The sequence below is a fragment of the Streptomyces sp. NPDC041205 genome (assembly GCF_055591765.1).
Window position 1 is genome coordinate 115,343 of the sequence record NZ_JBVIZH010000009.1, and the last position, 224,476, is coordinate 339,818.

The 224,476-nt window shown below is 72.8% G+C and carries 181 protein-coding genes and 6 pseudogenes (1 of these 187 only partly in view); 95 read left to right on the forward strand and 92 right to left on the reverse strand.

Annotated features, from left to right (window positions below):
* The 8 genes from ACZ6BG_RS32045 to ACZ6BG_RS32080 all read left to right on the forward strand — a co-directional run.
* Positions 1–601 carry the 3' portion of a carbohydrate ABC transporter permease gene (locus tag ACZ6BG_RS32045; protein WP_468456020.1) on the forward strand. 329 nt of this gene lie to the left of the window's left edge, so only the last 601 of its 930 coding nucleotides appear in the window; its start codon lies off the left edge, out of view; it ends in the stop codon at positions 599–601.
* A gap of 13 nt (positions 602–614) precedes the next feature.
* The gene (locus ACZ6BG_RS32050) at positions 615–1,541 is read left to right on the forward strand and encodes a carbohydrate ABC transporter permease (protein ID WP_469007753.1); all 927 of its coding nucleotides are present in this window, start codon (positions 615–617) and stop codon (positions 1,539–1,541) included.
* A gap of 177 nt (positions 1,542–1,718) precedes the next feature.
* Positions 1,719–2,918, forward strand: coding sequence for an ROK family transcriptional regulator (locus tag ACZ6BG_RS32055; RefSeq protein ID WP_469007754.1), 1,200 nt, complete (start codon positions 1,719–1,721; stop codon positions 2,916–2,918).
* A gap of 122 nt (positions 2,919–3,040) precedes the next feature.
* On the forward strand, positions 3,041–4,138 hold the full coding sequence (locus ACZ6BG_RS32060; RefSeq protein WP_469007755.1) for a substrate-binding domain-containing protein: 1,098 nt from the start codon (positions 3,041–3,043) through the stop codon (positions 4,136–4,138).
* A 211-nt stretch (positions 4,139–4,349) separates the two neighbouring features.
* Positions 4,350–5,150, forward strand: a complete 801-nt coding sequence (locus tag ACZ6BG_RS32065) for an ATP-binding cassette domain-containing protein (RefSeq protein ID WP_190115423.1) — start codon at positions 4,350–4,352, stop codon at positions 5,148–5,150.
* Positions 5,147–6,463: a sugar ABC transporter permease gene (locus tag ACZ6BG_RS32070; protein WP_469007757.1), complete on the forward strand. Its 1,317-nt coding sequence runs from the start codon at positions 5,147–5,149 to the stop codon at positions 6,461–6,463. The genes ACZ6BG_RS32065 and ACZ6BG_RS32070 overlap by 4 nt, the downstream gene beginning before the upstream one ends.
* A 267-nt stretch (positions 6,464–6,730) precedes the next feature.
* Entirely contained in the window at positions 6,731–8,659 is a 1,929-nt protein-coding gene (gene dxs, locus ACZ6BG_RS32075) for a 1-deoxy-D-xylulose-5-phosphate synthase (RefSeq protein WP_469008174.1), read from the forward strand.
* A 184-nt stretch (positions 8,660–8,843) separates the two neighbouring features.
* Positions 8,844–10,373, forward strand: coding sequence for an amino acid permease (locus ACZ6BG_RS32080; protein ID WP_469007760.1), 1,530 nt, complete (start codon positions 8,844–8,846; stop codon positions 10,371–10,373).
* A 284-nt stretch (positions 10,374–10,657) separates the two neighbouring features.
* On the opposite strand, the gene ACZ6BG_RS32085 is transcribed toward ACZ6BG_RS32080, so the two are convergent.
* Entirely contained in the window at positions 10,658–11,674 is a 1,017-nt protein-coding gene (locus ACZ6BG_RS32085; protein WP_469007763.1) for a hypothetical protein, read from the reverse strand.
* 77 nt (positions 11,675–11,751) lie between these two features.
* Here ACZ6BG_RS32085 and ACZ6BG_RS32090 point away from each other — a divergent pair, with 77 nt between their 5' ends.
* The 6 genes from ACZ6BG_RS32090 to ACZ6BG_RS32115 all read left to right on the forward strand — a co-directional run bounded on the left by ACZ6BG_RS32090 (position 11,752) and on the right by ACZ6BG_RS32115 (position 19,568).
* Positions 11,752–12,951 (forward strand): CapA family protein, encoded by a 1,200-nt coding sequence (locus tag ACZ6BG_RS32090; RefSeq protein ID WP_469007766.1) that lies wholly within the window; start codon positions 11,752–11,754, stop codon positions 12,949–12,951.
* A 280-nt stretch (positions 12,952–13,231) separates the two neighbouring features.
* Positions 13,232–15,466 (forward strand): HAMP domain-containing protein, encoded by a 2,235-nt coding sequence (locus tag ACZ6BG_RS32095; protein ID WP_469007769.1) that lies wholly within the window; start codon positions 13,232–13,234, stop codon positions 15,464–15,466.
* Positions 15,467–15,472: 6 nt separating this feature from the next.
* Positions 15,473–17,341 carry a poly-gamma-glutamate synthase PgsB gene (gene pgsB, locus ACZ6BG_RS32100; RefSeq protein ID WP_469007773.1) on the forward strand — a complete coding sequence of 623 codons (1,869 nt, stop codon included), beginning with the start codon at positions 15,473–15,475 and terminating at the stop codon, positions 17,339–17,341.
* Positions 17,338–17,820: a poly-gamma-glutamate biosynthesis protein PgsC/CapC gene (locus ACZ6BG_RS32105; RefSeq protein ID WP_030357209.1), complete on the forward strand. Its 483-nt coding sequence runs from the start codon at positions 17,338–17,340 to the stop codon at positions 17,818–17,820. Before pgsB ends, ACZ6BG_RS32105 begins: the two co-directional genes overlap by 4 nt.
* Positions 17,821–17,836: 16 nt before the next feature.
* Positions 17,837–18,907 (forward strand): C40 family peptidase, encoded by a 1,071-nt coding sequence (locus ACZ6BG_RS32110; protein WP_469007777.1) that lies wholly within the window; start codon positions 17,837–17,839, stop codon positions 18,905–18,907.
* A 196-nt stretch (positions 18,908–19,103) separates the two neighbouring features.
* Positions 19,104–19,568 (forward strand): hypothetical protein, encoded by a 465-nt coding sequence (locus ACZ6BG_RS32115; protein ID WP_469007779.1) that lies wholly within the window; start codon positions 19,104–19,106, stop codon positions 19,566–19,568.
* Between the two features lie 37 nt (positions 19,569–19,605).
* Here ACZ6BG_RS32115 and ACZ6BG_RS32120 read toward each other — a convergent pair whose 3' ends face one another.
* Positions 19,606–19,974 carry a PIN domain-containing protein gene (locus ACZ6BG_RS32120; RefSeq protein WP_469007782.1) on the reverse strand — a complete coding sequence of 123 codons (369 nt, stop codon included), beginning with the start codon at positions 19,972–19,974 and terminating at the stop codon, positions 19,606–19,608.
* 119 nt (positions 19,975–20,093) lie between these two features.
* On the opposite strand from ACZ6BG_RS32120, the gene ACZ6BG_RS32125 reads away from it, so the two are divergent.
* Complete coding sequence (locus ACZ6BG_RS32125; protein WP_469008176.1) at positions 20,094–21,128, forward strand: PLL family lectin; 1,035 nt, start codon at positions 20,094–20,096, stop codon at positions 21,126–21,128.
* Between the two features lie 63 nt (positions 21,129–21,191).
* Here the strand turns inward: ACZ6BG_RS32125 and ACZ6BG_RS32130 are convergent, their stop codons facing one another.
* The 5 genes from ACZ6BG_RS32130 to ACZ6BG_RS32150 all read right to left on the reverse strand — a co-directional run bounded on the left by ACZ6BG_RS32130 (position 21,192) and on the right by ACZ6BG_RS32150 (position 28,479).
* A complete protein-coding gene (locus tag ACZ6BG_RS32130) occupies positions 21,192–23,324 on the reverse strand; it encodes a 3-hydroxyacyl-CoA dehydrogenase NAD-binding domain-containing protein (RefSeq protein ID WP_469007784.1) in 2,133 nt (710 codons plus the stop codon).
* Complete coding sequence (locus ACZ6BG_RS32135) at positions 23,321–24,547, reverse strand: thiolase family protein (protein WP_469007785.1); 1,227 nt, start codon at positions 24,545–24,547, stop codon at positions 23,321–23,323. Before ACZ6BG_RS32135 ends, ACZ6BG_RS32130 begins: the two co-directional genes overlap by 4 nt.
* Before the next feature lie 953 nt (positions 24,548–25,500).
* The gene (locus ACZ6BG_RS32140) at positions 25,501–26,796 is read right to left on the reverse strand and encodes an HRDC domain-containing protein (RefSeq protein ID WP_469007788.1); all 1,296 of its coding nucleotides are present in this window, start codon (positions 26,794–26,796) and stop codon (positions 25,501–25,503) included.
* Positions 26,797–26,874: 78 nt separating this feature from the next.
* Positions 26,875–27,537 carry a response regulator transcription factor gene (locus ACZ6BG_RS32145; protein ID WP_016643199.1) on the reverse strand — a complete coding sequence of 221 codons (663 nt, stop codon included), beginning with the start codon at positions 27,535–27,537 and terminating at the stop codon, positions 26,875–26,877.
* A gap of 282 nt (positions 27,538–27,819) precedes the next feature.
* Positions 27,820–28,479, reverse strand: a complete 660-nt coding sequence (locus ACZ6BG_RS32150) for a DUF3000 domain-containing protein (protein WP_469007790.1) — start codon at positions 28,477–28,479, stop codon at positions 27,820–27,822.
* Between the two features lie 326 nt (positions 28,480–28,805).
* On the opposite strand from ACZ6BG_RS32150, the gene hemE reads away from it, so the two are divergent.
* Positions 28,806–29,870 carry a uroporphyrinogen decarboxylase gene (gene hemE, locus ACZ6BG_RS32155; protein ID WP_469007793.1) on the forward strand — a complete coding sequence of 355 codons (1,065 nt, stop codon included), beginning with the start codon at positions 28,806–28,808 and terminating at the stop codon, positions 29,868–29,870.
* 755 nt (positions 29,871–30,625) lie between these two features.
* Here hemE and ACZ6BG_RS32160 read toward each other — a convergent pair.
* Entirely contained in the window at positions 30,626–32,011 is a 1,386-nt protein-coding gene (locus ACZ6BG_RS32160) for an FAD-dependent oxidoreductase (RefSeq protein ID WP_469007795.1), read from the reverse strand.
* Positions 32,012–32,096: 85 nt separating this feature from the next.
* A complete protein-coding gene (locus tag ACZ6BG_RS32165; RefSeq protein ID WP_469007797.1) occupies positions 32,097–33,302 on the reverse strand; it encodes a DUF4349 domain-containing protein in 1,206 nt (401 codons plus the stop codon).
* Positions 33,303–34,062: 760 nt separating this feature from the next.
* On the opposite strand from ACZ6BG_RS32165, the gene hemG reads away from it, so the two are divergent.
* The 3 genes from hemG to ACZ6BG_RS32180 all read left to right on the forward strand — a co-directional run bounded on the left by hemG (position 34,063) and on the right by ACZ6BG_RS32180 (position 36,848).
* On the forward strand, positions 34,063–35,571 hold the full coding sequence (gene hemG, locus ACZ6BG_RS32170) for a protoporphyrinogen oxidase (protein WP_469007800.1): 1,509 nt from the start codon (positions 34,063–34,065) through the stop codon (positions 35,569–35,571).
* 4 nt (positions 35,572–35,575) lie between these two features.
* Positions 35,576–36,295, forward strand: a complete 720-nt coding sequence (gene hemQ / locus ACZ6BG_RS32175; protein WP_385708860.1) for a hydrogen peroxide-dependent heme synthase — start codon at positions 35,576–35,578, stop codon at positions 36,293–36,295.
* Positions 36,296–36,473: 178 nt separating this feature from the next.
* Complete coding sequence (locus ACZ6BG_RS32180) at positions 36,474–36,848, forward strand: RNHCP domain-containing protein (RefSeq protein WP_469007802.1); 375 nt, start codon at positions 36,474–36,476, stop codon at positions 36,846–36,848.
* A gap of 3 nt (positions 36,849–36,851) precedes the next feature.
* On the opposite strand, the gene ACZ6BG_RS32185 is transcribed toward ACZ6BG_RS32180, so the two are convergent.
* The 5 genes from ACZ6BG_RS32185 to ACZ6BG_RS32205 form a co-directional block, all read right to left on the reverse strand.
* On the reverse strand, positions 36,852–38,480 hold the full coding sequence (locus ACZ6BG_RS32185; protein ID WP_469007804.1) for an alpha/beta hydrolase: 1,629 nt from the start codon (positions 38,478–38,480) through the stop codon (positions 36,852–36,854).
* Between the two features lie 161 nt (positions 38,481–38,641).
* Positions 38,642–39,412 carry a TIGR04222 domain-containing membrane protein gene (locus ACZ6BG_RS32190; RefSeq protein WP_469007806.1) on the reverse strand — a complete coding sequence of 257 codons (771 nt, stop codon included), beginning with the start codon at positions 39,410–39,412 and terminating at the stop codon, positions 38,642–38,644.
* Between the two features lie 155 nt (positions 39,413–39,567).
* A complete protein-coding gene (locus tag ACZ6BG_RS32195) occupies positions 39,568–40,323 on the reverse strand; it encodes a DUF4142 domain-containing protein (RefSeq protein ID WP_469007807.1) in 756 nt (251 codons plus the stop codon).
* 103 nt (positions 40,324–40,426) lie between these two features.
* Positions 40,427–41,857: an MbnB/TglH/ChrH family RiPP precursor modification enzyme gene (locus ACZ6BG_RS32200; protein ID WP_469007809.1), complete on the reverse strand. Its 1,431-nt coding sequence runs from the start codon at positions 41,855–41,857 to the stop codon at positions 40,427–40,429.
* A 219-nt stretch (positions 41,858–42,076) separates the two neighbouring features.
* Positions 42,077–42,844 carry a DUF4142 domain-containing protein gene (locus ACZ6BG_RS32205; protein ID WP_469007811.1) on the reverse strand — a complete coding sequence of 256 codons (768 nt, stop codon included), beginning with the start codon at positions 42,842–42,844 and terminating at the stop codon, positions 42,077–42,079.
* Positions 42,845–43,192: 348 nt separating this feature from the next.
* On the opposite strand from ACZ6BG_RS32205, the gene ACZ6BG_RS32210 reads away from it, so the two are divergent.
* Together ACZ6BG_RS32210 and ACZ6BG_RS32215 are read left to right on the forward strand one after the other, a co-directional pair.
* Positions 43,193–43,636, forward strand: a complete 444-nt coding sequence (locus ACZ6BG_RS32210) for a DUF5959 family protein (RefSeq protein ID WP_469007812.1) — start codon at positions 43,193–43,195, stop codon at positions 43,634–43,636.
* 61 nt (positions 43,637–43,697) lie between these two features.
* Positions 43,698–44,276 (forward strand): SMI1/KNR4 family protein, encoded by a 579-nt coding sequence (locus ACZ6BG_RS32215; RefSeq protein WP_469007814.1) that lies wholly within the window; start codon positions 43,698–43,700, stop codon positions 44,274–44,276.
* A gap of 47 nt (positions 44,277–44,323) precedes the next feature.
* On the opposite strand, the gene ACZ6BG_RS32220 is transcribed toward ACZ6BG_RS32215, so the two are convergent.
* Complete coding sequence (locus ACZ6BG_RS32220) at positions 44,324–45,139, reverse strand: peptidyl-tRNA hydrolase (RefSeq protein ID WP_469007817.1); 816 nt, start codon at positions 45,137–45,139, stop codon at positions 44,324–44,326.
* 305 nt (positions 45,140–45,444) lie between these two features.
* On the opposite strand from ACZ6BG_RS32220, the gene ACZ6BG_RS32225 reads away from it, so the two are divergent.
* Positions 45,445–45,705 carry a hypothetical protein gene (locus tag ACZ6BG_RS32225; protein WP_469007821.1) on the forward strand — a complete coding sequence of 87 codons (261 nt, stop codon included), beginning with the start codon at positions 45,445–45,447 and terminating at the stop codon, positions 45,703–45,705.
* Between the two features lie 36 nt (positions 45,706–45,741).
* On the opposite strand, the gene ACZ6BG_RS32230 is transcribed toward ACZ6BG_RS32225, so the two are convergent.
* From ACZ6BG_RS32230 to ACZ6BG_RS32240, 3 genes are all read right to left on the reverse strand, one after another.
* Positions 45,742–45,927 (reverse strand): hypothetical protein, encoded by a 186-nt coding sequence (locus ACZ6BG_RS32230; protein ID WP_469007824.1) that lies wholly within the window; start codon positions 45,925–45,927, stop codon positions 45,742–45,744.
* Positions 45,928–46,095: 168 nt separating this feature from the next.
* On the reverse strand, positions 46,096–46,428 hold the full coding sequence (locus tag ACZ6BG_RS32235; protein WP_469007826.1) for a thioredoxin family protein: 333 nt from the start codon (positions 46,426–46,428) through the stop codon (positions 46,096–46,098).
* A gap of 84 nt (positions 46,429–46,512) precedes the next feature.
* Positions 46,513–47,406, reverse strand: coding sequence for a polysaccharide deacetylase family protein (locus ACZ6BG_RS32240; RefSeq protein ID WP_469007828.1), 894 nt, complete (start codon positions 47,404–47,406; stop codon positions 46,513–46,515).
* A gap of 155 nt (positions 47,407–47,561) precedes the next feature.
* On the opposite strand from ACZ6BG_RS32240, the gene ACZ6BG_RS32245 reads away from it, so the two are divergent.
* Positions 47,562–47,972 (forward strand): VOC family protein, encoded by a 411-nt coding sequence (locus ACZ6BG_RS32245; protein ID WP_469007832.1) that lies wholly within the window; start codon positions 47,562–47,564, stop codon positions 47,970–47,972.
* Between the two features lie 167 nt (positions 47,973–48,139).
* Entirely contained in the window at positions 48,140–49,429 is a 1,290-nt protein-coding gene (locus tag ACZ6BG_RS32250) for a methyltransferase (protein WP_469007834.1), read from the forward strand.
* Between the two features lie 9 nt (positions 49,430–49,438).
* Here ACZ6BG_RS32250 and ACZ6BG_RS32255 read toward each other — a convergent pair whose 3' ends face one another.
* From ACZ6BG_RS32255 to zapE, 3 genes are all read right to left on the reverse strand, one after another.
* The gene (locus ACZ6BG_RS32255; RefSeq protein WP_469007837.1) at positions 49,439–50,395 is read right to left on the reverse strand and encodes a PPK2 family polyphosphate kinase; all 957 of its coding nucleotides are present in this window, start codon (positions 50,393–50,395) and stop codon (positions 49,439–49,441) included.
* Between the two features lie 56 nt (positions 50,396–50,451).
* Positions 50,452–51,834, reverse strand: coding sequence for a PhoX family protein (locus tag ACZ6BG_RS32260; RefSeq protein WP_469007842.1), 1,383 nt, complete (start codon positions 51,832–51,834; stop codon positions 50,452–50,454).
* Between the two features lie 113 nt (positions 51,835–51,947).
* A complete protein-coding gene (zapE, locus tag ACZ6BG_RS32265; protein ID WP_469007845.1) occupies positions 51,948–53,042 on the reverse strand; it encodes a cell division protein ZapE in 1,095 nt (364 codons plus the stop codon).
* Positions 53,043–53,089: 47 nt separating this feature from the next.
* On the opposite strand from zapE, the gene ACZ6BG_RS32270 reads away from it, so the two are divergent.
* The 5 genes from ACZ6BG_RS32270 to ACZ6BG_RS32290 all read left to right on the forward strand — a co-directional run bounded on the left by ACZ6BG_RS32270 (position 53,090) and on the right by ACZ6BG_RS32290 (position 57,165).
* On the forward strand, positions 53,090–53,902 hold the full coding sequence (locus ACZ6BG_RS32270; protein WP_469007848.1) for a pyrimidine reductase family protein: 813 nt from the start codon (positions 53,090–53,092) through the stop codon (positions 53,900–53,902).
* Positions 53,903–54,035: 133 nt separating this feature from the next.
* Entirely contained in the window at positions 54,036–54,506 is a 471-nt protein-coding gene (locus ACZ6BG_RS32275; RefSeq protein WP_469007851.1) for an indole-3-glycerol phosphate synthase, read from the forward strand.
* Between the two features lie 204 nt (positions 54,507–54,710).
* Positions 54,711–56,096 (forward strand): UDP-N-acetylmuramate--L-alanine ligase, encoded by a 1,386-nt coding sequence (gene murC / locus ACZ6BG_RS32280; protein ID WP_469007854.1) that lies wholly within the window; start codon positions 54,711–54,713, stop codon positions 56,094–56,096.
* Positions 56,097–56,143: 47 nt separating this feature from the next.
* Positions 56,144–56,551, forward strand: coding sequence for a peptide-methionine (R)-S-oxide reductase MsrB (gene msrB / locus ACZ6BG_RS32285; protein ID WP_469007856.1), 408 nt, complete (start codon positions 56,144–56,146; stop codon positions 56,549–56,551).
* A gap of 47 nt (positions 56,552–56,598) precedes the next feature.
* Positions 56,599–57,165 (forward strand): hypothetical protein, encoded by a 567-nt coding sequence (locus tag ACZ6BG_RS32290; protein WP_469007858.1) that lies wholly within the window; start codon positions 56,599–56,601, stop codon positions 57,163–57,165.
* A gap of 252 nt (positions 57,166–57,417) precedes the next feature.
* Here the strand turns inward: ACZ6BG_RS32290 and ACZ6BG_RS32295 are convergent, their stop codons facing one another.
* Entirely contained in the window at positions 57,418–60,846 is a 3,429-nt protein-coding gene (locus ACZ6BG_RS32295; RefSeq protein ID WP_469007860.1) for an AfsR/SARP family transcriptional regulator, read from the reverse strand.
* 305 nt (positions 60,847–61,151) lie between these two features.
* On the opposite strand from ACZ6BG_RS32295, the gene ACZ6BG_RS32300 reads away from it, so the two are divergent.
* Together ACZ6BG_RS32300 and ACZ6BG_RS32305 are read left to right on the forward strand one after the other, a co-directional pair.
* Positions 61,152–62,411: a hypothetical protein gene (locus ACZ6BG_RS32300; RefSeq protein ID WP_469007864.1), complete on the forward strand. Its 1,260-nt coding sequence runs from the start codon at positions 61,152–61,154 to the stop codon at positions 62,409–62,411.
* Positions 62,402–62,827 (forward strand): hypothetical protein, encoded by a 426-nt coding sequence (locus ACZ6BG_RS32305; RefSeq protein ID WP_469007866.1) that lies wholly within the window; start codon positions 62,402–62,404, stop codon positions 62,825–62,827. The genes ACZ6BG_RS32300 and ACZ6BG_RS32305 overlap by 10 nt, the downstream gene beginning before the upstream one ends.
* Positions 62,828–63,018: 191 nt before the next feature.
* Here the strand turns inward: ACZ6BG_RS32305 and ACZ6BG_RS32310 are convergent, their stop codons facing one another.
* The 4 genes from ACZ6BG_RS32310 to ACZ6BG_RS32325 form a co-directional block, all read right to left on the reverse strand.
* Positions 63,019–65,217: a tetratricopeptide repeat protein gene (locus ACZ6BG_RS32310; protein ID WP_469007868.1), complete on the reverse strand. Its 2,199-nt coding sequence runs from the start codon at positions 65,215–65,217 to the stop codon at positions 63,019–63,021.
* Positions 65,218–65,370: 153 nt separating this feature from the next.
* Entirely contained in the window at positions 65,371–66,633 is a 1,263-nt protein-coding gene (locus ACZ6BG_RS32315) for a DUF1266 domain-containing protein (protein ID WP_469007873.1), read from the reverse strand.
* A gap of 69 nt (positions 66,634–66,702) precedes the next feature.
* The gene (locus ACZ6BG_RS32320) at positions 66,703–67,974 is read right to left on the reverse strand and encodes a cytochrome P450 (protein WP_469007877.1); all 1,272 of its coding nucleotides are present in this window, start codon (positions 67,972–67,974) and stop codon (positions 66,703–66,705) included.
* On the reverse strand, positions 67,971–68,777 hold the full coding sequence (locus ACZ6BG_RS32325) for an alpha/beta fold hydrolase (protein WP_469007881.1): 807 nt from the start codon (positions 68,775–68,777) through the stop codon (positions 67,971–67,973). Before ACZ6BG_RS32325 ends, ACZ6BG_RS32320 begins: the two co-directional genes overlap by 4 nt.
* 145 nt (positions 68,778–68,922) lie before the next feature.
* On the opposite strand from ACZ6BG_RS32325, the gene ACZ6BG_RS32330 reads away from it, so the two are divergent.
* From ACZ6BG_RS32330 to ACZ6BG_RS32345, 4 genes are all read left to right on the forward strand, one after another.
* Positions 68,923–71,943: a GTPase-associated protein 1-related protein gene (locus tag ACZ6BG_RS32330; RefSeq protein WP_469007885.1), complete on the forward strand. Its 3,021-nt coding sequence runs from the start codon at positions 68,923–68,925 to the stop codon at positions 71,941–71,943.
* Positions 71,944–72,190: 247 nt separating this feature from the next.
* Positions 72,191–72,850 carry a vWA domain-containing protein gene (locus ACZ6BG_RS32335; RefSeq protein ID WP_469008178.1) on the forward strand — a complete coding sequence of 220 codons (660 nt, stop codon included), beginning with the start codon at positions 72,191–72,193 and terminating at the stop codon, positions 72,848–72,850.
* Positions 72,847–73,800: a protein phosphatase 2C domain-containing protein gene (locus tag ACZ6BG_RS32340; RefSeq protein ID WP_469007888.1), complete on the forward strand. Its 954-nt coding sequence runs from the start codon at positions 72,847–72,849 to the stop codon at positions 73,798–73,800. The genes ACZ6BG_RS32335 and ACZ6BG_RS32340 overlap by 4 nt, the downstream gene beginning before the upstream one ends.
* A gap of 19 nt (positions 73,801–73,819) precedes the next feature.
* Positions 73,820–75,172, forward strand: coding sequence for a protein kinase domain-containing protein (locus tag ACZ6BG_RS32345; protein ID WP_469007892.1), 1,353 nt, complete (start codon positions 73,820–73,822; stop codon positions 75,170–75,172).
* Between the two features lie 142 nt (positions 75,173–75,314).
* Here ACZ6BG_RS32345 and ACZ6BG_RS32350 read toward each other — a convergent pair whose 3' ends face one another.
* From ACZ6BG_RS32350 to ACZ6BG_RS32395, 10 genes are all read right to left on the reverse strand, one after another.
* Positions 75,315–77,495, reverse strand: coding sequence for a hypothetical protein (locus ACZ6BG_RS32350; protein ID WP_469007894.1), 2,181 nt, complete (start codon positions 77,493–77,495; stop codon positions 75,315–75,317).
* 3 nt (positions 77,496–77,498) lie between these two features.
* A complete protein-coding gene (locus tag ACZ6BG_RS32355; RefSeq protein WP_469007897.1) occupies positions 77,499–77,996 on the reverse strand; it encodes a hypothetical protein in 498 nt (165 codons plus the stop codon).
* A complete protein-coding gene (locus ACZ6BG_RS32360) occupies positions 77,993–79,585 on the reverse strand; it encodes a hypothetical protein (protein ID WP_469007900.1) in 1,593 nt (530 codons plus the stop codon). The genes ACZ6BG_RS32355 and ACZ6BG_RS32360 overlap by 4 nt, the downstream gene beginning before the upstream one ends.
* A gap of 87 nt (positions 79,586–79,672) precedes the next feature.
* Positions 79,673–81,697: an Hsp70 family protein gene (locus tag ACZ6BG_RS32365; RefSeq protein ID WP_469007904.1), complete on the reverse strand. Its 2,025-nt coding sequence runs from the start codon at positions 81,695–81,697 to the stop codon at positions 79,673–79,675.
* On the reverse strand, positions 81,694–83,835 hold the full coding sequence (locus ACZ6BG_RS32370; RefSeq protein WP_469007908.1) for an Hsp70 family protein: 2,142 nt from the start codon (positions 83,833–83,835) through the stop codon (positions 81,694–81,696). Before ACZ6BG_RS32370 ends, ACZ6BG_RS32365 begins: the two co-directional genes overlap by 4 nt.
* The gene (locus tag ACZ6BG_RS32375; protein ID WP_469007912.1) at positions 83,832–84,359 is read right to left on the reverse strand and encodes a nucleotide exchange factor GrpE; all 528 of its coding nucleotides are present in this window, start codon (positions 84,357–84,359) and stop codon (positions 83,832–83,834) included. Before ACZ6BG_RS32375 ends, ACZ6BG_RS32370 begins: the two co-directional genes overlap by 4 nt.
* 33 nt (positions 84,360–84,392) lie before the next feature.
* Positions 84,393–84,740 (reverse strand): hypothetical protein, encoded by a 348-nt coding sequence (locus tag ACZ6BG_RS32380; RefSeq protein WP_469007916.1) that lies wholly within the window; start codon positions 84,738–84,740, stop codon positions 84,393–84,395.
* Positions 84,737–90,733, reverse strand: a complete 5,997-nt coding sequence (locus tag ACZ6BG_RS32385) for a CHAT domain-containing protein (protein ID WP_469007919.1) — start codon at positions 90,731–90,733, stop codon at positions 84,737–84,739. The genes ACZ6BG_RS32380 and ACZ6BG_RS32385 overlap by 4 nt, the downstream gene beginning before the upstream one ends.
* A 9-nt stretch (positions 90,734–90,742) precedes the next feature.
* Positions 90,743–93,607, reverse strand: a complete 2,865-nt coding sequence (locus ACZ6BG_RS32390) for a hypothetical protein (RefSeq protein WP_469007923.1) — start codon at positions 93,605–93,607, stop codon at positions 90,743–90,745.
* Positions 93,608–93,732: 125 nt separating this feature from the next.
* Positions 93,733–94,209 (reverse strand): hypothetical protein, encoded by a 477-nt coding sequence (locus tag ACZ6BG_RS32395; protein WP_469007928.1) that lies wholly within the window; start codon positions 94,207–94,209, stop codon positions 93,733–93,735.
* 565 nt (positions 94,210–94,774) lie between these two features.
* Between ACZ6BG_RS32395 and phsA the strand changes: the two genes are divergently transcribed.
* Complete coding sequence (phsA, locus tag ACZ6BG_RS32400) at positions 94,775–96,580, forward strand: O-aminophenol oxidase PhsA (protein WP_469008179.1); 1,806 nt, start codon at positions 94,775–94,777, stop codon at positions 96,578–96,580.
* Between the two features lie 47 nt (positions 96,581–96,627).
* Here phsA and ACZ6BG_RS32405 read toward each other — a convergent pair whose 3' ends face one another.
* Complete coding sequence (locus ACZ6BG_RS32405; protein WP_469007931.1) at positions 96,628–97,401, reverse strand: CTP synthase C-terminal region-related (seleno)protein; 774 nt, start codon at positions 97,399–97,401, stop codon at positions 96,628–96,630.
* Between the two features lie 96 nt (positions 97,402–97,497).
* On the opposite strand from ACZ6BG_RS32405, the gene ACZ6BG_RS32410 reads away from it, so the two are divergent.
* Positions 97,498–98,364 carry a LysR family transcriptional regulator gene (locus ACZ6BG_RS32410; RefSeq protein ID WP_469007935.1) on the forward strand — a complete coding sequence of 289 codons (867 nt, stop codon included), beginning with the start codon at positions 97,498–97,500 and terminating at the stop codon, positions 98,362–98,364.
* Positions 98,365–98,412: 48 nt separating this feature from the next.
* Positions 98,413–99,156 carry a PDZ domain-containing protein gene (locus tag ACZ6BG_RS32415; protein ID WP_469007939.1) on the forward strand — a complete coding sequence of 248 codons (744 nt, stop codon included), beginning with the start codon at positions 98,413–98,415 and terminating at the stop codon, positions 99,154–99,156.
* Between the two features lie 10 nt (positions 99,157–99,166).
* On the opposite strand, the gene ACZ6BG_RS32420 is transcribed toward ACZ6BG_RS32415, so the two are convergent.
* Positions 99,167–99,916 carry a metallophosphoesterase gene (locus ACZ6BG_RS32420; RefSeq protein WP_469007942.1) on the reverse strand — a complete coding sequence of 250 codons (750 nt, stop codon included), beginning with the start codon at positions 99,914–99,916 and terminating at the stop codon, positions 99,167–99,169.
* Between the two features lie 128 nt (positions 99,917–100,044).
* On the opposite strand from ACZ6BG_RS32420, the gene ACZ6BG_RS32425 reads away from it, so the two are divergent.
* Positions 100,045–100,677, forward strand: coding sequence for a LysE family translocator (locus ACZ6BG_RS32425; RefSeq protein WP_469007947.1), 633 nt, complete (start codon positions 100,045–100,047; stop codon positions 100,675–100,677).
* A gap of 94 nt (positions 100,678–100,771) precedes the next feature.
* Positions 100,772–101,899, forward strand: coding sequence for an aminopeptidase P family protein (locus tag ACZ6BG_RS32430; RefSeq protein WP_469007950.1), 1,128 nt, complete (start codon positions 100,772–100,774; stop codon positions 101,897–101,899).
* Between the two features lie 57 nt (positions 101,900–101,956).
* Here ACZ6BG_RS32430 and ACZ6BG_RS32435 read toward each other — a convergent pair whose 3' ends face one another.
* The 3 genes from ACZ6BG_RS32435 to ACZ6BG_RS32445 all read right to left on the reverse strand — a co-directional run bounded on the left by ACZ6BG_RS32435 (position 101,957) and on the right by ACZ6BG_RS32445 (position 107,006).
* A complete protein-coding gene (locus ACZ6BG_RS32435; protein WP_469007953.1) occupies positions 101,957–102,958 on the reverse strand; it encodes an aldo/keto reductase in 1,002 nt (333 codons plus the stop codon).
* Positions 102,959–103,073: 115 nt separating this feature from the next.
* Complete coding sequence (gene treZ / locus ACZ6BG_RS32440; protein WP_469007955.1) at positions 103,074–104,819, reverse strand: malto-oligosyltrehalose trehalohydrolase; 1,746 nt, start codon at positions 104,817–104,819, stop codon at positions 103,074–103,076.
* A gap of 162 nt (positions 104,820–104,981) precedes the next feature.
* On the reverse strand, positions 104,982–107,006 hold the full coding sequence (locus tag ACZ6BG_RS32445; protein WP_469007957.1) for an ATP-binding protein: 2,025 nt from the start codon (positions 107,004–107,006) through the stop codon (positions 104,982–104,984).
* Positions 107,007–107,257: 251 nt separating this feature from the next.
* Between ACZ6BG_RS32445 and ACZ6BG_RS32450 the strand changes: the two genes are divergently transcribed.
* Positions 107,258–107,818 (forward strand): DUF1707 and FHA domain-containing protein, encoded by a 561-nt coding sequence (locus ACZ6BG_RS32450; protein ID WP_289944574.1) that lies wholly within the window; start codon positions 107,258–107,260, stop codon positions 107,816–107,818.
* Positions 107,819–108,063: 245 nt separating this feature from the next.
* On the opposite strand, the gene ACZ6BG_RS32455 is transcribed toward ACZ6BG_RS32450, so the two are convergent.
* Both ACZ6BG_RS32455 and treY read right to left on the reverse strand, forming a co-directional pair.
* Positions 108,064–109,314, reverse strand: a complete 1,251-nt coding sequence (locus tag ACZ6BG_RS32455; protein WP_469007958.1) for a M14 family zinc carboxypeptidase — start codon at positions 109,312–109,314, stop codon at positions 108,064–108,066.
* Positions 109,315–109,430: 116 nt separating this feature from the next.
* Entirely contained in the window at positions 109,431–111,965 is a 2,535-nt protein-coding gene (gene treY / locus ACZ6BG_RS32460) for a malto-oligosyltrehalose synthase (protein WP_469007959.1), read from the reverse strand.
* Positions 111,966–112,046: 81 nt separating this feature from the next.
* Between treY and ACZ6BG_RS32465 the strand changes: the two genes are divergently transcribed.
* On the forward strand, positions 112,047–113,402 hold the full coding sequence (locus ACZ6BG_RS32465; protein WP_469007961.1) for an MFS transporter: 1,356 nt from the start codon (positions 112,047–112,049) through the stop codon (positions 113,400–113,402).
* Between the two features lie 91 nt (positions 113,403–113,493).
* Here ACZ6BG_RS32465 and glgX read toward each other — a convergent pair whose 3' ends face one another.
* Positions 113,494–115,602 carry a glycogen debranching protein GlgX gene (glgX, locus tag ACZ6BG_RS32470; RefSeq protein ID WP_469007965.1) on the reverse strand — a complete coding sequence of 703 codons (2,109 nt, stop codon included), beginning with the start codon at positions 115,600–115,602 and terminating at the stop codon, positions 113,494–113,496.
* 161 nt (positions 115,603–115,763) lie between these two features.
* Here glgX and ACZ6BG_RS32475 point away from each other — a divergent pair, with 161 nt between their 5' ends.
* From ACZ6BG_RS32475 to ACZ6BG_RS32490, 4 genes are all read left to right on the forward strand, one after another.
* Complete coding sequence (locus ACZ6BG_RS32475; protein ID WP_469007967.1) at positions 115,764–116,558, forward strand: Tat pathway signal sequence domain protein; 795 nt, start codon at positions 115,764–115,766, stop codon at positions 116,556–116,558.
* A gap of 85 nt (positions 116,559–116,643) precedes the next feature.
* On the forward strand, positions 116,644–117,972 hold the full coding sequence (locus ACZ6BG_RS32480) for a copper amine oxidase (protein ID WP_469007968.1): 1,329 nt from the start codon (positions 116,644–116,646) through the stop codon (positions 117,970–117,972).
* Between the two features lie 104 nt (positions 117,973–118,076).
* Positions 118,077–119,318, forward strand: a complete 1,242-nt coding sequence (locus ACZ6BG_RS32485; RefSeq protein WP_469007971.1) for an SAV2148 family HEPN domain-containing protein — start codon at positions 118,077–118,079, stop codon at positions 119,316–119,318.
* Between the two features lie 136 nt (positions 119,319–119,454).
* The gene (locus ACZ6BG_RS32490) at positions 119,455–120,180 is read left to right on the forward strand and encodes an exonuclease domain-containing protein (protein WP_469007973.1); all 726 of its coding nucleotides are present in this window, start codon (positions 119,455–119,457) and stop codon (positions 120,178–120,180) included.
* Between the two features lie 361 nt (positions 120,181–120,541).
* Here the strand turns inward: ACZ6BG_RS32490 and ACZ6BG_RS32495 are convergent, their stop codons facing one another.
* Positions 120,542–121,408: a phosphotransferase enzyme family protein gene (locus ACZ6BG_RS32495; protein ID WP_469007975.1), complete on the reverse strand. Its 867-nt coding sequence runs from the start codon at positions 121,406–121,408 to the stop codon at positions 120,542–120,544.
* A 321-nt stretch (positions 121,409–121,729) separates the two neighbouring features.
* Here ACZ6BG_RS32495 and ACZ6BG_RS32500 point away from each other — a divergent pair, with 321 nt between their 5' ends.
* Genes ACZ6BG_RS32500 through ACZ6BG_RS32510 form a run of 3 tightly spaced genes read left to right on the forward strand, consistent with a single transcriptional unit; the run spans position 121,730 to position 124,727 of the window.
* Complete coding sequence (locus ACZ6BG_RS32500) at positions 121,730–122,596, forward strand: carbohydrate ABC transporter permease (protein ID WP_469008181.1); 867 nt, start codon at positions 121,730–121,732, stop codon at positions 122,594–122,596.
* A complete protein-coding gene (locus tag ACZ6BG_RS32505) occupies positions 122,593–123,432 on the forward strand; it encodes a carbohydrate ABC transporter permease (RefSeq protein WP_469007976.1) in 840 nt (279 codons plus the stop codon). Before ACZ6BG_RS32500 ends, ACZ6BG_RS32505 begins: the two co-directional genes overlap by 4 nt.
* Positions 123,432–124,727, forward strand: coding sequence for an ABC transporter substrate-binding protein (locus ACZ6BG_RS32510; protein ID WP_469007978.1), 1,296 nt, complete (start codon positions 123,432–123,434; stop codon positions 124,725–124,727). The genes ACZ6BG_RS32505 and ACZ6BG_RS32510 overlap by 1 nt, the downstream gene beginning before the upstream one ends.
* 66 nt (positions 124,728–124,793) lie before the next feature.
* On the opposite strand, the pseudogene ACZ6BG_RS32515 reads toward ACZ6BG_RS32510, so the two are convergent.
* Positions 124,794–125,075 (reverse strand): annotated as a pseudogene (locus ACZ6BG_RS32515) (hypothetical protein); the annotation flags it as partial.
* Between ACZ6BG_RS32515 and ACZ6BG_RS32520 the strand changes: the two are divergent.
* From ACZ6BG_RS32520 to ACZ6BG_RS32530, 3 genes and pseudogenes are all read left to right on the forward strand, one after another.
* Positions 125,066–125,434 (forward strand): annotated as a pseudogene (locus tag ACZ6BG_RS32520) (MarR family winged helix-turn-helix transcriptional regulator); the annotation flags it as partial. The pseudogenes ACZ6BG_RS32515 and ACZ6BG_RS32520 overlap by 10 nt on opposite strands.
* Positions 125,435–125,511: 77 nt before the next feature.
* A complete protein-coding gene (mgt, locus tag ACZ6BG_RS32525) occupies positions 125,512–126,753 on the forward strand; it encodes a macrolide-inactivating glycosyltransferase (protein WP_469007979.1) in 1,242 nt (413 codons plus the stop codon).
* 277 nt (positions 126,754–127,030) lie between these two features.
* Positions 127,031–128,170, forward strand: a complete 1,140-nt coding sequence (locus tag ACZ6BG_RS32530) for a CDP-alcohol phosphatidyltransferase family protein (RefSeq protein WP_469007980.1) — start codon at positions 127,031–127,033, stop codon at positions 128,168–128,170.
* Positions 128,171–128,178: 8 nt separating this feature from the next.
* Here the strand turns inward: ACZ6BG_RS32530 and yczR are convergent, their stop codons facing one another.
* Positions 128,179–129,639: a MocR-like transcription factor YczR gene (gene yczR, locus ACZ6BG_RS32535; protein WP_469007981.1), complete on the reverse strand. Its 1,461-nt coding sequence runs from the start codon at positions 129,637–129,639 to the stop codon at positions 128,179–128,181.
* A 110-nt stretch (positions 129,640–129,749) separates the two neighbouring features.
* Between yczR and yczE the strand changes: the two genes are divergently transcribed.
* The gene (yczE, locus tag ACZ6BG_RS32540; RefSeq protein ID WP_469007983.1) at positions 129,750–130,514 is read left to right on the forward strand and encodes a membrane protein YczE; all 765 of its coding nucleotides are present in this window, start codon (positions 129,750–129,752) and stop codon (positions 130,512–130,514) included.
* Here the strand turns inward: yczE and ACZ6BG_RS32545 are convergent.
* Positions 130,423–132,702 (reverse strand): MMPL family transporter, encoded by a 2,280-nt coding sequence (locus tag ACZ6BG_RS32545; protein ID WP_469007985.1) that lies wholly within the window; start codon positions 132,700–132,702, stop codon positions 130,423–130,425. The genes yczE and ACZ6BG_RS32545 overlap by 92 nt on opposite strands.
* Positions 132,703–133,173: 471 nt before the next feature.
* Between ACZ6BG_RS32545 and ACZ6BG_RS32550 the strand changes: the two genes are divergently transcribed.
* The 3 genes from ACZ6BG_RS32550 (at position 133,174) to ACZ6BG_RS32560 (ending at position 135,419) form a co-directional block, all read left to right on the forward strand.
* Entirely contained in the window at positions 133,174–134,382 is a 1,209-nt protein-coding gene (locus tag ACZ6BG_RS32550; protein WP_469007987.1) for a S8 family peptidase, read from the forward strand.
* Positions 134,383–134,455: 73 nt separating this feature from the next.
* A complete protein-coding gene (locus tag ACZ6BG_RS32555; protein ID WP_469007988.1) occupies positions 134,456–135,007 on the forward strand; it encodes a DUF1697 domain-containing protein in 552 nt (183 codons plus the stop codon).
* A complete protein-coding gene (locus ACZ6BG_RS32560) occupies positions 135,000–135,419 on the forward strand; it encodes a nuclear transport factor 2 family protein (RefSeq protein WP_469007990.1) in 420 nt (139 codons plus the stop codon). The genes ACZ6BG_RS32555 and ACZ6BG_RS32560 overlap by 8 nt, the downstream gene beginning before the upstream one ends.
* Here the strand turns inward: ACZ6BG_RS32560 and ACZ6BG_RS32565 are convergent.
* Positions 135,391–136,320 (reverse strand): transglutaminase-like domain-containing protein, encoded by a 930-nt coding sequence (locus ACZ6BG_RS32565; RefSeq protein WP_469007992.1) that lies wholly within the window; start codon positions 136,318–136,320, stop codon positions 135,391–135,393. The genes ACZ6BG_RS32560 and ACZ6BG_RS32565 overlap by 29 nt on opposite strands.
* 88 nt (positions 136,321–136,408) lie before the next feature.
* On the opposite strand from ACZ6BG_RS32565, the gene ACZ6BG_RS32570 reads away from it, so the two are divergent.
* Positions 136,409–137,410, forward strand: a complete 1,002-nt coding sequence (locus tag ACZ6BG_RS32570) for a ketopantoate reductase family protein (protein WP_469007993.1) — start codon at positions 136,409–136,411, stop codon at positions 137,408–137,410.
* A gap of 30 nt (positions 137,411–137,440) precedes the next feature.
* Here ACZ6BG_RS32570 and ACZ6BG_RS32575 read toward each other — a convergent pair whose 3' ends face one another.
* The 15 genes from ACZ6BG_RS32575 to ACZ6BG_RS32645 all read right to left on the reverse strand — a co-directional run bounded on the left by ACZ6BG_RS32575 (position 137,441) and on the right by ACZ6BG_RS32645 (position 151,985).
* The gene (locus ACZ6BG_RS32575) at positions 137,441–137,977 is read right to left on the reverse strand and encodes a GNAT family N-acetyltransferase (RefSeq protein WP_469007995.1); all 537 of its coding nucleotides are present in this window, start codon (positions 137,975–137,977) and stop codon (positions 137,441–137,443) included.
* A 232-nt stretch (positions 137,978–138,209) separates the two neighbouring features.
* Entirely contained in the window at positions 138,210–139,016 is an 807-nt protein-coding gene (locus ACZ6BG_RS32580) for a sirohydrochlorin chelatase (protein ID WP_469007999.1), read from the reverse strand.
* Positions 139,017–139,021: 5 nt separating this feature from the next.
* On the reverse strand, positions 139,022–139,930 hold the full coding sequence (locus ACZ6BG_RS32585) for an ABC transporter permease (RefSeq protein WP_469008002.1): 909 nt from the start codon (positions 139,928–139,930) through the stop codon (positions 139,022–139,024).
* Entirely contained in the window at positions 139,917–140,732 is an 816-nt protein-coding gene (locus tag ACZ6BG_RS32590) for an ABC transporter ATP-binding protein (protein WP_469008003.1), read from the reverse strand. Before ACZ6BG_RS32590 ends, ACZ6BG_RS32585 begins: the two co-directional genes overlap by 14 nt.
* 43 nt (positions 140,733–140,775) lie before the next feature.
* Positions 140,776–141,906 carry an ABC transporter substrate-binding protein gene (locus ACZ6BG_RS32595; protein WP_469008006.1) on the reverse strand — a complete coding sequence of 377 codons (1,131 nt, stop codon included), beginning with the start codon at positions 141,904–141,906 and terminating at the stop codon, positions 140,776–140,778.
* A gap of 233 nt (positions 141,907–142,139) precedes the next feature.
* Positions 142,140–143,495 carry a sulfate adenylyltransferase subunit 1 gene (locus ACZ6BG_RS32600; protein ID WP_469008008.1) on the reverse strand — a complete coding sequence of 452 codons (1,356 nt, stop codon included), beginning with the start codon at positions 143,493–143,495 and terminating at the stop codon, positions 142,140–142,142.
* A 2-nt stretch (positions 143,496–143,497) separates the two neighbouring features.
* Positions 143,498–144,469, reverse strand: a complete 972-nt coding sequence (gene cysD, locus ACZ6BG_RS32605; RefSeq protein WP_469008010.1) for a sulfate adenylyltransferase subunit CysD — start codon at positions 144,467–144,469, stop codon at positions 143,498–143,500.
* A complete protein-coding gene (gene cysC / locus ACZ6BG_RS32610) occupies positions 144,466–145,068 on the reverse strand; it encodes an adenylyl-sulfate kinase (protein ID WP_469008011.1) in 603 nt (200 codons plus the stop codon). Before cysC ends, cysD begins: the two co-directional genes overlap by 4 nt.
* Positions 145,050–145,766, reverse strand: coding sequence for a phosphoadenylyl-sulfate reductase (locus ACZ6BG_RS32615; protein WP_469008013.1), 717 nt, complete (start codon positions 145,764–145,766; stop codon positions 145,050–145,052). The genes cysC and ACZ6BG_RS32615 overlap by 19 nt, the downstream gene beginning before the upstream one ends.
* On the reverse strand, positions 145,763–145,942 hold the full coding sequence (locus tag ACZ6BG_RS32620) for a hypothetical protein (protein ID WP_385709073.1): 180 nt from the start codon (positions 145,940–145,942) through the stop codon (positions 145,763–145,765). Before ACZ6BG_RS32620 ends, ACZ6BG_RS32615 begins: the two co-directional genes overlap by 4 nt.
* Complete coding sequence (locus tag ACZ6BG_RS32625; RefSeq protein WP_468481087.1) at positions 145,939–147,645, reverse strand: nitrite/sulfite reductase; 1,707 nt, start codon at positions 147,643–147,645, stop codon at positions 145,939–145,941. The genes ACZ6BG_RS32620 and ACZ6BG_RS32625 overlap by 4 nt, the downstream gene beginning before the upstream one ends.
* A 114-nt stretch (positions 147,646–147,759) precedes the next feature.
* Entirely contained in the window at positions 147,760–147,843 is an 84-nt protein-coding gene (locus tag ACZ6BG_RS32630) for a putative leader peptide (RefSeq protein WP_318657890.1), read from the reverse strand.
* Positions 147,844–148,053: 210 nt separating this feature from the next.
* Positions 148,054–148,623 (reverse strand): GNAT family N-acetyltransferase, encoded by a 570-nt coding sequence (locus ACZ6BG_RS32635; RefSeq protein WP_469008015.1) that lies wholly within the window; start codon positions 148,621–148,623, stop codon positions 148,054–148,056.
* A gap of 138 nt (positions 148,624–148,761) precedes the next feature.
* The gene (locus tag ACZ6BG_RS32640; protein ID WP_469008183.1) at positions 148,762–150,063 is read right to left on the reverse strand and encodes a GAF domain-containing protein; all 1,302 of its coding nucleotides are present in this window, start codon (positions 150,061–150,063) and stop codon (positions 148,762–148,764) included.
* 287 nt (positions 150,064–150,350) lie between these two features.
* Positions 150,351–151,985, reverse strand: a complete 1,635-nt coding sequence (locus ACZ6BG_RS32645) for an acyl-CoA dehydrogenase family protein (protein WP_469008016.1) — start codon at positions 151,983–151,985, stop codon at positions 150,351–150,353.
* 17 nt (positions 151,986–152,002) lie between these two features.
* On the opposite strand from ACZ6BG_RS32645, the gene ACZ6BG_RS32650 reads away from it, so the two are divergent.
* Positions 152,003–153,139 (forward strand): YihY/virulence factor BrkB family protein, encoded by a 1,137-nt coding sequence (locus ACZ6BG_RS32650; protein WP_469008018.1) that lies wholly within the window; start codon positions 152,003–152,005, stop codon positions 153,137–153,139.
* A 467-nt stretch (positions 153,140–153,606) separates the two neighbouring features.
* On the opposite strand, the gene ACZ6BG_RS32655 is transcribed toward ACZ6BG_RS32650, so the two are convergent.
* The gene (locus tag ACZ6BG_RS32655; RefSeq protein WP_469008020.1) at positions 153,607–154,479 is read right to left on the reverse strand and encodes an NmrA family NAD(P)-binding protein; all 873 of its coding nucleotides are present in this window, start codon (positions 154,477–154,479) and stop codon (positions 153,607–153,609) included.
* Positions 154,480–154,560: 81 nt separating this feature from the next.
* On the opposite strand from ACZ6BG_RS32655, the gene ACZ6BG_RS32660 reads away from it, so the two are divergent.
* Together ACZ6BG_RS32660 and ACZ6BG_RS32665 are read left to right on the forward strand one after the other, a co-directional pair.
* A complete protein-coding gene (locus ACZ6BG_RS32660; protein WP_469008023.1) occupies positions 154,561–155,517 on the forward strand; it encodes an AraC family transcriptional regulator in 957 nt (318 codons plus the stop codon).
* A 9-nt stretch (positions 155,518–155,526) separates the two neighbouring features.
* Positions 155,527–156,276: a DUF6597 domain-containing transcriptional factor gene (locus ACZ6BG_RS32665; RefSeq protein ID WP_469008025.1), complete on the forward strand. Its 750-nt coding sequence runs from the start codon at positions 155,527–155,529 to the stop codon at positions 156,274–156,276.
* 21 nt (positions 156,277–156,297) lie between these two features.
* Here the strand turns inward: ACZ6BG_RS32665 and ACZ6BG_RS32670 are convergent, their stop codons facing one another.
* Positions 156,298–156,747, reverse strand: a complete 450-nt coding sequence (locus tag ACZ6BG_RS32670; RefSeq protein ID WP_469008027.1) for a VOC family protein — start codon at positions 156,745–156,747, stop codon at positions 156,298–156,300.
* Positions 156,748–156,873: 126 nt separating this feature from the next.
* Between ACZ6BG_RS32670 and ACZ6BG_RS32675 the strand changes: the two genes are divergently transcribed.
* A complete protein-coding gene (locus ACZ6BG_RS32675; protein WP_469008028.1) occupies positions 156,874–157,299 on the forward strand; it encodes an NUDIX hydrolase in 426 nt (141 codons plus the stop codon).
* Between the two features lie 43 nt (positions 157,300–157,342).
* On the opposite strand, the gene ACZ6BG_RS32680 is transcribed toward ACZ6BG_RS32675, so the two are convergent.
* The 6 genes from ACZ6BG_RS32680 to ACZ6BG_RS32705 all read right to left on the reverse strand — a co-directional run bounded on the left by ACZ6BG_RS32680 (position 157,343) and on the right by ACZ6BG_RS32705 (position 165,874).
* Complete coding sequence (locus ACZ6BG_RS32680; RefSeq protein ID WP_469008031.1) at positions 157,343–158,116, reverse strand: hypothetical protein; 774 nt, start codon at positions 158,114–158,116, stop codon at positions 157,343–157,345.
* 70 nt (positions 158,117–158,186) lie between these two features.
* Entirely contained in the window at positions 158,187–159,584 is a 1,398-nt protein-coding gene (locus ACZ6BG_RS32685) for a prenyltransferase/squalene oxidase repeat-containing protein (protein ID WP_469008034.1), read from the reverse strand.
* Positions 159,585–159,720: 136 nt separating this feature from the next.
* Entirely contained in the window at positions 159,721–162,603 is a 2,883-nt protein-coding gene (locus ACZ6BG_RS32690) for a glycoside hydrolase family 2 TIM barrel-domain containing protein (RefSeq protein WP_469008036.1), read from the reverse strand.
* Between the two features lie 104 nt (positions 162,604–162,707).
* Complete coding sequence (locus ACZ6BG_RS32695) at positions 162,708–163,253, reverse strand: hypothetical protein (RefSeq protein WP_469008039.1); 546 nt, start codon at positions 163,251–163,253, stop codon at positions 162,708–162,710.
* A gap of 73 nt (positions 163,254–163,326) precedes the next feature.
* Positions 163,327–164,226 carry a 5'-methylthioadenosine/S-adenosylhomocysteine nucleosidase family protein gene (locus tag ACZ6BG_RS32700; RefSeq protein WP_469008042.1) on the reverse strand — a complete coding sequence of 300 codons (900 nt, stop codon included), beginning with the start codon at positions 164,224–164,226 and terminating at the stop codon, positions 163,327–163,329.
* Positions 164,227–164,242: 16 nt separating this feature from the next.
* On the reverse strand, positions 164,243–165,874 hold the full coding sequence (locus tag ACZ6BG_RS32705) for a hypothetical protein (protein ID WP_469008045.1): 1,632 nt from the start codon (positions 165,872–165,874) through the stop codon (positions 164,243–164,245).
* Positions 165,875–166,393: 519 nt separating this feature from the next.
* Here ACZ6BG_RS32705 and rsgA point away from each other — a divergent pair.
* Both rsgA and ACZ6BG_RS32715 read left to right on the forward strand, forming a co-directional pair.
* Complete coding sequence (gene rsgA / locus ACZ6BG_RS32710; protein WP_469008186.1) at positions 166,394–167,473, forward strand: ribosome small subunit-dependent GTPase A; 1,080 nt, start codon at positions 166,394–166,396, stop codon at positions 167,471–167,473.
* A 211-nt stretch (positions 167,474–167,684) separates the two neighbouring features.
* Positions 167,685–169,082: a DNA-3-methyladenine glycosylase 2 family protein gene (locus tag ACZ6BG_RS32715; RefSeq protein ID WP_469008047.1), complete on the forward strand. Its 1,398-nt coding sequence runs from the start codon at positions 167,685–167,687 to the stop codon at positions 169,080–169,082.
* Positions 169,083–169,097: 15 nt separating this feature from the next.
* Here the strand turns inward: ACZ6BG_RS32715 and ACZ6BG_RS32720 are convergent, their stop codons facing one another.
* From ACZ6BG_RS32720 to ACZ6BG_RS32740, 5 genes are all read right to left on the reverse strand, one after another.
* Positions 169,098–171,221 (reverse strand): immunoglobulin domain-containing protein, encoded by a 2,124-nt coding sequence (locus ACZ6BG_RS32720; protein WP_469008049.1) that lies wholly within the window; start codon positions 171,219–171,221, stop codon positions 169,098–169,100.
* A 47-nt stretch (positions 171,222–171,268) separates the two neighbouring features.
* Positions 171,269–171,778: a hypothetical protein gene (locus ACZ6BG_RS32725; protein WP_469008050.1), complete on the reverse strand. Its 510-nt coding sequence runs from the start codon at positions 171,776–171,778 to the stop codon at positions 171,269–171,271.
* A 180-nt stretch (positions 171,779–171,958) separates the two neighbouring features.
* Positions 171,959–172,444: a DUF456 domain-containing protein gene (locus ACZ6BG_RS32730; protein ID WP_469008052.1), complete on the reverse strand. Its 486-nt coding sequence runs from the start codon at positions 172,442–172,444 to the stop codon at positions 171,959–171,961.
* Positions 172,445–172,486: 42 nt separating this feature from the next.
* Positions 172,487–173,566, reverse strand: coding sequence for a helix-turn-helix domain-containing protein (locus ACZ6BG_RS32735; protein WP_469008054.1), 1,080 nt, complete (start codon positions 173,564–173,566; stop codon positions 172,487–172,489).
* A 1,122-nt stretch (positions 173,567–174,688) separates the two neighbouring features.
* A complete protein-coding gene (locus tag ACZ6BG_RS32740; RefSeq protein ID WP_469008057.1) occupies positions 174,689–174,862 on the reverse strand; it encodes a hypothetical protein in 174 nt (57 codons plus the stop codon).
* On the opposite strand from ACZ6BG_RS32740, the gene ACZ6BG_RS32745 reads away from it, so the two are divergent.
* The 5 genes from ACZ6BG_RS32745 (at position 174,861) to ACZ6BG_RS32765 (ending at position 181,424) form a co-directional block, all read left to right on the forward strand.
* Positions 174,861–175,841 (forward strand): protein phosphatase 2C domain-containing protein, encoded by a 981-nt coding sequence (locus ACZ6BG_RS32745; RefSeq protein ID WP_469008059.1) that lies wholly within the window; start codon positions 174,861–174,863, stop codon positions 175,839–175,841. The genes ACZ6BG_RS32740 and ACZ6BG_RS32745 overlap by 2 nt on opposite strands.
* A 54-nt stretch (positions 175,842–175,895) precedes the next feature.
* Positions 175,896–177,638: a pyruvate dehydrogenase gene (locus ACZ6BG_RS32750; RefSeq protein ID WP_469008061.1), complete on the forward strand. Its 1,743-nt coding sequence runs from the start codon at positions 175,896–175,898 to the stop codon at positions 177,636–177,638.
* 126 nt (positions 177,639–177,764) lie between these two features.
* Positions 177,765–179,561 (forward strand): recombinase family protein, encoded by a 1,797-nt coding sequence (locus tag ACZ6BG_RS32755; protein ID WP_469008063.1) that lies wholly within the window; start codon positions 177,765–177,767, stop codon positions 179,559–179,561.
* A gap of 787 nt (positions 179,562–180,348) precedes the next feature.
* Entirely contained in the window at positions 180,349–180,699 is a 351-nt protein-coding gene (locus ACZ6BG_RS32760; protein WP_469008065.1) for an HNH endonuclease, read from the forward strand.
* Between the two features lie 140 nt (positions 180,700–180,839).
* Entirely contained in the window at positions 180,840–181,424 is a 585-nt protein-coding gene (locus ACZ6BG_RS32765; RefSeq protein ID WP_469008067.1) for a hypothetical protein, read from the forward strand.
* Between the two features lie 185 nt (positions 181,425–181,609).
* Here ACZ6BG_RS32765 and ACZ6BG_RS32770 read toward each other — a convergent pair whose 3' ends face one another.
* Positions 181,610–182,062: a hypothetical protein gene (locus ACZ6BG_RS32770; RefSeq protein WP_469008069.1), complete on the reverse strand. Its 453-nt coding sequence runs from the start codon at positions 182,060–182,062 to the stop codon at positions 181,610–181,612.
* 617 nt (positions 182,063–182,679) lie between these two features.
* On the opposite strand from ACZ6BG_RS32770, the gene ACZ6BG_RS32775 reads away from it, so the two are divergent.
* From ACZ6BG_RS32775 to ACZ6BG_RS32795, 5 genes are all read left to right on the forward strand, one after another.
* Complete coding sequence (locus tag ACZ6BG_RS32775; protein ID WP_469008071.1) at positions 182,680–183,615, forward strand: major capsid protein; 936 nt, start codon at positions 182,680–182,682, stop codon at positions 183,613–183,615.
* A gap of 132 nt (positions 183,616–183,747) precedes the next feature.
* Positions 183,748–184,926 (forward strand): helix-turn-helix domain-containing protein, encoded by a 1,179-nt coding sequence (locus ACZ6BG_RS32780; protein WP_469008073.1) that lies wholly within the window; start codon positions 183,748–183,750, stop codon positions 184,924–184,926.
* A 268-nt stretch (positions 184,927–185,194) separates the two neighbouring features.
* Positions 185,195–185,443 carry a hypothetical protein gene (locus tag ACZ6BG_RS32785; protein ID WP_469008074.1) on the forward strand — a complete coding sequence of 83 codons (249 nt, stop codon included), beginning with the start codon at positions 185,195–185,197 and terminating at the stop codon, positions 185,441–185,443.
* A 411-nt stretch (positions 185,444–185,854) separates the two neighbouring features.
* Positions 185,855–186,763 (forward strand): radical SAM/SPASM domain-containing protein, encoded by a 909-nt coding sequence (locus ACZ6BG_RS32790; RefSeq protein ID WP_469008077.1) that lies wholly within the window; start codon positions 185,855–185,857, stop codon positions 186,761–186,763.
* Positions 186,764–186,790: 27 nt separating this feature from the next.
* The gene (locus ACZ6BG_RS32795; protein ID WP_469008079.1) at positions 186,791–187,138 is read left to right on the forward strand and encodes a hypothetical protein; all 348 of its coding nucleotides are present in this window, start codon (positions 186,791–186,793) and stop codon (positions 187,136–187,138) included.
* 288 nt (positions 187,139–187,426) lie between these two features.
* Here the strand turns inward: ACZ6BG_RS32795 and ACZ6BG_RS32800 are convergent, their stop codons facing one another.
* Positions 187,427–190,489, reverse strand: a complete 3,063-nt coding sequence (locus ACZ6BG_RS32800) for an alpha-mannosidase (protein WP_469008080.1) — start codon at positions 190,487–190,489, stop codon at positions 187,427–187,429.
* 217 nt (positions 190,490–190,706) lie between these two features.
* Here ACZ6BG_RS32800 and ACZ6BG_RS32805 point away from each other — a divergent pair, with 217 nt between their 5' ends.
* The gene (locus ACZ6BG_RS32805) at positions 190,707–191,174 is read left to right on the forward strand and encodes an ATP-binding protein (RefSeq protein WP_469008082.1); all 468 of its coding nucleotides are present in this window, start codon (positions 190,707–190,709) and stop codon (positions 191,172–191,174) included.
* Positions 191,175–191,517: 343 nt separating this feature from the next.
* Here the strand turns inward: ACZ6BG_RS32805 and ACZ6BG_RS32810 are convergent, their stop codons facing one another.
* Together ACZ6BG_RS32810 and ACZ6BG_RS32815 are read right to left on the reverse strand one after the other, a co-directional pair.
* The gene (locus ACZ6BG_RS32810; protein ID WP_469008084.1) at positions 191,518–192,585 is read right to left on the reverse strand and encodes a DUF2637 domain-containing protein; all 1,068 of its coding nucleotides are present in this window, start codon (positions 192,583–192,585) and stop codon (positions 191,518–191,520) included.
* 257 nt (positions 192,586–192,842) lie between these two features.
* Complete coding sequence (locus tag ACZ6BG_RS32815) at positions 192,843–193,712, reverse strand: (2Fe-2S)-binding protein (RefSeq protein ID WP_469008085.1); 870 nt, start codon at positions 193,710–193,712, stop codon at positions 192,843–192,845.
* Between the two features lie 143 nt (positions 193,713–193,855).
* Between ACZ6BG_RS32815 and ACZ6BG_RS32820 the strand changes: the two genes are divergently transcribed.
* Entirely contained in the window at positions 193,856–194,776 is a 921-nt protein-coding gene (locus ACZ6BG_RS32820) for a GntR family transcriptional regulator (RefSeq protein ID WP_469008087.1), read from the forward strand.
* Positions 194,777–194,867: 91 nt separating this feature from the next.
* Here ACZ6BG_RS32820 and ACZ6BG_RS32825 read toward each other — a convergent pair whose 3' ends face one another.
* Positions 194,868–195,644, reverse strand: coding sequence for a hypothetical protein (locus ACZ6BG_RS32825; RefSeq protein ID WP_468461509.1), 777 nt, complete (start codon positions 195,642–195,644; stop codon positions 194,868–194,870).
* 184 nt (positions 195,645–195,828) lie between these two features.
* A complete protein-coding gene (locus ACZ6BG_RS32830; RefSeq protein ID WP_469008189.1) occupies positions 195,829–197,583 on the reverse strand; it encodes a PucR family transcriptional regulator in 1,755 nt (584 codons plus the stop codon).
* 385 nt (positions 197,584–197,968) lie between these two features.
* Here ACZ6BG_RS32830 and ACZ6BG_RS32835 point away from each other — a divergent pair, with 385 nt between their 5' ends.
* The 7 genes and pseudogenes from ACZ6BG_RS32835 to ACZ6BG_RS32865 all read left to right on the forward strand — a co-directional run bounded on the left by ACZ6BG_RS32835 (position 197,969) and on the right by ACZ6BG_RS32865 (position 206,526).
* Positions 197,969–198,859 (forward strand): FAD binding domain-containing protein, encoded by an 891-nt coding sequence (locus tag ACZ6BG_RS32835; protein ID WP_469008089.1) that lies wholly within the window; start codon positions 197,969–197,971, stop codon positions 198,857–198,859.
* Positions 198,859–199,467, forward strand: a complete 609-nt coding sequence (locus ACZ6BG_RS32840; RefSeq protein ID WP_469008190.1) for a (2Fe-2S)-binding protein — start codon at positions 198,859–198,861, stop codon at positions 199,465–199,467. Before ACZ6BG_RS32835 ends, ACZ6BG_RS32840 begins: the two co-directional genes overlap by 1 nt.
* A gap of 2 nt (positions 199,468–199,469) precedes the next feature.
* Positions 199,470–201,854, forward strand: a complete 2,385-nt coding sequence (locus tag ACZ6BG_RS32845) for a xanthine dehydrogenase family protein molybdopterin-binding subunit (protein WP_469008091.1) — start codon at positions 199,470–199,472, stop codon at positions 201,852–201,854.
* A 187-nt stretch (positions 201,855–202,041) separates the two neighbouring features.
* Positions 202,042–203,499 (forward strand): NCS2 family permease, encoded by a 1,458-nt coding sequence (locus ACZ6BG_RS32850; protein WP_469008095.1) that lies wholly within the window; start codon positions 202,042–202,044, stop codon positions 203,497–203,499.
* 73 nt (positions 203,500–203,572) lie between these two features.
* On the forward strand, positions 203,573–204,793 hold the full coding sequence (locus ACZ6BG_RS32855) for an XdhC family protein (protein ID WP_469008098.1): 1,221 nt from the start codon (positions 203,573–203,575) through the stop codon (positions 204,791–204,793).
* A gap of 10 nt (positions 204,794–204,803) precedes the next feature.
* Positions 204,804–205,034, forward strand: a pseudogene (locus ACZ6BG_RS32860) (acyl-CoA-like ligand-binding transcription factor); the annotation flags it as partial.
* A 190-nt stretch (positions 205,035–205,224) separates the two neighbouring features.
* The gene (locus ACZ6BG_RS32865; RefSeq protein ID WP_469008100.1) at positions 205,225–206,526 is read left to right on the forward strand and encodes a cytochrome P450; all 1,302 of its coding nucleotides are present in this window, start codon (positions 205,225–205,227) and stop codon (positions 206,524–206,526) included.
* 48 nt (positions 206,527–206,574) lie between these two features.
* Here ACZ6BG_RS32865 and ACZ6BG_RS32870 read toward each other — a convergent pair whose 3' ends face one another.
* The gene (locus tag ACZ6BG_RS32870; RefSeq protein ID WP_468461525.1) at positions 206,575–207,372 is read right to left on the reverse strand and encodes a polysaccharide deacetylase family protein; all 798 of its coding nucleotides are present in this window, start codon (positions 207,370–207,372) and stop codon (positions 206,575–206,577) included.
* Positions 207,373–207,691: 319 nt separating this feature from the next.
* Between ACZ6BG_RS32870 and ACZ6BG_RS32875 the strand changes: the two genes are divergently transcribed.
* From ACZ6BG_RS32875 to ACZ6BG_RS32895, 5 genes are all read left to right on the forward strand, one after another.
* The gene (locus tag ACZ6BG_RS32875) at positions 207,692–207,850 is read left to right on the forward strand and encodes a hypothetical protein (RefSeq protein ID WP_469008103.1); all 159 of its coding nucleotides are present in this window, start codon (positions 207,692–207,694) and stop codon (positions 207,848–207,850) included.
* A 157-nt stretch (positions 207,851–208,007) separates the two neighbouring features.
* The gene (locus ACZ6BG_RS32880; RefSeq protein WP_469008107.1) at positions 208,008–209,387 is read left to right on the forward strand and encodes an FAD-dependent oxidoreductase; all 1,380 of its coding nucleotides are present in this window, start codon (positions 208,008–208,010) and stop codon (positions 209,385–209,387) included.
* Between the two features lie 105 nt (positions 209,388–209,492).
* Positions 209,493–210,494 carry a hypothetical protein gene (locus ACZ6BG_RS32885; RefSeq protein WP_469008109.1) on the forward strand — a complete coding sequence of 334 codons (1,002 nt, stop codon included), beginning with the start codon at positions 209,493–209,495 and terminating at the stop codon, positions 210,492–210,494.
* 87 nt (positions 210,495–210,581) lie between these two features.
* On the forward strand, positions 210,582–211,169 hold the full coding sequence (locus ACZ6BG_RS32890) for a DUF2975 domain-containing protein (RefSeq protein ID WP_469008112.1): 588 nt from the start codon (positions 210,582–210,584) through the stop codon (positions 211,167–211,169).
* Positions 211,169–211,402, forward strand: a complete 234-nt coding sequence (locus ACZ6BG_RS32895; RefSeq protein WP_469008115.1) for a helix-turn-helix domain-containing protein — start codon at positions 211,169–211,171, stop codon at positions 211,400–211,402. The genes ACZ6BG_RS32890 and ACZ6BG_RS32895 overlap by 1 nt, the downstream gene beginning before the upstream one ends.
* A gap of 18 nt (positions 211,403–211,420) precedes the next feature.
* On the opposite strand, the gene ACZ6BG_RS32900 is transcribed toward ACZ6BG_RS32895, so the two are convergent.
* The 4 genes from ACZ6BG_RS32900 to cynR form a co-directional block, all read right to left on the reverse strand.
* Positions 211,421–212,065, reverse strand: coding sequence for a hypothetical protein (locus ACZ6BG_RS32900; RefSeq protein ID WP_469008118.1), 645 nt, complete (start codon positions 212,063–212,065; stop codon positions 211,421–211,423).
* 91 nt (positions 212,066–212,156) lie between these two features.
* Positions 212,157–213,020, reverse strand: coding sequence for a helix-turn-helix transcriptional regulator (locus tag ACZ6BG_RS32905; RefSeq protein ID WP_469008120.1), 864 nt, complete (start codon positions 213,018–213,020; stop codon positions 212,157–212,159).
* 46 nt (positions 213,021–213,066) lie between these two features.
* The gene (locus ACZ6BG_RS32910; protein WP_469008123.1) at positions 213,067–213,810 is read right to left on the reverse strand and encodes a VOC family protein; all 744 of its coding nucleotides are present in this window, start codon (positions 213,808–213,810) and stop codon (positions 213,067–213,069) included.
* Between the two features lie 54 nt (positions 213,811–213,864).
* Positions 213,865–214,758 (reverse strand): transcriptional regulator CynR, encoded by an 894-nt coding sequence (cynR, locus tag ACZ6BG_RS32915; protein ID WP_469008127.1) that lies wholly within the window; start codon positions 214,756–214,758, stop codon positions 213,865–213,867.
* Between the two features lie 125 nt (positions 214,759–214,883).
* On the opposite strand from cynR, the gene ACZ6BG_RS32920 reads away from it, so the two are divergent.
* From ACZ6BG_RS32920 to ACZ6BG_RS32930, 3 genes are all read left to right on the forward strand, one after another.
* Entirely contained in the window at positions 214,884–215,501 is a 618-nt protein-coding gene (locus ACZ6BG_RS32920; RefSeq protein WP_469008130.1) for a carbonic anhydrase, read from the forward strand.
* Between the two features lie 111 nt (positions 215,502–215,612).
* A complete protein-coding gene (gene cynS, locus ACZ6BG_RS32925) occupies positions 215,613–216,080 on the forward strand; it encodes a cyanase (RefSeq protein WP_469008135.1) in 468 nt (155 codons plus the stop codon).
* A gap of 205 nt (positions 216,081–216,285) precedes the next feature.
* Positions 216,286–217,461: a barstar family protein gene (locus tag ACZ6BG_RS32930; protein WP_469008138.1), complete on the forward strand. Its 1,176-nt coding sequence runs from the start codon at positions 216,286–216,288 to the stop codon at positions 217,459–217,461.
* A gap of 120 nt (positions 217,462–217,581) precedes the next feature.
* Here ACZ6BG_RS32930 and ACZ6BG_RS32935 read toward each other — a convergent pair.
* A pseudogene (locus ACZ6BG_RS32935) lies at positions 217,582–217,764 on the reverse strand (CorA family divalent cation transporter); the annotation flags it as partial.
* A gap of 389 nt (positions 217,765–218,153) precedes the next feature.
* On the opposite strand from ACZ6BG_RS32935, the pseudogene ACZ6BG_RS32940 reads away from it, so the two are divergent.
* From ACZ6BG_RS32940 to ACZ6BG_RS32960, 5 genes and pseudogenes are all read left to right on the forward strand, one after another.
* Positions 218,154–219,030 (forward strand): annotated as a pseudogene (locus ACZ6BG_RS32940) (DUF5655 domain-containing protein).
* A gap of 176 nt (positions 219,031–219,206) precedes the next feature.
* Complete coding sequence (locus ACZ6BG_RS32945) at positions 219,207–219,911, forward strand: restriction endonuclease (protein ID WP_469008141.1); 705 nt, start codon at positions 219,207–219,209, stop codon at positions 219,909–219,911.
* 159 nt (positions 219,912–220,070) lie between these two features.
* Positions 220,071–220,406 (forward strand): ArsR/SmtB family transcription factor, encoded by a 336-nt coding sequence (locus ACZ6BG_RS32950; RefSeq protein WP_469008145.1) that lies wholly within the window; start codon positions 220,071–220,073, stop codon positions 220,404–220,406.
* The gene (locus ACZ6BG_RS32955) at positions 220,406–221,101 is read left to right on the forward strand and encodes a cation efflux transmembrane domain-containing protein (protein WP_469008148.1); all 696 of its coding nucleotides are present in this window, start codon (positions 220,406–220,408) and stop codon (positions 221,099–221,101) included. Before ACZ6BG_RS32950 ends, ACZ6BG_RS32955 begins: the two co-directional genes overlap by 1 nt.
* Before the next feature lie 65 nt (positions 221,102–221,166).
* On the forward strand, positions 221,167–221,844 hold the full coding sequence (locus ACZ6BG_RS32960; RefSeq protein WP_469008152.1) for a class I SAM-dependent methyltransferase: 678 nt from the start codon (positions 221,167–221,169) through the stop codon (positions 221,842–221,844).
* Between the two features lie 72 nt (positions 221,845–221,916).
* Here the strand turns inward: ACZ6BG_RS32960 and ACZ6BG_RS32965 are convergent, their stop codons facing one another.
* From ACZ6BG_RS32965 to ACZ6BG_RS32975, 3 genes and pseudogenes are all read right to left on the reverse strand, one after another.
* Positions 221,917–222,855, reverse strand: a complete 939-nt coding sequence (locus ACZ6BG_RS32965) for an arsenic resistance protein (protein WP_469008192.1) — start codon at positions 222,853–222,855, stop codon at positions 221,917–221,919.
* A gap of 113 nt (positions 222,856–222,968) precedes the next feature.
* Positions 222,969–223,757: a MerR family transcriptional regulator gene (locus ACZ6BG_RS32970; RefSeq protein WP_469008155.1), complete on the reverse strand. Its 789-nt coding sequence runs from the start codon at positions 223,755–223,757 to the stop codon at positions 222,969–222,971.
* 177 nt (positions 223,758–223,934) lie between these two features.
* Positions 223,935–224,476: pseudogene (locus tag ACZ6BG_RS32975) on the reverse strand (flavoprotein); the annotation flags it as partial.

The following is a 224,476-nucleotide window of genomic DNA, read 5'->3' on the forward strand; positions in this document are numbered from 1 at the left end:
CTTCTACCGCGTCATCTTCTTCTTCCCGCAGGTCCTGTCCATCGCGATCCTCGCCATCCTGTTCAAGGCGGTCTACCGCGGCGACGACTCGGGCCTCATCAACGGCACGCTGCAGGCGGTCGGCCTCGGCGACAAGAACAACCCCACGGAGTGGCTCAACGACCCCGACCTGGTGCTCTGGTGCATCGTCTTCGTGATGGTCTGGGCCGGGGCGGGCTTCTACATGGTGCTGTTCTCGGCCGCCATGCAGTCCATCCCCAAGGACATCTACGAGGCGGCGCTCCTCGACGGCGCCGGACGGTTCCAGACCTTCTTCCGGGTCACCCTGCCGCTGCTCTGGGAGACCATCCAGACGGCCTGGGTGTTCCTCGCCATTCTGTCCATGGACGCGTTCCTGCTCATCTCCACCCTCACGTCACAGGACTTCGGCGGTGGCCCCGACCACAGCAGTGAGGTCATCTCGACGTACCTCATGCGCAACTTCCAGACGTACAGCAAGAGCGGATACGCCTGCGCCATGGGTGTGGTGATGCTGCTGCTCACCCTGATCGTGTCCATCGTCACGCTGCGGCTCAGCCGTCGTGACCGCATCGAGTTCTAAGGAGGCGCGAGCGATGACGGCTCCTGCGACTCAGTCACCGGTCACCAAGGTCAAGGTGCCGGGCCAGCGCGGCGGCGGCCGCGGCCCCGGCAAGGACGGCATGGAGGGCAGGACCCTCAACGCCTTCTCGCACGGCTTCCTGGTGCTGTGGGCGGTCATGATCGTCCTGCCGCTGTTCTGGATCCTGCTCGGCAACTTCAAGACCGACTCCCAGATCAAGTCCAGCGCCTGGACCTGGCCCACCGAGTGGACCTTCGACGCCTTCCAGCGCGGCTGGGAGAAGGGCGTCGGCGACTATCTCCTGAACACCGTGATCGTGATGGTCATCTCCGTCCCGCTCACCATGCTGCTCGGCGCGATGGCGGCCTACGTGCTCGCCCGCTACGACTTCGTCGGCAACCGGTTCGTGTACTACTTCTTCGTCGCCGGGTCGATGTTCCCGGTGTTCCTGGCGCTCGTACCGCTGTACTTCATGGTCGACCGGCTCGGCATGCTCAACACGTACCAAGGGCTGATCCTGGTGTACGTCGCCTACTCGCTGCCGTTCACCGTGTTCTATCTGCACTCGTTCTTCCGCACCCTGCCCACGGCCGTGCACGAGGCCGCCGTGATCGACGGCGCCTCGCACACCCGGGTGTTCTTCCAGATCATGGTGCCGATGGCGAAGCCCGGACTGATCAGCGTCGGGATCTTCAACGTCCTCGGACAGTGGAACCAGTACATCCTGCCGCTGACCCTGATGCAGAAGCAGAGCGGCTCCGACCCGGATCGCTCGATGCTCGCCCAGGGCCTGGTCAGCCTGATGAACCAGGGGAACTACGAGACCGACCTGCCCGCCCTGTACGCGGGCATGACGATCTCCATGATCCCGGTCCTGGTGGTCTATCTGTCCTTCCAGCGGCAGGTGCAGTCCGGCCTCACGGCGGCCACGATCAAGTAGTCGAACGCGATCAAGCACAGGGAACGCCCCGCACGCGGGGCGTTTCGTGTGTGTGGTGTGACCTACTGGATTTCCGTCAAGGACTTGACTGCGGTAACCCCTTCAGCAGAGCTTGGAGTTCACAACTTGTACGGGCGGCGCCGGCGCCGCCCGCCATAGGCGGGAGTGGATGAGTCGATGGAGACTCCGGGGTCGCAGTCGTCACTGCACCGAGCAAATCTCGAGCGGGTCGTACGCGCGGTACGGCTCGCCGGATCGCTCACGCAGGCGGAGATCGCCAGGACGACGGGCCTGTCCGCCGCGACGGTGTCGAACATCGTCCGGGAGCTGAAGGACGGCGGCACCGTCGAGGTCACCCCCACCTCGGCGGGCGGCCGCCGGGCCCGCAGCGTCTCCCTCAGCGGTGACGCGGGCATGGTCATCGGCATCGACTTCGGCCACACCCACCTGCGCGTCGCCCTCGGCAACCTCGCCCACAAGGTGCTCGCCGAGGAGGCCGAGCCGCTGGACGTGGACGCCTCCGCCGCGCAGGGCTTCGACCGGGCCGAGCGGCTCGTCGGCAAGCTGATCGAGGCGACCGGCGTGGACCGCGCCAAGGTCGCGGGCGTCGGCCTCGGCGTGCCCGGGCCCATCGACGTGGAGTCCGGCACGCTCGGCTCCACCGCGATCCTGCCGGGCTGGGCGGGCACCAAGCCCGCCGAGGAGCTGAACGAGCGGCTCGGGGTGCCCGTGCACGTCGACAACGACGCCAACCTGGGCGCGCTCGGCGAACTGGTCTGGGGCAGCGGCCGCGGGGTCAAGGACCTCGCGTACATCAAGGTCGCGAGCGGCGTCGGCGCCGGTCTGGTGATCAGCGGCCGGATCTACCGGGGGCCGGGCGGCACAGCGGGAGAAATCGGGCACATCACCCTGGACGAGTCCGGCCCCGTCTGCCGCTGCGGCAACCGCGGCTGCCTGGAGACCTTCGCCGCCGCCCGGTACGTCCTGCCGTTGCTCCAGTCCAGCCACGGCACCGATCTGACCATGGAGCGCGTGGTCGCCCTCGCCCGCGACGGGGACCCGGGCTGCCGCCGGGTGATCTCCGACGTCGGCCGGCACATCGGCAGCGGTGTCGCGAACCTGTGCAACCTCCTCAACCCCAGCAGGGTCGTCCTCGGCGGTGCCCTCGCCGAGGCCGGGGAGCTGGTGCTCGCGCCGATCAGGGAGTCCGTGGGGCGCTACGCCATCCCCAGCGCGGCCCGTCAACTCTCCGTTCTTCCAGGGGCACTTGGCTCGCGCGCCGAGGTCCTGGGGGCGCTCGCCCTCGCGCTCAGCGAGATGGGGGATTCAACCCTTTTGGACGAGAGCCTCCCCACGGCCACACCCGCCTTCACTTAGATAACGCATGGCACCGTTGTCATCTCGTTAAGGATTTACTCCTTGACGCGTGTCGGGCGGCCGAGTTGACTTCGAGCCACCTCGGCCGCAGCGACGCGGCCACGTCAGGGAGGCACCCCCAAATGAACGCATTGACGCGCCGCGTCGGCATAGGCACCGTCACCGTTTCCATGGCGCTGGCCTTGGCCGCGTGCGGCGAGGCCGGTGACGGCGACGACAAGGGCAGCGGCGGCGACGGCAAGACCATCGGCCTGCTCCTTCCGGAGAACAAGACCACCCGCTACGAGACCTTCGACCGCCCCATCATGGAGGCGAAGATCAAGTCGCTGTGCAGCGACTGCGAGGTCAAGTACAACAACGCCGCGCAGGACATCGAGACCCAGAAGAAGCAGTTCGACGCGCTGATCACGCAGGGCGTCAAGGTGATCATCCTGGACTCGGTGGACTACAAGTCCACCAAGGGCTGGATCGAGCGCGCCAAGAAGGAAGGCGTGCAGGTCGTCGCGTACGACCGGCTCGCCGAGGGTCCGCTGGCCGCCTACGTCAGCTACGACAACGAGAAGATCGGCCGCCTCCAGGGCGGCGCGCTCGTCAAGGCGCTGGGCTCCGACGCCAAGGACGCCAATGTCGTCATGATCAACGGCTCCCCGACCGACCCGAACGCCCCCTTCTTCAAGAAGGGCGCCCACTCGGTGCTCGACAAGAACGTCAAGAAGGTCGCCTACGAGCAGGACATCCCGGACTGGTCCCCGGACGAGGCGAACAAGAAGATGGCCGCCGCCATCGACAAGCTCGGCAAGGACGGCATCGACGGCGTCTACTCCGCCAACGACGGCATGGCGGGCGGCATCATCACCGCCCTCAAGCAGCGCGGCATCGACGTCCCCGTCGGCGGCCAGGACGCGGAGCTCGCCGGCGTCCAGCGCCTGCTGAGCGGCGACCAGGCCTTCACGATCTACAAGCAGATCAAGCCGGAGGCCGAGACCACCGCCGAGATCGCGGTGCGGCTGCTCAAGGACAAGAAGATCGACGACCTGACCGACCGCAAGGTCAACTCGCTCAGCGGCGACTACAAGGGCATCCCCGCCAAGCTGTACGACGCCCAGGCGATCACCAAGGACGAGGTGGCGGGCACCATCGTCAAGGACAAGGTGTACAAGGCCAGCGACATCTGCACCAAGCAGTTCAAGAAGGCCTGCGACGAGGCCGGGATCAAGTAACTCCCGGTCAGGTTCCAGGTGTTGACGCGGCCCGCGAGCCGCGAGACACCTTCCCCAGCGGTCCGGTGCCCGCCCGCTTCATTCCGCCCCGCAGTCGGAGGGCGGGCACCGGGCACCTTGTCCTGCGTGCCGCACGCACCCGTGTTCCCCCGCACGGGGTCCGTGCCGCCCGCGCGCACCACCATCCCCGCCCCTGAAGGCGGCGAAGGAGATGATTCACGTGTCCGCTACGCCCGTGCTGGCGTTGCGCGGGGTCTCCAAGCGGTTCGGCGCCGTCCAGGCGCTCACGGACGTAGACCTCGAGATCCACGCCGGTGAGGTGGTCGCCCTCGTCGGCGACAACGGCGCCGGCAAGTCCACGCTCGTCAAGACCATTTCCGGGGTCCACCCCATCGACGAGGGCGCCATCGAGTGGGAGGGCAGGGAGGTCCGCATCGGCCGGCCCCACGACGCCCAGCACCTCGGCGTGGCCACCGTCTACCAGGACCTCGCTCTCTGCGACAACCTCGACGTCGTCGCCAACCTCTTCCTCGGCAGCGAGCTGAAGAGCGCCAGCGTCCTGGACGAGATCAAGATGGAGAAGCGCGCCCGGGTCCTCCTGGACACGCTGTCCATCCGCATCCCCAGCGTCCGCATCCCCGTCGCCGCCCTCTCCGGCGGCCAGCGGCAGGTCGTCGCCATCGCCCGCGCGCTGGTCGGCGACCCCAAGGTCGTCATCCTCGACGAGCCCACCGCCGCCCTCGGCGTCGAGCAGACCGCCCAGGTCCTGGACCTGGTGGAGCGGCTGCGCGAGCGTGGCCACGGCGTGATCCTCATCAGCCACAACATGGCCGACGTGCAGGCCGTCGCCGACCGGGTCGCGGTGCTCCGCCTCGGCCGCAACAACGGCGTCTTCCGGGTCGCCGACACCTCGCCCGAGGAAGTCATCGCCGCCATCACCGGCGCCACGGACAACGCCGTCACCCGCCGCAGGGCGCGCACGGCCACGGCAACGAAGGAGGGCGCGAAGTGAGCGACCTCGCCAAGACCCCCGACACCGAGAAGGCCAAGGCGGCCACCGGCGGCATCGTGGACGCCGAGCCGTCCGCGACCCCCGCTGCGGCCGTCGACCCGCGCCTGCTCGTGCGCGAGCAGGGCTTCGCCGGCTACTGGACGGAGTTCGTCCGCAAGGTCCGCGGCGGTGAGCTGGGCTCGCTGCCCGTCGTCGTCGGCCTCATCGTCATCGCCCTGGTCTTCCAGCTCCAGAACGACAAGTTCCTGTCCGCGAGCAGCCTCGCCAACATCGCGGTGTTCACCTCCGGCGTCGGCATCATGTCGGTCGGCATCGTCTTCGTGCTGCTGCTCGGCGAGATCGACCTGTCCGTCGGCTCCGTCGCCGGTGTGGGTGCCGCCGTCTGGGCGGTCCTGAGCGTCACCCACGGGTGGGGCGACTGGCTGTCGGTGGTCGTGGCCATCGGCTCCGGCCTGGTGATCGGCGCGCTGCACGGCTTCTTCTTCGCCAAGATCGGCGTACCGGCCTTCGTGGTCACCCTGGCGGGCTTCCTCGGCTGGAGCGGTCTGCAGATCTGGCTGATGGGCAAGGAGGGCAGCATCAACACGCCCACCGGTTCCGTCGTCGAGGACCTGACCACGCACTTCTTCGCCGACAAGGCCGCCGCGTACGGCCTCGCGCTGATCGCCGTGCTCGCCTACGGGGCCTCCCAGTACCTGGACGCCCGCCGCCGCAAGAACGCGGAGCTGCCCTCGCGGCCGCTCAGCGAGATCCTGCTGCGCACCGGCCTGCTCGCGGTCCTCGCCTTCGTCGCCGCGTACTTCCTGAACGAGCCGGAGGGCGCCCGCGGGCTGCCGCTGGCCCTGGTGCTCTTCCTCGCCGTGCTCGTCATCGCTGACTTCGTGGCCCGCCGCACCACCTTCGGCCGCCAGGTCTTCGCGGTCGGCGGCAACGCGGAGGCGGCGCGCCGCGCGGGCATCAACGTCGACCGGGTGCGGATCACCGTGTTCGCCATCTCCGGCATGCTCGCCGCCTTCGGCGGGCTCTTCATCGCGAGCCTCTCCGGCGGCGCGACCAAGAGCCTCGGCGCCGGCAACACCCTGATGATGGTGATCGCGGCGGCCGTCATCGGCGGCACCAGCCTCTTCGGCGGCCGCGGCAAGATCTGGTCCGCCATGCTCGGCATGCTGGTGATCCAGTCGATCCAGCAGGGCCTGAACCTGGAGGGCATGCCCAACGAGATCCAGTACATGATCACCGGCGCGGTGCTGCTCGCCGCCGTCGTGATCGACTCGGTCTCGCGCAAGACCCAGAAGTCCGCGGGTCGCGCCTGACCGCGCAGGTCCACGCTTGATCACGCGTGTCCGTGCCCGGTACCGGTCATTCCGGTACCGGGCACGGGCATGTCACCGAATAGGGACATGTGTTCCCGTCTGAAGGGGCGGATTTCCGGGCCGCCCCCGGTCGTACCAGTCGATTTACAGCCGATCGCGTGACGCGGGACCCCCGGCCCGGACTACGCCGTCAGCGGCGGAACATTAGACTCGACAGGCCCGGCAATGCTCGAACAGCGCTACACGCTCTACTGCAAGGAGGCACGGGTGCCGCTGCTGACCCGCATCACGGGACCGCGCGATCTGGACCTGCTCGGCCCGGAACAGCTCAACCAGCTGGCGAACGAGATCCGCGGCTTCCTCGTCGACGCTGTCTCCAAGACCGGCGGTCACCTCGGCCCCAACCTCGGTGTCGTCGAGCTGACCATCGCCCTGCACCGCGTCTTCGAGTCGCCGAAGGACAAGGTCCTGTGGGACACCGGCCACCAGGCCTACGTCCACAAGCTGCTCACCGGCCGCCAGGACTTCGCCAAGCTGCGCGCCAAGGGCGGCCTGTCCGGCTACCCCTCGCGCGCCGAGTCCGACCACGACGTGATCGAGAACAGCCACGCCTCCACCGTCCTCGGCTGGGCCGACGGCCTCGCCAAGGCCAACGAGGTGCGCGGCAAGGACGACCACGTCGTCGCCGTCATCGGTGACGGCGCCCTCACCGGCGGCATGGCCTGGGAAGCGCTGAACAACATCGCGGCCGCCAAGGACCGCCCGCTCGTCATCGTCGTCAACGACAACGAGCGTTCCTACGCCCCCACCATCGGCGGCCTCGCCAACCACCTGGCCACCCTGCGCACCACCGACGGCTACGAACGCTTCCTGGCCCGCGGCAAGGACCTCCTGGAGCGCACGCCGGTCGTCGGCAAGCCGCTGTACGAGACCCTGCACGGCGCCAAGAAGGGCCTGAAGGACTTCATCGCCCCGCAGGGCATGTTCGAGGACCTCGGCCTGAAGTACGTCGGCCCCATCGACGGCCACGACATCGAGGCCCTGGAGTCCGCCCTGCAGCGCGCCAAGCGCTTCGGCGGCCCGGTCATCGTGCACTGCATCACCGAGAAGGGCCGCGGCTACAAACCCGCCGAGGAGGACGAGGCCGACCACTTCCACGGCATCGGCCCGATCCACCCCGACACCGGCCTTCCGATCGCCGCGGGCGGCATGGACTGGACGTCCGTCTTCGGCGAGGAGATGGTCAAGCTCGGCCACGAGCGGGACGACATCGTCGCCATCACCGCGGCCATGCTCCAGCCCGTCGGCCTGCAGAAGTTCGCCAAGGCCTTCCCCGACCGGGTCTACGACGTCGGCATCGCCGAGCAGCACGCCGCCGTCAGCGCCGCGGGCCTCGCCTCCGGCGGCGTCCACCCCGTCTTCGCCGTGTACGCGACCTTCCTCAACCGCGCCTTCGACCAGCTCCTGATGGACGTGGCCCTGCACAAGTGCGGTGTCACCTTCGTCCTGGACCGCGCCGGCGTGACCGGCACGGACGGTGCCTCGCACAACGGCATGTGGGACATGTCGATCCTCCAGTGCGTGCCGACCCTGCGCATCGCCGCGCCCCGCGACGCCGACCAGGTCCGCCTCCAGCTCCGCGAGGCCGTCGAGGTCGACGACGCGCCGACCGTCGTGCGCTACTCCAAGGGCGCCGTCGGCCCCGCCGTGCAGGCGGTCGGCAAGGTCGGCGGCATGGACGTGCTGCGCAAGGCGGGCACCGACCGGCCCGACGTGCTGCTCGTCTCCGTGGGCGCGCTGGCGCCGATGTGCCTGGAGATCGCCGACCTGCTCGACAAGCAGGGCATCTCCACCACCGTCGTCGACCCCCGCTGGGTCAAGCCGGTCGACGAGGCGATGGCGCCGCTCGCCGAGCAGCACCGCGTCGTCGTCACCGTCGAGGACAACTCCCGCGCGGGCGGCGTCGGCTCGGCCATCGCCCAGGCCCTGCGGGACGCGGGCGTGGACGTGCCGCTGCGCGACTTCGGCATCCCGCCGCGCTTCCTCGACCACGCGTCGCGCAAGGAGGTCATGGCGGAGATCGGCCTGACGGCCCCGGACATCGCCCGCCAGGTGACGGGTCTGGTCGCCAAGCTGGACGGCCGGTTCGAGCGCAACGCCACGTCCGTGGACACCGTGGAGCCCGCGCGTGACTGACGTTCGCGGCGTGGGCGACTGACGTACGAGGTCGAAGTAAACGACCGATGTGTCCGGATGGGCCGGTTTCGCCACCGTGAAGAGTGGTGAAACCGGCCCATTTGCGTGAATCCACCCGCGTCGGGGCATGAGCAGAACGTGCCCTCTCGATCATGTCGAGGACGACAAGCGTGGGAGGTACGCCGTGAGCAGCACCCTCTTCCGGACGAAGAAGGTCGAGCAGTCCATCCTCGACACCGAGGAACCAGAACACGCGCTCAAGAAATCCTTGTCCGCGCTGGACCTGACCGTCTTCGGCGTCGGTGTCATCATCGGCACCGGCATCTTTGTCCTCACCGGTACGGTCGCCAAGAACAACGCCGGTCCCTCGGTCGCCCTGGCCTTCGTGGTCGCCGGGGTCGTCTGCGCCCTCGCGGCGCTCTGCTACGCCGAGTTCGCCTCCACGCTCCCGGTGGCGGGGTCCGCGTACACGTTCTCGTACGCCTCCCTCGGCGAGCTGCCCGCCTGGATCATCGGCTGGGACCTCGTCCTGGAGTTCGCGCTCGGCACGGCGGTGGTCGCCGTCGGCTGGTCCGGCTACGTCGCCTCGCTGCTCGACAACGCGGGCTGGCAGCTGCCGGAGGCGCTCAGCGGCCGGGACGGCGCCGACGGCTTCGGCTTCGACATCCTGGCCGCCGCGCTGGTCCTGGTGCTCACCTTCATCCTGGTCCTCGGCATGAAGCTCTCCGCGCGGATCACCTCCCTCGTCGTCGCGATCAAGGTGATCGTCGTCCTCGTCGTGATCGTCGCGGGAGCCTTCTTCATCAAGGGTGAGAACTACGACCCGTTCATCCCGAAGGCCCAGGAGGTGGAGGCGGGCAGCGGACTGCACTCCCCGCTGATCCAGCTGATGTTCGGCTGGGCTCCGGGCAACTTCGGCGTGATGGGCATCTTCACCGCCGCCTCCGTCGTCTTCTTCGCCTTCATCGGCTTCGACATCGTGGCCACCGCCGCCGAGGAGACCAAGAACCCGCAGCGGGACATGCCGCGCGGCATCCTCGGCTCGCTGCTCATCTGCACCACGCTCTACGTGGCCGTGTCGATCGTCGTCACCGGCATGCAGCACTACAGCGAACTCTCCGTGGACGCCCCGCTCGCCGACGCCTTCAAGGCCACCGGACACCCCTGGTACGCGGGCTTCATCAGCTTCGGCGCGGCCGTCGGCCTGACCACGGTCTGCATGATCCTGCTGCTCGGCCAGACCCGGGTGTTCTTCGCGATGAGCCGCGACGGACTCCTGCCGCGCTTCTTCTCCCGCGTCCACCCGCGCTTCAAGACCCCGTACCGGCCGACCATCCTGCTCGGCGTGATCATCGCGGTGCTCGCCGGGTTCACCCCGCTGAGCGAGCTCGCCGAGCTGGTGAACATCGGCACCCTGTTCGCCTTCGTGATCGTCGCGATCAGCGTGATCATCCTCCGCAGGACGCGCCCCGATCTGCACCGCTCCTTCCGCACGCCGTGGGTGCCGTTCCTGCCGATCCTGTCCGTCGGCGCCTCGCTGTGGCTGATGCTCAACCTGCCCGCCGAGACCTGGGTCCGGTTCGCCGGGTGGATGGCGCTCGGCGTCGTCGTCTACTTCCTCTACAGCCGCTCGCACAGCCGCCTGGGACGGCAGCAGGAGACGGCGGTGGGCGAGGTGCTGCGGCCGCCGGGCCGCGACGGCAAGGAGTCGTAGCCGTCGGTCGTCCGGCCCCGTGCGGTCCCTTCGGAGGGGAGCGCACGGGGCCGGACGCTGTCCCGGCCGTGCCGGTCGGGTCCCTCGCGCCGCTGCCCTTTCGGGCACACTCGCCCTGCAAATCCCGCCCTCGGAGCGGGCGGCCGGGGCAGTCTTCGCCTTCCCCGTGGGTTTGCTCGCTCTTCGCGGCCTGGGGGAGCGGTGAGGGGAGAGTCGCGGTCCTGGCGGCCCGGGCGGGCCCGGGTGCCCCTGAGGGCTCCTGGGTGCCCTCAGGGGCACCAGGGCTACATCCGCCGCCAGTCCCGCGTCACCGACGCCATCGCCGAGACCGCCGCCCGCAGGTGCCGCTCGCGATCGCGGATCCGGGCGCCGAACTCGACGTGCAGGAACTCCGTGTCCTGTGCGGCGGCGCCCCGGCCCTGGACGTTCTTGCGGCCTTCGAGGGGGCAGGAGCGGGCCCAGGCGCGGCACACGTCGTAGCCGCGGCGGCGCAGCGCGTCCGCCAGGTCCCGGCCCTCGGCGACGGCCTCGCGGCCCTTGCCCGTGGAGGCGACCACGTCGTACTTGGGGGCGGAGTCGTCCGCCATCCCGTGCACCTGGATGCCGGGCACGCCGCGCTTCGCCAACTCGTCGCAGATGGCGTGGAATACACTCTTCCGCCGGTGTGCCACGTCTGCCTCGTCGTCGCGCCCGGCTTTGCGATGTGCCCCCGCAATGACCATGACTCCGCCGGGGGAGCGGCTCAGAAGCGCGGCGCCGAGCCGTTCGGTGTGGCGGTCGGCGACGGGGTGGGGGACCTGCACGGACCAGCGGATCGGGGAGTCGACGTCCACGTAGACCCGGCCCCAGCCGCGCGGCGCGGAGGCGTCCTCGGACAGGTCGGACACCTCGGCGTAGCGCCGCCCGGACTCGGTGTCGGTGACCGTGCGTACCCGGAAGTCGACGTCGGCCAGGCGGCGTTCGGCCCGGGAGCGGTGCCGGTCCAGGAGCAGGGCCACGCCCTCGGCGACGGTGCGCCGGTCCCTGGCGGAGGGGCGGCGGTAGCCGCTGTCCTCGGAGAAGCCCGAGGTGTACGCGGTGACCCGGCGCTCCAGGTCGGCCCGGACGCGGCCGCCGGGCGGCGACGACGTGGCCGAGGGGGACGGCGTCGCGGACGGCTCCCGGCCCTCCGGGGAGCGGTCGGCCGACGGGCGGCGGTCCGGGGAGCGGTCGGCCCACGCGGAGCGCGGCTTCTCGCTGTCCGACGCCGAGGAGCACTGTGTGAGGCACAACACGCTCGCCAGGACGATGGCAAGCGCCACAAGACCCCTGCGCCGCTTTGCGTTTGTTATCGACCGAATTGGAGGGTGAGTCATGGTTGTATAAAGATAGCCTCGTGATGACACGTCCTTCTCGCAGGCTCATAGCGACCTGCGCCGCCTCGCTCGTCCTGCTCGCGGGCACCGCCTGCGGTCCTTTCGGCGACGACGGCGACGCCGCCGACGGCGAGCCCACCTTCACCGTCGCCGCCGCGGGCGACATCCTCATCCACCCCGAACTCACCGAGCAGGCCCGCAAGGACGGCAAGGTGACGGGCAAGGGTGAGAAGGGCATCGACTTCGACCCGATGATGGCCGGCATCAAGCCGGTGATCAGCAAGGCCGACCTCGGCATCTGCCACTTCGAGCCGGTCGTGGGCGCCCCCGGCGGCCCGTTCCAGGGCTTCCCGGACTTCGTGGTCCCGCCGCAGATCACCACCGCCGTCAAGAACGTCGGCTACGACCAGTGCTCCAGCGTCTCCAACCACAGCCTCGACCACGGCCCCGAAGGCGTCACCCGCACCCTCGACGCCCTCGACAAGGCGGGCCTGCGCCACACCGGCACCGCCCGCACCAAGGCCGAGGCCGACAAGCCCCTCATCACCAAGGTGAAGGGCGTCAAGGTCGCCCAGATCGCCTTCGCCCTCGGTTTCAACGGCCGTGAGGTGCCCAAGGACAAGCCCTGGCTCGCCAACCTCACCGACTTCGACCGGATCGCCGCCGCCGAGAAGAAGGCCCGCGCCGCGGGCGCCGACGTCGTGATCCTGAGCATCCACTGGGGCAAGGAGCACCAGCCCAACGCCGCCGCCCAGCAGGTCGAACTCGGCCGCAGGATCGCCAAGGAGACCGGGATCAACCTCGTGATCGGCCACCACGCGCACGTCGTGCAGCCGATGGAGAAGGTCGACGGCACCTGGATCGCGTACGGACTCGGCAACCAGATCGCCCGGCACGACGCGCCCAGCGGACTGACCGAGGAAGGCGTCATCGGCTGGTTCGAGTTCCGCAAGAACGGCGACGACTGGGACGTCGACGCCAAGTACGTGCCGACCTTCACGGAGATCCCGCCGGAGCCCGACGAGGACGGCGGAGCGCTGCCCAAGGGCGCGGTCAAGGACCACCGCCTGCTCGACGTGGCCACCGCGCTGCGCGAGGACAAGGGCCTCACCACCCAGCAACGCGCCCGCTACCGCCTCGCGTTCGAGCGCACCCAGGGCACGCTGCTCAACCGCGGCGCGAGCAAGGACGGCCTCAAGCCTCTGGAGAAGTTGCCGGACTGAGAAGTTCCGCGGAACTCCAGGTGAACCGCCCGGCATCCTTGTGGAGGATGCCGGAAGTGGATCTTTGATGTAGCTCACATCTCGCTACGCTCGTACATCCATCCGGGCCCGTCATGGGTCATGACATTCCAGATCGCACCCGTGCGCCCGCGCGCGCCGCGGCGCGACACCCACACCCCGTGTCACATCAGTGTCACTCGTTGTGTCACTCCAGGAGAGGAGCACCCCCTTGGCCGCTTCGCCCACGAAGCGGCGGCACAAGGTCCGCCGAAGGACCGACATGTCATTGATCGGAGGCATCCGCCCCCCGATCGCCGTGCTGTCGGTCCTGCTCCTTGCCCTGGCGGGCGTCACCGCCCTCACTCTTGGCCGTGTCGGCCAGGAAGCCGTCCCCAAGGCAGTCAAGTCGTCCCAGCAGCACTTCGCCGAGGACGGCGCCATCGCCCTGCGCGCCTCGATCGACGAGAGCGTCACCGACCTCACCCGGACCGCGGATCTGTTCAACGCGGCCGACCCGGTGCCCGCCGACGCCGTGCTCGACAAGATCAGCAGCGTGTACCAGAAGTGGATGGGCACCGCGGTCATGGAGGTCCGCTCGGGCAAGCTCCTCGCCGCCCGCGGCGAGAACGTGCCGCTGGCCGCGATCGACCGCGCGAAGCTCTCCGACGACGACGGCCTCGCGCCCCGCATGGTGCGCCTGGAGAGCGGCGAGACCCGTCTGCTCGCCTTCGCCGTCCTCGCCTGGAAGGGACAGCCGCAGCAGCTCCTGGTCGCATCGAGCAGCCTGCGCTTCCCCGGCATCAGCCTCGGCAACTTCCGCTCCATCGCCGTCGTCGGCGACGACGGCAAGGTGCTGAGCACCGACGGCATCCCCGCGCCCGAGCAGGTCAGCACCGACGAGGAACGGGCGGAGGTCAAGGCCTCCGAGAAGCAGCTCAAGGCGTTCGCGGAGACCGCCGCGAAGAAGTCCCGCAGCCACCCGATCCTGGCCAAGGAGCCCGGCTCCGGCGGCTATCTCGGTGTCAGCGGCCACCTGGTCGGCGACCGCCACCTCGGTGAGCGGTCCATCGCCGGTTACGCCTCGCTCGCCGCACCGGAGGCGGGCGAGTCCACCGTGGCCACCCGCCTCGGCCTCAGCGTCGTCTCCATGATCCCGGTCGCCGAGGACGCCAAGCGCACCAAGGGCTCCGCCCTCGGCCTGTTCGCCGCGGGCGCGCTCCTCGTCATCGGCGGCCTCACCGTCTTCCTGCTCCTGCGCACCGTGCAGCGCCCGCTCATCCGGCTGTTCCTGGAGAGCCGCAGACTCACCCGCGGCGACCTCGGCCGACCCGTGTCCGTGCCCAAGCACGGCGAGGCCGCCCGCATCGGCGGCGCCCTGGAACGGCTGCGCCGCCAGCTGAACGGCGAACCGGCGGCCAAGGCCACCCCGGCCAAGCGCAAGGGGCTCGGCAGCCGGACCCTGCTCGCCGTCGCCGGTGTGCTGCTGCTCGTCTGGTCGGCGCCGCTGCTGTTGCTCCTCAACCGCGCCGGGGACACCGTCCAGGTGCCGCAGCAGATGGTCAACGACCAGCGCGAGCGCACCGACACCCTCTCCGACCGGGTCCGCCGTGCCCTCAACGAGGGCCACGCCGACCTCACCTCGCTCGCGTCCCTCATCGGTGCCCGCACCGACCCCTCGGACATGGACAAGGTCCTGGAGAGCACCCGCAACCAGCACTCCCGCTACCGCTCGCTGTACGTCCTCGACAAGGACGGCAAGGTGCTTTCCAAGGCGGGCGACGACCCGCGCAGCCCCTCCGGCGAGAAGCCGTCCGACGACGCGGTCCGGGTGATCGACGACGACGGCAAGGAGCCGGTCATCATCGGCACCGCCGAGGTGCCGGGCCGCCAAGGCGCCGCCGTGGTGGGCGAGTTCCGCATCGAGTTCCTGAACTCGCTGCTCAAGCGCCCCGGCCTCGGCGAGGTCCGCGTCGTCGACGCCAAGCGCCGGGTGCTCGGCGGCAACAACGGCTACCGCGAGTTCCAGGGGCTGCCCAGCGGCCGCCTCAACGGGCTCGTCGAGGGCACCGGCCAGAAGGTCGGCGGCAAGCCGCGCCCCAGCGGCGTGCTGTACCGCGACGGCGGCGACATCCAGATCGCGGCCGCCGCCCCGTTCGCCGGCGGCGGCGCGGCCGAGCAACTGGGCTGGTCCGTGGTCAGCTGGCAGCCCGCGTCGAACCTCGAGATCCCCGAGTACACCCTGCAGAACCGCACGGTCCTCGCGGGCATGCTCGGCCTCACGGCGGCGGCGGCCTGCCTCGGCTGGCTGCACATCATCGTGGTGCGGCCGCTGCGCAAGCTCGCCGACCAGGCCGAGGCCCTGGCCGACGGCGACCGCAAGACCGTCCTGTACCCGGTCCATCACGACGAGGTCGGCGCCGTCACGCGCAGCCTCGAACTGATCAGGCAGCAGCTGCCGTCGGGCACGCAGCGCAAGCGGGACGGCGCGAGTGCCGGCCTCGCCGGAAGGAACTGAACCGCTGTGCTCTTCCTCTACACCGTCCTGGTGGTGTGCTGCGCCGTCCTGCTGGTCGCGGGCGTGATCGAGCAGCGACGGCACTTCACCAACCTGGAACACATACCGTCGCGGGTGCTGGTCAACGGCATCCGCGGCAAGAGCTCCATCACCCGCCTGTGCGCGGGCGCCCTGCGCGGCGGCGACCTCACCACGGTCGCCAAGACCACCGGCACCGCGGCCCGGTTCATCCACCCGGACGCCACCGAGGAGCCGGTCTACCGCAAGTTCGGCATCGCCAACGTCGTCGAGCAGATCGGCATCGTGCGGCGCGCCGCCGCGTACAACCCGGACGCGCTGGTCATCGAGTGCATGGCGGTCATGCCGGCGCTCCAGGAGATCAACCAGTCCAAGCTGATCCGCTCCACCATCGGCGTGCTCTGCAACGTCCGCGAGGACCACCTCGCCGAGATGGGCCCGACCCTGGACGACGTGGCGCGCTCCCTGTCCCGCTCGATGCCGGAGAACGGCATCTGCGTGACCGCCGAGAAGGACCGCTTCGCGATCCTCAAGGAGGAGGCCGACGCCCGGAACTGCGAGCTGATCTACGCCGACCCGGAGACGGTCAGCGACGAGGAGCTGCGAGGCTTCAGCTGGTTCACCTTCAAGGAGAACGTGTCGATCGCGCTGAAGGTCGCCGAACTCCTCGGCGTCGGCCGCGAGGTCGCCCTCCAGGGCATGTACGACGCGCCGCCGGACCCCGGTGTCCTCTCCGTCGAGCGGTACGTCACCGAAGAGGGCAAGAAGCTCCGCTTCGCCAACGTCTTCGCGGCCAACGACCCCGAGTCGACGCTGATGAACATCAACCAGCTGCTCGACCTCGGCGCCATCCACCGGCCCCTGAACGTCGTCATCAACTGCCGCCCCGACCGCGTCGAGCGCAACGGCCAGATGGGCGAGATCATCCCGGACCTGCAGCCGGACAAGGTCTTCGTCATCGGCCACCCCGCCAAGTCCGCCATCGACGCCATCCCCGCCGACTGGCGCTCGCGCGCGGTGGACCTCGGCGGCGACCGGCGCGACCCGGAGGAGTTCATGGGCCAGCTGCTCGGGCAGCTCGGCGCCGACTCCTCGCTCGTGGCCATCGGCAACATCCACGGCCAGGGCGAACTGCTCCTGGAGCACCTCGCCGAGCTCCCCGCCGACGAGAGCGAGGACCCGGCGACCCCGGCGGCCCCGGCGGGCGAATCCGCCAACGAGACCACCGGCAGCCACCAGCTGTACGAGCCGCACATCGACCCGTACCAGCACTACCCGGAGGCGTACGAGTCGCGGTACACGAACACGGGCTCGCACCGGATGGTCCCGGTGCCGCACGTCCCCGTGCAGCGCACCGCACAGCAGTCCTACCCGCAGTACGACGGCCAGGCCGCCCAGGACCCCTACGCGGGGCAGGGTGCGTACCAGCAGGGCCAGGGGCAGTACGCGGCGCAGGAACCGTACGCGGCACAGCAGGCGTCGTACGACACGTCGGTCACCTACGACGCGTACGGCCAGCAGCACCAGCAGGCCCCGCACACGCACCACGGCCAGCAGGGTCAGCACGGCCAGCACCCGCAGCACGACCCGCAGGCCGCGCATCCGCACCACGCTCAGCAGAGCCGGCACGGCCAGCAGCCCGCGCAGGGCCAGCACCACCAGCACGCCCCGCACCAGCCCCAGGGCGCGCACGAGCAGTACGCGCCGCACGAGTCCTACCGCGCGCCGCACGCGGCGCACCCGCAGGACCCGTCCCAACCTCCCGCCCCCCGCGGCCTGTTCGAGCCGCGCGTCCCGCCCGCCCCGCCCGCCGCGGATGAAACCCAGCAGTGGCACAGCCCAGGAGAGCAGCGTTGATCCCGTCCGTCCTCACCCCCGAGATCGCCGCGGTCGGCATCGCGCTCGGGCTGCTGTTCTCGCTCGTCTGCTATCTGACGACCAACCTGTCGCCCGGCGGCATGATCACGCCGGGCTGGCTCGCGCTGACCCTCGTCGAGGACCTCCAGCGCGCCGCCATGGTGGTCGGCGTCACCGTCCTGACGTACGTCTGCACCCTGCTGATGCAGAAGTTCGTGATCCTCTACGGCAAGCGCCTGTTCGCCGCGGTCGTGCTCACCGGCGTGGTGCTCCAGGCCACCGTGATGATCGTGCTCTCGATCGAGTTCCCGCTGATGTACAGCAACCAGACCCTCGGCTTCATCGTGCCGGGCCTGATCGCCTACCAGCTGGTCCGTCAGCCCAAGGGCCCCACCCTGCTCGCCACGGGATCGGTGACCCTCATGGCCTATGTCGTCCTCACGGCCGGGATCCTCCTCGGCTTCATGCCCTCCGCCTGAATAACCGGAGCCACACATGCCGCCCAAGAAGAAGCGCCCCGCAGTCCACGCCGTCACCGTCCTCGCCCTGCTCGCGGGCAGCACCTACCTGACCGTCGAACTGCGCAAGGACGAGAAGGACAAGACGCCGACGGTGCAGGCCGTCACCGACACCCCGGACCTGACCAACGGCACCGGCCAGGCCGACGGGAAGCAGAAGTGGGAGCGGCTGCGCAACCCCGACCGCTCCGTCCTGCGCACCGAGGACGGCAAGGTCCTCGCCTCGTTCACCGACGGCGCCCGCACGGCGACCCTGTCCGGGCCGAGCCGCACCTTCGCCGAGCCCAGCAACACCAAGTCGAAGGTCGTCACCGACGACTGGGTGCGGCTGATGCCGGAGGTGTGGCGCAAGGGCGCGGAGAAGGAGAAGTGGTTCAAGGACTGGTTCAAGGAGTTCGCCGGCAGCGAGGAGGACGACATCTTCGCGATGGCGTTCCAGTACGTCGAGGGCGCGCCCGTCAAGAAGGACGACGAGGGCATCTCCTACGCCGGTGACGCCAGCTTCGGGCCCCTGAACCCGGCCGGCAGCGAGGGCAACGACCTGCGCGAGGAGCAGTCCGACTTCTACGACTACCTCGGCATCCCGTACACCTTCCGCGACGGCACCACGATCCAGCCCGAGGCCAAGCGGGCCCGCGCCATCGACTGCTCCGGCTTCATCCGGACCGTCTTCGGCTACCGGGCCCGCTTCCCGCTGATGGCCAGCGACACCACCGGCGACGGCCTGCCCCGCACCGCCAACGGCATGGCCCGCGGCAAGCTCGGCGCGCCCGTCATCCCGCTCAAGGGCGTGGGCGCCACCGACCGCCCGAAGACGATCGACGTGGTCCAGCCCGGCGACCTGGTCTTCTTCAAGCTCGACGCCCGCACCAAGGAGCGTCTCGACCACGTGGGGATCTTCCTCGGCCACGACGCCGAGGGCCACAAGATATTCATCTCCAGCCGCGAAGAGGTCAACGGCCCCACCATCGGCGACAAGGGCGGCACGTCCCGCCTCGACGGCAACGGCTACTACGCCAAGGCGCTGCGCAGCGCCAAGCGCCTCTAGCCGGCCGGCTCCCGCGCGGGCCCGGCCAGGCCCGCGCGGGAGCGTCGTACCCCTCCTCACCCCCTACCTGGCGAGAACGCCACCCGCGACAGGAGCGAGAGCCCCTATCGCTGATGACAAGCCGCGGGGCGGCGTGTTTGTCTGGGCCGCCCGATCGCCGACGGCCCCACAACGCGGGCCGCAGAAGGGGGAGTTCATGAAGATCGCCAAGGTGCCCGCGCGCGTCCTGCTGCCGCTCGCCGGAGCCGCGCTCGCCACCACCGCCCTCGCCGCGCCCGCGACGGCCGCGCCCGAGCACTGGACCGACGGCGAGGTCCACTACGCCGAGTCCCGCTCGTTCGTCACCCCGTACGACGGCTCCCAGGGCGCCCGCGCCGTCCTCCGCGTGGACTGGGAGACCGGCAAGGGCGGCGTCTACGGAAACACGTGGGACCTCAAGAAGGACGGCAACGACGCCATCCTGCAGGCCGGTTACTCCTGGCTCGACGGCACCACCTGGAAGCCCGCCACCCGCACCCTCAACACGGTCAAGGACGCCAGCGACAGCGGCCGCCACACCAGCCTGCACACCGACCCGGCAGTCAAGATCAAGGACCTGAAGGTCCGGGTCTGCACGGTCGACGGCGCGGGCGCGCAGGTGTGGTGCGGGGCCTGGTACTGAGCACCGGAGCGGGCCTGAGCGCCGGGGCGGGCGGGCCCTAGTTCCGCACCGTCCGCGGCCCCACGCACTCCGCCCCCAGCGCGCTCACCCGGCGGCGCAGTTCGCGGTCCGCGGTCACCACCACGCGGCGGCCCGGGATCTCCGCGACCAGTTCCACGATCCGGTCGTCGCCGCTGCCGGGGGCGGAGTCGACCCGTACGCCGGGGACGGACCCGACGCCTCGGGCCTGTCCTTCCACGACGAGGACGACGTCGAGGGGCCCCGGCAGTTCGGGCAGGCCCGCCGCGGCGAACGGCACCAGACGGTCCCGCAGCCGCTCCGCCGCGCCCCGCCGGTCCCGCCACCAGCCGTCCGGCACGGAGCCCACGACATTGGCGGCGTCCACGACGAGGGTCACAAGGTCCATGCGGCCAAGCCTCGCACGCCCGCGTGCACCCACCCCCACCTCGCCCATTAGAGTTGCTGTGACCCGACGTCCCTGGCCACGGAAACCGCCGCATGCCCCCAGCCCCCACCCCACCGACCGTGAACGGCGACTGGCTCATACGCGCACGCGACGGCAGGCTCGCCGTCTACGCCTGCGAGAGCGACGCCGTGGTCTGCCGCACCCAACGCCACCCCGGCGAACCCTGGACCGCGCCCCGCGTCGTCGGCGGCGACCAGCGCGTCCACCCCGTCCTCGCCGTCGCCCAGGGCGCCGACAGCTACGCCCACCTGGTGTCGTGGCGCCCCACGGTCTCCGGCGAGTCCGGCCTCGTGCACTCCACGCACTTCCAGCCACATCTCACCGCCCTCGACTGGAACCCCCTCGGCCACCCCAACAAGAAGGGCCAGAGCACCGGCGTCCCCGCCGTCACCGTCGACGCCCAGGGCCGTGCCCATGTGTTCGTGCCCAACCGGGGCGGCGGGGTCAGCATGCGCGGTCAGAAGGAGAAGGGCGGCTGGGGTCCCTGGCGCGACCTCAAGGGCCAAGGGGTGCGCGGCCCGCTCGCCGTCGTGACGGGTGAATCCGGCCTGGTCACGGCGTACGCGGCCACCCAGGACAGCATCCTGTGCTGGCGCCAGGCCTCGCCGGGCGCCGTCCCCGCCCTGGACGAGGAGCCGCTGCCGGTCAGGGCCCGCCCCGGCACCCTGCGCGCCCTCGCCACCTCCGCCGAACACACCACCCTGTTCTTCACGGACGAGGACGGCGAGCTGTGCGCCTGGCGAGGCACCGCGGCCGACGAGCCCGTACGCCTCCTCACGGCCGCGGGCCCGGGGCCGGTCTCGGCCATGCGCTGCGAACTCGACGGCCACGACTGCACGTTGCTGGCCCAGCGCGCCGAGAGCGGCCGCGTCGCCTTCGCCGCCTACCCGACCGAGCTGGAGTCGGCGGGCGCCTGGTGGGCCGAGTCGGGCCCCGCCCTGCCGGTGGACGCGCGGGTCGCCCTCGCCACCGACGCCGCGGGCCGGGTGATCGCGGCGACCTTCGTGCCCGGCACCGGGGCGCTGCGCCTGACCCACCGCAAGGACGAGCCGGGCCTCGCCCTCAAGGCGTGGGAGCAGGCGGTCTGCGCGTAGCGGATCCGGACACGGCAGTGCCCGGCACACCAGTCGGCGTACCGGGCACTGAGGCAATCCTTGTTACGCGGGGACGCTCGCGAGACCCTGCGCCAGGAACCGCTTGCCGTTCACGCGCTCGCTGACACCCTCACGGTCCAGGTACGGCGTGACGCCGCCCAGGTGGAAGGGCCAGCCCGCGCCGGTGATCAGGCACAGGTCGATGTCCTGCGCCTCGGCGACGACACCCTCGTCGAGCATGAGCCCGATCTCCTGGGCGACGGCGTCGAGCACGCGGGCCCGCACCTGCTCCTCGGTCAGCACGGAGTCGCCCTGCTTCAGGAGCGCGGCGACCTCCGGGTCCAGCTCCGGCTTGCCGCTGTCGTACACGTAGAAGCCGCGCTTGCCGGCCTCGACGACCGCCTTCAGGTTCGGCGACACGGTGAAGCGGTCCGGGAAGGCGCGGTTCAGCGTCTCCGAGACGTGCAGTCCGATGGCCGGGCCGACCAGCTCCAGGAGGACCAGCGGCGACATCGGCAGGCCGAGCGGCTCGACGGCCTTCTCGGCGACCGGCACCGGGGTGCCCTCGTCGATGACGTTCTGGATCTCGCCCATGAAGCGGGTGAGGATGCGGTTCACGACGAACGCCGGGGCGTCCTTCACCAGGACCGCGGTCTTCTTCAGCTTCTTGGCGACACCGAAGGCCGTGGCCAGCGAGGCGTCGTCGGTCTGCTCGCCGCGCACGATCTCCAGGAGCGGCAGGATCGCGACCGGGTTGAAGAAGTGGAAGCCGACGACCCGCTCGGGGTGCTTCAGCTTCGACGCCATCTCCGTCACCGACAGCGAGGACGTGTTCGTGGCGAGGATCGCGTGCGCCGGAGCGACCGCCTCCACCTCGGCGAACACCTGCTGCTTGACGCCGATCTCCTCGAAGACGGCCTCGATGATGAAGTCGGCGTCGGCGAAGCCCTCGGCCTTGTCCAGAACGCCTGTGACCAGGGCCTTGAGGCGGTTGGCCTTGTCCTGGTTGATACGGCCCTTGCCGAGCAGCTTGTCGATCTCGGCGTGGACGTAGCCCACACCCTTGTCGACGCGCTCCTGGTCGATGTCGGTCAGGACGACCGGCACCTCGAGACGGCGCAGGAACAGCAGCGCCAGCTGCGAGGCCATCAGGCCCGCGCCGACGACACCGACCTTGGTGACCGGCCGCGCCAGGTTCTTGTCCGGCGCGCCCGCGGGACGCTTGCCGCGCTTCTGCACCAGGTTGAACGCGTAGATGCCGCTGCGCAGTTCACCGCCCATGATGAGGTCGGCGAGCGCCTTGTCCTCGGCGTCGAAGCCCTTCTGGACGTCGCCATCCTTGGCTGCGGCGACGATCTCCAGGGCGCGGTACGCGGCCGGGGCGGCGCCGTGCACCTTGGAGTCGGCGATGGCGCGGCCGCGGGCGACCGCCGCGTCCCAGCCCTCGCCGCGGTCGATTTCCGGACGCTCAACCTTGACGGTGCCGTTGAGGACGGAGGCCGTCCACACCAGCGACTGCTCCAGGAAGTCCGCGCCCTCGAACAGCGCGTCCGCGATGCCGAGTTCGAAGACCTGCTTGCCCTTGAGCTGCTTGTTCTGGTTCAGCGAGTTCTCGATGATGACCGAAACCGCTCGGTCCGCGCCGATCAGGTTCGGCAGCAGCGTGCAGCCGCCCCAGCCCGGGACGAGCCCCAGGAAGACCTCGGGCAGCGAGAACGCGGGCAGCGCCTTGGAGACGGTGCGGTACGCGCAGTGCAGACCGACCTCGACGCCGCCGCCCATCGCCGCGCCGTTGTAGTACGCGAACGTCGGCACGGCCAGGCCCGAGAGGCGCTTGAAGACGTCGTGGCCGCCCTTGCCGATGGCCAGCGCGTCCTCGTGCCGCTTCAGGATCTCGACGCCCTTGAGGTCGGCGCCGACAGCGAAGATGAACGGCTTGCCGGTGATGCCGACGCCGACGATGGTGCCCTCGGCCGCCTCCTTCTCGACCTGGTCGATCGCGGCGTTCAGGTTCGCGAGCGAGCCCGGGCCGAAGGTGGTCGGCTTGGTGTGGTCGAAGCCGTTGTCGAGGGTGATGAGGGCGAACCGCCCGGCGCCCGCGGGCAGATCGAGGTGACGTACGTGAGCCTGCGTCACGACCTCGTCCGGGAACAGCTCCGCCGCACCCTTCAACAGCTCAGTGGTGGTGGTGCTCACTTGTCGCCTCCGGCGTCCTTGTGGTGCGGGTTCTCCCAGATGACCGTGGCGCCCATGCCGAAGCCGACGCACATGGTGGTCAGGCCGTAGCGGACCTCCGGCTGCTCCTCGAACTGCCGGGCCAGCTGCGTCATCAGGCGGACACCGGACGAGGCGAGCGGGTGGCCGAAGGCGATGGCGCCGCCGTACTGGTTGACACGGGTGTCGTCGTCGGCGATGCCGTAGTGCTCCAGGAAGGCGAGGACCTGGACGGCGAAGGCCTCGTTGATCTCGAAGAGGCCGATGTCGGAGATGCTCAGGCCCGCCTGGGCGAGCGCCTTCTCGGTGGCCGGGATCGGGCCGTAGCCCATGACCTCGGGCTCAACTCCCGCGAAGGAGTACGACACGAGCCGCATCTTGACCGGAAGGCCGTTCTCCCGGGCGAAGTCCTCGGAGGCGATGATCGAGGCCGTGGCGCCGTCGTTGAGACCGGCGGCGTTGCCCGCGGTGACGCGGCCGTGCGTACGGAACGGCGTCTTCAGCCCGGCCAGATTCTCCAGCGTCGTGCCCGGACGCATGGGCTCGTCCTGGGTGGCCAGTCCCCAGCCGGTCTCGCCCGCCTCCTCGTTGGTGCGGCGTACGGAGATCGGCACCAGGTCCTGCTGGATCTTGCCGTTGGCGTACGCCTTGGCGGCCTTCTCCTGCGAGCGCACCGCGTACTCGTCGGCGCGCCGCTTGGTGATGGAGGGGTAGCGGTCGTGCAGGTTCTCGGCGGTCATGCCCATGAACAGGGCGGACTCGTCGACGAGCTTCTCGCTCACGAACCGGGGGTTCGGGTCGACGCCCTCACCCATGGGGTGGCGGCCCATGTGCTCGACGCCGCCCGCGATCACCGCGTCGTACGCGCCGAACGCGATCGATCCCGCGGTCGTCGTCACAGCCGTCAGGGCGCCGGCGCACATGCGGTCGATCGAGTAACCCGGCACGGACTGCGGGAGCCCCGCGAGGATGCCCGCCGTGCGGCCGATCGTGAGCCCCTGGTCGCCGATCTGCGTGGTGGCGGCCACCGCGACCTCGTCGATCTTGGCCGGGTCCAGGGCCGGGTTGCGGCGCAGCAGCTCCCGGATGGCCTTCACGATGAGGTCGTCGGCGCGGGTCTCGTGGTAAATGCCCTTGGGGCCCGCCTTGCCGAACGGGGTGCGGACGCCGTCGACGAAGACGACGTCCCTGACGGTACGAGGCACGATGGCTCTCCTCCAGGGTGCGGTGCGCCTGCGGCGCGCTTCCTCCGGTCATGCTACTTGTCGGTAACTATGAGGCCAAGGGTTGGTCCGGGGAGGCGCGCATCACATGCGGTGCGCAGCCCGGCGCCTGCCTCCGTCCCACCGCTCCGCGGCGGGTTCCCCCCACCCGCCCACCCGTGACCGCCGTCCCAGCCGCACCGCCGGGAAGCCCGCTTGCCCTTGGCCCGCGCCGGTGCGGTGCGGTGTGCTGGGGCCGAGGTCCGTTGCTGGGGTGTCCGCCGGTGGTCGGCTGCATCTGTCCGCCGCTGCGCGGCGGTTTTCCCCACCCGCCCACCCGTTCACGGTCGTCCCAGGCGCACCGCCGAAGGTGGGCGTTGGGTGCGGAGGTAATGGGCGACGGCTTGCGACGCGTCTCCCCCCCCCCGCGATGACACAGGGTGTGTGGGGGAGGGGGAGGAGGACGCATGTCGATGCGACGCTGTGCGGTGTCCCCCGAGCCGCCGCGTGGCCTGTCGCCACAGCGAGTGGGGCGACCCGAGGCCAGCACTCGGCCCGCCGCCAGGCCGCGCTGGCCCCGGAGGCTGCCGGTCGGCCTGCGTTTACGGCGCGTGGACCTCAAGCCGTCGCTCGGCCCGTCGCCACGGTGCGCGGCTTGGACCTTTCCGGTCTGCCTGTTGCCGTGGGCCTGGGGCCGTCGCCCGGCCCGTCGCTACGGTGTGCGGGCTCGGAGTCGTCGCTCGGTCCGGTGCGGCCCCGTGCGGGTCGAAGCTGGCGCTCGGCCCGGCGCCCCGGTCTGTCGGCCCGGAAGCCGCCTGCGAGTTGATGGGTGGGCGGGTGGGAGGGGCCGCCGCGCAGCGGCGGGGGGTTGGCGCCCCGGGGTAAGGGTGAGGCGCCCTCGGTGGGGGAGGGCGCCTCTGGTGGTGCGGTCGGGCAGGGGGGCTGGGCCCGGGGTGTTACGGGGCCGGGGTTGTGAGGGCTGTGGTGAGGGTGGGGGTTACCTGGGCGATTTGCCAGGGGCGGGCGCCGTGGGTGGCCAGGGCCGAGGAGACCGCGTCGGGGGTGAGGTCGGACGGGGGCTCCCAGCAGACGCGGCGGACCGTGTCGGGGGTGATCAGGTTCTCCTGGGGCATGTTCAGGCGCTCGGCGAGCGCGGAGACGGCCGCGCGGGCCGCGGAGAGGCGCGCGGCGGCGGCCGGATCCCGGTCGGCCCAGGAGCGGGGCGGCGGCGGCCCCGTCACCGCCTGCCCGGGCTGCGGCAGCTCGGAGTCCGGCAGGGCCCGGGCCCGATCGACCCCGGCCTGCCACTGCTCGAGCTGGCGCCGCCCCATCCGGTGCCCGAACCCGGGCAGCGCGGTGAGCGCGTGCACATTCGGGGGCAGGGCCAGAGCCGCCTCCACGATCGCACCGTCACTGAGCACCTTGCCGGGTGAGACGTCACGGCGCTGCGCGATCCGGTCCCGGGTCACCCACAGTTCCCGTACGACAGCCATCTGACGCCGCCGCCGGACCTTGTGCATGCCGGACGTGCGCCGCCAGGGATCCTTGCGGGGCGGCGCGGGCGGCGCGGAGGCGATGGCGTCGAACTCCTCGCGGGCCCACTCCAGCTTCCCCTGCCGGTCCAGCTCCTTCTCCAGGGCGTCACGCAGGTCGACGAGCAGCTCCACGTCGAGCGCGGCATAGCGCAGCCAGGGCTCGGGGAGGGGACGGGTCGACCAGTCGACGGCGGAGTGGCCCTTCTCCAGGACGTACCCGAGGACGCTCTCGACCATGGCGCCGAGCCCGACCCGGGGGAATCCGGCGAGCCGTCCGGCGAGCTCCGTGTCGAAGATGCTGGACGGGACCATGCCTATTTCCCGCAGGCACGGCAGGTCCTGGGTGGCGGCGTGCAGCACCCACTCGGTGCCGGCGAGCGCCTCGCCGAGCCCGGACAGGTCGGGGCAGGCGACGGGGTCGACCAGCGCGGTGCCCGCGCCCTCGCGGCGCAGTTGGACCAGGTAGGCGCGCTGGCCGTAGCGGTAGCCGGACGCCCGCTCGGCGTCCACGGCCACCGGTCCCGTACCGGCGGCAAATGCCGCGATGACCTGCGCGAGCGTCGCGTCGTCGGCGACGACGGGCGGAATGCCGTCACGCGGTTCGAGGAGAGGGGTGGGTGTCCCTTCGACGGAGACGCCTGTGACGCCTTCGTCCGGAGGAGCGCCTCCGGTGGTTCGCAGTGAACTGTCTGCTGCGGTCTCTTGGGCGTCGGTCACCTGTCAAGGGTATCTGTGAACGCACGGCGCCCGTCGACGGAACGTTACGTCGACGGGCGGCGAGGGGCTGTAAATCGGTCAGTGGATGATTCCCGTGCGCAGGGCCACCGCGACCATGCCCGCCCGGTCGCCGGTGCCGAGCTTGCGTGCGATGCGGGCGAGGTGGCTCTTGACGGTCAGTGCGGACAGGCCCATCGAGACGCCGATGGCCTTGTTGGACTGCCCCTCGGCCACCAGGCGGAGAACCTCCACCTCGCGGCCCGACAGCTCGCGGTAGCCGCCCGGGTGGCTCGGGGTGCCCGGCGGGCGCCGGTGCATACGGGCGGCGGCGGAGCCGATGGGGGCGGCGCCGGGACGGGTGGGCAGACCCACGTTGGTACGGGTGCCGGTGACGACGTAGCCCTTGACGCCGCCCGCGAGGGCGTTGCGCACGGCGCCGATGTCGTCGGCGGCGGAGAGCGCGAGTCCGTTGGGCCAGCCCGCGGCGCGGGTCTCGGACAGGAGGGTCAGGCCGGAGCCGTCGGGAAGGTGGACGTCGGCGACGCAGATGTCGCGGGGGTTGCCGATGCGGGGACGAGCCTCCGCGATGGACGAGGCTTCGATGACGTCACGAACACCGAGGGCCCACAGGTGGCGGGTCACGGTGGAGCGGACGCGGGGGTCGGCCACGACGACCATGGCGGTCGGCTTGTTCGGGCGGTAGGCGACCAGGCTTGCGGGCTGCTCGAGGAGAACGGACACCAGGCCTCCTGGGGTGGCGGGTCGGAACCGGCTCGGGGATGAAGCCGGGACGAACCGTACGTTTCAAGGTCACAGACCTCTTCGGCACCAATGGCACCCGCCTTTAGGGGATGATCACGATTTGGTGAGTAACAAATTCGGGCGATTCGGACGCGTGATCGATCATCCGACGATCAACCCCTCTCACCAGGCGTGCCGTTCCCGTCGCCCGTGCTCGGCCCCCGGCCGCGTCAACGCCGGGGGTCATCGCCGCGACGCCGGGGGCACCACCCTGCCGCGCCCTCAGGTGGAACGGGGCCCCCGCCGCTGCGGCAGCGACACCACCGAGCCGTCGGCGGCAGCCACCGGCGGCAGCCCCGCGATCTGGCACAGCAGGTCGCACCACGCCGCCAGGTGCGCTGCCGTGTCCGGCACTCCGGTAGCCGACTCGCGTGGCGTCCAGGACGCGCGGATCTCGATCTGGGAGGCGGGCGGGCGCTCGGCGAGACCGCCGAAGTAGTGCGAGCCCGCCCGCGTCACCGTCCCACTCGGCTCCCCGCACGCCAGGCCCCGGGCGGCCAGCGCCCCGGTCAGCCAGGTCCAGCACACCTCCGGGAGCAGCGGGTCCGCAGCCATCTCCGGCTCCAGCTCCGCCCGCACCAGCGTCACGAGCCGGAACGTCCCCTGCCAGGCGTCGTGCCCGTCCGGGTCGTGCAGCAGCACCAGCCTGCCGTCCGCCAGGTCCTCTTCGCCGTCGACGACGGCCGCCTCCAGCGCGTACGCGTACGGAGCGAGCCGCTTCGGCGACCGGGTCTGTTCGACCTCGATCTGCGGCCGCAGCCGTGCCCCGCGCAGCGCGTCGACGGCAGCGCGGAACGGCGGTGGACCCGCGTCCGCCACCACCCCCTGCGCGCCGTCCATCTCGCCCGCGTCGTCCGACCGTTGTCCTTGAGCCGCAGCCATGCGGGGAAGATTAAGGGGAACGGCGCCTCCGTGCAGGGAGGCGCCCCTCTCGGGGCGCGCTTTGCTCACTCCTTGACCCCGGCTCGGGTCGGGGTCCGCCTGTCGCGCTGCGCGCTCGTCCTCAAGCGCCGGACGGGCTGATTCCTTCCGGGTCTGGGTTTTTTCCTTCTCGCCGTGGGGGTGCTGGCCCGTCGCGCTGCGCGCTCGTCCACAAACGCCGGACGGGCTGGGTGCGTCCGGCTGCGGGCTTTCTTCGTGCCGCCGTGGGGGAGTTCCGTCGGCTGACCCGGCGTTCTGGGGCTCGGGGCGCGTGCGAGACTTTGGGGGTGAGTGTCAATGACGAGGCCACGGGCCGGCAGAACGCAGCTACGTACGACTCCGCATTCCTGAAGGCGTGTCGGCGGGAGCCCGTGCCGCATGCGCCGGTCTGGTTCATGCGGCAGGCCGGGCGCTCACTGCCCGAGTACCGCAAGGTCCGTGAGGGCACGGCCATGCTGGAGTCCTGCATGATGCCGGAGCTCGTCACGGAGATCACGCTGCAGCCGGTGCGCCGCCACGGCGTGGACGCCGCGATCTACTTCAGCGACATCGTCGTCCCGCTCAAGGCCATCGGCATCGACCTCGACATCAAGCCGGGCGTCGGGCCCGTCGTCGAGCAGCCGATCCGCTCCCGCGCCGACCTCGCACGGCTGCGCGACCTCACGCCCGAGGACGTCTCGTACGTCACCGAGGCCATCGGGATGCTGACCCGCGAACTGGGTGAGACGCCGCTCATCGGATTCGCCGGTGCGCCTTTCACCCTCGCGAGCTACCTCGTCGAGGGCGGTCCGAGCCGTAACCACGAGCACACCAAGGCCATGATGTACGGCGACCCGCAGCTGTGGGCCGACCTGCTCGACCGGCTCGCGGAGATCACCGGCGCCTTCCTGAAGGTGCAGATCGAGGCCGGCGCGAGCGCCGTGCAGCTCTTCGACTCCTGGGTGGGCGCGCTCGCCCCCGCCGACTACCGCCGCTCCGTGATGCCCGCGTCCACCAAGGTCTTCGAGGCCGTGGCGGGATACGGCGTGCCGCGCATCCACTTCGGCGTCGGCACGGGTGAGCTGCTCGGCCTGCTCGGCGAGGCCGGGGCCGATGTCGTCGGCGTCGACTGGCGCGTGCCGCTGGACGAGGCCGCTCGGCGCGTGGGTCCCGGCAAGGCGCTCCAGGGCAACATCGACCCCGCTGTCCTCTTCTCCTCCCGTGAGGCCGTCGAGGCGAAGGCCGACGAGGTGCTCGCCGCGGCCGCCGGGCTGGAGGGGCACGTCTTCAACCTCGGCCACGGCGTGCTCCCCACCACCGACCCCGACGCCCTCACCCGGCTCGTGGAGTACGTCCACACGCGTACGGCCTGAAGGGCGGGACCTCACTCCCTCCCGGAGCCCGACGCCGCGCGCGACGCCCCCCTTGGCCCCGGGAGGGAGTCCCCCCATCCGCAGCCGCCCTCCCACCTGCCCCCCGACAAGTGGGAATGCGGCCCGCGGGCCTCGCCGCGGGCCACCGGACCGAGGTCCGGAAGCCCGAGTCCCCCAGCGAACCGAACGCACGTTGCCGTGTGTGTTCGTTCCGCTCTGACGCGTCACATAGTGCGGCCCGCCCGTGGGGCCTGTGCCGATTCTGTGAAAAGTGGCGGAAAAGAGCGGGCAGCTGCTGGGAGGTGTGGGGCGGGGCGGATGGGGCGCGTGGGAAGGAGCGCGGTGCCGCCGCGTGTCCGGTGGCGATGACGGCGTGGCCGCTCAGCGGGGTTCGGGCTGCCTCGCCGCCGTAGTACGTGGAGCATGCATGTATGGGGCGTGCGCCCGGCGTGCTCGGGTTTTTGCAGTGGACCGGACCAATGAAGGGAATCAGCCACGCCTCAGGGCTTGCCGAACACCGCGGCGGAATGCCGGAAAGCGCGTTCTGACCTGCACGGCAGACGCGTTCCGGGGGACCGGTCCACCGTGGGTATCAGGCCCCGCGTCCCGCGCCGCCGGGCGCAGTCCCGCCGTACCCCCGGAACCCGCCGCCGCAAGGGTGCGGACCGCGCCAGCGGCAGGGCGCGGCCGGACGGCGGACACGTCCGCCCCGGGTGCCGCCCCCGCCGCACTCCCGGCGCTCCCGACACCGCCCCTCAGACCCCGCCCGCCCGCACCGCCGACACCGCCTTGCGCGCCGCCACCAGGACCGGGTCCCACACGGGCGAGAACGGCGGCGCGTACCCGAGGTCGAGCGTCGTCATCTGCTCCACCGTCATGCGTGCCGTCAGCGCCACGGCCGCCACGTCGACCCGCTTGGCGGCGCCCTCGCGGCCCACGATCTGGACGCCGAGCAGCCTGCCCGTGCGCCGCTCGGCCAGCATCTTCACCGTCATCAGGGCCGCTCCGGGGTAGTACCCGGCCCGGCTCGTCGACTCGATGGTCACCGCCACGTACTGCAGGCCCGCCGCCCGCGCGTCCTTCTCCCGCAGGCCCGTGCGCGCGATCTCCAGGTCGCAGACCTTGCTCACGGCCGTGCCGACGACGCCCGGGAACGTGGCGTACCCGCCGCCCACGTTCGACCCGATGATCTGCCCGTGCTTGTTCGCGTGCGTGCCGAGCGCGATGTGCCGCTCCCGGCCCGAGACCAGGTCGAGGACCTCCACACAGTCGCCGCCCGCCCAGATCGCTCCGTCCGCGACCGGCCCCCGCACCCGCATCGCCGGGTCGGTGAGCAGCCCGCCGTGCTCCCCGAGCGGCAGCCCGGCGGCGCGTGCGAGGGCGGTCTCGGGGCGTACGCCGATCCCGAGCACCACCACGTCCGCGGGGAATTCACGGTCCTCCGTGGCCACGGCCCTGGCCCGGCCGTCGTCCCCGGTGAGGATCTTGGTGACCTCGGCGTCGTTCACCATCGTGATGCCCATGCCGGTCATCGCCTCGTGCACGAGGCGGCCCATGTCCGGGTCGAGCGTGGACATCGGCTCCCGGCCGCGGTTGACGACCGTGACCTCGTAGCCCCGCCCGAGCAGCGCCTCCGCCATCTCCACGCCGATGTAGCCCGCGCCGATCACCACGGCCCGGCGGCCGGACGTCCCGGTGAGCGTGTCGAGGAGTGCCTGTCCGTCGTCCAGGGTCTGCACGCCGTGCACGCCCGGGGCGTCGATGCCGGGCAGGTCCGGGCGCAGCGGCCGGGCGCCGGTGGCGATCACGAGCTTGTCGTACGCGGTCCACTCCTCGGCGCCCGATGCGAGGTCCCGCGCGCGCACCCGCCGCTCCCGCGCGTCGATCTCGACGACCTCGGTACGCATCCGCAGGTCGATGGAGCGTTCCCGGTGCTCCTCGGGCGTCCGCGCGATCAAGTCGTCCCGCTCGGCGACGTCGCCGCCCACCCAGTAGGGGATCCCGCACGCCGAGAACGAGGTGAAGTTGCCCCGCTCGAAGGCGACGATCTCCAGCTCCCGCGGCGACTTCAGCCTGCGTGCCTGCGACGCGGCCGACATCCCGGCCGCGTCCCCTCCGATGACCACCAGTCGTTCACTCATGCGGACACGCTACGGGGCGGGGGCAGTTCGGGCCCCGGTGCCGCCCCCGGCACGGCACCGGGACCCCGTCCCCGCCCCGCGCAGGTCAGGAACCGCCCGACGCCTCGGGAGGCTTCGGGCCGCTCGTACCGCCCGGGTTCCTGCCGCCGGAGCCGCTCGTGCCGCTGCCGCCGGAGCCGCTCGTGCCGCTGCCGCCCGGGCCCCCCGCGGGCAGCGCCACCGCCCGCCGCCCCATCCGCGGCCGCACCACCCGCAGCCACAGCAGCACCAGCAGCGCCGCGACCGCCGCGAACGGCAGGGCCGCCGCCAGGGCGACCGCCAGCCACCCCAGCATCGTCACGAACGCGCCCCAGCCGCCGGACAGCGCGCCCGCGAACGTCGGGTCGTCGTCATCCTTGCCGTCCGCACCGGAGTCCGGCGACTCGGTGAGCGTGAGCGTGATGGTGGCCATCGTCGTGCGGTCCTTCAGCGAGGACTGCCGTGCGAGCAGCGCCTCCAGGTCAGCCTGACGGCCGCTCAACTCGCCCTCCAGCGAGACGATGTCGCTGATCTTCGTGGCCTTGTCCATCAGCGTCCGCACCCGTGCCACGCTCGCCCGCTGCGTCCGGATCCGGCTCTCGACGTCCACGACCTCCTCGGTGACGTCCTCGGCCTTGGCGTTGCGGCTGATCAGCTTCCCCGTGCCCGCGAGGTCGGAAAGGACCTGCTCGTAGCGGTCCTGCGGGACGCGGAGCACGACGCGGGAACGGTCGTGGCCGCGCCCGTCGCGGTCCGTGGACTCGTCGCCGACGAGACCGCCCGCGCCCTCGGCCGCCGTCCGCGCCCGCTCCAGGGCCCGCGGCACGTCCTTGACGCGCACGGTCAGCGAGGCGGTGCGGATGATGTGGGTGTCGGCGCGCCGCAGCGGCCCGGACGGGTTCCGGGCGTCGCCGCGCTTCTTCCCGCTCCCGGCACGGTCGCCGCCCGCCTCGGCGTCGCCCCGCGCCCCGCTCTCGTCGGCCAGGGCATCGCTGTCGTCGCCGGGCCCCTGGCTGGCCTGGGCCCCCGCGGCCCGGTCGCCGCCGGAGTCGCTGCCCTTGGCACCGTCGTTGTCACCGCCCGCGCCGCACCCCGCGAGCGCGAGCGTCACCGTGAGGAGCACCGCGGCGAGCCCGGTGAGCGGGCCCCGCCGCACCGCGCGCCCGCGCCCCGCCCGGCCGGGCGGCGTCGGCGCACCCGGAACCGGTGGCGCGTCGGCGGGCGCGGGCCCACCGCCCGTACCGGATGACCCTGACGTGCTGGACGTGTACATCGACGTACCCCCGAGATCGTGGTGAGTGTGCTCCTACGACGCAGGGACCGGTCGCGGTGTTCGGTCCGGGTGGTCCCGATGAGGTTCCGGCGCGGTCACGGACGGGACTCGTCCGCAAGAGCGCGGGGGCGTGAACCGGAGGGCGAGGGGGCGCCTGTGCCGGGGGCCGTGCGGGGGCCGGGGCCGGAGGGGCGCGTGGGTCACCGGCCCGGAAGGGTGTGTGGGTCCCTGGTCCGGAAGGCGGCGCGGGCACCCGGCCAGGAAGGGTGTGCGGGCACCGGGGTTCGGAAGGGCGCGTGGGGGCCGGGGTTCGGAAGGCGGTGCGAGCACTCCGACCGGAGGGGCGTGTGGGCGCCGGGTTCGGAAGGGCGTGGGGTCTTCGGTCCGGAAGGTTGTGCGGGTGCCGGGTGCCGGGTGCCGGGTGCCGGGTGCCGGGTGCCGGGTGCCGGTTGCCGGGTTCGGAAGGGCGCGTGGGCTCCCGGTCTGGAAGGGCGCGGGGCCCTCGGTCTGGAAAGCGGTGCGAGCACTCCGACCGGAGGGGCGTGTGGACCGGGTTCGGAAGGGCGCGGGGTCCTCGGTCTGGAAGGCTGTGCGGGCTCCCGGTCTGGAAGGCCGTGCGGGCTCCCGGTCCGGAAGGCCGCGCGGGCCCCCGGCCCGGAAGGCCGCGCGGGCCCCCGGCCCGGAAGGCCGCGCGGGCCCCCGGCCCGGAAGGGCGCAGGTGCCCGAAAACGGTTCTGATCGGCTCTGAGAGAGTGGGGGCATGCGCGCAGCGGACACACGGACCAGTACCCGGACGAGCCAGGATTCCTCCGTCCCCGGCGGTCCGCCGGGCGGCCTCGGTCACGTCGTCGTCATCGGCGGCGGCATCGCGGGCCTCGCCGCCGCGCACCGGCTCCTCGACGCCGGAGCGCGCGTCACCGTCCTGGAGGCGTCCGACCGGCTCGGCGGCAAGCTGCGCGCGGGCGAGATCGCGGGCGTGCGCATCGACCTCGGTGCCGAGTCGATGCTGGCCCGCAGGCCCGAGGCGGTCGGCCTCGCCCGCGAGGTCGGCCTCGGCGAACGGCTTCAGCCACCGGCGACGGCGAGTGCCGCGATCTGGACCCGCGGGGCGCTGCGCCCCATGCCCAAGGGCCACGTCATGGGCGTGCCCGGTGACGCCTCCGCCGTCGCCGGGGTGCTCTCCGACGAGGGCCTGCGCCGCGTCGAGCGGGACCGCGAACTGCCGCCCACCGAGGTCGGCGAGGACGTCGCGGTCGGGGAGTACGTCGCCGGGCGGGTCGGCCGCGAGGTCGTGGACCGCCTGGTGGAGCCGCTGCTCGGCGGGGTGTACGCCGGGGACGCGTACCGCATCTCGATGCGCTCCGCCGTCCCGCAGCTCTTCGAGGCCGCCCGCACCCACACCTCCCTCACCGAGGGCGTCCGCGACCTCCAGGCGCGGGCCGCCGGGAACCAGCGGACCGGCCCCGTCTTCATGGGCATCGACGGCGGCGTCGGCCAACTGCCGCTCGCCGTCGCCGAGTCGGTGCGGGCGCGCGGCGGCGAGATCCTGCTGGGCTGCGCGGCGCACGGGCTGCGCCGGGTCGAGGACGGCTGGGAGGTGTACGTCGAGGACTGGGACCTGGAGGCCGACGCCGTCGTCCTCGCCGTGCCCGCCCCGCACGCCGCCCGCCTCCTGGAGCACGACGTCCCCGGGGCCGCGGCCGAGTTGCGCGCCGTCGAGTACGCCTCCATGGCGCTGGTCACCCTCGCCTACCGCCGGGCCGACGTGGGCGCGCTGCCCGACGGGAGCGGGTTCCTGGTGCCGCCCGTGGACGGGCGGACGATCAAGGCGTCCACGTTCGCGAGCCAGAAGTGGGGGTGGATCGCGGAGCAGGACCCGGAGCTGTTCGTGCTGCGCACTTCGGTGGGGCGCCACGGCGACGAGAAGGACCTGGGCCGCCCGGACGACGAGCTGGTCGACGTCTCGCGGGCGGACCTGCGCGCGGCCACCGGCCTCGACGCGGCGCCCGTCGCCTCGGCCGTCACGCGCTGGGACAGCGGACTGCCGCAGTACCCCGTCGGCCACCACGCGCGCGTGGCCCGCGTCCGCGAGCACGTGGGCCGGGTGCCGGGCCTCGCGGTCTGCGGGGCGGCGTACGACGGAGTGGGCATCCCCGCCTGTATCGCCGGCGCGAACGCGGCCGTGGACCAGCTCACCGGGGACCTTTCCGGAGTGCGGGAGCTCACCGCCAACCCGGTGCAGAGCCTGCACGGCGGCGCGGGAGAATAGCCGCATGAGTGACGACGCCCCCGCCAAGATCCCGAACGCCGGCAAGAAGGCCAAGGACCTCAACGAGGTCATCCGCTACACCCTGTGGTCCGTCTTCAAGCTCCGCGACGTCCTGCCCGAGAGCCGCCTCGGCTACGCGGACGAGGTCCAGGAGCTGTTCGACAAGCTCGCGGCCCGTGACATCACCGTCCGCGGCACCTACGACGTCTCCGGCCTGCGCGCCGACGCCGACGTCATGATCTGGTGGCACGCGGAGACCGCCGACGAGCTCCAGGAGGCGTACAACCTCTTCCGGCGCACCAAGCTCGGCCGCGCCCTGGAGCCGGTCTGGTCCAACATGGCGCTGCACCGCCCCGCCGAGTTCAACAAGTCGCACATCCCGGCGTTCCTGGCCGACGAGACGCCCCGCAACTATGTGAGCGTCTACCCCTTCGTGCGCTCCTACGACTGGTACCTGCTGCCCGACGAGGACCGTCGCCGCATGCTCAAGGACCACGGCATGATGGCCCGCGGCTACCCCGACGTGCGCGCCAACACGGTCGCCTCGTTCTCCCTCGGCGACTACGAATGGCTGCTGGCCTTCGAGGCCGACGAGCTGTACCGCATCGTCGACCTCATGCGGCACCTGCGCGCCTCCGAGGCCCGCATGCACGTCCGCGAGGAGGTGCCGTTCTTCACCGGCCGCCGCAAGTCCGTGGCGGACCTGGTGGCGGGTCTGGCCTGAGCCGAAATTCGGTTGCCGCGCCCGCCCCGCGGGGGTTTCATCGAGAGGTCGAACCTCTGACTGAGAGGTCGGTCCTCCAGTCGAACCTCCCAGACGGAAAGCCGGTGTTGTATGCCCAGGGCCCTGCGGAATCTCTCGAGTTCACCCCATTCCGCATCGCTCAGGAGTCCTCTCTCCCATGTCACGCAACACCTCTCGGCGGGCGCGCACTGAAGCACGCGCCCAGTCCTTCCGCTGCTCGCAGTGCGGCCTCGACGTATCGATGACCGCACCCGGCACCGACCACCGCAACCACTGTCCGAACTGCCTGTGGAGCCGTCACCTCGACGACACCCCCGGCGACCGGGCGGCGGACTGCGGAGCCAGGATGGAACCCCTCGCCATCTCCGTGCGAGGAGACGGCGAGTGGGTCCTCGTCCACCGCTGCACCCACTGCGGCGTCCTGCACGCGAATCGCACCGCGGGTGACGACAACGTCCTGCCGCTGACGCGCCTCGCGGTGCGCCCGCTGGCACAGCCGCCGTTCCCGCTGGAGCGCCTCGGCGCGCTCTGACGTCTAGAGCGGCTTGGGGAAGCCCGCCGCCCGCGCTCCCGACAGCGGCTTCGGCTCCGGGTGCGGCGCGCACGACGCGCGTCGCACCGGGAGCTCGCCCTCCAGGAGATACGCGTCCACGTGGCTGTTGACGCAAGGGTTCGGGCCGCCCGCGATGCCGTGCGTGCCCGCGCCCTTCTCGGTCACGAGGACCGAGCCCGCGAGCCGGTGGTGCAGCTCCAGAGCGCCCTCGTACGGCGTCGCCGCGTCCCGCTCGGCGGCCAGGATCAGGGTCGGCGGCAGGGCGCCCGCGGCGGTGCGCACGTCGAGGGCCTGCTGGCGCGGCGCGGGCCAGTAGGCGCACGGCAGGTTCATCCAGGCGTTGTCCCAGGTCTCGAACGGCGCGAGGCGCGCGAGGGCGGAGTTGTCGCGGTCCCAGGTGGGGAAGTCCGTGGGCCAGGCGGCGTCGTTGCACTCGACGGCCGTGTAGACGGCGTTGCCGTTCTCGTCCTCGACGGCCGCCGCCGGGTGCGGCGCGGCCTGGTCGATCAGCGGCTTCGGGTTGCCCTTCAGATACTGCGACAGGGCCGTCGCCCGCATCGGCCAGTAGTCGTCGTAGTACGCGGCCCGCAGGAACGCCGCCCGCAGTTGCGACGAGCCGACCTTGCCGCCGGCGGGCTTGTGCGTCAGTTCGGCGCGGACCGTCTCGTAGGAGCGCTGCACCTCCCGCGCCGTCGTGCCCAGGCCGTACGTCTTGTGGTGCTTGGCGATCCAGGTGCGGAAGTCCGCCCAGCGCCGCTCGAAGGCGAAGGACTGGTCGAGGTTGTTGGCGTACCAGATCTGGTCGGGGGCCGGGTTGACCGCCGAGTCGAAGACCATGCGGCGCACGTGTCCGGGGAACAGCGTCGCGTAGACGGAGCCGATGTAGGTGCCGTACGAGGCGCCCATGAACGTCAGCTTCCGCTCGCCGAGGGCCGCGCGCAGCACGTCCAGGTCGCGGGCGTTGTTCAGGGTCGTGTAGTGGCGCAGGTCCGGGCCCGCGTGCCGGGCGCAGCCGCGTGCGTACGCTTTCGCCTGCGCGACGCGCTCCGCCTTGTACGAGGCGTCGGGGTGCGTCGGAGAGTTGGTGGGCGCCTTGGCGAACTGCTTCGGGTCCTGGCAGGACAGCGGCGCGGAGCGGCCGACGCCGCGCGGCGCGTAGCCGACGAGGTCGTACGCCGCCGCGATGCGCCGCCACTCCGGCATCGGGCCGACCATCGGGAAGTACATCCCCGACGCGCCGGGGCCGCCCGGGTTGAAGACCAGCGCGCCCTGCCGCGACACCACGGCCCGGCCCGACTTCCCGGTGGCCTCGACGCGGCTGACGGTCAGCCGGATCTGCTTGCCGTCGGGGTGGGCGTAGTCGAGGGGGACGGTGACCGTGCCGCACTCCACGGACGGCGGCAGGTTCTCCGCCCGCGGGCAGGCGCCGAAGTCGATGCCGGTGGTCTGGGCGCGCTGGGCGGCGAGCGCGGTGCCGAGGGTCTCGGGGGAGGGGGTGGCGTTGGCGGGGGTGGCGGCGCTGCTCGCGGGGGCCGCGGCGAGGGCGGTCAGGACGAGGGAGCCGATGGTTCCGACGGTTCTGTACAGGGCGGCTGCTGCTGGTGCTCTCATCGCTGTTCTGTGTCCCTTTCGCGGCGCGGGCCCAAGTGATTGCGTAAATCGCAAAATCACAACAAAAGGGATATTCAGTTCGAAGAGTGGCAATGTCCAGCACCGGCCCGCGGGCGTCGCGAGTCGCGCCCCAATGGCCCCTCGGGGGGCGGGGCGGGGCCCTACGGCCGGGTCTCGCGGTACCCGTCGAGGTTCGGGTCCCGGTGCGAGAGCGCGGCGCGCAGGGCCGGGTCCTCCAGGGCGCGCAGGCCGCGCACGGCCACCGACGTCAGGTCGTCCCGCGAGGGCAGCGCGCCGAGCAGCCGCCGCCCCGCCGGGGACGCCCAGCGCGTGGTCGGCACCTCGAAGCGGGCGATGGCCAGACAGCTCACCGTGAGGAAGAACGGCAGCGCGAACCACACCGCGACCGGCAGCCCGCCCTCGTGCCCCTGGGCCGGAAGCAGCGTCGCGCACGCCCCGAGGGCGACGACGGCGACCGCGGCCGCCCGCACCTGCCGCGCCGCGCCCGCGATCCCCGACCACATCCCGTCCGGCACCGCGAGGCCCGCCGTGACCAGCCGGTCCGCGAGTGCCCGCACCCCGTCCCCGGCCGCCGCGGCCCTGCGCACCGGCGCGATCCGCGACTGCCCGGCCGGACCGATCGCCCCGAGCACCGACCGCTCCAGGTCGTCCCCGGCCACCGGATCCACCACGGTCGCCCACCCCGTGTGCGCGAGCAGCAGCCGCCGCCCCCGCGCCATCGAAAGGAGCGCCACGTCGACGACCCGCCCGGGCCCGCCCGACAGGAACGCCGCCTCGTACAGCGTCAGATGCCGCCCCTCGTGCGCCCCGCGCGCCTCACTGGCCGCGGCGCGCACCGCTGCCACGCAGAGCCGGCCGCAGGACAGCGAGGCGAGAGCACAGGCGAGGAGCAGCAGCGGAACCCAGAACATGCCGGTTTTCTATGTGAAGGACGTGTGACGCCGCTACCGGTATTCCAGGATATGGACACCCGAGCCCGCGCCCCGCTGATCCGCCGAACCGGCCGCCCGCCGACCCGGCCGCCCGCCGACCCGGCCGCCCGCCGACCCGGCCGACCCGTCCCGCCTCAGTCGCGCGGGCCGGGCGCGGGCCGCGAGACCGCGGGGGGCAGGGAGTACGTGGGAGTCGGGGACACCGGTGCCGCCGGGGGCGGGGAGTCCTGGGGGCCCGGGGGCGCGGGGGAGCGGGCCGGGGGCTGCGGCGTGGACGTGGCGGCGTCGCGGGCCAGGCCGTCGAAGTCGACCAGACCCGTGCCCTCCAGGACCTTGATGTGGTCGAGGACCGTGGTGTTCGCGTCGTCGGCGAGCGCCCGCACCTGGGAGTTGCGGGTGGTGGCGCGGACCTCCGCCACGAGCGCGAAGACCTTGCCGTGGGCGCGCCGCAGGACGTTCGCGAACTTCACGTCGTACGCCGTGCCGCGCTCCGCGCTCAGCTCCGCCAGCCAGCGCCGCTGCTGGCCGCTGGGCTGGCTGGGCAGTTCGAGCCGCAGCGCCGCCGCCACCTCGCGCACCCGCGCGTCCAGGAACGTGTGCCCCTCGACCAGGTGCTTGCCCGCGATGTGCACGGCCCGCGTGGTGCCGCGCTCCCCGGCCTGCTGGCCCGCGGGCAGTTCCCACAGGCCCGCGAGCCGCACCTTCGTGATGAAGTCCCGGTCGAGCGCGGACAGCGGCCCGTAGTCCGTCGACACGGTCTGCGAGGTGAGTGCGTCGAGGCCGGTGCCCGAGCGGTCCTCGTACGACCACACGGGATAGACCAGCGCGGCCAGCGTGGCCACGAGACCGGTGAGAACGAGACCGGTGCCGCTGATGATTCGGGAACGCATGACGCCTCCTGTCGCGCCACCGCACGCTAGTGCGCGGCGCGGGGGAGGCGTTCCGCATACCGAACGGAGTACGCCAACGGCTGTACGAGGCCGCGAGATCCCGTTACGTCGCCGGGGCGGGATCGGCGTCCACGCCCTCGTGGCCGGGGGCGGTCCGCCGCGCCCTGCGCAGCGCGAGCCGGGCCGCCCGCGTCCGCAGCCAGCGGGTGAGGGGGCGCCCGTCGAGCGGCTTCGGCCCCGAGCGCTCCAGCCACCAGGCCGTCAGCTCGCCGCGCGCCGCCGCGTCCTCGGGTCGCCCGGCGAGCAGCAGGTGCTCGGCGAAGTCGAGCGCGTCCTGGCGGTAGCCGCCCGTCATGGGGCGGGTGCGGGCGTAGTCGAGGAACTCCGCGCGGTACGCGTCGCCGACGATCCACGGCAGTTCCGGCGCGACCTTCGCCACGACGTCCGCCCGCTTGGCGCCGAGCGCGCGGCTCTGCACCCGCAGCCGGGCCCCGTCGAAGCCCTCCGGCGCGGGGGTGCCCGCGACGAGGGCGGAGAGGAGGGCGGCCTGGGCGAGGGCCACGCGCTGGCGGGCTTCGGGGGTGGCGGGCGTGGTGGTCGGTTCGGGCTTGGGGGGCTTGGGGGACGCGGTGGGCGTGGGGCCGTCGGCCGGGTCCGGTGCCGGGGGCATCGCCGACCTCGTGGCCGTGGCCTGGGCGGTGCCCGTGACCGTGGCCGTCGACACCGTCTCCCGGATCGCCGTCAACTCCCGCTCCAGCTCGCCCTCCTCGGGGAAGTTCTCGTCCCGCTCCAGGAGCACCCCCGGCGGCCGGGTGCGCGCGGCGAGGTCGGCGAGGATGTCGAGGACGGGCCGCGGCACGGGGTGGGCGTGGCTGTCGTGCCACACGCCGTCCCGCTCGAAGCCGCCCGCCACATGGACGTACGCGATGGCCTCCACCGGCAGCTCGTCCAGGGCGCGGGCCGGGTCCTCGCCCCGGTTGACGTGGTTGGTGTGCAGATTGGCGACGTCGATGAGCAGCCGGACGCCGGTCCGCTCCACCAGCTCGTAGAGGAACTGCCCCTCCGTCATCTCCTCGCCGGGCCAGGAGATGAGGGCGGCGATGTTCTCGACGGCGAGCGGCACGGGCAGCGCGTCCTGGGCGATGCGGACGTTCTCGCACAGCACGGCGAGCGCGTCCCGGGTGCGCGGCACGGGCAGCAGGTGCCCCGCTTCGAGGTGCGGCGACGCGGTGAGGGCGCCTCCGGCCCGTACGAACGCGATGTGCTCGGTGACGAGCGGTGAGCCGAGTGCCTGCGCGCGCTCTGCGAGGGCGGTGAGCCGGGCCTCGTCCGGGCGCTCGGCGCCGCCGAGGCCGAGCGAGACGCCGTGCGGCACGACCGTCACGCCTCGCTCGCGCAGCCGCAGCAGGGAGTCGGGCAGGTGGCCCGGGCACACGTTCTCGGCGACGGCCTCGACCCAGTCGATGCCGGGCATGCGCTCGACGGCGTCGGCGATCTCCGGACGCCATCCGATGCCGGTCCCCAGCTGAGCCATCGTGCCTCGCGCGGTCGTTCGTGCGGTCGTTCGTGCAGTCGTGCCTCGTGCGGTGGCGGCTTCGCCCGCCGCTGTCTCCTGTACCGCTCGTACCGTCGTCGTCCCCCGTGCGGTCATCGTCGTTCCCCCTCCTTGCCGCTGGTCCTCCCCGGTCGTTCACGTAGCCGTAGTCATGACCGCGCCAGGCCGGGGCGAACCCTCTGATCAGGTGTTTCAGAGCTACATTTGAGGTTCGGGCCGATCGGTGTTGACGGTGCCCGGAGCGCCGGGGGAGGGCCGTGAGGTGCCGGAGACGTCGCCGGTGGGGGCTGCGGGGTCGGGCTGCGGGGGAGTGTTGCCGTCGGGCGGCGGGGGCCCGGTCGGGCTCGCGGTCGACTTGCCCGCGGTGTCGTTCGCGATGGCGTCGAAGTCGACGTAGCCGGTGCCTTCGAGCATCGTGATGTGGTCGAGGACGGTCTGGTTGGCGTCGGACGCGAGCTGGCGCACCAGGGAGTTGCGGGTGGTGTCGCGCACCTGGGCGACGAGGCTGAAGACCTTGCCGTGCGCGACGCGCAGCCGGTTGGCGAACTTGCGCTGGTAGTCCTCGCCGGTCGCCGCGGTCAACTCCCGGAGCCAGCCCTGCTGCTGGGCGGTGGGCTGGTTCGGCAGCTCCACGCCGAGCTGCGAGGCGATGCCGCGCACCCGCTCGTCGAGGTCGGTGTGGCCGACGATCAGATGGTCGCCCGCCTCCTTGACGGCCTTGCTCGGCGCTCGCTCCACGGCCTGCTGTCCTGCGGGTATCTCCCAGAGCCCGGCGAGGCGCACCTTCACCAGGAAGTCCCGGTCGGTGGCGGACAGCGGGCCCCAACGGGTCGACACGCTCCCGGCGTTGAGGTTCGCCTCGCCCGTGCCCGAGCGGTCGGCGTAGGACCACACCGGGAAGGCGAGGGCGCCCACGGTGACGACGAGGGCCGCGATGATCAGGGCCGTGCCGTTGATACGCCCCATGTGCCTGATGCGCTGCAAAGTGCCTCCCGAGCCGCATCCCGGCCGGGGGCCGGGCCACTTGGTGGTACGGGAAGGTACGGGAGGGGTGGGGCCGGTGTTCAGCGACGTGAAGGTTCTGTGACGGGGGTCACGTGGCGGGGGTGCGTGGGCGGGTGGCGCGCGGCCTCGGTGTTGTCAGTGCCGTCGACTAGGGTCCGGAAGGACAGGGGCCGGGTCCGTGTGGAACGACCCGGTCCGGCACACGATCGCCAACTGAACACCGCGGGGGCGGTTCGCGCGCACGGGGAACGTGTCGGAGTGCGCGGGGGAGCCGTACCGGGCGGTGCACACGGGGAATTGGGAGGGGCCATGGCGCCTGCGGAGCCGATCGACCTGATCCGCCTGGAGGGCGAGGACAACAGCGTCGTCGTCAGGATCACCGGAAAGCGCCCCGCCCCGGGGCGCCCCGGAGTCGACGAACTCGTCGGCGAGATCCTCGTCGACACCGCCTTCGTCCGGGGGACGCTCGCCACGTCGGTGTCCCCGGAGGACCTCACCCAGTGGCGCGAGACCCTCGACGCCCTGGACGGCGGCGACGACACCACCTGGCGCGAGGGCGGCCGCGCCCCCGAACTCCTCGTCGAACTCGACCCGGACGGCGAGCACGCCCACGTCACGATCACCGACCACACGATGTCCCGGACCGCGGTCACGGCGACGGTCACGCTCACGGACGAGTGGTTCGACGAGGCGTACGACCGGTTGGACGCGACGCTGCGGGCGTGGCCGGTGGAGGGGGCGCTGCAGGGGTGACGGGACGGCCCGGCCCGTGGCGCGGGCCGGGCGAGGATCTTCTGTGGAGGTGAGGAGGCCGATGGCACACGCGACAGACGCTGAAGCCCCGCGATGGGCGGACGTCGAGTACTGGCGGGGCTACCTCGCCTCCTACAGCACCGACATCCTGCGGGCGAACGAGAGCGACGCGTCGCGGGAGATCAGCGACGCTCAGCGGGCTGCCGGGTGGCTCGGGCAGGCGGGTGCGACCGAGGAGCAGTTGGCGGCCGCGGAGGAGCGGCTCGGTGTTCGACTGCCGCCCAGCTACCGCGCGTTCCTGGGCGCGTCCAACGGCTTCAGCCACCTGGGTCCGTTCATGTACGAGATGAGAACCACCGGGACGGTGGGCCTGCTGCGCGAGGCGGCTCCCTCGACCTGGGCGATCATCCGCGAGGGCGGACCCGAGGAAGCCGCCTACATGGACCGGGTGTTGCTGGTGTCGGACTTCGGCGACGCCCAGTTCTGGCTGCTCGACCCCGGTGACGTCTCGCCCGACGGGGAGTGGGCCGCCGACATCTGGGCCAGTTGGTACCCGGGCCTGCGCGAGCGTCGCCGCTCGTTCGCCGACCTCGTCGCCGACGAACGGCGGTCCTTCGAGCAGTTGCGGGACGACGCCTGACCCGGTCTGACGCGCCAGCTCGCCGCACGCGGAGCCGGGGCGGGGCTTCAGGGCCGCCGCAGCGCCGGGTGGTCCGCCACCACCGTGCAGGAGCCGGGGGCGATTTCCGTGAAGCCCGCGTCGCGGACCACGGGGAGGCCGCTCGTGGTCAGTTCGGGCCAGTGGGACGCGGGGGCGGTGCGGACGGACAGGGGGAAGCCCGCCTCGCGCCAGGCCGTGCGGTCCGCGGCGGAGAGGTCCCACCAGGCCAACTGGGCGCCGTGGCCCGCCTGGGCCATCGCCTTGCCCGCCGACATGGTGATGTCGGGGTTCAGCCAGAGCACGGGGGTGGACGGGTCGGGGTCCCGCGGGGGCTCCGGGTCGTCCAGATCCGTGCCGGAGACCTGGAGGCGGGCCAGGTCCTTGGGCCAGCCGTCCAACGGCACCGGCGGATAGACGCGCACCTCGGCCGACTTGCCCGTCACCGTGATGCCGGGCAGCGCCTCCGCCCGCCGCCACTCCGCGCCGCGCGCCCTGCGCACCACCTTGCGGATGCGGGCGTCCTGCCAGTCCCGCATCGCCCGTGCCCACGCCCCCTCGCCGAGCGCCCGCTCGTCGCTCAGGATCGTCAGGACCGCCCGGGCCGCCGTCTCCAGCGCGTCCGTACGGGCCGGAGGCGCGGCCCGCTCGATCCTGGCCACCAGGGGCAGCACGAACTGCGGGGCCTCGTCGCGCGGCGTGCGTGCGACGCGGAAAGGGCTGACGGGAGCGGAGTCCCCGGCGGCCGGGGTGTCCTGGGCGCCTTGCGGGTTCCGGGAACCCTGCGAGTCCTGGGAAGCCCGCGTGTTCGGGGAGTCTTCGGGGCGGGGCGCGTTGCTGGTCACCCGTCCAGTCTGCCAGGGCGGTGATCGCGGCCCCGGCGCGGTCCCGCGGAGCCCTGGCGCGGTCCCGCGGCCCCCAGAGCCCTCGCGCGCGGCCGTGCGCGAGGACAACGAACCGCCCGCGGCCCGCGACTGCGCAGCGGCGGCGGGAGGCGCCCGGCGGGCGCACCTCGCCTGTCTGCTCACCGCCTTCCTCGCCACGGCCGTGCTCGGCACGGCGGCCGTCGCCGTCATGAGCGACGCGGCGAGCACCGACCACCAGACGGCGGTGGCGCGGGGCCCCGCGGCCCGGGGCGGGGCTGCTCGCGATGCTCGTCAGCGCGTTGCTCGGCACGGCCGTCGGCGCCCTCACCAGCCGACCGCTGCTGCGCTCGCCAGGACGGGCCGTCCCGGCGCTCCTGTTCGGCGTGCTCGTCGCCCTGGTGACGGCGGGCTCACCGGCCAGGATGGCGCTGACGGAGCTGGTCAGCGGCTCGCGGGACGGGGTGGTGCCGGTGCCGGTGGGGGCGTTCGCGGGGGCGCTGGCCGCGGTGGGGGTGGCGTGCGGGGTCTGCTCGCGGCGGGGGTGAGGCCCGGCCGCGCCCGGCCCGGACAACCGCCCCCGCTCAGCCCGAGCAGGCCGTCCGCTGGGCCTCCTGCCACTCGCAGACCGGGCACAGGGTGCTGCCGCGGTGGGACTCCGGGTACTCCGTGGGCCTGCGGCACAGCACGCACTCCGCGAACGGTGGGCCCTCCGCCGGGCGGGGGCCGGTCGCGGGGGCCTGGGCGCAGTACTCGTCGTCGTCCGCCATGGTGGCGAGCCTAGGTTCTGTCCGGGGGCCGGGCGACATCCCCCCCCGGGGCACCACAAGCTCCCGCCGGACAGCCTCCAGGTGCCGCGTCGGCGGCGGCCCGTGAGACGGGCGCGTCAGCCGAGGCTGTGAGACGGGCGCGTCAGCCGAGGCTGTGAGACGGACGCGTCAGCCGAGGCCCATGAGACGGAGGAGCGTCTCACGTGTGGTCAGACCGGTGTGCGAGCCGGTCTTCTCGCCCTGGTCGAAGGCCACCGCCATCGGCACGGACCGGACGCTGTACCGGCGCGCCGTCTCGGGACAGTCGTCGATGTCGACCGAGACGACCTTGATCTTGGTCTGGAAGTCCTCCGCGATCTTCTCCGCGACCGGAGCCATCTGCTTGCACGGTCCGTTCCACGAGGCGCGGAACACCACAAGGACCGGAACGGGGGCCCTGAGGACATTCCCGTGGAAGTCGGCATCCGTCGCGAGGGCCTTCACGAACTGGTTGTCTGCCATGCCGCTCCCCGGGCTCGGCCGCGCACGCCGCATCGGACAGCGCTTCACGCTAGTGCCGCCGCCGACGGTCCAGGAAGAGCGCTATCAGGCCACGGAGCCACCCGCGGAAAGGCCCTGGCTCCGCGCGGCCCCGATCTGCTCCGAGACCCGGACGAAGCGGAACCCGCGCTCACGCAGCTTCGGGACGATCGTGCGCAGGGCGCGCTCCGTCGCGGGGGCGGCGCTGCGGGTGCAGTGCAGGACGACCACCGAGCCGGGCCGCACCCCGTCGAGCACCTGCCGGGCCACCGCGGCGGGGTCCGTGGCGAACGCGTCGCCGCCCACCACGTCCCACTGCACGGCGGTGACCCCGGCCGGGGCGAGCGCGCGCAGCGCCCGCTGGTCGTAACAACCGCCGGGGAAGCGGAAGTACGGCACCGGGCGCTCGACGCCCGCCCTGCGGAAGGCGGTGAAGGCGCGCTCCACGTCGGCGCGCATGCGGTGCGGGGCGACGGTGGGCAGGCCGTAGCAGTCGGAGGTGAAGGAGTGGTGGCTGTACGAGTGGTTGGCGACCTCGAAGAGGGGGTCGCGGCCGATGGCCTTGGCCTGCGCCGGGTACTCCTCGGCCCACCGGCCCGTCATGAAGAAGGTCGCCGGGACCTCGAGGCGGCGCAGGGTGCTGACCAGGGCCGGGTTGTCGAAGCGCTCGCCCGCCCGGGCGCGGGGGCCCTGACCGGCCGTCATGTCGGCGTCGAAGGTGAGGGCGACGGTGGGTGACCCCTGCCGGACGCGGGGGGCGTTCGTGAAGACCGGGGTGAGGCCCTGGGGGCCCGGGGCGAGGGTGGGCGGGGCGGCCTTCTCGGCGGGGGCGGTGTGGTGGGGAGCAGGTTTGTGGGGGCGTGGGGCAGGCGCGGCGCAGGCGCTGAGGGCGGTCAGTGCGGCGGCGGTGAGGGCGGCCAGGGAGACGCGGGCGGCCCGCTGCTGTGCGCGAGTGATCATGCCGCGAAGATAACTGTGCAAATAGGATTTATCGGGTAGGTGGGGCCTGCCCCGAGGAGTGTCCGGCCGAAGCTTCCCGGAGGCCTGGCGGGGGCGGGAGAACTCACGGGAGACAATGCGGGCCCGGCTCGTGATCGTACGAAAGGACGTGCCCCGTGCCCGCCTCCCTCTACAACGTCGCCTTCGGCTGCGTGGACGCGTACGGACTCGCGCGGTTCTGGAGCGAGGTGGTGGGGCATCCGCTGGACCAGGAGGACCGGCCGGGCGACCCTGTCGCCGTGATCGCGCTGCCCACGGGCCTGCACCTGTACTTCGAGAACGTCCCCGAGCCCAAGACCGTGAAGAACCGTGTGCACGTGTGCCTCCAGCCGGACGGCCCGCGGGACGAGGAGGTCGCGCGGCTCCAGGGCGTCGGCGCGGTCGTGCTCGCCGACCGGCGCGAGCCCGACGGCACGGGGTGGGTCGTCTTCACGGACCCGGAGGGCAATGAGTTCTGTGTCCTGCGCAGTGCGGCGGAACGGGACCGGGGCGAGGCCGTGACCTGCGGCGGGGCGAGCTCGCAGTGAGGCGTGCGGGCGGGGCGGCGGACGGTGTTCGCGTGGGAAGTCCGGGTTTGCCAGGGGGCGGCCGCTGTGGAATCGTCCTGAGGTCCTGACTTCCCCTGACGCTTCCCGGTCGCTCCGCGGCCCCGGGCCCCGCGCACCCGCGACCACGAGGAGTTGACGAGCCGTCGATGTCCGACCACACCGACATCACCTGGACCGAGGACATCCGGCCGACCAGAACCCGGCCGGGGCGCCGATCAGGGCGCGGGCCGGGACATGAGGCGGACCACGGCGACGGCGGTCACGTGGACGGCGGCCACGACCGCGACGGCGCTCCCCGCCCCGGGACGCCGGACAACCCCGCCCCCGCCCCCCTCACCCACACCACCCCCTGGCACTCCGAGAGCGGCCTCCCCGCTCCCCGGCGCGTCGTCGTCGCCGACGACCGGATGAAGGCCGACGCCGCCTACCGCCTGGTGTGCGAGGGCACCGCGCTGCTGTGGCGCGGGGACTACCAGGGCGCCCGGCAGTTGCTGCGCGCCCTCGGGCGGCGGCTCGACCGGCTGACGCCGAAGCCGGGGGCCACCCCGGCCGAGACGTTCCACCGGCACCGGCAGGCCCGCGGCCACCGTGCCAGGGTGCTCGGCATGCTGCTCGTCGTGCTCGAGGACGACCACGGGCTCGCCCTGCGCCGCGCCCCCGACGTCCGGGCCGCCTGCACCGAGGCCTACGGCCCGCCCCGGCACCGCACCGTCGTGTCGCTGCGTGAACTGCTCGGCGTGATCGGCGCCCACGAATGGCGCCGCAAGGGCGTGCCGATCCCGGCGCTCGACGCCCGCATCCACCCGCACTACGGCGTGTTCTCCCCGGTCAGGGGCGAGTACGTCGACCTCGTCGGCGACGCCCCGCTGCCCGCCGCGGCCCGGAGCGCCCCCGCGGTCGCCTTCGACCTCGGCACCGGAACCGGCGTGCTCGCCGCCGTCCTCGCGCACCGCGGCCTCGACCGGATCGTCGCCACCGACAGCAGCCCCCGCGCGCTCGCCTGCGCGCGGGACAACGTCGAACGGCTCGGCATCGGCGACCGCGTGGACGTCACCGACAGCGGGGACCTCTACCCGGCGGGCCGCGCCGCCCTCGTCGTCTGCAACCCGCCGTGGCTCCCGGCCCGCCCCACCTCCAGCGTGGAACAGGGCGTGTACGACCCGGGCAGCGCCATGCTGCTCGCCTTCCTCGACGGGCTCGCCGAGCACCTGGAGCCGGGCGGCGAGGGCTGGCTGATCCTCTCCGACCTCGCCGAACACCTGGGCCTGCGGAGCCGTGACGAACTGGTCGGCGCCTTCGACGCGGCCGGGCTGCGCGTCGTCGACCGCCTCGACGCCAAGCCCCGCCACCCCCGCGCGAGCGACACCACGGACCCCCTGCACGCCGCCCGCGCCGCCGAGGTCACCTCCCTGTGGCGGCTCGCCCCCGCCGCCTGAACCGGAGAGTCAGCCTTCGCTCAGCAGCCGCGCCTTGCACTCCGCCACGTCGAAGTCCGCCTTCGGGTACTGCGGGTCCAGCGCCTCCAGGTGCTCGCGCAGCAGTGTGCTGATCGCCCAGTTCCGGTACCACTTGCGGTCCGCGGGGACCACGAACCACGGCGCCGCCGACGTCGAACAGCGCTCCAGGGCCAGCTCGTACGCCTCCTGGTAGGCCGGCCACACCGCCCGCTCGTCGATGTCGGCCGGGTTGAACTTCCAGTGCTTCTCGGGGGTGTCGAGGCGGGCCGCGAGACGGCGCCCCTGCTCCTCGTACGAGATGTGCAGGAAGCACTTCACGAGCGTGACGCCGTCGTCGGCGAGGGACTGCTCGAAGCGGTTGATCTGGGCGTAGCGGCGGGTCACCTGGGCGCGCGGCACCAGTTCGCGGACGCGGGCGATGAGGACGTCCTCGTAGTGCGAGCGGTCGAAGATGCCCAGCTCGCCCGCTTCGGGCAGGACCTTGCGGATCCGCCACAGGAACGGGTGCGCGCGCTCCTCGGGCGTCGGCGCCTTGAACGCCCGGATGCGGCAGCCCGAGGGGTTGAACAGGCCGACGACATGCTTGATCGTGCCGCCCTTGCCGCTGGTGTCCATGCCCTGGAGGACCAGGAGCACCCGGCGCGGGTCGCCCTTCGTGCTCGCCGCGTACAGGCGCTCCTGGAGGTCCGCGAGATGTTCACCCATCCGTGCGGTCGCCGCGAGCCCGGCCTCCTTGTCCGCCGGGCCCGCGGGGGTCGCGGCCGCGTCCAGCGCCGCGAGGTCGCAGGGCTCACCCTCGGGGACGCGCAGCAGGTCACTGAGCCGGAGCGTGGGCTCCGCGACGGCGCCCTTGCCCTTCCCGCCCCGCCCCTGGGCACCCTTCGCGCCCTTCTTGCCCCCGTCCTTCCTGCCTTTGCCCTTGCCCTTGCCCTTGCCCTTGGCCACAGCCCGCACCTCTTCCGGTCGCCTGCCCCGATCGTGCGCCGGGGCAGGCGGCGGCGCTACCTGTGCCAGGGGCCGGTCACGGCGAACGTGGTGCCGGGCGTGTAGCAGTTCACGTACATCGTGTCGTGGTCGGGGGAGAAGGCGACACCCGCGAACTCGCCCCACTCGGGCTCTTCGGGGGTGCCGATGTTCTGGGCGTTGCGCGCCATCGCGTACACCTTGCCGCCGCGCGTCACGCCGTACACGTGCTGGATGCCGCCGCCGTCCTCGCACACCATCAGGCCGCCGCTGGGCGCGAGGCAGATGTTGTCCGGGGACTCGCCGGGGAGCTGGATGTCGGTGTCGGGGCCGAAGACGATCACGAGGGTGAGGCGGCGGCGCGCCGGGTCGTAGCGCCAGACCTGGCCGAAGTGGTCGGCGGCGGAGCCCTCCGCGCTGCGCGCGAAGCTGGAGACGAAGTACACGCAGCGCCCGCCCCAGTAGCAGCCCTCCAGCTTCTGGGCGTGCGTGATGCCCTTCGGGCCGAAGTCCTGGTTGCGGATGGGCGTCCGGGCGGCCAGCGGGTCGGGTACGTCGGCCCATTCGACGCCGTCGAAGGCGGCGCCGGTCTCCTGGATCGCGGACAGGTCCGGTACGCCGGGCACGCGCATCGCCTGGAGCCGTCCGCCCGCGCGCAGCGAGCCCCTGCCGCCCTCGGGCTTGTTCGGCAGGAAGCGGTAGAACAGGCCGAACGGCTTCTGGAAGGCGTCCTCCGTCTCGTAGACGATGCCGCGCCACGGGTCGACGGCGACCGCCTCGTGCTGGAAGCGGCCCATGGCGGTCAGCGGCACGGCTCCCGAGCGCCGCGGATCCACCGGGTCGACCTCGAAGATGAAGCCGTGGTCCTTGGTGTAGCCGTTCGTACCGGCCTTGTCCTCGGTTTCCTCGCAGGTCAGCCAGGTGCCCCAGGGAGTCGGGCCGCCCGCGCAGTTGACGGCCGTACCGGCGATGGCGACGCGCTCGTCGACCACCCGGCCGTGCCGGTCGAGCCCGAGCGCCGTACAGCCGCCCTTGGCCATCGGGTCGTACGTCAGGCCCTTGACCGTCGGGACGCCGAGCTTCGCGGTGACGCGGTTCTCGTGGTTGCGGACGAGGTGGACCCCGCCGCGGCGGCCCCGGAACGCGGCCATCCCGTCGTGGTTGCTGGGGACCTTGCCCTCACCCGAGCGCAGTTCGTCGCCCTCGCGGGAGAGCACCCGGTAGCGGAATCCTTTCGGCAGATCGAGCAAGCCGTCGGGGTCGGGCACGAGCGGGCCGTAGCCCGTCCGGCCCTGGGTGGCCGCGGTGGCCGTGCCCGCGAACAGCTCCGACAGGGCGCCGGTGAAGGCGATGGACGCCCCCAGGGCTCCGGTGCCGGCGAGCACTTGGCGTCTGGTCGCGGACAGCTTGGCGTCTGACATGGGGCAACCTCCTGCTGGCGGACAGGAACATGACCCGCACGTGTGTAGCACGCACAGGGCCCGCGCACGAGGGTTTGGACACCCGCGCGATCAACCGTCGCCGGGACGGCCGGTCAGTCCCGTACGAGTCCCTTCGCGTCCCGCGCCAGCGCCGTCAGCCGCGAGATCGCCCGGAAGTACTTCTTCCGGTAGCCGCCGTTCAGCATCTCCTCGCTGAAGAGCCCGTCGAACGGGACACCGGAGGCGAGCACCGGCACCTCCCGGTCGTAGAGCCGGTCGGCGAGGACGACCAGGCGCAGTGCCGTCGACTGGTCGGGCACCGGCGTGACGTCCGTGAGGCAGACGGCCGTGACGCCGTCGGTGAGGGCCCCGTACCGGCTCGGGTGGACGTGCGCGAGGTGGCCGAGCAGGTGCGGGAAGTCGTCGAGGCTGGCGCCGTCGGTCGCGTACGCGGCCTTGGTGACCTGTTCGTCGGAGTACGGCGTGGGGGCCTCGGGCAGACCCCGGTGGCGGTAGTCCTCGCCGTCGATGCGCAAGGCCTTGAAGTGGGCCGAGAGGCCCTGGATCTCGCGCAGGAAGTCGGCGGCGGCGAACCGGCCCTCGCCCAGCTTGCCGGGCAGCGTGTTGGAGGTCGCGGCGAGCGCCACACCCGCCTCGACGAGCTTGCCGAGCAGCGACGACACCAGGACGGTGTCGCCCGGGTCGTCCAGCTCGAACTCGTCGATGCACAGCAGGCGGTGGCCGCTGAGCGTGCGCACCGTCTGCTGGAAGCCGAGCGCCCCGACGAGGTTGGTCAGCTCCACGAACGTGCCGAAGGCCTTGAGCGCGGGCTCCGCAGGGGTGGCGTGCCACAGGGAGGCGAGCAGGTGGGTCTTGCCGACGCCGTAGCCGCCGTCCAGATAGACGCCCCGGGGCCCGCTGGGAGCCGTCTGCTTCGCCCGGGAGAACCAGCGCCGCTTGCCCGATCCGGTCGCGTGCGCCCCGCCGAGCCCGCCCGCGAAGGAGCTGAGGACCCGCACGGCCTCGCTCTGGCTGGGCTGTCCCGGGTCCGGGACGTACGTATCGAAGCGGACCGCGTCGAAGCGCGGCGGCGGCACCATCTCGGCGACGAGACGGTCCGCGGGCACCTGTGGCTCGCGGGCGCACAGGGACACGGGGCCCGCTTCGGCTATGGGGCTCTGCCCGGCGGCAGGGGAGGTTGCTGACACGATTCTCCACTGTAGAGCCGTCGCGGGGCCGTGTAAGACTGCCCGGCATGCGACGCCTGTTCCCTGTGACCGACCACACAGTAGAGCCGAACCCGGACGGGAGCGCTCCGGCGGCCGCCCGGGACCGGGCGCCCGAGGACCGCGAGTGGTCCCTGGACGAGCTGGCCGACGCGTACGCCTACCCCGCGGGGACCGGCCCCTGGCTGCGCGCCAACATGGTCTCGACGCTGGACGGCGCCGCCCAGCACGAGGGCCGTTCCCAGCCCATCTCCAACGCCACCGACATGCGGATCTTCGGCACCCTGCGCGGGCTCGCCGACGTGGTCGTGGTCGGTGCGGAAACGGTACGGCAGGAGGGCTACCGGCCCGCCCGCGCCCGGGACGCCTTCGCGGCCCGCAGGGCGGCGGCCGGGCAGACCCCGGCCCCGGCGGTCGCGGTCGTCAGCGCGAGCCTCGACCTGGACTTCACGCTGCCCCTGTTCACCGCCCCGCTCACCCCCACGCTGGTGGTCACCGGCGCCGCCGCGGCCGCCGACCGGGTGGCCGCGGCCCGCAAGGCCGGCGCGGACGTGGTGATCGCGGGCGAGGGGGCCGGGGCGGACCCCGCGCGGGTCGTGCGGGAACTCGGCGAGCGGGGTCTCACCCGGCTGCTCACCGAGGGCGGGCCGAGGATGCTCGGCCAGTTCGTGGCGGCGGGCGCGCTCGACGAGCTGTGCCTGACGCTGTCGCCGATGCTGACCGCGGGCGACGCCCAGCGCATCGCGGGCGGACCCGGACTCGCGGTGCCCCAGGAATTCGTACTGGCGTCCGTTCTGGAGGAGGCCGGGTTCCTGTTCACCCGATACCGCCGGGGCTCCTGACAATCGGCGGAATATTCCGTTCCGTTTCGTTTTCGCGGGGCACACTAAATCTCGCAGCCCCCGCTCAGGCGGGGGCAGGATGGTTTCCGCAGGGGGCCGGAAGCACGGCCCACGGAGGAGAAGGGCGCCTGCCGTGTTCACAAGCGTATTGATGATCGAGAAGGCCCTGACGTCCGCCGACGTGGAGTTCGTCACCACCTTGCACAGCGACGAGCCGGTCACCTTCCACGTACTGCTCCAACCCCGCGGCGACCAGGCGGACCGGCTGCTTCGGGCCATCGACGACGTCGCCCTCGGCGAGCTCGACGAGGCCGTCCGCGAGGGCGAGGTGCCCGAGGGCAAGGACGCGGTGGCCCCGGCCCAGCAGGCGCTCCAGGTGTCCCTCCTGGCGCTGCGGGCGGCGGGCAGCGAGGCGACGGGCCGTCTGATCGAGGCCCACCCCCTGGACGCGCTCCAGGAACTGGTCGACGCCGCGGGCGCGGACGAGGTCATCGTGCTGACCGAGCCGCACCTGGTCGAGGAGTTCTTCCACCGCGACTGGGCCTCCCGGGCCCGCCACAAGGTGGGCGTACCGGTCCTCAAGCTGTTCGCGCACAGCACGTGACGTTCGTCGCCGGGCCGTAGCCGGGGTGATCGCGCCGCGCGCTCGTCCTCAAGCGCCGGACGGGCTGTTTCGTGGTACCGCCGCGGCGGTACCCCCGCTCTTTGCGGGCTTGAGGACGAGGCCGCGGGCCGATCGGCCAGGGGCGACGGAGCCCAGTAGGCTTGCCCCGCGCACGTGACCGTCCCACCCTTCGGAGAGAACTCGATGCCCACCGCCATGGACCGACCGCACTTCATCGGCATCGGCGGCGCCGGAATGTCGGGCATCGCGAAGATCCTCGCCCAGCGCGGCGCGAAGGTCGCGGGCAGCGACGCCAAGGACTCCGCCACCGCGGAGGCCCTGCGCGCCCTCGGTGCCCGGGTGCACATCGGCCACGCCGCCGGTCACCTGGCCGACGACGCGACCTGTGTCGTCGTCTCCTCCGCGATCCGCGCCGACAACCCGGAGCTGGCCCGCGCCGCCGAGCTCGGCATCCCCGTGGTGCACCGCTCGGACGCGCTGGCCTCCCTGATGGACGGCCTGCGCCCGATCGCCGTCGCGGGCACCCACGGCAAGACCACCACCACGTCGATGCTCGCGGTGAGCCTCGCCGCGCTCGGCCTGCACCCCTCGTACGCGATCGGCGGCGACCTGGACGCGCCCGGCTCCAACGCCGACCACGGCAGCGGCGAGATCTTCGTCGCGGAGGCCGACGAGAGCGACCGCAGCTTCCACAAGTACGCGCCCGAGGTCGCCATCGTCCTCAACGTGGAGCTGGACCACCACGCCAACTACGCCTCGATGGACGAGATCTACGAGTCCTTCGAGACCTTCGCCGACCGGATCGTGCCCGGCGGGACGCTCGTGATCGCGGCGGACCACGAGGGCGCCAGGGAGCTGACCCGGCGCGTCGTCAAGCGCAAGCCCGACCTGCGGGTCGTCACCTACGGCGAGTCCGCCGACGCCGACGTGCGGATCACCGACGTGACCCCGCAGGGCCTCAAGAGCGACGTGACCGCCGTCATCGACGGCACCGAGCTGGGCTTCTCCGTCTCCGTGCCCGGCCGGCACTACGCGCACAACGCCGTCGCCGCCCTCGCCGCGGGCGTGGCCCTCGGCATCCCGGCCGCCGAGCTGGCCCCCGCCCTGGCCTCGTACACGGGCGTGAAGCGCCGCCTCCAGCTCAAGGGCGAGACCGCCGGAGTGCAGGTCGTCGACTCCTACGCGCACCACCCGACGGAGATGACCGCCGACCTGGAGGCCATGCGCGGCGCCGCCGCCGACGCCCGCCTCCTGGTGCTCTTCCAGCCGCACCTGTTCTCCCGCACCCAGGAGCTCGGCACGGAGATGGGCGCGGCCCTGGCGCTCGCCGACGCCTCCGTGGTCCTGGACATCTACCCGGCCCGCGAGGACCCGATCCCCGGCGTGACCAGCGACCTCATCATCGACGCCGCGCGCGCGGCGGGCGCCGACGTGACGGCCGTGCGCGACAAGGCGGCGGCGCCCGCGGTGATCGCGGGAATGGCGCGGCCCGGCGATCTCGTTCTCACCATGGGAGCGGGCGACGTCACCGACCTCGGCCCGCTGATCCTGGCCGAGCTGTCGAAGTAGCCGGTCCGCCGCGGCGGGCCGGAATGTCCACGAAGGGGATGCGACCCATGTCGTACGACGTCGAGAAGCCCGACGAGCAGTGGCGCGCGGAGCTGACCCCCGCCGAGTACCAGGTCCTTCGTCAGGCCGGCACGGAGCCCGCGTTCAGGGGCGAGTACACCGACACCAGGACCAAGGGTGTCTACTCCTGCCGGGCCTGCGGCGCGGAGCTGTTCACGTCGAACGAGAAGTTCGAGTCGCACTGCGGCTGGCCGAGCTTCTACGACCCGCGGGACGCCGAGGCCGTCGAGCTGATCCAGGACACCTCGCACGGCATGGTCCGCACCGAGGTGCGCTGCGCCCGGTGCGGCTCGCACCTCGGGCACGTCTTCGAGGGCGAGGGCTACCCGACACCGACGGACCAGCGGTACTGCATCAACTCCATCTCGCTGCGCCTCACCCCCGACGAGAGCTGACCGGATCACGGCTCAGCGGTTCCGTGGTCCGCGACTAGCGTGAGGGCATGTCGACCACGGGGGCCCGCGGGCCGGTTGGAGTGAGGTGTCCCGGCTGCGGCGGCGCGGACGTCGCCGCGGTGCGGGAGGCCGCGGGCGGCGAGGGAGCCGCCCGTGAGGAACTGGCGACCCGGCTCGCCAAGGGGCCCGACAAGTCCGGCGACGGACTGCTGCACTTCGCCGAGGGCATGGTGCTCGTCGGCCTCTCCCTCGCCTGGTCGTGGATGGGCACGGACCCGGAGAAGCCGTTGTACGTCTGGGGCGGGATCACCCTGGCCGTGCTTCTGTTCATCGGCACGCTCGCCGTGGTGCGCGGCGACGGACGCGAGAAGGCCGCCGAGCGGGCCGGTGCGCCGCGCGCCGCCGCGCTCTGGGACCCCGCGCACTACTGCCGCGGCTGTGAGTCCGTGTTCTGCCCCCGAGGGGAGCCGTGGCAGGGCCTGTTGACGCCGGAGCAGTTCAAGCGGTTGGTGTGGGGCGAGGCCGGATACGCCGACCAACTGCCGCCGGGGGACCGGGCGAAGGACGTGGACGTGCCGCCGGGGACCGTGGTGGGGCGGCCGTTGCGCGGGTGAGCCCGTGAAAGAGAGGGGATTCGTGAGGGGCGTGCTTCCGGAGTGAGTTCGTGCGCCGGTAGTGCGCTCCTGTGCGCCGTGGGATGGGTTCGAATATCGCGTTCCGGTTCTGCGTTCAACTCGCTAATGTGTGCGTCAACTCGGGGGCGAACGTTCATTCAAGGACGAGAAACACGGAGCCGCACGTGATCCCTGCACGACGCTCGAACCGGCACGACCTCTCCGCCCCGCTGCCCGGCGAAGAGAGCATCTTCATGTGGGTGTGGCGGGGCTGATCACCCCGGGCTCCCCGAGGGCGAGGCGGAGATCCCGCGCCCGCCCCGCACAGCCGAGCCGCTCGTACAACTCCAGCGCGTCCTCCGCGAAACCCCGTGCGGAGGGCGCGTCCTGCGTGTGCGGGGCCGTGCGGGCCAGGCCGTCCAGGGACCGGGCCGTCGCCAGCGGGCTGCCGACCTCACGGGCCAGGCGCAGCGCCTCGCGGAGCGCGTCGAGCGCCGCCTCGTAGCGGCCGAGCAGGCGCAGCGCCGTGCCGGTGCCGAGGAGCGCGGCCTGCAGGTCGAAGGGGCTGCCGATGCTGCGGGCGATGCGCTCCGCCTCCGCGAAGTGCCACAGCGCCTCGCCGGGCCGCCGGTTGCCGGTGTACGCCGAACCCAGGCTGATCAGGGTGTCCGACTCGCCGCGCGCGTCGCCTGCCGCGCGGTAACTGGTCAGGGCGCGGCGGAAGTACGTGAGGGCCTGCTCCACCTGGCCGGTGGCCTCGCAGACGCTGCCCAGGTTCGTGAGCAGGTTCGCGCGCTCCTGCCTGCCCCCGACGCGGTGGGCCAGGCGCAGGGAGCGCTCGAAGTGGGCGCGGGCCTCGTCGTGGCGGCCGTCGAGGCGGTACACCTCGCCCACGTTGTTCAGCGCCCGCAACTGCCCGTAGAGGGAGCCGGTCTCCTCGTGGATGCCCAGCATCGTGCGGAACTGCTCGAGGGCCTCCCGGTGGCGGCCCGCCGCGTGCAGCGCCACCCCCATCATGTTGGCCACGTCCGCCCGGCCGCCCGCGTCGTCCACCCGCTCGTACAGCGTGTGCGCCGCCCGCAGCACCCGCAGGCACAGACCGCCGCGGCCCGCGGCGAAGTGGGCCCGGCCGGACTGGAACAGGGCGTCCGCACGGCCGCGCACATCGTTCAAGTCCTGAAAGAGCAACAGCGCCTCGGTCGCCCGGTGCAGGGCCTTGGCATGGTCCTTCTGCGTCAGTACGTCGGCGTGCTCGACCAGGGTGCGGGGCAGCGCCACCCGGTCCTCGCGCAGCCGCGCCGCGGCCACCGCCGCCTCGAACAGCTCCGCCGCCAGGTCCCACGTCCCCCACAGGCGCAGCGACTTGGCCAGGACGTGCGGGAACAGCACCGCGTGCTCCGGAGACTGGGCGGCGGCCGCGCGGGCCAGGGCGAGCAGATTGCCGCGCTCCACACTCAGCCAGGCCGCGGCCTCGTCCGCGCCGTCGGCCGCGTCGGCGCCGCCGAAGTCCGGCGCGTACGGGCAGGTCAGATGTGGCCCCGGTGGCAGGACGCGGCGGTGCGGGTCGACGCGGACGGCCGCGCGGTAGGCCCCCGTCAGATAGCAGTTGAGCAGCCGCGCGAGCGCCGCGCGCCGGGCGGAGTGCGGCTCGTCGCGGGTGCACATCCGCAGGCCGAAGGCGCGGGTGAGGTCGTGCAGCCGGTAGCGGTCGGCCATCGGCTCCTCGACGAGGTTGCGGTCCAGGAGCTGATCGAGGATCTTGCGGGTGCGGGCCGTCTCCAGGGGCGGGTCGGGGGCGGCCTTCCCGGCCCCGCGCGCCGGGCCGGTGTGCTCCGCCGCGAGCGCCGTCGCCGCGCGCAGGGTGATGTCCGGGCCCGGGTGCAGCGCGAGACGGCGCAGCAACCTGGCCGCCTGCGGGGGCAGTTCGGTGTACGAGAGGGCGAAGGCCGACGCCACCGCGTCGCTGTCGAACTCGTCGAGCGGGTCGGCCGCCTGGACGAGCCGGTCCGTGAGGTGGTCCAGGCTCCAGGAGTCCCGGTGCCGGAACTGGCTCGCGAGGAGCTGGAGCGCGAGCGGGTGGCGGCCGCAGGCGGCGACGGTCCGCGTGAGCGCGGAGGGGTCGGCGGGCAGTCGGCCCGCCCCGGCGGCGCGCGTGAACAGCGTCGCGGCCTCCGCCGTGGACAGCACCTCCAAGTGCAGCGGTGTCGCACCGGCCAGCCCGGTGAGCCGGTTCCTGCTGGTCACAAGGACACGGCAGGACGCGGCGCCGGGCAGCAGCGGGCGGACCTGCTCGGCGTCGCGGGCGTTGTCGAGGACGACGAGGACGCGCCGCCGCGCCGTCCACTCCCGCCAGCGCGTCACGCGCGCGTCCAGCGAACCGGGCAACTCGCCCGTGAACCCGGCCGCGTGCAGCAGGACGGCCAGCGCCTCGGCCGGGTCGTACGGGGGCAGCGCGCCGTACCCGCGCAGGTCGACGTAGAACTGGCCGTCCGGGCAGGCCGTGTGCAGGCGGTGCGCGGCGTGCAGCGCGAGCGCGGTCTTGCCGACGCCGGGCATGCCGTGGATGACGGTGAGGGGGAGGGAGGTGCGGGGGGCCGGGGCGGTGAGGGTGGTGGGGTCGACGGTGGGGTCGCCGGGGTCGGCGGGTCCGTGGTCGCTCAACTCGCCGAGCAAGAGGCGTAGTTCACTCGACCGGCCGGTGAAGTCCCGGATGTCGCGGGGAAGGTTGCTGCGGGGGCCGTTGCCGCCGACCCGGCCGCCGTGGTCCGGCGCGGCCTCCTCCGGGGCGTCGTGGGGCGAGGTGGGCGCGCGAGGCTCACCGACCCGCGCCCTGTCGGTGTCCGTGACGGGACCGGCGGCCGGCGTGGGCCCCGCGGCCAGGGCGGACACGGTGGACAGCGCGTGCCCGCGCGCATCCGGCGTGGTCGTCATCAGGACGCGGTCCTGCTCCAGGATGCGCAGGTGCAGCTCCTGGAGTTCGGCGCAGGGTTCGATGCCCTGGCCGCTGTGCAGGCGGGCCCGGGTGGCGCGGTACAGGCCGAGGGCCTCGTCGTCGCGGCCCGAGCGGTACAGGGCCAGCATCAGGGCGGCGATGACCCGTTGCGCCAGGGGGTTCTGGGCGGCCAGCTCGCGCAGTTCGCCGATGAGGTCGGCGTGCCGGCCGAGGTCGAGCTCCAGGCGGATGCGTTCCTCGCGCACCCGGCGGTGGTCCTCAAGGAGGCGGGCACGCGCGGAGCGCGCCCAGGCGCCGGTGAACTCCGTCAACGGCTCGCCCCGCCACAGCGACTCGGCGGTGCGGAGCAGGTCGACGGCGCGCCCGCTGTCGCCCTGCCGGGCGGTCACCGCGGCCTCGGCGCGCAGCCGCCGGTAGCGCAGCAGGTCCACGGCGTCCGACGCGACCCGTAATCGGTACAGGCGGGGCGCGTACCGCTCCAGGCAGGCCTGTTCGCCCGCCGCCCGGGTGAGCCGCGAACGCAGCCGCGACAGATAGCTCTGCAAGGTGTCCTGGGCCGTGCGGGGCGGCTCGTCGTCCCACACGCGGTCCATCAGGGTGTCGAGGGAGACCGGCTCGCCGTGGGCGTGCACGAGGACCGCGAGCACGCAGCGCTCCTTCGGCGACCCCAGCTCGCAGCGCACGCCGTCCTGCCAGAGTTCGAGCGGCCCGAGGGCCCGTAAGTCCACCGTCACCCCCGATGGGCGCACGCCCGGCGGGCACACCGCGCCGCCGCTGTCGGCCGTCCCGCACGCGTGTCCATGGGCGGAACATTCCCCCGCCCGGCCCGGTGAATCTCAACAGGCGTGTCAAACAAGGGAGTTGAGGTGCGAGTGGTGTGCGCCGGTGCGAGCCGGAGCACTGGCGTATGCCCTCGGCGAGCGGCACTCGGACTGCAGGATTCCTGCAAGGCGGCCATCCAGTCCCCCGGGGCACGCTGGGCGCGTCCGAGCGACACCGCCGGTCCGACGGCGGGGAGACGGGGGAGACGACCATGAGTGTGACGATGCTGGAGGCGCACGGGCAACCCGTGCCCGTGCGCCCGGACGTGGAGCGCTGGGCCACCCGACCCGTCCGGCGACGCGTACTCGCCGTGGTGCACACGGTGACGTCGGGGCGGCGGCTCCTCGACGCGGTACGCCTCCTGGAGGGCGACTGGCGGGTGCAGGTGTTCTTCACCGCGGCTCCCGACGTGTTCAGTGGCGGGGTGGCCGACTTCCTGGACGAGCTGCGCGCCCTGGTGCTGCCGTGGAGCCAGGCCGTGCAGACGGTCTTCGACCTCGCGCTCGCGGCGGGCCACGGGGGCCTGCACGAACTGCACGCGCCGGTGGTCGTGCTGCCGCACGGCGCCGGGCACAACAAGATCGTGCGGGCCCGGCGGGGCGGGGCCGTCGCCGCGCGGGGCGTGTACGGGCTGAGCAGGCAGCGGCTCGTACGGGACGGGTCGGTGATCCCCGAGGCGATCGTCCTCGCCCACCGGGAGGAGCTGGAGCGGCTCGGCCGCGAGTGCCCGGAGGCGGTGCCGGTCGCCGAGGTCGTCGGCGACCCCTGCTTCGACCGTGTCACCGCGAGCAGGCCCGCGCGGGCGCTGTACCGGCAGGCACTGCGGACCGGCGCGGGGCAGCGGCTCGTCCTCGTCTGCTCCACCTGGGGCCCGGGTTCGCTCCTCGGCTCCTGCGGCCGGGAGCTGATCGAGCGCCTGATGGCCGAACTGCCGCCCGCGGACTACCGGGTGGCGGCGCTGCTGCACCCGCACGTGTGGCACTCCCACAGCGAATGGCAGGTCCGCAGCTGGTTCGCGGGGCTCAGCCGGGACGGGCTCGGCGTCGTCAGCCACCGCGCCGACTGGGTCGGCGCGCTCGTCGCCGCCGACTTCGTCGTGGGCGACCACGGCTCCGTGTCGTTGTACGGCGCCATGACGGGGCGGCCGGTGCTGCTCGCCTGCCTGCCCGACGCCGACGTGGACCCGGGCTCGCCGATGGCCGAACTCGGCTCGTTCGCGCCCCGGCTGCACGACGGCAAGCCGGTACGCCGCCAACTCGCGCGCGCCGCCGCCACGTACCGCGCGGACCTGCACGAGCGGGTCGCCGCCCGCATCAGCTCCGAGCCCGGCCGCTTCGCGCGCAAGATGCGCGCCCTGCTCTACCGCAAACTCCACCTGCGCCCACCCGGAGCCCTCCCGGCCACGGAACCGGCCCGGCTGCCCCGCGTCCTGTCGTACGACGAGCCGGGGAGCGTCGCGGCATGGCGCTGACGGCCCGCGTGACGGCCACGGTCGTGGTGAGCCGTGTCGAGCGTGTCCGGGTGGCCCTGCGGTGGCCGGAACGCGGCGTGGACTTCGTGGACGAGCACGTGCGCGTGGCGCTGCCCGCGCCGGGGGACTGGGCGCGGGCCGGGGACGTGCTCCACGAGGCGTCGGCCGCGCCGGGACGTGCGGTGCGGGTCGCTTCCCGGTACCCGGGGGCGTTGGTCGTGGCCGTGTACGACGGGGACGTGTGCTCCCTGCGGGTCGGGTCGTGCGATGCGCTGGTGTGCGCGGCCCAGGGGGTGGGGGTGCTGCCTTGGCCGGTCTGGGCTTCGTTGGCGCATGCGGTTCTTGCGGCTGCGGGTGGGGGGTGGTTTCGCGCCGCTACCGCGGCGGGTGTTTCCCGGCCGCCCGTTTCCAGTTGACCAGGAGGTGACCGCCTCCTGTCGGGGTACTCGCCGTTGGCGGCTGCGGTGCTGCGGTGCTGCGGTGCTGCGGTGCTGCGGTGCTGCGGTGCTGCGGTGCTGCGGTGCTGGGGTTCTGGGGTGCTGGGGTTCTGGTTCTCGAGTTGTAGGGGGGACAGGGTGGGGTGCTGTGTCCCCGGCAGGGGGGGCGGTCACTGGTTCCGGAGGGAGTCCAGGTGGGACCTGGCTGTTGTTGCGTCGGGGGACGTGGCGCGGCCCGCCGTGCCGTAGAGGGCGAGGGCTTCGGCGTAGCGGGTGCGGGCCGTGGTCGGGTCGCCGCGGTGTTCGGCGAGTTCGGCCAGGGCGTGCAGGGCGCGGGCCGTCTCGTAGGCGGCCGACATGGCGCGCAGGGTGGTGAGGGCGGGGGTCAGGTGGGTCTCGGCCAGGTCGGGTTCCTCGCGGGCCAGGTGGGCGCGGCCGAGGAGGACGGACGCGCGGGCCGCGTTGTACGTGTCGCCCGCGTCCCGCAGCGTCGCGTGCGCGGCCGTCGCGTGCCGGGCCGCCTCGGTGGGGCGGCGCCGGGTGAGGGCCACGTCGGCGAGGTTCAGGCGGGCCAGGCCGCCCGCGCGGACGTCGCCGACGCCCGGCAGGGTCTCCGCGGCCCGGGCGAAGTACCGGGCCGCCTCGTCGAGCCGCCCCAGACGCTGGTGGGCCAGACCCCGGTAGTTGAGCGTCCGGGCGTGCCCCAGCGCGTCGCCGTCGGCCCGGAACTGGCGGGCCGCGCGCTCGAACATCGCCAGGGCCCGCTCGTGGCAGCCCATGCCCAGCTCGCCCACGCCGCCGGAGGTGAGCATCCGGCACTGCGCCGCCGTGTCGCCGAGCCCCTCGGCCGCGGCGAGGCCCTCGTCGTGCGCGGCCCGCCACTCCGCGTAGAACTTGCGGCGCAGGAAGAGGGGCCACAGGGCGTCGGCGAGCTGCCAGGTGACCGTGGGGAAGACGGTGCGGGCGAGGCGCAGCACCGCCATCAGGTTGGGCAGTTCGCGCTCCTGCCAGTCGAGGGCCGCCTCCGCGCCCGCGCCGAACTCCTCCGTGAGCACCGGCCCGGGGCCGTGGTCGCGGGGCAGGGTGCGGTGCTGCGGGTCGACGGCCCACTCCGCGGCGGTCGCCGTGGCGAGATAGTGGTCGGCGATCCGGCGCAGCGCCGCCGCGCGCTCCCACGGCGGCTCGTCCTGCACGGCCTTCGCCGCCGCGTGCAGCCGGACGAGGTCGTGGAAGCGGTGGCGGTCCTCCTCGGCGTCGGTGAGCAGGTTCGCCTCGTGCAGCAGGTCGAGGAGCGCGCGGGTCCGGTCGGCGCCGGGGAAGGCGGCCGCCGGTGCGGTCCGCGCGGGCCCGGGCGGTGTCCCCGCGCCGGTGGGCGCCGGGTCGGCCCCGGCCAGCGCGGCGATCGCCACCGCGTCCCCGAACTCCGTGCCCGGGTGCAGTCCGAGCAGCCGGTAGAGCCGCGCGGCCTCCGGCGGCAGCTCCTGGTACGTGAGGTCGAGGGCCGCCCGCACGTTGTGGTCGCCGTCGATCGCCAACCCCTCCAGCCGGTCGTGCTCCTCGGTGAGCGCCCGCACCATCGTGGTGATCCCGCGCCGGGGCCGGGACGCGAGCCGAGCCCCGGCGACCCGCACCGCCAGCGGCAGCCCCGCGCACAACTCGACGAGGGCGCGGGCCTGTTCGGGCTGCGCGTCCACGCGGTCGTCGGCGAGCGTGGCGGCGAGCAGCTCCACGGCCTCGTCCACGCCCAGCGGCTCCAGCTGCACGGAGTGACAGCCGTCGACGGTCAGCCCCGGCATCCGCCAGCGGCTGGTCACGACGGTCACGCCGGTGCCGCCCGGGAGCAGCGGCCGGACCTGCGCGGCGGACGCGGCGTCGTCCAGGAGCACCACGAGCCGCAGCTCCGCCGTCAACGAGCGGTACAGCGCGCCCCGTTCGGCGAGCCCCGCGGGGACCTGCGCGGCCGGTACGCCGAGCGCGCGCAGGAACCGGCCGATGACCTCGCCCGGGTCGGCGGGACCGCCGGGCGACTGGGCGCCCAGGTCCGCGTACAGCTGGCCGCCGGGGAAGTCCGGGCGCAGCGCGTGCAGCCAGGCGAGGGCGAGCGCGGTCTTGCCGACGCCGCCGAGGCCGCTGACCGCGACCAGCGTGTGGTGGCCCGCGTGCCCGGCCCGGCGCCGCTGGCGTTCGAGCAGGCCGAGTTCGGCGGTGCGGTCGGTGATGCGGGCGGCGGGCGGCAGCTGCCAGGGCGGCGGGTGCGGGGGCCTGGGCGACTGGATGTGGATGCCGCCGTACACGGTCTGTGCCTGTACGGCCGCGCCGTGCACCGTCCCGCTCAACTCGTTCTGGCCGCCCTGCTCCTGCCCCCGCACCGAGCACCCCCTCCACCCCGCGCACCGGCTCCATGCGAACCGGCCCCGGTAGGGCATTCTTTCCGTACAAGCGAGCGGTATCCGCGGTGCGGCCGGGGGCGCGTCGGAGGCGGCCGAAAGGCGACCCTCGGGGTGCCGGTCAGGGGGTGACCGTCAGCCCGGGAACGGCACCCGCAGCCAAGGGCTGTCCGGGTCCGTCGTCAGCGCCCGGTGCGCCCGCAGCACCGACGTGTACCACGTGCCGAACTCCTCCTCGTCGAAGTGCAGACAGCGGCCCAGGATGTAGCCCGCGGAGAACTCCTCCCAGGACGCGTACGCCGAGCGGGTCCCGTGCGCGACGCGTTCGAGGGCGGTGACCAGTTCGGTGTGGGTGGCGTAGCGGGCGCCGCGGCCCCAGCGGGCCATCTTGGAGGCGCGGCCGAGGTCCCAGGCCGCGACGGTGGCGACATGGCCGTCCGGCGGCAGCAGGCCGTCGGCGCGGAAGCGGGCCTCGTAACGCAGGACCTTGCCGACCAGGGCGCGCAGCGCGTCGACGAACTGGTCGAGCTCCGGGTCGTCGCCCGGGCGGTGCGGGACGTCGGGCCCGCCGGTCTCCACGACGCGGTTGCGCAGGGTCACCTCGACGCAGCGGCGCCACAGCTCCGCGTCCAGCGGCGGACCCTGCTCGGCGAGCACGGCGGTGCGGGCGCCGAGGACGAAGTCCCAGTACCAGGGGCTGACTTCACGGTTCAGGAGGCGCTCCTGCACGCCGTGCCACTCCTCGCGGTCCCGCACGCCCCACCACTCCTCCAGGCGCGCCACCTCGTTGGTGTAGCCCGCGCCGTGCCAGTCGAGGGTGTTCCAGGGCGCGCCGTTGGCGAAGCACAGGTGGGCGCCGCAGGCCAGGCCGTGCAGGACCGGGCCGTCCGGGGCGCCGGTGCGGCGGGTGTCCACGCGGTCGTCGATCCGCCCCGGGCGGTGGTGCTCGTCGTGCAGGTCGGCCCAGACCTGCCGCTCCTCGTCCGTGGTGAGGTAGTACTGCTCGCACGGCGTCTGGGTGTTGACCACCATCACGTCGATGTCCTCGGGCCACTGGCGCGCGAGGGTGCCGAGCGTCACGTACTCGTACACGACGTCGGGGTGCGGGCGCGGCAGCAGACCGGCCGTGTACACCTGCGCCACCCTGCGGCCGTCGGGGACGTCCACGCTGAACAGCGGCGGGGCGTCCGGCGCCGCCGCGAGGTCGGTGAGCGGCACCGGGCGGTACAGGCCCTCGACGGCGAGCGCCCGCAGATAGCCGTAGCCGTCCTCCGCCTCGATCAGCTCGTACAGGTGCTCCTCCAGGTCGGCGGGCGCCTGCCAGCGGGTGCCGTCCTGCGGCGCCGGGACGACCGGGAACACATCGTCGTGGTAGTCGTCTTCGGCTGCCGCGTACATGGCCGGATGCTCGCTTCCGTGCTGGGGATGATCTTTCCCGAACGGTATCCGACGAGGTGCGGGGCGCCCTCAGTCCACCACCCGCAGGGGCAGCGACTTGAGGCTGTTGATGAAGTGCGAGACCAGCCGGACCGGTGGCCCGGCGAGGCACGGCTCCGGCACGGCGGCGAGGAACTCCTCGTAGAAGACGGCGAGTTGCAGCCGTGCGAAGTGCGCGCCCAGGCAGACGTGCGGGCCGCCGCCGAACGACACGTGCGGGTTCGGCGCGCGCCGCAGGTCGAGCCGGTCGGGCTCGGCGAAGACGCGCTCGTCGCGGTTGGCCGAGGCGTGGAAGACGACGACCTTGTCGCCGCACCGGACCGGCCGCCCGGCCAGCTCGGTGTCGCGGGCCGCCGTCCGCCGGAAGCTGAGCACCGGCGGATGCCAGCGCAGCAGCTCCTCCACCGCGCCGGGCACCGGGGCCGCCCCCGCCCGCAGCGCGGCGAGCTGGTCCGGGTGCTCGACGAGGGCGAGCACCCCGCCGGGCGCGGCGCCGCGCACCGTGTCGTTGCCCGCGACGGTGAGCAGGAAGAAGAACATCTCCAGCTCGCCCGCGGCCAGTTGGGGCGTGGTGGCGAGCGCCGTGAGGATGTCGTCCCCGGGGTGGCGCCGCTTGTGCGCGGCGAGTTCACCGGCGTACGCGAACATGTCCGCCAGCATCGCCGGTGACCGGGGATTCACCGGCCGCCCGTCAGGGCCGAGCACTGGCTCGCCCGCCTCGTCCGGGTCCTGGTAGCCGATGACCCGCCGCGTCCAGTGGAGCAGCAGCCCCCGGTCGCTCTCCGGCACACCGAGCAGGTCCGCGAGGTTCAGGAGCGCGTAGTCGTCGGTGACCGCGGGGACGAGGTCGAAGCCGCCGTCCCCGGCGCGGGCCCCGGCCACCGCCCGCCCGAGGAGCGTCCGGGCCCGCTCCCGCGCCCGCCCCTCGAAGCGGGCGATCCGGCGTGGCGTGAAGGCGCGGCTCACGAGCGTGCGCAGCCTGCCGTGTCCGGGCGGATCCTGATTGAGCATCATGCGGCGGATGAACGGCAGGTCGTCCGGGTCGGGGTCGCGGATCTGGGTGGCACCGACGTACGAGGAGTACGTCGCCGCGTCCTTGAGGACCGCCGTCACGTCCGCGTGCCGCGTCACCGCCCAGAACCCGGGCCCCGCGGGCCAGCCGAGCACGGCCGGTTCCTCCTGCCGGGCGACGGGGTGGTGGTCGCGCAGGACGCGGTAGCGGTCGTAGGGCACGCCCTCGGCGTACAGGCGCGGGTCGAAGACGTCGGGGAGCGCGGCGGCGGGACCGGGCGGTGGGGTCATGCGCCGGGGGCGCCGGCCGCGGCCTGTGCCGCGTCGTCGTCGGCCCGCAGGAAGTCCTCCACCGCGCGGATCAGGTCGAGGGGCGCCTCGTCCATCGCGTAGTGCCCGGCGCCCGGCAGGTCCACCAGCTCGCCGCGCGCGAACCAGGTCAGCCAGGTCCGCCGCATCAGGTCCGCCGACAGGGCCGGGTCGAGGGCGCCGGTGACGGCGAGCGCGGGCACCTGGCAGTTGTCGAGGCGCGCGTGGAAGTCGTCGCCCGTCCATGAATCGAGCCAGGCCCGGAACGCCTTGGCGTCGCTGCACGCGAGGGACCGGGCGACCATGCGGTCGAGCCAGGCGTCCGGACGGCCCCCGCCCGTCGTCACGTCGATGATGGCGCGCCGGTTCTCCGGCCGGTGCGCGGCCGACGCGAACAGCTCGCCCTGCTCGGGCGGCAGCGGCAGGCCCGACGCGGGCACCGGCGAGATGCCCACGATCCGCCGCACCCGGTGCGGCGCGAGCGCCACCACGCGCTGCGCCACGCTCCCGCCCATCGAGTGCCCCACCAGCGAGAACCGCTCCCACCCGAGCCGGTCGGCCAGATCGACGAGGTCGGCGGCCCCTTCCGCGGTGGTGTACGAGCCGACGGCGTCCTTGGCCTCGCCGTACCCCCGCAGATCCACCAGGGCGTACTGGAAGGCGTCGGTGTCGAGGTCGGCGAGCAGCGGCGCGTACGCCGAGCGGTCCGCGAACCAGCCGTGCACGGCCAGCACCTTGTGGGGTCCTTCGCCGACCAGCTGATGAGGAAGCATGAAGGCGGTCACGACGGTCACCATGGCCGGGACCGGCGGGCCGCGCAAGAGCGCCGTCGTGCCCCACGGGCCGGGAGCGGCGGGGCGAAACTCCCGGTGGGCGTGGGAAGTTGGCTGACTTCCTGCGGGCGGTGCGCGCTGATGGTCACAATGTGGCATGGCCATCCGCCACCTCAACTACCGGCTCGACGAGGAGTCGGTCACCGGCGCCGTCCGGCTGGTTCCTGTCCCTGTCCCTGTCCCGCCCGGCTCCGGGTGCGGCTCCGGGCCCGGCCCTGGGGCCGCGTCCGCCGCACCGGAGGGCGCTTCGACGGCTGCGCGCGCGTCGGCGTCTGCCGTGGGTTCGGCTTCCGGGGGTGCCTCGGGGCTGGTGCCCGCGCAGGCGTCCGGCTCGGAGTCCGGCTCGCGGTCCGGCGAACTGCCCGACCAGGGAGCCCCGGCGACGGCCACGGCGGGTTCGGACGCGGATACGGACGCGGCCTCGACGGACGACGTGGAAGTCGCCGAGTGGGTGGCGCTCGCCGTCGGCGCCGGGTGCGGGCGGGGCGCGGACGGGCTCGGGCGCGAGGCGCGGTTCAGCTTCAGCAGGCTGCCCGACGGCGCCGGCCTGCTGTGCCGCACCGGCGGTACCGAACGCGGGGTGCTTGCCATCCACCTCACCGGGGCCGACGCGGCACACTTCGCCGAGGAGTGGCCGGTCACGCTGCTCGCGGCCGGGTCGGCCCTCGCCGCCGACCCCCCGGCCGACGGGGACGCCGACGCCGACTCCGATGAACTCCTGGGCCCCGGCGGCCCGTTCGGCCCCGCCGAGCTGGCCGCGTTCGCCCGCGCGCACGAACCCCGCGTCGCCCCCTTCCTCGCCGACGTGCGCCGCCTCTTCGACGACCCGGCCGGACGCCAGCTCGTCGTGGCCGAGGAGAGCCCGGACACCGTCGCCCGCTGGATCGCGCTGGCCTGCGCCTCGCTGCCGCCCGCGTACGTCCCCTCGCTGACGTTCACCACCCGGGCCGCCGACCCCGGCCGGGCCCCGCAGCACATCATCGGCATCGGCCCCGACGCCGACTTCGACCGCTTCGACGTCACCACCCTCGACCACCTCTACCGCGTCCACGACGGCCTCGACGGCCCAGGCAGTCCGCCCGCCACCGACATCTGGGCCACCTGGACGGCCCGGCTGTGGATCGCGGGCGTACCGCTGCCCCGGCCCGCGGCCGGAGCCGCCGCCACCGTCGACACGACCGCCGCCGCTCATACGACTGCCACCATCGTCGACACGTCCGCCGCCACCTCCGCCGTGACCGCCACGGCCGCCACCGCCGACACGACCGCCGCCCCCGACGGCCGCGACGACCCGGCCGACTCCGACTCCGGCACCGGCTCCCACCCCGACTCCGAAGCCTTCTCGCCGACCCGGCTCGTGCCCGCCCTGCTCCGCGCGGGCCTGCTGTCCGGCGGAGACCTCGCCGAGCTGACGGGCAGCGCGCGGCGGGACGCGATGGCCGCGCTGGTGGAGGCGGTGCGCGTCAGCGGCGGGGGTCCTTCTTCGGGTGGTACGGGCAGGGGCCCTTCGGCGAGTCGTACCGGCGAGGGCGCGTCGGCAGGTCGTGCCCGCGAGGGTGCGTCCGCGAGTCGTCCAGGCGAAGGCTCTTCGGCGCGCGGCACCGGCGACGCCGCACCGGAACCGGGCATCCCCGCCACCGCACCCGCCTCCACGCCCGCCTCCGCCCCCGCCGACGGCCTGGCGACCCCTCCCACCGACCTCCCCCCTCCCGTCGACCCCACCCGCCTCACCGCCCTCTGCCGAGAGCTGCACGCCCACGCCCCGGACGCCGCCGAGCCCCTCGCGCTCGCCCTGGCCCGGCACCGCCTCGGTGGCGCCGACCCGCGCGAGCTTCCCGCGGAACTGGCCGCAACCTGCGACGAGTTGCCGCTCAGTGCCCACGCCAAGAGGACGCTGCGGGCCGAGTACGGCGGGGACGCCGACGAGGCGCTGTGGCGGGCCCTGCGGGAGCCCGCGGAGGCCTGGGTGGAACCGCTGCGGCTCGCGCTCGCGGTCGCCGCCGACGGCGGGCGCGGCATCGACGCGGCGCTGAAGCGGCTCGCCCGCGCCCTGCGCACCACCGAGGGCACCCACCGCGAACAGGCCGTGCACGTCCTCGACGCCGTCGACTACGCCCCCCTGACCCGGCGGGTCCTGAAACTGCTCGGCTCCGACGTCGGCATGGGGCGGCTCGACCTGCTGCGGGAACTCGCCGCCTCGCCGCAGGGCGACTGGCTGCGCCGCAACCTCGACGACAACTCGCCGCCGCCGCTGCGCCTGGCCGCGGCCGCCGCCCAGTGGAGCGGCCCCGGCAACGGGCTGCGCGGCGCCGAGCTGTTCGGCAAGCTCGCCGAGACCCTGCCGGGGCGCCGGGTGAGCGACGCGGCGACGCTGCGGCAGGTGTGGCGGCTGGTGTGGCGCGGCGCCGACCCCGCGCCCGCCGAACTCCCCTGGCTCGCCCGCACCTGCACCGTGCCGCTGCTCGTCCAGGCGGGCCTCGGCAGGCACATCACGGGCGTCGTCACGGCACCCGACCGGTTCGACCGGGAGACCGTCACGTTCGCCCGCGACCTGCTCCACGACCGCGGCCTGAACCGCTACCAGCGCGCCACCGCCCAACTCCTCGTCCTCGCCCAGGACCTGGCCGACCGCCGGATCGCCCTGCCGCAGAGCGTCCACCGGCTGCGCACCCTGCACGCCGACGCGGCACCGCTGGCCGTCACCGTGCGCCGGGGCGTGGGCGAGTTCGTCGCGGTCGCCCTCGTCCACGCCGAGGCCCAGCAGCTCGCCCGCCCGCCCGTGTACGGCTACCTGATCTCCTCCGGGCCCGAACTCCTAGATCCCTACCGACAGTTGATGCTCGACGACCGCAGACGCGATCAGCTCGAACGGGACCTGCCACGGCTACCGGAGGACATCAGCGCGTACTACGACCTGTGGCGGCCCACGCGACGCCCCGGCGTCAGCCGCGACTGGCGGCAGGTCGCCCAGGAACTCCTCCACGAGATCCTCGCGCCCGTCGTGGCCCGCCTCGACGAGCGGCGCCTCAGCGAGGTGGCCACCATCATCGCCCACCGCCAGGGCGAGGCCCGGCTGCGGGAGTGGAACGCCTGGCGCCACGGCTTCCGCTCCGGGTAGCCGCCGCCCCGTCCGCCCGCCCCTTCCCGCAACCGCGCCTCGTTCCCCGTACGTCACCTCGTACTGAGGAACCGTCAGCACCGACGAGGCGTACCGGGACCGTCAGCACCGACGAGACCGACGAGACCGTCAGCACCCGACCTGATCCACCCCGATCCACCTGGAGAGGACCAGCGTGAGCCGAACGAACAGCACCATCGTCACCGGTGAGTCCAGCGAGACCGCCGACAACTTCCCCGGCGGCTCCATGGCGAGCCGCCCCGTGCACTTCATCTGGATGCTCGACTGCTCGGGCTCCATGAGCGTGAACGGCAAGATCGGGCAGCTGAACTTCGCCATCCGCGAGGCCATCCCGGAGATGCGGCAGGCCGCCGACGCCAACCCCGCGGCCTCGCTGCTCGTGCGGGCCATCTCGTTCGCCAGCGGCGCGAGCTGGCACGTCGGCGAGCCGACCCCGGTCGACAGCTTCTCCTGGGAGGACGTGCACACCTACGGCGGCACCGACATGGGCGCCGCCTTCAAGCTGGCCGCGGGGGCCCTGGAGACTCCGCCGATGCCGCAGCGCGCCCTGCCCCCGGTGCTCGCCCTCGCCTCCGACGGCCAGCCCACCGACGACTGGCGGGCGGGCCTGCGCGCCATCGACAGCACGCCCTGGGGCAAGCGGGCCGTGCGCGTCGCCGTCGCCATCGGGGACGACGCGGACAAGAGCATGCTGAAGGAGTTCCTCGCCAACCCCGAACTTGAGCCGCTGCAGGCCAAGAACCCGCGTCAGCTCGCCGCCGCCATCCGCTGGATGTCCACCGCCGTCGTGAAGGACGCCTCCACCCCCAAGGTCGAGGACGCCAAGCCCGCGGCGCCGCTGGGCCCGCCGCTGACCAAGGGCGGCGACGAAGACGAGATCTGGTGACCGCGGTCCGTGCGCCGCTCGACCGGGCAGCGGACTGGGAGCTGCTCCGCGGCGCCGTCAAGGGCGTCGCCAAGAAGTACAGCCAGGACCGGTGCGCCGCCAAGGCCACCGCGGGCGGCCGCGCCGTCGTCCTGACGGTCGCCGACGGCCACGGCTCCGCCGCGCACTTCCGCAGCGACCAGGGCGCCCGCTGGGCCGTCGAGGAGTTCACGGCCTGCGCGGAGGTCTTCGCGCACGAGGCGGTGCGGCTCGGCGCCGACGCGGCGAACTGGCCGGGGCTGCGCGCCGAGGCCAGGCTGCTGCCGCGGGCCGTCGGGCACCGCTGGCAGCAACGGGCCCTGGTGCACGACGCCAGCTCGCCCGCGCACGGAGCCGGGCCCGCCCGGCGCGCCGCGGCCCGCGCCCGCCGCGACCGGGAAGGGCCGGCGGGCACCTGGGACCTCTCCGCGTACGGCAGCACCCTGCTCGGCGCCGTCCTGACCCCGCACATGCTGCTGTGCTGGCAGTTGGGCGACGGGGACATCGTGCTCGTCGACGACGGCGGCGTACCGCACACACCGCTGTCCACCGGGCCCGACATGGGCGACGAGACCGACTCGCTGTGCGAGCCGGAGCCCTGGCGCAAGACCCGCACCCACTGGCAGCCCCTCACCGGCGGCCCGCCGCCGGCCGTGCTCCTGTCCACCGACGGGCTCTCCAAGAGCTTCGCCGACCACCAGGGCTTCCTGGACTTCGCCACCGGCGTGTGCGAACGCGCCGTCGGACAGGGCGTCGCCGCCGTACAGGGGCAACTGGAGGACTGGCTGGCGCGGGCGGCGAAGTACTCGGGGGACGACACGACGCTCGTGGCGGCCTTCGCGACGGGGACGGCGAGCGCGGAGCGCGGCGCGCCCGGCACGGCGTCCGCCGACGCGCCCGGCACGGCACCGGAAGGAACGACAACGGCATGACGGAAGGAACGGGGACCGCATGAGCAACGGCATGCTCGCCACCGGCAAGAAGCTGGTGACCGAGGCCGGCGAACAGGTCACGGTCGGGGAGCTCTTCGGATCCGGCGGCCAGGGCGAGGTGTACCGCGTGTCCACGGTCCGCGGCGACCGCGCCGTGAAGTGGTACTACCCGCAGCTCGCCGACGCCCGCCAGCGGCACATCCTGGAAGGGCTCATCGAGAAGGGCTGGGACGACGACCGCTTCCTGTGGCCGCGGTCCATCGTCATGGACCCCGACGGCAAGGAGCCCGGCTTCGGCTATCTGATGGACGTACGCCCCGCGCGCTTCCAGGACCTGCCGGCGCTGTTCCGGCGCGACCCGTCCGTGAAGGAGGCGACGATGCGCACGCTGGTGACGGTCGCCCTGCACACCGTCGAGGCGTACCGCGCGCTGCACTCCAAGGGCATCGCCTACCGCGACATCAACTGGGGCAACATCTTCTTCGACCCGCGCACCGGCGACGTCCTGGTCTGCGACAACGACAACGCGGTCGTCGAGGGCGGCACCGCGGGGGTCGCCGGGACCATGGACTTCATGGCGCCGGAGCTGGTGCGCGGCGACCGGGGCGCGCAGCCCGGCACCCAGACCGACCTGCACTCCCTGGCCGTGCTGCTCTTCCTGCTCCTGATGAACGAGCACCCCTTCAACGGGGCGCTCGCCATGCGCATCCACTGCATGGGCGAGGCCGCCAAGCGCAAGCTGTACGGCACGGACCCGGTGTTCGTGTACGACCCGGCGGACACCCGCAACCGTCCCGTCGCCGGTGAGCAGCCGACCGTCATCGCGACCTGGGCGGCGCTGCCGCAGATCCTGCGGGACCTGTTCGTGCAGACGTTCACCGACGGCCTGAAGGCGCCCGCGAAGCGGGTCCGCGAGACGCAGTGGCGGGACGCGCTCAGCCAGGTCCTCGACGCCATCACCCAGTGCCGCGTGTGCGGCAGGCAGAACCTGACCCAGCCCGACGGCGCGCCGCCGGAATGCTGGAAGTGCGGTCGGCCCCTCCAGCTCCCGCCCCGCCTGGAACTGGTCACCGCCACCGGCACCACCCTGCGCACCCGCCGCGGCATCCGCCTCGACCCGAGCGCCCGCGTGTACGCCCACCACCTGGACGGCGACCCCGACCGGCACGACTTCCGCGCCGTCGTCGGCGAGGTCACAGAACATCCCAAGCAGCGCGGCCGGTACGGCCTGACCAACCGCACCCAGAACGTGTGGACGGTCCGCAAGGACGACGGTTCGGTACGCGAGGTGGAGCCGGGCCGCACCATCGCGCTGCAGTCGGGGCTGCTCCTGGAGTTCGGGGGCGGGGTGGAGGCGGAGGTCAAGGAGTAGGGGGCGGGGAGTCCGGGGTTCTGGGGACTCCCGGGCTCCGAAGACTCCGGGATTCCGGGGCCCTGGGTACTCCGAGGCTCCGGGCGCTCCGACGAGGCAGGGGAGCGGTGGGTCCGGCCGGGTGCCGGTGGCGGGCGGGATTTCAGCCCTGGCGGCCACGGGTGCGCAGCCAGCGGCGCCACCACTTCCGCCACAGCGGGGGCTCCGGCGGGGGCGGCGGCAGGTGCGCCGCGGGCAGGTCGGCGTGCGCGGGCGGCGCCGGAATCACGATGGCGTCCGGGCGGGTCAGCGGGGTGACCGTGACGGTGCAGGCGGTGTCCGGCACGGACAACTCGACCGCGCCGAGCTTCGTCATGTATGTGCTGCGCGGCACACGACGGGAGTCGCCGCGCGTGCCGTCGTGCCAGCCGACCTCGACGAGCACGGCGGGCTCCGGCCAGCTGAACCACGCGTTGGCGCGCCCGGGAGCGAGCCGTACCACCGTCAAGTCCTTGACCGGGGCCGGACTTTCGATGACGACACTGGAACCGGCCACCGCGCGCTCGCCCAGCACGCTCACCGCCGTCATCCGCAGCCGCCCCACCGAGGGCGGGTTCACTTCGAGCAGCAGGTCCCGTGGGTCCTCCCCGCGCAGGCGCAGCTCCGACAGGTCCGGCGTGCCCCCGCCGGGCGTGGCGTCGGCGGTCAGGCGGGCGAACCGCTCCGACACGTCCGTGCCCGGCTCGACCGGACCACCCGGCCACGGCACGAGCGTGCTCCAGCCGCGCCTGGGCGCGCGCCACCCGAGCAGCACGCGGTCCCCGGCGAGCTCGCCGGTCAGCTCCTCCACAGGGGTCGGCCACTCGTCGGCGCGGGCCATGACGTGCACCCCGGGCGACCGGACGACGGTGCCGTCAGGCCCTGGGTAGCCGCAGCTCACCTGGTACGTGTAGATCCCCGGGGGCAGCGCGTCGTCCACCAGGCCCCGGCGTCCGCAGGGCACGACGGTCGGTCCGTGCGCCGCGCCGACGTCCGGCACGTCGTAGCGCAGCACCTCGATGTCGACGGCCGCCGGGGGCGGCTGCCAGTGCACCTGGACGCCGCCCGGCACGGGCTTGGTCAGCAGCAGCTCGATGTCCGGGGTGACGAGGACCGGCGCGGTGACGTGCGGCACGCCGGCGACGCGGTCGCCGCGCAGCGGCAGCACGGCGTAGCGCAGGACGCGGCCCAGCGGCGCGGCCGGGTCGTGGGCCGTCAACAGCCGCCCCTCCGGGCCGGTCACGTCGACCTTCGCGATCTCGGTGGTGGCCTCCGGGGCTCCGTCGTGGAAGCGCAGGACGGTGTACGTCACGGGGGCGGCGGAGCGCGTTCCCGGTAGGTGCGGCGTACGCCAACTCAGGCCGACGCGGCGGTCCTCCGTCCACGCCCGGACCGCGGCCTGCTCGGGGGTGGAGGGCGCGTCGGCCAGCGCGGTGGCCGACCGGAGCAGGCCCGCCCGCAGCTCCGGCGCGTCCGTGGCCTGCCGCAGCGCGGCAAGCCACGTGGTGGCCGCCGCCCGCGGGTCGCCGCCCTCCTGCGTCCTGCGGGCCGCGTACGCGCGGAACCGCACCTTCGCGGAGCGGGCCCGCAGGGTGCCGAGCAGCGCGGCCAGGACGTGGTCGTCCGGCGCGGTCGGAAGGAGGTCCGCGAGGCGCTCGGCCCGGCGAAGGCGGGCGCTCGGCCAGACGTCGTTGAACTCCTCCGCCGCGCGCCGTGCCTCCCCGGCGGCCGGGAACGCGGCGTCCACGGCGGCGGCCAGGAGACGGGCCTCGCTGCGGTGCACGCCGAGCGCGGCGACGTCGTCGGCGGTCGTCGCCGCGTACGTACCGCCGCCGCGCCCGCCGCCCTTGCCGTCGCCGCCGTCCTTCAGCAGACAGCACAGCTCCCACAGGACGACGTGCCGCAGGCCCATCGGGTTGTCGCGCGCCAGGGTCTCCAGGACGTCCGTGACCGCCGCCGCCGTCAGCGCGCGCGGGTCGGCCGACGTCTGCCAGGCCTCCCGTGCCCGCCGCACGAACGGCACGTCCACACGCTGCCACAGGCCGCCGCGGCCGGGGAACCACAGGCCGTCGAGGACACGGAAGCCGTCGTCGGTCTCCGCCGTGGGCAGGGTGCCGAAGACACCGCTCGCCGCCCGCTGCCGGCCCGGCTCCCGCAGCAGCTCGGCGGCGTGCCGGAACCCCAAGTCCGTGATGCTGGCGCGGAGGCGGCGATAGCCCCGCATGCCGGGGAACTGGGGGAGCACGGGCAGCGGCGGGGGCGCGCCGTCGGTGCCCCGGACGCCGGGCCGCCAGGTCGTCGCCACCGGTCAGCCTCCCGGCGCCGTGAAGAAGTACACCCGGACCACGGCGGTCGACGGGCTGCTGCTCAGATCGTGGAAGTCGTCCGTCGCCGTCTTGCGGGTGAACATCTCCGGACGGCCCTTGCTGAGCAGCGAGTTGACGCGGTGGGCGTAAGCCGTGCCGTTCCGGTCGCCACCGAAGGTCAGCACGAGCGCGGCCGTACGGCCCTGCCACTTCTTCGTCGACCGGCCGATCTGCGCCACGATGGCGTCCTTGTCCGTGCCCTTGACCTTGAACTCCTCGGGCCTGCGCTCCACCGAACGCGGCCCCGTGGGCTTCGGTTCCGGCTTCTTCGTCCCGCCCGCGCTGTTCGACGGCTTCGGGCGCGCGGCGAGCGGGTCGGGCCGGTCGGCCATCGACACCAGGGCGAGTACCAGGAGGAGGTCCGCGAAGAGCCAGCCCGCGAGGACGACGCCCGCGACCCGGCTGCCCGTGCCCCGGCCCCGCCGTCGGGACGGGCTCACGCGTCACCTCCGGACGGCGGGGGAGCGGACGGGCGCCGGGTGGGCGGACGCAGGGCGCGGGTGCGGTTCGAGGCGACGTCCGACGCGGTGTCCTGCGGGGTGGAGTCGCGTGGCGCGTCCTGCGGGGTGGTGTCTTCGTGCGGTGCCGTGGCTGGTGCTGGTGCTGGTGCTGGTGCTGGTGCTGCGGCCGCTGTCGGCGTATGGGCGCCCTCGGTCACCCGAGGCCCGGGCACGGGCGCCCCGTTCGTGCTGCCCGGCCGCGGTGTCGGCGTGCCGTACGGGCCCGTCGACGCGTCGTACGAGGGCAGCGGCGTGCCGTACGGCTCCGTGTCGGGCTGCCCGTGGCCGCCCGCGAGCGGTGCCCCGTACGGGTCCGGCGTCGACGCCCCGTACAGATCCGCCGTCGGACGCCCCGCCCCGTTGCGTACGGGCGCCCCCGCCGGGGAAACCGTGGCGGAGCCCGCCGCGGACCGCACGCCCGACTCCACCCGGGCCGCCGCGTCCTGCCAGTGGGCCGCCGCCGCGTCCCAGCGCTCCGTGGCCTCGCGTATGCCGTCCATCGCGTCGCTCGTGCGGCCGGTGCTCGTGACCAGGGCCTGGGAGGCCTGTTCGGTGGCGCGGGCGACCGACTCCGTTTTGGCCACGAGCGCCCGCTGGGCGGTGACCAGGGCCTGGAGGGAGGTCTCGACCGTCGTGCCCGCCGCCTTCACGCGCTCGGCGATGACGTCGGCCGCCGCGGTGTTCGCGGCGCCCGCCTGGACCGTCGCCGCCTGGACGTCGCGCAGCGTGGTCTCCATGCGGTTCGCCGCCGCGCCCAGCTTCGGCACCTCCTTGGTCAGCCTGGTCGCGGCGTCCTGCATGGATGTCGTCGCGGTCGCCACCGCACCGGCCGCGGCGGTCAGCTCCTTGTGGTTCTTCTCGGCCTTGGCGGCGAGGGAGTTCATCTGCCGCGCGGCCTCGGTCAGTTCGGCGGCGAACTGGGTGGGAGAGGCGCTGCGATGCTGGGTGAGCAGCAACTGGATCCGGGTGAGCACGGACGCGAGCCGGGCGAGCAGCCGCTCCCGCTCCGCCTCCTGGTCCACCTCCTCCTTGTCGGCGCGCCAGCGCACGCGCGCGTGCACGACCGAGAGCAGCACGAGCAGGGCGATCAGCACCACGGCCGTCAGCGCCACGTTCTCGAAGCGCCCGAGCGGCGACAGATGCCCGCCGAAGCCGGACTGCCACAACTGAAGGAAGGGCCGAGTCGCCTCCTTGCGGTTCTCCTCGGCGAGTTCCCCGTACGCGCGCACGGCGTCCCGCAGGCCGAACCAGGTGATCAGCAGCGGGATGAAGACGAGGACGCCGAGCGCGGCCTCCAGCACGCCGTCGCGGCGCGCCGACGGCCGGGAGCCGGACGCGGTGACGGTCTCGGGGCGCACATAGGCGTGTACGAGGTCCAGCTCGGCCCACTTGTCGAGCCGGTTGCTGTGCGTCAAGTCATCGGCGAGCGCCTGGAGTTCGGCGGCACGCGGGCTGAGCGCCGGCCTGCCCGCGAGGTCCTGAAGCTGCTTGATGAGATCCTGCTTGTCCAGCAGTTCCGCGGGCGTCAAACGCGTACTCCCTGTCTCGGAGTGGCTTGAAGGGGCCGTCCCGGGCCGGTGGCATGGGCGCCTGGGCGCCGCGCCCGGGAGGCCTCGTCAGTCGAGGACGTCCCCCCGGCCGTGCCGGTTCCTGCCGTCACGGCCGAGCAGGCGCGACAGCGCCTCGGCTCCGGGGTGTTCACGGTCCCACATGAGGCACTTGCCAAGGGCCTCAATCGCCTCATCCCGCGCACCGATCCGGTGCAGTTCCTCCGCGTGCCGGAAGGTGCGCCGCGCGAGCAGCCCCCGCACCCGCTCGTTCGTCGGATCGTGGCCGTACGCGCACCGCAGCCACCGCTCGGCGTCCGCGAAGTGGTCCGGCGACATGTCGGCCATCGCCGCCGCGCAGTGCACGTCGATCATCGCGTCCAGCACGTCGGCGCGGTCCGTGTGCGCGGTGGCCTCCTGCCAGGCCTGGTGGGATGCCTGCACGGCGTGCTCGTACCGGCGATGCTCCAACAGGAGGCGCGCGCGGGCGAGTTGGCGTTCGGTGTCGCGGGTGGGGCGCTGTCGTACGACACGGGCCTCGGTGTCCGGCCGCTCTTGCCGCTCTTCCTGCTCCGTCCCACCGGCGCCCTCCGCCCGGCTGTCCCCGGTACCCGTGCCGGAGCCCGCACCTGTTCCCGTGCCCGCGCCCGCTCCCGTATCCGCTCCCGTGCCCGGAACCGTGACCGCGTCCGCACCCGTGGACGTGACCGCCTCCGCGTCCACCTCCCCGCCGGCCCTCGCCCCCACCCTCGTGCCCAGCCCCGCCTCCAGCCCCGCGAGCAGTTCCCGCGCCTCCGTCACGATGTCCCGGAGCAGCGCCACCGCCTCCTGCCTGCGCCCCTGCCGGGCCAGGTCCCGGGCGCGGGCGACGTCCTGGCGCGGCGCGGCCGGGGTGCCGTCGGCGGGGGAGTCGGACGGGGCGTCGAGGGGGAAGAGGCTCGCGGTGAGGGCGGGGGCGTCGGCGAGGGTGTCGCGGGTCGGGTCGGCGGGCTCGAGGAGGCCCTCCTCCAGGGCCGTCGAGCGGGACGACGGGGCGCTGCCGCCCCCGAGCCGCACCGCGTGCTTGAGCGCGCCGAGGGCGAGCAACTCCGGGGGTCCGTGGGCGGTGCGCCGGCCGAGGCCCGCGACGCCCGCACGCACCTGTTCCATCAGCGTGCCGCCGCCGACCAGGAGCAGGGTGTCCACGTCACCGCGCGGCACCGCGGACTCGTCGAGCAGGGCCTGGGCGCGCCGCACGGTCCGGCGCACGTGCGGCTCCAGGAACGTGTCCAGGTTCGGCCGGGTGATGCCCATGCGCAGGGCGGGCCCGGTGCCCAGGTCGAGGGTGAGCGCCGCGAAGTCCGTGACCGCTGATCCGCCGCCGGCGGCCGGACCGGTCAGCGCCTCCCGGGCCCGCTGCGCCCGCTCGCGCAGGCCGAGCCACACCTCGGCCGGGGCGCCCGTCACCGACGCGGGCCCGCGGTGCGCCCGCAGCAGCCGCACCGCGGACTTCAGGGTGGCCTCGTCGAAGGCGCGGCCCCCGGAGGTGCCCGAGCCGTCGTAGCCGAGGGCGCGGCAGTGCCCGCGCACGCCCCGTACCAGGCCGAGTTCGAACCCCTCGTACCCCATGCCGTACACGAGGAACGTGCCGCTGTCGCGGTCCGTGGTGTGCCCCATGACCGCGGCCATCGAGTCGCTGATCAGCCGCACGGGCGTGAGCCCGGCCTCGCTGGCCGCGTCCCGCAGGGCCTGGCGCTGCGCCGACTGGAAGGACGCGGGCACGCTGACGACGGTCTGCGCGACGCCCGCGTCCGCCTGCTCCTCGACGCGCTCGCGCAGCGCCCGAAAGAGCCGCACCACGACCGCGTCCACGTCGGCGGCCTCCCCCCGCCACGGCACGGAACGCCCGCTGCCCACAAGGGACTTCAGGCTCGGGAACGTCACCGGAAGGACGCCCGCCCCGGCCGGGGCGCACCCCAGCCACGGGGGTCCGGCCGCGGGCAGGTCGAGGCGGCGCACCTGCTGTCCGGACCCGGCGAACAGCGCCCGCACCCCGGTGGCGCCGAAGTCCACGCCGAGGCTGACGCGGTCCGCCCCGGCCCTGGCTGCCGTCATCCGCCGGCCGTGTCGTCGGGGACCTGGAGGATGCCTCCGTAGTCCTTCTTGCTGGGCAGGGTCGGCACCGCGCGCTCCGAATAGGCGACGGCGATCATGCTGCGCAGGTTCTTGGCCTGCTCGGCGGTCTGGATGCGGTTGCCCTGCCGATGGGCCGCCTTGACCTGCTCGACGGCGTCACTGATCGCGTTGACCGTCTCCAACGGGGCGCCGTCCGAGGCCAGTTCGGCCTGCCGGAACTGACTGGCGAGCCCGCACTGGTGGTACATGTCGTCGAGCAGCAGCTCGGTGAGGCGCTTGTACTCGCGGCTGTCGCCCATCTCCACGGCCCGCTGCGCCTGCGCGACGTCACGGCGCGCCTTCATCTCCTGCGTCTGCTCGATGTACGTGCCGTACTGCTTGAGGAAGCGCTGGGCCTCCCGCACGGCGAGCCCCAGCTCCTCGCGCAGCACCGCGCTGTCCACCTCCTGCTCGGTCTCGGGCGGCGGGGTGCGGGGCTTCTCGCGCCTGGGTGTCGCCTCCAGGACCATGTCCGTGCCGCGCACGGAGATCCGTACGGTGATGATGCGGTCCGCCGAGTAGTTGAACGACACGTCCACATGGCAGTTGATCTCGATCTCCTGCGGCAGCTCGAACTCCACCACGCCCTGTTCGTGGTTCTCGCTCGCCACATGGCTGTCGCCCTCGTACACCGGCACCCGGATCAGCCTGCTGTCCGTCGCGTGGAACGTGCGCTGGCGCGGCTCGGGCAGCGGATAGGGGGAGCCCGCCGGGATGATCTCGACGAACACGTCCCGCTGCGCGCCCTTCACGGCGGCGATCCCCATGGCCATGGGCGTCGACTCGAACAGGCCCGTGGAGCCCACCGGCCGCCCGTTGACCAGGCTCTGCCCGCAGTCCACGCAGGTCTCGGCGGTGTACTCGTTCGTCCGGGCGCACTTCGGGGCGGGGCACTCCACGCCGTCGAGGGTCTGCGCGAGCACACCCGCGCCGTAGGCCACGCACTCCATCGGGTTGATGTTGCGGCGCACCTTGTCGGCGCCGAAGAACGCCTCCACCGCCTCGTACACCGGGCGGGTCAGCGTGCCGCCGCCGACGAGCAGCACGTCGGAGATGTCGCCGGGCGTCAGCTCGAAGCCCGACAGGGTCTCCTTGACCAGGTCCATGGTGCGGGCCACCAGGGGTGCGATCATCGCCTGGAACTCGTCGCGGGTGAGCGCCATCTCGACGTCGACGATCCCCTCGGGGCCGCGGTACGCGGCCGGGATCACGATGTACGTCTCCGGCAGCTCGTTCAGCTCCCGCTTGGCCGCCTCCGCCGCCTTCTTCGCCTGGAACAGGAACTCCTTGTCGGCCACCGGGTCGACGCCCCGCTCCGCGCGCATCCAGGCGATGATGCGCTCCACGATCACCAGGTCGAAGTCGTCGCCGCCCAGCCAGATGTCCCCCGCGGAGCGAAGCACCTGGAACTGGCTGTGCCCGTCGCGGTCCTTGACCGTGTTCAGGACGGAGATGTCGAAGGTGCCGCCGCCCAGGTCGTAGACCAGGACGCGGCTGCGGGCGCCGTCCGGCTTGTGCAGGCCGAAGGCGACCGCGGCGGCCGTCGGCTCGTCGACGATCTTCTTCACCACCAGGCCCGCGCGCTCCGCGGCCTCCCGCGTCGCCGCCCGCTGCGCGTCCCGGAAGTACGCGGGCACCGTGATCACCGCGTGCGTGACCTGCTCGCCGAGGGTGCGCGCCGCGTCCCGCACCAGCTTGTCGAGGATGACGCTGGAGATCTCGGCGGGCGTCCGGGTGCGGCCGCCGAGCATCACATGGGCGCGCGGGTCGTCGTCGGGCCCGGCCACGATCCCGTAGCTGAGCCGGTCGCGGGCCTCGGCCACCGAGGTGTCCGCGAAGTCCCGGCCCATCAGGCGCTTCACCGACACGATGGTGTCCGTGGGCTGGCGCACCGCCCAGTTCAGGGCGTCCTCGCCGACGATCGTCTGCTCCTTGCCGTCGCGCCGCACCAGGCCGACGACGGACGGGGTCAGGCGGTCGCCCTTGCTGTTGGTGAGCACCGCGATGTCGCCGCGGTGCGGATCGTGGGCGGCGACGGCGCTGTTCGTCGTGCCGAGGTCGATCCCGATGGCCTTCATCCGTGCGTGGTCCCTTCCCGTGGTGCCCTGCCTGCCCCGCCGTCGGTGCCGCTGTCCGCCGCCGCGACCACGACCCGGGCGGCGCGCAGCACCTGACCCCGGTATCGATACCCGCGTCGCACGACCTCAAGGACCTCGTCGTCCACCGTCCCGTCCGGAGCGGCGCGCACCTCGACGACGTGGTGCGTCGCCGGGTCCGCGCGCTCCCCGGCGCGCCCGAACACCTCAAGGCCCTCGTCGGCTACGGCCGACTCCAGTTGCCGCACGACGAGTTCGAGGCTGCGGTGGTACGCCGCCGGGTCCGCGGCGCCCGGCCCTTCGGCGAGCAGCCGTCCGCAGGCGTCCAGCGTGTCGGCGCACACCAGGAGCAGCCGCTCGGTGTGCGCCCGGTGCGCGGCGTCCCGGGCGGCCAGCGCCCTGGACCCCTCGTACGCGGCCAGGGCGGCGGCCCCGTACGGGTCGTCGTGACCGAGCGGGTCGTCGGGGTCCGGGCGCGGGGGGCCCGGCGGGTCCATCGGGTTCATGCGCGCCTCCTTTCGGGCGGTCGGATCGGGCGGTCACACGTCGAAGCGGACGAGGTCGGTGAGGAGGCAGGCGGCGGCCTCATCGGACAGGGGATCGCCGGTGCCGGGACCGCCCGGCTCCGCGAGCAGCCGGTCGATCTCGGCGACGGCGCACGGGAGCTCGGCGGCCAGGTCCACGTCGTACCGGAACAGATCGACGAGCAGCCGCCCCGGTACGGTGCGCAGCTCGTCCCAGGCCGCCTGCGTGAACGGTGTCATCAGGCGCCGGGCGAGCAGCTCGAACGGCACGTCCCGCAGGTCCGCGTGCGAGGTCCACGGAGTCACACCGGCCTCGGCGAGGACGTCGTAGGGGCTCGGTGCGCTGTCGGGATCCTTGATCACGAGGGGTCGCCTCCTTCGGTGGTCAGGGCGGTCAGCCAGCGGCTCACCGCGTCGAGCAGCGCCCGCCGGACCCTGGCGTCCATGACGTCGGCGCGGGTGGCGCGGATCAGGTGGTGCAGGGCCCTGCGGACGTCGCCGCGGGCGAGTTCGGCCTCCGCCCGGTCGGTCAGGGCGGCCGCCCAGGACGCCAGGTCGTTCTCGTCGGGGGGCGGCTCCGCGCCGTCGCTGCGCATCAGCTCGCCCACGCCCACGACGCCCAGGTCCGTGGCCAGCAGCCGGTCGAGCTCCTCCAGGCTCTCGCCCAGGGTCTCGCGGTAGTTGTGGGTGAGGGCCTGGCCGAGGCCCACGTCGAGCAGGCCGAGCGCCTCGTGCAACAGGCGGAGTCTGGCCGGGAGTTCGTCGGTACGGGCGTCCAGGGTGAAGACGAGGGCGCGGGCCAGGTTGTCGCGCGCGTGGTTGGACGCCGGGTTCAGGGCGAGGGCGCGGCGCAGGTCGGCCTCCGCGCCGTACACGTCGGAGCGCATGCCGTGCTTGGTGCGGGTGTAGCCGCGCCACACGCCCCGCATCGAGTACAGCGACGAGAGCCGCCCGTCGAGCTGGTCGCGCACCTCGCGCTCCAGCGGGTGCAGCACCGGTGGCACCGACTCGACGAGCGTGATGGCCTCGTCCAGGACGTCGCCACGGCGCGCCCGGTCCTCGTCGAGCAGTGCCTCCACCCGCCCGAGCACGGTCCGCACCAGCGCCTTCTTCGCCCGCGCCGTCATCCCCGCGCGGCGCGCCACCCGCACCAGGCGCTCCCACTGCTCCAGGGCCCGGCCGAGCCCGCACTCACCGTCGGCGAGCGCCGTGCGCGACAGCTCCAGGCGCACCCGGACGGCCAGTTCCACCCCGTCCTGCAGCAACCGGGCGTGCCGGTGCGGCAGATGGACGTACGCCGGGTCCCTGCGCAGGAACTCCTGGCAGTACGCGCACCCCTCGATGTGGCGGCGTGGGTCGGGCGCGGCGGCGGGGCCCGCGCAGTCGTCGGGGAGCGTCGTCAGGGTCGGGAACGCGGGCAGGGCGCGCAGGGCGGGCTCGAACTTGTGCACCGCGCACAGTGTGAGGGCCCGCGCCAGGTCCGAGAACGCCCAGCGCAGCTCGCGCACCGCGTACTCGCCCGGGTCCTTGCCGTCCTTCGCGGCGGCGTCCAGGTCCGCGGCGAGCTCGGCGAGCGGCAGTTGCAGTTCCAGGAGACGCAGATAGCGCGGGCCGCAGGCGAGGGCGGCGCGCGCCCCCGGCACGCCGGGCAGGCCGCCGACGTCCTTGAGGACCCGCGCGCCCGCCAGCTCCGCCTCCAGGAACTCCGCCAACTCCTCGTACCAGGCGGCCTGTTGCGGCCGGTCCTGCTCGGTGTGCCGCTGCTCGTACGCCGAAAGCAGGCCGAACAGATGGCGGCTCAGCTCCCAGCGCAGCCGTGTCATCTCCTCATGGGTCAGCTCCCGCTCGTAGCAGGCGGCCCGCTCGGCCCGCCAGCCGTCCCAGTACACGTCGTCGCTCAACAGCGTGGCCCAGTAGGCGAGCGCCAACTCCCAGGTCCGCACGGCGTGTTCCCACGCCCCGCTCTGCTCCAGATCCTGCGCCTGCCACAGCCGGGCCGCGGCTAGCCCGTGCACGGCCGCCATGTCGCCCGGCGCGGCCGCGAGCCGCCGCTCCCACTCGGCGGTGGCCGCGTCGCGCCCCCGCGCGAGCAGCAGAAGCAGCGGGGCGTCGCCCGGGAACCGCTCGCACAGCACGTCCACGAAGCCAGGACCCGCGTGCTCGTCGTCCGGTGACAGCGTGGCGAGCGCGGCCCGCAGCCCGTCCGGCTCCTGCCACCGGTACAGCAGCGCGTCCACCTGCAGCCGTCTGCCCGGCAGCCGCAGCCTGTCCCACGCGACCCGCTCCGACCACGTCATCCCGCCGCGCTCCAGGAGCGTGTACGAGGCGTCGCTCACCGCGGCCATGGACACACCCGGGTGCACGCCCGCCGCGCGCAGCGCCCGGTAGGGGTACGTCTCGTCGCGCAGCGCGAACGGGTCCGCGGCCAGCGGGCTCCGGGTGGGGCCGTCGGCCCACGGCAGCAACTCGATGAGCCGCCGCAGCCTGCGGCGGCGCACATCGGCCCGGTCGAGCCGGTCCGCCGCCCGCCCGTACGCCTCGACGGCCTCGCTCCACCGGCCCTCCGCCTCAAGCGACCTTCCCCGGGCGTACGCCAGATGGGCGTCCGCGTCCCCGTGCCCCGGGCACTCCTCGAAGGCCTCGGCGGCCCGCCGCCACTCCTGGTGCGCGTCCGCGATGCGGCCCCGGGCGTACGCGGCGACGGCGGGCGCGTCCCGATACGCGCCCAGCGCCCGGGCGGCCGTCACGACGGCGGCCCACTCGCCGTCGGCCTCGGCGGCGCGGACGCGGGCGTACTCCGCGCGTGCGGCGTGATCACGCCCCGCACCGGCACCGCCCACACCGCCCGCGCCACACGTACCGCCCGCTCCGCTCTCCTCGCCGAGCAGGTCGTACGCGGCGGCGACCGCCCGCCACGCGGCGGCCGTCCCCGGCTCCTCACCCGCCGCCTCGACCGCTTCCTCTGCCACCCGGGCCCGCGCGTACCGCCGCCGCAGCGCGACGTCGGCCCACGCGTCGGGCAGCACGAGCAGCGCGTGCAGGGCGTCGGCCCAGCGGGAGGACAGCTCGTGGGTGCGGGCGAGCGCGTAGAGGTGGAGGTGGAGGGATTCTCGGGTGGTGGGGGTGAGGGGGGTGGGGGTGGCGATGGTGGTGTGGGAGTTCGGGTTGGCGTTGGCGGTGTGGGAGTTCGGGTTGGTGGTGGGGGTGAAGGCGTTCGGGGTGGCGTTGACGGTGTGGGAGTTCGGGGTGGCGTTGACGGTGTGGGAGTTCGGGATGGCGGTGGGGGCCAGGGAGTTCAGCTCGGCGTTGGCGGGGGGAGTGGCCGGCGTGGAGGTGGAGGCGGCGGTGGCGGGGGTGTCCGGAGTGGCGGTGCCTGCGGGCTCGGGAGTGTGCGGTGCCAAGGGGGTGCGGGGTGGCGGCGGGGTGCCGCCGGGGGCGCCGCCGGTGAACGCGCGGGCGTAGATGGCGCAGGCCGCCGCCCAGTCGCCCCTGGCCTCCGCGCGGCGGCCCTCCGCCTTGCGGCGCAGCGGGGCGACGGTGCCGTCGCGGGCGGAGTCGGGGAGGTCGGCCAGGAGCCCGGAGGCGGCGGCCCAGTCCCCGCGCCGGTCGGCGGCGGCGCGGGCTCGGGCGTAGAGGCGGCGCACCTTCACCTCGCCGTCGGCGTACTCGTCCGGCAGTCCGCCGAACCCGTCGATGACGCCCTCCCACTCGCCGTGTGCGTCGGCGAACATGCCTCGGGAGTAGTGGAGTTGGTCCTGTACGTCGACGAACTCGGCGGGGAGGGCGGCGAGGTGGGCCACGGCACCGCCCCAGTCCCGCAGCTCCTGGCAGCGACGGCCTTGGGCGTAGGCCCAGCGGAGGGTGACGTCGCTGTGCCCCGTCACCCCGCCCCCGGCTGCCGCCTCCCTGCACGTGCCGAAGGCGTCGGCCGCCGTCGCCCAGTCGCCCGCGTCGGCCGCCGCCCGCCCGCGCGCGTAGGCGTGCCGAACGGGGGCGTCGGAGAGGTCCGGGGCCCCCGGCGTGCCGGAGGGGTTGGTGCGGGCCGGGCCCGGGAGGGCGGGGCTGTCGGCACGGTCGCCGTGGGGCGCGGGCGGGGCTGTCGGCGGACCGGGGGGAGTGGCGGTCGCGCGTTCTGCGGGGGGCGTGCGGTCGGCCGTGGTCGCCCCGTTCTGGGTGGCAGCACTCGCCGTGGCGGTCGCCGTGCCGTTCCCGGTGGGTGCGTTGGCCTCGGTGGCTGCGCTGTATCCGGGGGTCGTGTTCTCCCCGGCGCCCACTGCCCTGCTGCCCGGGGCCGCGCCGCCCTCAGTCCGCAAGCCGCACCCGGCACCCACCCCCTCCCCGGCAGCCGCCCCTTCCCCAACGGCCACGCCGCCCCCGGCCACCACTTCGTCCCCAGCATCCCCACCGTTCAGGGCGCCCCCGCCCAAGGCGCCCCCGCCGGCCCCCGTACAGATCCCGAATTCCTCCACCGCTCCCCGCCAGTCCCCGGCACCCTCCGCGATCCGGCCCCGCACGTATGCCGCGCGTGCGGTGAGTGTCGGGTCGCCGGGGGCGAGGGCCAGGGCCTCGGCGTAGGCGTGGGCGGCCTGGGGCCAGTCCGTGTCATGGTGGGCGCGGGTGGCCGTCGTGAGGGCCGTGGCCAGGCGGAGGCGGGTGCGGGCCGCGGTGAGGCGGGTGCGGGGAGTGGTGGCGTCGGGGGTGGTGGCGAGGATCTGTTCGTAGAGGGCGATCGCGGTGGGCCAGTCGGCGGCGGCCTCCGCGGCCCGGGCCCGGTCGGCCAGGTCGGCGGCGTGGCGCAGCCGGTCCGCGCGGTCGACGAGCGCGGTGGGCAGCGGGCACGGCAGGGCGTCGCGGACCGCGGCGAGCCGCCGCGCCGCGTCCGCCCCGTCCCGCCCGGCGGCGAGCACCCCGCAGAGCGCTTCCAGCTCGGGCCAGGCCAGCTCGAACGCCGCCTCGTCCCGCAACTGCCGCTGCTCGTCCTCGTACTGCCGCGTGGGTGTCCGCAGGATCCGCAGCACCTGCGCCCACTCGCCCCGGTCGCGCTCGAACCGCGCCGCGTCGATCAGTGTCGCCGCGCCGACGTGCCCGACGGGCCGCTGGAACGCGCGCAGGGCGTCCGCGCCCTCGCGCAGCGGGTCGGGCGCCGCGCTGTCGTCGTCGCGTACCTCCCGCGCCTTGAACAGCCACCCGTGCCGGTACCCCGCGTGCAGGAACAGCGCGGGCGTCGCCCACTCGACGGCGGTGTGCCGCGGCAGATGGGAGATGCGACGGCGCGCGGCGGCCATCGACTCGTCGACGGTCCGGTTCGCCGCGAGCCCCTTCAGGAGCTCCGGGCTGAAGCGCCCCGCCGACGCGTCGCTGACGCGGCCGCGCATGGCGACGACGGCGGGCACGCCCCCGCCGATCAGCGCCTGCGCGAGCCCCGAGAACGGCTCGGTGTGCACGCCGTCGGGGCCCGAACTGTCCGCCCCGGAGCAGAGGTTGAGGACGGCGAGGCGCAGCCGTGGCGCCTTGAGGAGGATGCCGCTCAGGAGGTCGGCGGGGACCGGGTCCGCGCCGCCGCGCTCCGTCTCCAACTGGACGACGCCCTTGCCGAGGTCCTCGTCGTACGTCCCGTGGGCGATGAGGAGCACGGCCGTCGGCAGGTCGCCGTGCGCGCCGAGCGCCGATTCCAGGCGCTCGCGGGTCGCCCGCTCGACGACCGTGGTACGGACGGACACCTCGGGCAACTCATGGCGCAGCGCGGCCACTTCGGTGTCCACGCGCAGCGCGGGGCCCGCCCCGGGTGGGGAGGCGCAGGCGACGACGAGGCGGATCAGGCTGGGCTCGTCCGCCGGGTCGGGCAGGCGGCGGCCGAGGGGCCCGCCGGGCAGCGAGCGGGCCAGGGAGTAGCCGGGGCCGAGGGCGAGGGACTGCTGCGGCAGTCCGGCGGGCGCGCACAGCGCTTCGAGCGGCAGTTCCCGCAGGTGCGGGGGCAGGTCGAAGCGGAGCCGCAGGCCGCGCGGCGGGCGCAGGCGCTGGGCGAGTTCGAGGGCGGCGGCCAGGCGGGTCCCGACCTCGGCGACCCCGACCTCGCCCTCGCCGGGTCGGCCCTCACCTCCCCTGTCGCCGCCGCCGAACAGCAACTCGTACACATCCCGGCCGAGTTCCCGCAGCTGCTCGGCCGTGTGCCGCTCGCCCATGGGGGCGAGGCCGAGGTCGGCGGCGACGAGCCGGTCCCAGCGGGCCCGGAACCCCGCCGGTGCGCCGTCCACGGCGATCACGCCGAGGGCGCAGGCGGGACCGCTGACGGCCACGAGGCAGTGGGACGGGCCGAACGGGCGGACCCGGATGCGCAATTCCTCGTACTGGAGCACTGCCGTCGCTCACCTCCAGCTCTCGTCGAACTGTTCGCGTACGAAGTCGAGTTCGCCCTGAGCCAGGTTCCGCTCCTCGGTGATCTCCGGGTCGTCGGGGAAGTGGGCGAGCGCGGAGGTCAGTTGCCCGACGGCCTCCTCCAGGGCGGTGCGCGCGCCGGACAGGCTGCCCGAGCCCCACCGGTGCAGGGCCAGGCCGCGCAGGACGATACCGAGGCTGAGCTGCGTCCGCCGCAGTCGCGGGCCGATCGCCACGGAGCGCCGCAGGTCCGTCGCGGACGCCTCCAGGTCGGCGTCCTCACGCTTGGCCTCGCGGATGCCGCGGTCGGCGAGTACGCGGGCCAACTGGCCGTCCAAGCGCGGGCGTTCGTTGGCGCCGATGACGGAGCGTGCCGTCTCCAGGGTGCTCGCGGCGCGGGTCAGGTGCCCGGCGCGGTGGGCGTCCTTGGCGGCGGCGAGGGCGAGGCCGACGACGGCCGCCTGTGTGTGCCGGTAGCGCTCCAGCTGTCTGCTGTGGACGAGAGCGCGGCGCCAGCACGCGGCGGCGGCGCCGAAGTCGGGGCGGTCGGCGGTGAGGTGGTCCCTGCCGAGGGTGACGCGGGCGTGCAGGGCCAGCTCCCGGGCGTCCCGGGCGAGCCGCCGGTGGCGGTCGGGGAGGCCCGCGTACCCGGGGTTGAGCCCGTCGAAGCGGGCACAGTCCGGTTCGCAGACAGGCGCCGCGGCCGAGCCCGCCGCACGGCCCCGCGCACGGCAGTCGCGACAGCGCAGCTCGGCGAGGGCGACGAGGGCGTCGCCGGGGAGCCCGGCGGTCAACTGAAGTTGGGCGAAGCCGAGTTCGGAGAAGGGGTGGATGAGGGTGGGGTGGGCGGGGCTGAGGTCGGTGTCGGTTCCCGTGCCCGGGTCGGCGGCGGTGCCGGTTCTCGTGCCCGGGTCGCTGCCCGCCTCGGCCCCGGCGGCGGTGGCGGCGGCGGTGCCTGTGTCGGCTCCCGTGCCTGGGTCTGGGCCCGTGGCGGCGTCGGCTCCCGCCTCGGCCCCGGCGGCGGTGGCCGTGCCTGCGGCGAGGGCGTGGCGGCTCCCGGCAGCGGTGAAGGCGCCGAACTCCCGTACCTGGCCGAGTGCGGCGATCGCCAGCGGGCCGCAGCGCAGCGGGGTGCGCCAGGGCCCGGGGAACCCTCCGGCCTCGTCGAGGAGCCGCGCGGCGTCGGCCTCGCGCTGGAGGAGTGCGTCCGGGGGTACGCGGCTGCCGCTGTCGCCCTCGTCGGGCAGGTACCGCGCCACGCGGTCACGCAGCCCGGTACGGAGGTCGGGCACGAGGTCGGCGCCCACGTCCACGCCGTACCGCCGCCCGGCCGCGAGCCGCACGCGGTCCCAGAAGGAGGCGTCGTAGAGCAGGGTGCCCCAGGCTGCGATGGCGCGCTCGCAGGGTGGGGCTGTCGGGGTTGCCGAGGTCGTCGCGGGCGCTGGGGGCATCGGTGGAGCTGCGGGGGCCGGGGCTGCGGAGGGCCTGGGGGAGTCCGTCGTGCGCGAGCCGCCGGTGAGGGGCTCCTTCGCCGAGGCGTCCGCCGGGGCATTCGCTGGAGCGTTCGCGGGGGCGCTCGCCGGGGAGTTGAGGAGGGCGATCGCGAGGGCGTGGGTGACGCGGTGGTCTGCGGGGTCGCGCCGGACGGCGGTGTCGAGGACGTCGACGGCGTGGCTCCGCAGTCCGCCCACGGCCAGGGCGACGCCGTACAGCGCCGCGAAGCGCCCCGCGTCCGGCTGGATGTCCCACGCCGCGCCGAACAGCGCGGCGGCTCGCGGCCAGTCCGGTTCGGCGCCGTCGAGCGCTGCGAGCCCGGCCTTGCGGAGCAGGGTGGCGATGTGCGGTGCGCCGTATCCGGGTTCGGGGGTGCTAGCCGGGTCGGCGCTCGCCTCGGCGGTGCCGGAGGGGGTGGTTCCCGCCTCCGCCGGGCTGCTCTGCGCCTCCGCCGGGCTGCTCTGCGCCTCCGCCGGGCTGCTCTGCGAGGCCGCCGGGCTGCCCTGCACCGCCGCCCTGCTGCCCCGCACCCCCACCGCGCTGCCCTCCGACGCCCCCGCCGCGCCGCCCCGCACCCCCGACAGAACCGCCGCCACCCACCTCGCCTCGTCGTCAAGGACCCCACCCCGCTCCACCGCGCGAAGGTCGGCGCGCGCTCCTTCCCGGTTCCCCGACGCGACGCGTACGTAGGCGCGCTGGACGAGGGCGCGCGGGTGCGGCGCCGCGCACGCGAGGGAGCGGGTGAAATGGGCCTCGGCGTCGTCGAGTTGGCCCTGGTGGGCCAGGGCGCAGCCGAGCCAGAACAGGGGCGTGGCTTCGTCGGGCGCCGTGTCGTGGGCGAGGTGGAACTGGGCGAGGGCGTCGTCGAGTTCCCCGGCGGCCAGGCGTACGCGCCCGAGGCCCACGTGGGCCCGCGCGGCGAGGCGGGAGTCGGGGGCGAGCGACAGAGCGAGCCGGAAAGACTGCTCGGCCGCACAGGCGTCAGCGCCCGCGCGGCCGCCGGGGCCCACGTGGCTGTCGGTGTCCGTGCGGCCGCGAGGGCCCGCGTGGCTGTCGGTGTCCGCACAGCCGTCAGGTTCCGCCCGGCTTTCAGCGCCCGCCCGGCTGTCCGCGTCCGCGCGGCCGCCAGGGCCTGCATGGCTGTCCGTGCCCGCATGGCTGTCCGTGCCCGCACGGCTGTCCGTGCCCGCACGGCTGTCCGTGCCCGCACGGCTGTCCGTGCCCGCACGGCCGTCAGCGCCCGCACGGCCGTCGGCCCCCGCAGCGACCTCGGCACCCTCAGCCGCCGAACCCCTCTCGCCCCTGGCCTCGGACCCCGCCCCGTCGTAGGGCCGCGCCACCGAGCCGCCCTCGGCGCCCACTCCCTCCCCTCGCCGCCCCAGGCGAGCCTCCCCCTCCACGCAAGCCCTCTCCGCATCGGCGAGTGCCGACTCCGTCCGTGGCTCCACTCCCACAAGCCCCCGTTCAGCAGCCGGTGACGGGCTCTTCAGCCCGCGGCCTCGTCCAACTCGGAGCGCCAACGGCCGAGTTGGCGATCGTAGTGCAGTGGCCCCACCCGGAACTTCGTCAGGTCGAGGCCCAGCAACTGCTCATACGCCTCAGGGGGCAGGTCCGGTTCCAGGACGACGCTCAGACCGCTCCGGTCGTCCTGGAGCACCAGGGGGCGCGGCGCCCCGCCGTCACCCACCGCCTCTCGGTCCGCCCCGCGCCGCACCACGCCCTTGAACGACGCGTACGCGTCCCGCACCGCCTCCGCGCCCAGGCCGCTGAGGAAGGCCTGGAGGGGCAGGGAGGCGAGGAGGAGCCACGGGAGGTCGCCCGCGCCGCGGTGGTCGACGGCCCGGCGGACGCGGGCCGTGCGGACGCCGAGTCCGTCGAGCGCCGCGACCAGGTCCTGGCCGAGGGCTTCCGGGGCCTCCTGGTCGAGCAGCAGCTCCGCGCGCAGCGGCAGGGCGTCGGGCATGGGGCGCGTTCTCCTTCCGGCGGCGGCGGACGGGGCCGGGGCCGGCGGTGGATACGGGCCCGGGTCCCGGGACCGCAGCCTAGAGGGGCCGGTCGCCCCCGCACCGGGAAACCGCGATCTCTCTCCCGCACCAGAGGTACGGGAACCCCCACCCGCACCACCTCTCGGCGCGCCACCACGCAGCCGTCAGGCCCCCTCTGTGCATCCGCCATGCACCCGTCATGCGCCGTTATTCCGGAATGCGGGATTCATGGAACTTTCACCGCATGCCGTGAGTCTTCTGAGGTGAAGGCTGAAGAACGGCCGAGTCAGCCGCATCACTGGAGACAGCTGAGCACGGGGGTGTTCGACCTTGACCGACGTGACTGACACTCAGACCGCAACTCGAACCGAGAACCAGCCCGCAACTCGGACCGGAACGCAGACCGGAACGCAGACCGAAACTCGGGCCGCAACACAGACCGAATCGCGGACCCGCACCGGAGCCGACCGGGACGCGGACGTGCGAGCGGCCGACCGCGACGCCGCCACGCGCGCCCTCGAAGCCCGCGAACTCACGCCGTTCATGGCGCCGTTGACCGTCCCGCCCGTCCTGCGCCCGGCGGGAGGCGACGTCCTGGAGGAGACGGAGATCGCCGTCCGCCCCACCTGGGTGCGCCTGCACCCCCAGCTGCCGCCCACGCTCATGTGGGGGTACGAAGGGTGCGTGCCGGGACCCACCATCGAGGTGCGCCGCGGCGAGCGCGTGCGGATCGCCTGGACGAACCGCGTGCCCAAGGGCAGCGAGTTCCCCGTCACGGCCGTCGAGGCCCCGCGCACGTCGCCGCCGCCGAGCACCCGCCCGGGCCGCGACGGCGTCGAGCCGGACAAGAACGTGGCGGCGCTGCCCGCCTGGACCGTCACGCACGTGCACGGCGCGCAGACGGGCGGTGGGAACGACGGCTGGGCGGACAACGCCGTGGGGTACGGAGACGCCCAGCTGTCGGAGTATCCGAACGACCACCAGGCGGTCCAGTGGTGGTATCACGACCACGCCATGAACATCACCCGGTGGAACGTGTACGCGGGTCTCTACGGCACGTATCTGGTCCGGGACGACGAGGAGGACGCGCTCCAACTCCCGTCCGGCAAGCGGGAGATCCCCCTGCTCCTCGCCGACCGGAACGTGGACACCGACGAGGACGGCCGCCTCACCGGCCGTCTGCTGCACAAGACCACCATCGTCGACCCGAAGAACGCGGAGACGGGAAAGCCGGTATCCCTGCCCTTCACCGGCCCGTACACCACGGTCAACGGCCGCATCTGGCCGTACGCGGACGTGGCCCCGGGCTGGTACCGCCTCCGCCTGGTCAACGCCTCGAACGCCCGGACGTACGACCTGGTCCTCGTCGACGAGGACAACGAACCGGTGCCCGGCGTGCTGCACCAGATCGGCAGCGACGGCGGCCTGCTGCCCCGGCCCGTGCCCGTCGACTTCGACGCGGCGCTGCCCGCGCTGACCGTCGCGCCCGCCGAGCGCTTCGACCTGCTCGTCGACTTCAGGACGCTCGCGGGCAAGCGGCTGCGTCTGGTCAACAAGGGGCCGAACGCGGCGCCCGGCGTGCCCGACCCGGCGGGTGACGTGGCGTATCCGCACGTCATGGAGTTCCGCGTCGGCAGGGGTGGCGGCACCCCGGAGACCTTCCGGCTGCCCGAGGTCCTGTCCGGCTCCTTCAGGGCCATCGGCCACGGCGTGCCGCACGGCCACCGGCTCGTCGTGCTCACCCCGCCCGCCACGAAGGGCGGCGGCGGCCACCCGGAGATGTGGGAGATGGTGGAGGTGAAGGACCCGGGGTCCATCCAGATCCCCACCGAAGGCATCATCCAACTGCGCGGACCGGACGGCGTGTTGAAGACGTACCGGCGCATCGCACGCACGTTCAACGACGGCCTCGGCTTCACCATCGGCGAGGGCGCGTACGAGCAGTGGAGCTTCCTCAACCTCGCGGTGAACCCGAACGTGACCCACCCGATGCACATCCACCTGGCCGACTTCCAGCTCCTCGGCCGTGACGCGTACGACGCCTCGGGCTTCGACGTCAGGATCGGCGGCACCCGCGCCCCGATCGCCCACGACCCGGACGCGCGGATCCCCCTGGCCCCGAACGAGCGCGGCTGGAAGGACGTCTTCCGGGTGCCCGGCGGTCAACTCCTGCGCGTCATCGGCAAGTTCGACGGGGCGTACGGCCGGTTCATGTACCACTGCCACCTCCTCGAACACGAGGACATGGGGATGATGCGGCCCTTCGTCGTGATGCCGAAGGAGGCGCTGAAGTTCGACCACGGCGGCGGTCACGGTGGCCACGACGGCGGCCACGGGAGCGGCCACTGAGAGCGACGCCACTACCCCGGGCGGCCGGGGCGGCCGGGGACGTGGGCTCAGGCGGTCCGCGCCCCCTGCCCCTCCGGCACCCGCGCCTCCCGCCCCCGCGTCCCCGCAGCGTGCGCCACCGCCGCCCGGGCGAGCCCCCGCACGAACGGATGCGCGCGCGAGCCGTCGCCGTACTGCTCCGGCTGGAAGAGCGAGGCCAGGAAGAAGGGGTGGCCGGGAAGTTCGACGACCCGGACCTGGCCCTGCTCGTCCCTGCCGCTGAAGCGCAGGCCGTGGGCCTCCAGGGTGGGCAGGTGGGCGCTGCCGTCGGGGCCGTACAGGCAGTGGAAGCGCTCCAGGGAGCGGTCGGCGCCGAGCAGCGACTCGGCCAGGGAGCCTGGCGTGAGCCGCACCATGCCCTCGTGGCCGACGAGCGAGCAGGCCAGCGGCGTGAACATCAGGTCCTCGGCGTCCGGGTCGTTCTCGGCGTGTGCGACCTCGGTCAGGCCGCAGGCGTTCCTCGCGAACTCCAGGAGCGCGTGCTGGAAGCCGCCGCACGTGCCGAGGAACGGCACGCCGTCCTCGCGGGCGGCGCGGATCGCGGCCAGCGCGCCCGCCTCGCTGCGGTACGGACTGCCCGGAAGGACCCACACCGCGTCGAAGCCGCGCACCGCGTCCGGCTCCTCGGCGTCCCGCGTCGGGATCCAGTAGGCGTCGAGGAGGAGCCCGTCGCGGGCGGCGAGCGCGGACAGCAGGAGCGGGACGCGGGTGTGGGCGAGGACGGACGGCGAGCGGTCGGCGATCAGGGCGATTCGGGCCACGGGGGCCGGTGTTCCGGTCATGACCCTCATCCTGGGCGGCCCCGCCCGTTCACGTCCAACGATGAAAGCTGCACCCTCCATAAGCAACGCTGATGCAGGTGGGTGATCCTGAACGGCATGGACCCGCACCTCCTGCGTACGTACGTCGTCGTCGCCCGCCTGGCCTCGTTCTCCGCCGCAGCCCGCGAACTCGGCTACACCCAGTCCGCCGTCTCCCAGCACATCGCAGCCCTGGAACAGGACCTCGGCACCCCGCTCCTGAGCCGCCGCCCCGTCGCGCCCACCCGCGCGGGCGAGCGGCTCCTGGAGCACGCGGGCCCGCTGCTGCTGCGCCTCGACGCGGCCCGCGCGGAGGTCACGGCCCTCGCGGGCGCGGTCGACGAGGGCCTCAGGCTCGTCGCCGCGCCGACGGCCCTGACGCCCCATGTGCTCCGGGCGCTCCCGCCGACCGGCATCACCCTGCGCGTCCTGCCGCGCGCGGACATCCCCGAGGCCGTCGCCACGGGCGCCGCCCCCCTCGGGCTCGTCGACGGCCTGGCCGCGCCCAGCGACCCGCTGCGCCTCGCCGACGTGGCCCCGCTCGGCGTCCGCGGCGTCGGCGAGGAACCCGTCCGCGTCCTGCTGCCCGCCGACCACCCGCTGGCCCGCCGCACCGGACTGCGCCTGGGCGACCTCGCCGACGCCCGCTGGCTGGACGCGCCCGGCGCGGGCCTGCCCCTGGACCAGCTGCGGGCGGCCCACGGCACCGGCGGCTTCCGCCCGGCCCTGCGCTACGAAGGCACCGACGTCCGCACCCTCACCGCCCTCGTCGCCGCCGGCCACGGCCTCGTACTGCTCCCGGAGTCGGCCGCCACCGCACCCGGCACCGTCGCCGTGCCGCTCACCGAGCCGCGCGTCGTCCACCGCACCGAACTGCTGCACGCCGGGGCCCCGCACGGCCCCGCCGAGGCGTTCGCCGCACGCCTGGACGTCACCCGTTCGTGAATCGTCGCGCGGGGTCACGCCGGGTAGGGCTGTGGCCGGAGGCGAGCCATGGAACAGACCGCGTTGCGTCCCAAGCCGCTGCCGGGAGACGAGCCCGGCCCCGGCCAAGAATCCGTCACAGCCCCCGCGTCCGGCGCGCCCGGGAAACCCGGACGGTCCGCCGCACCCCGCAAGGGCCACCGTCCGCACGCCGCCCGCCGCCGCGGCAGACGGCTCTTCTCACTCCTGTTCGGCCTGTTCTGCGCCGGGGTCCTGCTGCTCTCGGGCATCGGCCTCGGCACCGTGGGCGCCACGGTCATCGGCATGAGCAAGCTCGCGGAGATGCAGCGTCAGGCGGGCGAGCAGGGCGCGGCCATGGGCGCGGCACCGGTGACGGCCTCGGGGGCAGGGGCAGGGGCGGGGACCGGGGCGGACCACGCCACGTCGCCGAAGGCGCCCCCGAAGCCCTCCCCGAAGACGCCCCCGGACGCGTCCCCGAAGAAGACCTCCTCCGGCAAGGGCGCCGCCGTCGGATCGGGGTCCCCGCGCCCCGCCCTCGGCGTCGAGGCGGTCGACGCCCCGGGCGGAGGCGGCGCGCTGCTCATCGGGGTGCACCAGCCGGGCCCCGGCCACGCGGCGGGTCTCGTACGCGGTGACGTCCTGCTCGCGTTCGGCGGCGGCCGGATCGCCTCGGCCGGTGATCTGGCGAAGGCCGTGGCGGGGGTCAGGCCGGGCAGGAACGTCACGCTGACGGTCCGTCACGCGAGCGGCACACGGAGGGTGTTGTCGGTCCGTCCGGGCCTGGTGACGTGACGACGACCCCTTACGCGACCACCCTGAAGTGCGTGGTCAGCCGCCGCTCGTCGTCCAGGACGTGGAAGGCGAGCCCGACGGGGGCGTCCAGGTCGACCAGGCCCTCGCCTTCCCACGGCAGCCGCAGCGTCGAGACCACGCCGGGGCCGACGATCAGCGGCCGCCCCGCGAAGGTGGTCGCCGCCGGGGTGTGCGCGTGCCCGATGATCAGACCCACGATCTCGGGATGCCGCTCCACCAGGGCCGCGAGGGGCTCCGGCCGGCGCAGCCGCCAGGTGTCCAGGCGCGGGTGGTGCATCCGGACGGGGTGGTGGTGGAAGGACAGCAGGACCGGCGTACCGTCGTCGAGTCCGGCGAGCCGGTCCTCGAGCCACGCGTATGTCTCCTCGTCCAACTGCCCCTCGTCGCTGCCGGGCAGGCTGGAGTCGACCATCAGGATCTCGGTGCCGCCGACGCGGTGGGCGCGGTTCACCGGCGCGTCGGACGGCGCGCTCTCGCCGAGCAGCGCCGTCCGGTAGGGGCCGCGCACGTCGTGGTTGCCGGGGCAGGTCAGGACCGGCCAGGGAGCGTCGGTGAAAAGGAGGCGCGCGGCCTCCTTGTACTCGGACTCCTCGCCGTGGTCGGCGATGTCGCCGGTCACCAGGAGCGCGTCCAACGGCCCCGGCAGCGCCCGCAGATGGTCCAGCACGCGCTCGGCCCGCTCCGTCGCACGCGCCGTCCCGTCCAGGTGAAGGTCACTGATCTGCGCCAGTACCAGCATGTCGTACGCCCCTCCGCACCGAAATGATCTAATGGCTGGAGTGGATTCAAGCATTAGTCGGGCCGATGGGAGAACGGCCAATCGCAAACCGGTGGCATGGGGGGACCGGGCCGCCCATGATGGGCGCCATGCTGACTACCCTGATCGCATTCCTCGGCGCCTGCACGCTGATCGCCGCCTCGCCAGGGCCGAGCACGGTCCTGATCGTCAAGCAGTCGCTGCGCAGCAGACGGGCCGGGTTCATGACGGTGCTCGGCAACGAGACCGGCATCTTCATCTGGGGTCTCGCCGCGGCCTGCGGCCTGACCGCGCTGGTCGCGGCGTCGGAGTTGGCGTACGACGTCATGCGCGTCGTCGGCGCCGGGGTGCTGCTCTTCCTCGGCGCCCAGACGCTGTGGAACGCGCGCAAGGAGAAGGCGGGCGACGGGGCCGCCGAGGACGCCGACGCTCCGGTCAAGGCGCAGTCCTCATGGGCGGCCTACCGGAGCGGACTGCTGCTCAACCTCGCCAACCCCAAGGCCGCCGTCTTCGCGATGTCCTTCCTGCCGCAGTTCGTGCCGTCGGGCGCGCCCCAACTGCCCGTCATGATCGGCCTCGCCGCGCTGTGGGCGGTCTACGAAGTCGGCTACTACGGCCTGTACGTGTGGTGCGTCGGCCGGATGAAGGCGGTGCTCTCGCGGGCCGCGGTGCGGCGCAGGCTGGAGCAGGTGTCCGGCGGGGTCCTCGTGCTGCTCGGCGTGCGGCTCGCGGTCGAGGGCTGAGGCGGCGCGGGTTCCGAAGCGTCACCCGGTCGCGGGGCGCGGGGCGGCCGTGCAGGATGCTGGGGGAGATCCCGCACCCAGCCCAGGAGGCCCGATGACCCCGGTCACGCCCGCGCCGTTCACCGCCGACGACTACCGCGCCCGGATGGACCGCGCCGCCCGCGCCGCCGCCGACGCGGGCCTCGCGGGCGTCCTCGTCGCGCCCGGACCGGACCTGGTCTGGCTCACCGGCTACCGCGTGCCCGCCGACACCGAGCGCCTCACCCTGCTCGTCATCGCCCCCGGCCAGGACCCGGTCCTCGTCGTGCCGAAGCTGGAGGCGCCGGACGCCGCGCGCGCGACCGGCGCCCCCGCGCTGACCCTGCGGGACTGGACCGACGGCATGGACCCCTACGACGTGACCGCGCCGCTGCTCGACGCGCGCGGCCGCTTCGGCGTGAGCGACAACGCCTGGGCCCTGCATCTCCTCGGCCTGCAGCGGCAGTTGCCCGACAGCTCCTACACCGCCCTCACCGAGGCCCTGCCGATGCTCCGCGCCGTCAAGGACGCCGCCGAGCTGGAGCGGCTCGCCGCGGCCGGGGCCGCCGCCGACGCCACGTACGAGGAGATCAAGAAGGTGGCCTTCGCGGGCCGCAAGGAGACCGACGTCGCCGGTGATCTCGCGGACCTGCTGCGGCAGTTCGGGCACGAGCAGGTCGACTTCACCGTCGTCGGCTCCGGGCCCAACGGCGCGAGCCCGCACCACGAGGCGGGCGACCGCGTCATCGAGCGCGGCGACATGGTCGTCCTCGACTTCGGCGGTCTGCGGCACGGCTACGGCTCCGACACCTCCCGCACCGTGCACGTCGGCGAGCCGTCGGCCGAGGAGCAGCGCGTCCACGACGTGGTCCGCGAGGCCCAGGACGCCGCCTGCCGCGCGGTCGAACCGGGCATCGCCTGCCAGGACGTCGACCGGGTGGCGCGCGCGGTGATCACCGAGGCCGGGTACGGCGAGTACTTCATCCACCGCACCGGCCACGGCATCGGCGTCACCACGCACGAGCCGCCCTACATGATCGAGGGCGAGGAGCAGCCGCTCGTCCCGGGCATGTGCTTCTCCGTGGAACCCGGCATCTACCTGCCGGGCCGCTTCGGCGTCCGCATCGAGGACATCGTCACGGTCACGGAGGGCGGCGGCCGCCGCCTCAACGCCACCGCGCGCGAACTGGCCGTCGTCGACTGACGCCTGACGCCCGCGCGGACCGCTCCGCGCGGGCGAAGGGGGTTCAAGAGCAGGCGCTCAGCCGTGCGGCCGCTCGTCCGTGAAGTGCGCCAGCAGGTCGTACGGATACGGCAGCGGCCGCGCGCTCGCCTCCGTCAGGCGCCGGTCCTGCGCCGCCGTCAGCGTCCAGCCGGCCGCGCCCAGGTTGTCCGTCAGCTGCTCCACCGAGCGGGCGCCGACGATCGGCGCGGTCACGCCCGGCCGCTGGAGCAGCCAGCGCAGCGCCACCTGCGCGGGCGTGCGGCCGGTCTCCTCGGCGACGGCGAGGACGGCGTCCACGACCCGCCAGGTCTCCTCGGTGGCACGCCCCTCCCAGTCCCCGCTGCCACGGGCCCCCGCGGGCGGCGCGGCCATGCCGCGCCGGAACTTCCCCGAGAGCCAGCCGGCCTGGAGCGGGCTGTAGGGAATCACGCCGACGCCCTCCGCCGCGCTCAGCGGCAGCAGCTCCCACTCCACCTCGCGGGCGAGCAGGTTGTAGCGCGGCTGGAGGCAGACGTACGGCTCCCAGCCGCGCGCGCGGGACACGTCCAGGGTCTTCTGGAGCTGGGCCGGGCTGACGTTGCTCGTGCCCAGGTAGCGGACCTTCCCGGCCCGCACCAGGCCGTCGAGCGTGGACAGCGTCTCCTCCAGCGGCGTGCGCGCGTCCCACACGTGCGTCTGGTAGAGGTCGATGTAGTCGGTGCCCAGGCGGCGCAGGCTCGCGTCGACGGCCGACAGGATGTGCTTGCGGCTGAGGCCGCGCGCGTTCGGGCCCTCGCCCATCGGCAGGAACACCTTGGTGGCGATGACGAGGTCGTCGCGGCGGCGGCCCTTGAGCCAGCGGCCGAGCACCTCCTCCGAGACCCCGCCGCCGTACACGTCCGCCGTGTCGATGAACGTGCCGCCCGCCGCCGTGAACGCGTCCAGCATCCGGTGCGCCGTCGCCTCGTCCGCGCCGCTCTCGCCGCCGCCGAACATCATGGCGCCGAAGCACAGCTCGCTCACCCGCAGCCCGGTCCCGCCCAGGTACCGCTGTTCCATGCGATCTCCTCCTGTGTCCGGCGCAGACTAAAAGTTGAAGTGCCCTTGAAGTCAAGGGCCCCGCGCGACGGCCGTTCCAGTCCCACGTGCCGCCGCGCGGGCCCCCGCCACGCACCTACGCGAGGCCGAGTACCGCGCACGACTCCGGCGGCAGCCGCAGCACCCCGTCCGCCCCCGGCGCCGCGACCGTGCCCCAGGCGGCGAGCACGCGCGCGTGCGGCACGCCCAGCGGGACCGTGGCCGCCTCCCCGGACAGGTTCACGGCGACCCGCAGATCCCCGCGCCGCACCGCGAACCAGCGCGCCTGCTCGTCGTAGGCCACCCGGACCGCCGCCAGATCCGGGTCCGTCAGGTCCGCGCGGGCGTGGCGCAGCGCGATCAGCTCGCGGTACCACGCGAGCACGCGCGCGTGCGGCTCGCGCTGCGGCTCCGACCAGTCGAGGCAGGAGCGCTCGCGGGTCTTCGGGTCCTGCGGGTCCGGGATCTGGTCCTCCGACCAGCCGTGCGCGGCGAACTCCCGCCGTCTGCCCCGGCGGACGGCCTCCGCGAGCTCCGGGTCCGTGTGGTCGGTGAAGAACTGCCAGGGCGTCCCGGCCGCCCACTCCTCGCCCATGAACAGCATCGGCGTGAACGGACCGGTGAGCGTGAGCGCCGCCCCGCACGCGAGCAGCCCGGGGGACAGGGCGGCGGAGAGCCGGTCCCCCTGGGCACGGTTGCCGATCTGGTCGTGCGTCTGCGTGTAGCCGAGGAGTCGGTACGCGGGCGTGCGGGCGCGGTCGACCGGGCGCCCGTGACCGCGTTCCCGGAACGTCGAGAACGTACCGTCGTGGAAGAAGCCGTGCGTCAGCGTCTTGGCGAGCGCCGCCAGGGGCGCGGCCGCGAAGTCCGCGTAGTAGCCCTGGGACTCGCCGCTGAGGGCGGTGTGCAGGGCGTGGTGGAAGTCGTCGTTCCACTGCGCGTGCAGGCCGAGGCCGCCGGCCGCGCGCGGGGTGATCACGCGCGGGTCGTTCAGGTCGGACTCGCCGACCAGGGCGAGCGGCCTGCCCAGTTCGTCCGCGAGGCCGTCCACGGCCGCCGCGAGCTCCTCCAGGAAGTGCAGGGCGCGGGTGTCCCGCAGCGCGTGCACGGCGTCCAGGCGCAGCCCGTCGATCCGGTACTCCCGCAGCCAGGCCAGCGCGCTGCCCACCAGATACGCCCGCACCTCGTCCGACCCCGGCGCGTCCAGGTTCACGGCGGCGCCCCACGGCGTCTGGTGGGTGTCCGTGAAGTAGGGCCCGTACGCGGGCAGATGGTTGCCGGACGGGCCCAGGTGGTTGTGCACCACGTCGAGGACGACGCCGAGGCCGTGCGCGTGCGCCGCGTCGACGAACCGTTTCAGCGCCTCGGGGCCGCCGTACGGCTCGTGCACGGCCCACGGCGACACGCCCTCGTAGCCCCAGCCGTGCCGCCCCGGGAACGGGCACAGCGGCATCAACTCGACGTGCGTGACGCCGAGTCCGGCGAGGTGGCCGAGACGCTCCGCGGCCGCGTCCAGGGTGCCTTCGGGGGTGTACGTGCCCACGTGCAGCTCGTAGAGCACCGCGGCGCGCAGGCCGCGCCCCGCCCACGGCGTCCGCCACGCGTACCGGTCGTGGTCCACGACCGCGCTCAGCCCGTCGGGGCCGTCGGGCTGGCGCGCCGAGCGGGGGTCGGGCCGGGCGGGGCCGCCGTCCAGGGAGTAGCCGTAGCGCGTGCCCTCGGCCGCCGCCGCCTCCACCGCCCACCACCCCGGGCGCTCCTTGTCGCGCGCCAACGCGCGCGTGGCGCCGTCCAGGACCAGCTCCACCCGCTCCGCGCGCGGCGCCCACACCTCGAACCTCACCGGCAGTCCCCTCGTCGGTCGACCATGCCCATGAACTTGCGTATACCCGTCGGACCCGTCGGACCCGTCGGACCCGTCGGACCCGTCGGACCCGTCGGACCCGTCGGACCCGTGGCCCGTACGGCACGACCCGTCGGACCGTACGGGCCACGATCCGTCAGGTCACGCCTTCTCCAACAGGTGGCCCGACACCGCGAGCCTGAGCACGGCGTCCGGATCCCCCTCCGCGCCCCGGCGGAACGCCAGCTGGAACGCGTACTCGCCGATGGACGCGACGGCCGCCGCCCGGCAGGCGCGCCGCATCTCGCCCAGTTCGGGAGTGCCGCGCTGCGCGTGTCCCACGGCGGCCCAGTACGTCTGCCCGGCCCCGGAGGCGAGGGCGGCCGGTTCGCCGAGGCCGCGGGCGGCGGCAGCGGCGGCCAGGACGTCCATGCCGAGGGCGATGCCGAAGGTGTCGCCCAGGTGGCGCATGCCGGTCAGCATGGCGCGGGCGTGCTCCGCCGCGGGCACGGGCCGCCCCCGCGCCAGCGCGATGAGGGCGAGCTGCTGATCGATGTACGCGCGCGTCCAGCGCTCGCCGTGCGCAGCGCAGAGCGCCCGCAGCGCCGCGGCCTCGCTGTGGGCCAGGTCGAGGCTGCCGAGCGCGGTGAGCGCGAACACCCGCACCAGGTGGCAGCGGAGCGTGGACGCTGATGCGAAGGGCCGCGGCGCCCCTGCCGCCGCGAGGGCGTCGTCGGCCACCTCCTTGGCCCGCTCAGGCTCCCCGCCGAGCAGCCGGGTCAGGCCGATCAGATAGGCGGCGGCCAGCCTGGCCTCGGCGTCGTCGAGGCGCTCGGCGCCCCGCGCGCACCGGTGGCCGATGGCCGCCGCCCCGTCGAGGTCGCCCTGAAGGGCCTTGACGACCCCGAGCGCCCACTGCGCCCGCTCGCCCGACCTGCTGAACCCCGGGCTCAGGGACAGCACCTGCTCCAGATACGCGCGCGCCTCCCGCAGATGCCCGCAGCAGACCCAGAAGAAGCCGACCAGGGCGGCGAGTTCCACGGCGGCGAGGGGGTCGTGGTCGCAGAGGTGGTCCAGGGCCGCGCACAGGTCGATGTGCGCCGCCCCGATCCTGCGGTACCACAGCGACTGCCCGGGCCCGGCCCAGCCCCGGTCCGCGGACCGGGCGCGGGCCAGGAAGTACCCGGCGTGGCGGGCGGCCGTCGCCTCGGTCTCCTGGAGCTCCTCCAGCCACATCGCGCCGTAGTCCCGCACGGTCCGCGGCAGCCGGTAGCGGTCGTCGTCCTCCCTGCCGACCACCGACTTGGCGGTGAGGCCCGCGAGCGCGGTGTCCACGGCCGCCGCGGACAGCGGCCCGCCCGCGCACACGCCCCGTGCCGCGCGGCTGTCGAAGGAGCCGGGGAACACCGAGAGCCTGGCCCACAGCAGCCGCTCCAGCGGTTCGCACAGCTCGTGGCTCCAGCCGATGGCCAGGCGCAGCGAGCGGTGGCGCGCGGGCCAGGTCGGCGACATCAGCCCGGCGCGGCGCGAACTCAGGCGCTCGCCCAGTTCGTGCAGCGTGGTGTGCATCAGCTGGGCCGAGGCGAGTTCGAGGGCCAGGGGGATGCCGTCGAGCAGCGCGCAGATCTCCCGGGCGCTGTCGTCCTGGCGCGGGGTCCGCAGGCTCAGGGCGGGGGCCACGACCAGGGCCCGGTCCAGGAACAGGGTGAGCGCGTCACCGTCCGTCGGCAGGGGAGCGATCCGCAGGACGCGCTCGCCGGGTAAGCCGAGGCGTTGCCTGCTCGTGGCGAGGATCCTCAGGTCGGGGCAGGCGGCGAGGAGTGCGCCGACCACGTCGGCGCACGCGGCGACCAGGTGCTCGCAGGAGTCGAGGACGAGCAGGAAGCGGCGTCCGGACAGCCAGGTGATGAGCGCGTCCAGGGCCACGCCGGTGGTGTGGTCGGCGAACCCCACGGCGTGCGCGAGGGTCGCGATCAGCTGCCGCTCGTGCGGGAGCCCGCCGAGGTCGGCCCAGCGCGTCTCGCCGAGCGCGTCCGGCCGGTCCGCGGCGATCCGCCGCAGGCTCTCGACGGCCAGGCGGGTCTTGCCCACGCCCGCCATGCCGGTGATGGTGGTCACGGGGTGCGCCACGAGCGCGGCGGCCACGCGGTCCAGATCGGTCGCACGGCCCACGAAACTGTTCGCCACTTGCGGAAGATCGCCCACCATTCGCCCATTCTGGCCCAGGGGGCGGCGCTGTCGTCCAGCCGCCGTAACCCGTAAGGCTGTTGGGGCCGGGGCCGGGGCCGGGGCCGGGGCAGCAGGTGCGCCCGGGGCGGGGCCGCGCGCGGTGCGCACGGCTCGGGCCGCACGGCCGGAGGCGCGCGTCCCCGGACCCTGCCCGGCCCTTGCCCGCCCTTTTCTGGACACCCGCCGTGGCCTGGCCGACAATTGCCGACGTGACCTCGCCTTCTTCGCTGCCCTCCGAGTCCGGTACCAACCCGGTGCGGCTGACCGACGCCGAGCGGGAGCGGGCCCTCGAGGTGCTCAGAGAGGGCGCGGCGCTCGGCCGGCTCTCGCACGACACGTTCGTACGGCGCATGGAGCTGGCCCTCGCCGCCCGGCGCCGGGACGAACTGGCCGCGCTCACCGCCGACCTGCGCACCGAGAGCCGCTGGTCGAAGCTCGTGCTCGGCTCCGTGGGCGCGGTGTCAGGGTTCACGGTGAAGCTGCGCAGGGCCTGGCAGTCCGAGCGGCTGCCGAAGCTGCTGCTCCCGGCTCCCGGCGCGTACCCGCTGCGGATCGGCCGCGACCCGGCGAACGGCCTGCGGCTCAGCCACGACACGGTCTCCCGGCTGCACGCCGAACTGTCCGCGCAGGGCGGCATGTGGGTCCTGCGCGACCTCGGCTCGACCAACGGCACATCGGTGAACGGCCGCCGCGTGATCGGCGCCGCCGTCGTCCAGGCCGGGGACCAGGTGTCCTTCGGGAGCCTGTCGTTCTGCCTCGCGACGGCCTGAGCGAGACCGTCCACGGCACCCGGGCCGTGCCCGGCCTCGCATCCGGACCGCCTCCGGCGCCGGCACCCGGACCGCCCCCGGCGCCGGCACCCGGTCCGCGCCCGGCGGCCCACCCGGGCTGCCCCGGTGCCCGCGCCCAGTCCGAGCCCGGTGGCCCCACTTGGGCCGTCTTCCGGCGGCCGCGCCCAAGCCGCGTCCGACGCATCACCACCCAAGCCGCCCCCGCCCCCCCCCGCACCCCCCCGTCAGTCGAGCGCTTCGCGCGCGTGCCGCGCCGCCTCCACCGCCGTCCTCGCCTGGTGCTCCACCTGGTGCTCCAGCGGCACCCACCGCGCCCCGAACCGCTCGGCGAACGTCTCGCTCCACTGCGTGACGAGGTGGTCCAGACGCGGCGCGGCCCGGTCGCCCGCGCTGTTGAGCACCCGCAGCAGCATCGCCGCCGCCCGCAGCGGCAGCCGCCGCCCGAAGGCGTCGACGCTCCCGATGTACGCCATGGACGTGCCCGCGGGCGGCAGCCGCCCCCAGTCGTCGGCGAGCCCCGGCACCAGGCCGAGCGCCCACTTGGCCGCCCGCAGCAGCGGCCCCTCCGCGCGTGCCAGCCGGGGCAGCGCGTCCCCGAGCACCTCCTCCACCAGGTGCGCGTCGTGCCGCAGCCGGGACGCGAAGGACCGCATCGCCGTCCGCGGCGCCGGGTGCGCCGCGACGTCGCCCACCGTGTCGCTCGCCCACATCGGCACCTCCACGATGGCCGTCGTACCGCCGTAGCGGTGCGCGTGGTGCCACGTCGTGTGCCGGGCGTCCTCCGGCAGGCTCGGGTACGCCGCCGCCGACCCCGGCCCCGGCAGCACATGCACGCCGGGCCCGGACACCGGCCACCCGGCCGCGTCCGACGCGCCCGTCTCCACCGGGATGCCGTGGCGGGCCGCCGACTTGGCGAACGGCTCGGCGAGCCCCGGGATGTCCCGGGTCAGCTGCACCCAGCTGCCGCCGAGGTCCGTGCAGTGCAGGGACACCTGCAAGTAGGGCCGCAGTTCGTCGATGACGCCGGTCAGGGCGCGCGTCTCCGGCGGCAGCCGGTCGGGCGGGAGCACCGAAGGGGACCACTCGGGCTGCTCCGGGCCCGCCGGGCGGAAGAAGTGCCGGTGGTAGTCGAGGAGGCTGCGCGGCGCCGGGGTCCGGTGCAGGCTCGCGCCGTCCGGGTCCGCGCACAGCAGGAAGTGCCAGGAGGTGTCTGCCCGCAACTCCCGGTCGAGCAGGGACTGTTCGGCGAGCGCGAGGAGGGTCGAGCCGCCGGTGGGTTCGTTGGCGTGGGCGCCCGCGACCACCAGGACCGCGTGCGGGGAACGGCCCACGGACAGCAGGTGCAGGGGACGGCCGCCGCGTGAGGTGCCGACTTGGCGCAGCGTGCTCAGCTCGGGACGGTGGGCCGCAAGCTCCCGAACGGACAGGACGAGTTCGGGAACAGTGGGATAGCGGTTTTCCGCCAGTTGACTCACCCCCGCTGGTCCGTCCGCTGACGCAATCCGCAGTACGCCACGCGACGGTTCAGGTGTCAAGCACTTCGGGCCCGGGCTCCCCAGGGCCCGCGCAAGAAGGGCACGCCTCCGCCTCGTCACCGCCCCGTCCGTGGCGCTTCCCCGGTGCGCTCCAGGAGCGCCACCGGCAGCTCCGCGAACAGCTCCGCCACGCGCGCGTGCCCGCTGAACCGCCGCCCCGGTACGAGCAGATCGGCCCAGTCGCCCTCGGGGAGCGGCAGCGCGGTGTCCTCCCAGCCGCCCGCGTCGGCGAGCCGCAGCGACAGGCGCGTCACGGCCGCCACGACGCCCCCGGAGCGCGCGTGGGCCAGGCAGTGCCCGGCACCGGGACCCGTCGCGGCCAGCGGTTCGTACGTGCCCGCGCCGCCGAACAGCTCCGGTCGCCGGGCCCGCAGCCGCAGCGCCGCGACGGTCACGGCGAGCTTCTCGGCGGACAGGCCCCGCACGCCCTCCTCGCCCTCCTCGCCCTTCTCCGGACTCTCCGGAAGCGACGGATCCAAGGGGTCCACGGAACCGCCGAAGGGGTCGCCAGAACCGTCGAGGGGGTCGCCGAACGACACGGGGTGCCGGTTGTCCGGGTCCACCAGGGCCCGGTAGTCGCGCTCGGTGCCCTGGTAGAGGTCGGGCACCCCGGGCATCGTCAGGTGCAGCAGCGCCCCGCCGAGCACGTTGGCCCGCACGTGCGGTGCCAGCTCCGCCGCGAACTCGGTCACCGCGTGCAGCGGCGGCCCGCACGGCCCGGCCTCCAGGAACGCCGACACCGCCCCCTCGTACGCCTCGTCGGGCTCCGTCCAGCTCGTGTGCAGCCCGGCCTCCCGGACGTGCTTCAACAGCGCCTCCTGGAGCCGCTGTCCGTACGGCCCGGCCTCCGCCGCGGCCCGCGCGGTGAGCGCGGACGGCGCGAACCCCACCGCCGTCTGCCAGGCGGCCCACGCCAGTTGGGGGTCGGGCGCCCGCATGCCGCCCGCCCGCGCGGTCCGCCGCGTCACCTCCGCGAGCAGCGCCGCCCACCGCGCGGGCGCCTGCGACAGGACGCTCACGGCCGCCCGCACGTCCGCGCTGCGCTTGGAGTCGTGCGTCGTCATCACCGTGCCCGAGTACGGCCAGTCGCGCTGCACGCGCGCGCAGTACGCGTGGAACTCCACCACGCCCACGGCGGGCCGCGCGGGCGAGCCGCCCACCTCGGCGGCCGACAGGAGCGGCGCGTGCCGGTAGAACGCCGTGTCCTCCACCGACTTGGCCCGCAGCGCGGCGGCCGTCTGCGCGAACCGCGCCCGGAAGGCCTCGCGCGCCCCGTCGCCCGGCGCCCTGCCGAGCACCAGGTCCCGCACGGCGTCCACGGCCTCCGCCTCCTCGGGGACGGCGAACACCCGCTTGGCCTCCCGCGCCGCCCCGGCCGTCAGGACCGTCTCGGGATCGGCGCCCCCGGTGGCGTACGGACGGTAGACCTCAAGCCGTACGAAGAGTTCCCGCAGCGCCGTCCGCAGGGCCCACGGCGCGTGGTCCCGCAGCGCGGGGTCCGCCGCGCACAGCGCCACCGCCTCGCGCGTGAGACGGTCGACCTCGGCGGCCAGCTCGCGCGTCACGACCTTGTACGCGGCGCGCCGCAGCGTCGCCGTCCAGTCGCCGCCGCGGTCGGCGGGCGGCGCGGCGAACCTGCGGTACTGGCCGAGGAGTTCGGCGGCGCCCGCCTCGTCCGTGAGGACCCCGTCGACGTGCCGTAGCGCGTCGTAGCCCGTGGTGCCCGCCACGGGCCAGGCGGCGGGCAGCCGCTCCCCGTCGGCCAGGATCTTCTCGACGGCCGTCCAGCGCCCGCCCGTCGCCTCGTGCAGCCGCTGGAGGTACGCGCCGGGGTCGGCGAGGCCGTCGGGGTGGTCCACGCGCAGGCCGTCCACGACGCCCTCGTCCAGGAGCCGCAGGACCGTCGCGTGCGTCGCGTCGAACACCTCGGGGTCCTCCACGCGGACGGCGATGAGGTCCGAAATGGTGAAGAACCGCCGGTAGTTGATCTCCGTGCGGGCAAGGCGCCACCAGGCCAGGCGGTACCACTGGGCGTCGAGAAGCCGCGCGAGCGGCAGCCCCTGCGTGCCCTCCCGCAGCGGGAACTCATGGTCGTGGTAGCGCAGGACGCCGCTCTCCACGCGCAGGTGCTCCAGCTCGTGGCCGAGCCGGTGCCCGAGCACGGGCAACAGCACCTTGCCGCCGCCCGCCTCCCAGTCGATGTCGAACCAGCGCGCGTACGGAGAGCCCGGACCCTCGCGCAGGACCTCCCACAGCGCCCGGTTGTGCCGCGGCACCGCCGCCATGTGATTCGGCACGATGTCCACGACCAGGCCGAGCCCCGCGTCCCGGGCCGTCCGCGCGAGCGCCCGCAGCCCGTCCTCCCCGCCCAGCTCCGCACGCACGCGCGCGTGGTCCACGACGTCGTACCCGTGCGTCGACCCGGGCACCGCCTCCAGGACCGGTGACAGATGCAGATGAGAGACCCCGAGCGAGGCCACATACGGCACCGCACGCGCGGCGGCCGCGAACGGGAAGTCGGGCTGCAACTGCAGCCGGTACGTGGCGGTGGGCGGCGGCGGAACCACAGGCACAGAGCGCGCTGACGTCATGCGAACGTACGTACCCGCCCCACCGCCTTTCGTGCCTTCGACGCATGCGCGCTCGCGCGGGAGCGCGGTTAGCGTCCAACGATGGCCGAAAGGGACACCGACACCAGCACCGCCCCCGCTCCGACCGCTCCCGCCCCGACCGCCCCCGCGCCGGGCGCCGCCCCCTCCCTCCGAGCCACCCTCGACGCCTACCGGCAGGTGCTCGCCGTCACCGGGGCCGTGCTCCCCGTGGTGTCGTTCCTGGGGCGGTTGCCCGTGGCCGTGATCCAGTTCGGGAGTGTGCTGCTGGTCAGCCGGACCAGTGGGTCGATCGCCACCGGGGGAGCCGTCGCGTGTGCGCTGGCGCTCGGGCAGGTGGGCGCGGGGCCGTTCGTCGGGCGGCTCGCGGACCGGCGGGGGCAGCGGCCCGTGGTCCTCGCGTTCGCCGCGCTCAACGCCCTCTGCGTGGCCGCCTACACGCTCGGCGCGCTCCTGGGGCTTCCCACCCCCGCGCTGCTCCTCCTGGGCGTCCTCGCGGGCGCCAGCGTGCCCGGCATCGGGCCGCTCGCCCGGGCCCGCGTCGTGCGGCTCGTCCGGAAGGCGGGCGGTGACGCGCGGCTCGTCGGCACCGCGCTGTCCCTGGAGTCCACGATGGACGAGCTGTCCTTCGTCCTCGGCCCCGCCCTCGTCGGCCTCGCGGCCCTGGCAGGCCACCCCGCGTACGCCTTCGGTGTCGCGGCCGTCCTGGTCGCCGTCTGCGGCACCGGGTTCGCGCTGCACCCGACGGCCCGCGCGGTCCCGCCGGGCGGACCGACCGCCCGTAGCGCCCCTGGCCGCCGCCCGCCCCTGCCGCGCGAGGTGTACGTCGTCCGGATCGGCCTGGTCTTCCTCGGCGTGCTGCTCGGCGCCTGCGGGGCCGGGATCACCGCGCTCACCGAGGAGTCGGGCGCGCCCGGCCAGGCGGGTCTGGTCTACGCGGCGATGGGCGTGATGAGCGCCGTCACCGGGCTCGCGACGGCCGCGCTGCCGGACCGGTTCGGGCTGCACGCGCGCTGGCGGGTGGCGACGGCCGCGGCGGCGCTGCTCTCGCTGCCGCTGGTCTGGACGCACAGCATGGCGGCCCTGTACGCCGTCGTGACCGTCTTCGGCGCCGTGTACGCCCCGAACCTCATCACCGGCTTCGCCCTCACCGAACGCACCATGCCGCAGGCGCGGCTCGCCGAGGGCATGACGTTCGCGGCGAGCGCCTTCGTCGGCGGCCAGGCCGTCACGCTCGCGGTGGCCGGCCGCCTCGCCGAGACACACGGGGCGGGCGCCGCGTTCGCCCTCGGCAGCGCGGCCGCGGTGGTGGCTTTCGCGGTGGCGCTGCTCGCCCGCCCGGGGAGGGGCGAGGGGGCAGCCGGAGGTGGGGACGGGGACGGGCACGCGCGCGTACTGGACGCCGGTGCCCGGGCGTAGGAGCGACCCGTACGACGAAAGCCGCCCTCACACCGGACGGCCCCCGCGCGACAGCAGCCCCCGCATCCCGGACAGCCCCCTGCGCGCCGCCTCAAACCGGCCGCTGCAACACCACAAGGCTCCGGTCGACCAGCGTCACCCGCTCGCCCGCCCGCACCTTCCCGCCCGTACCCGGCGGTACGCCGTCCTCACGGGCGGTGTCGACCACCACCTGCCACTGCGCCCCCTGGTTCACCGGCACCACGAAGTCGAGGGGTTCGGCGGAGGCGTTGAACAGCAGCAGGAACGAGTCGTCGGTGATGCGTTCGCCGCGCTCCCCGGGCTCGGAGATCGCGTTGCCGTTGAGGAACACCGTCAGGGCACGCGCCTGTGCCGCGTCCCAGTCGTCCTGCGTCATCTCCTCGCCCTCGGGCGTGAACCAGGAGATGTCGGACAGCTCGTCGTGGGTGCCCTCCACCGGGCGGCCGTGGAAGAAGCGGCGCCTGCGCAGGACGGCGTGGTCGCGGCGCAGCCACGTCATGGCGCGCGTGAACGCGAGCAGCGTGCTGTCGCCGTCGGGCCAGCGCACCCAGGCGACCTCGTTGTCCTGGCAGTAGGCGTTGTTGTTGCCGCCCTGGGTGCGGGCGAACTCGTCGCCGTGGCTGAGCATCGGCACGCCCTGGGACAGCATCAGGGTGGCGACGAAGTTGCGGATCTGGCGGGCGCGCAGCGCGAGGACGTCGGGGTCGTCGGTCTCGCCCTCGACGCCGCAGTTCCAGGACCGGTTGTGGCTCTCGCCGTCCTGGTTGTCCTCGCCGTTGGTGTCGTTGTGCTTGTCGTTGTACGCGACCAGGTCGTGCAGTGTGAACCCGTCGTGGCAGGTGACGAAGTTGATCGAGGCCAGCGGCCGCCGCCCGTCGTCCTGGTACAGGTCGGAGGAGCCGGTGAGCCGGGACGCGAACTCCGCGAGCGTGCGCGGCTCACCGCGCCACATGTCCCGCACCGTGTCGCGGTACTTGCCGTTCCACTCCGTCCACAGCGGCGGGAAGTTGCCCACCTGATAGCCGCCCTCGCCGACGTCCCAGGGCTCGGCGATCAGCTTCACCTGGCTGACCACGGGGTCCTGCTGCACCAGGTCGAAGAACGACGACAGCCGGTCCACCTCGTGGAACTGCCGCGCGAGCGTCGCCGCGAGGTCGAAGCGGAAGCCGTCCACATGCATCTCGGTGACCCAGTGCCGCAGCGAGTCCATGATCAGCTGGAGGACGTGGGGGTTGCGCATCAGGAGCGAGTTGCCGGTCCCCGTGGTGTCCATGTAGTAGCGGGGATCGTCGGTGAGGCGGTAGTACGAGGCGTTGTCCAGGCCCCGGAAGGACAACGTAGGGCCCAGGTGGTTGCCCTCGGCGGTGTGGTTGTAGACCACGTCCAGGATCACCTCGATCCCGGCCGCGTGCAGCGCCCGCACCGCCGACTTGAACTCCAGGACCTGCTCGCCCCGGTCGCCCCAGGAGGCGTAGGCGTTGTGGGGCGCGAAGAAGCCGATGGTGTTGTAGCCCCAGTAGTTGTTCAGGCCCAAATCGACGAGCCGGTGGTCGTTCACGAACTGGTGGACCGGCATCAGCTCCAGGGCGGTGACGCCGAGCGCCGTCAGATGCTCGATGACCGCCGGGTGCGCGAGCCCCGCGTACGTACCGCGCAGTTCGTCGGGCAGCTCGGGGTGCAGCATCGTGAGGCCCTTGACGTGGGCTTCGTAGATGACGGTTTCGTTGTACGGAGTGCGCGGCGGGCGGTCGTCGCCCCAGTCGAAGTACGGGTTGACCACCACGGACGTCATCATGTGCGGCGCCGAGTCCAGGTCGTTGCGCTCGTCGGGGGACCCGAAGTGGTAGCCGTACACCTCCTCGCCCCAGTCGACGGAGCCGCTCACCGCGTGCGCGTACGGGTCGAGGAGCAGCTTCGCCGAGTTGAGCCGCAGCCCGCGCGCGGGGTCGAAGGGGCCGTGCGCGCGAAAGCCGTACCGCTGGCCCGGCATGACCCCGGGCAGATAGGCGTGGCGCACGAAGGCGTCGGACTCGCGCAGCTCGACGGCGGTCTCCGAGCCGTCGTCGTGCAGCAGACACAGCTCCAATCGGTCGGCGGCCTCGGAGAAGACCGCGAAGTTGGTGCCGGCGCCGTCGTACGTGGCGCCGAGCGGGTACGCCTGCCCTGGCCAGACCTGCATGCCTATGACTCTTCCACGATCGCCCCCGCCTCATGACCGGAGTTCGCCCAGACTCTGCTCGAAAGTGGGGCAACCGCACGGGAGTTGAGCCCGTCTAACCGACTGACCACATACTCGACATGCCCTAAAAATGGGGCTGTACGAGAGAAAAGGGGGAGGATATGGGCGAACTAGTCAGACGCCATCTGGGGAAGGTCGTGACGGGCGGCGCGCTCGCCGTCGTCGCGACCGCCGCGATGGTCGTCGTCACGCTGCCGGAGGGGGCCGGAGCGGGAGACAGGGGGGACCGCAGCACGGCGGCGGGTTCGGCGCGCCAGGACGCGATCGCGCCCGACGGAGTCGTCGAGGACGCACCCGACGAGGGCGACAAGGGCATAGGCAGCGACCCGCTGACCGACGCCGAGACCAAGCGCGCGGAGAAGGCGGCCCTGGACAGCAACGGGCTGCGCTCCAGCGCACGGGACGTGGAGGGCGACCGCGGGCCGCAGCGGCTCTCCACGAACCTCGCCGAGAACGACCCGGCCGAGGGCGCCGACGCCGCGCGCCGCGCGCAGATCGTGTACTACGACTACAAGAAGGACGCGGCGATCACCAAGACGGTCAATCTGGAGACCGGCAAGGTGGAGTCCACGAACTCCGCGCACAACGTGCAGCCGCCGCCCACCAAGGACGAGCTGAACGAGGCCACCCAGCTGCTGATCGCCGACCCGCTCGGCAAGGGCCTGAAGCAGGACTACAAGAAGGCCACCGGCAAGGACCTCAGCGGCCCCGGCGACCTCGACCTGAGCGGCTTCATCTTCAGCAAGCAGACGAATCTGCGGATCCCGGCGGAGCTCTCCGAGTGCGGCAAGCACCGGTGCTTCCAGGTCGTCGCGAAGGTCAAGCGCGGCCCGTGGATCGACACCCGAGCGTTCGTCGTGGACCTCAGCTCGCGCGACGTGGGCCGCCTGGGCTGACCCGCCCGGCAGACCGCAGCCCGCACCCGCCGGCCGGCGGGACACGGCACCCACACACTTCTCCTCCTGAAGGAGTCATTTCCGTATGGACGCCTCTCACGGCAACAGACTTTCGCGCGCCCGCAGGAGGGCCGGCACGGCCCTCGCGGTCTCCGCGCTGATCGGGGCCGGCCTCGCCGCCGCGGGCCCCGCGGGACCGGCGGCCGCCGCTCCCAAGGCCCCCGCCGCCCCCGCGGCGGACTGCAGTGCCGCCTACAAGATCGAGCAGACCGTCGACGGCGGTACGACCTGGCGGATGTGCTGGCACTACAACACGTACTCCGGGCTGATCCTCGACAAGGTCAGCTACCAGCCCAAGGGCGAGCCCAAGCCCATCCCGGTCCTCACCAGCGCCCGCCTCGCCCAGATCCACGTGCCCTACGACGACGGCGACGCCGAGTTCCAGGACGTCACGGACACCGACTTCGGCCAGGCCCTGCAGGCACTGAAGCCCGGCGAGTGCCCCGGCGGCACCATCAAGACCGTCAAGGTGCCCGACCGGGGCAACGTCAAGGGCCTGTGCACCACCACGCGCGCGCGTGGGCACGCGTACCGCCTCACCCACGACCAGTCCACCGGCGGCAACGGCAAGGTCTACACCGCCCAGGGCAAGGACCTGCTCGTCTACACCGTCAACAAGGCCTCCTGGTACGAGTACATCACCGAGTGGCGCTTCTCCTCGGACGGCACCATCACCTCCAACGTGGGCGCGACCGGCAGCCTCTCGCCGTACGACTTCGACGGCGGTGACGGCCGCGGCTGGCCCATCGGCAAGGGCGACCAGGCCAAGGCCGAGAGCCACTCGCACAACGTCTTCTGGCGCCTGAACTTCGGCCTCGACGGCTCCCCGAAGTCCAAGGTCGAGCAGTACGACTCCAAGGTCACCCCGTCGACCGGCGGCGGCAGCCCGACCACGAAGACGACCCGCACGCCCGTCACCAAGGAACTCACCGGTGACCGCAAGGACATGCGCTGGTGGCGCGTGGTCAGCGCCACGGGCAAGAACAAGGACAAGCACCCGCGCTCGTACGAGATCGTCCCCGGGGCCAGCAACAAGCACATCGGACGGCCCTACACCAAGCACGACGTGTACTTCACCGAGTACAAGAAGTGCGAGCAGTACGCGAGCGCCAACATAGGCTGCCCGAACGGGTACCCCAAGAGTGTCGACCAGTGGTCGAACGGTGAGACCCTCAAGCACCCCATCACCTGGGTCAACATCGGCTTCCACCACATCGCGCGGGACGAGGACCAGCAGCCCATGCCGGTCCACTGGCAGGGCTTCGCGCTGGCCCCGCGCGACGTCACGGCCATGAACCCGCTCACGCCGCAGGACCTCGCGGGTCACAACGGACAGATCCCGATCGGCAATTGACGAAAGTGCCCGCTCCATCCGGCTGCACCGCCCGCCGCTCCCGGAGTACCCTTCCTTGATCGTTGACTGGGGAGAGTCCGGGGGGAGCGGAAGGCGGTGCGTGGGTGAGCTCGGGTGGGCGGGAACTGCCCCCTGGTGACGAGGGTCACGAGGAGGGCTCCGCCAATGTCCCGCCGTCGGCCGTGTCCTTGGCACGTCCGGTGGACATGGCATCGCAGATCGGCCCCGAGCTGGACTGGGGCGCCGACGCCTGGCGCGAGGTGCGTACGCGCGCGCAGCGGGCCGGGCGGGCCTACATCTGGCTGAACCTCGTGGAACAGCGGCTGCGCGCGGTCGTGGCCGCTGTTCTGCGCCCCGTCTACGAACCCGTCCACGCCGACGACTGGGTCGTCGCCGCGGCGGGCCCCGCGGGCCAGGAGTGGGTGCAGCGCGCGGTCGCCGTCCGTGAGGTGAGCCGCCGCAAGGGCTATCTCCTGGACCCGGCGGACGACAACGTCCTCAGTTTCCTGACGCTGCCGCAGTTGCGGGAGCTGATGGTCCAGCACTGGCCGTGCTTCGAGCCCTACCTGGACGACCGGCGCGAGGTCGAACTCGCCCTGGACGAGCTGGAGGTCTCCCGCAACGTCGTCTCCCGCAACCGCGCCCTGTCACCGACCGTCCTGGCCCAGGCCGAACGCGCCTCGGCCCGGCTCCTCGAGATCCTCGGCGCGGGCTCCGACACCCCCTCCGCGCGGCGCCTGCCCGTCGACGCCGTCGAGGAGCTGGTCGGCGACCGGTACGCGGACGTGGTCGGGGTGCACACCGACCGGGTGCGGCTGCTCCGCCAGTTCCCCGCCGAGGACCTGTTCGGCGAGGCCCGGCGCGTCGACGCCATCGGGATAGGCCTGAACCTGCTGGTCCAGAACTTCTCCGGGCGCCGTCTGATCCGGCTCGCCGAGTCCGGCTGCCGGGTGCGGCTGCTGTTCCTGAACCCCGCGAGCAGCGCGGTCAAGCGGCGCGAGCGGGAACTCGGACTCAAGCGGGGCGAGCTCAGCCGCTCCGTCGAGACGAACATCCTGCACATGCGGCGGGTGCGGTCCCGGCTGCGGGACCCCGGCGCCTTCGAGATCCAGGTCTTCGACGAGACCCCCCGGTTCACGGCCTACCTCGTCGACGGCGACGGTGCCGACGGCATCGCCGTCGTCCAGTCCTATCTGCGCCGCACCCGCGGCATGGAGGTGCCCGTGCTCGTGCTGCGCGGCGGCGGCAGGGTGGTGAAGCCGGGCGACCACGGCGAGCACGGTCTTTTCGCGACATACCGGGAGGAGTTCGAGACGGCGTGGGCGGACTCGCGACCGGTGTCGTGAGGGGCCCGGGCGGGGCGGCCGCAGCGGACCGGGCGGGAGCCCAGCGGCAATAAGCGGAATCCGGCCATCTGATTGTCAGTGGCGCATGGGATCGTGGGGACCACTGGGGGAAAGCACCACGACGAAGGGGGCGGCCATGGGCTGGCACCAGGAGCTGCTGATCGGCTTCGACCTGGAGACGACGGGCACCGATCCGCTGGAGGCGCGCATCGTCACGGGGGCGGTGATCGAGGTCAGGGCCGGGCAGGAGCTGGGCTGCCGCGAGTGGCTCGCGGACCCCGGCGTGCCGATCCCGCGGGACGCGGTGGCCGTGCACGGGATCACCGACGAGAAGGCCGCCGCCGAGGGCAGGCCCGGCGCCGAGGTCGCCGACGCGATAGCCGCGGTCCTGGTGTCGTACTGGCAGACGGGCGTGCCCGTCGTGGCCTACAACGCCGCGTTCGACCTGAGCCTGCTCGCCGCCGAGCTGCGGCGGCACGGGCTGCCGTCCCTGCGGGACCGGCTCGGCGGCGCGGAGCCCGCGCCCGTCGTCGACCCGTACACCATCGACCGCTCCGTCGACCGCTATCGGCGCGGCAAGCGCAACCTCGCGGCGGTCTGCACCGAGTACGGCATCGTCCTGGACTCCGCCCACGACGCCTCCGCCGACGCCCTCGCCGCCGCCCGCCTGGCCCACGCGATAGCCGCTCGCCACACCAAGGTCGCCGACCTCGGCGCGGCCGAACTGCACCGTCAGCAGGTCCACTGGTACGCCGAGTGGGCGGCAGACTTCCAAGCCTTCTTGCGCCGCAAGGGGGACGCTGCCGCTGTGGTGGACGGGACTTGGCCGTTGCGGGAGGACGTCGCCCTGCGGGCGGGCTGACCCTGCGGGTGAGCCGGGGGCACCTCCGCCATCGCCGCTCCGCGCCTCGTCCTCAATCTCCCCCAAGCTCTTAAGGAGCAGGGGGACCCCACGACGGGCTCTCTCCCACCCACCCGCCCAACCTCCCCCAGGGCCACCCAAAAGCCCGGCACCCCCTGGCCCGAAACGCCTCGCCCCGCTGGGCACCTCTGAGCCCGCCCCGCGGCACCTTCCAGCCCGCCCCGGCGAACTTCTCAGCCCGTCCGGCGCTTGAGGACGAGCCGCGGAGCGGCGACAAGCGGGGGTCCGGGGGCGCAGCCTCCGGTTTCGGGAAGGGGCGGGGTTGGGGAGAGCCCCCGGCAGGGCCACCCCCGCGCACCCCTTAGAACGGATGCCAGCGCACCGTCGGATCCCCGTCCCGGAGGGACGCCACGCGTCGGCGGAATTCGGCCAACGCCCGCGGGTTGGCGGGCGCGTGCTGCGCGACCCACGCGCAACTCGCCGTCTCCCGTGCCCCACGCAACACGGAACACCCCTCCCACTCCCGCACATCCCACCCGTAGACCCGGATGAACTCGTCATAGGCCTCGGCCCCGAGCCCGTACCGGTCCCGGGAAAGGGCCATGACGACGAGGTCGTGCTCGCGCAGGTCGGAGGAGAAGGTCTCCAGGTCCACGAGGACGGGCCCCTCGGGACCGACGAGGACGTTGCGCGGCAGCGCGTCCCCGTGCAGGGGCCCGGGCGTGAGGTGCGGCACGAGCGCGACCACGGCCGCCGCGAACCCGTCCCGCCGCGCCCGCAGATACTCCGCGTCCTCCGCGTCGATCGCGTCCCCGGCGAGCCGCAGCCACCGCTCGACCCCGCCGAGCAGCTCCCGCCGGGGCAGCCGGAAGGAGGGGGCGGGCAGGGCGTGGACGAGGCGGAGGAGTTCGGCGAGGTCGGCGGGCCCGGCGGGCCGTACGGCCGCGGGCAGGCGGTGCCACAGCGTCAGCGGATGCCCGGAGACGAACCACGGCTTGGGCTCGGCGGCCCGCACGGCCGGCACCCCGGACGCCCGCAGCCACTCGGCGACAGCCAGCTCCCGCCGCGCCCGGTCGAGGAGTTCCGGCGCGTCCCGGCCGACCTTCACGACGAGGTCGCCCACGGCGAACACCGCGTTCTCGCCGAGGGCGAGCAACTCGGCGTGGACCCCGGGGCCACCCGCGAGCCCCGCCGAGTTCAGTACGTCCCGTGCCCGTGCCTCGTCCATCCATTGCCTCCCGCACCCGGTGCCTCGCCCGCGGCCGGAAGTGTCCAGCCGCCGCGCAAGTCTCGCATTCGCACAGGCCAGACCGGACTTCCGGCGTGCGCGGTCGCTTGACGTATCAAGGTCACATCAGCACGATGACGGGGGCCGCCTGGGCGGCCAAAACCCAATCAGCCGCCCAAAGGAGCCGATTCCGTGACATTGGCGACCGCGAGCGAGCGGTCCGGCAGCAGCGGCTCCGGCGGGGGCCGGTGGTGGTGGGGCCGTCGCAGACGCACCGGGGACGACGGGGACAGGGGCACAGGCGCGGCGCGCGCCGAGGTGATGGACCGCGGGGCCTGGTTCCTGGTCCTGCCCGCGCTGCTCCCGATCCTCGTCCTCAGCGTCGGCCCGCTGCTCTACGGCATCTCGCTGGCCTTCACCGACTCCCAGTCGGGCCGCACCGAGCCCACCGAGTGGATCGGACTGCTCAACTTCCAGGACCTGCTGCACGACACCCTGTTCTGGGACTCGTTCCGGATCGGCCTGCTGTGGGCCGTCGGCGTGACCGTGCCGCAGTTCGTGCTCGCGCTCGGCCTCGCGCTGCTGCTCAGTCAGAACCTGCGCTTCCGCTGGCTGGCCCGATCGCTCGCGATCATCCCGTGGGCGATGCCGGAGGTCGTCGTCGGCATCATGTGGCGCCTCGTCTACAACCCTGATGCGGGAATCCTGAACGAGACCCTGCGCGATCTCGGCTTCGGGGACGGCCGCGACTGGTTGACGGGCATCGGTACCGCGCTGCCCGCCGTCATCGTCGTCGGTGTCTGGGCGGGCATGCCGCAGACGACGGTCGCGCTGCTCGCCGGGCTGCAGAACGTGCCGCGCGAACTCCACGAGGCCGCCGAGGTGGACGGCGCGGGCGCCTGGCGCCGCTTCCGCACCGTCACCTGGCCCGCCCTGAAGCCGATCGCCCTCGCCATCACGGCCCTCAACTTCATCTGGAACTTCAACTCCTTCGCGCTGGTCTACGTGCTGACCAACGGCGGCCCCGGCGGGCGCACCCGGCTTCCGATGCTGTTCGCGTACGAAGAGGCCTTCCGCTACGGCCAGTTCGGCTACGCGGCGGCGATGGGCTGTGTGATGGTCGCGCTCATCTCGGTGCTGCTCGCCGTGTATCTCGTGGGCCGGCTGAGAGGGGGCGACCAGCGGTGACCCGACGTACCAGCAGGCCCGCGCGGGCGGGACAGTACCTCGCGCTCCTCGCGTATCTGGTCTTCCTCGCCTTCCCGTTCCTGTGGCTGATCTCCACGTCCTTCAAACCGGCGCGCGAACTGGGCAGCCTGCACCCCACCTGGATCCCGAAGGACCCCACCCTCGCCAACTACCGCCAGGCCTTCGACGAACAGCCCCTGCTCGAAGCGGCGGGGAACTCACTGATCGCGGCCCTGAGCGCCTCGGTCGTCGCCGTCGTCATCGCGACCCCGATGGCGTACGTCATGGCGCGGCACCGCACGCTGCTCGCGCGGGCCGCGACGGGCTGGGTCGTGGTCAGCCAGGCGTTCCCGTTCGTCCTGGTGATCATCCCGCTGTTCCTGGTCCTGAAGAACCTGCACCTGATCGACTCGCTGCTCGGGCTGATCATGGTGTACGTGGTGTGGGCGCTTCCGTTCGCCCTGTGGATGCTCGTCGGGTACGTCCGCGCGGTGCCGACCGAGCTGGAGGAGGCCGCCGCCGTCGACGGCGCGAGCAAGCTGCGCACGCTGGTCTCCGTGACCGCGCCGCTGCTCGCGCCGGGCATCGTGGCGACGGGCCTGTTCGCCTTCATCACCGCGTGGAACGAGTTCTTCTTCGCGCTCGTCCTGCTCAAGACCCCGGAGAAACAGACGTTGCCGGTCGTCCTCACGCACTTCCTCGGCGCGGAGGGCGCGGCCGACCTCGGCCCGCTCGCCGCCGCCGCGTTCCTCGCGACGCTCCCCTCGCTCGTGGTCTTCGCGATCATCCAGAAGCGGATCACCGGCGGCATGCTGGCGGGGGCGGTGAAGAGCTGATGGCGGTACGCGCACGCGCGCTCGGCGCCGCGGCCGCCGCGCTCGTCCTGCTGCTCGCCGGGTGCTCCGACGACGGCGACGGCGAGTCGGACGGCCGGATCACGCTGCGCTTCCAGTCCCTCGCCTGGCAGCAGGAGTCCGTCGAAGTCAACAAGGAGCTGGTGAAGGAGTGGAACGCCACCCACCCCGACGTCAAGGTCGAGTACGTACAGGGCAGTTGGACGAGCATCCACGACCAGCTGCTCACCTCCTTCGAGGGCGGCGAGGCGCCGGACATCATCCATGACGCCTCCGACGACCTCGCGGACTTCGCCTACGGCGGCTATCTCGCGGACCTCGGCGGCCTCCTGCCCGAGCGCCTGAAGTCGGACATCCCGCAGGCCGGTTGGGACACGGCGACCTTCGGCGGCAAGGTCTACGGAGTGCCGTTCCTCCAGGAGCCGCGCGTCCTGATCGCCAACGCGAAGTGGCTCAAGGAGTCCGGCGTGCGGATCCCGACCCCCGAGAAGCCGTGGAGCTGGTCGGAGTTCCGGTCGGTGACGAAGCAACTCGGCGACGGCGACGGCAAGTTCGGCGTCGCCTGGCCGCTGAAGGACCCCGTGTCGGCGACGCTCAACCTGTCCCTGTCGACCGGCGGGCAGCTGTTCCACCGGCGCGCCGACGGCAAGGCCGAGATCCGCTTCGAGAAGGCCGACGAGGTCATGCCGCGCACCGTCCACGACCAGGTCAATGTCGACGGCAGCGCGTCGGGCGGCACGCTCGGCATGGGCGGCTCGGACACGCTGCCCGGCTTCTTCGGCGGCAAGTACGCGATGGTGCCGCTCGGGTTCTCCTACCGTCAGCAGGTCTCCCAGCAGGCGCCCAAGGGCTTCGACTGGCAGGTCCTGCCCGCGCCCGCGGGGGCGGACGGGCTCGCGCAGGGCGTCAGCCCGCAGACCCTCTCGGTCGCCGAGGACAGCCCGCACAAGAAGGAGGCCGCCGCGTTCATCGACTTCTTCCTGCGGCCCGCGAACATGGTGCGGCTCGCGCGCGGCGACTGGATGCTGCCCACCGGCAAGGAAGCCCTGAAGGACCCGGCGCTGCGCACCAAGAAGGACGACTGGGCGACCGGCACGGCCCTCGCGGGGCATCTGCGGCCCGCCCCCGCCCAGTCCGTGCGCGGCTACCCGGAGTGGAAGGACAAGATCGCGACCCCCGCGCTCCAGGAGTACTACAGCGGTGCGATCGGCCTGGACGAGCTGCGCGAACGCCTCGTGAAGGACGGCAACTTGGTCCTGAAGCGCTACCAGCGCTGACGATCGCGGTACGCGGGCACGGGGGCGCCACGCACAGACGGCGCCCCCGTGCCCGCGTACCGCTCTTCACACACCGACCGACTCCTCCGTCTCCTCCTCCGCGGCCTCCCCCGGCCGCGACGGCGGCGGGGCGCGGTCGGCCGCCGCGGCCGCGCGCTGCCCGCGCTCCCGCAGCGCCGCCACCGCGGTGAGCGCGAGCCCCGCCACCAGCCACGCGACCAGCGTCCAGACGGCCCTGCCGAGGCCGAGGCCGTCGAAGTGCAGCGGGCCCCGGACGCCCTCGACGAAGCCCGCGCCGTTCCAGAAGGAGTGCAGCGAGCCGTAGAAGCCGTTCTGCAGCTCGGGCCAGTGCCGCCCGGAAGCACCCCGAGCTGTCCCTGGTGTCCTTCACGCTCCTGAGCCACCTGGAGGACCGGGGCGGCTGCCGGGCGACGGACCTCGCGGCGTACTACACGCTGGACAAGTCGACGATCAGCAGGCAGATGGGGGCCCTGGAGAAGGCGGGCCTGGTGGAGCGGCGCCTCGATCCGGACGACCACCGCGTGCAGGTGCTGCACCTGACCGGGCGCGGCACGGGGTTGCTCCAGCAGGTCACCGACAGCCGCCGGGTGGCGTTCCGTGAGCGGCTAGCGGGCTGGAGCGGGCCGGATCTGGAGCGCTTCGCGGAGTATCTGCTGCGGTACAACGCGGGGGCGCTCGAGAGGTGAGCCGCGAGGCCGTGCGGTACCGACCGTGCGGGGAAAAGGGGTTGCACGAGACGTATCGTCTCGTTTAAGGTCGGGGCATGACCACACCGCAGCGTGCCCATATCGCCATGTTCTCCATCGCCGCCCACGGGCACGTGAACCCGAGCCTCGAAGTGATCCGGGAACTCGTCGCCCGCGGCCACCGCGTCACGTACGCGATCCCGCACGCCTTCGAGGAGAAGGTCGCCGAGACCGGGGCCGAGCCCGTGCTCTACACCACCACGCTCCCGGGCCCCGACGCCGACCCGGAGGTCTGGGGCGACACCCTGATCGACAACATCGAGCCGTTCCTGGACGACGCCATCAACGCGCTGCCGCAACTCCTCGCGGCATACGAGGGCGACGAGCCGGACATCGTCCTGCACGACATCACCTCCTACCCCGCGCGCGTTCTCGCCCGCCGCTGGGGCGTCCCCGAGATCTCCCTCTCGCCGAACCTGGTGGCCTGGGAGGGGTACGAGGAAGAGGTAGGCGAGCCGCTCTACGCGCCGCTGCGGGAGACCGAGCGCGGCCGGGCGTACTTCGCGCGCTTTGAGGCCTGGCTGGCGGAGAACGGGATCACCCAGCACCACGACCCGTTCGTCGGCCGCCCGCCGCGCTCGCTCGTCCTGATCCCCAAGGCGCTGCAGCCGAACGCCGACCGGGTCGACGAGAGCGTGCACACCTTCGTCGGCGCCTGCCAGGGTGACCGCGCCGCGCAGGGGGAGTGGCGGCGCCCGGCGGACGCGGAGAAGGTGCTGCTCGTGTCGCTCGGCTCGGCTTTCACCAAGCAGCCCGGGTTCTACCGCGTGTGCGTCGAGGCCTTCGGCGACCTGCCCGGCTGGCACGTGGTGCTCCAGATCGGCAAGCACGTCGACATCGCCGACCTCGGCGACGTGCCCGCCAACGTCGAAGTGCACCGCTGGGTGCCGCAGTTGGCGATCCTGAAGCAGGCCGACGCCTTCATCACGCACGCGGGGGCGGGCGGCAGCCAGGAGGGCCTCGCCACGGGGACGCCGATGGTCGCCGTGCCGCAGGCCGTCGACCAGTTCGGCAACGCGGACATGCTCCAGGGTCTCGGGGTCGCCCGGCACCTGCCCATGGAGGAGGTCGACGCCGAGTCGCTGCGCGCGGCGGTCCTGGAGGTGGCGGCCGACCCCGAGGTCGCCCGCAGGCTCGACGAGGTGGGCGCGGGCATGGCGGGGGAGGGCGGCACGAAGATGGCGGCCGACCTGATCGAGGAGGAGATTGTGCGGGCCGGGCGTGGCGGCGCTGTGAAGGCCGGAGGCGGGGAGCGGTGACCGTTTGGTGGTGCTTCAAGGCGAGTTGGTGGCACTTCGGCATGAGCGTGGGGAGTGCCGACCGGGTGTGACGTAACGCTCCGCAACGCCATTCGGTAACGGCAGGGTCATTCGATAACGCTCGCATAACGCGCGTCCATCCTGGCTGGGCCATGGACCGGGTCTGTCTGTGTGACCCATAACCCCCGCCAAAGGTTGCGTTCGTAAGCGCTTGTTCCTTCCGTGAACGGCTACCTAGCGTGAGGTGAACTTCATTCGAACGCCAGGAAGTTGACCCATGTCACGACAGTCCGTGCGCCCCGATGTGCCGCCGCTCGCCGAGGTGCGCCGCATCACCCAGAAGAAGCGCGACGCGTGGTGGACGGTGATGCTCGTGGATCCGCTCGCCACGCCGCTGGTGCGGCTGACGGCGCGGTACACGAGGATCACGCCCAACCAGATCACCTGGGGCGCGTTCGTGCTCGGGCTCGTCTCGTCGGTGTGCTTCGCGTTCGGTGACTGGCGCTGGCTGGTGCTCGGCGCGGTGATCTACCACTTCAGCTTCGTCCTCGACTGCATGGACGGGAAGGTCGCCCGCCTGACCGGCACCGGTTCGGTCTTCGGCGCCTGGCTCGACTTCGTCTTCGACCGGATCCGGGTGATGGTGTGCGGGGTCGCCCTGATGGGCGGTCAGTACGCGCGCACGCACGACGAGACCTATATCTGGCTCGCGGTCGCCGTGGTCTTCCTCGACACCCTGCGCTACATCAACTCGCTGGAGATATTCAAGATCCGGCACACCATGCGCAAGCAGATCAAGGCGCGCGTACGGGCCGCCCGCCGGGCCGAGAACGCCGCGGAGCTGGCCTTCATGGAGGACCTGCTGCGGGACAACCCCGAGGCGGACGTGGAGCAGGACCTGGAGCGGGCGAAGGCGGAGGGGACCGGGTACGCGTCGGCGGAAGCGGCCGCCTTCGAGGGCGACGCCGGCTCCCGCGTCGAGTCGTACACGGACGCCGGTCCCCACGCCGAGTCGCACGCCGACTCCGGCTCCCGCGTCGAGTCGTACGCCGACGCCCACACCGACGCCCACGCCGACTCCGTCGACCCCGCCCCCGCGGCCGGCGGGAGCCGCCGCAAGGCCCAGGTCATCGACCTGCACCAGGAGTTCAGGGGCAAGTTCCCCGCGTACCTGCGGGCGCGCTCCTTCCTGCTGCGCCACCGCATCCGTACGCACCTGGTGAGCGGCATCGAGTTCCAGATGGGCGTCTTCATCATCGGCCCGCTGTTCGACGTGGTGATCCCCGCGACGATCGTGTCCGGCGCGCTGCTCCTGGTCTTCGAACTCGCCATCATCTACAAGCTGCTGCTCTCCACCCGCGACTTCACGCGGACGCTGGACTCCTTCGAGCAGCGCAAGGTCACGACGGCCGCGTAAGGCCCCGGCTAGGCGATCCAGTGCGGCCGACGGCCCGCCGGGGACGGCGGCAGGCCGTCGGCGAGGGTGGCCGCCATGCGGTGGACGGCCTCGCGGAGGGTGTCCGGGGACGTGGTGTACGGGATGCGCAGGCGCTGCTCGAACAGGCCCGGGTCGGGGGCGAAGCAGCCGCCGCCCTCGATCCGGACGCCGTAGTCGAGCACCCGCTCCGCGAGCGCCGAAGCGACCGGCGCGCCCAGGTCGACCCAGAGGGACAGGCCGCCGGACGGCAGCCGCCACGTCCACTGGGGGATGTGCTCGGTGAGGGCGGCGGCCAGGGCGGCGCGCTGCTCGCGGAGTTGCTCCAGGCGGCGCGGAAGCAACTCCCCGGCGCGGTCGAGCAGGGCGAGGGCCAGGAGCTGGTCCAGGACCGAGCCGCCCATGTCGGTGGCGACGCGCTGCCCGGCGAGTTCGGTGACGAGCCGCGACGGCGCCCGCAGCCAGCCGATGCGCAGGCCGCCCCAGTGCGTCTTGCTCATCGAGCCCACCGTGATGATCTCGCCGCCCGCGTCAGGACCGGCGTGGGAGGCCAGCGGCGCGGGTACGGGCACGTCGAGTGCCAGGTCGGCCAGGGCCTCGTCGACGACGAGCCAGGTCCCGGAGCGGTGCGCGGCCCGCAGCAGCCTCGCCCGGTCCGCCGCGGGCAGCAGGCAGCCCGTCGGATTGTGGAAGTCCGGGATCAGATAGGCGAGTCGGGGCACCGCCTGGCGCAGCGTCGACTCCATGATCTCGACGTCCCAGCCGGTGTCGGTCACCGGCACCGACACCGTGCGCAGCCGGGCCCGGCGCATCGCCTCCAAGGCGTTCGGGTACGACGGGCTCTCGACCAGGACCCGGTCCCCGGGCCGGCACAGCAGCCCCAGGACGAGGGTGAGCGCGTGCTGCGCGCCGGAGGTCACCAGGATCTGGTCCGGCACGGTGGCGAGGCCCCGCCGGGTGAACCGCTCGGCGACGGCGGCCCGCAGCTCGGGCAGGCCGTAGGGGTGGTAGCCGGGGGTGTGGGTGTGCTCGGCGAGTCGGGGCGTGACCTCGGCGAGCGCGTCGACGAGGACTTGCTCGGGCAGCGCGGGCGCTGCCCTCGCCAGGTCGATCGCGCTGTCGTGGGGCCGCAGGTGCCGGGTGACGCCGTGCGGTGCCCGGCCCTCCGGCAGCGCCGTCCACGTACCCGCACCCTGTCTGCTGTGTGCGTAGCCGCCCTCGCGCAGCAGGTCGTATACGGCCGTGACCGTCGCCCTGCTGGTGTTGAGGGCGGTGGCCAGCTCCCGTTCGGCGGGGAGCCGGACGTGCAGCGCGATCCGGCCGTCGAGGATCAGCGCGCCGATCGCCCGCGCCAGATGCCGGTACGCGGGCCGCGCGGCCGCCGGGTCCGGGAGCAGGGCGGCGAGTTGGCGGCTGCCCAGGGTCTGGTCCCGCGTCTCCCGCTCCGCCATACCATTCTCCCGGGATTGGCCATGTATTAAGGGCCAATCACTCTACAGACTCGCCGTCATTGGCCTTGCGGGCCGATGAGTCGTCCGACCATCTGTGGAGGCACCCCGGCATGCGGCACCCCGCCGACAGCGACACCGACCGCCCCGACCCCCGCTCCGGCGGCCGGAGCGCCCCCGGAACCGACCGGCGGCCGGGCCCCCGCACCCCCGCCCCGCCCCCGCTCACCTACCTCCCCCTCACCGAGCGCCCCCTGCGCCGCCTGCCCCAACTCCTCCTCGGCCTCACCCTCTACGGACTCAGCATCGGCGTCATGGTCAGGGCGGGGCTCGGCGTCAGTCCCTGGAGCGTCCTCAACCAGGGCGTCGAGCGTCACACCCCGCTGAGCTTCGGCACCGTCAGCGCCGTGGTCGGCGCGCTCGTGCTGCTGCTGTGGATCCCGCTCAGACAGCGGCCGAGGTTCGGCACGGGCGCCAACGTGATCGTCGTGGCGTACGCGTCGGACCTCGGCCTCTGGCTCGTACCGGCGGATCTGGACCTGTGGACCCGGATCGGCCTCCTCGTCGCGGGGATCCTCGCCAACGGGCTCTCCGTCGCGGTCTACGTGGGCGCCCGCTTCGGTCCCGGGCCCAGGGACGGCCTGATGACCGGCCTGGCCGCGCTGACCGGACGCTCCATCCGGTTCGTGCGCACCCTGATCGAGATCGCCGTGCTCGCCGTGGGCTGGCTGCTCGGCGGGAGCGTGGGGGTGGGGACCGTCCTCTACGCGCTCGCGATGGGGCCCGTCACCCAGTACTTCCTGCCGCGGTGGGCGTACGGGGCGCCTGAGGCTCCGCGGCGGGGGCGGTCCCGGCGGGCGCCGACTCGTCGTGGGTGAGGTCGGGCAGCCGGTCCAGCCAGCGCGGCAGATACCAGTTCCGCTCGCCGAGCAGCGCCATCACGGCGGGCAGGAGCACCCCGCGGATCACGGTCGCGTCGATGAGGACGGCGGCCGCGAGACCGACACCCATCTGCTTCATCGACTGCATGGAGAGCGTTCCGAAGATCGCGAACACCGCCACCATGATGACGGCGGCGCTGGTGACCACGCCCGCGGTGGTGACGACGCCATGCGCGATCGCGTCCCGTGTCGTACGCCCCTGGAGCCGCGCTTCCCGGATCCGCGAGACCACGAACACGTGGTAGTCCATCGACAGGCCGAACAGGATCACGAACAGGAACAGCGGCAGCCACGCGACGATCGCGCCCACGCCCTCCGCGCCGACGAGCGACGCGCCCCAGCCGTGCTGGAAGACCATGACGAGGATGCCGTAGGCCGCCCCCACCGACAGCAGGTTGAGGACGATCGAGGTGGCCGCGATGACGAGGGAGCGGAAGGAGAGCAGCATCAGCAGGAACGCGAAGACCACCACGAAGGCGAAGACGGGCGGCACGGACGAGCTGATCTGTTCGTTGAAGTCCTTGGAGGAGGCGACCTGGCCGGTCACGGGAGCCTCGACGCCGTCCACCTTCCCGAGCGTCGCGGGCCGCACCTCGTCGCGGATCAGCGTCAGGCTCTTCGCCGCCTCGTCCTGGTCGGAGCCGCCGACCAGGGGCACGCTCAGGACGGCCACGTTCTCCTTCTTGTGCAGGGCCACCTCCACCGGCCCCTTCGACGCGCCGGAACTGACCGCCTGCTCGCGGAAGTCGGCGATGGCCCTGGTGACGGCGGGGGCGCCGATGTCGTCCGCCTTCACGACCACCTCGGCGGGCTCCGCACCCCCGGGGAACGCCTCGTTCACCCGCTCGTACGTCGCCACGATCGGCAGTGAGTCACCGAACTCCTGGTCCAGGGTCAGCTCCTGGGTCTTCATGCCGAGCGCGGGCAGCGCGATGGCCGCGAGCGCGCCCGCCGCGACCACCGTCCACAGCAGCGGCCGCCGCAGCACCCCGCCGACCACGGTCCGCCACAGCCTGCTCTCTGCCACGTCCGTCCGGCCGGCCTTCGCCCGGCGCCGCAGGAACGGCAGGCGCCCCTTCTCCACCCGCTCGCCGAGCAGCGAGAGCAGGGCGGGCAGGACCGTCACCGAGCCGACCATCGCCACGGCGACGACCATCAGCGAGGCCAGGCCCATCGCCTGGAAGTCGGTGATGCCGGTGAAGAGCATGCCCGCCATCGCCACGCACACCGTGATGCCGGAGACGACCACGGCCCGGCCGCTGGTCGCCGCCGCGATCCGCAGCGCCGTCTGCGCGTCGCGGCCCTTCTCCCGCTCCTCGCGTTCGCGCCGCAGATAGAACAGGCAGTAGTCGACGCCCACGGCGAGCCCGACGAGCAGCATCACCGAGTTCGCCACGTCGCTCATCGGCTGGACGTGGCTCACCAGCGCCATCAGGCCCATCGTCGCCACGATCGCGGATATCGCGAGCAGCACCGGAAGCAGCGCCGCCACCAGGGCGCCGAACACGATCAGCAGAATGCCGAAGGCCACCGGCACGGCGGAGTACTCGGCCTGCTTGAAGTCGTCGCCGAAGGCGTCGTCGAACGTCTTCTCCATGCTGGCGCCGCCGATCTGCTCGATCCGCAGCCCCGCGTCCTCGTGCCGGTCCGCCACGCCCTCGACGGCCTTCAGGACCGGCTCGACCCGGTCCGCGGAGTCGTCGGGGTCGCCGCGCAGGTCCATCTGGACGAGCGCGCTGCGGCCGTCCTTGGAGACCGTGCCGGAGGTGTAGGGGGAGGTGACGGCCGAGGCCTCGCCGGTGCCCCGTACCGCCTTGATGACGTCGTCGACGGCGGCGCGGAAGCGCGGGTCCGTGGACTTCGGGCCGTCGCCGCCGCGGGTCTGCACGAGCACCGTCTCGCCGGTCGGCTCCTCGACGCCCGCGTCGTCGGTGATCCGCTGCGCCTGGCTGGTCTCGCCCTTCAGGTCGCCCTCCGGCGCCTCCGCCCGGCCCACGGCCGAACCGGCACCCATGGCCAGGACGACGAACAGAACCCAGATGCCGACCGCCGCCCAGCGGTGCCGTGCGCTCCAGCCACCGGCCCGTGCGGCGAAGCCCCGCACGGGTGTCCCTGTGCTGCTCATGATGGAGCCCGCCCCCCCCGTCGTGCGGCGGCACCCTGCCACCACCGTGCTCCCGACGCTAGGGCGGTACGCGCGCCGCCTCATCGTGCCCGCAGGTGAACCGCCGCCCGACCGAGGGAGGAGACGGGCCACTCAAGCCCCCTACATCTATCGGGGACTTGGCACCTACACCCACTCGGGAAGCACCGCGCACCACGGTCACGAGACCCCCTCAGACGGATGTATACGTTCCATCGTGTCCGATCTGCCACTGCGAACCCTTTTTGTTATTACGGAACCTTGTTGAACAAGTCACAGGCGCATGAAGGTATTGATCTGCGCGCGTCATTCAGACAAGGTTTCGTCCCAACGCCCAAAGATCTTCAGTTCTTTCGGAGTTCCCAGGGCGCCGCAGCCATGGCTGCGCACGGCACGAAAAGCTTTGAATCCCCCCACATCCCCCCACAACGCACCACGAGGAGACCCCTCTTCATGGCAACTCACAAGCGTGCTCGCACGATGAAGCTCACCGCTGCGATAGCCACCGCCGCCACCGCGGTGGGCGTGACCGTCTTCGCAGGATCGTTCGCAGGTGCGTCGACTCCCGCGGAGGGCAAGGTCTACGGCGCCGACGCGAAGGGCGCCGTCGACGGCAGCTACATCGTGCTGCTCGACGAGAAGGCCAACAAGGAAGCCAAGTCCGACCTCGCCCAGGAGTACGGCGGCAAGCTCAGCCGCAACTACTCCTCGGCCGTCAACGGCTTCGCCGCCAAGAGCCTGTCCGAGACCGAGGCCAAGCGCCTCGCCGCCGACCCGGCCGTCGGCAAGGTCGTGCAGAGCAAGAAGTTCTCCATCGACGCCACCCAGGACAACCCGCCGTCGTGGGGCCTGGACCGCATCGACCAGGCCGACACGGCCGGCGACAAGAAGTACACCTACCCCGACGCCGCCGGCGAGGGCGTCACCGCGTACGTCATCGACACCGGCGTCCGCGTCAGCCACAAGGACTTCGGCGGCCGCGCCACCTCCGGCTTCGACGCGATCGACAACGACGACAACGCCGACGACGGCAACGGCCACGGCACCCACGTCGCGGGCACCATCGCCGGTGACGCGCACGGCGTCGCCAAGAAGGCGAAGATCGTCGCCGTCCGCGTCCTCGACGACCAGGGCTCCGGCACCACCGAGCAGGTCGTCGCGGGCATCGACTGGGTCACCAAGAACCACCAGGGCCCCTCCGTCGCCAACATGAGCCTCGGCGGCGGCGCCGACGAGGCCCTGGACGAGGCAGTCAAGAAGTCCATCGCCGCCGGTGTCACCTACGGCGTGGCCGCGGGCAACGAGTCCAGCGACGCCGGTCAGGGCTCCCCGTCCCGCGTCAAGGAGGCCATCACGGTCGCCTCCTCGACCAAGGACGACGAGCAGTCGGACTTCTCCAACTTCGGCTCCGTCGTGGACATCTACGCCCCGGGCTCGGACATCACGTCCGCCTGGAACACCGGCGACGACGCCACCAAGACGATCTCCGGCACCTCGATGGCGACCCCGCACGTCGTCGGCGCCGCCGCCGTCTACCTCGGCGCCCACAAGGACGCCACGCCCGACGCCGTCGCCAAGGCCCTGACCGACGGTGCCACGCCGGACAAGATCTCCAACCCCAGCGAGGGCACCCCCAACAAGCTCCTGAAGGTCGTCGAGTAGTCACGGCCCTGAAGAAGCCGGCGGTCGTCGTGCCCACCCCCACGGGGCACGGCGACCGCCTTATCGTGTCCGCATGGCGACGAAGATCTACGCGGCGCTGCTGCGCGGCATCAATGTGGGCGGCGGCAGGAAGGTGCCCATGGCGCGCCTGCGCGCGCTCCTCGAAGGGCTCGGCCACGGCGGCGTGGCCACGTATCTGCAGAGCGGCAACGCCGTCTTCACCGCGGACCACGGCGACGAGGAGAGCCTGGCCGCCGAGCTGACCGCGGCCCTGGCGGCGGAATTCGGCTTCCACGTGGACGTCCTGGTGCGCGACGCCGCGTATCTGAAGGCCGTGGCCGACGCCTGCCCCTTCCCCGCCGACACGCTCGAAGGCAAGCAACTGCACGCCACCTACTTCTCCGCGCCCGTCGACGCCGCCCGCTTCGCCGCCCTCGACCAAGCGGCCTTCCTGCCGGAGGAGTTCCGCCTCGGCGACCGCGTGCTGTATCTGTACGCCCCCGACGGCCTCGGCCGCTCCAAGCTCGGCGAAGCCCTCGCGCGCCCCGCACTCACCAAAGGGCTCATCGCCACCAGCCGCAACTGGAACACCGTCACCAAGCTCGTGGAGCTGACCGATGCCTGACACGCCCGCCACGCCAGGACTGCCCGATCTGCCCGGCCGCTCGCCCGCCGTCGAGGCCGCCATCGAGAACGAGCTGCGCCTCCTCGACCCCGAAGTGCGGGCCTCACCGGCGCTGTTCGGCGCGCTGCTGCACCCGGAGTTCACCGAGTTCGGCGCGTCCGGCGCCCGCTGGGACCGGGAGTCGATCGTCAAGGTGCTCACCGCCCGGCCCGAGCCGGGCGGCCGCCCCACCACGACCTGCCGCATGCGGGGCGTCGAGCTCGCCGAGGGCGTGGTGCACCTGACCTTCGACACCGACACCAACGGCCGTGCGGTGCACCGCAGTTCACTGTGGCGGCGCACCGACGACGGCTGGCTGCTCTGGTTCCATCAGGGCACCCCGTTCACCCCCGAGGAGCCCCCGACAGACTGACGGTGCGCATGCCGAGGTACGTGGAGTGCGAGACGACCTCGGCCGGGACGGCCAGGCGCGGATCGGCGAGCAGCCGGCGCACCGCGTCCGGCCGCCGGGCGTCCTCGGCCCGCCCGGCGGCCGAGGTCACGGCGGCCACCTCGTCGAGGAGTGCCAGGTCCGCGGCCGTGACCTCCTCGTCGCCCTTCTCCATCACGCCCCAGCCGTCCCACGGCAGCGCCTCCACACCGCCGAGCGCCGCCAGATCCGCCACCACGTCGGACCGCACCAGGCCGAGCCCCTTGATCTCCGGGACGGTGCTCACCCCGAACGTGTCCGGGTCCGCCCGCCCCTCCCGGCACGCCCGCCACGCCTCACCACCCACCACGAACTGCTCCCGCGGTACGTCCATGGGGTCGAAGTCGATGTCGTACAGACGGTTGCCCAACGTGACCTCCACAAGCAACTGCGCGTCCGCGAGCACCCAGCCGCGCCCGGCCGTCCAGAACTCGGTCACCCAGTGGTTGTCGTGGAACCCCGCCTGGAAGTACGTGCCGTAGCCGCACCGCAGGCGCGCCGGGGTGCCGGTGGTCCGGAGCAGCGAGCACAGCAGCAGCGCGAAGTCCCGGCAGGTGCCCACGAACCGCTCCGCCGGTTTCCGGGGCTCGGTCAGCGGCGCGGTGCCGCGCTCGCCGAGGATCCGCAGCAGCTCGGCGGCGTACCGGGACTCGGCGTCCTCGCGCATCCGCTCCGCGGGCACCGCGTAGCCGAACCTGGCGCCCTCCTCCCGGTGCAGGACGACGCCCCGCACGAGGGCGGCGAGCGCGGCCGGGTCCCGGGGGAGCGGGGCGGGGCCGACGAGGGCGTCGAGGTGGGGGCCGGGAGCCGTGTACGGGCTCTGGGTCAGGTAGTCGCTGTCCATGGCGGGAGCGTGGAGTCTGCCCCTGGGGCAAGGTCAAGATACGGAAAGATCTTGACCGTTCACCTGTTCGCTGTGTCAGGCTCGCGCCATGCGCTACATCATCATCGGAGCGGGGGCCATCGGCGGCAGCGTCGGCGGGCGCCTCGCCGAGGCGGGTCATGAGGTCGTCCTGGTCGCGCGCGGCGCGCACCACGAGGCGCTGCGGGACCGCGGGCTCACCCTCAGAACACCCGACGGGACCCGCACCCACCGGCCGCCCGTCGTCCAGCACCCCGCCGAACTCGGCGAACTCCGCGCCGACGACGTGCTCGTCCTCGCCGTGAAGACCCAGGACGCCGAAGCCGCCCTCGATGCCTGGGGCTCCCGGCCCGTCGCGGGCGGCACGACCGCCGCCGAGGCGCTGCCGCTGGTCTGCGCGCAGAACGGCGTCGAGAGCGAGCGGATGGCACTGCGCCGGTTCCGCCGCGTGTACGGCATGTGCCTGTTCCTGCCCGCCACGTACGTCGAGCCCGGCACCGTCTCCGCCGCCGGTGCCCCCTACACGGGCATCCTGCACCTCGGCCGCTACCCGGCGGGCACCGACGACACCGCGCGCCGCGTCGCCGCCGACCTGGAGAGCGCCAAGCTGCTCGCTCCCGTCGTCGCCGACGTGATGCGCTGGAAGTACGGCAAGCTCCTCGGCAACCTCGCCAACGCCGTCGAGGCGCTCACCGGACCCCTCACCGACGAGGACGCCCTCGCCGTCCTGAAGCGCGCCCGCGCCGAGGGCGAGGCCGTGCTGGCCGCCGCCGGGATCGAGGCGGTCGGCGAGCAGGAGCAGCGCGAGGCCCGCGGCGACCGCGTCGTCCTCGAACCGCTCCCCGGCGCGCCCCGTGGCGGCGGCTCCTCCTGGCAGAGCCTCAGCCGCGGCACCGGCACCATCGAGGCCGACTACCTCAACGGCGAGATCGCGCTCCTGGGCCGCCTGCACGGCGTTCCGACCCCGGTGAACGACGTGTTGCGGCGCCTCGCCAACGAGTTCGCGCGGGAGCGCAGGGAGGCGGGGTCGATGCCGGTGGCGGAGCTGGTCGCGCTGGTGGAGAAGGGGTAGCTCGCGGGGACGCGGGGCCGCGTCGTGGGGTCACGTCGGCCAGTCCGAGGCCCGCGACGTGAACTGGAGCGTCGTGCTCCCGTCGTCCTCGCGCACCTCGCGGCCCTGCGTGAAGCCGAGCCGCTTCAGCACGGTCACGGACGGCGTGTTGAGGGCGTCGACGGTCGCGTGCACTTCGGCAAGGCCCATGGTGCGGTGGCCGTGGTCGGTGAGCAGACGGGCCACCTCCGTGCCGAGGCCGAGCCCCCAGCCGTCCCGGGAGAGCCCGTACGCGATCTCGTGCCCGTCCAGCCACGGCTCGGGCGACGGCTTGATCTCCGCGTGGCCCGTGTACCGGCCGTCGTGCCGCACCGCCCACACCGGGAAGCGCTCCTCCTCGTACACGATGCTGAACAGCCGCGCGAACAGCGCCCGGTCCGCCTCCGCGCTGCGCGTCCGGTCGCCGGACCGGCGGCCCACGGTCTCGTCCTGGAACAGGGCCACGAAGTCCGACTCGTCGGACGCGACATAGGAGGAGAGCACGAGGCGCTCGGACCGCAGTTCGAGGGAGAACGGCTCGGACGTCATCCGCGAGACGGTATTGGGGGGTACGGGTCCCCGCAAGCGGTTTCTGGCCGGGGGCCTGGGCAAGATCAGGTCACGGTTGGTGGGGGTTTGTTTTCACCTGCGGGGCGGTGGGGGCTGGGCGCGCAGTTCCCCGCGCCCCTTGCGGGGCCGGTCGTGGTGTTTCGTCTGCGGGTGGTGGAGGTTGCGCGCGCGGTACCCCGCGCCCCTTGCGGGGCGCTTCCTGGGGCCGTGGTCAGCCTGCGGCTCGTAGGGCGGGGGGTGGCGGGGCCGTGATGTTCCTCGCACGGGTGGGTGGGTGGGAGAGATCCGCCGCGAAGCGGTGGCACGAGTCGAAGCGGTCCAGGAGGAGGTGGGCCACCAGGGGGGAGTCCCCCAGCACGTCCGCGAGGACATCCGCCTCGGCCGCGCCCCGGGCGATCCGGTCGGGCAGGAAGCCCGGGGCGAGGACGTACGGCGCTACGGCGACCCGGCGTACCCCGGGCGTGGCACGGAGCAGGCGCACCGCCTGCTCCGTGCGGGGAAGAGTCGCGGAGGCGAACGCAGGCCGCACGGCGCACCAACCGGTGTGCCGCCACTCCCGCGCGATGTCAGCGATCACTGCGATCGCCTCCGGGTCGGTGGAGCCCGCCGAGGCCAGGACGACCCCGGTCGTGGGCTTGTCGGCGGGGTCGAGCCCCGCCTCGTACAACCGCGTCTCGAGCGCGGTGAGGAGCAGCGGCGAGGGGCCGAGCACCCCGGCCTGGCGCACCCGCAGGCCCGGCGGCGCCTCCCGCAGCACCGCCGGGATGTCGGCCTTCGCGTGGAAGGCGCGGGTGAGGAGGAGGGGCAGCGCGACGACGTCACGTACCCCCTCCTCGGCGAGGGAGCCGAGGACGGACGGCACGGACGGGGTGTTGAAGTCGAGGAACCCGACTTCCACCCGAAGGCCGGGCCGCAGGTCCCGCACCGTGCGCAGGAGCGCCCGCACACTCGCGGCATGCCGCGGATCACGGCTGCCGTGGGCGACGACCAGCAGGACGGGACGGTACGGAGGGCGCATGGGGATCAGCTCTTCACCAGCAGGCCGCGGCTGCGCAGCACCCACCGCTCAAGGGGACTGAAGATGAGCAGGTCGATGGCGATGCCGACGATCAGAATGAGCAGGATGGCGAGGAAGACCTGGGACATGCTGCTGTTGGTGCGGCCCGCTTCGAGGAGCTGGCCGAGGCCGATGCCCAGGTCGGGGGACTGCGCGATGATCTCCGCGGCCATCAGGGAGCGCCAGGAGAACGCCCACCCCTGCTTCAGGCCCGCCACGTAGCCGGGCAGCGCCGCGGGCATGACGATGTGCCAGGCGCCGCGCAGCCCCCGCGCGCCGAGGGTGCGCCCCGCCCGCAGGACCAGCGGCGGGATCTGGTCGACGCCCGCGACCAGGCCGTTGGCGATGGAGGGCACCGCGCCGAGCAGGATCACCGCGTACATCATGGAGTCGTTGAGCCCCAGCCAGATCACGGCCGGCGGTACCCACGCCACCGACGGCAGCGACTGCAGGCCGGACAGGATCGGGCCGATGGCCGCCCGCACGAAGCGGATTCGCGCCACGATCAGGCCGAGCGGGGTGCCGATGGCGAGGGCCATCAGGAAGCCGAACAGGCCGCGCTCGACGCTCGTCCAGATGTACTCGAGCAGGGTGCCCTGCCGCCAGGAGGCCTCGACCTCGTCCCACACCGCCGACGGCGCGGGCAGCTTGTAGCTGTCGGTGACCTTCGCCCAGACCAGGATCTGCCACACCACGAGGACGAGGACGACGGCGGTGATCGGCGGCAGGACCTTCTGGACCAGGGTCTCGCGCAGCGGTGTGCGCCGCGTCTGCACCGTGTCCAGGGCGTCCAGGCCCGCCTCGAGACCGGCCAGGTCGTGCGTGTCCGCCGGGCCGTCCGACTTCGCGGGCGTCGTCGTGTCAGTGCTGCCCATGGCGGCGGATCTCCCCACGCAGTTGTTCGGTGATCTCGACGGAGAGTTCCGCCACGGCCGTGTCCTCGATGCGGCGCGGCTGCTCGATGTCGACCTGCCACTCGCGCGCCACCCGGCCGGGCCGCGACGAGAGCAGCACGACGCGCTGGGCGAGCCGCACCGCCTCGCGGACGTTGTGCGTGACGAACAGGACCGAGACACCGGTCTCGCGCCAGACGCGCATCAGCTCGTCGTGCAGGACGTCCCGGGTGATGGCGTCGAGGGCCGCGAACGGCTCGTCCATCAGCAGGAGTTGGCTGTCCTGGGCGAGCGCGCGGGCCAGCGCCACGCGCTGGCGCATGCCGCCGGACAGCTCGTGCACCCGCTTGCCGTGGGCGCCCTTCAGGCGGACCAGGGCGAGCAGTTCCTCCGCCCTGGGCCGCCGCTCCGCCTTCGGCACGCCGCGCAGCCTGAGGGCCAGTTCGATGTTCTTGCCCGCGGTCAGCCACGGGAACAGCGCGTGCTCCTGGAACATCAGGGCGGGCCGCCCGTCGGTGGTGATGGTGCCCGCGGTGGGCCGGTCGAGTCCGGCCGCGAGGTTCAGCAGCGTCGACTTGCCGCACCCGGAGGCTCCCAGGAGGGTGACGAACTCACCGCGCGCGACATCGAGCGTGATGTCGTCGAGGACGAGCTGCTGCCCCGCCGGGGTGGCGAAGGACTTCGAGACGTGCTCGATGCGCGCGGCGACGTCGAGCGTCGCGACCTCGTCGACGGCACCTTCCGCGGACTTGGCGGGTGTGGTCTTGGTGAGCGTGGTGGCCATGGTCGTCACCTCCTGGGATACCTGAACAGGCTCTGTTCCGTGCCTACTTGACGCCGAGTCCGGCGTCGTCGACCGCGGGCCTGCCCGCCGCCTTCAGGACCTTGCCGAGCGGCTTCAGGTCGTAGATGCCCTTCAGGTCGGGCTTCTCCAGCAGGCCCGCCTTGACCGCGTGGTCGGCCTCGGTGTCGAGCGTCGCGGCCAGCGGGTCGTCGGTGAACTGGATCGACTTCCAGGCCGGGTCGATGACCTCGGTCGGCAGCGCCTTGCCGGAGAGCTGCTTCAGCTTGGCGTTGGCCGCGGCCTTCGCCTTCTGGGGGTTGTCCTTGATGAACTGGTTGGTCTTCACCGAGCCCCGCAGGACCGCCTCGACGACCTTCGGGTGCTTCTTCAGGAACTCCTGCGACACGATGATGTTGGTGATCACGAACTTCTTGTCCGGCCACAGGTCGGACTCGTCCAGGAGCACCTTGCCGCCCTCGGCGACCAGCTTGGACGCGGTCGGCTCCGGCACCCACGCGCCGTCGATCGAGCCGGACTTGTACGCGTCCGGGGTGATCTTGTTGTCGGTGCGGACCACGGAGACGTCGCCCCTGCCGCTCTGGGCGTCGACCTTCCAGCCCTTCTCCTTCACCCAGTTGAGGAAGGCCACGTCCTGGGTGTTGCCGAGCTGCGGTGTGGCGATCTTCTTGCCCTTGACGTCGTCGAGGGACTTGACCTTCTCGGGGTTCACCACGAGCTTCACGCCGCCGGACGCCGAACCGCCGATGATGCGCAGGTTCTTGCCCTGGGACTTGGTGTAGCCGTTGATCGCCGGGGACGGGCCGATCCAGCCGATGTCGATGGACTTCGAGTTCAGCGCCTCGATCTCCGAGGGACCGGCGTTGAACTGCGCGTACGTCGCCTTGGTGCCGCCCAGCTCCTTCTGCAGGATGCCTTCCTGGTCGCCGACCAGTGCCGTGCCGTGCGTGAGGTTCGGGAAGTACCCGATCTTCACCGTGTCCAGGCCCTCGATCTTCTTCGCGTTGGCGGCGATCCTGGCCTTGCCGCTGTCGTCGGAGTCGGAGTCCGAGCCGTAGCCGCAGGCGGAGAGGGTCAGGGCGAGCAGGGGGAGCGCGGCGGCGGCTGCGAGGGCGCCGCGGCGGCGGGCGGTGCGGGACGAGCGGGAGGCGAGCACGGGAGGTGTTCCTCTCGTTGGCCCGGCGGTCACAGCCTCAGGGCGTGGCCGGGAGCAGGTCGGCGGATCTTCGTCTGCGTGCGAAGGGGCGGCGGGGGGTGCGGGCGCGCATGCGGTGCGCGTACGTCAGCGCGCACATCGCGCGACCCCGCCCTGCCCGCTGCCCAGCGCGCCGCTGCCGACGCGTCCGCCCTCCTTGGCGAACGTCGCGTACACATCGATGGAGGTCATGGTCAGAAGTCCCAGCCCTCGTCGTCCGCGGGGGCGCCGTGGGCGTCCTCTGCCTTGGCGAAGGCCTCGCCCGCCATGCCCGCGGCCAGCGTCGTGCCGTCCGCCGGGTCGATGAGCAGGAAGGAGCCGGTGCGGCGCGAGTCGGCGTACGCGTCGAGCGCGAGCGGCTCCGCGGTGCGCACCAGGACCCGGCCGATGTCGTTGGCCACGAGCTGCCCGGGGTTCGGATGCTGGGACAGGTCGTCCAGCGTGAGCCGGGACGGGATCTGCTTCACGATCGCCTTGACCGTGCGGGTGGTGTGCTTGAGCAGCACCCGCTGGCCCACCACGAGCGGGGTGTCCGCGACATGGCAGACGGTCGCCGCGATGTCCTGGGTGGTCGACGGCGTATCACTGCTCGGGACGATCAGATCACCCCGTGAGACGTCGATGTCGTCCTCCAGGAGCACGGTCACGGACTGCGGGGTCCACGCCACGTCCACGGGCTTGCCGAGCAGGTCGATGCCCGCGACCTTCGACGTCCGGCCCGACGGCAGCACGGTGACCGACTCGCCGACCCGGAAGGTGCCCGCGGCGATCTGGCCCGCGTACCCCCGGTAGTCCGGGTGCTCGGCGGTCTGCGGCCGGATCACGTACTGCACCGGAAGGCGTGCGTGGCAGCTCGTCAGGTCGTGGCTGACGGGCACGGTCTCCAGGTGTTCGAGGACCGTCGGGCCGCCGTACCAGTCCATGTTCGACGACGGCTCCACCACGTTGTCCCCGGCGAGCGCCGAGATCGGAATCGCGGTGATCTCCGGAACCCCCAACTCGCCCGCGTACGCGGTGAATTCCTCCGCGATCCTTGCGAACACCGGCTCCGCGTACGCGACCAGGTCCATCTTGTTCACGGCGAGCACCACGTGCGGCACGCGCAGCAGGGCCGCGACGGCGGCGTGCCTGCGGGTCTGCTCGATGACGCCGTTGCGGGCGTCGACGAGGACCACCGCGAGGTCGGCCGTCGAGGCGCCGGTGACCATGTTGCGGGTGTACTGCACATGGCCCGGGGTGTCCGCGAGGATGAAGCGACGCCGGGGCGTGGCGAAGTAGCGGTACGCCACGTCGATGGTGATGCCCTGCTCCCGCTCGGCCCGCAGGCCGTCGGTGAGCAGCGCCAGGTCCGGGCCCTCGGCGCCGCGGCTGCGCGAGGCGTGCTCGACGGCCTCCAGCTGGTCGGCGAGGACCGACTTGGAGTCGTGCAGGAGACGCCCGACGAGCGTGGACTTGCCGTCGTCGACGGAGCCCGCGGTGGCGAACCGCAGCAGCGTGGTCGCGGACAGACCGGCGAGTTCCCCGGCGGCGGTGTCGATGGTGCTGGTCATGGCTAGAAGTACCCCTCGCGCTTGCGGTCTTCCATCGCGGCCTCGGAGAGCTTGTCGTCGGCGCGGGTCGCGCCGCGCTCGGTGAGCCGGGACGCGGCGATCTCGGTGATCACGGCCGCGAGCGTGGTCGCGTCGGAGTCGACGGCGCCGGTGCAGGACATGTCGCCGACCGTGCGGTAGCGCACCCGGCGCCGCTCGACGTCCTCGCCGTCCTTCGGGCCGCCCCAGTCGCCCGCGGTCAGCCACATGCCGGAGCGCTTGAAGACGTCCCGCTCGTGCGCGAAGTAGATCTCCGGCAGCGCGATGGACTCGCGGGCGATGTACTGCCACACGTCCAGCTCGGTCCAGTTGGACAGCGGGAAGACCCGGACGTGCTCGCCGGGGGCGTGCCGGCCGTTGTAGAGCTGCCACAGCTCGGGGCGCTGGCGGCGCGGGTCCCACTGCGAGAACTCGTCGCGCAGCGAGAACACCCGCTCCTTGGCGCGCGCCTTCTCCTCGTCGCGCCGCCCGCCGCCGAAGACCGCGTCGAACCGCTCGGCCTGGATCTTCTCGGTGAGCGGCAGCGTCTGCAGCGGGTTGCGGGTGCCGTCGGGACGCTCGCGAAGCACCCCGCGGTCGATGTAGTCCTGCACGGACGCCACGTGCAGGCGCAGCCCGTGCTCCGCCACCACCCGGTCGCGGTACTCGATGACCTCGGGAAAGTTGTGCCCGGTGTCGACGTGCAGGAGTGCGAAGGGGACCGGCGCGGGGGCGAAGGCCTTCAGCGCCAGATGCAGCATGACGATGGAGTCCTTGCCGCCGGAGAACAGGATCACCGGCCGCTCGAACTCGCCCGCGACCTCGCGGAAGATGTGCACGGCCTCGGACTCCAGGGCGTCCAGGTGCGACAGCGCGTACGGGCTGTCGCTCACCGGACTCCCGTCGGCGTCACCGGAGTTCCCGGTGCCCTCGTTGACGCTGGCGGCGGTCGTCATGACAGACCCCTTTCGTTGAGCAGCGCGAGAACAGCCGCCGCGGACTCCTGCACGGTCTGGTCCTGGGACTCGATGCGCAGATCGGGCGACTCGGGCTCCTCGTACGGGTCGTCGACGCCGGTGAGCCCCGATATCTCGCCCGCGGCCTGCTTGGCGTACAGGCCCTTCACATCCCGTACGGAGCAGACCTCCACCGGCGTGGCCACGTGCACCTCCAAGTAGGCGGTGCCGCCCGCCTGGTGGCGCTTGCGGACCGCCTCGCGGCTGTCCGTGAACGGAGCGATCACCGGGACCAGCGCCAACACGCCGTTGCGGGCGAGGAGTTCGGCGACGAAGCCGATGCGCTGGACGTTGGTGTGCCGGTCCTCGCGGCTGAAGCCGAGGCCCGCGGAGAGGAACTCGCGGATCTCGTCGCCGTCGAGGACCTCCACCCGGTGGCCGCCCGCGCGCAGGGTGCGCGCCAGCTCGTGGGCGATGGTGGTCTTGCCCGCGCTGGGCAGGCCCGTGAGCCAGACGGTGGCTCCGGTCACGTGGGTCTCCTGAAAGCTCTGGGGGTCTTTCGCAGCTGTCTGACGGGGCGTCATCCGTGCAGCCCGCATTCGGTCTTGGCGCGTCCCGCCCAGCGTCCGGCGCGCGCGTCCTCGCCGTCGAGGAGGCGCCGGGTGCACGGCGCGCAGCCCACGGAGCCGTAGCCGTCCATGAGCAGCGGATTGGTGAGGACGCCGTGCTCGGTGACGTACGCGTCCACGTCGTCCTGCGTCCAGCGGGCTATCGGCGAGACCTTGACCTTCCGGCGCTTCTCGTCCCAGCCGACGACCGGCGTGTTCGCGCGGGTCGGGGACTCGTCGCGACGCAGGCCCGTCGCCCACGCGACGTACCCGGTCAGGCCCTCTTCGAGGGGCTTGACCTTGCGCATCGCGCAGCACAGGTCCGGGTCGCGCTCGTGCAGCCGGGGGCCGTACGCGGCGTCCTGCTCGGCCACGGTCAGCTCCGGCGTGAGCGTGATGACGTTCACGTCCATGACGGCCTCGACGGCGTCGCGGGTGCCGATGGTCTCCGGGAAGTGGTAGCCGGTGTCGAGGAACACCACGTCCACGCCGGGCCGGGCGCGCGCGGCCAGATGGGCGACCACCGCGTCCTCCATCGACGACGTCACGCAGAACCGCGCGCCGAAGGTGTCCGCGGCCCAGCGGAGGATGTCGAGCGCGGAAGCGTCCTCCAGGTCGCGCCCGGCCTGCTCGGCGAGCGCCCGCAGCTCGGCCGCGGCCGCTGTGTCGGGCTCCTGAGCTGTTGTCATATCGGTTCCCCTCCAGGGTCGTTGCGCTGAAGTCCACGGGTCAGCAGCCCGAGGAACTTCAACTGGAAGGCGCGGTTGCACGCCGCGCATTCCCACGCGCCGTGGCCCTGCTCGCTCGGACGCAGGTCCTCGTCGCCGCAGTAGGGGCAGTAGAAGGGGGCGGCGCGCTCGCTCACGACAGCGCCTCCTCGGAGGCCCGCGCCGCCCAGGTGGCGAACCGCTCGCCGTCCTCGCGCTCCGCCTGGAACCGCTTGAGCACGCGCTCCACGTAGTCCGGCAGCTCGGCGGAGGTGACCTTCAGGCCGCGCACCTTGCGGCCGAACCCGGCCTCCAGGCCGAGCGCGCCGCCGAGGTGCACCTGGAAGCCCTCGACCTGGTTGCCGTCGTCGTCGAGGACGAGCTGGCCCTTGAGGCCGATGTCGGCGACCTGGATGCGGGCGCAGGCGTTCGGGCAGCCGTTGATGTTGATGGTGATCGGCTCGTCGAACTCCGGGATGCGGCGCTCCAGTTCGTCGATGAGGGAGGCGCCGCGCGCCTTCGTCTCGACGATCGCGAGCTTGCAGAACTCGATTCCGGTGCAGGCCATGGTGCCGCGCCGGAACGACGACGGACGGACCGTCAGGTCCAGCGACTCCAGGCCCTCGACCAGCGAGTCGACCTGGTCCTCGGCCACGTCGAGCACGATCATCTTCTGCTCGACGGTGGTCCGCAGGCGGCCCGAGCCGTGCGCGGCGGCCAGGTCGGCGATCTTCGTCAGTACGGTGCCGTCGACGCGGCCCACGCGCGGGGCGAAGCCGACGTAGAACCTGCCGTCCTGCTGCCGGTGCACGCCGACGTGGTCGCGCCAGCGCTGGACCGGCTGGGCGGGGGCCGGGCCGTCGGCCAGCTTGCGCAGCAGATACTCGTCCTCGAGGACCTGGCGGAACTTCGCCACGCCCCAGTCGGCGACGAGGAACTTCAGCCGGGCCCGGGTGCGCAGGCGGCGGTAGCCGTAGTCCCGGAAGATCGAGATGACGCCCTCGTAGACGTCCGCCACGTCCTCCAGGGGCACCCATGCGCCGAGCCGCTGGCCGATCTTGGGGTTGGTGGACAGGCCGCCGCCGACCCACAGGTCGAAGCCGGGGCCCAGCTCGGGGTGGACGACGCCGACGAACGCGATGTCGTTGATCTCGTGCGCCACGTCCAGGAGCGGCGAGCCGGAGATCGCGGACTTGAACTTGCGGGGCAGGTTCGAGAAGGCCGGGTTGCCGACGATGCGGCGCTGGATCTCGTCGACGGCGGGCGTGCCGTCGATGATCTCGTCCTCGGCGATGCCCGCGACGGGCGAGCCGAGGATGACGCGCGGGGTGTCGCCGCAGGCCTCGGTCGTGGACAGGCCCACGCCCTCGAGACGGCGCCAGATCTCCGGCATGTCCTCGATGCGGATCCAGTGGTACTGGATGTTCTGCCGGTCGGTGATGTCGGCGGTGCCGCGCGCGAACTCCTGCGAGATCTCGCCGATCACGCGCAGCTGGTCGGTGGTGAGGCGGCCGCCGTCGACGCGCACCCGCAGCATGAAGTACTCGTCGTCCAGCTCCTCCGGCTCCAGGATCGCGGTCTTGCCGCCGTCGATCCCGGGCTTGCGCTGGGTGTACAGACCCCACCAGCGCATCCGGCCGCGCAGGTCGTTCGGGTCGATGGAGTCGAAACCGCGCTTGGAGTAGATCGTCTCAATGCGTGTCCGCACATTGAGACCGTCGTCGTCCTTCTTGAACTGCTCGTTTCCGTTGAGCGGGGTGAAGTGACCGACCGCCCACTGGCCCTCGCCACGGTGGCGGCTCGCCTTGCGCCGGGGCGCGCGCGGGGCGGCGGTCGCGGTGTCTTCAGGGTTGGCAGCCATGGGTGGTGTCCTTCACAGCGGGCTGAGAACGGCTCTGACCTGCACACTCGCGCAGAAGGCGCGGCGGTGCGCGGGGATGGGGTCAGACAGGGGAATGCGGCGGTGCTGGGTTTCTCAGCTCGCCGGACACATGGCGCTGGACATGCGGCCGAGGTCGACGTGACGTCGACTCACCAAGGCGGTTCCAGCTCGAGACATGACGGAAGCGTGGCACGCGCCTTTCGGCGCAGTCCACCTCTGTCCGTATCCTGGACTTCTACGTCTCGCATCTTGGGCGGAACATGGGGGGCTGCGCTCCCTTTCCCCTGCCTTTTCGGCGCTCCGCGCCTCGTGCTCAAGCGCCGGACGGGCTTAATTCCCCGCCCTGCGGGCGGGGCAGGGGCGGGTGGGCGGGGAGCGAACAGCCCGTCAGCCGAGCCGCGCCCCGGGCCACGGGCCCGGCGTGACCTGCTCGGGCTGCTCCGTGACCTCCGTGTCGAAGAGGCGGAACCCCCGCCGCAGATAGTTGTCCATCGCGTGCTCCCCGTCGAGGCTGCACGTGTGCACCCACACCCGCTTCGTCGGCGCCCGCTCGGGCCACCGCTCCGCGAGGTCCCACGCGCGGGCCGTCCCGTACGAGAGGAGGTGCCCGCCGATCCGCCGTCCCCGGAAGGCGGGGATCAGGCCGAAGTAGAGGATCTCGACGACGCCGTCGTCCTGCGGGTCCAGCTCCACGTACCCGGCGGGGGTACCCCTGTCGTACGCCACCCACGTCTCCACGCCCGGACGGGCCAGGTGCTCCTGCCACTGCGCGTAGCTGAGGGAGAGCCGGTCCACCCAGGTGATGTCGCCGCCGACGGCGGAGTACAGGAACCGGCTGAACTCGGGCGAGGGCACCTCGGCCCGCACGATCCGAACGTCGCCGTCCGGGGCGGCGGCCGGGAGCAGATCGGTGCGGGCGGTCTGTTCGAGGGACCAGGTGGTGACGGGGATGCTCATGCCGGTCAGGCAATCATGGGCGGCGCCGACGGGCCAAGGCGGATCCTCCGGCGGGCGCGAGCCGCACGCGCGGACCGTGGAGCGGACGGTTCCGGACCGCATGACTCGTGTAAGTCGACCCAGCGGGCCGCGCCCCCGTCAAGGCTCCGCCGTCGCCCGCGCGCGCAGCACCGCGGGGGCGAGGGAGTGCGGGAGCAGCCGGGAGGGGTCGTCGGGGAGCAGCAGTTGGACGTCCGTGTCCTCCTGGAAGCGGTACGGGCGGTGGGCGAGCAGGCCGCCCAGATAGCGCCGCACGCGGGACAGCTCCGCGCGGACCGTCACCGTGCGCGCCGGATCGCCGAACAGGTCCGCGGCGAGCTCCGCGGCGGTCCGGCCCGAGCGGTGCACGGCGAGCAGATACAGCAACTCGGCGTGCCGGGGCGACAGTTCATGGGTCCAGCAGTCCGCGCTGCCGGTGACGGTGACCGTCCAGCGGTGCGGCGCCGCGACGTCCACCACCACCCGCGTCCCGGCCCCCGGCCCGGCCACGTCCCGCTCCTCGTCGTCGAGGCGCAGCAGCCAGCCGCCGGGCAGCGGCGCCACCGTGCACATGCCGAGCGCGGGCAGCCGGGCGCGGCCGTCGGCGAGGGACTTGGGCAGGGCGAGCCGGTCCACCGGCGGCATCCCCGTGACCGCCGCCGTCCAGCCGTGGCTGTCCACCGCGACGGCCCGCCCGGCCATCCGGGCGAGCACCGGCGCGGCCACCGAGCGCAGCCGGTCCAGGGCCGTCAGATGCGCCTCGCGCAGCCGTGCCTCGGCGAGCTTGGCGACCGAGGAGACCAGGGCGAGCGTCGCCGGGTGCATGGTGTCGAGCGGCCCGCTGATGTCGACCACACCGAGCAGCCGCCCGTCCCTCGGGTCGCTGATCGGCGCGCCCGAACAGGTCCAGCGGTGGTGCGTGCGCACGAAGTGCTCGGCGGAGAAGACCTGCACGGGGCGCCTGGCCACCAGCGGCGTGCCGACGCCGTTCGTGCCGACGATGCTCTCCCGCCAGTCGGCGCCTATCTCGAAGCCGTGCCCGTCGGCCATCCGCAGCACCGACTTGTTGCCCTCGCGCCACAGCAGCCGCCCCTCGGCGTCCGCGACGACCATGATGTGCTGCGCGACGTCCGCGACCGAGAGCAGCCCCTCGCGCAGCACCGGAAGCACATGTCTGAGCGGCGACGCCTGCCGCCGCCGTTCCACCTCGTCCGTGCTCAACACGCCCGAGCGGAAGTCGTGTTCGGGGTCGACGCCGCTCGCCAGCATCCGGTCCCAGGACGCCCCGATCTCGGGGCGGGGCCCGACACGGGGCCGCTGCCCGGCGATCCTGGCGTCGCGCACCTCCCGCAGCAGCCGTGCGGCCTGCGCGGTCTTCACGGCCGTCAGCCGTTCGAGGTCGAACGTCGCGTGCGTGTTCATCACCGGTTCCTCCCGCTCCCCGAGCCCGCCGACAGAGGGGGACACGTCATCCATCGTGCCCTTCCGGGCACGCCGAGGGACATGCTTCACCCAGGTCGTACGATCCCGGACCCGCACACCGTCCAGAGTTGCAACCCTCTGCAACTCTGGCGAACAGTCGTGCGGTGTTTGAAACTTGGCCGTGCGCCGCCCCGTGCGGCGCCCGTCCCGACGGGGCCTGAAAACCGGGGGTGGTGCCGTGTCGGCGCAGCACCACCCCCGTGACAGCGCCCGTCGGGCCCGAACTCTCAGAGCCGCACGGCCGCCCGCTCCACCACCGCACCCAGGTTCAGGCTGTGCGGCAGCGTGCCGAACGCCGCGCCCCAGTCCCCGCCGAGCCGGGACGCGCAGAACACATCGGCGACCTCCGCCGGGGCGTGCCGCACGAGCAGCGAGCCCTGGAGCACCAGGGCCATCCGCTCCACCAGGCGCCGCGCCCGCGCCTCGACGCCGCTCAGGTCCGCCAACTCGGTCAGCAGGCCCTTGATCGCGCCGTCCAGGCGGTGATCGGCCCCGCGCGCCGCGCCCACCTCCTCCAGGAACGCGGCCAGCGCCTGCGGCTCCCGCTGCAACGCCCGCAGCACGTCGAGCGCCTGGACGTTGCCCGAGCCCTCCCAGATCGAGTTCAGCGGCGCCTCGCGCAGGAGCCGCGGCATCCCCGACTCCTCGACGTACCCGTTGCCGCCCAGGCACTCCAGGGCCTCACCGGCGAGCGGTGTGCACCGCTTCGTCACCCAGTACTTCGCGGCCGGCACCGCGAGCCGCAGGAACGCCCGCTCCCGCTCGCTCCCGTCGTCGTACGCGGCCGCCAGCCGCAGCGCGAGCGTCGTCGCCGCCTCCGACTCCACGGCCAGATCGGCCAGGACGTTGCGCATCAGCGGCTTGTCGACGAGCTTGCCGCCGAACGCCTCCCGGTACGTGGCGTGGTGCACGGCCTGCGCCACCGCCTGCCGCATCAGCGCCGCGGAGCCGATGACGCAGTCGAGCCGGGTCGCCGCCACCATCTCGATGATGGTGCGCACCCCGCGCCCCTCGTCCCCGACCCGGCGCGCCCACGTCCCGTCGAATTCGACCTCGCTGGAGGCGTTCGACTTGTTTCCGAGTTTGTCCTTCAGCCGCTGAATGCCGAATACGTTCCGGGAACCGTCCTCCAGAACCCGTGGCACCAGAAAACAAGTGAGTCCGGCCTCGGCCTGCGCGAGCACGAGAAATCCGTCCGACATCGGCGCGGAACAGAACCACTTGTGCCCGACGAGTTCATACGTACCGTCCTCGGCGAGCGCCCGCGCCCGCGTCGTGTTCGCCCGTACGTCACTGCCGCCCTGCTTCTCCGTCATGCCCATCCCGAAGAGCACGCCCGCCTTCTGCGCGGCCGGCCGCAGCCCCTCGTCGTACACCGTGGACGTCAGCCGCGGCTCCCACTCGGCGGCGAGCGCGGGGTCGGCGCGCAGCGCGGGCACCGCCGCGTGCGTCATCGACACCGGACAGCCGTGCCCGCCCTCCGTCTGCGTCCACACCAGGAAGCCCGCCGCGCGCCGCACATGCCCGCCCGGCCGGTTCCACGCCGCCGTCAGGCCCGCGCCGACCGCCTTGCCGAGCAGCCGGTGCCAGGACGGATGGAAGGACACCTCGTCGATCCGGTTCCCATACCGGTCATGCGTGTGCAGAACGGGTGGATTCTCGTTCGCGAGCACCCCCCACTCCTGCGCCTGGGCCGAACCCGCGGTGCGGCCGAGCGCGGCGAGCTCCTCGCGGGTCGCCTCAAGGAGCGACGGGTCGAGATGCCGTTCGACCCCCTCCACCAGAGCGCGGTCGGACGTGAAGACGTCATATCCCACCAGGGGCGGAGCCTGGTTGGTCACTGTGTGGGTGGTGGCTGCCATGCCGCTACGGTAAGGAGGTGCACCAGGCAAAAGAAACACCCGGGCGGCCACACGGTCGCTGGAAACGGGCCCGCGCTCTCTACCGCAACGTCTCCAAGCGCAGGACCGCCTGGCTGCTGCTGAAGGACACCGTCAACTCCTGCATCGAGTACCGCGTCCTCGGGCTCGCGGCGGAAGCGGCGTTCTTCACGCTGCTGTCCGTGCCGCCGCTGCTGCTCAGCCTCATCGGGCTGCTCGCGTACGTGGACCGGTGGACCGGCGCGGACACCATCACCAGCGTCGAGAACAACATCCTGGAAGCGTCCCGGACGATCCTCTCCGACAAGGGCGTCCGCGAGATCGCGCAGCCGATCCTCGAAGACGTCATGAAGGTCGGGCGGCCCGACGTCATCTCCATAGGATTCCTCTTCGCCCTCTGGTCCGGTTCGCGTGCCGTCAACGTCTTCATCGACACCATCACGGTCATGTACGGACTCGACGGCGCCCGCGGCATCGTCAAGACCCGGCTCCTCGCCTTCGGGCTCTTCCTCGTCGCCCTCGTCATCGGGTCCGTCGCGCTGCCGCTGATGGTGGCCGGGCCGGACGCGGTGGTGAAGCTGGTGCCGGGCTCGGCGACGGTCGTCCAGATCCTCTACTGGCCCGTCGTCACCCTCCTCTCCATCATCTTCCTCACCACCCTCTACCACGTGTCCGTGCCCGTGCGGTCGCCCTGGGTGGAGGACATGCCCGGGGCGCTCATCGCCCTCGGCATGTGGGTGCTCGGCAGCTTCCTGCTGCGCATCTACCTCACCAGTACCGTCGAAGGGCCCACGATCTACGGCTCGTTGGCCGCGCCCGTCGCCGTGCTCCTGTGGATCGGGATCTCCGCCTTCGCCGTGCTCGTCGGCGCCGCCGTCAACGCCGCCATAGACCGGGTGTGGCCGTCCGTCGCCACGGCCTCCGCCCGTGAGGCCAACGAGCGGGTACGGGAGGCCAAGGCCGCCGAGCTGATCGCGCGGGCGGCGGCCGCGCGGGCCGCCGAGGACCCCGACGACCCCGACATGCCCTCGGAGTTCCCCGAGCGCTGGTCCCGCTTCCTGCCGCCCGACGACGTCTCGTCCCGTCTCCGCACCCACCACCCCAAACGCAACGGCGACCACCCGGACGAGGACTAGCCCCTGGGCTCCGTCGGACGGCCCCGGCCTCCCCCCCCGACTCAACCGCCGGACGGGCCCGGACGGGGTGGGTGTCCCGTGCGGGTGGGACGGTCTGCCCCCGGTCGGCCTGCGGCCTCGTCCTCAATCGCCGGACGGGCTTTCTCCCACCCGCCCGCCCAACGCTCTTACGGGCTGGCCGAAAGCCCGGCACTGCCTGCCCGCCCGCAAGGCAAGGAGGGCGGGTGGGGTATTCAGCCCGTCCGGCGTTTGAGGACGAGGCGCGGAGCGCCGATTCGGGGGTGCCCCCGGGCGACCCGTGCGGGAGGCCCGCCTGCGTCAGCCCGCCCGGAGGGTGAGGAGGGCGGGTCGGGTGGGGGAGTCAGCCTGTCCGGCGATTGAGGACGAGCGCGCAGCGCGATCGGCGGCGCCCCGGGCTGCCCGCACGGGTCGTCCGGGGGTGCCCCCCGGACGGGGCACGGTCGGCGTCACTGCTTCCAGGTTTCCGCCGCAGCCGCCTCCCGGACGAAGTCCGAGAATTCCCTCGGGGCGCGGCCGAGTATGTCCTGGACGCCGTCGGAGATATGCGCGTTGCGGCCGTCCAGGTTGGTTTCGAAGAGGTCGATGAGGAAATCGACCTCCGCGCCGGGAACACCGAATTCACGCAGGGCGGCACCGTATTCACGGGCGGGCACAGGCACGTATCCGAACTCCCGCCCGACGGCGGCGGAGACCTCGGCGACCGCGTCCCGGAAGGACAGCAGGCGCCCGCCACTCACCTCAAGAACCCGCCCGGCATACCGCTCACCCGCGCCGAGCACGGCGAGGACGACATCCGCGATGTCCCGCACGTCGATGAAGGGCTCGAGCACCTCACCCCCGGGGAACGCCAGCTCCCCGCTCTCCCGCATGGCGTCGGCCAGCGGCCCTTCGCTGAGGTTCTGGGCGAACCAGCTGGCCCGCACGACGGTCCACCGCGCGCCGGGCACCGCGAGGGCGTCCTCCGTGGCGTGGGCCTGGTCCTCCCCGCGCGCCGAAAGCAGGACGAGGTGGCGCACCCCCAGCTCGACGGCCTGCCGGGCGAACGCGCCGACGGCCTCGGCGGCACCGGGCGCACCGACGTCGGGCTGGTAGGCGAGGAACGCGGCGTCGGCACCCCGCAGGGCGTCCGCCCAGGTCGAAGGGTCGTACCAGTCGAACCGCACCGCGCCGGACCGCGAAGCGGACCGCACCTCGTGGCCCGCGGCCCGCGCGGCCTCGGCGACCCGGCTGCCGACCCGCCCGGTCGCCCCGGTGACGAGGATCGTGAGCGGCGCCGGAGTGCCCTGCGTGTGCTGCGTGTTCTGCTCGTTTGTGGTCATGGCTTCATTCAACTGCCGGTCCCCGCACGGGAGCCATCCGCCGGCGGCTCACCCGCATACGCGTGCGTCTACGCTGCCCCCATGGACGTACTCGCAGGTCTGCTTGAGGGCCCCCGCGCCCGCGGTGCCTTCATGCTCCGCGCGTGTTTCGAGCCGCCCTGGTCGGTCCGGATCGCCGACCGGGCCCCCGTCTCGGTCATGATCATGGTGGCCGGTGAGGCCTGGGTCGTCCCGGAGAACGCGGACGGCACTGCGCACCCCGACCGGCCGCCCCGGCTGATCCGCCCCGGCGACGTGGCCATCGCCCGCGGCCCCGACCCCTACCTGGTCACGGGCGACCGGGCGACCCCGCCCTTCGGGGAGATCGGCCCCGGCCAGTCCTGCGCCCCGCTGAACGGCGCCCCCGAGGGCCACTACGCGATGCTCGGCCTGCGCCGCTGGGGCCAGCCCGACGGCGACGTCCAGATGCTGATCGGGACGTACCAGATGCGGGGCGAGATCACCGGACGCCTCCTCGACGCGCTGCCGCCGCTGCTCGTCCTACCGACGGAGGTGTGGGACTGCCCGCTCACACCGTTCCTCGCGGAGGAGATCGACAAGGACGAGCCGGGCCAGGAGGTCGTCCTCGACCGCCTCCTGGACCTGCTGCTCATCGCGGCCCTGCGGGCCTGGTTCTCCCGCCCGGAGGCCGCCGCCCCCGCCTGGTACGTGGCCATGGGCGACCCCGTCGTCGGCCCGGTCCTACGGCTCCTCCAGGACGACCCGGCGCACCCCTGGACGGTCGCCTCGCTCGCCGCCAAGGCGGGCGTCTCGCGGGCCGCGCTCGCCCGGCGCTTCAGCGACCTGGTCGGTGAGCCGCCGATGACGTATCTGACCGGCTGGCGGCTCGCCCTCGCCGCCGACCTGCTGCGCGACAGCGAGCTGACGATCGCCTCGATCGCCCGCAAGGTCGGCTACGGCAGCGCGTTCGCCCTGTCCAGCGCCTTCAAGCGGGAGTACGGGGTCAGCCCGCAGGAACACCGCACGGGCACGTCGTAGCCTGGGGGCATGGCGGTCGGCGCAGGCAGGGACGAGGGTCCGGTGCCCGCGTACGCCGAGCGGCCCTGCGGGGTGCTGCCCGGCGCCGTCGTGTGGACCAAGACGGCCGCACCGGACGCCGCCCCCGGCGCCCCCGCGGTCTCACCGGTCCTGCCCGACGGCTGCATGGACCTGCTGTGGACCGAGGGCCGGCTGTTCGTCGCGGGACCGGACACGCACGCGTATCTGCCCGAGGTCCGGGAGCCCGGCCGGTACGTCGGCATCCGCTTCGCGCCCGGCACGGCCCCCGCCGTCCTCGGCGCCCCCGCGCACGAGCTCCGCGACCAGCGCGTGGAGTTGGCGGACCTCTGGGGCGCCGCCGAGGTGCGCCGCCTCACCGCGCGCGTGGACGGGGCCGAGGACCCCGTGGCCGCGCTCGAGGGCGTCGCCGGGGAGCGGGCGGCGGACCGGCCGCCGCCCGACCCGCTCCTGGCCGAGGTCGTACGGTCGTTGAGCGCGGGCCGCGGGGTCGCCGAGACCGCCGACGCCGCGGGCCTCGGCGCCCGGCAGCTGCACCGCCGCTCCCTGCTCGCGTTCGGCTACGGCCCCAAGACCCTCGCGCGCGTCCTGCGGCTCCAGCGGGCGCTCGCCCTGGCCCGCGCCGGCCTGCCGTACGCGGACACGGCGGTCACCGCGGGCTTCGCCGACCAGGCCCATCTCGCGCGGGACGTCAAGGAGTTGACGGGCATGCGGCTGACCGAGCTGCTCGGCCCCGGCTGACGGGAGGCGCGGCCGGCGGGGTCAGTGCGGCAGCGGGGCGAACAGGTCGGCGCCGTTGCCGTCGGGGTCGAGCACCGTCGCGTACCGCTGCCCCCACACCGCGTCGAACGGCTTCAGCTCCGAGCGGTACCCGGCGGCCATCAGCTCCTCGTACACCGCGTCCACGCCCGCCGGCGTACCGCAGTGGAAGGCGAGCCCGACGCGCCCGCCGCCCTCGCCCGGCCGCCAGTCGGGGGAGAAGGAGCGGATGGTGGCCTCGGTGTCGAGGGCGAAGCGCGGGCCGCCGGGGACGGTGGCCTCGGCGTGCGGCAGGTCCTCGGCGCCGGGCGGGAAGTCGAGCCCGAGCCTGCGGTAGAAGGCGAGGGACGCCGCCATGTCGGAGGCGACGATCCCCACCATGTCGAGGCGGGGCGTGACGCGGGGCGCGGGGTCCGGGGTGTTCGTGGTCCGTGCGGTGTCGTTGCTGTTCATGCCGGAAAGCGTAGGCAGCGCCTCCACGCGGGTCTTGAAGGAATCGGACGCGCCGGGGGCGCGCGGGCGGGGCGCGGGCGGTGTCCGTGGCTGTCCCGGGCCCCGATTCCTCGCTACGGTGGTGTCATGGCTATCCCTGGCGAGAACCATCTGGCGGCAGCCGTCGTGGCCCACCGGGGCCGCGTGCTGCTCGTGCGTCGCAGTGAGACGGAGCGGTTCCTGCCACGCGTGTGGGGGGTGCCCTGCGGGAAGCTGGAACCGGGCGAGAGTCCGCGCGACGGCGTGCTGCGCGAGCTGAAGGAGGAGACCGGACTGCTCGGCCAGGTCGTGCGCAAGGTCGGCGAGTCCTCCTTCGTCAGCCAGTACCGAGGGCACGAGGTCAAGAACTGGCAGGACAACTTCCTCGTCAGTCCGCTCAGCTTCGACGTGACGCTGCCCCACCCCGACCAGGACCACCGCTGGCTCACCCCCGGCGAGCTGGACACGGTCGAGATCGACGACTACAACCGCGAGATCGTGAGCCAGGCGCTGAGTCGCCTGCGCACCCGCTGACCACCCGGGACTCCCGAGCCCTGAGCGCCGCGACGTTGGCCGCCTAGGAGCGCGCCAACTCCTCGCTCCCGCCGATCAGTTCGGCGAGCGCACGCAGCTCCGCCAGATACTCCGCCACCTCCAGCGGCTCCTTGACGTACGCCTGCGCCCGCCCGTCCCGGCCGCCGCCCGTGAACACGTCCGTGTAGCGCCGCCTGCCCGGGCCCGTCTCCAGGAACAGCGTCACCGCCGCGCCCGGCGAGGCGCACCACGCGCGGTGCAGCGCGTACGACGGCAGGGCGTAGCCACTGCCCGCCGTGTACTCGGCGGTCTGCGTCAGACGCAGCCTGGCCCTGCCCGCGGGTTCCAGGAGCCAGTCGCTGACCTCCGCCGACAGCGACTCGCGGTAGCGCGCGGCCGCCAGCGGGCCGTCGCCCGCCGTCTCGTACAGCTCCATGCCGAGGGTGCCGCGCACCACGAACGAGGCCAGCGCGGAACGGTGGTTGTGGATGTCCTCGCGGCCCGAGCGGCGCGATCCGGGGTGCCAGACGTGCGCGCGCAGCATGTGCCGGGTGCCGACGGGGACGAGCAGCAACTTGTCGAAGCCGAGGACGTGCCGGTACGAGAGCCGCGCGCACCCCGAGGGATCGCCGACGCCCGCCGCCAGCTCCGCCACGAGCGCCGAGAGCCGCCCCGGGGAGCCCAGTTCGGCGACGACCGCGCGCGCCGCCCGGACCAGGTCCGCCTCGTCGGGGCCGTCGCGCCCGGCCTGTCCGCCGAGGTCGTCGAGGGACCCCTCGATCAGCCGCCTGGCCCGCAGCACGTGCCGACCACCCATGCGGTCACTCCGCCTTCCGTCCGTTCCGCGACCCCGCCCGCCGGGACGCGGAGCCGGTTCGAAGACAGGCTCAGCGGTCCGGCTGATACATCCATACGGCATGGGCCCGCAGCGCCGAAAGGCCCTGATAGGTCATCCACAGGGGACGGCTGAGATCGTGCCCGTCCCAGTTCCAGATGCCGTCGTCCTGCTGGCGCAGCACACCGGCGACCGCGTCCGCGAGCAGCGCCCGCCACGCCTCCTCGCGGCCCTCGGCCACGGCGATCTCCCACGCCCCGGGCGTGAGGAGGGCCCGTACCATCCACGCGGCCGTGAAGTGCCGCACGAAAAGGACCTCTTGGCGCCAGGAGTCCTGCGGGTGCGGGCGGCGCACCTCCTCCTGCGTGTTGCGCAGGTCCGCGCACGACTCGTGCCCGGGCATCGGGCAGGAGAGCAGCCAGCGGATGCCGTCCTCGCGCGCGGCCCGGGTGTTGCCGTCCTCGCCGAGGACGCGGGCCGCGCGGTCCAGGGCGACGACGGCCTGCGCCGTGTGCGCGGGCGAGGGCCGCGAGGTGTGCGCGGCGGGCCCGCGCAGGGCCGGGCCCCAGCAGCGGCGGTGCTCACGGGCCGGGTCGGTGATGGTCCGGTCGACCAGCTCGTCCCGCAGCCGGGCGATGGCCGGGGAGCCGGGCGCCGCGCGCAGCATGCCCCGCAGCACCGTCGTCACCACGTGCGTGCGGGCGAGCCCGGACGGCTCCAGGTCCGCGGTGAAGCGGGCCGCGCAGCGCGCCGCCTCGTCCGCGAGCCGCGCCGGGTCCGCGCCCGCGCGGGCGAGCGCGCCGAGGACCAGGGCCGTCACCTCGGGCCGCGGCACCGACCCCTGGGAGCGGGCGGCCCAGCCGCCGTCGGGCAGCCGCTGCCGCCACAGCGTCTCCACCAGCTCCGAGGGGTTCAACCGGCCGTCCTGTACGCCGAGTTCGAGGACGAGATGGAGTCCGTACGCGGTGCCGGTGGGCGTGGGCCGCACCGGCAGGGTCTGCTCGTCGAGGGCGTGCGGCCAGCCTTTGAGCAGGCCGCGGTCGGGGTCGTCGAGGACGGCGAGTTCGGCGTGCAGGGTGCGGTGCGTCGCGGCGGCGAGCGCCGGGAGGGGGCCGGGGGCATGGGCGGCGGCCGCGCTGGTGCCCGGGGTGCGCGGCGCGGTCGGCGCGCCGTCGTCGTCCGTGCCCGACCGGGCGCGCAGCAGCGCCGCCGCCAGCCAGGCCGCCAGGGCCGTGCCGGCGCCGCTGACGCCCGCGACGCCGTACCGCGCGGCGTCCCCGGACAGCTCCTGCGGCAACACGCCCACCAGGGACTGGAACACGGCGTACCCCGCGGCGGCGCAGCCGAAGCCGCCGAGCCAGCCCACGAACCGGCCCTGGCGCGAATCGCCCGGGGATGGCGGCCCGGGATCCGGCCGGACCGGGCTGCGGCCCAACTGCTGCTGTGACACGGGATGTTCCCTCCCCCCAGGGCGGCGCGTGGGTCGTCGTCCTTCCCAGTCTAGGCGGCCGCAACCGTGTTTCTCCGGGTCAGGAAGGGTCCGGGGCCCGGTGGCCGCGGGGCGCGCCGCCCCGTTCGGGCCTCTCTCACCGCCCCCGTTCGGCCAGGGCGAAGGTGAAGGTGAACTCCGCCGGTTCCGCGCGGAGTTCGTGCCGCGGCAGCACCCCGGGGCCGCACGACTGCGAGCCGATGCCGCGCTGCCCGTGGTCGAGGTGCACCCACACCGTGGCACCCGGCCTCAGGTCCGTGCGGTGGGTCGCCGCGTCCAGCTCCGCGCTGCTCCAGCGCCGGGCCGTGAACCAGAACTCCGGGTCGCCGGTGATCCGCACCCCGGCGCCGTCGAAGCCGTCGCGCAGCTCCGCCCAGCGGACGTCGGCGCGGGCGCCGTTCTCCTGCGGTCGGACGTACGGCGTCTGCATCCGGTCCACGTGCAGAAACCAACGGCTCACGACGGACGCCGACTTGGTGTCCGGGTACGCCTCTCCCGGGCCGCCGCCGAACCAGTGCGCGTGGCCGAGCGCGGCGGGCAGCCCGAGCCGGACGCCGAGCCGGGGCAGCGGCACCTGCCAGTCGCCCTCCGGCGTCACCGCCACCGCGAGCCGCAGGGCCGTGCCGTCGGACGTCCAGCGGTACACGGTGCGCAGCGCCAGGTCGCGGGCGGCCGGGGCGACCCGGGTGCGGACGGTGAGCCCGGCCGCGTCCGACTCGACGTCGTCCAGGCGGTGTTGCATGCGGTCCAGGCCCAGCTCGCGCCACAGCGGGCCGTAGCGGGTGTCGGGCTGCCAGGGCGCGCCGTCGTCGTTGTCGGTGGGCACCCGCCACACGTCCAGGCGCGGGGCGGCGGTCAGGGTGAGGTCGTCCAGGGCGCGCAGCTCGCCCGTGCGGGCGTCGAAGCGGCCGGGGCCGAGGGCCACGTCGTAGCCGCGGCGGCGCGGGCGTTCGCCGTCTGCGACGGGCACGGGCGGGCGCGGGGTGACGGCGAAGTCGGCGCGGGCCACCACATGGTCGAGGGAGGTCCAGTTGGTCTCCTCGCAGACCATGGCCGACACGTGCAGCCGGATCTCGGCGCCGCCCACGGCCGGCGGCGGGTCGGGCAGCTTCAGCTCGACGCTCTCGCCGGGGCCCAGCTCGGGCGGCACGTCCAGCGGGCCCGACACCGGGTGCGCCGGGCCGTCCATGAGGTACGTCCACTCGAACGCCAGGTCCGCCAGGTCCGCGAAGTCGTACAGGTTGGTCACCGACACCGTGCCGGACACCGGGTCGTAGGTGAACCGCACCGGCTGGACGACCTGCTTGTAGTCGAGGAGCCCGGGGGACGGCACGCGCTCGGGGAAGCACAGGCCGTCGCAGACGAAGTTCCCGTCGTGCAGCTCCTCGCCGAAGTCGCCGCCGTAGGCGTGCCCGAACTCCGGGTGCTTCAGGCCGTGGTCGATCCACTCCCAGACGAAGCCGCCCTGCAGCCGCTCGTACCGCTCGAACAGGTCCTGGTACTCGCGCAGGCCACCGGGTCCGTTGCCCATGGCGTGCCCGTACTCACAGAGGATGAACGGCAGTCGGCGCCGCGCCTCGGGTCCTTCGTCCTCGCCCCGGCCGATGCGTTCGACCTCGGCGTGGTCGGCGTACATCCGCGAGTACATGTCGGTGTCCTGGCAGGAGGGGTCGCCCTCGTAGTGCAGCAGCCGGTCCGGGTCGCGGTCGCGGATCCAGGCGGCCATCGCGCGCAGGCCCACGCCGGTGCCGCACTCGTTGCCCAGCGACCAGATGATCACCGACGGATGGTTCTTGTCCCGCTCGACGGTGCGGGCGGCGCGGTCGAGGAGGGCCGGGGTCCAGCGGTCGTCGTCGACGGGGTTGCCGCGCCAGCCCAGCATCGTGAAGCCGTGCGTCTCCAGGTCGCACTCGTCGATCACCCACAGGCCCAGCTCGTCGCAGAGGTCGAGGAAGGCGGGGTGCGGCGGGTAGTGGGACGTGCGGACGGCGTTGATGTTGTGCTGCTTCATCAGCTGGACGTCCGCGCGCATCGTGGCGAGGTCGAGGGCGCGGCCCTTCTCCGGGTGGAACTCGTGCCGGTTCACGCCCCGGAACAGCAACGGCCGCCCGTTGACGGTGATAAGACCGTCGGTGAGGGCGACCGTCCGGAAGCCCACCCGCAGCGGGATGCGCTCGCCCGCCGTGGCCAGCTCCGCGTCGTACAGACGAGGCCGCTCCGCCGACCACGGCTCGACCGGCACGGTCACGCTCTGCCCGGTCGCGATGTCCACGCCGAGCTCCGGCACCGTCACCCGGCCCGGCACGTCGGAGTCCACCCGCAGGGTGCCCGTGCCCGCCTCGTGGTCGTACGAGGCGTGCGTGAAGAAGTCCCGCGCCGCGCCCTCGGGCCGGTGCAGGAGCGTCACGTCCCGGAAGATGCCGGGCAGCCACCACTGGTCCTGGTCCTCCAGGTACGACCCCGACGACCACTGGTGCACGCGCACGGCGAGGACGTTGCCCTCCGGCCGCAGCAGGTGCCCGACCGCGAACTCGTGCGGGAGCCGCGACCCCTTGAAGTCCCCGAGCGGCGTGCCGTTCAGCCACACCCGCGCACACGACTCGACCCCGTCGAACCGCAGTACCGCGTCCCCGTCCGCGGGCCACCCCGCGGGCAGGTCGAAGCCGCGCAGATGGTCGCCCGTCGGGTTCTCCGTCGGCACCCGCGGCGGGTCGACGGGGAAGGGATACATCTGGTTGGTGTAGAGGGGCGCGCCGTGCCCCTGGAGGACCCAGTGCCCGGGCACGACGACCTCGTCCCAGGCCGCGGCGTCGAACCCGGCGGCGGCGAACGACTCGTCGAGCCCGTACGCGCGGGGGGAGAGCCGGAACCGCCAGCTCCCGTTCAGTGAGAGCACGGCGGCGTCCGAGCCCGCGTACCACGCGCGGGGTGCGAGACCGCCGGTGCCGGGGGACACGTCCTCGTGGTGGGGAAGTTCCATGGGTCCATCACAACCCGCGGAAGGTGCTGTCTCAATTCTTTGCGTCGGCAGGTTGTTGGATTCTTGGCGCGGGGTTTGGACCGAACGGCGCCACGGGCCCGGTCTCAGCCCCGGCCGAGGTCGGCGTACACCACGATCTGCCACGCGAGCACCCCGACGGCGGCGGTCTCCGCCCCCGAGACCGCGAGCAGCGGCCAGGTGAGGTGGCCGTTGACCCAGAAGGCGGTCAGCGCGGCGAGCGGCGAGAGAGTGAAGGCCAGCAGGTCCACGGCGAGCTGCAGGGCCTTGCGCGAGCCCCGGCGGCGGTCGTCGCGGTGGGCCGACTCCCAGGTGAGGATCTCCTCGTCCACGTCGAGGACTTCGGCGAGGCGCGGGGCCAGCGTGGCGCGCACATGGCGGCCGATGGCGGAGATCTTCTCGTCGTTGACGAGGTACGTCCAGCCCAGCAGCAGCGAGATCGGCGGGAACAGCAGCAGGAGCGCCAGATGGTCGCCCGTGCGCATCGTGGCGGCGATGACGGCGGCCGTGGCGGCGAGCATCGCGTACAGGAGGTTGTCGCGCAGCCGGATCCGGCCGGTCTGCTCCGCCTTCAGCTGTTCGTACTCGGTCAGCAGTACGCGTCCGAGGGTCACCTCGTCCGGCTCCGCCATCCTGCCTCCGTCCGTTCGGGGTCGATGCGGCTTGCGGGGTCACGGGCAGGGGCGGGGCGGGTTCACCCCGGTCTCACAGCAGGTGGGGGAGCAGGGCGCAGAAGACCTCCGCCGCGTTGAGGGCGGCGACGGCGTGGTGGCTGTCGTCCTTGTCGGGGCCCGCCGCGTCCGACATGCCCCGGACCAGCAGCCACGGCTCGGGGGCGCGGCCGTCGGCGGGGCCCGCGTACACGGCCTCGGCGAGGCCCGCGCCCTCCGTCTCCACGGCGAGGACCTTCTCGTTGTACTGGCGCAGATAGGCGCGCTCGGCCGCGTCGGTGTCGGCGAGGACGGCCTCGCCCGAGCCGATCAGGCCGCGCAGCGCCCGGTGCTCCCCGGACCAGGGCAGCCGCCAGGGCTCGTCGTGCTCCGTGAAGAAGTCGTTGACGGCGTGCTGCACCTCGGCGGCCACCGGATGGCTGCGGCCGCGTCGGCGTATCTCCTCGGGCGTCACCTTGCGGGGTTCGTAGTGCACGACTTCCTCCGCCACGACGACATCCCCCAGGCCCAGGCCCGGACCGACGGCACCGGCGATGCCGACGAGGGCCAAGAAGCGCGGCGCGTACGCGGCGCGCAGAGCCGTCACCGCGCTGCCCGCCGACAACTGGCCCGGGCGCAGCGACTGGGTGACGGCGACCCGCACCGGGCGGCCCGCGTCGGTCCAGCGGAACTCGCGGAACCGTCCGCGGGGCGCGGTGACCGGCTTGCGCTGCGTGCCGCGCCGGGAGAGCGCGGCGATGAGGGCGCGGGTCTCCACGGACAGGACGGTGACGACGCCGAGGTCCCAGGTCTCCGGGTCGGGTCCCGGCGGGGGCTGGGCGCTTTCGGGGCCGCTCGCGGGGGAGCGCGTCAGGCTGGTGCCCTCGCCCATGGCGACATCGGAGAGATTGATCCGGTTGTTGGAGCCGGTGCTGATGATCCCGTTGTTCCGCACGGTGTTCCTCCCGGGATCACTTGCTGACGCTGGTGCTGTCGCCCATGGCCACGTCGGTCAGGTCGATCTGGTTGCCGGAGCCGGCGCTGATGATCCCGTTGTTGAGGATGGCCGTGGCCCGCCGCCGGAACTCGGAGGTGTCCACACCGCGCTCGGTCAGGTAGTCGCCGACGGTCGACAGGAGCCGCTGCTCGATGATCTTCAGGTGCTTCACGACGTCGAAGGTCTGGAAGTAGTTCTCGTCGGCGCCGATCGCCGCCAGCTCGCGCGCGCTGCAGTCGGCGCCGATGTCCCGCCCCCGCTTGAGCTGCGCCACGGTGGCGTCGCTCCCCGCGCCCAGCGCGCCGAGCAGGGGCAGCGGCGCCCGCAGCAGCCGCAGCGGCGCCAGCGCGATGTCCCGGATGCGGCCGCCGTGCAGCACGGCTGCGCGCAGCGTCGCCAGGGTGCCCGTCCCGCCGATGGTGTCGACGACCTGGTAGGCGAGGCGGGTCGGCGCGAGCGCCCGGCTGCTGAACTCGATGTACATCGTGCGACCTTGCAGCGACACATGGACGAAGACGGTGGTCACCACTTCACCGCCCCAGGACTCCACCTGACACGTCAGATAGTGCCGGACCGTCTCCTGCGGGCGGTCAAGGACCCGGTCGACCAGCCCGGCACGGGCCTCGGGCTCCAGGTCGTCCGCGTACCCGCGTGCGTAACGGCCCTCCACGAAGAGGGAGTCGAGTACCCGCAGCCCCGGCAGCCGGGTCTCGGGGTCCTCCTCGGTGTCGAGGGCCGTGATCGCGCGCCGCAGCTCCTCCACCAGCTCCCGGGTGGCGAACGGCTTCTTCTCGAACTCGATGTCCCTGTCGGCCTTGTCGACTCCGAACGGCTTGGCCTCGATCAGACGCTGCGCGAACGACCAGGTGCGCAGGCTGCTGCCGCTGCCGACGAAGGGGCTCGCGCCCGAGTACACCACCAGGGGGTGCCGCTGCTGGCTCTCTATCACCGCCAGTCGGCCGCGGGCGCGCGGACGGCGCGGATCCGTGCCGTGGGCGCGCAGCCGGTTCACGGCGAGCTGACGCAGTGTGCCGAGCACCGCGAGGACGGTGCAGAGGGCCAGGGCGATGACGGCTGCCGTGAGGAAGGCGCCGTCGCCCGCGCTCCCCCTGACACCCACGACCACGCCCACGGTGACCAGGGCGGCGATGACGAGGTCGTAGCCGAGAGTCCTGCGCCACTGGGATGCGTCCGGGTCCGTGTTCGTGTCCGGGTCCGGTGTATTGGTGTATCTGTGCCCCAGGGCCCGGACGGAGCGCAGGGCGTTGGTGGCCAGCGCGACCACGAGGCCGATGTCGAAGAGGGCGACGGCGGCGAGCAGCGCCGGGAGCGGGTACAGCAGGATCGCCGCGCAGCACAGCGTGAGCAGCACGGCGTCGCCGATGGTGGACAGCCACCAGGCACGCCACGCGTGCGTCACGACGGGCACGAGGTCGTAGCCGTACGACGGCGCGACCCGGCGCTTGCGGGCGTTGTACACCCGGTGCAGGACGGCGTCGCGGAACTCGGGGTCCAGGTAGACCCCGGCGCACAGCCGCCGCGTCGCGGTGCGGTCCGGCAGTTCGATGCCCAGGTGGGGTGTGGTGGGTGATTCAGGCGTCGTCATACGTCCCCCGTAAGTGCTCCGCCCGAGAGAGAGCCAACCAGCATATCGGCGGTACGGGGGCCTGTCAGGGGGAGAGCATGACTGGATCGGTGCGCCAACTCGGCTGCATGTAGGGGGAGTTGGGTGCTGTTGGGGTGGCGTCGCCCTCGGTTGGCGTGAGGTGTGGAGCGGTCGGGGATCGGGCGGGCGGAAAAAGAGGTGGCGGCCCGCCGGAGGCTGGAGCTACAGTCAACGCGTTCCTCGGCGGAAGCGAGACGCGACCGCCGTAGTCGGCTGAGCAGGTTCCCAGGAGGTGTGATTCATGGCTGTCGTTGCGAACGGTGCTGCCCGCATCCAGACGATCATCCACACCACCTCCGTGGTCTCCGGCTGACCTCTCTCGTCCTTCGCCGCGCCCGTCCGGCGCGTGGGCCGGGGCCACCCTGTGAAGGGTTCCCCTTGTCTTCCTCCGCTTTCCGTTCGTCTTCTGCTTCCTCCGCCTCCTCGGCTCCCTCCGAGTCGGCTCTCACCGAGTCCGCGGTGTCCTCCCTCGTGCCGTACGGCTGGGACGAGGACTGGGCCGCCGCCTTCGCCTCGTACGCGGCGCAGGGACTGCTCCCCGGACGCGTCGTCCGCGTCGACCGCGGCAGCTGCGACCTCGTCGTCACCGAGGAAGGCGTCATCCGCGCCGACACCACCTACGTCACCCCGCACGACCCCCTGAGGGTCATCTGCACCGGCGACTGGGCGGCCGTCGACCCGGCCGGCGGCGACCCCCGCTATGTGCGGGCCTACCTGCCGCGCCGCACCTCGTTCGTGCGGTCCACCTCGTCCAAGCGGTCCGAGGGGCAGATCCTCGCGGCCAACGTCGACCACGCCGTCATCGCGGTGTCCCTGGCCGCCGAGCTCGACCTCGGCCGCATCGAGCGGTTCCTCGCGCTCGGCTGGGAGTCCGGCGCCCAGCCCGTCGTCGTCCTCACCAAGGCCGACCTCGTGCCCGACGCCACCGCCCTGTCGTACCTCGTCGAGGACGTGGAGACGACCGCCCCCGGTGTGCAGGTGCTGCCCGTCAGCGCCGCCGACGGCGACGGCGTCGACGTCCTCGCCGCGGTCCTCTCCGGCGGTACGTCGGTGCTCCTCGGGCAGTCCGGCGCGGGCAAGTCGACCCTCGCCAACGCGCTCGCCGGGGCCGACATCATGGACGTCCAGGCGATCCGTGACGTCGACGGCAAGGGCCGGCACACCACCACCACCCGCAACCTCCTCGTCCTGCCCGGCGGCGGCGTCCTCATCGACACGCCGGGGCTGCGGGGCGTCGGCCTCTACGACGCGGAGACCGGCGTCGGCCAGGTCTTCGCCGAGATCGAGGAACTCGGCGAGGGGTGCCGCTTCCAGGACTGCGCGCATGTCGCGGAGCCCGGCTGCGCGGTGCTCGCCGCCCTGGAGGACGGCACACTCCCTGAGCGGCGGCTGGACAGCTACCGCAAGTTGATCCGTGAGAACCAGCGCATCGTCGCCAAGACCGATGCCCGGGTGCGGGCCGATATGCGCCGCGAGTGGAAGCGGCGGGGGGCCGAGGGGAAGGCCGCCATGGAGGCGAAACGTGGGCGGCTGCGCTGAGCAGTCCCGTGGCAGGGCTGTGGCGTGCCCCGCGAGCCCGGTGGGGGCTGGTCGCGCCCACGCGGCGGAGCCGCACGTGTCAGAGCCCCGCGCCCCGTCCAGGGACGCGATGCCGCACCGGAGGCCGCTCGGCCCCTGGTGCGGTGGGGCCGTGAGCGCGACGTCCGATTCCCGCTAGCCCCGGTGCCCGCCCCGGCTCACACTGGATGACGTGAGTGACCAAGACACCAGGTACGAAGCCGTCCGCAGCCGCGACGCCCGTTTCGACGGCGAGTTCTTCTTCGCCGTCGAGACGACCGGCATCTACTGCCGGCCGAGCTGCCCGGCGGTCACGCCCAAACGCCAGAACGTCCGCTACTACCCGACGGCCGCCGCCGCGCAGAGCAACGGCTTCCGCGCCTGCCGCCGCTGCCGCCCCGACGCCGTGCCCGGCTCCGCCGAGTGGAACGTCCGCGCCGACGTGGTCGGCCGGGCCATGCGGATGATCGGGGACGGCGTCGTCGACCGCGAGGGCGTCGGCGGCCTCGCCGTCCGCCTCGGCTACAGCGCCCGCCAGGTCCAGCGCCAGCTCACCGCCGAGCTGGGCGCGGGCCCGGTCGCGCTCGCCCGTGCCCAGCGCGCGCACACCGCCCGCGTGCTGCTCCAGACCACCGACCTGCCGGTCACTGAGATCGCGTTCGCCGCTGGGTTCGCCAGCGTCCGGCAGTTCAACGACACCATCCGTGCCGTGTACGAGCTGACGCCCACCGCCCTGCGCGCCGCCGCGCCCAAGCGGGGCGGCGGCCGCGGCACCCCCTCCGCCGGCATCCCGCTGCGCCTCGCCCACCGCGGCCCCTACCAGACCGCCGCCGTCTTCGACCTGCTCGCCCACGAGGCGCTGCCCGGCGTGGAGGACGTCAGCGGGCCGCGCGGCGCCCGCACGTACCGGCGCACCATGCGGCTGCCGTACGCCTCCGGGATCGTCGCCGTCGAGGAGCGCGACGCGCGCAAGGGCCCCGACCGCCACCGCTGCGGCTGGCTGGAGGCCCGCCTCCACCTCACCGACCTGCGCGACCTGACCACCGCCGTGCAGCGCCTGCGCGGCCTCTTCGACCTGGACGCCGACCCGTACGCCGTCGACGAGCGCCTGTCCGCCGACCCCCGCCTCGCCCCCCTCGTCCGGGCCCGCCCCGGCCTGCGCTCGCCGGGCGCGGCCGACCCGGAGGAGTTCGCGGTGCGCGCGGTCGTCGGCGGGGAACAGGCGCGGCGGCTCGTCGTCGAGCACGGCACGCCGCTGCCGTCGCCGTGCGGCACGCTCACCCATGTCTTCCCCGCGCCGGAGGCCCTCGCCGAACGGCTCCCGCTCGCGGCCGCCCTCGCCGACGGCACGGTGCGCCTGGACGCGGGCGCCGACCGCGACGACGCCGAGCGGCAACTGCGCGCGGTGGCCGGTGTCGACGCCGCGGCCGCCGCGGCCATCCGGACGCGGGCCCTCGGCGACCCGGACGTGGCCCCGCCGGGCGAGCCGGTGTCCGACGCGTGGCGGCCCTGGCGTTCGTACGCGGTACGTCATCTGCGTACGGGACAGGTGGGAGCGCACGGGGAAGGCGCCCGGCTGCTCACGGCGTAGGGGCGACGGGCGAGTTCACCCCGTCCCTCCCAGGCCGTCGGATCCCCGGCGGGCCCGTCGCATCGCGTACCGGCCCGCCGCCGTCAGCGCCGCCGCGAGTGCCGCCGCGCCGCCGATGGGCTGCCCGGTGGAGGCCAGGCTGCCGCCCGATCCGGCGCTGCCGGTGCCGCCGACGGCACCGCCCGAACCGTCGGAGCCGCCGGATCCCGTCGTGCCGGAGTCGCCCGCGTCCCCGGACCCGCCGGAGTCCGAGCCGCCCGCCGGGTCGCCCCCGTCGGACCCGCCTTCGGCCGTCCCGCCATCGCCGCCGTCCCCGGGCCCGTCACCGTCGCCGTCGGCGAAGGTCACCGGCACCCGGACGTCCTGCGAGCGGTCGCCGGGCCGGGTGTGGTCCGCGCGGGTCGCGAGGACGCAGCGGGTGGTGCGGCAGTCCGCGGAGCCGTCCTTGGCGTCGACGGTCAACTCGACCTTGAACGAGCCGTCCTTGCCGTAGGGGACGGCCAGGTCCGCGCCGTGCGGCGGCGGGTTGTTCGAGGTCGAGTTGACCGTCGACGCCTTCGAGCCGCCGTCCGTGGCCGCGCCGCCTACGCAGGGCGTCGGTGTCCTGCCCGGCCCGTTGTCGACGCACAGGGCCGCGTAGACGCCCTTCTTCTCGTCGTAGCCCGAGCCGGTGACGGTCAACTTCTGTTTTTTGGAAGCGAGTTCATTGACCGGAGTGGCGGTGAGCCGCTGCCCTTCAGGGCCCGTCGCCGAGCCCTCGTCGCCCGGTTTCGCGCTGGCCTTGAGGGCGGCGGGCTCCGAGTGCGCCGTACCGGCGTCGTTGCTGAACTCGGCGCGGTAGCGGTGCCCGTCCTGCCGCGCGCGGGCGGTGAAGGTGTACGAGGGTTTCGTGGCGCCCTCGACCACGGCCCAGGAACCGCCGCCGTCCGTGCTCCGCTGCCAGCGCACGGTGGGCTCGGGGGAGCCCTCGGCGCGCGCGGTGAGCGTGACCTCGGCGCCGTCGTCGGCCGTCACGTCGGCGGGCGACGCGGTGACCTTCGGCGGGGTGTTCCGTTCGATCCGGGTGATCCGGCCCTGGGCCGGGCTCGTCACGAACACCTCGGCGCCGCCCGGTGCCACCGCCACGGCCGCGTAGCCGAGTTGGGCCTCGTTGCCGGGCAGCGCGACCGGCTCGGCGACCGGCTTCAGGGTGCCGGTGTCGAGGACCGTCAGCGAACCCCGGCCGTCGTAGTCCGGCGCGCCCGGGTCGCCGACGTCCTGCCGGGCGACGTACGCCCGGGAGCCGTCGAAGGCCACGTCCCGCGCCAGGTCCTTGCCGTCGACGGTGCCGCGCGCCGCGCCGTCCGCGTCGAACACCATCACCTTGTCCTGTCGGCCGACCCACACCGAGCCGGTCGCGGGGTCGACGGCGGTGAAGCCCTCCGTCCCTTCCGTGAAAGGGAGTTCGACGGCCTTGGTGACGGTGAAGGAGGTGGTGTCGATCCGGTACAGCTTGTTCTGCGCGAGGTCCGCCGACCACACCGCCTCGCGTCCGGCGTCGACGGCGAACTGTCCGGCGCCCGGCAGCGTCAGCGTCCGTTCGGCCGCCGCCGTGGCCGTCACGACCTCCGTCAGGATGGCACCCTGCGCCACCAGCGTCGTCCCGTCCGTGACTCCGGGCCCGACGTCGGTGACCTTGGCGCCCGCGAGCCAGACGCCCTTGGCCTCCTGGTCGCCGTCCTTGGCCGTGCCGAGGCCCTTGAGCGGATAGTGGAAGACCACGCCGTCGCCCGGCAGCGGCGCGGCGAGCGTGTCGTACGGCATCCGGGCGGCGGCCCGCACCGCGCGCACCGCCGGGTCGCGGGCCGTGGACTTCGGGTGCGAGTGCGCCACATGGACGTACAACGCCCTTGCCCCGCCCCGCCGTTGCTCCCGCCAGGCGGTGACGTGCTGCCCGCCTGCGAGCAGCGGCTGCACGGCCGCGGACACCCCGGCGTGGCTCTCCACCCGCGCGGGCGGATTGCCCTCGTAGCCCGCCGGCACCGGCTTGAGCGCGGCCCGCGGGCTGATCGCCTCCGCCGGGTGGAACACCCAGCGGAAGCTGCGCTCGCCCGCGCTCGCCGTCACCTCCACGGCGAGAACGGAACGTGAGCTGTGCACGTGCGCGCGGACGCGGAGCGTGCCCCGGTCCGTGGTGAGCGTCCCCGTCAGCTCGGCGTCGCGCAGCCGCAGCCGCCAGTCGACGCCGGTGAGCGTCCCGACGGGCTCCAGGGTGAAGTGGCCGATCGGCAGCCGGGCGAGCCCGAAGAGCGAGCCGAACTCCGGGGTGGGGGTGCCCCCTGCTCATTAAGAGCTCGGGGGAGGTCCTGCACCTCGGAGTGCTGCACATCGAACCGGACGGCCGCCTTCTCGCGGCCCGGCTCCGCGTAGATCCCGGAGCCGAGGAAGCCGTTGCCGAGTAACGGGCCCTCGTACCAGGTGCTCGGCATCCGCTGCCAGACCATGTCCGCGTCGTCGAGGACGGCGCGCCAGGGGTCGGGTGCCGCGCGCCGCGGCTCCCGCGGGGCGGCCGCCGGGTCCTGCGCGGGCAGTCCGCCGCCGAGCGCCGCCCCGCCGAGCGCGGGTCCGGTGGCGAGCACGGCTCTTCGCGAGGGGCGGGAGGCGCGGGGCGGATCGGACGGGCTCGAAGGGCTCGAAGGGCTCGAAGGGCTGGGCATGAGACCTCCTGGCCGAGTCATCGGATCTCTCTCGGTGCTGGAGGCTAGAGATGGCATGGGGGTACGTCAATGAGTCGATAGAGGTCGGATGTAAATCCGACGCTGTGCGGTCTCAAGCGCTGCGCCGCATCAGGCACTGCGCGATATCAGGCACTGTGCGGCATCAGGCGCTGCGCGGTCTCAGCCGCCCCACACCTCCGCCCCCACCCACGCCCCCACGATCAGCAGGCACGCGAACAGTTCCACGAACACGCTCCACCCCCCGGCCCGCAGCGCCGTCCGCACCGCCGTCACCGCCTCCCCCCGCCCGCCCAGCCGTATCCGCTCCGCCAGATACATCCCGCCGACGAACCCCGGCAGCGCGCCGACCACCGGCAGCACGCAGAAGCCGAGCAGGGCGCCCCCGCCCGCGTACGCGGCCATCCGGTGGGTCGCCCCCGACTCCCGCAGCCGACGCGGCGGCAGCTGCCAGCGCACGGCCTGGGACAGCAGGAGCACCAGGGTCGCGCCGACGAGGACGCCCCAGGCGAGCCCCTTCGGGTCCTGCAGCGCCCACCACGCGGTCCCGGCCCACACGAGCCAGGACCCCGGTACGCCGGGCACCAGCACTCCGCACAGGCCGAGCAGCATCACCACGCCGACCAGCAGGAGTTCCCACGCTCCCATCTGCCCAGAGTGCAGGAGCGGGTACGAAACCGCAGGTCGGGGTCAGTCCTGGGAGCGCGTGTCGGGGTCGGTCCCGAGGGCCGTGCCGATGCCCGTCGGGGCGGTCGGGGCCGGGAGCGCCGCGATGGGCCCGGCGGCCGCCTCGCGGGCCACCCAGCCGCGTTCGTACGCGTGCCAGCCGAGCTGGAGCCTGGTCGTCACGCCGGTCAGCTCCATCAGCCGCTTGACCCGGCGCTGCACGGTCCGCAGCCCCAGATCGAGCTGTTTGGCGACGCTGGCGTCGGTCATCCCCGCGAGGAGCAGCGAGAGGACCTCCAGGTCCGTGCCGTCCGGCCCGTCCGCGCCCGCCTCGCGCACCGCGTCGCCCTCGCCCAGGCGCAGCGGGAGAGCCGTCCGCCACACCGCCTCGAACAGGCCCGTCAGGGACTCCAGGAGGCCGCTCGCGTGCACCACGAGCGCGGCGGGCTCCGCCGTCCGCGACGTCAGCGGCACCATCGCGAGGGTGCCGTCGGCGACGACCAGCTTCGTCGGTACGCGGTCGGCGACCCGGATCCGCTCCTCGCGCCGCATGGCCGCCGCGACCTCCATCAGCCCCGTGGGCGCGGCAAGCACCTCGCGCTCGATGACCACGCGGTAGCGCACCCCCCGGTTCGCGGCCTGCTCCTCCGCGTCGTTCTCCACGCCCGTGACCGCCACCGGCCTGCCCGTCACCAGCGCGCACACCTCGCGGCTCGCGCCGAGCTGGAGCTGGAGGAAGCGCTGGGAGACGGCGGCCGCGCCGGTCACCACCTCGACCAGGTCGTGGACGGTGGGCTCGGCGGCCCGCGCCCGGTACTCCTCGGCGAGCAGCGTCGCCGCCAGCTCGGCCTTCTCCAGCTCGTGCCGGTGCTGGGTGAGCAGCGCGCCGAGGGCCACCCCGGGCGGCGCCGCCACCCAGCGGCCCGCCCGGCCCGAGGCCTGCGCGGCCAGACCGTGCCGCTCCAGGCGGCGCAGGGCCCGCTCGGTCTCCGGCTCGCCCAGCGCGAGTCGGCGCGCCAGGTCGGGCACGTCGGCGGCGCCCACCGACACCAGCGCGCGGTACGCCGCCTCGTGCGTCTCGTCCAGACCTATCGCAGCCAGCATGCGGCGACGTCCCTCCCCGATGCGTTCCGGGCAGGCCGGGCCTCCCGATCGTCCTGGCGCGTTCGCGTCGCCGTGGCGGAAAGCGGCCACGGCGTAAACCCGCCGCGAACATCATCCCCGCAGCACCCGCAGGTCTGCCAAGGTGTCCCCCTGCGCCGGGCGGTCCTCCCGTGGGGGGTGGGGCCGCCCGGCGCTTCGCGCGCCACCCGGGGCCACCCCCGCCCGCGCGGGCCGGAATTTCTTGATGCACCGTTTTCGTACGCCCTGTGCGGTGGACAATAGGGGCATGAGCCAGCAGGGGGAGAGGCACACCGGTCACGGGGCCCGTTCCGGTCAGGAGGACGACTGGTGGGGCCAGTTGTACGACGAGTCGAAGGACGACACGGGCCCGGCGAAGGCCGCCGACACTCTGGACGACCGCTTCGCTTCGGCGTCGGACACGGTGGCGGACGGGGACGCCGAGGGCGCTGAGGGCGGCGGGGCGGGCGCGGGGCCCGACGCGGACGGCCGTGACGCGCACGGTGCCGGACGTTCCGGACCGCCGGGAGTTCCGGGACAACGGGGCGAAGTGTCCGTGGACACGGCGTCGGCTCAGGGGCAGGACGCCGCATCGGTCCATGCGGAGAGCGACGCCGTCCCCGGGCGGCGCGACGCCGACCCGGCCGAGCGCGGGCCCGCCCCCGACCAACGCCAGGACCTCCCGGAGTGGTTGACCACATCGGCCCCTCGGCCACCCCGGCGCCCCACGCCCGAACCTCCGCAGCCGCCCCGGCCGCCGACGCCCGAGCCGCCCCGGCCCCCGGCTCCGGAACCGCCTCGCCACCCGGCCCCGGAGGCACCCCGTCACCCGGCCCCGGAGGCACCCCGCCACCAGGCGACGGAGACAACCCGGCCCGCGCCCCCCGAGCCCTTCCGCCGCCCGGCGACCACGGCCTCCTCCACCCCACCCACCCCACCCACCCCACCCGCGACACCCTCAGTCCCACCCGCCCCCCTCGGCACCCCCGAGCCCGCCGATCCTCCGTCACCCTCCGGGCGCACCGCACCTCCTGAGCACCCCGCCTCACCGCCCGCCCCACCCCCCTCCGCACCGCCCCCCGACCGCCCCCGCCACCCTCCCGCCTACCGCGCCCCCGCCCCCTGGGCGGCCACCGTCGCCTCCGCCGAGCCGGTCACGTTCCCCTCGGGGCGGCAGGCCGAGCCCGCGGGGGCCTCGACGGCCGCCGGGCGGCCGTCGAGCGAGGGGAGCCCGATGAGCGGGACCGGTGACGGCGACGGGGCGGCGCGGAGCGACATGGAGGTACCGGTCGGGGTGCCCGCGTACGTGGGGGACGGACCGCCGACGTACGAGGCGGAGCCGACGGGCCTGCCCGTGGCCGACCCGGACGCCCTGGGCGAGCTGGTCGCGGACACCGTGCTCGACGGGGCCCGCTACGGCTCGAGCACCCTGCGCGCCGCGTCCGTGCGCGGCGACTCGGCCCGGTTCCGGGGCGAGCCACGCCGCGACGCGCTGCTCACCGCCCGCTTCGGCACCGGCGAGGACGCCCTCGTCCTGGTCGCCATGGCCACCGGCGCCCGCGCCACCCCGGGCGCGCACCGGGCGGCGGCCGACGCCTGCGCCTGGATCGGCCGCGCCGTGGGCCGCAGCCACAGCCGCCTCGCCCAGGACATCCGCGCCGCGCGCCGCGGCGACCTCAAGTCGGGCCTGCACCGCCTCACCGACCGCAGCCTCGGCAAGCTCCGCGCCCGTGCCGCCGAACTCGGCCTGGAACCGGACGAGTACACGGCGACGCTGCGCTGTCTGCTGCTGCCCGCCGACCCCGAGTGCCGCACCCGCGTGTTCTTCGGCGTCGGCGCGGGCGGCCTGTTCCGGCTCCGCGGCGGCGAGTGGCAGGACATAGAGCCCCGCACGGCGGACACGGCGGGCGAGCCCGTCGTCGGCTTCGGCTCACCGCCCGCCGAGACCCCCGACGGCGACCGGCTCACCATGGACCTGGGGATCACCACACCCCCGAGCCCGTACGAGCCCGCGCCCGCCCCGCCGCGCGACCCGTTCCGGTTCCGGGCCTCCGTCGCCCGCCCGGGTGACACCCTCCTGCTGTGCAGCGGCGGCCTCGCCGAGCCGCTGCGCGGCGAACCGGAGCTGGCCCGCCATCTCACCCGCAGATGGGCCGAGGGCGGCCCGCCCGGCCTCGCCGCGTTCCTCGCCGACACCCAGGTGCGGGTGAAGGGATACGCGGACGATCGCACCGCTGCCGCCGTTTGGGAGGCGTGAGCGGCGCCGCTGTGAATTCATGGACCCAACGAGAGCGAAGGGGTGCATGAAGAGATGGCCAAGCAGAACGTCGCCGAACAGTTCGTCGACATCCTCGTACGCGCCGGAGTCAAACGCCTCTACGGAGTCGTCGGGGACAGCCTGAACCCCGTCGTGGACGCGATCCGCCGCACCAAGGCGATCGACTGGATCCAGGTCAGGCACGAGGAGACCGCCGCGTTCGCGGCCGGCGCGGAGGCCCAGATCACCGGCTCCCTCGCCGCCTGCGCGGGCTCCTGCGGCCCCGGCAACCTGCACCTCATCAACGGCCTCTACGACGCGCACCGCTCCATGGCCCCGGTCCTCGCCCTGGCCTCGCACATCCCGTCCTCCGAGATCGGCCTCGGCTACTTCCAGGAGACCCACCCGGACCAGCTGTTCCGCGAGTGCAGCCACTACAGCGAACTGATCTCCAGCCCGAAGCAGATGCCGCGCCTGGTGCAGACGGCCATCCAGCACGCCGTCGGCCGCTCCGGCGTCAGCGTGGTGTCGCTGCCCGGCGACGTCGCCTCCGAGCCCGCCCCGGAGAAGGCCGCCGAGACCGCCCTCGTGACGTCCCGGCCCTCCGTGCGGCCCGGCGACGCCGAGATCGACAAGCTCGCCGCGATGATCGACGAGGCCGACAAGGTCACCCTGTTCTGCGGCAGCGGCACGGCGGGCGCGCACGCCGAGGTGATGGCGTTCGCCGAGAAGATCAAGTCACCGGTGGGGCACGCCCTGCGCGGCAAGGAGTGGATCCAGTACGACAACCCGTACGACGTCGGCATGAGCGGACTGCTCGGCTACGGCGCCGCGTACGAGGCCACCCACGAGTGCGACCTCCTCATCCTGCTCGGCACCGACTTCCCGTACAACGCCTTCCTGCCCGACGACGTCAAGATCGCCCAGGTCGACGTGCGCCCCGAGAACCTCGGCCGCCGTTCGAAGCTGGACCTCGCCGTCTGGGGCGACGTGCGCGAGACCCTGCGCTGTCTCACCCCGCGCGTCTCGCCGAAGTCGAACCGCAAGTTCCTCGACAAGATGCTGAAGAAGCACGCGGACGCGCTCGAAGGCGTCGTCAAGGCGTACACGCGCAAGGTCGAGAAGCACATCCCGATCCACCCCGAGTACGTCGCCTCCGTCCTCGACGACCTCGCCGCCGACGACGCCGTCTTCACCGTCGACACCGGCATGTGCAACGTCTGGGCCGCCCGCTATCTCTCCCCGAACGGCAAGCGGCGCATCATCGGCTCCTTCAGCCACGGCTCGATGGCCAACGCGCTGCCGCAGGCCATCGGCGCCCAGTTCATCGACCGCAAACGGCAGGTCGTGTCGATGTCCGGCGACGGCGGCTTCTCCATGCTGATGGGGGACTTCCTGACCCTCGTCCAGTACGACCTGCCGGTGAAGGTCGTCCTCTTCAACAACTCGTCCCTGGGAATGGTGGAGTTGGAGATGCTGGTAGCGGGGCTGCCCTCGTACGGCACCACCAACCACAACCCCGACTTCGCCGCCGTGGCCCGGGCCGCCGGCGCCTATGGCGTCCGCGTGGAGAAGCCCAAGCAGCTCGCGGGCGCCCTCAAGGACGCCTTCGCCCACAAGGGCCCCGCCCTCGTCGACATCGTCACCGACCCCAACGCCCTGTCCATCCCGCCCAAGATCAGCTCGGAGATGGTCACCGGCTTCGCCCTCTCCGCCAGCAAGATCGTCCTCGACGGCGGGGTGGGACGCATGGTGCAGATGGCCCGCTCCAACCTGCGCAACGTGCCGCGGCCTTGACCCGCGTGGGGCGCCCCAGGCCCGCCCCTTCCCGGTGCTCCAGAGTGACACTTCTGGAGTGGTCGGGTCATGGCGGTATCTACGCAGGTCACAGCCGTAAAGAACTCTCTGTCCTCCACAGACGGTATGGAGGACTGGAACGAAAGCACAAGGCAGACCAGCACTGAGACGCTTCGCGGGGTCCGCTGCATCCGGCTGTCCGTCCGTACCGACGAGACGACGAGCCCGGAGCGGCAGCGCGAGGCAGACGACGCAGCGGCGGCAGCCCTCGGCATCACGTTCGGCGAGGGTGCCGCCCTGCGGGAAGCGGTCGATCTGGACGTGTCCGCGTCCCTGGTCGGCCCTTTCGACCGTCCGCAGCTCGGCGGATGGCTCAAGCGCTCCGAGGACTTTGACGCCCTGGTGTTCTGGCGCTTTGACCGTGCCATCCGGGACATGGGCGACATGCACGAGCTTGCCAAGTGGGCCCGTGAACACCGCAAGCTCATCGTGTTCGCCGAGGGCATCGGCGGGGGCCGTCTGACGTTCGACTTCCGCAACCCGATGGACCCTATGAGCGAACTCATGATGCTCATGCTGGCCTTTGCCGCTCAGGTCGAGTCGCAGAGCATCAAGGACCGCGTCACCGGGGCACAGGCAGCCATGCGGAAGATGCCGCTTCGCTGGCGGGGCGGCGGCAAGCCCGCATACGGCTACCTGCCCGCCGAGATGCCCGCCGAGCACGGCGGAGTGGGCTGGACCCTCGTACCCGACCCGGACGCGGTGACGATCATTGAGCGGATCATTGCCGAGCTGATGGACGGCAAGGGTGTGCTCACCATCGCGCGCGGGCTCAACGCGGACGGCGTGCTGTCCCCGTCCGCCCACTGGGCTGCCCACCAGGCCCGAGCGAAGAACAAGACCACCACAGCCGAGAGCAAGCCCGCCAAGCGCCCCGCGCAGTGGAACGCCCAGACCATTGCCCGCATGCTCACCAACCCCGCACTGATGGGGTGGAAGATGCACCGCGGCAAGCCCGTGCGCGACGATGCGGGCAACCCCGTCATGGCCACCACCTCCCCCATCTTCAGCCGCGAAGAGTTCGACCGGGTCGCCGCACTCCTCACCCCCAAGCCGATCGAACAGAAGGCGCCCGAGCGCACCGACTCCACGGCGCTGTTGCTGCGGGTCGTCCACTGCAACGGGTGTGGTGAGCGGATGTACCTGAACCGGTCCAGCGGTACCTACCGGTGCTCGTCGTACAAGTACGGGACGCACTGCCCCGCCCCGTGCACCGTGCGCGCCGTATGGGTCGACGACTACGTGACCGAACAGTTCCTGAAGGCTGCGGGACAGGTGCAGATCAACCGCGTCATCGAGATTCCGGGCTACGACCCGCAGCCCGAGATAGACGCGACAGCGGCAGAGTTCGCCGAGCACCAACAGGACAAGGGACGCCAGAAGTCCAAGGCCGCGAAAGCCGAGTGGCAGCGCCGCGCGGACGCCCTTGATACACGTCTGGCAGAGCTGGAATCCCGGAAGAAGCGCGAGCCCCGCCGAGAGGTGGTCCCCACCGGGCGCACGTACGCCGACGACTGGAACCAGGCAGACACCACGGAGCGCCGCGCCATGCTCATCGCCGCGGGAGCACGCCTGATGGTCAAGCCGGGCAGCAAGGGCGGATGGCGACGGCTCGACCTACGCCGCGTCGAGTTCACCATCACCGGAGAACTGGACCCCGCCGTTGCCGAGCTTGCGACCGTCACCGGGGACGCGGAAGCCGAAGCGCGCAACGACGCGCCCCCGGCTCCGGGCAGCGCGGTACGCCTCGCCGAGCCCGAGCCCGAGCCCGTACACACCCATGCAGAGCCCGCCACGAGCCCCGTGCGGGTGCGCCCCGAGCCCGAGCCTGCCGAGCCCGCGCGGGAACTGGTCGCCGCGTAGCGGCGCCGTAGGTCCGGGGGCTGTCCCGGTGGTCCCTGCCGACTGCCGGGGCTCTCGGCTGCCCCGGTACAGTCCCTGAGCGGCTAGGTATCCGGTTGTATGCGGTGCAGTACAGCTAGCCGCGAGAGCCCCGGTCGGTCCCCGTGACTGCCCGGGGCTTTCCGCTGCCCGCCCTCGGCTGCTCCGGGGCAGCTCGACAGCGGGAGGTGAAGGGTGGTGATGGAGTGACGGTTTACACCACTTTTTTGGAACGCATAGAAAAAATCCAAAGAAAGAGAGCCCGGTACCTCAAACGGCACTCCGCCACCGATCGGGGCCGGGAATCTGCCGTCCTCTACAACACAGTGAGGGAGCAAGCGATCCCGCGCACCCCCCGAGGGGCGCCCAGGAATTCGCCGTACTCCACAACACAGTGAGAGCGGGACTACCGCGCACCCACCCCATGGGGGACCTCGGCGGACCGAGTGCCCACTCTCACGCGTAGCGCTGTCCGTGCACCACGCACCCGCAAGGGTGGCCGCAGGGGTCGTGTGACAGCGTGCGGGGGCCGTACCGCCCATCAGTAACCCACTCGTCCGCGAGTGCGCCGAACGGGGTTGGAAGCCCGTACGGCCCCCACAACGTCCAGACCGGTCCGAGCCGGCTCGGACTTCCCATGCCCGCTGACCCAACGGCTAGAGGTGCGCGGTACCGGCCCCCTCGGGGAGACCCGGAAGCAACCCGCAGAGTTCCCCGGTTCGAGTCCGGGGGCGGGCACTCCACAACAACGACGACCAAGCGGTGACCCATGACCCCATGCATTGAGTGCCCCGACACAGCAACTCGCCGCGGACGCTGCGACGTTCACGACGCACAGCACCAGGCGCGTCCCTCGGTTCGTGCCAGACGCGCACGCGGTAGGCGCCGAGCGAGGCGCCATGATGCGGCGGCAAGGTTGCGCAAGCGGATACAGGAGCGCGGTCACGCCTGGTGTGACTGGTGCCTGAACGACTTCCCCGCGGATGCGGTGGACGTGGACCATGTGCGACCCATCGCGATGGGCGGGACGGACACGAGCGGCAACGTGCAAGTGCTGTGCCGGGGGTGCCACGCGCTGAAGACGAGCACGGAGTTTAGGATAGCTGACATGTTGCGATGAAACTGCGTCGAAAGGCCTCCATCAACCCCGCGCGAGGTCGTCCGAAAATCCGTGATCGAATCTGGTGATCGCGATCTTCGGCCGGAATGCTGCTGTCGAATACATAGACGTCACTCATTTTCAGTGGTAACAGTGACAGCATGACCGTTGTTGTGGACTTGATCATCCCTCTCGCCACGTTCTTCCTTGGCTTAGCCTACGGCCAATGGGACAGGTATCGAGAATCCCGACGACAAGTATTCAACCTGCGAACAATCCTGCTGCAGGAATTGAAGTACAACTACGAGCCGCTCAATGCAATGTGGGACCCGGATGAGCGCAACGCGCTGAAGACCGCTGGAGTCAATGCCTCAATACTGGCCGATTTTTGCCGCAACGCATCCACTGAGATATTTGATGCCTGCCTAGGTCAAGTCCCCTCTCTGGCGGAGGCGGAGGCCAATAAGCTCGTTTATGCTTACAATCAACTGAAAATGATGATCAGGGCGAGCGTCGAGCACCTGGAGCAGTTCTCAGAGGCGCAGGCAAGGACATTTTCCTCCGCAGACGCAGTGCGCATCACTGACTTTGTGGTAGGCGTTGATACTCTCTTGGAGAAGTTGGAGCAGGCTATTCTGGAACTTTCCGGCTCGGGGGACCTCGCAAAGATTCGATCTGGTCGAGGGGAGAAACTGGGGCGAGCTGAAGAATTGCGGAGGCTGCTTGAAAGCGAGTCTGACGACTAACAAGACCGCCCCCGTACGAACCTTGACCGGCCCCCACGGGGCAGAAGGGGTGTCGTGTAGGCGCGCACCCTTCCCTAGGTAGGTGCCCGGTTGGTCTCGGGGCTGAAAATGGCGGTAGTGGCGGTTCGAGTCCGTCAACTGTTGAATCTTGAGGATTCCTTGAGAAAGACTTTCACGGCTAGGTTTCACTCGATCTTCAGCTCGGACTTCGACAGAGCCCGGAATCTATCAGCGAGATCATTCATCTTGGCTAGATCGTCGGTATCAGCGGCTTCTCGCCACTCATGGATGAACTCTCGCGCCTCATCGCTGCCAAATGTAAAGAGTCCGATCAGCGCATCGGTGCTCATCTCGATGCGTCTGTCTGCGGTCCAGAACTGCTCCAGCTCGTCGAGCTTAGAGGTCTGAGTCGTCCGCTTGTACTCCAAGCGTTGCATCTCTAGATGAGCTGCCCGCATGACCGCGAAGTAGGCATCTCTTCGTTCCTTGAGGAGGTGCGCACGCTGTTCTGCTTGCTGCGCTTGCGCGACCATGCGCTCCGTATGTGATCTACCTTGCGAACCAGTCAGCCATGTGAAGACCACACCTGTGATTCCTGATGCGCCGGTAATGAGGGGTGCCAACCATTCCCAACTCATGCAGCCATGGTGCCATCCGGTGGCCTTCTCGAAACCGCCTGGCTCGTCCTATGCCGTCTTCCTGGAGGTGATCCCCCATTCCCCGACGACCCCGTACCCCCTGCACGGTCCCCGGGTGCCCCGAGCTGATGAGCGGGGGGCGCTGCCCGACGCACGAGCGTGAGGCACAGCGACAGCGAGGCACGACGGCTGAGCGGGGCTATGACACGCGGTGGCAGCGCATCCGGTGCCGCTACTTGTACGCGCATCCGTGGTGCGTGCTGTGCTTGCGCATCGCAACGGTGGCTGATCACTTCCCTGAGTCGCGCCGTTCGCTGGCGGCTCGGGGCGTCAGTGACCCGGACGCGTTCTCTCGTCTGCGTCCGCTGTGCACGTCGTGCCACAACCGCGAGACCGCGAGGCATCAACCGGGTGGTTGGGCTGCTGAGCGTGTCCGTCCTCGCCGGTTCTGAGTCGGCGACCAGGGGGGGTACTCCCTCGCCGCGCCGAGATTGATCGGCAGGGAGGCGATTCTTTCGCATGGCTCATTTGAGCGTTCTTGTGGGCCGTGCGCGCCGCACGTTCGACCGGCGCTCACTTGATATGTCGAATCCAGCTAACCATCGAGGAGAATTCTCATGACTTTGACCCTGGCTGAGTCCGCAAAGCTCTCACAGGATGATCTGCGGCGCGGAGTGATCGAGACGTTCGTTCAGGAGTCTCCTATCCTGGACCGACTTCCGCTCATCAACGTGGAGGGCAACGCCTATCGGTACAACGAGGAATCGAAGCTGCCTGGAGTTTCCTTCCGGGCAGTGAACGAGGCGTACCCGGAGAGCACCGGTGCCGTGAACCAGCGAATCGAGACGCTGGCCATCCTCGGCGGTGACGCGGACGTGGACAAGTTCATCGCGCAGACCCGGGGAAACATCAACGATCAGCGGGTCATTCAGACCACGATGAAGGTCAAGGCTGCCTCCATCCACTTCGCGGACCAGTTCTTCAACGGCGACACCGAGGTGAACCCCAACGGGTTCGACGGCTTGCGCAAGCGGCTGCTCGGCTCACAGGTGCTGGACGCAAAGGGCCTTGGCCCCGTCGCCAACGGCTACGACTTCTTTGATGCCTTGGACGCGCTGACCGCGCAGGTGCGCGGCATCAACGGCGCTAACGGTGCGCTCTATATGAACGCCGAGATCCGCGCGAAGATCGTGTCCGGGTTCCGTCGGCTCGGCGGCGGGGAACTCCTTCCCGCCGAGATCGCAGGGAAGCGCACGGTTGCGTGGAACGGCATCCCGCTGCTGGACGCAGGGCAGAAGCTTGACGGCACCGACGTCCTGCCGCTGACCACTGGCACGGGCGGCAAGCAGACCGGCGACATCTACGCCGTGCGCTTCGGTTCCTCTAAAGCCGATGCCGTTGTCTCCGGACTGACCAACGGCGGCATCCAGGTCACCGACCTCGGCGAGTCCCACGACAAGCCCGTCTACCGCACCCGCATCGACTTCTACTGCGGACTCGCCCTGTTCGGCGGCAAGGCAGCCGCACGCCTCACGAACGTCCTGAACGGCTGAGGCTTCACAGAGCCCCCGCGCTCGTCATCCTTCGGGGCGGCGAGGGCGGGGGCCTTTCATGTTTCCGAGGCTGCCCGCCGGACGCAAGTGATCCCCTGCCTGCCGTAACACCTCCGGCGTACGCTGCGAACCATGAGCACTGTCGGGGATCGTTTGAGGGAACTCCGCAAGCGTGCAGACCTCACGCAGCGCGAGCTGGCCGAAGAGGCCCGGGTGTCATTCCGGACTGTCGAGAACCTAGAGCAAGGCAGGGGCGGCACGCCTCGCTTAGAGACGCTCCGAAAGCTAGCCGTCCCCCTGCGTACGACCACCAGTTACCTACGGGGCGACCCGACAGAGGCCGGTGACCTGGACGCTGACACGGTGGACCGCTGGGCGGGCGTACGGGCCACGCTCCTTGGCCCGCCGCCGGTATTGGGCCCGGATGATGCACCGCCGACCGTGGCGGGTGTTCGGGCCCTCGTGCAGGACATGACGCCCCTGTTCTCAGGGGACCAGTTCGCGGAGCTGTCCACGGTGCTCCCGCCGTTGCTTCGCGAGGCTGAACTACTCGGCGCAGAGGGGCGGCGCGTCCGCGTACGACTCTTGCAGCTCGCCGGGTGGCTCATGGTCCAGACCCGCCAGTTCGAGGCCGCAGAGGTGGCGTTGTCGCGCGCTTTGGACGGCTCCGCCGACAGGCTGGAGGGTGCCGCGACGGTCACCACGCAGTGCTGGCTGCTCCTCCGTCAGGGACGGCTGTCAGCGGCTCGTGAGCTGGCTGTCCGATGGGCTGACGACCTTGAGCCCCGCATGTCCAGAGCGACGCCGGACGAACTGAGTGCATGGGGTTGGGCGCTACTGCGGCTGTCCGCCGCCAGCGTTCGGGACGCGCGGCCCGGAGACGCTACCGATGCGCTCCGCTTGGCTCATGCCGCCGCAGTGGCCCTGGGACAGGAGCACGCGCCGGGTGGGGACTTTCTGCGTGCCTTCGGGCCGGCCACCGTAGCGATGAAGCGGGCGGAGAATGCTTCGGTCACGCAACGCCCGGACGAGGTGTTGAGGCTGTCCGCCCTCGTCCCCGTTGGTGGTCGCCGCCCCACGTCGAACAACTGGAACCGTCACCTACTTGACGTGGCGAATGCCGAAGTGGAGCTACGGAACTACGGGCGTGCCGTAGAGAAGCTGGTCGAGATCAGGAACAACTCCCCTGAGTGGCTGCCGAACCAGCGGTTCGCGCGGGACATCCTCGGCAAAGTGGTACGTCGGCGTAGGCGGTTGACCCCTGAGATGCGGGACCTGGCCGACGTGGTACGCCTACCTGCGGATATGTGACTTTCGCTCAGGCGACTCCCAAACTCCCAATTGTTTGAAGCTCATTGCCGTCCGATGGTCGTGACACACACGACGCGAGGGGACGGCGAGAAGCCATGGCTGACGAATGGGCCCCCACCACGGGAACGTACGCGGTGGACACGGCAGAGGGCCGCATCGGAGAAGTTCGCAGACTGAGCGCGGGGCACGTGTACCTAGTCCCTCCGGGCGGCGGGATCGAATGGGCTGCACCGCCTGGCCGACTGCGCAAGCCGACCGATGACGAGACATGGAAGGCGCGTATCTGGACGCGCCCGGTTGGGTCGCTGCCGTGACGGCTCCTTGGGTTCCAGCGCCGGGCGACCTGGTCAAGGACGCACGCGGCAGGGTCGGGGAAGCGCTCGCGTGGGACGGTGCGGCGGACACGGTCACGCTGGCTTCGCTGCTGGATGGGGAACTGTGGGAGACGGACACGTTCGGCCCCGCCAGCGACCTTGACGAACTGCGTGTCCTGGTCTTGAGGGCGGCGCAGCGATGACGGCGGTGGCACGGCGTACCCACAGGCGCGCTGCGCGCCCCGTACCGGTTCCGGAGTTGAGCGACCTCGCAGACGACCCCAGCGGCCCGTACGCAGACTCTCCGCCCGGCTGGTGGACCGAGTATGGGGGCGCTCTAGATCAACGCTCCGGCGTCGTCCACGTCCCGCAGGACCGCGCCCGCGAACTCCCATCCTGCCGTTTCCCCTGCCGACACTGCCGCGCGGCAGGACGCCTGCGTACCCCCTGATCCAGCACCAGGCGCCCCTAAGGCTCCCTCTCTGGACGACTGCCTAGACCCCGCTCTGTCCGGGGAGGGCAAGCGCCTGTCCGGCCGCACGCCCTCATTCCCGTGAAGCGGAGTCGGCCGGGCGGGTCGCTCAATCCTCACCCCAGCAGCAAGGAGTGTTCCGATGAGCGCTGCCCAAAACCGTCTGAAATTCGCGTGGTTGGAGGTCACGGGACTCTGCAATGAGTTTTGCGATCACTGCTACGCCGACTCGTCCCCCAAGGGGACACACGGCACGATGACCTCTCAACACTGGACGAGCGCTATCGACCAGTTGGCCGCCATGGGTGCGGAGGACGTCCAGTTCATCGGTGGCGAGCCGACTCTGTACCCGCACCTGGGAGAGCTGATCACGCACGCCCACGGAGTAGGTCTTTCCGTCGAAGTCTTCTCCAACTTGACCCACGTCCGGGGCCACCTGTGGGAGACGTTCAAGGCGTGCGGGGTCAAGCTCGCCACGTCGTACTACTCGGACACGGCCAGCGAGCACGATCAGGTGACCCGGCTCCGGGGCTCGCACAAGCGGACCCGCGCGAACGTGGCCAAGGCGCTCAGCCTCGGTATCCCGCTGCGGGGCGGAGTCGTCGCCGTGAACCAAGGCCAACGCGTCCACGAGGCAGCGCGGGACTTGGCGGCGCTGGGGGTGGAAACGGTCGGCGGTGACCGTACGCGGGCGTTCGGACGGGCCAGCAAAGGAGCCGTGCCGACGATCGCTGACCTCTGTGGGCACTGCGCCTACGAGAAGTGCGCCATCGGTCCGACCGGGGACGTGTGGCCGTGCGTACTGGGTCGGTTCCTGCTCCTGGGCAACGTGCTGCAAACACCGCTGGCCGACGTCTGGAGCGGTGTGCGGATGACAACGGTGACAGCGGAGATCGCTGCCGTGCACGGGGACGGCGCCCAGTCGTGCACGCCGCCTCAGTTCCTCCCCATGTGCGGGCCCTGCGGCCCGTGTGTCCCCTCTGTGGGGCACTGCGATCCAAGAGAGGCCGACGCCGGGACGGCGACGGCTACGATCGGCGCACCCGTTTGACCCTCCGAGAACCGCAGGAGTGCACGGATGGACGACCACGGAGACAACTTCGGCGGGTGGGGAGTGGAGACTTCCCACGCTGCCGTGCAGCGGAGCGAGGAGGAGTGGGCTGCAATCGCCAGGTACGTCCGGCACGCCGCGAACAAGGTCGGCCCTGATCTTCCGCTGTGCCTCCCTGGCGAGCCGCAGGAGTGCGGGCGGACCGCTCAGCAACACGTGTTGGCGTGGGCAGCACATCTGAAAGCCGTGGCCCATCACCTCATTGAGCAGTCCGCGCCGAGCGAGGCACGAGCCGCGCATGTGGCCGGGCCCCTGTATCAGCAGCGGCTCGCTCAGCTTCGCGCCTTGGATAGCTCCGAACACATTCAGCAGTGACCGGCATGACCCCTGCCCGTGCGCTACCTGAGAGGCGTACGGGCAGGGATTTTGCATGCTTTGACCAGCCGATACCCTCAGAACTCCTACTAGCGAGCATCGGGGCTTCCCGAAACCGGGGCTCCGCCCCGGACCCCGTATCGGCGCTTCGCGCCTCGTCCTCAATCGCCGGACGGGCTAGATCATGTGCTGCTGTATTTCAGCCCCTCCGGCGTTTGAGGAGCGGGGGTCTGGGGGCGGAGCCCCCAGTTTCGGGAAAGGGGTGGGACTGGGGCGCCCCCGCGAGGGCTACGCCGGGGTGAGGCGGAGGGTCAGGATCTGGAAGGGGCGGAGGGTGAGGGAGAGGCCCGCGCCGGAGGTGGGGGCGGGGTGGAGGGGGCGCTCCAGGAGGTCCGTGACGTCGGCCTGGGTGACGGGGAACGACGTCGTCAGGACGGCCCGGGCCCGCCCGCCCCGGGACTCGTACAGCCGCACCACCACATCCCCACTGCGATCCTCGGCCAGCTTGACCGACTCGACGGTCACCCCGGGATGGTCGACCCGCACGAGGGGCGCCACCGCCGGCGCGGCCGCGACCCGGAGCGGCAGATTCAGGGCGAGCCCCTCGGCGACGGCGTCCCCCGTCTCGGCCCCGGGCAGCAACGCGTAGCTGAAGTGATGGGTGCCGACATCGGTGTCGGGGTCGGGACTGTGCGGCGCGCGCAGCAGCGTGAGCCGGACGGTGGTACCGAGCCCCTCGGCGTGCGGGGCACGGGTCACATCGTGCCCGTAGGTGGAGTCGTTGAGCACCGCGACCCCGTACCCGTCCTCGGCCACCCGCAGCCACCGATGCGCGCAGATCTCGAAACGCGCCGCGTCCCAGGAGGTGTTGGCGTGCGTGGGCCGCTGCACATGCCCGAACTGGATCTCCGCGGCGGACCGTTCGGCCTGCACGTCCAGCGGGAAGGCGGCCTTGAGCACCTTCTCCGACTCACGCCACTCGACTTCGGTGACGACGTCGAGGCGGCGGCTGCCCGCGGCGAGCCGCAGCTCCTGCGTGATCCGCGACCCGGCGCCGAAGACCCGTACGACCCGCACGGAAGCCCGCAGCGGCCCGTCCTCGACCAGCTCCACGGACTCGGCCCGGGTGAGGTCGGTGTGCCGGTGGCGGTAGTGCTTGTCGAGGTCCCACGCGTCGTAGTGGGTGGGGTGGTCGGGGTGCAACTGGAGGAGGTTGCCGCGGCTGCCGGGGGCGAGGACCTCGCGGTCGGCGGCCCGGTCGAGGACGGAGGCCAGCAGGCCGTCGGAGTCGATGGTGACCCGCAGGTGCTCGTTGGACAGCACGATCTCCTGACCGGTGCGGGTCGCCGACGTCACCGCCCCCGCCTCCCGCTCCTGCCCCGTCGCCTCCGCGAGCCCGCGCACGCCGAGCCCGCCGACGTTCACATGCACGAGCCGCCCCTCGTGCTCGACCACCTCGCTGCGTTCGTACGGCGACGAGTTGAGCACCGAGGCCTCGCCGCCACCGAGGTGGCGTACCGCCTCGGCGGTGAGCGAGTCCAGCTCGGCGAGGACACGGGCGTAGGTGTCGCGGGCCTCGCGGTGCACCCAGGCGATGGAGGAGCCGGGCAGGATGTCGTGGAACTGGTGCAGCAGGACCGTCTTCCACAGTCGGTCCAGGTCGTCGTACGGATAGGCGTACGCCGCGTCCTTCACGGCGGCCGCCGCACACCACAACTCCGCTTCCCGCAAGGCGTGTTCGGTGCGCCGGTTGCCGCGCTTGGTGGCCGCCTGCGAGGTGTACGTCGCCCGGTGCAGCTCCAGATACAGCTCCCCGGACCACACCGGTGCCCGCTCGCCGTACTCCTCCTCGGCCGCCGCGAAGAACGCCGAAGGACGCTCGACCTCGACGCGCGGCGAGCCCTCCAGGGAGCGCAGGCGGCGCGCCCGCTCCAGCATCTCGCGGGTCGGACCGCCGCCGCCGTCGCCCCAGCCGAATGGCACCAGGGAGCGGGTCGCACGGCCCTTGTCGGCGAAGTTCCGCTCGGCGTGGGCGAGTTCGGTGCCGTGCAGCTGGGAGTTGTAGGTGTCCACCGGCGGGAAGTGCGTGAAGACCCGCGTCCCGTCGATGCCCTCCCACCAGAAGGTGTGGTGCGGCATCTTGTTGGACTGGTTCCAGCTCAACTTCTGGGTGAGGAACCACCGTACGCCCGCGAGCTTCGCCAACTGCGGGAAAGCAGCCGTGTATCCGAAGGAGTCCGGCAGCCAGATCTCCTCCGTCTCGACCCCGAACTCCTCCTGGAAGAACCGCTTCCCGTGCACGATCTGCCGCGCCAGCGCCTCACCGCCCGGCATATTGGCGTCCGACTCCACCCACATCGACCCCACCGGGGCCCAATTGCCGTCCGTGACGGCCTTCTTGATGCGCTCCCAGATGTGCGGCTGGTGCTCCTTCACCCATGCGTACTGCTGCGCCTGCGAGCAGGCGAACACCAGCTCTGGATAGTCACGCGCGAGCGCCGTCACGTTGGCGAACGTACGGGACGCCTTGCGCACCGTCTCGCGCAGCGGCCACAGCCACGCCGAGTCGATATGCGCGTGCCCGGCAGCCGATACACGGTGGGCGCTCGCGGCGGCGGGCCGGGACAGCACGTCGGCCAGCGCCGCCCGGCCCGCGGCGGCGGTCCCCGCCACGTCGTGCAGATCGAGCGCGTCCAGCATGTCCTCGATGGCCCGCAGGATCTCGTGCCGCCGCGGCCTGGCCGGGTCAAGCTCCCGCATCAGCTCGTCGAGGACCTCGACGTCCAGGATCAGCTGCCAGACGTCCTCGTCCAGTACGGCGAGGTCGGCAGCCGCGAATCGGTAGATGGGCCGATCGCCCGCGGTCAGGATGTCGCCGAGCGGGGTCGGTACGAAGTCGTGCAGCACCGTCGGGTTGGCGGCCGCCTCCAGGAGCAGCCGCACCGGCTCGCCGCCCCGCGCGCGGGATGCCACCGGCACATGACGGTTGCGCGGGTGAATGCCCTTCAGCGGCACCCCCGAGGCGTCGTACACCAGACCCTCCGCCTGGAAGCCGGGGCCCTCCCCGGTGAACCCGGGGTCGATCACCGCCTCCACGTGCCGCCCCTCCCACTCCCGCGGCACCTCGCCCTCGAGCCGGAACCAGCTCGTCGACCAGGGCTTTCCCCAGTCGGATCCGGCCTCGAACGGCTCATACGTCTCTGCGAGGGCCTCGCCCACGGGCACCGGCTCGCCCGGCGCGTGCCACACGGACAGGGCGAGGGGCACTCGTGCCGCGTACTGGGCGGGCCTGATGAACTGCCGCAGCGCGCGTTCCAGGCGCTCCTCCACCAGCGGTCGGTCGTCGTGCACAGCGGCTCCTTCGCGTGGTCGCTCACGGGGGTCGACCGGGGGACGGTCGGGGCGTACTCGGCTTCACTTCCCCCCAACCCTTCGGCGCATCCGTCTCTTTGATTGACGAATGGACATGAGTGCGGCCTTGCGGGACGGGAAAGCATCTCGTGAGCGTGTTCGAGTCGGAGACCGGTCGGGGGGCTTGGTCATGGTGGGCATCGGGTGGGCGGGGGTCATGACGAGACACCTAAGAGGAGGAGCCGCTACCGGTTCCGTGGGTTCGGTCGGATCCGCCGGTCCGGTTGGGCCCGGGGTCGGGCGGACGCAGTTGCGGCGCAGGCTCGGGCACGCCGATCTGCGGGCGGTGCCCGAGGCGCGGGGTGCGCTGCGGGAGCTGCTGCGGCACTGGGGGCGGCCCGGGCGGGCCGAGACGGCGGAGTTGCTGGCCAGTGAGCTGGTCACCAACGCGCTCGTGCATACCGACGGGGACGCGATTCTCACCGCCACGGTGGGGCCGCGGCGGCTGCGGGTCGAGGTCCGGGACTTCTTGGGGCGGCGGCCCCGGCCCCAGGTCCCCGAGGACGCCGAGGACACCCACGGGCGTGGGCTCCTCCTCGTCCAGTCCCTCGCCGACGCGTGGGGGGTGCGGGTGCACGGCGTGGGCAAGGCGGTGTGGTTCGAGCTGGACGCGGGGCCGAGCTGACCTTCGCGGGGCGCCCCAGTCCCGCCCCTTCCCGAAACCGGGGCCGCGCCCCTGGACCCCGGGGGTGGGGGTCCCGTGCGGGGCCCCCACCGGATCGGCGCTCCGCGCCTCGTCCTCGAACGCCGGACAGGCTGAAATTCGCCGGGGCGGGCTCAGAGGTGCCCAGTGGGGCGAGGTGTTTCGGGCCCGGGGATGCCGGGCTTTTGGGCTGCGCCGGGGGGAAGGTCGGACGGGTGGGTGGGAGAGAGCGCGTCGTGGGGGTCCCCCCTGCTCCTTGAGAGCTTGGGGGAGATTGAGGACGAGGCACGGAGCGCCGATACGGGGGTGCCCCCCGGCCGAGCCGTCACCCGAACTGCTGCTCGAGATCCTTCAGCTTCTGCTCCAGCGAGTCGAGCCGGGGCAACGTCTGGGTGTCGTCCTCGGCGGTGAGATCGACGGTGATGGGGCCGGACGGGTCATTCGGCACGGCCTGAAGGGAGGGCCGGTGCCGTACGGGAAGCTCGTCCTGGGGCGGCGGGGATGGCGGTGGCGCCGCTATGGCAGGGTCCGCGCCGACCTGCGCGGACCCACCCGAGGAGCCGACCTGGACGTCCACCTGACGACCCCCGCGCCCGTGGTACCCGCGATGCCCCCGGCTGATGGCCTTGAGCTGCGCCCGCTCCAGCTTCTCCTGGTCCCGCCGCCGCGTCCGCGCCTGCTCCTTCTCGCGCCGGTCCTCGCGGACCTCCTCGACGGCCTCGTCGAGGGTGCGTACGCCTTCGAGCAGCATCAGCGACCACGCGCCGAAGGTCTCCCGGGGCGCCCGCAGCCACCGCACGATGCGGATCTGCGGCAGCGGCCGCGGCACGAGCCCCTGCTCGCGCAGCGCGGCCCGGCGGGTCTGCTTCAGGGCCCGGTCGAAGAGGACGGCCGCGGACAGGGACATCCCGGCGAAGAACTGCGGGGCACCCGCGTGTCCGATGCCGCGCGGCGCGTGCACCCAGTTGAACCAGGCGGCGGCCCCCGCGAACGTCCACACCAGGAGCCGCGAGCCGAGCGCGGCGTCACCGTGGCTCGCCTCGCGCACCGCGAGGACGGAGCAGAACATGGCGGCGCCGTCGAGGCCGAAGGGGACCAGGTACTCCCAGCCGCCGGTGAGGTTCAGATTCTGTCGGCCGAAGCCGACCAGGCCGTGGAAGGAGAGGGCGGCGGCGACCGCCGCGCAGCAGAACAGGAGGACGTAGGAGGCGGTGCCGTAGACGGCTTCCTTGCGCCTGCGGCGCTCCTCGTTGCGCTCCCACGAGTCGTCGCTGGTGGTCACCTTTGCCTGGGCCTTCCTGCCCCGCGCGAGTACCGCCACCGCGACTGCCATGCCCAGGAGCAGGATCCCGCCGGGCAGCAGCCAGTCCAGCGATATGTCGGTCAGTCTCATCTGGCGTCCCTTGCGTCGCGTAGGGCGAGTTCGGGCGCCATAGTGGCCCACCGCGCACGGCGCCCAAGGCGGTTTTCCGGCAAGAGGACGCCAAGAGGGTGGTGAAGGCCGTGCCGAGCGCCGAATACCTCGAACTCATGCGGGAGACGCTGGAACTGGGTTCGATTAAACGCGCGCGAAGGAGTGGTTCGGGGAGCGGGCTGCGTACGGGCGGGCTCGCGCGGTCCCGGCGACGGCGTTCGGGGGCCGCCGGAGCGTCAGCTCGCGGCGTCGGCCGTCAGCCGGGCGACGCGGTCCGCGTCACACATACGGGGGCAGGTGACGCAGGTGTCGGCGGGCCGCAGCGTGTAGAACATGCAGCAGCTCGCGCGGTCCCGGGTGGGCAGCTTCTCCCCGTTCGGCCCGGTGAGTTCGCGGAACGCGGCCGTGCCGACGTACGGCTTCGTGGCGCCCGGGAGCAACTGCTCCAGCTCGGTCGTGGCGCGCTGCTCCTCGCCGAGGAGATGGGCCACGTACCAGAGGCCCTCGACGATCTCGTCCGTGGCGACGGCCCACAGCGCCCGGCCCCGGCGCCGCATGCGCGGTCCGAAGCCGTCGAGCAGCGGCCCCATGTGCTCCGCCACCGCCGCCCGCAGCTCGGCGCGCAGCGCCTCCTCGTCCGCCACGACGCGGGCGCCGGGCAGCGTGGCCGCCGGGTCGTCCGGCAGACAGGCGAAGCCGCCCGGGCGCACGGCGATCTTCCCGAGGGCACGCTGGAAGAAGACGTTCCCGACGGGGTAGCTCGGCACCCGGCGCTGGAGGAACCACGGCACCGTGAACAGCAGGGTGGCGGGCCAGGCGTAGCGGTGCAGGCCGAAGCTGGCGACGACGTCCGGGCGGGCCTGCTGGCCGTAGTCCTTGAGGACCTGCGCGTCGTCCCAGGCGAGGAACTCCTCGAACGCGGCCCCGGCCTCCGCGAGTCCGGCCGCGCCCACCCAGCCGCCGCCCCGCGGCGGCTGTTCGTCCTCGGCCAGCTCCTGGATGCGCAGCCCGGGGAACACCTCGGTGAGGCGGGCGTAGGCGGCGGTGACGGGGCTCTGAGCGCGCTCCGTACGTCGAGCGCCGCTTTCCAGGGTGGGAACGGACATGCGCGGGGACCACCGAATCACGGTCGATTACAGGTAAGCCTAACCTTACCCAACATGATCGAGGTTTCAACTGCGGTCGTGTCCGCCTATGGTGCTTCTCGTACGTTTCGGACGGACGGGGCGCGGAAGTGCGGGAGGCAAGCGTGGAGCGGGCGGGAGCGCGGACGGCGGATGTGACCGCCATGCGCGCCGCCGGGCGCGTGCCGGAACAGCCCGACGCGCGGCAGGTGGACGCGGTGGCGCGGGGCGAGCGCGCGCACGGCGGACCGGACGGAGACGGCGCCCTCGACGGGTCGGGCGACGCCATCTCGGGCATATCGGCCGTCCAGGGCGGCTCGGGTGCTCCAGGTGCCTCAGGTGCGCTGGGCGCCCCGGACGCTCCGGACCCCCTGTCCCCGGGCCCCGCCCGCCATCTCGGGGTGCCGCCCCCGCGCAAGCCCATGCGGCGCACGTCCGTGCGCGGCCAGGTGCTCGACGCCCTGCGTGCCGCGCTGGTCGGCGGCGAGCTGGCGCCGGGCGAGGTGTACTCCGCCCCGGCCCTCGGCGAGCGCTTCGGGGTCTCGGCGACGCCCGTGCGCGAGGCGATGCAGCAGCTCGCGCTCGAAGGCGCGGTGGAGGTGGTCCCCAACCGCGGCTTCCGGGTCACCCGGCGCGGGGCGCGTGAGCTGGGGGAGCTGGCGGAGGTACGGGCCCTGATCGAGGTGCCGGTGATGCTGCGCCTTGCCCGCAGCGTGCCCGCGGAGGCGTGGGCACGGCTGCGCCCCCTGGCCGAGGCGACCGTGGCCGCCGCGGCCTGCGCCGACCTCGCCCGCTACGCCGAGGCGGACCGGGCCTTCCACGGCGCCCTGCTCGCCCTCTCCGGCAACCAGCAGCTCGTCCAGGTCGCCGACGACCTGCACCGCCGCTCCCAGTGGCCCCTGGTGACGGGCCCGGTCGCGGGCCGCCGCGCCGACCTCGTGGCCGACGCGGCCGAACACATCGCCCTTCTGGACGCCCTGGTCGCCCGCGATCTCCCGGTGGTCCAGTCCCTGGTGCGCGAGCACTTCACGGGCGGCGACGTCTGAGCCGGCGGCGGCGCACCGGACGGGTACGCCCGAGCGGTCGGCGACGCCCGCCCCGGCCGCCGCGCCGCCGCTGTCTCAAGTCACCGCTGTCTCAAGCCGCCGGTGCCGGAGGCGTCAGCTGTGCCGCCAGCCACGAAGGCACCCCGCCCAGGAGGCGGAACAGGCGGGTCGCCTCGGCGCGCAGCCGGGACGCCTCCGGTTCGGGCTCCGCGTCCGCGAGGGCGGCGAGGGCCGGGGCGGTGCCGACCAGGAAGCCGAGTTCCTCGCGGATGCGCAGGGACTCCGAGAAGCCGTGCCGGGCGTCGGCCAACTCGCCCTCGCGCAGGGCGAGTCCGGCCAGATGGCGCCAGGTGAAGGAGAGCAGCAGCGGGTCGTCGTGGGCGGTGGCGCCGGCGTGGGCGCGGCGGTAGGCGGCGCGGGCGGCCTGCGGGGAGTCCGCGATGTGCTCGGCGATCAGGCCGCGGCGGAAGTCGAGGAGGGGGCGCCCGGAGGAGCCGGGAGCGAGCAGCGCGGCGGCCCTGCCGAGCGCTGTGCGAGCCTCGTCGGCCCGGTCCCGTACGCCCAACACCGTGGCTGCGTACGCGAGTTGGCCGCGCTCGCAGGCCGCGGCGCCGCGGGCGTCGTCATCGTCGGCGACCGCCTCCGCCGTCCGCAGGCTGTCCTCGGCCTCGTCCCAGCCGTCGCCGGTGAACAGGCAGCGCTCGATGAGGAGCGAGGTTCTCTGGACGGCGACGTCCGCGCCCTCACGGGTGGCGAGCAGCGCCGCCGCGTCGGTCCAGCAGCCGCGCGAGCGCAGCCGCCATACCGCGGTCTGGAGTGGATCGTTCGAAGCGTTCGTTCCGGTACCAGACATGGCGGTATGCGCCACGTTGCCCTCCCCTAGCGCGCCATTGAGCTGTTGAGTCGTGGGCGAATCTCAGCACGGATCGGCGCGCTCGGCCAAGGGGATGGGTGAAAGATTTCACAAACGAGGGGGAACGAGAGCTGAGGGACAGGCGGGGGCCGCGGGGCCGGGGAGGCGCCCGCGGCCCCTGAGAACCGGCCCGGAGGCCTCAACTCATGCGCAGGGCCAGGAAGAAGTCCAGCTTGTCCTCAAGTCGGGAAAGGTCACGGCCCGTCAACTGCTCGATACGCCCGACCCGGTAGCGCAGTGTGTTGACGTGCAGGTGCAGCCGGGTCGCACAGCGCGTCCAGGAGCCGTCGCAGTCGAGGAACGCCTCAAGCGTCGGGATGAGTTCGGCGCGGTGCCTGCGGTCGTACTCGCGCAGCGGGTCCAGCAGGCGCGCGGTGAACGCGCGGCGCACGTCGTCGGGCACGAAGGGCAGCAGCAGCACGTGCGAGGCCAGCTCCTGGTGGCCCGCAGCGCACACCCGTCCCGGCCGTGCCGCGGCGACCCTGCGGGCGTGCCGGGCCTCCTCCAGGGCGCCCCGCAGCCCCTCCGCCGAGTGCACGGACGCGCTGACGCCGATCGTGAGCCGGCCGTCGTCCGCGAGGCCCGCGGAGAGCGGCTCCCGCACGGCCGTGAGCAGCGTGTCCGCGAGCAGCCCCGGCTCGGCGCCGTCGGCCTCGGCGGCCAGCGCGGGCAGCGGCACGAGCGCGATGGCCTCGTCGCCGGTGTGGGCCACCGCGATCCGGTCGGACGGGTCGGGCCCGGCCGCCGCCGGGTCGACCAGGATCTCCTCGAGGAGCGACTGGGCCACCGGGCCGCCCTCGATCCCCGCGCCGTCGGTGCCGTCGGCGGCGTTGGTGGCGTTCCACTCGACCCGCGCCACCACGACCTGCCAGTGCGGCGCCGACCCGAGCCCGGGGAGCAGCACCGGCGCCGCGACCCGCAGGCGCGCCGCGATCTCGGCGGGCGCCGCGCCCGTCTGGACCAGTTCCAGGACCTCCTGGGCGAGGCGGCGGCGGACCGTGCGCGCCGCGTCCCTGCGGTCCCGCTCGACGGCGATCAGCTGGGTGACGCCCTGGAGCAGGTCGAGCCGCTCCTCGGGCCAGTCGCCCGCGTCCGCCTCGACGGCGAGCAGCCAGTCCGAGAGGACCGTCTCGCGCACGTCCCGCGACGCGCCGACCGCGCCCCGGCCGCTGGACCGAATGGGGAACAGGGAGTACGTCACTCCCGGCCCGCCACCCGACCGCCGCCCCTCGTCGAGGCGCTCCGCGCCGCCCCCCTCGATCGTCACCCGGTGCGGGCCCCGGCGCCCCGTCCGGGCGGCGGCGAGGTGCTCCCCGGCGAGCCGCGCGCAGACCGCCGCGGGCAGGGCGGGGCCCGCCGTGCCCGCCCCGGCGATGGGCCGTCCGGCGGGGGAGAGCACCCAGGCCCGCAGGTCCAGGTCGGTGCCGAGCAGGTCGAGGACCACGTCGGGGCCGCCGCCCGCCGGGCCCGAGGTCATCAGGCGGCGGTGGCGGTCCACCACGGCCGCCAGGTCCCCGGCGCGCTCGCCGGACACCTGGCGTACGACGTGCTCGGTGATCGTCGCGAACGCCACCGACTCGTTGACCGCGAACAGCGGCAGGCGGTGGCGGGCGCACGCCTCTACAAGGTCGTCGGGGACGGCGCCGAGCTCCGCCTCGCCCGCGGCCAGCGCGGCGACCCCGGCGGCCGCGAGAATACGTACGAAAGGCTCGGTGTCCGAGGCGTCCCTGCGCCAGGCGAGACCGGTGAGCACCAGCTCGCCGCCCGCCAGATAGCGGCTGGGGTCGCGCAGGTCCGTGGTCATCACGCCACGCACGGTGCGGTCCAGCTCGTCCTCGCCGCCGAGCAGCCTGAGGCCCAGCGCGTCGGTGTCAAGGAGTGCGCGCAGCCGCATGGTGTCGTCGCCGCCGATCTGTCTCGATTTCACGTGTGGCCGAGGTCCCGGACGAACCTCGGGGCCGCGGAGTCCCGAAGGCGCCGCGGTTTCTAGAGGGAATCCGCGAGGTTACCGGGGACCGTTCTTCATACGAATCTACAAGACTCGCGCCTTGGCCAGCCAACTCCTTCATGGTTTCGGTGACTGACCCCATCGGAGGACCGGGCGGTGTACTTGCCCCACTCCGCGTTAACAGCACATGAACGAGTAGTCGAGAGGCGAAGGACCGCCTCGGCCAGAACGTTGGCCGGAACGATCGCCCCGGCTCGTCAGCCTAGTAAGCCCCGGTCGGAACCCCAGCGGGATCCGGCCGCCAGGCACGATCACGAAGAGAGAGCCACTCATGGACTTCCTTCGCCCCGCCAGCTGGGAGGAGGCGCTCGCCGCGAAGGCCGAGCACCCCACCGCTGTGCCGATTGCGGGTGGCACCGATGTCATGGTCGAGATCAACTTCGACCACCGTCGTCCGGAGTACCTGCTGGACCTCAACCGCATCGGTGAGCTGCGGGAGTGGGAGGTCGGTGCGGACACCGTCCGGCTCGGCGCCTCGGTCCCGTACACGGACATCATGGAGAACCTGCGCGCGGAGCTGCCCGGCCTCGCGCTCGCCTCGCACACGGTCGCCTCGCCGCAGATCCGCAACCGCGGCGGCGTCGGCGGCAACCTCGGCACCGCGTCCCCGGCCGGGGACGCCCACCCGGCGCTGCTCGCCGCCGACTGCGAGGTCGAGGCGGAGTCCGTACGCGGCTCCCGCCTGATCCCGATCGACGAGTTCTACACCGGCGTGAAGCGCAACGCCCTCGCGCCGGACGAGCTGATCCGGGCCGTGCGCATCAAGAAGGCCGACGGACCGCAGCAGTACTCCAAGGTGGGTACGCGCAACGCCATGGTCATCGCCGTGTGCGCCTTCGGCATCGCGCTGCACCCCGAGACGCGCACCGTGCGGACCGGCATCGGCTCCGCCGCCCCGACGCCCATCCGGGCGAAGGCGGCCGAGGAGTTCCTGAACGCGGCGCTCGAAGAGGGCGGCTTCTGGGACAGCAGGAAGATCATCACCCCGTCGGTCGCCAAGCAGTTCGCGGAGCTGGCCTCCGGCGCCGCCAACCCGATCGACGACGTGCGCGGCACGGCGAACTACCGCCGTCACGCCGTCGGGATCATGGCCCGCCGCACGCTCGGCTGGACCTGGGAGTCGTACCGCGGCAACGGCCGCAGCACTGAGGGAGTCGCATGATGCGCGTGAACTTCACGGTCAACGGCCGTCAACAGGAAGCCGACGACGTGTGGGAGGGCGAGTCCCTGCTGTACGTGCTGCGCGAGCGCATGGGCCTGCCGGGCTCCAAGAACGCCTGCGAGCAGGGCGAGTGCGGTTCCTGCACGGTCCGCCTCGACGGCGTGCCGGTGTGTTCGTGCCTGGTCGCGGCCGGGCAGGTGGAGGGCCGCGAGGTCACCACCGTCGAGGGCCTCGCCGACTACGCCAAGCACCGCGAGAACGCCCACCCGGGCGGCGGCTGCGCCACCGGCGCCTGCGGCACCTCGCTCCAGGACGCCCAGCAGTGGCGCGCCAAGGGCCAGGACTCGCAGACCGGCGAGGGCGCGATCTCCCCGGGCGCAGCCCTCTCCCCGATCCAGCAGGCGTTCATCGACGCGGGCGCCGTCCAGTGCGGTTTCTGCACCCCCGGTCTGCTGGTCGCGGCCGACGAACTCCTGGAGCGCAACGGCCAGCCGTCCGACGCGGACATCCGCGAGGCGCTCTCCGGCAACCTCTGCCGCTGCACCGGTTACGAGAAGATCCTCGACGCGGTCCGCCTGGCCGCGGCCCGTCAGGGAGAGGCGGTCTGATCATGGCTGGCACCACCACGGGAATTCCCGCCAACGTCACCCAGGGCTCCCAGACGAAGGGCGGCGTCGGCGAGTCGATGCTGCGCCCCGACGGCACCCTCAAGGTCACCGGCGAGTTCGCCTACTCCTCGGACATGTGGCACGAGGAGATGCTCTGGGGCCAGGCCCTGCGCTCCACGGTCGCGCACGCCGAGATCGTGTCCATCGACACCTCCGAGGCCCTGGCCCTCTCCGGCGTCTACGCCGTCCTGACGGCCGACGACCTGCCGGCGGCGAAGAACTACGGCATGGAGTACCAGGACACCCCCGTCCTCGCCTACGGCAAGGTCCGCCACCACGGCGAGCCGGTCGCCCTCGTGGCCGCGGACCACCCGGAGACCGCGCGCCGCGCCGCCGCGAAGATCAAGATCGAGTACCGCGAGCTGCCGGTCATCACGGACGAGGCGTCCGCGACCGCTCCCGACGCGGTCCTGGTCCACGAGAACCGCGGCGACCACCACGCCGGACACTCCCCGCACCCGAACATCGTGCACCGCCAGCCGATCATCCGCGGCGACGCCGCCGAGGCCGCCAAGAGGGCCGACGTCATCGTCAAGGGCGAGTACACCTTCGGCATGCAGGACCAGGCCTTCCTCGGCCCGGAGTCCGGTCTCGCGGTGCCCGCCGAGGACGGTGGCGTCGACCTGTACGTGGCGACCCAGTGGCTGCACTCGGACCTCAAGCAGATCGCCCCCTGCCTCGGCCTGCCCGAGGAGAAGGTCCGCATGACGATGGCCGGGGTCGGCGGCGCGTTCGGCGGCCGCGAGGACATCTCCATGCAGATCCTCGCCTCCGTGCTCGCGCTGCGCACGGGCAAGCCGGTGAAGATGGTCTACAACCGGTACGAGTCCTTCTTCGGCCACGTCCACCGGCACCCGGCGAAGCTCACTTACGAGCACGGCGCCACCAAGGACGGCAAGATCACGCACATGAAGTGCAAGATCGTCCTGGACGGCGGCGCCTACATGTCCTCGACCCCCTCGGTCGTCGGCAACGCCTCGTCCCTCTCGGTCGGTCCGTACGTCATCGACGACGTGGAGATCGAGGCGATCGGCCTCTACACCAACAACCCGCCCTGCGGCGCCATGCGCGGCTTCGGCGCGGTCCAGGCGTGCTTCGCCTACGAGGCCCAGATGGACAAGCTGGCCGCGAAGCTGGGCATGGACCCGGTGGAGTTCCGGCAGAAGAACGCGATGGAGCAGGGCACCATCATGCCGACCGGCCAGCCGGTCGACTCGCCCGCTCCCGTCGCCGAACTCCTGCGCCGGGTCAAGGCCCGCCCCATGCCGCCGGAGCGCCAGTGGGAGTCCAGCGAAGGCGCCGACGTCCGCGCGCTGCCCGGCGGTCTGTCCAACACCACGCACGGCGAGGGCGTCGTCCGCGGCGTCGGCTACGCGGTCGGCATCAAGAACGTCGGCTTCTCCGAGGGCTTCGACGACTACTCGACCGCGAAGATCCGCATCGAGGTCATCAACGGCGAGGCCGTGGCCACCGTCCACACCGCCGCGGCCGAGGTCGGCCAGGGCGGCGTCACCATCCACGCGCAGATCGCCCGCACCGAACTCGGCGTCCAGCAGGTCACCATCGCCCCCGCCGACACCCAGGTGGGCTCGGCCGGCTCGACCTCCGCGGGCCGGCAGACGTACATGACCGGCGGCGCCATCAAGAACTCCTGCGAGATCGTCCGCGAGAAGGTCCTGGAGATCGGCCGGCGCAAGTTCGGCTCGTACCACCCGGCCTGGGCGAGCGCCGAACTCCTCCTGGAGGGCGGCAAGGTCGTCACCGACGGCGGCGAGGCCCTCGCCAGCCTCGTGGACGTCCTGGAGGACGAGGCCGTGGAGGTGGAGGAGGAGTTCAGGCACCGCCCCACCGAGGCCTTCGATCTGCGGACCGGCCAGGGCAACGGCCATGTCCAGTACGCCTTCGCCGCGCACCGCGCGGTCGTCGAGGTCGACACCGAACTCGGCCTCGTGAAGGTCATCGAGCTGGCCTGCGCCCAGGACGTCGGCAAGGCGGTCAACCCGCTCTCCGTCATCGGCCAGATCCAGGGCGGCACCACGCAGGGCCTGGGCGTCGCGGTGATGGAGGAGATCATCGTCGACCCGAAGACCGCGAAGGTGAAGAACCCCTCCTTCACGGACTACCTGCTCCCGACCATCCTCGACACCCCGACCATCCCGGTCGACTACCTGGAGCTCGCCGACCCGCACGCGCCCTACGGCGTACGCGGCATCGGCGAGGCCCCCACCCTCTCCTCGACCCCGGCGGTCCTCGCGGCGATCCGCGCGGCCACGGGTCTGGAGCTCAACAAGACGCCGGTACGTCCAGAACACCTCACCGGTACGTAAGCCCTCCGGGGTCAGCGGAACAGTCAGCGGAAAACGCTGAAAAAAAGGGGGTCCGGGGGACTCTCGTCCCCCGGACCCCCCTCTCCTCAAGTTCGTCTCGGGCCGTCCCCCGGGTCGTGCAGCCAACGCACCATCCCAAATCCCGCAGCTTGGCGGGTGCCCCTGTGAACCTTGGGAGTAGGCAACCATGACCCAGCAGTCAGTGGAGCCGAAGACCACCGCCGAGGACGCGGGCTCCGGCTCACGCGTCCCCGCCGGACGGTCTTGGCTCGACCGGTACTTTCACATATCCCTCAGAGGATCGACGGTCGCGCGTGAGGTGCGCGGCGGCATCACCACCTTCATGGCGATGGCGTACATCGTCCTGCTCAACCCGCTGATCCTGTCCGGCAAGGACGCGGCGGGCGACACGATGGGGCAGAAGGCCCTCATCACCGCGACGGCCTTCGCCGCGGCCGTCACCACCCTGCTCATGGGCTTCGTCGGCAAGGTGCCGCTGGCCCTGGCCGCCGGGCTCTCCGTGTCCGGCGTCATCGCCTCGCAGGTCGCGCCCGAGATGACCTGGCCGCAGGCCATGGGCATGTGTGTGATGTACGGCGTGGTGATCATGCTCCTGGTCGTCACCGGGCTGCGCGAGATGATCATGAACGCGATACCGCTCGCGCTCAAGCACGGCATCACCATGGGCATCGGCCTGTTCATCGCCATCATCGGCCTGGTCAAGGGCGGCTTCGTCCACCAGGGCAAGGCGACCCCGCTGACCCTCGGCCCGGCCGGTGAGCTCCAGGGCTGGCCCGTCCTGCTCTTCGCCGGAACCCTGCTCCTGATCTTCATGTTGCAGGCCCGCGACACCCCCGGCGCCATCCTGATCGGCATCGTCACCGGCACGGTCGTCGCGGTCGCCCTGAACGCGATGGACGTCATCAACCCCAAGCAGTGGGCCAACGGCGCCCCCGAGCTGCACGGCAGCGCGGTCTCCACGCCCGACTTCTCGCTCTTCGGGGACGTCGAGTTCGGCGGCTGGGGCGAGGTCGGCGCGATGACGGTCGGCATGATCGTCTTCACCCTGGTGCTCGCGGGCTTCTTCGACGCGATGGCGACGATCATCGGCGTCGGCACGGAGGCCAACCTGGCCGACGACAAGGGCCGCATGCCGGGCCTGTCCAAGGCCCTGTTCATCGACGGCGCGGGCGGCGCGATCGGCGGCGTGGCGGGCGGCTCCGGCCAGACCGTCTTCGTCGAGTCCGCGACCGGCGTCGGCGAGGGCGCCCGTACGGGCCTCGCCTCCGTCGTCACCGGCCTGTTCTTCGCGGCCTGCCTGTTCTTCACGCCCGTCACCGCGATCGTCCCGCAGGAGGTCGCGTCCGCCGCGCTCGTCGTCATCGGAGCGATGATGATGATGAACGCACGGCACGTCGACTGGGCCGACCGCGCCACCGCTATCCCGGTGTTCCTGACCGTGGTCCTGATGCCCTTCACGTACACCATCACCACCGGTGTCGCGGCGGGTGTCATCTCCTGGGTCGCCATCAAGATCGCTCAGGGCAAGGCACGGGAGATCGGGGCCTTCATGTGGGGCCTGACCCTGATCTTCATCGTGTACTTCGCCCTCAGCCCCATCGAAAGCTGGATGGGCGTCCACTGAGGCACCGCCCGCCCCGCACACGCCCATGGGGAGCCTCTCGGGGAGGCTCCGCGGAGCCCTTGAGGAGACCGACATGCTGGACATCGCCGAAGAGCTGAACCGGTGGGTCGAGCAGGGACGTGACTTCGCCGTCGCCACCGTCGTGGCCGTCGGCGGGAGCGCGCCCCGGCAGCCCGGCGCCGCCCTCGCCGTCGACAGCGACGGCACGGCGATCGGGTCCGTCTCCGGGGGCTGTGTGGAGGGAGCGGTGTACGAGCTGTGCCGGCAGGCGCTCGACGACGACGACACCGTCGTCGAGCGCTTCGGCTACAGCGACGACGACGCCTTCGCCGTGGGCCTGACCTGCGGCGGAGTCATCGACATCCTGGTCACACCGGTCCGCGCCGACTCGCCCGCGCGGCCGGTGTACGCCGCCGCCCTCGCCGCCGCGGCCCGGGGCGAGGCGGCAGCGGTCGCCCGGATCACGGAGGGGCCCGCCGAGCTGATGGGGCGGGTGCTGCTCGTCCGTGCGGACGGCGGGGCCGGGCTCGCGGGGGTCGCGCACGGGGACGGGCCCCCGGACGAGGTCACGCCGGGCGTCGCCGCCGCGTACGAAGGCGGCCTCGGCGGACATCCCGAGCTGGACCGGACCGTGGCGGGCGAGGCCCGCGCGCTGCTGGACGCGGGGCGCACCGGCACCGTCGGGATCGGCGCGGACGGCTCCCGCTGCGGGCAGCCCCTGACCGTCCTCGTCGAGTCCTCCGTGCCGCCGCCCCGGATGATCGTCTTCGGGGCCATCGACTTCGCCTCGGCTCTCGTCCGCGTCGGCAAGTTCCTCGGCTACCACGTCACCGTGTGCGACGCGCGGCCCGTCTTCGCCACGCCCGCCCGCTTCCCCGACGCCGACGAGATCGTCGTCGAGTGGCCGCACGAGTACCTGGAGCGCACCGAGGTCGACGGCCGCACCGTGCTGTGCGTCCTCACGCACGACGCCAAGTTCGACGTGCCGCTGTTGCAGTGCGCGCTGCGGCTTCCGGTGGCCTATGTGGGCGCGATGGGGTCGCGCCGCACTCACCAGGACCGCAACCGCCGGCTGCGTGAAGTCGGTGTCACCGAGCTGGAGTTGGCCCGGCTCCGGTCGCCCATCGGGCTCGACCTCGGGGCGCGTACGCCGGAGGAGACGGCGCTGTCCATCGCGGCGGAGATCGTTGCCTCCCGGCGGGGTGGGAGTGGGGTTTCGCTCACCGGGGCGCACACGCCCATCCACCATGATGGAACGCGGAAGTCGGGTGGGCGGATCGGCTCGGTCGCCTGAGGCCGGTCCCCGGCAGGCGCAGTGGCGCGACGACCTGGCGGCGGAACTGGCCCGTCGCGAGGGCCTCGACGCCGCGGCCGAGCTGTCCCCGCGCCTGGCCGCCGGGATGGCCCTGAGCGCCTTCGACGCCGTGCTGCACCGCTGGAGCGGCAGCGACGGCACGGAGGACCCGGCGGGCCTGACGGACCAGGCGTTCACCGTCATCGCCCCCGCTCTTGACGCGGGGGTTCGGCGGGGCTGAAGGGGGCCGTGGGGGCTTCTGGGGGCTGCGGGACGGCGTTCAGGTCGCGGGCCCGGGACCGGCTTCCAGGGTGTGTGGGGCGCGGGCGGCCCCTGATTTCCCGGCGTGAGCGTGCGGGGGTGCGCGAGCCCCGGCGAGACGGGGCCCGCGCCCTTCCGTGGGGCTCGGCGGCTCGGGCACCATGAGGAGGATGGAGCGGCAACAGCACGCCAGGCTGGACGAGTTGATGCGCGACCCCTACCCGCTGTACGCGCGCGCCCGGCGTGCCGAAGGGCTCACCCATGTGCCCGAGCTGCAGGCCTGGCTGGTCGCCAGGGACGCCGACGTCCGTGAGGTGCTGCGCAGGCCGGACGTGTTCTCCTCCGCCAACGCGGTGCGCCCGGACGCCGTTCCCTCGCCCGCGGCCCTCGCCGTCCTGAGCCAGGGCCAGGACCAGGGCGGCGGCCCCTGCCGCCGCGTCGTCGTCACCGCCGACGGCCCCGCGCACCTGCGCCTGCGCGCGCCCATCGTCCGCGGCCTCTCCCCGGCCAGGGTGGCCGCCGTGCTGCCGTACGTGACCGAGCGGGCGACGGCCCTGGTCGACGCCCTCGCCGCGGCGGGGCCCGGCGGGCGGGGCGGGCCGCGCGTGGACGTCATGGAGGCGTACGCGTTACGGCTGCCGGGGCAGGTGATCGGGCGGGTCCTCGGCTTCGATCCGGAGGACGTGCCGGTGATCGTGCGCGGCGGGCACAGCTCCGAGCGGTTGCTGTTCCGGCCGCTCCCGGAGGACGAGCAGATCGCGGCGGCCCACGACACGGTGGCGCTGCGGCGGCTCCTGGAGGGCTACGTACGGGACCGGCACGCCGCGCCGCGCGACGACCTGTGCAGCGAGCTGGTCACCTCGCTCGCCCCCGACGACGGCGACCCGGACGACGGCGACCCCGAGGCCGACGACGTGGGCCCCACGCTGACCCTCGGGCAGCGCGCCGAGCTGGTCGCGCACCTGCACAACTTCCTGCTCGCCGGACACCTGACCACCACGGCGCTGATCGGCACGACACTGCTGCACCTGCTGCGCCACCCCGCGCAGTGGAAGCTGGTGTGCGAGGAGCCGGAGCGCATCCCGGCCGCCATCGAGGAGGCGGCCCGCTACGACACCGCCCTCCAGGGCTTCCGCCGGGTCACCACCCGCGCCGTCACCCTCGCGGGCACCGAACTCCCGGCGGGCGCCGAGGTCCTGGTCGGCTTCGGCTCCGCGGGGCGCGACGCGGGGCGCTACGAACGCCCCGACGTCTTCGACATCACCCGCACCCCGGTCTCCCGGCACGTCGCCTTCGGCCTGGGCGCGCACGGCTGCCCCGGCGCCCAGCTCGCCCGCGAGCAGCTGCGCGTGACCCTGGAGCTGTTCACACGGCGCTTGCCCGGCCTGCGGCTCGCCGCGGACGGGCCGCCGGTGCGGATGCTTCCGACGCTGATGCACCGGGCGCCGGAGGCGCTGTACGTGGAGTGGTGACCGCGCGACCCCACGGTCCATGCCCACCGAGCCCGCCGCACTCGCGGCCTAGCGGTACACCTTCCCCGGCTCCGCCTTGCCCGGCGCGAGCAGTTGCGGCACGGTCACGAAGACGTACCCGCGCTGCTTCAGCGCGTCGATGATGCCCGGCACCGCGGGCACGGTGCCCTTGTAGATGTCGTGCAGCAGGATGATCCCGTCGCGGCTGGACTGCTCGAGGACCCGCTTCTCGATGAGGGCGGAGTCGTTCGTGGTGTAGTCCTTGGCGGTCACCGTCCAGAGGATCTCGGAGAGCCCGAGCTCGCGGGAGATCTTGTTGACGGTGTCGTTGGTGCGTCCCTGCGGCGGGCGCATGAGCGTCGGCTTCTTGCCTATGAGCTTCTCGATCGCCTTGTTGGGGCGCTCCAGCTCGGCGCGCGCCTCCTTGGGGTCGATCTTGGTGAGGATCTTGTGCGACCACGTGTGGCTCGCGACCTCGTGGCCCTCGGCGTCCATCTGCTTGACCAGCTCGGGGTACTTCACGATGTGGTTCTTGCCGAGCGTGAAGAAGGTCGCGGGCACGGCCTTCTCCTTGAGGATCTTCAGCAGCCGTGGCGTGTTCTCGCTGGGCCCCGCGTCGAAGGTCAGCGCGATGCACTTGGCCTTGCGGCAGTCCACGGTCCCGAACTTGCCCTGATCAGCGGCCTTCGCGTCCACCGCGTCCTTGCGGACGGTGCTCGGGGACACGGTGTCCAGCTTGGTGCAGCCGGACAGGGCCACGCTCACGGCGAGCGTGGCCAGCCCGAGAAAGGCGGTGCGGGGACGCAACCTGATCGCGGGCTTCCGCATCTTGTGTATAGCAGGCATGCGGGAACTATACACAGAGTGTATAGAAGGCGTGCCCGGGGGGTCTGACGTGCGCGGAGTCCCCGCCGGGGCGCCCCGGAGAACGGTCCCGGGGGGCGGGGCGGCGGTCAGGTCCTGCTGCCGTCGGAGCGGCCGAACATCTCGATCTCCGCGATGGCCGCCTGCTTCTTCGCCGACGCCGCGTGGGCCGACTCGATCGTGAAGCGGACCTTGGTGACCTCGCCGACGCGGAAGGCACGGCGCCGGCCGCCCGCGCCCGGGGCCAGGGTGAGGTCGCGGGTCGTCGTGCTGCCTGCCGTCCTTCTTGGTGATCGTTGCCTTGTCGCACAGTGCCGTCCTCGTCTGGCTGCTCTTCTGGACGTCGGTGGTCGCCGCGGTGCGAACGGCCGTGCACACGACCCGATTTCGGCGGGCGACGAGTCGGCTGGCGGGGGCGGTGCTGGTCGTCCTGGGGGTGCGCACCGCCGTGGCGAGGTAGGGACGGGCGCCCGCGGGGAGGCGGGCGCGGGCCGACGGCGCGTGCTCCCGTGCGCTCCCCGGGTGGTCTTGATCGTCCCTGTGGCACACGGTGAAGTGGCACCAGATCTGAGCCGAGCGGACCGCGCCGCGCTGAGCCGAGAGAAACGGGACGGGTCATGGCCACGAAGAAGCGCAGCCCCAAGGCCGGTGCCCGGTGGGAGCGGGCCGTTGTCGTCGGTGGGGGGTACGCCGGGCTCGTCGCCGCGCGCGTTCTCGCCGACCACTTCGCCGACGTGCTCGTCCTGGAGCGCGACCCGGTGCGGCCGGACACGGGGGTGCACCCGCACATCCCACAGGGCTACCACGCGCACGCGCTGCTCGCGAAGGGCGGCGAGGTCCTGGAGGGGCTCTTCCCCGGGCTGCGGGCCGAGTTGGCGGACCTGGGCGCGCCCGTCCTCGACTACGGCGAGCGGATCAGCTTCCTGCTGCCGACCGGCTTCGCGCCGCGCGACCCGGTCGGCGTGTCCATCCAGACGTTCACCCGCGACGAACTCGAACGGCGCCTGCGCCGACGGGTCTCGGCCCTCGCGCCGGTGCGCCTGCTCGCGGCCACCCACTGCGAGACGGTGACGGCGAGCGCCCCCGGCCGCTTGGACCGGGTGTGCTACCGCGCGGCGGGCGCCGACGCGTCCGTGGAGGTCACCGCCGACCTGGTCGTGGACGCGTCGGGCCGCGCCACCTCCGTCGACCGCTGGCTCACCGACGCGGACCTGCCGGTGTCCGACAAGACCGTCATCAAGGCCAAGATCACCTACACGTCGGCGTGCTACGAACGCCCACCGCGGGACCGCCAGGACGGCCCCGACTTCGACGTCGCGTACCAGATGGCCTTCGCACCCGGCGTCCCGCGCGGCGGAGTGGTCCTCGCCGTGGAGCACCACCGCTGGATGTGCTCGCTGTTCGGCTTCGACCAGCACGTGCCGCCCACCGACGACGAGGGCTACCTCGACTTCGCCCAGAGCCTCGGCAACCCGCGCCTCGCCGAACAGATCAAGCGCGGCACCCGGCAGGGCGAGATCCACCGCTACACCAACCCCGGCAACGAGTGGCGCCTGCATCACAAGAACCCCCGCTGGCCCGAGCGGCTGATCGCGCTGGGCGACGCGGTCTGCGTGTTCAACCCCGTGTACGGACAGGGGCTCACCGTCGGCGCGCTCGAAGCGGAACTGCTCGGCCGCCTGCTGCGCCGCCGGAGCGGCGCCTCCGGCCTCGACGGCCTCAGCCGCGCCTACCAGCGCGGCGCGGCCCGCCTCATCAAGGTCCCGTGGACCATGGCCACCAGCTCCGACCTGATGTGGGCCCCCGGCAACCAGCTACTTCCCGCCCGTTTCGCCCACTGGTACAACGAGCACGTCTTCGCGCTCGCCGTGGGCGACCCGGACGTATGGGCCCGGTTCGTCCGCGTACTGAACATGTCGGCCCCGCCCGCACTGCTGTTCCGCCCGGCCGTGCTCGGCAAGGTGGTACGCCGCGCGCTCACCCGCCGCGCGAGCTGAACCCGGGGGAGGGGGGCGGGGGCGGTGCGCCCCGGGCCCGGCGGGCTGGCGTGAAATCGATCATGGAATGATCATCAAGCGGCTCACCAGATGTATACCTTTGCCGTGACTTTACGCGATTTCCTCCCCCTGACCTGCGCCGCGACCGTCCTGGCCGCGGCGCTCTGCGCCTCCCCTGCCGTCGCTGCGGAGCCGTCGGCGACGACGCCCCGCGCGGCCGCCGCGCCCGCCGAGAACACGCTCTGCGTCTACAGCACTGAGATCACCGACAAGACCACCGGCGGCTACGTCTGGGACGTGGGCACCCGCGCCCACGCGCTCTGGAAGTCCGACGACTTCCAGAGCAAGTACGGACAGCTCTCCTACGGCGAGCAGACGAACAAGCTCCTGTACGAACTCAACGTGAGCCAGCACGTCTTCGGCCACAGCTGGCTCGTGCACTTCAACTCCGGCGGCGCGTTCCAGCGGCAGCTCGCCGGGGGCGGCACGGCACGCTACGACACGTACTCCTTCCAGCCCGAGGATCCCGACGGCCGCAACGGCGACGGCAGCCCGGTGGACGGCATGTCCGTCAACTACACCGGCTACGACATCAACGCGCCCGGCAAGCCCCTCGTCGAGTGGGACCGGCCCAGCCGCAAGCAGGACCGCGACGGCGCGTACGCGCCCCGGGCGGCCCGCTGCAAGACGCTCAGCGCCACCCAGCAGGCCGCGTTCGACCGGGAGATCGAGCGGCGCGAGCAGGCCGACGAGAAGTACACGCTCCTGCCGAGCTGGAAGTACCTCCTGACCGGCGGCTGGGCCGGTGCGCCCGCCCGCAACTGCACGACCTTCGCCCTCCAGGTGTGGGACGCCACGATGGCCAACTCCCCGTCCGAGCGCATCGATCCGACGCTCGGCCTCCCCGCGGCCGACCTCAACCGGCGCGGCGCGGAGATAGCCGCCGACCTCACCCAGAGCGAGTACTCGGCGTGGATCCCCGCCCTCGCAGGCAAGTGGATCCACGAGAAGAACGGCAACCGGGACGAGAACGAGGAGGTGCCGCGCTTCGCGGACGACCACCTCGCACCCGCGACGAGCCCTGCCGGGGTCCGGGCCGGGGGCTAGATCACGGGCGACGCGCAGCCGCGACTTGTCGATTATCGATATGGCCCGCTACCGTGGCCATATCGAAAATCGATAGGGAGGGATGCGATGAACACGCGACTCACGAGGACCCTGGCCTCGGTGACCCTTTTGCTCGCGGCGCTCTCTGGGCTCGTCTTCATCGGTACGGCGGTCACACACCTGACCGACGACGGGGCGGTCTGCGTGGAGACGGGCTTCTGGCGCAGCACCGAGGTGGCGCCGGACAGCCTCCCGATCGAGAAGGGCGTGGAGGCGTCCGGCAGCGGCACCCGGCTCTGCCAGGACGACCCCTCCGCGGGGCAGCGCGCCGCGGACCTCGGGGGCCAGTTGCCCTGGCTCCTCTACGGCTCCGTCGCGCTGCTGCTCTTCTCCCGGCTCCTGGACGCCGTCGTGGACAAGGGGCCGTTCACCGATACGGTGTCGCGACGGCTCTCCACGCTCGGCTGGGTCGTCGCCCTGGGCGCCCCGGTCGCCAGTCTCGTCGTCGGTTGGTCGCGCTCCTGGCTCGTCGGGAGCATGGCGCCGGTCGCGGGTTCCGGGCCCGAGATGGCCGGGTCGCTCGAACTCGTCCTCGCCGGACTCGCGGCGGTCGTGATGGGCAAGATCATGCGGGAAGGCGTACGGATGCGAGAGGACCTCGAAGGGACCATCTGATGCCCGAGGAGGAACTCCACGCGATCCGCATCCACCTGGACCGGATCCTCGCCGAGCGCGGCATGACCCTGACCGAGCTGTCCGCACAGGTCGGCATCACCGTCGTGAACCTGTCCGTGCTCAAGAACGGCCGGGCCAAGGCCATCCGCTTCTCGACCCTGTCGCGGATCTGCGAGGTCCTGCGGTGCCAGCCGGGGGACCTGATCACCCACGACCCGGACGAGCCGGCCTAGCCCCCGCCCGGCCTCCGCTCAGGAAGCGACCCGCTCCCCGGTCGGCTCGGCGACCACGATCTGGATGTGCCCCGGGGCGTACTTGCGGGACTTGGCGACCATCTTGGCCAGGTCGAGCTTCTGCCGCTGCACGGCCACGTACATCGGGGCCGGCATGGCCGGGTGCGCCGGGGGGACCTCCGCCCCGGCGGGCAGCGTCGCGCCCTCGCGCAGGCGCACGCCGATCAGGGCGTCCTCACTGTTCGGGGGCGTGGCCACGACGAACTGGGTGACGTCGTTCCAGGGCAGAAGTACGGTGCCGACCCGCACCCCGGCGGCGTCGAACTGGAACAGGACGCGCTTGGAGTCGAACCAGGACGAGATGAACGGGATCGCGGCGACGATCACCACACCGCCCTTCATGTCGAGCGCCCAGCCGAGGAGTACGGCAAGGAGCACGACACCCGCGATGGCTCCCCACAGGCCGGCCAGGTCCTGGGGCGAGAACGGGCCCGTGACCTTGTAGCGCTCCCACCGGCCGCGGCGCGCGGGCTGATTCGGATTCGACATCGGGGTCCCCCTGAGGTGATGGTGCGGTGCGTCGACGTACTCGCGGTACTGGCCGTACTCGAAGTGCTCGCAGTACTCGCGGTACCGGACCCAGGCCGTCGGCCTGAAGATCACAGTGGGGGACCTTAGTGACGTACGGGCGGGCTGGCTTGGACAAATATGACCTGCCCGGCACGGACCTGAAGACAGTGTCTGAAGGCGGGGCCTAGAGGGGGAGGGCGCCCTCCGCCGGGCGTGCGGCGGCCATCTCGCCGGGGGTGATGTCGGCGAGGGCGCGGAACTCGCGGTTCAGATGGGCCTGGTCGTAGAAACCGCAGGTGGCGGCCACGTCGTCGAGGCCGGCTTCCGTGCGGGCGAGCAGCCCCGCGGCGCGGTGGAAGCGCAGCACGCGGGCGGACATCTTCGGTGTCAGGCCGATCTGCTGGGTGAAGCGGCGGACCAGGTAGCTGTGGCTCCAGCCCACTTCGGCGGTGATCCGGGCGATCGGCAGGGCACCGCCCGAGCGGGCGAGGAGCCGCCAGGCACGGCTCACCTCGGGCGCGGGTTCCGGGCCGCGCCCGAGGCGGGCCAGTAACGCGGCGTCCAGCAGGTCGAACCGGGCTCCCCAGCCGCTGGTGGCCGCGAGGCGCTCCACCAGCTCTCCGGCCCGGGGGCCGAGGACGTGCGGGAGCTCGACCACCTGGTTGGTCAGCTCACGCAGCGGCATGGCGAACAGCCGGTAGGCCCCCAGCGGCGTCAGTTCGAGCCGGATCGCCTCCTGCCCGCCGGGGTGGTCGCACACCCGGGGCCCGTCCTCCAGGCCCGCTATCAGCGAGCCCACCACGTGCTCGGCGGGGCCCGCGGGGTGCAGCCGGCGGACCTGGGCGAACGGCGCCCCCAGGCTGATCACCACGACGGCGCGGCCCGTGGGGACGAGCCGGACCCGGAAGGGCGAGACCGTCGCCTCCCAGTACCCGGCGTAGCTGTGCAGATAGGGACGCAGCGCGGGCGGCCAGGGCCGGGTCACGCGCCACCGGCCAGCGCCCACCCGGGTCATCTCGACGCCCCTGCCGACAGCACTTCCGCTCACGACCCCTGGCATGCCGCGCCCCCTCCCGATGTGCTTGCCGTGGCGGTCAGCGGGTCCCGAGGACGCAGAACTCGTGCCCCTCCGGGTCGGCCATGCACCGCCACGGGACGTCGCCCTGGCCGAGGTCGATCTCGGTGGCGCCGAGGGCCCGCAGCCGGGCCACCTCCGCCTCCTGGTCGTCGCCGGAGTACGGCAGCAGGTCGAGGTGGAGGCGGTCCGGCACGGTGTGCCCGTCGGTCGAGCGGAGGAACTCCAGATACGGGCCGACCCCCTTGGCGGAGCGCAGCGAGGCGTGCTCGCCGGTCACCTCGTGCACGGTCCAGTCGATCGCCTCGCCCCAGAACCGGGCCATGGCCCGCGGATCCGCGCAGTCGACCACCACCGCGGCGATCGGCCCGGTGTCCCGGTAGCTCTCCCGGGGCTCCAGGACGCAGAACTCATTGCCCTCCGGGTCGGCGAGGACCGTCCACGGCACCTCGCCCTGGCCCACGTCGGCGGGCGTCGCGCCGAGGGCCTTCAGGCGCGCGACCAGCTCCTCCTGATGGGCCGCGGAGGTGCTGGCGAGATCGATGTGGGTCCGGTTCTTCGTCGCCGTCTTGCCCTCGGGCACGGTCACGACGTCGATGCAGACGGCGGCGGCGTCGGGCCACACGAAGTCCCCGCCGGGCTCGACGTTGGTCACCCCGGGGGCCTCGCTGGAGATCCCCCAGCCGAGCGCCTCCGCCCAGAACCGTCCGACCGCGGAGTCGTCGAGCGCCTTGAAGTTCACCTGTACCGGTCGCAGTGCCATGCCGGGGAGCCTATGCCGACGAGCCGTGGAGCGGGCGACGAGGGGCGGGGCGGCTCACATCACGGTCCGCGCCCACTGGACGGCCTGGTCGGCGAAGGCGCGGGCGGCGGCGCTCTGGTAGGTGCTCTCGCGGCGCAGGAGGGTGACGGTGCGGGAGGGGAGCACCGGGGTGAGGGGGATGGGGGTGAGGTGGGCGTGGTCGTGGGCGATGGCGTCGGGCAGGACGGTGGCCAGCGGGGCGCGCGCCACGATCTCGGTGAGGGCGTTGATGGAGTTGGCCTCCAGGGCGATGCGCAGCCGCACGTGGTGGTCGGCGAAGTGCTTGTCGATGTGTCTGCGGGTGGCGAAGTCCCCGCTGAGCAGCGCGAATTGACGTTCGCCGAGGTCGGTGAGCGGCAGGGGCCCGGGGGTGCCGGCGTCGGGGTGGTGGTGGCCGACGACCAGGCTCAGGGCCTCGGTGAACAGCGCGGTGGCCCCGACGCCCGGAAGGTGGGCGCCGCTGAAGGCGATGCCGAGGTCGAGCCGGTCGGCCAGGAGGTCGGCTTCGATGCGGTCCTGGGGCATCTCGCGCACGTCCAGGGTGATGCCGGGGTGGCGGGTGCAGAAGCCGGCGACGAGCGGGCCGGTCAGGTAGGCGGTGAAGGTGGGGGTGACGGCGAGGCGGAGGTGCCCGCGGGAGAGGTCCTGTACGTCGAGGACCGCGCGCTCGCCCGCCGCCAGGTCCCGCAGCGCGCGCCGGGCGTAGTGGGCGTACGTGGCCCCGGCGTCGGTGAGGCGCACGGTGCGGCCGGTGCGCTCCAGGAGCTGTACGCCCACGGCCTTCTCCAACTGCTTGATCTGTTGGGACAGGGTGGGCTGGGCGATGCGCAGCTCTTCGGCGGCGCGGGTGAAGTTGGCGTGCTCGGCGACCGCGAGCAAGTAGCGCAGGTGGCGCAGTTCCGGCTTCATGCCCGTAACTATAGATGGGACCAATAGCGGACAGTGATAGCACGTCTTGGACGCTATAGGTGCAGGTCGTGCACAGTGAAGGACGTCGGCCCCACCGGCAACCCGATCGAAGGGAGTGCGAGGCCATGCGCCATCTCGCCCAGGGAATCGACCGCTTCCAGCGGGAGGTCTTCCCCACCAAGGCCGGGCTCTTCGCCCACCTGGCCACCACCCACCGGCCCGGCACGCTGTTCATCAGCTGCTCCGACGCCCGCGTCGTCCCCGAGCTGATCACCCGGACCGACCCCGGTGAACTGTTCGTCATCCGCACCGCGGGCAACCTCGTCCCCGCCCACGCCCCCCACGCCCCCCACGCCCCCGGCGCCGACGGCGTCGCCGCGAGCGTCGAGTACGCGGTCGCCGTCCTCGGCGTGCGGGACATCGTCGTCTGCGGGCACTCCGCCTGCGGCGCCATGACGGCCATCGCCGAAGGCCACGACCTCGGCGGCGTCCCGGCCGTCGCCGGGTGGCTGCGCCACGCGGATGCCGCCCGGGCCCGCACCGCGGCCGCCGGCGACGGACCCGAACTCGCCACGCTGGTCCGGGAGAACGTCGCCGCCCAGCTGGCGAACCTGGCCACCCACCCCTCGGTGGCCCGCGCCCTGGCCGAGGGGAGTGTGCGGCTGCACGGCTGGGTCTTCGACATCGCCACCGGCGCGGTCGAGGAACTCACCGCCGACGGGCGCCCGGCGCTGGCGGCCTGACCCGCCCCTTCGCTCCCACTCCCGGCCCGGCCTGACCGGCCCTCCGGGACCCCATTCTTCCCACCCCCCACCGAGAGGGGGATGGGTCCGTACGAAAGGAACCCTCTCAAGATGCACGCCCAGTTCGACACCAACGCCCGTCAGCAGCTCGCGATCGCCGCGGTCGAGGCCAAGACCCGCCGCGACCTGTCCTGGCAGCAGATCGCCGACGCCGCGGGCCTGTCCGTCGCGTTCGTCACCGCCGCCGTCCTCGGCCAGCACGCCCTGCCCGAGCCCGCCGCCAAGGCCGTCGCCGAGCTGCTCGGCCTGGACGACGACGCCGTGCTGCTGCTGCGGACCATCCCCACCCGGGGGTCCATCCCCGGCGGCATCCCGACCGACCCGACGATCTACCGCTTCTACGAGATGCTCCAGGTCTACGGCACCACCCTCAAGGCCCTGGTCCACGAGCAGTTCGGCGACGGCATCATCTCCGCGATCAACTTCAAGCTGGACGTGCGGAAGGTCGCGGACCCCGAGGGCGGCGAGCGCGCGGTCATCACGCTGGACGGCAAGTACCTCCCGACCAAGCCCTTCTAGGACATCCGGGCGGTACGCGCGGTCCTGGCCCCGCGCGTACCGCCCGTGCGACAAGGCCGCCGTGGTGCCGTACGCGTGAACGGCTGACGCGGTCGGCGGGCGACCGGGGACCTCCTCCTCGACGTCGACTGACGCGCTGCGGCGAAGGGGCGAGATCGACGCCGTATCGTGGGCGGCAAAAGGTGTTCAGGTGTTCGGGGGTTGAGTGCGGGTCGAAGATCATGCGGCCTGGGAGCGGGGCTTCCCGGTGAAGTATCTGCTGGTCCACCAGGGCGAGGAGGACCAGGACGAGTTCTGGGGGCGGTGCGCGGGCGTCGAGGGCATGTTCGTGGACGAGGTGCCACCGCCGCGCGAGGTTCTGACGCTGCGGGGGTGTGCTCCCGAGGGGCTGTTGCGCGACGCGCTGACGCCGGGAGGGGAGTCGACCGCCTTGCTGGGTGACGTGTGCGTCGAGGTGTGGGACGAAGAGCGGCCGTGGCAGTGGTGGTCGTTGCTCGACTGCGTCGTCCTCACGCATCAGCCGAACCGTGACGATCCGGCCCTGGTGGATGTCGTGGTCGGAGCGGGCGTCGATGAGGAGCACGCCTGGTCGCACTCCCTGCCGACGTCACCGCGGTTCCAGCTGTTCGCGGGGGCTGCGAGAACGCTCGCCTCGGCCGGTCATTGCCTGGCCGTGGACGGGCTGTTCGTGACGCGCGACGCGCCGGAGCCCACACCCATGACCCTCGTCGGCTGCGAGCCCGCCGAACCCCTGCTCGCCGTCCTGCGCCGACCGCGCGAGCGGGACCGGGACTGGGTGGGGCTGTGGGCCCTGGACCGCACCGGCCGGGTGATGTACCGCCACGACGTGTACCTCGGCATCGAGTCCGCTCGGCCGTCGGTCCTCGGCGGCACCCTCCTCGACATCGAGCTCACCGACGGCGGCGAGGACAGGCCGCCCCCGCGAGCCCGCCCGATCTGGGAGACCTGGTACCAGGGCGCCCCGACCACCCGCAACCAATGGGCCCCGCTCTCCACCCAGGGCAGATCCGCGTGGCTGGACCTGACCGCCACCGGCATGAGCGAGCAGGGCCCGGACCGCACGGGCGGCGTCCACCACCTCGACGGTACGCACGTCACGGACGCACCCGGCCTGCACTGCGCCCTGGCCGAGGCCCTCGCGGGCCCCGGCGGCTACTACGGCCGGGAGTGGAACGCCTTCAAGGACTGCCTCCACGGCGGCTTCGGCGCGACCGCGCCCTTCACCCTGATCTGGCACGACGCCGACATCGCCCGCCAGGCCCTCGCGGACCACATCTGGGACACCGAGAAGGGGCTCACCTACTTCGAGGAGGTCGTCCAACTCCTCGCGTCCCGCGGCGTCACGGTCGTGCTCCGGTGACGCGGGCGCGACGCCCGACATCGCCCAGGCCCCGGCCCAGTGCTTCCACCAGTTCCCGGTTCAGCGCTTCCACCCGCAAGGCGACCGGATCCTCGGGCAGGGGGGAAAGGATTGCCGGGGCTACAGCCAGTCCCGCCGCTTGAAGATGAAGTACAGGCTCACGCAGACCACCGCCATCAGCAGGATCGCGAAGGGGTAGCCGAAGGCCCAGTTCAGCTCCGGCATGGCGTCGAAGTTCATGCCGTAGATCGTGCCGACGAGGGTGGGGACGAAGAGGATGGCGGCGCAGGAGGAGATCTTCTTGAAGACGTCGTCCGCAGGGCGCTGACCTGCGGAAATTATCTGGCGACTCGCTTTGACCTGCGGTGATGAGTGTTTCCAGCTCTTTCGCTGTGCTGCCCATTTGCGCGGTCGATTCTCCCCATGCGCTCCCCAACGGGCTTCGTTCTCCCCAGATTCTCCCCAGGAGGGGGCGGCGGGCAGGAGAGAGAGCCGATCTTAGAGTCCTCCCGGACATGACCGCGCCGTCACGCACTGTGCCGGTGAGGCCGCCGAGCTACGCGGGGGGAGAGAGAAACGGTGATCGGGTCCGGTCGCCCGCGGTCTCGAAGTTCCTTGACGCCAGCAGCCGCTGGCGGAAACAATCCGGCCTCTTCTGGTGGTTGTGGCTGGTGAGGGGCGAGGAGGGGACGGTGTCGGGGCTGAAGTTGTTCGACGTTGGGGCGCGGGGCGCGGTGGAGATCACTGCGCATGTGGCGGTACGTGAGCGCGCGCTGCAGGACCATGTTGAGGCGAACATGCAGGCGCTTCTGGGGGGTGCGCTTCCTGGCGAGTGAGTACAGCACCGGACCGTTGCATGGGGGCCGGATCGACTCGCTCGGTATCGACGAGAACGGATCGCCGGTCATCGTCGAATACAAGCGTGGCAGGGATGCCGGCGTGATTAGCCAGGGCCTGTTCTATCTTTCCTGGCTGACCGACCACAGGGCCGAGTTCCAGCATCTGGTCTGTGAGCGCCTTGGGCCGTCCGCTGCGGCCCAGGTGTTGTGGAGCGCTCCGAGGCTGATCTGCATTGCGGAGGACTTCACCCGCTACGACGTCCATGCCGTGCGGGAGATCCGCCGCACGATCGACTTGGTCCGCTACCGGTACTTCGGCGACAACCTGCTCGCCCTGGATTCCATTGCCTCGGTCACGACACCGGAAATGGGGCCTCGGACGGTGCGTCAGAGGCAGGCGACCATCGGTGGCGATGCCATTTCCGAGTTGAGGATGGCCGTCGACGAGGTCCTGATGTCTCTGGGCGACGATGTGACGCCGGTCGAGCGGAAGCAGTACCGCGCCTACCGCCGACTGAGGAACTTCGCGTGTGTCGGCAGCACGCAGCAGCGCGAGGTCGTGTTGTACCTAGCGGCCAAGCCGATCGAGGTCGACCTCATCCCCGGCTTCACCCGCGACGTGACCAAGATCGGACACCACGGCACGGGATCGCTGGAAGTACGGCTCCGCTCTGAGGAGGACCTGGAGCGCGCAGGGGACCTGTTCCAGCTCAGCTACGCGGCTGGATAGCCCGGGCGAGCACGGCGGCGACGATCTCCGTAATCCCGTGCTGCTCCCCGCTTGCTTGGCGTTCGTCCTCCGCCGACATCGCTCGATGCCTCTATCAGGCCATGGCCGACGGGTGCTCTTCCCGGTCGCTAGGCCACCGCCCACACTGCCCATGGGAAATGGCAGAGGGGGCGTGCATGGCCGCTCGACGTGGACGGCGCTCTGCGGCGCGAAGGCGGCGCGAGGCGCGGCAGAAGGCAGCCCTCGCGGCCGGTGGCCTGTTGGTGATTCTGCTCCTGGTGTTCTGGTCAAAGGTCTGGCCGTATGCGCTCGGGGTCGTCGTGCTTGCCGGCTTCGGGGCATTGGCGTGGCGGATGTGGCGTACGGACAGGGAACTTCGAAGCCGAGACCGTACCTGGCGCGAGGCGGAGAAGGTTGCGGCCGGCCGCCGCACGCTTGCTGAAGCGGATGCGATGACCGGCACTGAGTTCGAGGAGCTGGTCGCCGACTTGTGCCGCAGGGACGGCTGCTCCGATGTCCGACGGGTGGGCGGGGCCGGCGACAACGGAGCGGACGTGGTCGGGAATCTGCCGGATGGCCGTTCAATGGTGGTGCAGTGCAAGCGGTATGCCCCGAACAGTGCCATTGCCAGCCGTGAACTGCGTGACCTGTTGGGCGCGAAGGTGCACTTCAAGGCCGACGTGGCCATCTTCGTGACAACAACCCGGTTCAGCCGTCCGTCGGAGGCGTTCGCGGTGGAGCACGGGATTTTGGCCGTGCACCGCGACCACCTCGGCCTGTGGAACAACGGCACTTCCCTGGTAGCGCTGATGAGTGTCAATGGCGCCGGTCAGGGGGACGTGCAGCACCGGGTCCGCTGGAAGAAGGCATATGGGAAGTGAGTAGAGGTACGCCGTGCCTGTGTTGCGGCGGTACCAAGCCGGCGCGTAGTCGGGTCAAGGGCGGCCTGGGGAGCAGGTCGGCTCCCAGATGCTCCCCGGCGTCCGATGATGTCTCAGTTCAGGATTTCCTGAATTCACGGACGCATGTACGGTCATCGCATGCTGACCCTTGCCACGGAGGTCGAGGTGCTGGCCCGCTTCGGCCGTGCGCTCGCCGACCCGATCCGCTGCCGGTTGCTGCTCGCCCTGCGTGAGGCACCGGCCCATCCGTCCGATCTGGCTGACCTGTTGGGGATCTCCCGGACCCGGTTGTCGAACCATCTCGCCTGCCTCCGTGACTGCGGCCTGGTCGTCGCCGTGCCGGTGGGGCGGCGTACCCGCTATGAACTGGCCGATCCCCGGCTGGGACGTGCCCTCGACGACCTGCGCGGCGCCGTGCTCGCCGTCGAGGCCGACCGCACCTGCCCGGACGCGGCCGAGAAGGGCTGCTGCTGATGGCGGCCGGGATATCCCTCGGCCCTTCTCCGGCCCGGAGGGACGTGCTGGCCCGCCGCATACGCCTGTTGGTCGCGGCGACCATCACCTACAACGTCATCGAGGCAGTGGTCGCGATCACCGCGGGCACTCTCGCCTCCTCCGCCGCGTTGGTCGGCTTCGGTCTCGACTCGGTCGTCGAGGTGTCCTCGGCGGTGGCGGTGGCCTGGCAGTTCTCCGCCCGCGACCATGCGGTGCGCGAGGCGCGGGAGAAGAGGACGCTGCGGATCATCGCGGTCTCCTTCTTCGCGCTCGCCGCCTATGTGTCCGTGGACGCCGTACGGGCTCTGGCCGGCACCGGCGAGGCGGACCGCTCAATCACCGGCATCGTGCTCGCCGCCCTGTCGCTCGCGATCATGCCGTTCCTGTCCGCGGCCCAGCGCGGGGCGGGGCGCGAACTGGGCTCGGCCTCCGCGGTCGCCGACTCCAAGCAGACCCTGCTGTGCACCTACCTGTCGGCCGTCCTCCTGGTCGGCCTGCTCGCCAACGCCACGCTCGGCTGGTCCTGGGCCGACCCGATCGCGGCCCTGGTCATTGCCGTGGTCGCGGTCAAGGAGGGCCGCGACGCCTGGCAGGGCAAGGGCTGCTGCGCCGCCCCCGCCACAGATGCGGGCACCGATGCCCACGGCTGCGAGGCGGACTGCACCTGCTGCTGACCAGCGCACCTGTCGGCCTCGGGCTTTAGGCTGGACAGCGCTCCCGGCGTTGGGAGGCGTGGACCATGGGAGTACGGATGCGGCAGCACGACCGGGAGCTGGCGGCAGCCCAGCAGGCGCACTGGCAGCAGACCTATGCCGCCCATCCGGGCATGTATGGCGAGCAGCCCTCCGCACCCGCCGTCCACGCGGCCGGGGTCTTCCACGCCGCAGGCGCGAAGGAGGTGCTGGAGTTGGGGGCCGGACACGGCCGCGACGCCCTGCACTTCGCCCGCGAGGGCTTCACCGTCCACGCCACCGACTTCAGCCCCACGGGGCTTGAGCAGCTCCACGCCCGCGCCGAACAGCTCGGCCTGGGGACTTCGGTGAGTACGACGGTCCATGATGTACGAGAGCCGCTGCCGTTGCCGGATGCCTCGGCGGACGCGGTCTTCGCGCACATGCTGCTGTGCATGGCCCTGTCGACCGAGGAGATTCAGGCGCTGGTCGGCGAGGTCCGCCGCGTGCTGCGGCCGGGCGGCACCTTCGTCTACACGGTCCGCCACACCGGCGACGCGCACTACGGCACCGGCATCGCCCACGGCGACGACATCCACGAACACGGCGGCTTCGCCGTGCACTTCTTCCCCCGCGCCCTGGTCGACGCACTCGCCGAGGGCTGGCAGCTGGACGAGGTCCACGCCTTCGAGGAGGGCGAGCTGCCCCGCCGCCTGTGGCGGGTCACCCAGTCCCTGCCCCGCTGAGCACGGCGCCCGCGCCGGATCCCCGCCCGCGCGGTCTATGCCCCTGTGGCTCACCGCAGCATCGGTCCGCATTCAGCGGGCAGGCAGCAGCCGCGGCACTGCGCGGACGTAGATGACCATGCCGACCACTTCCACCAGCGTCTGGGTGACCACGACCACAGCGGCGACGGCGAGCCGGTCCGGCAGGGCCAGGGCAAGCGGGAGGACCACGAGGGAGTTGCGGGTCGCGCCCGTGAACACGATCGCCCGGCCGTCGGGAACGTCCAGGCGGAAGAGGCGGGCGATGGCGAGCCCGGCGAACACCATCACCAGTAGGAAGGCGACGTAGAAGGGGACGACGCGGACCACGTCGGTGAGGTTGTCGTTCAGCTTGGGCACTTGGGAGGCGACCACGGTCAGCAGGGTCGCGGCCATCAGCGGCACCATCGTCGTGCCCATCGCGTCGGCCGCCTTCTGCCCGGTGGTGCGGCGGGCGGCCCATGCCTGGGTGAGCCAGGCCAGCGCCAGCGGGATGACGATCAGCACGACGAACGCCTCGATGAACGGTCCGGGCTCGACGATGTCGGCCAGGTCCGAGCCCAGGAACAGGAGAAGCAGCGGCAGCAGCACCATCTGCGCGATCAGCAGCAGCGGGGTGGCCGCAAGGAGGCGCTGGCTGCTGCCGCCGGCGAGCCCGCTGAAGACGATTACGTAGTCGACGCACGGTGCGAGGAGCACCAGCAGTACGCCCATGCGCACGGCCTGGTCGTCGGGCAGGAAGGCGAACATTGCCGCGACGACGAGCGGCACGGCCACGAAGTTCACCACCAGGGCGGCCGCCAGGAACCGGCCCGCCCGCAGGGAGTGGACCAGCTCGGCGGCGGGCACCTGAAGGAACGTCACATAGAGCAGGGCCGCGAGCACCGGGTTGATGGCGTGCTCCAGGCCAGGACCCGCGCCGGGGGCGGCCCAGCCCACCAGGGCACCGGCTGCCATCGCCCCCACGTAGACGGCGACTTGGTGGCGCTCCATGGCCGCGACCAGGCCGCGCGCTTGCTCGGACACTGCTTCTCCTTGTTGTGCTTGCCGTTCTTGGGGCAGCCCTGCCTGGCTCGGCGACCGCTGTGGGGAGTCAGCTCCGCCGTTCAGCCGTCCGGGCCGAGCAGCTCGGTGAGCAGGTCGGCCGCGTCGGCGGGGGCCCGCACCTCCAGGTGCAGGTCGGGGCCGTCGAGGTGGAGGCGGAAGTCGAAGAAGGGGCAGCAGCGCTGCTCGGCGGCCGCCAGTGCCGCGACGGTGGCGGTCCGGTCGGCGGGCAGGGTCAGCCGAAGCCCGTCCGGAATCGCGGTGTGTACGGCGCCATCCACTGCCGCGCGCCACTGGGAGGTGCGCCGGGTCAGCTCGTCATCGGTCAGTGTGCAGGCCACCGGGGCCGTGCGCCATCGCTCGGTCTGCTGCCCGGTGGCGTCGTCGGCGCTGCGGCTCGGGGCGAGCGCCACCTCCACCGGTCGGGACGCGGCGTGGGTCGGGTCAGCCAGCAGGAAGTGGCACCGGGGGTCGCATCGGCTGGTGCGGTCCGGCAGCGCGTCCAGGTGGGCGAGCGCGGTGTGCAGCGAGGCGGTGAACGCCCGCAGCTCGGCGATCCGCCGCTCGGCCTCCTCGGCGCGGGCGGCGAGGCGCGGGCGCAGGCTGGCCCTCACGTCCCGGCAGGACCCTGTCTGCCACACCGACAGGAGCTCGCCGATCTCCTCCAGCGGCAGCCCGAGGTGCTTGGCGGCACCGATGAACGCGAGACGTTCGACCGCGTCCTCGCCGTACACCCGGTAGCCCGCCGGAGTGCGGTCGGCGGGCAGCAGCCCGGCGCTCTCGTAGAAGCGCAGGGTGGTGGCCGGGACGCCGCAGCGCTCGGCGAGCTGGGAGATCCGCATCGTGCTCACATCAGCGACGGTAAACCTTCGAGCCGGATCGAAGGTCAAGCGCGGGCGGCAGCCGGCGCCTGCTGCAGCCCGCTGCCGACGAACCGTAGGTGCGAACACATCGCACCTGGTCAGCAGCCGTATGACGGTTGTAGCTGCAAGCGAATTCGCGTGCCACTGCAGCGGTTGGCGGCGAGGTCAGCAGCCACCGGACGAGGACGGGGCGCCCGTGCCGATCTGCAGCGTGGCCGGGGCGGCGCAGCAGCCTCCGGACTCCTCGTCGGCCGCAGGCTCGTCGAACAGTCCTGCGCCGCCGCAGACGCCGGTTTCCGGCAGGGTCAGTTCGACGCGTTCGGCGGCGTCCTGGTCGCCGGCGAGGGCTGCGGTGATGGAGCGGACCTGCTCGTATCCGGTCATGGCGAGGAAGGTGGGGGCGCGGCCGTAGGACTTCGTGCCGACCAGGTAGACGTCCTTCTCGGGGTGGGAGAGCTCGCCCACGCCGTGCGGGTAGACGGTGCCGCAGGAGTGGACGTTGGGGTCGATGAGCGGCGCCAGCTCGGTGGGGGCCTGGAGGCGCTCGTCGAGGCCGAGGCGGAGTTCGTCGAGGAAGGTCAGGTCGGGGCGAAAGCCGGTCAGGGCGATGATCTCGTCGACCGCGTCGATGCGGCGGCCGTCCTCAGCCGCCAGCACCAGCTGGCCGGTGGCGGTCTTCTCGATGGTGGTGGTGCGGAAGCCGGTGA

What these genes read in the sequence shown, in the direction of transcription:
- ACZ6BG_RS32050 (WP_469007753.1), top strand. Translation starts at nt 615, where the DNA reads ATGACGGCTCCTGCGACTCAGTCACCGGTCACCAAGGTCAAGGTGCCG.
- ACZ6BG_RS32055 (WP_469007754.1), top strand. Translation starts at nt 1,719, where the DNA reads ATGGAGACTCCGGGGTCGCAGTCGTCACTGCACCGAGCAAATCTCGAG.
- ACZ6BG_RS32060 (WP_469007755.1), top strand. Translation starts at nt 3,041, where the DNA reads ATGAACGCATTGACGCGCCGCGTCGGCATAGGCACCGTCACCGTTTCC.
- ACZ6BG_RS32065 (WP_190115423.1), top strand. Translation starts at nt 4,350, where the DNA reads ATGATTCACGTGTCCGCTACGCCCGTGCTGGCGTTGCGCGGGGTCTCC.
- ACZ6BG_RS32090 (WP_469007766.1), top strand. Translation starts at nt 11,752, where the DNA reads ATGACACGTCCTTCTCGCAGGCTCATAGCGACCTGCGCCGCCTCGCTC.
- ACZ6BG_RS32095 (WP_469007769.1), top strand. Translation starts at nt 13,232, where the DNA reads ATGTCATTGATCGGAGGCATCCGCCCCCCGATCGCCGTGCTGTCGGTC.
- ACZ6BG_RS32110 (WP_469007777.1), top strand. Translation starts at nt 17,837, where the DNA reads ATGCCGCCCAAGAAGAAGCGCCCCGCAGTCCACGCCGTCACCGTCCTC.
- ACZ6BG_RS32115 (WP_469007779.1), top strand. Translation starts at nt 19,104, where the DNA reads ATGAAGATCGCCAAGGTGCCCGCGCGCGTCCTGCTGCCGCTCGCCGGA.
- ACZ6BG_RS32120 (WP_469007782.1), bottom strand. Translation starts at nt 19,974, where the DNA reads ATGGACCTTGTGACCCTCGTCGTGGACGCCGCCAATGTCGTGGGCTCC.
- ACZ6BG_RS32150 (WP_469007790.1), bottom strand. Translation starts at nt 28,479, where the DNA reads ATGGCTGCGGCTCAAGGACAACGGTCGGACGACGCGGGCGAGATGGAC.
- ACZ6BG_RS32160 (WP_469007795.1), bottom strand. Translation starts at nt 32,011, where the DNA reads ATGAGTGAACGACTGGTGGTCATCGGAGGGGACGCGGCCGGGATGTCG.
- ACZ6BG_RS32165 (WP_469007797.1), bottom strand. Translation starts at nt 33,302, where the DNA reads ATGTACACGTCCAGCACGTCAGGGTCATCCGGTACGGGCGGTGGGCCC.
- hemG (WP_469007800.1), top strand. Translation starts at nt 34,063, where the DNA reads ATGCGCGCAGCGGACACACGGACCAGTACCCGGACGAGCCAGGATTCC.
- hemQ (WP_385708860.1), top strand. Translation starts at nt 35,576, where the DNA reads ATGAGTGACGACGCCCCCGCCAAGATCCCGAACGCCGGCAAGAAGGCC.
- ACZ6BG_RS32180 (WP_469007802.1), top strand. Translation starts at nt 36,474, where the DNA reads ATGTCACGCAACACCTCTCGGCGGGCGCGCACTGAAGCACGCGCCCAG.
- ACZ6BG_RS32185 (WP_469007804.1), bottom strand. Translation starts at nt 38,480, where the DNA reads ATGAGAGCACCAGCAGCAGCCGCCCTGTACAGAACCGTCGGAACCATC.
- ACZ6BG_RS32190 (WP_469007806.1), bottom strand. Translation starts at nt 39,412, where the DNA reads ATGTTCTGGGTTCCGCTGCTGCTCCTCGCCTGTGCTCTCGCCTCGCTG.
- ACZ6BG_RS32195 (WP_469007807.1), bottom strand. Translation starts at nt 40,323, where the DNA reads ATGCGTTCCCGAATCATCAGCGGCACCGGTCTCGTTCTCACCGGTCTC.
- ACZ6BG_RS32200 (WP_469007809.1), bottom strand. Translation starts at nt 41,857, where the DNA reads ATGGCTCAGCTGGGGACCGGCATCGGATGGCGTCCGGAGATCGCCGAC.
- ACZ6BG_RS32205 (WP_469007811.1), bottom strand. Translation starts at nt 42,844, where the DNA reads ATGGGGCGTATCAACGGCACGGCCCTGATCATCGCGGCCCTCGTCGTC.
- ACZ6BG_RS32210 (WP_469007812.1), top strand. Translation starts at nt 43,193, where the DNA reads ATGGCGCCTGCGGAGCCGATCGACCTGATCCGCCTGGAGGGCGAGGAC.
- ACZ6BG_RS32215 (WP_469007814.1), top strand. Translation starts at nt 43,698, where the DNA reads ATGGCACACGCGACAGACGCTGAAGCCCCGCGATGGGCGGACGTCGAG.
- ACZ6BG_RS32225 (WP_469007821.1), top strand. Translation starts at nt 45,445, where the DNA reads ATGCTCGTCAGCGCGTTGCTCGGCACGGCCGTCGGCGCCCTCACCAGC.
- ACZ6BG_RS32230 (WP_469007824.1), bottom strand. Translation starts at nt 45,927, where the DNA reads ATGGCGGACGACGACGAGTACTGCGCCCAGGCCCCCGCGACCGGCCCC.
- ACZ6BG_RS32235 (WP_469007826.1), bottom strand. Translation starts at nt 46,428, where the DNA reads ATGGCAGACAACCAGTTCGTGAAGGCCCTCGCGACGGATGCCGACTTC.
- ACZ6BG_RS32240 (WP_469007828.1), bottom strand. Translation starts at nt 47,406, where the DNA reads ATGATCACTCGCGCACAGCAGCGGGCCGCCCGCGTCTCCCTGGCCGCC.
- ACZ6BG_RS32250 (WP_469007834.1), top strand. Translation starts at nt 48,140, where the DNA reads ATGTCCGACCACACCGACATCACCTGGACCGAGGACATCCGGCCGACC.
- ACZ6BG_RS32260 (WP_469007842.1), bottom strand. Translation starts at nt 51,834, where the DNA reads ATGTCAGACGCCAAGCTGTCCGCGACCAGACGCCAAGTGCTCGCCGGC.
- ACZ6BG_RS32270 (WP_469007848.1), top strand. Translation starts at nt 53,090, where the DNA reads ATGCGACGCCTGTTCCCTGTGACCGACCACACAGTAGAGCCGAACCCG.
- murC (WP_469007854.1), top strand. Translation starts at nt 54,711, where the DNA reads ATGCCCACCGCCATGGACCGACCGCACTTCATCGGCATCGGCGGCGCC.
- msrB (WP_469007856.1), top strand. Translation starts at nt 56,144, where the DNA reads ATGTCGTACGACGTCGAGAAGCCCGACGAGCAGTGGCGCGCGGAGCTG.
- ACZ6BG_RS32290 (WP_469007858.1), top strand. Translation starts at nt 56,599, where the DNA reads ATGTCGACCACGGGGGCCCGCGGGCCGGTTGGAGTGAGGTGTCCCGGC.
- ACZ6BG_RS32300 (WP_469007864.1), top strand. Translation starts at nt 61,152, where the DNA reads ATGAGTGTGACGATGCTGGAGGCGCACGGGCAACCCGTGCCCGTGCGC.
- ACZ6BG_RS32305 (WP_469007866.1), top strand. Translation starts at nt 62,402, where the DNA reads ATGGCGCTGACGGCCCGCGTGACGGCCACGGTCGTGGTGAGCCGTGTC.
- ACZ6BG_RS32315 (WP_469007873.1), bottom strand. Translation starts at nt 66,633, where the DNA reads ATGTACGCGGCAGCCGAAGACGACTACCACGACGATGTGTTCCCGGTC.
- ACZ6BG_RS32320 (WP_469007877.1), bottom strand. Translation starts at nt 67,974, where the DNA reads ATGACCCCACCGCCCGGTCCCGCCGCCGCGCTCCCCGACGTCTTCGAC.
- ACZ6BG_RS32330 (WP_469007885.1), top strand. Translation starts at nt 68,923, where the DNA reads ATGGCCATCCGCCACCTCAACTACCGGCTCGACGAGGAGTCGGTCACC.
- ACZ6BG_RS32335 (WP_469008178.1), top strand. Translation starts at nt 72,191, where the DNA reads ATGGCGAGCCGCCCCGTGCACTTCATCTGGATGCTCGACTGCTCGGGC.
- ACZ6BG_RS32345 (WP_469007892.1), top strand. Translation starts at nt 73,820, where the DNA reads ATGAGCAACGGCATGCTCGCCACCGGCAAGAAGCTGGTGACCGAGGCC.
- ACZ6BG_RS32365 (WP_469007904.1), bottom strand. Translation starts at nt 81,697, where the DNA reads ATGACGGCAGCCAGGGCCGGGGCGGACCGCGTCAGCCTCGGCGTGGAC.
- ACZ6BG_RS32370 (WP_469007908.1), bottom strand. Translation starts at nt 83,835, where the DNA reads ATGAAGGCCATCGGGATCGACCTCGGCACGACGAACAGCGCCGTCGCC.
- ACZ6BG_RS32375 (WP_469007912.1), bottom strand. Translation starts at nt 84,359, where the DNA reads ATGAACCCGATGGACCCGCCGGGCCCCCCGCGCCCGGACCCCGACGAC.
- ACZ6BG_RS32395 (WP_469007928.1), bottom strand. Translation starts at nt 94,209, where the DNA reads ATGCCCGACGCCCTGCCGCTGCGCGCGGAGCTGCTGCTCGACCAGGAG.
- phsA (WP_469008179.1), top strand. Translation starts at nt 94,775, where the DNA reads ATGGCGCCGTTGACCGTCCCGCCCGTCCTGCGCCCGGCGGGAGGCGAC.
- ACZ6BG_RS32405 (WP_469007931.1), bottom strand. Translation starts at nt 97,401, where the DNA reads ATGACCGGAACACCGGCCCCCGTGGCCCGAATCGCCCTGATCGCCGAC.
- ACZ6BG_RS32410 (WP_469007935.1), top strand. Translation starts at nt 97,498, where the DNA reads ATGGACCCGCACCTCCTGCGTACGTACGTCGTCGTCGCCCGCCTGGCC.
- ACZ6BG_RS32415 (WP_469007939.1), top strand. Translation starts at nt 98,413, where the DNA reads ATGGAACAGACCGCGTTGCGTCCCAAGCCGCTGCCGGGAGACGAGCCC.
- ACZ6BG_RS32420 (WP_469007942.1), bottom strand. Translation starts at nt 99,916, where the DNA reads ATGCTGGTACTGGCGCAGATCAGTGACCTTCACCTGGACGGGACGGCG.
- ACZ6BG_RS32425 (WP_469007947.1), top strand. Translation starts at nt 100,045, where the DNA reads ATGCTGACTACCCTGATCGCATTCCTCGGCGCCTGCACGCTGATCGCC.
- ACZ6BG_RS32430 (WP_469007950.1), top strand. Translation starts at nt 100,772, where the DNA reads ATGACCCCGGTCACGCCCGCGCCGTTCACCGCCGACGACTACCGCGCC.
- ACZ6BG_RS32435 (WP_469007953.1), bottom strand. Translation starts at nt 102,958, where the DNA reads ATGGAACAGCGGTACCTGGGCGGGACCGGGCTGCGGGTGAGCGAGCTG.
- treY (WP_469007959.1), bottom strand. Translation starts at nt 111,965, where the DNA reads ATGACGTCAGCGCGCTCTGTGCCTGTGGTTCCGCCGCCGCCCACCGCC.
- ACZ6BG_RS32465 (WP_469007961.1), top strand. Translation starts at nt 112,047, where the DNA reads ATGGCCGAAAGGGACACCGACACCAGCACCGCCCCCGCTCCGACCGCT.
- glgX (WP_469007965.1), bottom strand. Translation starts at nt 115,602, where the DNA reads ATGCAGGTCTGGCCAGGGCAGGCGTACCCGCTCGGCGCCACGTACGAC.
- ACZ6BG_RS32475 (WP_469007967.1), top strand. Translation starts at nt 115,764, where the DNA reads ATGGGCGAACTAGTCAGACGCCATCTGGGGAAGGTCGTGACGGGCGGC.
- ACZ6BG_RS32480 (WP_469007968.1), top strand. Translation starts at nt 116,644, where the DNA reads ATGGACGCCTCTCACGGCAACAGACTTTCGCGCGCCCGCAGGAGGGCC.
- ACZ6BG_RS32490 (WP_469007973.1), top strand. Translation starts at nt 119,455, where the DNA reads ATGGGCTGGCACCAGGAGCTGCTGATCGGCTTCGACCTGGAGACGACG.
- ACZ6BG_RS32495 (WP_469007975.1), bottom strand. Translation starts at nt 121,408, where the DNA reads ATGGACGAGGCACGGGCACGGGACGTACTGAACTCGGCGGGGCTCGCG.
- ACZ6BG_RS32500 (WP_469008181.1), top strand. Translation starts at nt 121,730, where the DNA reads ATGGACCGCGGGGCCTGGTTCCTGGTCCTGCCCGCGCTGCTCCCGATC.
- ACZ6BG_RS32510 (WP_469007978.1), top strand. Translation starts at nt 123,432, where the DNA reads ATGGCGGTACGCGCACGCGCGCTCGGCGCCGCGGCCGCCGCGCTCGTC.
- mgt (WP_469007979.1), top strand. Translation starts at nt 125,512, where the DNA reads ATGACCACACCGCAGCGTGCCCATATCGCCATGTTCTCCATCGCCGCC.
- ACZ6BG_RS32530 (WP_469007980.1), top strand. Translation starts at nt 127,031, where the DNA reads ATGTCACGACAGTCCGTGCGCCCCGATGTGCCGCCGCTCGCCGAGGTG.
- yczR (WP_469007981.1), bottom strand. Translation starts at nt 129,639, where the DNA reads ATGGCGGAGCGGGAGACGCGGGACCAGACCCTGGGCAGCCGCCAACTC.
- yczE (WP_469007983.1), top strand. Translation starts at nt 129,750, where the DNA reads ATGCGGCACCCCGCCGACAGCGACACCGACCGCCCCGACCCCCGCTCC.
- ACZ6BG_RS32545 (WP_469007985.1), bottom strand. Translation starts at nt 132,702, where the DNA reads ATGAGCAGCACAGGGACACCCGTGCGGGGCTTCGCCGCACGGGCCGGT.
- ACZ6BG_RS32550 (WP_469007987.1), top strand. Translation starts at nt 133,174, where the DNA reads ATGGCAACTCACAAGCGTGCTCGCACGATGAAGCTCACCGCTGCGATA.
- ACZ6BG_RS32555 (WP_469007988.1), top strand. Translation starts at nt 134,456, where the DNA reads ATGGCGACGAAGATCTACGCGGCGCTGCTGCGCGGCATCAATGTGGGC.
- ACZ6BG_RS32560 (WP_469007990.1), top strand. Translation starts at nt 135,000, where the DNA reads ATGCCTGACACGCCCGCCACGCCAGGACTGCCCGATCTGCCCGGCCGC.
- ACZ6BG_RS32565 (WP_469007992.1), bottom strand. Translation starts at nt 136,320, where the DNA reads ATGGACAGCGACTACCTGACCCAGAGCCCGTACACGGCTCCCGGCCCC.
- ACZ6BG_RS32570 (WP_469007993.1), top strand. Translation starts at nt 136,409, where the DNA reads ATGCGCTACATCATCATCGGAGCGGGGGCCATCGGCGGCAGCGTCGGC.
- ACZ6BG_RS32575 (WP_469007995.1), bottom strand. Translation starts at nt 137,977, where the DNA reads ATGACGTCCGAGCCGTTCTCCCTCGAACTGCGGTCCGAGCGCCTCGTG.
- ACZ6BG_RS32580 (WP_469007999.1), bottom strand. Translation starts at nt 139,016, where the DNA reads ATGCGCCCTCCGTACCGTCCCGTCCTGCTGGTCGTCGCCCACGGCAGC.
- ACZ6BG_RS32585 (WP_469008002.1), bottom strand. Translation starts at nt 139,930, where the DNA reads ATGGGCAGCACTGACACGACGACGCCCGCGAAGTCGGACGGCCCGGCG.
- ACZ6BG_RS32590 (WP_469008003.1), bottom strand. Translation starts at nt 140,732, where the DNA reads ATGGCCACCACGCTCACCAAGACCACACCCGCCAAGTCCGCGGAAGGT.
- ACZ6BG_RS32600 (WP_469008008.1), bottom strand. Translation starts at nt 143,495, where the DNA reads ATGACCAGCACCATCGACACCGCCGCCGGGGAACTCGCCGGTCTGTCC.
- cysD (WP_469008010.1), bottom strand. Translation starts at nt 144,469, where the DNA reads ATGACGACCGCCGCCAGCGTCAACGAGGGCACCGGGAACTCCGGTGAC.
- cysC (WP_469008011.1), bottom strand. Translation starts at nt 145,068, where the DNA reads ATGCGGGCTGCACGGATGACGCCCCGTCAGACAGCTGCGAAAGACCCC.
- ACZ6BG_RS32615 (WP_469008013.1), bottom strand. Translation starts at nt 145,766, where the DNA reads ATGACAACAGCTCAGGAGCCCGACACAGCGGCCGCGGCCGAGCTGCGG.
- ACZ6BG_RS32625 (WP_468481087.1), bottom strand. Translation starts at nt 147,645, where the DNA reads ATGGCTGCCAACCCTGAAGACACCGCGACCGCCGCCCCGCGCGCGCCC.
- ACZ6BG_RS32630 (WP_318657890.1), bottom strand. Translation starts at nt 147,843, where the DNA reads ATGTCTCGAGCTGGAACCGCCTTGGTGAGTCGACGTCACGTCGACCTC.
- ACZ6BG_RS32635 (WP_469008015.1), bottom strand. Translation starts at nt 148,623, where the DNA reads ATGAGCATCCCCGTCACCACCTGGTCCCTCGAACAGACCGCCCGCACC.
- ACZ6BG_RS32640 (WP_469008183.1), bottom strand. Translation starts at nt 150,063, where the DNA reads ATGAACACGCACGCGACGTTCGACCTCGAACGGCTGACGGCCGTGAAG.
- ACZ6BG_RS32645 (WP_469008016.1), bottom strand. Translation starts at nt 151,985, where the DNA reads ATGGCAGCCACCACCCACACAGTGACCAACCAGGCTCCGCCCCTGGTG.
- ACZ6BG_RS32655 (WP_469008020.1), bottom strand. Translation starts at nt 154,479, where the DNA reads ATGACCACAAACGAGCAGAACACGCAGCACACGCAGGGCACTCCGGCG.
- ACZ6BG_RS32660 (WP_469008023.1), top strand. Translation starts at nt 154,561, where the DNA reads ATGGACGTACTCGCAGGTCTGCTTGAGGGCCCCCGCGCCCGCGGTGCC.
- ACZ6BG_RS32665 (WP_469008025.1), top strand. Translation starts at nt 155,527, where the DNA reads ATGGCGGTCGGCGCAGGCAGGGACGAGGGTCCGGTGCCCGCGTACGCC.
- ACZ6BG_RS32670 (WP_469008027.1), bottom strand. Translation starts at nt 156,747, where the DNA reads ATGAACAGCAACGACACCGCACGGACCACGAACACCCCGGACCCCGCG.
- ACZ6BG_RS32675 (WP_469008028.1), top strand. Translation starts at nt 156,874, where the DNA reads ATGGCTATCCCTGGCGAGAACCATCTGGCGGCAGCCGTCGTGGCCCAC.
- ACZ6BG_RS32680 (WP_469008031.1), bottom strand. Translation starts at nt 158,116, where the DNA reads ATGGGTGGTCGGCACGTGCTGCGGGCCAGGCGGCTGATCGAGGGGTCC.
- ACZ6BG_RS32690 (WP_469008036.1), bottom strand. Translation starts at nt 162,603, where the DNA reads ATGGAACTTCCCCACCACGAGGACGTGTCCCCCGGCACCGGCGGTCTC.
- ACZ6BG_RS32695 (WP_469008039.1), bottom strand. Translation starts at nt 163,253, where the DNA reads ATGGCGGAGCCGGACGAGGTGACCCTCGGACGCGTACTGCTGACCGAG.
- ACZ6BG_RS32705 (WP_469008045.1), bottom strand. Translation starts at nt 165,874, where the DNA reads ATGACGACGCCTGAATCACCCACCACACCCCACCTGGGCATCGAACTG.
- ACZ6BG_RS32725 (WP_469008050.1), bottom strand. Translation starts at nt 171,778, where the DNA reads ATGCCCAGCCCTTCGAGCCCTTCGAGCCCTTCGAGCCCGTCCGATCCG.
- ACZ6BG_RS32730 (WP_469008052.1), bottom strand. Translation starts at nt 172,444, where the DNA reads ATGGGAGCGTGGGAACTCCTGCTGGTCGGCGTGGTGATGCTGCTCGGC.
- ACZ6BG_RS32735 (WP_469008054.1), bottom strand. Translation starts at nt 173,566, where the DNA reads ATGCTGGCTGCGATAGGTCTGGACGAGACGCACGAGGCGGCGTACCGC.
- ACZ6BG_RS32745 (WP_469008059.1), top strand. Translation starts at nt 174,861, where the DNA reads ATGGAGGTACCGGTCGGGGTGCCCGCGTACGTGGGGGACGGACCGCCG.
- ACZ6BG_RS32740 (WP_469008057.1), bottom strand. Translation starts at nt 174,862, where the DNA reads ATGTCGCTCCGCGCCGCCCCGTCGCCGTCACCGGTCCCGCTCATCGGG.
- ACZ6BG_RS32750 (WP_469008061.1), top strand. Translation starts at nt 175,896, where the DNA reads ATGGCCAAGCAGAACGTCGCCGAACAGTTCGTCGACATCCTCGTACGC.
- ACZ6BG_RS32755 (WP_469008063.1), top strand. Translation starts at nt 177,765, where the DNA reads ATGGAGGACTGGAACGAAAGCACAAGGCAGACCAGCACTGAGACGCTT.
- ACZ6BG_RS32760 (WP_469008065.1), top strand. Translation starts at nt 180,349, where the DNA reads ATGACCCCATGCATTGAGTGCCCCGACACAGCAACTCGCCGCGGACGC.
- ACZ6BG_RS32765 (WP_469008067.1), top strand. Translation starts at nt 180,840, where the DNA reads ATGACCGTTGTTGTGGACTTGATCATCCCTCTCGCCACGTTCTTCCTT.
- ACZ6BG_RS32770 (WP_469008069.1), bottom strand. Translation starts at nt 182,062, where the DNA reads ATGAGTTGGGAATGGTTGGCACCCCTCATTACCGGCGCATCAGGAATC.
- ACZ6BG_RS32775 (WP_469008071.1), top strand. Translation starts at nt 182,680, where the DNA reads ATGACTTTGACCCTGGCTGAGTCCGCAAAGCTCTCACAGGATGATCTG.
- ACZ6BG_RS32780 (WP_469008073.1), top strand. Translation starts at nt 183,748, where the DNA reads ATGAGCACTGTCGGGGATCGTTTGAGGGAACTCCGCAAGCGTGCAGAC.
- ACZ6BG_RS32785 (WP_469008074.1), top strand. Translation starts at nt 185,195, where the DNA reads ATGGAAGGCGCGTATCTGGACGCGCCCGGTTGGGTCGCTGCCGTGACG.
- ACZ6BG_RS32790 (WP_469008077.1), top strand. Translation starts at nt 185,855, where the DNA reads ATGAGCGCTGCCCAAAACCGTCTGAAATTCGCGTGGTTGGAGGTCACG.
- ACZ6BG_RS32795 (WP_469008079.1), top strand. Translation starts at nt 186,791, where the DNA reads ATGGACGACCACGGAGACAACTTCGGCGGGTGGGGAGTGGAGACTTCC.
- ACZ6BG_RS32805 (WP_469008082.1), top strand. Translation starts at nt 190,707, where the DNA reads ATGACGAGACACCTAAGAGGAGGAGCCGCTACCGGTTCCGTGGGTTCG.
- ACZ6BG_RS32810 (WP_469008084.1), bottom strand. Translation starts at nt 192,585, where the DNA reads ATGAGACTGACCGACATATCGCTGGACTGGCTGCTGCCCGGCGGGATC.
- ACZ6BG_RS32815 (WP_469008085.1), bottom strand. Translation starts at nt 193,712, where the DNA reads ATGTCCGTTCCCACCCTGGAAAGCGGCGCTCGACGTACGGAGCGCGCT.
- ACZ6BG_RS32830 (WP_469008189.1), bottom strand. Translation starts at nt 197,583, where the DNA reads ATGCGGCTGCGCGCACTCCTTGACACCGACGCGCTGGGCCTCAGGCTG.
- ACZ6BG_RS32835 (WP_469008089.1), top strand. Translation starts at nt 197,969, where the DNA reads ATGGACTTCCTTCGCCCCGCCAGCTGGGAGGAGGCGCTCGCCGCGAAG.
- ACZ6BG_RS32840 (WP_469008190.1), top strand. Translation starts at nt 198,859, where the DNA reads ATGCGCGTGAACTTCACGGTCAACGGCCGTCAACAGGAAGCCGACGAC.
- ACZ6BG_RS32845 (WP_469008091.1), top strand. Translation starts at nt 199,470, where the DNA reads ATGGCTGGCACCACCACGGGAATTCCCGCCAACGTCACCCAGGGCTCC.
- ACZ6BG_RS32850 (WP_469008095.1), top strand. Translation starts at nt 202,042, where the DNA reads ATGACCCAGCAGTCAGTGGAGCCGAAGACCACCGCCGAGGACGCGGGC.
- ACZ6BG_RS32855 (WP_469008098.1), top strand. Translation starts at nt 203,573, where the DNA reads ATGCTGGACATCGCCGAAGAGCTGAACCGGTGGGTCGAGCAGGGACGT.
- ACZ6BG_RS32865 (WP_469008100.1), top strand. Translation starts at nt 205,225, where the DNA reads ATGGAGCGGCAACAGCACGCCAGGCTGGACGAGTTGATGCGCGACCCC.
- ACZ6BG_RS32870 (WP_468461525.1), bottom strand. Translation starts at nt 207,372, where the DNA reads ATGCCTGCTATACACAAGATGCGGAAGCCCGCGATCAGGTTGCGTCCC.
- ACZ6BG_RS32880 (WP_469008107.1), top strand. Translation starts at nt 208,008, where the DNA reads ATGGCCACGAAGAAGCGCAGCCCCAAGGCCGGTGCCCGGTGGGAGCGG.
- ACZ6BG_RS32890 (WP_469008112.1), top strand. Translation starts at nt 210,582, where the DNA reads ATGAACACGCGACTCACGAGGACCCTGGCCTCGGTGACCCTTTTGCTC.
- ACZ6BG_RS32895 (WP_469008115.1), top strand. Translation starts at nt 211,169, where the DNA reads ATGCCCGAGGAGGAACTCCACGCGATCCGCATCCACCTGGACCGGATC.
- ACZ6BG_RS32910 (WP_469008123.1), bottom strand. Translation starts at nt 213,810, where the DNA reads ATGGCACTGCGACCGGTACAGGTGAACTTCAAGGCGCTCGACGACTCC.
- cynR (WP_469008127.1), bottom strand. Translation starts at nt 214,758, where the DNA reads ATGAAGCCGGAACTGCGCCACCTGCGCTACTTGCTCGCGGTCGCCGAG.
- ACZ6BG_RS32920 (WP_469008130.1), top strand. Translation starts at nt 214,884, where the DNA reads ATGCGCCATCTCGCCCAGGGAATCGACCGCTTCCAGCGGGAGGTCTTC.
- cynS (WP_469008135.1), top strand. Translation starts at nt 215,613, where the DNA reads ATGCACGCCCAGTTCGACACCAACGCCCGTCAGCAGCTCGCGATCGCC.
- ACZ6BG_RS32945 (WP_469008141.1), top strand. Translation starts at nt 219,207, where the DNA reads ATGGCCGCTCGACGTGGACGGCGCTCTGCGGCGCGAAGGCGGCGCGAG.
- ACZ6BG_RS32950 (WP_469008145.1), top strand. Translation starts at nt 220,071, where the DNA reads ATGCTGACCCTTGCCACGGAGGTCGAGGTGCTGGCCCGCTTCGGCCGT.
- ACZ6BG_RS32955 (WP_469008148.1), top strand. Translation starts at nt 220,406, where the DNA reads ATGGCGGCCGGGATATCCCTCGGCCCTTCTCCGGCCCGGAGGGACGTG.
- ACZ6BG_RS32960 (WP_469008152.1), top strand. Translation starts at nt 221,167, where the DNA reads ATGGGAGTACGGATGCGGCAGCACGACCGGGAGCTGGCGGCAGCCCAG.
- ACZ6BG_RS32965 (WP_469008192.1), bottom strand. Translation starts at nt 222,855, where the DNA reads ATGGAGCGCCACCAAGTCGCCGTCTACGTGGGGGCGATGGCAGCCGGT.